This is a genomic window from Micromonospora sp. NPDC049004, from assembly GCF_040649315.1.
Taxonomy (GTDB): Bacteria; Actinomycetota; Actinomycetes; order Mycobacteriales; family Micromonosporaceae; genus Micromonospora.
Map to the genome: position 1 here is coordinate 646 of NZ_JBEZFG010000001.1, position 230,686 is coordinate 231,331.

General features: G+C 70.0%; 181 protein-coding genes, 1 tRNA gene, 4 pseudogenes and 1 CRISPR repeat array (1 of these 187 cut by a window edge). Of the genes and pseudogenes, 104 read left to right on the forward strand and 82 right to left on the reverse strand.

Going from position 1 to position 230,686, the window contains the following annotated elements; translation table 11 throughout:
* Positions 1 to 1,540: hypothetical protein (locus AB0B97_RS00010; protein ID WP_357489244.1), on the reverse strand; the 1,540-nt coding region annotated here is incomplete at its 3' end.
* On the opposite strand from AB0B97_RS00010, the gene AB0B97_RS00015 reads away from it, so the two are divergent.
* Both AB0B97_RS00015 and AB0B97_RS00020 read left to right on the forward strand, forming a co-directional pair.
* On the forward strand, positions 1,529 to 2,548 hold the full coding sequence (locus tag AB0B97_RS00015; RefSeq protein WP_357490569.1) for a hypothetical protein: 1,020 nt from the start codon (positions 1,529 to 1,531) through the stop codon (positions 2,546 to 2,548). The two genes, AB0B97_RS00010 and AB0B97_RS00015, sit on opposite strands and share 12 nt — an antisense overlap.
* A complete protein-coding gene (locus AB0B97_RS00020) occupies positions 2,545 to 3,570 on the forward strand; it encodes an HAD-IIA family hydrolase (protein ID WP_357489246.1) in 1,026 nt (341 codons plus the stop codon). Before AB0B97_RS00015 ends, AB0B97_RS00020 begins: the two co-directional genes overlap by 4 nt.
* A gap of 18 nt (positions 3,571 to 3,588) precedes the next feature.
* Here the strand turns inward: AB0B97_RS00020 and AB0B97_RS00025 are convergent, their stop codons facing one another.
* Positions 3,589 to 3,927, reverse strand: coding sequence for an SCP2 sterol-binding domain-containing protein (locus AB0B97_RS00025; protein WP_234591035.1), 339 nt, complete (start codon positions 3,925 to 3,927; stop codon positions 3,589 to 3,591).
* Between the two features lie 111 nt (positions 3,928 to 4,038).
* Here AB0B97_RS00025 and AB0B97_RS00030 point away from each other — a divergent pair, with 111 nt between their 5' ends.
* The 5 genes from AB0B97_RS00030 to AB0B97_RS00050 all read left to right on the forward strand — a co-directional run bounded on the left by AB0B97_RS00030 (position 4,039) and on the right by AB0B97_RS00050 (position 10,762).
* Positions 4,039 to 4,704, forward strand: coding sequence for a hypothetical protein (locus AB0B97_RS00030; protein ID WP_357489248.1), 666 nt, complete (start codon positions 4,039 to 4,041; stop codon positions 4,702 to 4,704).
* Complete coding sequence (locus tag AB0B97_RS00035) at positions 4,701 to 5,006, forward strand: hypothetical protein (protein ID WP_357489250.1); 306 nt, start codon at positions 4,701 to 4,703, stop codon at positions 5,004 to 5,006. The genes AB0B97_RS00030 and AB0B97_RS00035 overlap by 4 nt, the downstream gene beginning before the upstream one ends.
* Before the next feature lie 37 nt (positions 5,007 to 5,043).
* Positions 5,044 to 5,904: a TlyA family RNA methyltransferase gene (locus tag AB0B97_RS00040; protein WP_234591030.1), complete on the forward strand. Its 861-nt coding sequence runs from the start codon at positions 5,044 to 5,046 to the stop codon at positions 5,902 to 5,904.
* Between the two features lie 91 nt (positions 5,905 to 5,995).
* On the forward strand, positions 5,996 to 6,880 hold the full coding sequence (locus AB0B97_RS00045; RefSeq protein ID WP_234591028.1) for an NAD kinase: 885 nt from the start codon (positions 5,996 to 5,998) through the stop codon (positions 6,878 to 6,880).
* A gap of 162 nt (positions 6,881 to 7,042) precedes the next feature.
* A complete protein-coding gene (locus AB0B97_RS00050; RefSeq protein WP_357489253.1) occupies positions 7,043 to 10,762 on the forward strand; it encodes a S8 family serine peptidase in 3,720 nt (1,239 codons plus the stop codon).
* A gap of 57 nt (positions 10,763 to 10,819) precedes the next feature.
* On the opposite strand, the gene AB0B97_RS00055 is transcribed toward AB0B97_RS00050, so the two are convergent.
* Entirely contained in the window at positions 10,820 to 11,833 is a 1,014-nt protein-coding gene (locus tag AB0B97_RS00055; RefSeq protein ID WP_357489255.1) for a helix-turn-helix domain-containing protein, read from the reverse strand.
* Positions 11,834 to 11,935: 102 nt separating this feature from the next.
* Between AB0B97_RS00055 and recN the strand changes: the two genes are divergently transcribed.
* The 9 genes from recN to AB0B97_RS00100 all read left to right on the forward strand — a co-directional run bounded on the left by recN (position 11,936) and on the right by AB0B97_RS00100 (position 24,827).
* The gene (gene recN / locus AB0B97_RS00060) at positions 11,936 to 13,693 is read left to right on the forward strand and encodes a DNA repair protein RecN (protein ID WP_357489257.1); all 1,758 of its coding nucleotides are present in this window, start codon (positions 11,936 to 11,938) and stop codon (positions 13,691 to 13,693) included.
* Positions 13,694 to 13,812: 119 nt separating this feature from the next.
* Entirely contained in the window at positions 13,813 to 14,991 is a 1,179-nt protein-coding gene (steA, locus tag AB0B97_RS00065) for a putative cytokinetic ring protein SteA (protein WP_234591007.1), read from the forward strand.
* Between the two features lie 27 nt (positions 14,992 to 15,018).
* Positions 15,019 to 15,960: a copper transporter gene (locus tag AB0B97_RS00070; protein ID WP_234590973.1), complete on the forward strand. Its 942-nt coding sequence runs from the start codon at positions 15,019 to 15,021 to the stop codon at positions 15,958 to 15,960.
* Between the two features lie 73 nt (positions 15,961 to 16,033).
* Entirely contained in the window at positions 16,034 to 16,900 is an 867-nt protein-coding gene (locus AB0B97_RS00075) for a hypothetical protein (protein WP_357489259.1), read from the forward strand.
* Position 16,901: 1 nt separating this feature from the next.
* On the forward strand, positions 16,902 to 18,596 hold the full coding sequence (locus tag AB0B97_RS00080) for a lipid II flippase MurJ (protein ID WP_357489262.1): 1,695 nt from the start codon (positions 16,902 to 16,904) through the stop codon (positions 18,594 to 18,596).
* A 31-nt stretch (positions 18,597 to 18,627) separates the two neighbouring features.
* Positions 18,628 to 19,794, forward strand: a complete 1,167-nt coding sequence (locus tag AB0B97_RS00085; RefSeq protein ID WP_357489264.1) for a glycosyltransferase family 4 protein — start codon at positions 18,628 to 18,630, stop codon at positions 19,792 to 19,794.
* The gene (locus tag AB0B97_RS00090; protein ID WP_357489266.1) at positions 19,794 to 22,310 is read left to right on the forward strand and encodes a hypothetical protein; all 2,517 of its coding nucleotides are present in this window, start codon (positions 19,794 to 19,796) and stop codon (positions 22,308 to 22,310) included. Before AB0B97_RS00085 ends, AB0B97_RS00090 begins: the two co-directional genes overlap by 1 nt.
* A 163-nt stretch (positions 22,311 to 22,473) precedes the next feature.
* A complete protein-coding gene (locus tag AB0B97_RS00095; RefSeq protein WP_234581864.1) occupies positions 22,474 to 24,225 on the forward strand; it encodes a CTP synthase in 1,752 nt (583 codons plus the stop codon).
* On the forward strand, positions 24,222 to 24,827 hold the full coding sequence (locus AB0B97_RS00100) for an NUDIX hydrolase (protein WP_234581863.1): 606 nt from the start codon (positions 24,222 to 24,224) through the stop codon (positions 24,825 to 24,827). The genes AB0B97_RS00095 and AB0B97_RS00100 overlap by 4 nt, the downstream gene beginning before the upstream one ends.
* A gap of 86 nt (positions 24,828 to 24,913) precedes the next feature.
* Here the strand turns inward: AB0B97_RS00100 and AB0B97_RS00105 are convergent, their stop codons facing one another.
* Positions 24,914 to 25,237 carry a TM2 domain-containing protein gene (locus AB0B97_RS00105; protein WP_308195333.1) on the reverse strand — a complete coding sequence of 108 codons (324 nt, stop codon included), beginning with the start codon at positions 25,235 to 25,237 and terminating at the stop codon, positions 24,914 to 24,916.
* Between the two features lie 227 nt (positions 25,238 to 25,464).
* On the opposite strand from AB0B97_RS00105, the gene ald reads away from it, so the two are divergent.
* The 13 genes and pseudogenes from ald to AB0B97_RS00170 all read left to right on the forward strand — a co-directional run bounded on the left by ald (position 25,465) and on the right by AB0B97_RS00170 (position 37,817).
* Complete coding sequence (ald, locus tag AB0B97_RS00110; RefSeq protein ID WP_234581862.1) at positions 25,465 to 26,580, forward strand: alanine dehydrogenase; 1,116 nt, start codon at positions 25,465 to 25,467, stop codon at positions 26,578 to 26,580.
* Positions 26,581 to 26,619: 39 nt separating this feature from the next.
* A complete protein-coding gene (locus tag AB0B97_RS00115) occupies positions 26,620 to 27,585 on the forward strand; it encodes a site-specific tyrosine recombinase XerD (protein WP_357489268.1) in 966 nt (321 codons plus the stop codon).
* Positions 27,586 to 27,766: 181 nt separating this feature from the next.
* Positions 27,767 to 28,690: a ParA family protein gene (locus AB0B97_RS00120; RefSeq protein WP_088990243.1), complete on the forward strand. Its 924-nt coding sequence runs from the start codon at positions 27,767 to 27,769 to the stop codon at positions 28,688 to 28,690.
* 23 nt (positions 28,691 to 28,713) lie between these two features.
* Positions 28,714 to 29,832, forward strand: coding sequence for a segregation/condensation protein A (locus tag AB0B97_RS00125; protein ID WP_357489270.1), 1,119 nt, complete (start codon positions 28,714 to 28,716; stop codon positions 29,830 to 29,832).
* Complete coding sequence (gene scpB / locus AB0B97_RS00130) at positions 29,825 to 30,832, forward strand: SMC-Scp complex subunit ScpB (RefSeq protein ID WP_357489272.1); 1,008 nt, start codon at positions 29,825 to 29,827, stop codon at positions 30,830 to 30,832. The genes AB0B97_RS00125 and scpB overlap by 8 nt, the downstream gene beginning before the upstream one ends.
* Complete coding sequence (locus tag AB0B97_RS00135) at positions 30,819 to 31,589, forward strand: pseudouridine synthase (RefSeq protein ID WP_234581858.1); 771 nt, start codon at positions 30,819 to 30,821, stop codon at positions 31,587 to 31,589. Before scpB ends, AB0B97_RS00135 begins: the two co-directional genes overlap by 14 nt.
* 194 nt (positions 31,590 to 31,783) lie before the next feature.
* The gene (cmk, locus tag AB0B97_RS00140) at positions 31,784 to 32,464 is read left to right on the forward strand and encodes a (d)CMP kinase (RefSeq protein ID WP_357489274.1); all 681 of its coding nucleotides are present in this window, start codon (positions 31,784 to 31,786) and stop codon (positions 32,462 to 32,464) included.
* The gene (der, locus tag AB0B97_RS00145) at positions 32,461 to 33,864 is read left to right on the forward strand and encodes a ribosome biogenesis GTPase Der (protein WP_234581856.1); all 1,404 of its coding nucleotides are present in this window, start codon (positions 32,461 to 32,463) and stop codon (positions 33,862 to 33,864) included. Before cmk ends, der begins: the two co-directional genes overlap by 4 nt.
* 188 nt (positions 33,865 to 34,052) lie before the next feature.
* Positions 34,053 to 34,126 (forward strand) — tRNA-Pro (locus tag AB0B97_RS00150).
* A 119-nt stretch (positions 34,127 to 34,245) separates the two neighbouring features.
* Positions 34,246 to 35,391 (forward strand): tyrosine-type recombinase/integrase, encoded by a 1,146-nt coding sequence (locus tag AB0B97_RS00155; RefSeq protein WP_357489276.1) that lies wholly within the window; start codon positions 34,246 to 34,248, stop codon positions 35,389 to 35,391.
* A 239-nt stretch (positions 35,392 to 35,630) separates the two neighbouring features.
* Positions 35,631 to 35,876, forward strand: coding sequence for a helix-turn-helix domain-containing protein (locus AB0B97_RS00160; RefSeq protein ID WP_357489278.1), 246 nt, complete (start codon positions 35,631 to 35,633; stop codon positions 35,874 to 35,876).
* 560 nt (positions 35,877 to 36,436) lie between these two features.
* A pseudogene (locus AB0B97_RS00165) lies at positions 36,437 to 37,314 on the forward strand (IS5 family transposase).
* Positions 37,315 to 37,334: 20 nt separating this feature from the next.
* On the forward strand, positions 37,335 to 37,817 hold the full coding sequence (locus AB0B97_RS00170) for a GNAT family N-acetyltransferase (protein ID WP_357489280.1): 483 nt from the start codon (positions 37,335 to 37,337) through the stop codon (positions 37,815 to 37,817).
* 25 nt (positions 37,818 to 37,842) lie between these two features.
* Positions 37,843 to 40,502: a CRISPR direct-repeat array (repeat unit 28 nt; unit sequence GGATCACCCCCGCGTGCGCGGGGAGCAG).
* 484 nt (positions 40,503 to 40,986) lie between these two features.
* Here AB0B97_RS00170 and AB0B97_RS00175 read toward each other — a convergent pair.
* From AB0B97_RS00175 to AB0B97_RS00195, 5 genes are all read right to left on the reverse strand, one after another.
* Positions 40,987 to 41,547: an AAA family ATPase gene (locus tag AB0B97_RS00175; RefSeq protein WP_357489282.1), complete on the reverse strand. Its 561-nt coding sequence runs from the start codon at positions 41,545 to 41,547 to the stop codon at positions 40,987 to 40,989.
* 121 nt (positions 41,548 to 41,668) lie between these two features.
* Positions 41,669 to 42,487 carry a transglutaminase domain-containing protein gene (locus AB0B97_RS00180; protein ID WP_357489284.1) on the reverse strand — a complete coding sequence of 273 codons (819 nt, stop codon included), beginning with the start codon at positions 42,485 to 42,487 and terminating at the stop codon, positions 41,669 to 41,671.
* A 106-nt stretch (positions 42,488 to 42,593) separates the two neighbouring features.
* Positions 42,594 to 43,796: a hypothetical protein gene (locus AB0B97_RS00185; RefSeq protein WP_357489286.1), complete on the reverse strand. Its 1,203-nt coding sequence runs from the start codon at positions 43,794 to 43,796 to the stop codon at positions 42,594 to 42,596.
* A gap of 44 nt (positions 43,797 to 43,840) precedes the next feature.
* A complete protein-coding gene (locus tag AB0B97_RS00190; RefSeq protein WP_357489288.1) occupies positions 43,841 to 44,176 on the reverse strand; it encodes a helix-turn-helix transcriptional regulator in 336 nt (111 codons plus the stop codon).
* Entirely contained in the window at positions 44,173 to 45,294 is a 1,122-nt protein-coding gene (locus tag AB0B97_RS00195; RefSeq protein WP_357489290.1) for a site-specific integrase, read from the reverse strand. The genes AB0B97_RS00190 and AB0B97_RS00195 overlap by 4 nt, the downstream gene beginning before the upstream one ends.
* Positions 45,295 to 45,724: 430 nt before the next feature.
* Between AB0B97_RS00195 and AB0B97_RS00200 the strand changes: the two genes are divergently transcribed.
* From AB0B97_RS00200 to AB0B97_RS00215, 4 genes are read left to right on the forward strand one after another with little or no spacing between them, the layout of a single operon-like run.
* Entirely contained in the window at positions 45,725 to 46,141 is a 417-nt protein-coding gene (locus tag AB0B97_RS00200) for a hypothetical protein (protein ID WP_357489292.1), read from the forward strand.
* Complete coding sequence (locus AB0B97_RS00205; protein ID WP_357489294.1) at positions 46,138 to 47,577, forward strand: relaxase; 1,440 nt, start codon at positions 46,138 to 46,140, stop codon at positions 47,575 to 47,577. Before AB0B97_RS00200 ends, AB0B97_RS00205 begins: the two co-directional genes overlap by 4 nt.
* A gap of 19 nt (positions 47,578 to 47,596) precedes the next feature.
* Positions 47,597 to 48,739, forward strand: a complete 1,143-nt coding sequence (locus AB0B97_RS00210) for a hypothetical protein (protein WP_357489296.1) — start codon at positions 47,597 to 47,599, stop codon at positions 48,737 to 48,739.
* Complete coding sequence (locus tag AB0B97_RS00215; protein WP_357489298.1) at positions 48,736 to 49,245, forward strand: DUF4913 domain-containing protein; 510 nt, start codon at positions 48,736 to 48,738, stop codon at positions 49,243 to 49,245. Before AB0B97_RS00210 ends, AB0B97_RS00215 begins: the two co-directional genes overlap by 4 nt.
* A 173-nt stretch (positions 49,246 to 49,418) precedes the next feature.
* Here the strand turns inward: AB0B97_RS00215 and AB0B97_RS00220 are convergent, their stop codons facing one another.
* A complete protein-coding gene (locus AB0B97_RS00220; RefSeq protein WP_357490571.1) occupies positions 49,419 to 50,084 on the reverse strand; it encodes an ISAs1 family transposase in 666 nt (221 codons plus the stop codon).
* Entirely contained in the window at positions 50,042 to 50,428 is a 387-nt protein-coding gene (locus AB0B97_RS00225) for a transposase family protein (protein ID WP_357489300.1), read from the reverse strand. The genes AB0B97_RS00220 and AB0B97_RS00225 overlap by 43 nt, the downstream gene beginning before the upstream one ends.
* A 622-nt stretch (positions 50,429 to 51,050) precedes the next feature.
* Here AB0B97_RS00225 and AB0B97_RS00230 point away from each other — a divergent pair.
* Positions 51,051 to 51,488, forward strand: a complete 438-nt coding sequence (locus tag AB0B97_RS00230) for a hypothetical protein (protein ID WP_357489302.1) — start codon at positions 51,051 to 51,053, stop codon at positions 51,486 to 51,488.
* Between the two features lie 65 nt (positions 51,489 to 51,553).
* Positions 51,554 to 54,958, forward strand: a complete 3,405-nt coding sequence (locus AB0B97_RS00235) for an NB-ARC domain-containing protein (protein WP_357489304.1) — start codon at positions 51,554 to 51,556, stop codon at positions 54,956 to 54,958.
* Positions 54,959 to 55,117: 159 nt separating this feature from the next.
* On the opposite strand, the gene AB0B97_RS00240 is transcribed toward AB0B97_RS00235, so the two are convergent.
* Positions 55,118 to 56,107, reverse strand: coding sequence for a LysR family transcriptional regulator (locus tag AB0B97_RS00240; protein ID WP_357489305.1), 990 nt, complete (start codon positions 56,105 to 56,107; stop codon positions 55,118 to 55,120).
* Between the two features lie 32 nt (positions 56,108 to 56,139).
* On the opposite strand from AB0B97_RS00240, the gene AB0B97_RS00245 reads away from it, so the two are divergent.
* Entirely contained in the window at positions 56,140 to 56,982 is an 843-nt protein-coding gene (locus AB0B97_RS00245) for an alpha/beta fold hydrolase (protein WP_357489307.1), read from the forward strand.
* Between the two features lie 25 nt (positions 56,983 to 57,007).
* Here the strand turns inward: AB0B97_RS00245 and AB0B97_RS00250 are convergent, their stop codons facing one another.
* The 8 genes from AB0B97_RS00250 to AB0B97_RS00285 all read right to left on the reverse strand — a co-directional run bounded on the left by AB0B97_RS00250 (position 57,008) and on the right by AB0B97_RS00285 (position 66,220).
* The gene (locus AB0B97_RS00250; RefSeq protein ID WP_357489309.1) at positions 57,008 to 57,790 is read right to left on the reverse strand and encodes a transposase family protein; all 783 of its coding nucleotides are present in this window, start codon (positions 57,788 to 57,790) and stop codon (positions 57,008 to 57,010) included.
* 62 nt (positions 57,791 to 57,852) lie between these two features.
* A complete protein-coding gene (locus AB0B97_RS00255; RefSeq protein ID WP_357489311.1) occupies positions 57,853 to 59,022 on the reverse strand; it encodes a toprim domain-containing protein in 1,170 nt (389 codons plus the stop codon).
* Between the two features lie 26 nt (positions 59,023 to 59,048).
* Entirely contained in the window at positions 59,049 to 60,884 is a 1,836-nt protein-coding gene (locus AB0B97_RS00260; protein ID WP_357489313.1) for a TraM recognition domain-containing protein, read from the reverse strand.
* A complete protein-coding gene (locus tag AB0B97_RS00265; protein WP_357489315.1) occupies positions 60,881 to 62,134 on the reverse strand; it encodes a hypothetical protein in 1,254 nt (417 codons plus the stop codon). The genes AB0B97_RS00260 and AB0B97_RS00265 overlap by 4 nt, the downstream gene beginning before the upstream one ends.
* A 210-nt stretch (positions 62,135 to 62,344) precedes the next feature.
* Positions 62,345 to 63,835, reverse strand: coding sequence for an SCO6880 family protein (locus AB0B97_RS00270; RefSeq protein ID WP_357489317.1), 1,491 nt, complete (start codon positions 63,833 to 63,835; stop codon positions 62,345 to 62,347).
* On the reverse strand, positions 63,832 to 65,259 hold the full coding sequence (locus tag AB0B97_RS00275) for a hypothetical protein (protein WP_357489318.1): 1,428 nt from the start codon (positions 65,257 to 65,259) through the stop codon (positions 63,832 to 63,834). Before AB0B97_RS00275 ends, AB0B97_RS00270 begins: the two co-directional genes overlap by 4 nt.
* Positions 65,260 to 65,284: 25 nt before the next feature.
* Positions 65,285 to 66,031 carry a hypothetical protein gene (locus AB0B97_RS00280; RefSeq protein ID WP_357489320.1) on the reverse strand — a complete coding sequence of 249 codons (747 nt, stop codon included), beginning with the start codon at positions 66,029 to 66,031 and terminating at the stop codon, positions 65,285 to 65,287.
* A gap of 3 nt (positions 66,032 to 66,034) precedes the next feature.
* A complete protein-coding gene (locus AB0B97_RS00285; RefSeq protein WP_232233993.1) occupies positions 66,035 to 66,220 on the reverse strand; it encodes a hypothetical protein in 186 nt (61 codons plus the stop codon).
* Positions 66,221 to 66,680: 460 nt separating this feature from the next.
* Between AB0B97_RS00285 and AB0B97_RS00290 the strand changes: the two genes are divergently transcribed.
* The 6 genes and pseudogenes from AB0B97_RS00290 to AB0B97_RS00315 form a co-directional block, all read left to right on the forward strand.
* On the forward strand, positions 66,681 to 67,073 hold the full coding sequence (locus AB0B97_RS00290; protein ID WP_357489322.1) for a hypothetical protein: 393 nt from the start codon (positions 66,681 to 66,683) through the stop codon (positions 67,071 to 67,073).
* Positions 67,070 to 68,125 carry a C40 family peptidase gene (locus tag AB0B97_RS00295; protein ID WP_357489324.1) on the forward strand — a complete coding sequence of 352 codons (1,056 nt, stop codon included), beginning with the start codon at positions 67,070 to 67,072 and terminating at the stop codon, positions 68,123 to 68,125. Before AB0B97_RS00290 ends, AB0B97_RS00295 begins: the two co-directional genes overlap by 4 nt.
* Positions 68,126 to 68,924: 799 nt before the next feature.
* Positions 68,925 to 75,338, forward strand: a complete 6,414-nt coding sequence (locus tag AB0B97_RS00300) for a carboxypeptidase regulatory-like domain-containing protein (RefSeq protein ID WP_357489326.1) — start codon at positions 68,925 to 68,927, stop codon at positions 75,336 to 75,338.
* A gap of 23 nt (positions 75,339 to 75,361) precedes the next feature.
* Positions 75,362 to 81,712, forward strand: a complete 6,351-nt coding sequence (locus AB0B97_RS00305) for an RHS repeat-associated core domain-containing protein (RefSeq protein ID WP_357489327.1) — start codon at positions 75,362 to 75,364, stop codon at positions 81,710 to 81,712.
* 57 nt (positions 81,713 to 81,769) lie between these two features.
* Complete coding sequence (locus tag AB0B97_RS00310; RefSeq protein WP_357489328.1) at positions 81,770 to 82,669, forward strand: hypothetical protein; 900 nt, start codon at positions 81,770 to 81,772, stop codon at positions 82,667 to 82,669.
* A 172-nt stretch (positions 82,670 to 82,841) separates the two neighbouring features.
* A pseudogene (locus tag AB0B97_RS00315) lies at positions 82,842 to 82,987 on the forward strand (IS5/IS1182 family transposase); the annotation flags it as partial.
* A 148-nt stretch (positions 82,988 to 83,135) separates the two neighbouring features.
* On the opposite strand, the gene AB0B97_RS00320 reads toward AB0B97_RS00315, so the two are convergent.
* Positions 83,136 to 83,330 carry a hypothetical protein gene (locus AB0B97_RS00320; RefSeq protein WP_357490634.1) on the reverse strand — a complete coding sequence of 65 codons (195 nt, stop codon included), beginning with the start codon at positions 83,328 to 83,330 and terminating at the stop codon, positions 83,136 to 83,138.
* Here AB0B97_RS00320 and AB0B97_RS00325 point away from each other — a divergent pair.
* From AB0B97_RS00325 to AB0B97_RS00345, 5 genes and pseudogenes are all read left to right on the forward strand, one after another.
* Positions 83,296 to 83,427: pseudogene (locus AB0B97_RS00325) on the forward strand (hypothetical protein); the annotation flags it as partial. The gene AB0B97_RS00320 and the pseudogene AB0B97_RS00325 overlap by 35 nt on opposite strands.
* Positions 83,428 to 83,509: 82 nt before the next feature.
* Complete coding sequence (locus AB0B97_RS00330; RefSeq protein ID WP_357490636.1) at positions 83,510 to 83,836, forward strand: hypothetical protein; 327 nt, start codon at positions 83,510 to 83,512, stop codon at positions 83,834 to 83,836.
* 96 nt (positions 83,837 to 83,932) lie between these two features.
* Complete coding sequence (locus AB0B97_RS00335; RefSeq protein ID WP_357489329.1) at positions 83,933 to 84,307, forward strand: hypothetical protein; 375 nt, start codon at positions 83,933 to 83,935, stop codon at positions 84,305 to 84,307.
* 262 nt (positions 84,308 to 84,569) lie between these two features.
* Positions 84,570 to 85,094 carry a hypothetical protein gene (locus AB0B97_RS00340; protein ID WP_357489330.1) on the forward strand — a complete coding sequence of 175 codons (525 nt, stop codon included), beginning with the start codon at positions 84,570 to 84,572 and terminating at the stop codon, positions 85,092 to 85,094.
* A 143-nt stretch (positions 85,095 to 85,237) separates the two neighbouring features.
* Positions 85,238 to 85,582: a hypothetical protein gene (locus tag AB0B97_RS00345; protein WP_357489331.1), complete on the forward strand. Its 345-nt coding sequence runs from the start codon at positions 85,238 to 85,240 to the stop codon at positions 85,580 to 85,582.
* Positions 85,583 to 86,980: 1,398 nt separating this feature from the next.
* Here the strand turns inward: AB0B97_RS00345 and AB0B97_RS00350 are convergent.
* The 3 genes from AB0B97_RS00350 to AB0B97_RS00360 form a co-directional block, all read right to left on the reverse strand.
* A complete protein-coding gene (locus tag AB0B97_RS00350; protein ID WP_357489332.1) occupies positions 86,981 to 88,198 on the reverse strand; it encodes a tyrosine-type recombinase/integrase in 1,218 nt (405 codons plus the stop codon).
* Between the two features lie 4 nt (positions 88,199 to 88,202).
* Positions 88,203 to 88,412, reverse strand: coding sequence for a helix-turn-helix domain-containing protein (locus AB0B97_RS00355; protein ID WP_357489333.1), 210 nt, complete (start codon positions 88,410 to 88,412; stop codon positions 88,203 to 88,205).
* A 1,558-nt stretch (positions 88,413 to 89,970) separates the two neighbouring features.
* Positions 89,971 to 90,309, reverse strand: a complete 339-nt coding sequence (locus AB0B97_RS00360; RefSeq protein ID WP_357490573.1) for a carboxymuconolactone decarboxylase family protein — start codon at positions 90,307 to 90,309, stop codon at positions 89,971 to 89,973.
* Positions 90,310 to 90,833: 524 nt separating this feature from the next.
* Here AB0B97_RS00360 and AB0B97_RS00365 point away from each other — a divergent pair.
* On the forward strand, positions 90,834 to 91,646 hold the full coding sequence (locus AB0B97_RS00365; RefSeq protein ID WP_357489334.1) for an SDR family NAD(P)-dependent oxidoreductase: 813 nt from the start codon (positions 90,834 to 90,836) through the stop codon (positions 91,644 to 91,646).
* Here the strand turns inward: AB0B97_RS00365 and AB0B97_RS00370 are convergent.
* A complete protein-coding gene (locus AB0B97_RS00370) occupies positions 91,582 to 92,457 on the reverse strand; it encodes an AfsR/SARP family transcriptional regulator (protein ID WP_357489335.1) in 876 nt (291 codons plus the stop codon). The genes AB0B97_RS00365 and AB0B97_RS00370 overlap by 65 nt on opposite strands.
* Before the next feature lie 587 nt (positions 92,458 to 93,044).
* Between AB0B97_RS00370 and AB0B97_RS00375 the strand changes: the two genes are divergently transcribed.
* Entirely contained in the window at positions 93,045 to 93,731 is a 687-nt protein-coding gene (locus AB0B97_RS00375) for a hemerythrin domain-containing protein (protein WP_357489336.1), read from the forward strand.
* Between the two features lie 25 nt (positions 93,732 to 93,756).
* On the opposite strand, the gene AB0B97_RS00380 is transcribed toward AB0B97_RS00375, so the two are convergent.
* On the reverse strand, positions 93,757 to 97,098 hold the full coding sequence (locus tag AB0B97_RS00380; protein ID WP_357489337.1) for a BTAD domain-containing putative transcriptional regulator: 3,342 nt from the start codon (positions 97,096 to 97,098) through the stop codon (positions 93,757 to 93,759).
* 246 nt (positions 97,099 to 97,344) lie between these two features.
* Here AB0B97_RS00380 and AB0B97_RS00385 point away from each other — a divergent pair, with 246 nt between their 5' ends.
* From AB0B97_RS00385 to AB0B97_RS00395, 3 genes are all read left to right on the forward strand, one after another.
* Positions 97,345 to 100,479 (forward strand): hypothetical protein, encoded by a 3,135-nt coding sequence (locus AB0B97_RS00385; protein WP_357489338.1) that lies wholly within the window; start codon positions 97,345 to 97,347, stop codon positions 100,477 to 100,479.
* A 432-nt stretch (positions 100,480 to 100,911) separates the two neighbouring features.
* A complete protein-coding gene (locus tag AB0B97_RS00390) occupies positions 100,912 to 101,595 on the forward strand; it encodes a hypothetical protein (protein WP_357489339.1) in 684 nt (227 codons plus the stop codon).
* Positions 101,596 to 101,902: 307 nt separating this feature from the next.
* Complete coding sequence (locus AB0B97_RS00395) at positions 101,903 to 102,256, forward strand: hypothetical protein (protein ID WP_357489340.1); 354 nt, start codon at positions 101,903 to 101,905, stop codon at positions 102,254 to 102,256.
* Between the two features lie 343 nt (positions 102,257 to 102,599).
* Here AB0B97_RS00395 and AB0B97_RS00400 read toward each other — a convergent pair whose 3' ends face one another.
* On the reverse strand, positions 102,600 to 103,214 hold the full coding sequence (locus AB0B97_RS00400) for a hypothetical protein (protein ID WP_357489341.1): 615 nt from the start codon (positions 103,212 to 103,214) through the stop codon (positions 102,600 to 102,602).
* Between the two features lie 231 nt (positions 103,215 to 103,445).
* On the opposite strand from AB0B97_RS00400, the gene AB0B97_RS00405 reads away from it, so the two are divergent.
* The 3 genes from AB0B97_RS00405 to AB0B97_RS00415 are packed head-to-tail and all read left to right on the forward strand — an operon-like array spanning position 103,446 to position 104,946.
* A complete protein-coding gene (locus AB0B97_RS00405; RefSeq protein ID WP_357489342.1) occupies positions 103,446 to 103,796 on the forward strand; it encodes a hypothetical protein in 351 nt (116 codons plus the stop codon).
* A gap of 18 nt (positions 103,797 to 103,814) precedes the next feature.
* Entirely contained in the window at positions 103,815 to 104,702 is an 888-nt protein-coding gene (locus AB0B97_RS00410; RefSeq protein WP_357489343.1) for an LLM class flavin-dependent oxidoreductase, read from the forward strand.
* Entirely contained in the window at positions 104,599 to 104,946 is a 348-nt protein-coding gene (locus AB0B97_RS00415; RefSeq protein ID WP_357489345.1) for a hypothetical protein, read from the forward strand. Before AB0B97_RS00410 ends, AB0B97_RS00415 begins: the two co-directional genes overlap by 104 nt.
* Before the next feature lie 25 nt (positions 104,947 to 104,971).
* On the opposite strand, the gene AB0B97_RS00420 is transcribed toward AB0B97_RS00415, so the two are convergent.
* The 4 genes from AB0B97_RS00420 to AB0B97_RS00435 are packed head-to-tail and all read right to left on the reverse strand — an operon-like array spanning position 104,972 to position 108,504.
* Positions 104,972 to 105,844 carry a TauD/TfdA family dioxygenase gene (locus AB0B97_RS00420; protein WP_357489347.1) on the reverse strand — a complete coding sequence of 291 codons (873 nt, stop codon included), beginning with the start codon at positions 105,842 to 105,844 and terminating at the stop codon, positions 104,972 to 104,974.
* Positions 105,841 to 106,611 carry an ABC transporter ATP-binding protein gene (locus AB0B97_RS00425; RefSeq protein ID WP_357489349.1) on the reverse strand — a complete coding sequence of 257 codons (771 nt, stop codon included), beginning with the start codon at positions 106,609 to 106,611 and terminating at the stop codon, positions 105,841 to 105,843. The genes AB0B97_RS00420 and AB0B97_RS00425 overlap by 4 nt, the downstream gene beginning before the upstream one ends.
* A complete protein-coding gene (locus tag AB0B97_RS00430; protein ID WP_357489351.1) occupies positions 106,598 to 107,626 on the reverse strand; it encodes an ABC transporter substrate-binding protein in 1,029 nt (342 codons plus the stop codon). Before AB0B97_RS00430 ends, AB0B97_RS00425 begins: the two co-directional genes overlap by 14 nt.
* Before the next feature lie 11 nt (positions 107,627 to 107,637).
* Positions 107,638 to 108,504 (reverse strand): ABC transporter permease, encoded by an 867-nt coding sequence (locus AB0B97_RS00435; protein WP_357489353.1) that lies wholly within the window; start codon positions 108,502 to 108,504, stop codon positions 107,638 to 107,640.
* Between the two features lie 292 nt (positions 108,505 to 108,796).
* Here AB0B97_RS00435 and AB0B97_RS00440 point away from each other — a divergent pair, with 292 nt between their 5' ends.
* Positions 108,797 to 109,579, forward strand: coding sequence for an AfsR/SARP family transcriptional regulator (locus AB0B97_RS00440; RefSeq protein ID WP_357489355.1), 783 nt, complete (start codon positions 108,797 to 108,799; stop codon positions 109,577 to 109,579).
* Positions 109,580 to 109,618: 39 nt separating this feature from the next.
* Positions 109,619 to 110,071 (forward strand): nuclear transport factor 2 family protein, encoded by a 453-nt coding sequence (locus AB0B97_RS00445; protein WP_357489357.1) that lies wholly within the window; start codon positions 109,619 to 109,621, stop codon positions 110,069 to 110,071.
* Here AB0B97_RS00445 and AB0B97_RS00450 read toward each other — a convergent pair.
* Entirely contained in the window at positions 110,068 to 110,775 is a 708-nt protein-coding gene (locus AB0B97_RS00450; protein ID WP_357489359.1) for an SDR family NAD(P)-dependent oxidoreductase, read from the reverse strand. The genes AB0B97_RS00445 and AB0B97_RS00450 overlap by 4 nt on opposite strands.
* A 90-nt stretch (positions 110,776 to 110,865) precedes the next feature.
* Positions 110,866 to 111,774, reverse strand: a complete 909-nt coding sequence (locus AB0B97_RS00455) for an MBL fold metallo-hydrolase (RefSeq protein WP_357489361.1) — start codon at positions 111,772 to 111,774, stop codon at positions 110,866 to 110,868.
* Between the two features lie 95 nt (positions 111,775 to 111,869).
* Here AB0B97_RS00455 and AB0B97_RS00460 point away from each other — a divergent pair, with 95 nt between their 5' ends.
* The 6 genes from AB0B97_RS00460 (at position 111,870) to AB0B97_RS00485 (ending at position 117,562) form a co-directional block, all read left to right on the forward strand.
* Positions 111,870 to 112,706 carry an AfsR/SARP family transcriptional regulator gene (locus AB0B97_RS00460; RefSeq protein ID WP_357489363.1) on the forward strand — a complete coding sequence of 279 codons (837 nt, stop codon included), beginning with the start codon at positions 111,870 to 111,872 and terminating at the stop codon, positions 112,704 to 112,706.
* Positions 112,707 to 112,718: 12 nt separating this feature from the next.
* Complete coding sequence (locus tag AB0B97_RS00465; RefSeq protein ID WP_357489365.1) at positions 112,719 to 113,792, forward strand: phosphotransferase family protein; 1,074 nt, start codon at positions 112,719 to 112,721, stop codon at positions 113,790 to 113,792.
* A 66-nt stretch (positions 113,793 to 113,858) separates the two neighbouring features.
* Positions 113,859 to 114,911, forward strand: coding sequence for an LLM class flavin-dependent oxidoreductase (locus tag AB0B97_RS00470; RefSeq protein WP_357489367.1), 1,053 nt, complete (start codon positions 113,859 to 113,861; stop codon positions 114,909 to 114,911).
* A 12-nt stretch (positions 114,912 to 114,923) separates the two neighbouring features.
* Positions 114,924 to 115,826, forward strand: coding sequence for an amino acid ABC transporter permease (locus tag AB0B97_RS00475; protein WP_357489369.1), 903 nt, complete (start codon positions 114,924 to 114,926; stop codon positions 115,824 to 115,826).
* A gap of 47 nt (positions 115,827 to 115,873) precedes the next feature.
* Entirely contained in the window at positions 115,874 to 116,632 is a 759-nt protein-coding gene (locus tag AB0B97_RS00480; protein WP_357490575.1) for an amino acid ABC transporter ATP-binding protein, read from the forward strand.
* Positions 116,633 to 116,641: 9 nt separating this feature from the next.
* Positions 116,642 to 117,562 carry an ABC transporter substrate-binding protein gene (locus tag AB0B97_RS00485; protein WP_357489371.1) on the forward strand — a complete coding sequence of 307 codons (921 nt, stop codon included), beginning with the start codon at positions 116,642 to 116,644 and terminating at the stop codon, positions 117,560 to 117,562.
* A gap of 6 nt (positions 117,563 to 117,568) precedes the next feature.
* On the opposite strand, the gene AB0B97_RS00490 is transcribed toward AB0B97_RS00485, so the two are convergent.
* Positions 117,569 to 118,600 (reverse strand): ketoacyl-ACP synthase III family protein, encoded by a 1,032-nt coding sequence (locus AB0B97_RS00490; protein WP_357489373.1) that lies wholly within the window; start codon positions 118,598 to 118,600, stop codon positions 117,569 to 117,571.
* A gap of 271 nt (positions 118,601 to 118,871) precedes the next feature.
* Between AB0B97_RS00490 and AB0B97_RS00495 the strand changes: the two genes are divergently transcribed.
* The 4 genes from AB0B97_RS00495 to AB0B97_RS00510 are packed head-to-tail and all read left to right on the forward strand — an operon-like array spanning position 118,872 to position 122,652.
* Entirely contained in the window at positions 118,872 to 119,864 is a 993-nt protein-coding gene (locus tag AB0B97_RS00495) for an acyltransferase domain-containing protein (RefSeq protein WP_357489375.1), read from the forward strand.
* 10 nt (positions 119,865 to 119,874) lie between these two features.
* Positions 119,875 to 121,143: a beta-ketoacyl-[acyl-carrier-protein] synthase family protein gene (locus tag AB0B97_RS00500; protein ID WP_357489377.1), complete on the forward strand. Its 1,269-nt coding sequence runs from the start codon at positions 119,875 to 119,877 to the stop codon at positions 121,141 to 121,143.
* Positions 121,140 to 122,351: a beta-ketoacyl synthase N-terminal-like domain-containing protein gene (locus tag AB0B97_RS00505; RefSeq protein ID WP_357489379.1), complete on the forward strand. Its 1,212-nt coding sequence runs from the start codon at positions 121,140 to 121,142 to the stop codon at positions 122,349 to 122,351. The genes AB0B97_RS00500 and AB0B97_RS00505 overlap by 4 nt, the downstream gene beginning before the upstream one ends.
* Before the next feature lie 37 nt (positions 122,352 to 122,388).
* Positions 122,389 to 122,652, forward strand: a complete 264-nt coding sequence (locus tag AB0B97_RS00510) for an acyl carrier protein (RefSeq protein ID WP_357489381.1) — start codon at positions 122,389 to 122,391, stop codon at positions 122,650 to 122,652.
* Between the two features lie 59 nt (positions 122,653 to 122,711).
* Here AB0B97_RS00510 and AB0B97_RS00515 read toward each other — a convergent pair whose 3' ends face one another.
* The 5 genes from AB0B97_RS00515 to AB0B97_RS00535 all read right to left on the reverse strand — a co-directional run bounded on the left by AB0B97_RS00515 (position 122,712) and on the right by AB0B97_RS00535 (position 129,589).
* On the reverse strand, positions 122,712 to 123,665 hold the full coding sequence (locus tag AB0B97_RS00515) for an aromatase/cyclase (protein ID WP_357489383.1): 954 nt from the start codon (positions 123,663 to 123,665) through the stop codon (positions 122,712 to 122,714).
* 82 nt (positions 123,666 to 123,747) lie between these two features.
* A complete protein-coding gene (locus AB0B97_RS00520; protein WP_357489385.1) occupies positions 123,748 to 124,920 on the reverse strand; it encodes an amidohydrolase family protein in 1,173 nt (390 codons plus the stop codon).
* Between the two features lie 44 nt (positions 124,921 to 124,964).
* A complete protein-coding gene (locus tag AB0B97_RS00525) occupies positions 124,965 to 128,015 on the reverse strand; it encodes a BTAD domain-containing putative transcriptional regulator (protein ID WP_357489387.1) in 3,051 nt (1,016 codons plus the stop codon).
* A gap of 78 nt (positions 128,016 to 128,093) precedes the next feature.
* Positions 128,094 to 129,107 (reverse strand): LLM class flavin-dependent oxidoreductase, encoded by a 1,014-nt coding sequence (locus AB0B97_RS00530; protein ID WP_357489389.1) that lies wholly within the window; start codon positions 129,105 to 129,107, stop codon positions 128,094 to 128,096.
* A 23-nt stretch (positions 129,108 to 129,130) separates the two neighbouring features.
* Complete coding sequence (locus AB0B97_RS00535) at positions 129,131 to 129,589, reverse strand: MarR family transcriptional regulator (protein ID WP_357489391.1); 459 nt, start codon at positions 129,587 to 129,589, stop codon at positions 129,131 to 129,133.
* A 193-nt stretch (positions 129,590 to 129,782) separates the two neighbouring features.
* Here AB0B97_RS00535 and AB0B97_RS00540 point away from each other — a divergent pair, with 193 nt between their 5' ends.
* The 3 genes from AB0B97_RS00540 to AB0B97_RS00550 all read left to right on the forward strand — a co-directional run bounded on the left by AB0B97_RS00540 (position 129,783) and on the right by AB0B97_RS00550 (position 133,900).
* The gene (locus AB0B97_RS00540; protein ID WP_357489393.1) at positions 129,783 to 131,243 is read left to right on the forward strand and encodes a DHA2 family efflux MFS transporter permease subunit; all 1,461 of its coding nucleotides are present in this window, start codon (positions 129,783 to 129,785) and stop codon (positions 131,241 to 131,243) included.
* A gap of 93 nt (positions 131,244 to 131,336) precedes the next feature.
* On the forward strand, positions 131,337 to 132,314 hold the full coding sequence (locus AB0B97_RS00545; RefSeq protein ID WP_357489395.1) for a zinc-binding dehydrogenase: 978 nt from the start codon (positions 131,337 to 131,339) through the stop codon (positions 132,312 to 132,314).
* Positions 132,311 to 133,900 carry an FAD-dependent monooxygenase gene (locus AB0B97_RS00550; protein ID WP_357489397.1) on the forward strand — a complete coding sequence of 530 codons (1,590 nt, stop codon included), beginning with the start codon at positions 132,311 to 132,313 and terminating at the stop codon, positions 133,898 to 133,900. The genes AB0B97_RS00545 and AB0B97_RS00550 overlap by 4 nt, the downstream gene beginning before the upstream one ends.
* Here AB0B97_RS00550 and AB0B97_RS00555 read toward each other — a convergent pair.
* Entirely contained in the window at positions 133,785 to 135,236 is a 1,452-nt protein-coding gene (locus tag AB0B97_RS00555; protein ID WP_357489399.1) for a BTAD domain-containing putative transcriptional regulator, read from the reverse strand. The genes AB0B97_RS00550 and AB0B97_RS00555 overlap by 116 nt on opposite strands.
* Before the next feature lie 187 nt (positions 135,237 to 135,423).
* On the opposite strand from AB0B97_RS00555, the gene AB0B97_RS00560 reads away from it, so the two are divergent.
* Complete coding sequence (locus AB0B97_RS00560; RefSeq protein ID WP_357489401.1) at positions 135,424 to 136,344, forward strand: zinc-binding dehydrogenase; 921 nt, start codon at positions 135,424 to 135,426, stop codon at positions 136,342 to 136,344.
* A gap of 32 nt (positions 136,345 to 136,376) precedes the next feature.
* The gene (locus tag AB0B97_RS00565; RefSeq protein WP_357489403.1) at positions 136,377 to 137,165 is read left to right on the forward strand and encodes an SDR family NAD(P)-dependent oxidoreductase; all 789 of its coding nucleotides are present in this window, start codon (positions 136,377 to 136,379) and stop codon (positions 137,163 to 137,165) included.
* Positions 137,166 to 137,230: 65 nt separating this feature from the next.
* Here AB0B97_RS00565 and AB0B97_RS00570 read toward each other — a convergent pair whose 3' ends face one another.
* From AB0B97_RS00570 to AB0B97_RS00605, 8 genes are all read right to left on the reverse strand, one after another.
* The gene (locus AB0B97_RS00570; RefSeq protein WP_357489405.1) at positions 137,231 to 137,527 is read right to left on the reverse strand and encodes an antibiotic biosynthesis monooxygenase family protein; all 297 of its coding nucleotides are present in this window, start codon (positions 137,525 to 137,527) and stop codon (positions 137,231 to 137,233) included.
* Complete coding sequence (locus tag AB0B97_RS00575; RefSeq protein ID WP_357489407.1) at positions 137,497 to 138,612, reverse strand: alkene reductase; 1,116 nt, start codon at positions 138,610 to 138,612, stop codon at positions 137,497 to 137,499. Before AB0B97_RS00575 ends, AB0B97_RS00570 begins: the two co-directional genes overlap by 31 nt.
* A 436-nt stretch (positions 138,613 to 139,048) precedes the next feature.
* Positions 139,049 to 139,399, reverse strand: coding sequence for a recombinase family protein (locus AB0B97_RS00580; RefSeq protein ID WP_357490577.1), 351 nt, complete (start codon positions 139,397 to 139,399; stop codon positions 139,049 to 139,051).
* Positions 139,400 to 139,541: 142 nt separating this feature from the next.
* Positions 139,542 to 141,134 (reverse strand): cellulase family glycosylhydrolase, encoded by a 1,593-nt coding sequence (locus AB0B97_RS00585; protein WP_357489409.1) that lies wholly within the window; start codon positions 141,132 to 141,134, stop codon positions 139,542 to 139,544.
* 181 nt (positions 141,135 to 141,315) lie between these two features.
* Positions 141,316 to 141,570 (reverse strand): hypothetical protein, encoded by a 255-nt coding sequence (locus AB0B97_RS00590; protein WP_357489411.1) that lies wholly within the window; start codon positions 141,568 to 141,570, stop codon positions 141,316 to 141,318.
* Between the two features lie 6 nt (positions 141,571 to 141,576).
* Positions 141,577 to 141,798: a hypothetical protein gene (locus tag AB0B97_RS00595; protein ID WP_357489413.1), complete on the reverse strand. Its 222-nt coding sequence runs from the start codon at positions 141,796 to 141,798 to the stop codon at positions 141,577 to 141,579.
* 161 nt (positions 141,799 to 141,959) lie between these two features.
* Positions 141,960 to 144,503, reverse strand: a complete 2,544-nt coding sequence (gene mgtA, locus AB0B97_RS00600; protein ID WP_357489415.1) for a magnesium-translocating P-type ATPase — start codon at positions 144,501 to 144,503, stop codon at positions 141,960 to 141,962.
* Between the two features lie 40 nt (positions 144,504 to 144,543).
* Positions 144,544 to 145,143: a DedA family protein gene (locus tag AB0B97_RS00605; protein ID WP_357489417.1), complete on the reverse strand. Its 600-nt coding sequence runs from the start codon at positions 145,141 to 145,143 to the stop codon at positions 144,544 to 144,546.
* Positions 145,144 to 145,327: 184 nt separating this feature from the next.
* Between AB0B97_RS00605 and AB0B97_RS00610 the strand changes: the two genes are divergently transcribed.
* A complete protein-coding gene (locus tag AB0B97_RS00610) occupies positions 145,328 to 147,667 on the forward strand; it encodes a lysylphosphatidylglycerol synthase domain-containing protein (protein ID WP_357489419.1) in 2,340 nt (779 codons plus the stop codon).
* A 42-nt stretch (positions 147,668 to 147,709) separates the two neighbouring features.
* On the opposite strand, the gene AB0B97_RS00615 is transcribed toward AB0B97_RS00610, so the two are convergent.
* On the reverse strand, positions 147,710 to 149,641 hold the full coding sequence (locus AB0B97_RS00615; protein ID WP_357489421.1) for a KUP/HAK/KT family potassium transporter: 1,932 nt from the start codon (positions 149,639 to 149,641) through the stop codon (positions 147,710 to 147,712).
* Positions 149,642 to 150,091: 450 nt separating this feature from the next.
* Here AB0B97_RS00615 and AB0B97_RS00620 point away from each other — a divergent pair, with 450 nt between their 5' ends.
* The gene (locus tag AB0B97_RS00620; protein WP_357489423.1) at positions 150,092 to 150,463 is read left to right on the forward strand and encodes a hypothetical protein; all 372 of its coding nucleotides are present in this window, start codon (positions 150,092 to 150,094) and stop codon (positions 150,461 to 150,463) included.
* 594 nt (positions 150,464 to 151,057) lie between these two features.
* On the opposite strand, the gene AB0B97_RS00625 is transcribed toward AB0B97_RS00620, so the two are convergent.
* Both AB0B97_RS00625 and AB0B97_RS00630 read right to left on the reverse strand, forming a co-directional pair.
* Positions 151,058 to 152,533 (reverse strand): PepSY domain-containing protein, encoded by a 1,476-nt coding sequence (locus AB0B97_RS00625; protein ID WP_357490579.1) that lies wholly within the window; start codon positions 152,531 to 152,533, stop codon positions 151,058 to 151,060.
* A 160-nt stretch (positions 152,534 to 152,693) separates the two neighbouring features.
* Positions 152,694 to 154,199, reverse strand: coding sequence for a bifunctional copper resistance protein CopD/cytochrome c oxidase assembly protein (locus AB0B97_RS00630; RefSeq protein WP_357489425.1), 1,506 nt, complete (start codon positions 154,197 to 154,199; stop codon positions 152,694 to 152,696).
* Between AB0B97_RS00630 and AB0B97_RS00635 the strand changes: the two genes are divergently transcribed.
* The 3 genes from AB0B97_RS00635 (at position 154,180) to AB0B97_RS00645 (ending at position 161,302) form a co-directional block, all read left to right on the forward strand.
* The gene (locus AB0B97_RS00635; protein ID WP_357489427.1) at positions 154,180 to 156,435 is read left to right on the forward strand and encodes a hypothetical protein; all 2,256 of its coding nucleotides are present in this window, start codon (positions 154,180 to 154,182) and stop codon (positions 156,433 to 156,435) included. The genes AB0B97_RS00630 and AB0B97_RS00635 overlap by 20 nt on opposite strands.
* Before the next feature lie 499 nt (positions 156,436 to 156,934).
* Positions 156,935 to 160,594 carry a polymorphic toxin-type HINT domain-containing protein gene (locus AB0B97_RS00640; protein ID WP_357489429.1) on the forward strand — a complete coding sequence of 1,220 codons (3,660 nt, stop codon included), beginning with the start codon at positions 156,935 to 156,937 and terminating at the stop codon, positions 160,592 to 160,594.
* A gap of 3 nt (positions 160,595 to 160,597) precedes the next feature.
* Positions 160,598 to 161,302, forward strand: coding sequence for a hypothetical protein (locus AB0B97_RS00645; protein ID WP_357489431.1), 705 nt, complete (start codon positions 160,598 to 160,600; stop codon positions 161,300 to 161,302).
* 898 nt (positions 161,303 to 162,200) lie between these two features.
* Here the strand turns inward: AB0B97_RS00645 and AB0B97_RS00650 are convergent.
* From AB0B97_RS00650 to AB0B97_RS00660, 3 genes are all read right to left on the reverse strand, one after another.
* Positions 162,201 to 162,917 carry a hypothetical protein gene (locus AB0B97_RS00650; RefSeq protein ID WP_357489433.1) on the reverse strand — a complete coding sequence of 239 codons (717 nt, stop codon included), beginning with the start codon at positions 162,915 to 162,917 and terminating at the stop codon, positions 162,201 to 162,203.
* Between the two features lie 105 nt (positions 162,918 to 163,022).
* Positions 163,023 to 163,610 carry a hypothetical protein gene (locus tag AB0B97_RS00655; RefSeq protein WP_357489435.1) on the reverse strand — a complete coding sequence of 196 codons (588 nt, stop codon included), beginning with the start codon at positions 163,608 to 163,610 and terminating at the stop codon, positions 163,023 to 163,025.
* A 175-nt stretch (positions 163,611 to 163,785) separates the two neighbouring features.
* The gene (locus tag AB0B97_RS00660) at positions 163,786 to 164,253 is read right to left on the reverse strand and encodes a hypothetical protein (RefSeq protein ID WP_357489437.1); all 468 of its coding nucleotides are present in this window, start codon (positions 164,251 to 164,253) and stop codon (positions 163,786 to 163,788) included.
* Positions 164,254 to 165,126: 873 nt separating this feature from the next.
* Here AB0B97_RS00660 and AB0B97_RS00665 point away from each other — a divergent pair.
* From AB0B97_RS00665 to AB0B97_RS00675, 3 genes are all read left to right on the forward strand, one after another.
* Complete coding sequence (locus tag AB0B97_RS00665) at positions 165,127 to 165,264, forward strand: hypothetical protein (protein ID WP_357489439.1); 138 nt, start codon at positions 165,127 to 165,129, stop codon at positions 165,262 to 165,264.
* Positions 165,258 to 165,794, forward strand: a complete 537-nt coding sequence (locus tag AB0B97_RS00670; protein WP_357489441.1) for a hypothetical protein — start codon at positions 165,258 to 165,260, stop codon at positions 165,792 to 165,794. Before AB0B97_RS00665 ends, AB0B97_RS00670 begins: the two co-directional genes overlap by 7 nt.
* An 834-nt stretch (positions 165,795 to 166,628) precedes the next feature.
* Entirely contained in the window at positions 166,629 to 168,077 is a 1,449-nt protein-coding gene (locus AB0B97_RS00675) for a hypothetical protein (RefSeq protein WP_357489443.1), read from the forward strand.
* 411 nt (positions 168,078 to 168,488) lie between these two features.
* On the opposite strand, the pseudogene AB0B97_RS00680 reads toward AB0B97_RS00675, so the two are convergent.
* The 3 genes and pseudogenes from AB0B97_RS00680 to AB0B97_RS00690 all read right to left on the reverse strand — a co-directional run.
* Positions 168,489 to 169,103, reverse strand: a pseudogene (locus AB0B97_RS00680) (leucine zipper domain-containing protein); the annotation flags it as partial.
* 181 nt (positions 169,104 to 169,284) lie between these two features.
* Positions 169,285 to 178,539 (reverse strand): hypothetical protein, encoded by a 9,255-nt coding sequence (locus tag AB0B97_RS00685; RefSeq protein WP_357489445.1) that lies wholly within the window; start codon positions 178,537 to 178,539, stop codon positions 169,285 to 169,287.
* Positions 178,536 to 181,043 carry a CHAT domain-containing protein gene (locus AB0B97_RS00690; protein WP_357489447.1) on the reverse strand — a complete coding sequence of 836 codons (2,508 nt, stop codon included), beginning with the start codon at positions 181,041 to 181,043 and terminating at the stop codon, positions 178,536 to 178,538. The genes AB0B97_RS00685 and AB0B97_RS00690 overlap by 4 nt, the downstream gene beginning before the upstream one ends.
* Before the next feature lie 229 nt (positions 181,044 to 181,272).
* Between AB0B97_RS00690 and AB0B97_RS00695 the strand changes: the two genes are divergently transcribed.
* From AB0B97_RS00695 to AB0B97_RS00705, 3 genes are all read left to right on the forward strand, one after another.
* Positions 181,273 to 181,701 carry a hypothetical protein gene (locus AB0B97_RS00695; RefSeq protein WP_357489449.1) on the forward strand — a complete coding sequence of 143 codons (429 nt, stop codon included), beginning with the start codon at positions 181,273 to 181,275 and terminating at the stop codon, positions 181,699 to 181,701.
* A gap of 23 nt (positions 181,702 to 181,724) precedes the next feature.
* Complete coding sequence (locus tag AB0B97_RS00700) at positions 181,725 to 182,645, forward strand: hypothetical protein (protein ID WP_357489451.1); 921 nt, start codon at positions 181,725 to 181,727, stop codon at positions 182,643 to 182,645.
* A 187-nt stretch (positions 182,646 to 182,832) separates the two neighbouring features.
* The gene (locus AB0B97_RS00705; protein WP_357489453.1) at positions 182,833 to 183,969 is read left to right on the forward strand and encodes a hypothetical protein; all 1,137 of its coding nucleotides are present in this window, start codon (positions 182,833 to 182,835) and stop codon (positions 183,967 to 183,969) included.
* Between the two features lie 96 nt (positions 183,970 to 184,065).
* Here AB0B97_RS00705 and AB0B97_RS00710 read toward each other — a convergent pair whose 3' ends face one another.
* Positions 184,066 to 184,674, reverse strand: a complete 609-nt coding sequence (locus AB0B97_RS00710) for a TetR family transcriptional regulator (RefSeq protein ID WP_357489455.1) — start codon at positions 184,672 to 184,674, stop codon at positions 184,066 to 184,068.
* A gap of 27 nt (positions 184,675 to 184,701) precedes the next feature.
* Here AB0B97_RS00710 and AB0B97_RS00715 point away from each other — a divergent pair, with 27 nt between their 5' ends.
* Positions 184,702 to 185,673, forward strand: a complete 972-nt coding sequence (locus tag AB0B97_RS00715; protein ID WP_357489457.1) for an NAD(P)H-binding protein — start codon at positions 184,702 to 184,704, stop codon at positions 185,671 to 185,673.
* Here the strand turns inward: AB0B97_RS00715 and AB0B97_RS00720 are convergent.
* The 9 genes from AB0B97_RS00720 to AB0B97_RS00760 form a co-directional block, all read right to left on the reverse strand.
* Positions 185,663 to 186,679 (reverse strand): hypothetical protein, encoded by a 1,017-nt coding sequence (locus tag AB0B97_RS00720; RefSeq protein WP_357489459.1) that lies wholly within the window; start codon positions 186,677 to 186,679, stop codon positions 185,663 to 185,665. The two genes, AB0B97_RS00715 and AB0B97_RS00720, sit on opposite strands and share 11 nt — an antisense overlap.
* A gap of 82 nt (positions 186,680 to 186,761) precedes the next feature.
* Positions 186,762 to 188,417 (reverse strand): DUF4127 family protein, encoded by a 1,656-nt coding sequence (locus tag AB0B97_RS00725; protein WP_357489461.1) that lies wholly within the window; start codon positions 188,415 to 188,417, stop codon positions 186,762 to 186,764.
* Complete coding sequence (locus tag AB0B97_RS00730; RefSeq protein ID WP_357489463.1) at positions 188,414 to 189,127, reverse strand: putative N-acetylmannosamine-6-phosphate 2-epimerase; 714 nt, start codon at positions 189,125 to 189,127, stop codon at positions 188,414 to 188,416. Before AB0B97_RS00730 ends, AB0B97_RS00725 begins: the two co-directional genes overlap by 4 nt.
* Positions 189,124 to 190,038 (reverse strand): ROK family protein, encoded by a 915-nt coding sequence (locus tag AB0B97_RS00735; RefSeq protein ID WP_357489465.1) that lies wholly within the window; start codon positions 190,036 to 190,038, stop codon positions 189,124 to 189,126. Before AB0B97_RS00735 ends, AB0B97_RS00730 begins: the two co-directional genes overlap by 4 nt.
* Positions 190,035 to 190,877 carry a carbohydrate ABC transporter permease gene (locus AB0B97_RS00740; RefSeq protein WP_234581824.1) on the reverse strand — a complete coding sequence of 281 codons (843 nt, stop codon included), beginning with the start codon at positions 190,875 to 190,877 and terminating at the stop codon, positions 190,035 to 190,037. Before AB0B97_RS00740 ends, AB0B97_RS00735 begins: the two co-directional genes overlap by 4 nt.
* A complete protein-coding gene (locus AB0B97_RS00745) occupies positions 190,867 to 191,814 on the reverse strand; it encodes a sugar ABC transporter permease (RefSeq protein WP_357489468.1) in 948 nt (315 codons plus the stop codon). Before AB0B97_RS00745 ends, AB0B97_RS00740 begins: the two co-directional genes overlap by 11 nt.
* Before the next feature lie 11 nt (positions 191,815 to 191,825).
* Positions 191,826 to 193,109 carry a sugar ABC transporter substrate-binding protein gene (locus AB0B97_RS00750; RefSeq protein ID WP_357489470.1) on the reverse strand — a complete coding sequence of 428 codons (1,284 nt, stop codon included), beginning with the start codon at positions 193,107 to 193,109 and terminating at the stop codon, positions 191,826 to 191,828.
* A 25-nt stretch (positions 193,110 to 193,134) separates the two neighbouring features.
* Positions 193,135 to 194,730: an FAD-dependent oxidoreductase gene (locus AB0B97_RS00755; protein WP_357489472.1), complete on the reverse strand. Its 1,596-nt coding sequence runs from the start codon at positions 194,728 to 194,730 to the stop codon at positions 193,135 to 193,137.
* A 40-nt stretch (positions 194,731 to 194,770) separates the two neighbouring features.
* On the reverse strand, positions 194,771 to 195,817 hold the full coding sequence (locus AB0B97_RS00760; protein ID WP_308195331.1) for a LacI family DNA-binding transcriptional regulator: 1,047 nt from the start codon (positions 195,815 to 195,817) through the stop codon (positions 194,771 to 194,773).
* 364 nt (positions 195,818 to 196,181) lie between these two features.
* Here AB0B97_RS00760 and AB0B97_RS00765 point away from each other — a divergent pair, with 364 nt between their 5' ends.
* Positions 196,182 to 197,540 (forward strand): hypothetical protein, encoded by a 1,359-nt coding sequence (locus AB0B97_RS00765; protein ID WP_357489474.1) that lies wholly within the window; start codon positions 196,182 to 196,184, stop codon positions 197,538 to 197,540.
* A gap of 101 nt (positions 197,541 to 197,641) precedes the next feature.
* Here AB0B97_RS00765 and AB0B97_RS00770 read toward each other — a convergent pair whose 3' ends face one another.
* Positions 197,642 to 198,124 carry a MarR family winged helix-turn-helix transcriptional regulator gene (locus tag AB0B97_RS00770; protein WP_357489476.1) on the reverse strand — a complete coding sequence of 161 codons (483 nt, stop codon included), beginning with the start codon at positions 198,122 to 198,124 and terminating at the stop codon, positions 197,642 to 197,644.
* Positions 198,125 to 198,155: 31 nt separating this feature from the next.
* Between AB0B97_RS00770 and AB0B97_RS00775 the strand changes: the two genes are divergently transcribed.
* A complete protein-coding gene (locus tag AB0B97_RS00775; RefSeq protein WP_357489478.1) occupies positions 198,156 to 199,232 on the forward strand; it encodes a bifunctional NAD(P)H-dependent oxidoreductase/GNAT family N-acetyltransferase in 1,077 nt (358 codons plus the stop codon).
* 59 nt (positions 199,233 to 199,291) lie between these two features.
* Here the strand turns inward: AB0B97_RS00775 and AB0B97_RS00780 are convergent, their stop codons facing one another.
* A complete protein-coding gene (locus AB0B97_RS00780; RefSeq protein ID WP_357489480.1) occupies positions 199,292 to 199,864 on the reverse strand; it encodes a hypothetical protein in 573 nt (190 codons plus the stop codon).
* Positions 199,865 to 200,272: 408 nt separating this feature from the next.
* Here AB0B97_RS00780 and AB0B97_RS00785 point away from each other — a divergent pair, with 408 nt between their 5' ends.
* Both AB0B97_RS00785 and AB0B97_RS00790 read left to right on the forward strand, forming a co-directional pair.
* On the forward strand, positions 200,273 to 200,974 hold the full coding sequence (locus tag AB0B97_RS00785; protein ID WP_357489482.1) for an ABC transporter ATP-binding protein: 702 nt from the start codon (positions 200,273 to 200,275) through the stop codon (positions 200,972 to 200,974).
* The gene (locus AB0B97_RS00790) at positions 200,974 to 203,577 is read left to right on the forward strand and encodes an ABC transporter permease (protein ID WP_357489484.1); all 2,604 of its coding nucleotides are present in this window, start codon (positions 200,974 to 200,976) and stop codon (positions 203,575 to 203,577) included. Before AB0B97_RS00785 ends, AB0B97_RS00790 begins: the two co-directional genes overlap by 1 nt.
* 22 nt (positions 203,578 to 203,599) lie before the next feature.
* Here the strand turns inward: AB0B97_RS00790 and AB0B97_RS00795 are convergent, their stop codons facing one another.
* Complete coding sequence (locus AB0B97_RS00795) at positions 203,600 to 204,259, reverse strand: response regulator transcription factor (RefSeq protein WP_357489486.1); 660 nt, start codon at positions 204,257 to 204,259, stop codon at positions 203,600 to 203,602.
* On the reverse strand, positions 204,247 to 205,428 hold the full coding sequence (locus tag AB0B97_RS00800; RefSeq protein WP_357489488.1) for a histidine kinase: 1,182 nt from the start codon (positions 205,426 to 205,428) through the stop codon (positions 204,247 to 204,249). The genes AB0B97_RS00795 and AB0B97_RS00800 overlap by 13 nt, the downstream gene beginning before the upstream one ends.
* A gap of 338 nt (positions 205,429 to 205,766) precedes the next feature.
* Between AB0B97_RS00800 and AB0B97_RS00805 the strand changes: the two genes are divergently transcribed.
* Positions 205,767 to 207,722 carry a translation factor GTPase family protein gene (locus tag AB0B97_RS00805; RefSeq protein WP_357489490.1) on the forward strand — a complete coding sequence of 652 codons (1,956 nt, stop codon included), beginning with the start codon at positions 205,767 to 205,769 and terminating at the stop codon, positions 207,720 to 207,722.
* Between the two features lie 51 nt (positions 207,723 to 207,773).
* On the opposite strand, the gene AB0B97_RS00810 is transcribed toward AB0B97_RS00805, so the two are convergent.
* From AB0B97_RS00810 to AB0B97_RS00820, 3 genes are read right to left on the reverse strand one after another with little or no spacing between them, the layout of a single operon-like run.
* On the reverse strand, positions 207,774 to 208,337 hold the full coding sequence (locus tag AB0B97_RS00810) for a dihydrofolate reductase family protein (RefSeq protein WP_357489492.1): 564 nt from the start codon (positions 208,335 to 208,337) through the stop codon (positions 207,774 to 207,776).
* Complete coding sequence (locus AB0B97_RS00815) at positions 208,325 to 208,831, reverse strand: SRPBCC domain-containing protein (protein ID WP_357489494.1); 507 nt, start codon at positions 208,829 to 208,831, stop codon at positions 208,325 to 208,327. Before AB0B97_RS00815 ends, AB0B97_RS00810 begins: the two co-directional genes overlap by 13 nt.
* The gene (locus AB0B97_RS00820; protein ID WP_234581809.1) at positions 208,828 to 209,202 is read right to left on the reverse strand and encodes a metalloregulator ArsR/SmtB family transcription factor; all 375 of its coding nucleotides are present in this window, start codon (positions 209,200 to 209,202) and stop codon (positions 208,828 to 208,830) included. The genes AB0B97_RS00815 and AB0B97_RS00820 overlap by 4 nt, the downstream gene beginning before the upstream one ends.
* Before the next feature lie 180 nt (positions 209,203 to 209,382).
* On the opposite strand from AB0B97_RS00820, the gene AB0B97_RS00825 reads away from it, so the two are divergent.
* A complete protein-coding gene (locus tag AB0B97_RS00825) occupies positions 209,383 to 209,568 on the forward strand; it encodes a hypothetical protein (protein WP_357490581.1) in 186 nt (61 codons plus the stop codon).
* 52 nt (positions 209,569 to 209,620) lie between these two features.
* Here AB0B97_RS00825 and AB0B97_RS00830 read toward each other — a convergent pair whose 3' ends face one another.
* Positions 209,621 to 211,792 carry a UvrD-helicase domain-containing protein gene (locus AB0B97_RS00830; protein ID WP_357489496.1) on the reverse strand — a complete coding sequence of 724 codons (2,172 nt, stop codon included), beginning with the start codon at positions 211,790 to 211,792 and terminating at the stop codon, positions 209,621 to 209,623.
* Positions 211,793 to 212,020: 228 nt separating this feature from the next.
* On the opposite strand from AB0B97_RS00830, the gene AB0B97_RS00835 reads away from it, so the two are divergent.
* The 4 genes from AB0B97_RS00835 to AB0B97_RS00850 all read left to right on the forward strand — a co-directional run bounded on the left by AB0B97_RS00835 (position 212,021) and on the right by AB0B97_RS00850 (position 215,868).
* Positions 212,021 to 213,256 carry a low temperature requirement protein A gene (locus tag AB0B97_RS00835; protein WP_357489498.1) on the forward strand — a complete coding sequence of 412 codons (1,236 nt, stop codon included), beginning with the start codon at positions 212,021 to 212,023 and terminating at the stop codon, positions 213,254 to 213,256.
* A 238-nt stretch (positions 213,257 to 213,494) separates the two neighbouring features.
* Positions 213,495 to 213,794: a hypothetical protein gene (locus tag AB0B97_RS00840; protein WP_357489500.1), complete on the forward strand. Its 300-nt coding sequence runs from the start codon at positions 213,495 to 213,497 to the stop codon at positions 213,792 to 213,794.
* 75 nt (positions 213,795 to 213,869) lie between these two features.
* Positions 213,870 to 214,427 (forward strand): hypothetical protein, encoded by a 558-nt coding sequence (locus tag AB0B97_RS00845; RefSeq protein WP_234581804.1) that lies wholly within the window; start codon positions 213,870 to 213,872, stop codon positions 214,425 to 214,427.
* A 1-nt stretch (position 214,428) separates the two neighbouring features.
* On the forward strand, positions 214,429 to 215,868 hold the full coding sequence (locus tag AB0B97_RS00850; RefSeq protein WP_357489502.1) for an NAD(P)/FAD-dependent oxidoreductase: 1,440 nt from the start codon (positions 214,429 to 214,431) through the stop codon (positions 215,866 to 215,868).
* Positions 215,869 to 216,002: 134 nt separating this feature from the next.
* On the opposite strand, the gene AB0B97_RS00855 is transcribed toward AB0B97_RS00850, so the two are convergent.
* Positions 216,003 to 216,611 carry a TetR/AcrR family transcriptional regulator gene (locus tag AB0B97_RS00855; RefSeq protein WP_234581802.1) on the reverse strand — a complete coding sequence of 203 codons (609 nt, stop codon included), beginning with the start codon at positions 216,609 to 216,611 and terminating at the stop codon, positions 216,003 to 216,005.
* A 298-nt stretch (positions 216,612 to 216,909) separates the two neighbouring features.
* On the opposite strand from AB0B97_RS00855, the gene AB0B97_RS00860 reads away from it, so the two are divergent.
* From AB0B97_RS00860 to AB0B97_RS00880, 5 genes are all read left to right on the forward strand, one after another.
* On the forward strand, positions 216,910 to 217,671 hold the full coding sequence (locus AB0B97_RS00860; protein WP_357489504.1) for an alpha/beta hydrolase: 762 nt from the start codon (positions 216,910 to 216,912) through the stop codon (positions 217,669 to 217,671).
* A gap of 98 nt (positions 217,672 to 217,769) precedes the next feature.
* Positions 217,770 to 218,114: a hypothetical protein gene (locus AB0B97_RS00865; RefSeq protein WP_357489506.1), complete on the forward strand. Its 345-nt coding sequence runs from the start codon at positions 217,770 to 217,772 to the stop codon at positions 218,112 to 218,114.
* A 160-nt stretch (positions 218,115 to 218,274) separates the two neighbouring features.
* Positions 218,275 to 219,024, forward strand: coding sequence for a DinB family protein (locus AB0B97_RS00870; protein ID WP_357489508.1), 750 nt, complete (start codon positions 218,275 to 218,277; stop codon positions 219,022 to 219,024).
* Positions 219,025 to 219,124: 100 nt separating this feature from the next.
* On the forward strand, positions 219,125 to 219,370 hold the full coding sequence (locus AB0B97_RS00875) for a hypothetical protein (protein WP_357489510.1): 246 nt from the start codon (positions 219,125 to 219,127) through the stop codon (positions 219,368 to 219,370).
* A 149-nt stretch (positions 219,371 to 219,519) separates the two neighbouring features.
* Positions 219,520 to 219,642, forward strand: coding sequence for a VOC family protein (locus AB0B97_RS00880; protein WP_357489512.1), 123 nt, complete (start codon positions 219,520 to 219,522; stop codon positions 219,640 to 219,642).
* 34 nt (positions 219,643 to 219,676) lie between these two features.
* Here the strand turns inward: AB0B97_RS00880 and AB0B97_RS00885 are convergent, their stop codons facing one another.
* The gene (locus AB0B97_RS00885; protein ID WP_357489514.1) at positions 219,677 to 220,219 is read right to left on the reverse strand and encodes a MarR family transcriptional regulator; all 543 of its coding nucleotides are present in this window, start codon (positions 220,217 to 220,219) and stop codon (positions 219,677 to 219,679) included.
* 88 nt (positions 220,220 to 220,307) lie between these two features.
* On the opposite strand from AB0B97_RS00885, the gene AB0B97_RS00890 reads away from it, so the two are divergent.
* On the forward strand, positions 220,308 to 221,246 hold the full coding sequence (locus AB0B97_RS00890; protein WP_357489516.1) for an EamA family transporter: 939 nt from the start codon (positions 220,308 to 220,310) through the stop codon (positions 221,244 to 221,246).
* Positions 221,247 to 221,251: 5 nt separating this feature from the next.
* Positions 221,252 to 221,935 carry an NAD(P)H-binding protein gene (locus tag AB0B97_RS00895; RefSeq protein ID WP_357489518.1) on the forward strand — a complete coding sequence of 228 codons (684 nt, stop codon included), beginning with the start codon at positions 221,252 to 221,254 and terminating at the stop codon, positions 221,933 to 221,935.
* Here the strand turns inward: AB0B97_RS00895 and AB0B97_RS00900 are convergent.
* From AB0B97_RS00900 to AB0B97_RS00910, 3 genes are all read right to left on the reverse strand, one after another.
* Positions 221,913 to 223,154 carry an MFS transporter gene (locus AB0B97_RS00900; RefSeq protein WP_357489520.1) on the reverse strand — a complete coding sequence of 414 codons (1,242 nt, stop codon included), beginning with the start codon at positions 223,152 to 223,154 and terminating at the stop codon, positions 221,913 to 221,915. The genes AB0B97_RS00895 and AB0B97_RS00900 overlap by 23 nt on opposite strands.
* Entirely contained in the window at positions 223,151 to 223,756 is a 606-nt protein-coding gene (locus tag AB0B97_RS00905) for a disulfide bond formation protein DsbA (RefSeq protein ID WP_357489522.1), read from the reverse strand. Before AB0B97_RS00905 ends, AB0B97_RS00900 begins: the two co-directional genes overlap by 4 nt.
* A 67-nt stretch (positions 223,757 to 223,823) precedes the next feature.
* Complete coding sequence (locus AB0B97_RS00910; protein WP_357489524.1) at positions 223,824 to 225,224, reverse strand: PLP-dependent aminotransferase family protein; 1,401 nt, start codon at positions 225,222 to 225,224, stop codon at positions 223,824 to 223,826.
* A 110-nt stretch (positions 225,225 to 225,334) separates the two neighbouring features.
* On the opposite strand from AB0B97_RS00910, the gene AB0B97_RS00915 reads away from it, so the two are divergent.
* Genes AB0B97_RS00915 through AB0B97_RS00925 form a run of 3 tightly spaced genes read left to right on the forward strand, consistent with a single transcriptional unit; the run spans position 225,335 to position 228,240 of the window.
* A complete protein-coding gene (locus AB0B97_RS00915; protein WP_357489526.1) occupies positions 225,335 to 226,117 on the forward strand; it encodes an MBL fold metallo-hydrolase in 783 nt (260 codons plus the stop codon).
* Positions 226,114 to 227,010 carry an NAD(P)-dependent oxidoreductase gene (locus AB0B97_RS00920; RefSeq protein ID WP_357489528.1) on the forward strand — a complete coding sequence of 299 codons (897 nt, stop codon included), beginning with the start codon at positions 226,114 to 226,116 and terminating at the stop codon, positions 227,008 to 227,010. The genes AB0B97_RS00915 and AB0B97_RS00920 overlap by 4 nt, the downstream gene beginning before the upstream one ends.
* A 51-nt stretch (positions 227,011 to 227,061) precedes the next feature.
* Positions 227,062 to 228,240: an aminotransferase class I/II-fold pyridoxal phosphate-dependent enzyme gene (locus AB0B97_RS00925; protein WP_357489530.1), complete on the forward strand. Its 1,179-nt coding sequence runs from the start codon at positions 227,062 to 227,064 to the stop codon at positions 228,238 to 228,240.
* A gap of 39 nt (positions 228,241 to 228,279) precedes the next feature.
* Here AB0B97_RS00925 and AB0B97_RS00930 read toward each other — a convergent pair whose 3' ends face one another.
* Complete coding sequence (locus AB0B97_RS00930; protein ID WP_357489532.1) at positions 228,280 to 230,127, reverse strand: glycoside hydrolase family 15 protein; 1,848 nt, start codon at positions 230,125 to 230,127, stop codon at positions 228,280 to 228,282.
* Positions 230,128 to 230,242: 115 nt separating this feature from the next.
* Positions 230,243 to 230,686: the final stretch of an LLM class flavin-dependent oxidoreductase gene (locus AB0B97_RS00935; protein WP_357489534.1), read on the reverse strand. The gene runs 624 nt beyond the window's last position; the window shows 444 of its 1,068 coding nt (coding positions 625-1,068); the start codon falls outside the window, past its right edge — the gene reads right to left on this strand; the stop codon is at positions 230,243 to 230,245.

Consider the following 230,686-nt stretch of genomic DNA (forward strand, 5'->3'; position numbering starts at 1 on the left):
CGGTGACCGTGGCCGTTCCGGTCCGCCGCGTGAGGGTGGTTTCCGCGGGGGTGACCGCGAGGGTGGTTTCCGTGGCGGTGACCGTCGTGAAGGCGGTTTCCGTGGTGGTGACCGCGATGGATCGCGTTCCGGTGCCCCGCGTGAGGGTGGCTTCCGCGGCGGTGACCGCGAGGGTGGCTTCCGTGGTGGCGACCGTCGTGAGGGCGGCTACCAGGGTGGCGGTGACCGTGGCCGTTCCGGTCCGCCGCGTGAGGGTGGTTTCCGCGGGGGTGACCGCGAGGGTGGTTTCCGTGGCGGTGACCGTCGTGAAGGCGGCTTCCGTGGTGGCGACCGCGATGGATCGCGTTCCAGCGCCCCGCGTGAGGGTGGCTTCCGCGGTGGCGACCGTGACGGTGGTTTCCGTGGCGGTGACCGTCGCGAGGGTGGTTTCCGTGGCGGGGACCGCGATGGGTCGCGTTCGGGTGCCCCGCGTGAGGGCGGTTTCCGTGGTGGCGACCGTCGTGAAGGCGGCTTCCGTGGTGGCGATCGCGATGGATCGCGTTCCAGCGCCCCGCGTGAGGGCGGCTTCCGTGGTGGTGACCGCGAGGGTGGTTTCCGTGGTGGCGATCGTCGTGAGGGCGGCTACCAGGGTGGCGCCCGCACTGGTGCGCCGCGTGAGGGTGGCTTCCGTGGTGGGGACCGCGATGGATCGCGTTCCGGTGCCCCGCGTGAGGGTGGCTTCCGCGGCGGCGATCGCGAGGGTGGTTTCCGTGGCGGTGACCGTCGCGAGGGTGGCGGCTTCCGTGGCGGTGACCGGGAGGGTGGCTTCCGTGGCGGTGACCGTCGTGAAGGCGGCTACCAGGGTGGCGCCCGCACTGGTGCGCCGCGCGAGGGCGGCTTCCGTGGTGGCGACCGCGATGGATCGCGCTCCGGCGCCCCGCGCGAGGGCGGCTTCCGCGGCGGCGACCGTGACGGTGGCTTCCGTGGCGGCGACCGCCGTGAAGGCGGCTTCCGGGGCGGTGAGCGGGACGGCTCCCGTGCGCCGCGTGAGGAAGGTTTCCGTGGTGGCGACCGTCGTGAGGGCGGCTACCAGGGTGGCGGCGACCGTGGCCGTTCCGGCCCGCCCCGCGAGGGTGGCTTCCGCGGTGGCGATCGCGAGGGCTTCCGGGGCGGCGACCGTGGTGGCTCCCGCCCGGGTGCGCCCCGGGACGGCGGGCGCGAGGGCGGCTTCCGGGGAGGTGACCGTCGTGAGGGCGGCTACCAGGGAGGTGACCGTCGTGAGGGCGGCTTCCGCGGTGGTGACCGTCGTGAGGGCGGCGCGTCCCGTGAGGGTGGCTTCCGCGGTGGCGACCGTGACGGTGGGTTCCGGGCCGACGAGCGGCCGCGTCGCGAGGGCGACTTCCGGCGCGACGACCGTGGCGCGGGACCGGAGTCGTCCGAGAACGGGCGCACGCTGGCTCCGGTGCTGCCGGACGACATCGCCGCGACCGACCTCGACAAGGACGTCCGTGCCGAGCTGCTCTCGCTGAACAAGCCGGTCGCCGAGACCGTGGCCCGACACCTGGTCGCCACCGGTCAGCTGATCGACGAGGACCCGGCCGAGGCGTTGGCGCACGCGCTGGCCGCCCGACGGCTCGCGTCGCGTATCTCCGCGGTCCGTGAGGCGGTCGGCCTGGCCGCGTACCACGCGGGGGAGTGGCAGACGGCGATCGCCGAGCTGCGGACGTACCACCGGATGACCGGCCTGCAGAGTCACCTGGCCGTGCTCGCCGACTGCGAGCGCGCCCTGGGCCGGCCGGAGCGGGCCATCGACCTGTTCCGCGGCGCCGACCAGGCGAAGCTGGACCAGGCCGTCGCGATCGAGCTGCTGATCGTCGCGGCCGGGGCACGAGGCGACCTTGGCCAGAAGGACGCCGCTGTCGCGATGCTCCAGGTGCCGGACCTCACCAGCGAGGCGACGGTGCCGTGGACGGCGCGACTGCGGTACGCGTACGCCGACGCGCTGCTCGCGGTGGGCCGACGTGAGGAGGCCCGCGAGTGGTTCTCCCGCGCCGCCGACGTGGACACCGAGGGCGAGACCGACGCCGCGGAGCGGTTGCTGGAACTCGACGGCGTCGTCATCGAGGGAGATGACGAGGACGAGGCCGAGGAGATCGCCTCGGGCCCGGGTGCGCCCGGCTCGGTGCCGGCCCAGCCGGACACCGACCTGACCGCGGGCGACGCCCGCGACCGGGACGCCGACGACTCCGACACGTCCGACCGCGAGACCGACGCCGGGGCCATCCTCGACGAGGGCGACGACGACTTCGACGACGAAGACGAGGACGACGAAGACTTCGACGACGAGGACTTCGACGACGACGAGGAGGACGGCGTCGTCGGCCGCTCGGGCGACCGTGCGGACGTCGACGGCGAGGACGAGGACCGCCACCCGGACGCGAGCGGTACCTCCTCGGCAACCGCCACTGACTCGGCCACGCCGGCCAGCGATGCCCGTGCAGATGACACGGTCGACGGCGACGGCACCGCCCCCACCCGGGGTGACGAGCCGGAGGCGACGCAGCGGTGAGCGCGGACGCCGGGAAGCGGCTGATCGACGGGTACACCCTGGTGGTCTTCGACCTGGACGGGGTGATCTACCTGATCGACCGGCCGATTCCCGGCGCGGTCGACGCGGTGGCACGGCTGCACGCCGAGGGGCGGGCGGTGGCGTACGCCACCAACAACGCCTCACGTCGTTCCAGCGACGTCGCCGACCTGCTGACCGGGATGGGCGTGCCGGCGCGGCCGGAGGAGGTGCTCACCTCCGCCGCCGCCTCGGCCGAGCTGCTGCGGGAGCGGCTGCCGGCCGGAGCGCCGGTGCTGGTGGTCGGCGCGGAGGCGCTGCGCGCCGAGCTGCGCGCGGTCGGGCTGACCCCGGTCAGCCGTGCCGACGAGAAGCCGGCGGCGGTGGTGCAGGGCTACGGTCCGCAGGTCGGCTGGGCCGAGCTGGCCGAGGCGTCGGTTGCCGTACGGGCCGGGGCGATGTGGGTCGCCACCAACACCGACCGGACGCTGCCCAGCGCCCGAGGCCCGCTGCCGGGCAACGGATCGCTGGTCGCGGTGCTGCGCACCGCGTTGGAGCGGGACCCGGACCTGGTGGTCGGCAAGCCGGAGTCGGCGCTGTTCGAGACCGCCGCCCGGCGCGGCGACGGCGGCCGGGCCCTGGTCGTCGGGGACCGGTTGGACACCGACATCGAGGGCGCCCGCCGCGCGGGACTGGACAGCCTGCTCGTGCTCACCGGCGTCAGCGGCGTACCCGAGCTGCTCGCTGCCGAGCCACGACGGCGGCCCACGTACGTCGCGCGGGACCTGGCGGGGCTCTTCGACCCGGCGGCGGCCGTGCAGGTCCCCGGCTCGACGGACGCCGGCGGTTGGTCCGTCACGGACCGCGACGGGACACTGGAACTGGCCGGCGCCGGCCGGGATCTGGACGCCCTCGCCGCGCTCTGCGCGGCGGCCTGGTCGGCTCCGGAGCTGCCGGCGATCCGCCCGGTGGGCCCGGACGCGGCTGCCGCGCTGGAGAGCTTCGGGGTGGCCGCCGACGGGTGAGGCCGCCGAGCGCGCTCGTCAGAGCAGCTTGCGCAGCTTCATCAGGTCGAACGGGTTGGCCTTGATCGACACCCGGCGGGACGTGACCGCCCTGGTGACGTCCAGGTCACCGCGGACCAGGGCGAGCAGATCGTCGCTGGACGTGCTCAAGGCGATCTTGGCCTTCGGGTCGTCACCGTCGGTCAGCTCGACCAGCCGGCCACCGCTGATCTTGCCGTGGAACGCCGTGTCCAGGTCGGTGATCCGGCAGGCCAACGTCCGTTCCAGGTCGATCCGTTCGCGGACCGTCTCGGCGTTGCGGTCCAACCGGGCGGCCAGCTCCTGCAACGCCTGCCGGCACTCGTCCACGCTGGCCACATCTCCCCCTCGCCGATCGCCACGCCGTCCCCGGCACCGTACCGCACGAGACAGTCCGGGGTGCCCGGTAGCGTGACACCTGCAGACCCCGCCCCATGGAAGGACTCAGGCATGCAGGACGCGTGGCGCGCATACCTCGAACTGGCCATGGGCCTGGCGGAGGCGCCCCGGAAGAAGGCCCAGGACGCCGTGCGTCGCCTCGTCGGCTCGGGCGGCGCGACCGCCGCCCAGCTGCAGGCCCTCGGCGAGGAGCTGGTCACCACCGGCGCCGCCAACCGGGAGGCGCTGACCAAGCTGGTCCGCTTCGAGGTCGACCGGGCCCTCGGCGCGGTCGGTCTGGCCACCGCCGACGAGGTGGCCGAGCTGACCCGACGCGTACGCGACCTGGAACGGCAGCTGCGCGAGGCGCGCGCCACCGAGCCGTCCGTGGCGCAGCCCGCCCCGCAGCCGTCCCCCGGTCCCGCCCCGCAGCCGGCGGCCGAGCCCGCCCCGCAGGCCGGTCCGAGCGGCGCGGCGCAGCCCGACAGCGGCCCGGTGCCGTCGGACGGCCCCGCCGGAGCGCCCGTCTCCGCGCCGGTGGCCAAGAAGGCCGTCGCCAAGAAGGCGCTGGCCAAGAAGGCTGTCGCGAAGAAGGCCATCGTGAAGAAGCCGCCCGCGACGATCAGCCGTACCGGGGACGACACCCCGACGCCGGTCGTGCCGGACGACACCCCGACACCTGCTGTCATGCCGGCGAAGAAGGCCGTCCGTAAGCGCCGCCCGGATGGTGACTCGTGAGCGACGCCGCGCGTCCGGGCCCGCCGCCCGGCATCCGCCCCGGCCCGCCGGGAGGCTTCCGGCCCGGCCCGCCGCCGACCGGGTCGTTCGCCGCCCGGCCCGGCCCGCCGGTGGGCACCCGCCCCGGCCCACCGTCCGACGGCCTCGACGTCGGCGACGACACGGCCCGCCACCCGGCGGTGGACGCGGCAGTGCGGGCCATGGACAACGCGGCGACGCTCGCCCCGGCCGACCAGATCGCGCAGTACGAGGCGGCCTACGAGACGCTGCGCGAAACGCTCGCCACCATCGACCAGACCTGACCACTGCGACCAGCCCGACAGACCGGAGAACCACCCCATGGCACGTCGCAACCGGCTGGACGCCGAACTCGTCCGCCGCGGGCTGGCCCGCTCGCGTGAGCAGGCCGCCGCGCTGGTCGAGGCCGGCCGGGTCCAGCTGCGCGGAGTGCCCGCGCGCAAGGCCGCCGCGATGGTCGACCCCGCCGATCCGCTGCTGGTCACCGGGGCCGACCCGACCGAGGAGTACGTTTCGCGGGGCGGGCACAAACTCGCCGGGGCGCTGGCCGCGTTCGGCCGCGCAGGGCTGCGCGTCGCCGGGCGGCGCTGCCTGGACGCCGGCGCGTCGACCGGAGGCTTCACCGACGTGCTGCTGCGCGCCGACGCCGCCGAGGTGGTGGCCGTTGACGTCGGCTACGGGCAGCTCGCCTGGTCGCTGCGCACCAACGAGCGCGTCCGCGTCCTGGAACGCACCAACGTCCGTACCCTCGTCGCGGACGCGATCGGCGGGCCGGTCGATCTGACGGTCGCCGACCTGTCGTTCATCTCGTTGCGGTTGGTGCTGCCGGCCCTGGCCGGCTGCACCCGCGACGACGGCGACCTGGCGCTGATGGTGAAGCCGCAGTTCGAGGTGGGCAAGGAGCGGGTCGGCGCCGGCGGCGTCGTGCGCGACCCGGCGCTGCGCGCCGAGGCGGTGCTCGACGTGGCTGCCGCGGCGGCTCAGCTCGGCCTCGGTCTGGCCGACGTGGCGGCCAGCCCGCTGCCCGGTCCCAGCGGCAACGTCGAGTTCTTCGTATGGTTGCGCCGGGGCGCACCACCGGCCGACCCGCAGCGCGTGCGGGCCGTGGTGGAGGCCGGGCCGAACGGCCCGACGACGGCCGGCGACGTGCCGGGCGTGGCGGCGGAGGAGGTCGCAGGGTGAACGCGTACAGCGAGCGGCACACGACGGCCGACGGCCGTGCCGGTGCGGCGATGGCGGCGTGCCGTCCGACGGCGGACGGGTGGGCGCTCCGATGAGCCGCACGGCGCTGCTGGTGACCCACACCGGTCGTCGACGCAGCACCGAGCACGCCCGGTCGGTCGCGGCCGACCTCATCGCCGCGGGCTTCGAGGTGCGGGTGGTCGCCGAGGAGGCCGAGGATCTCGACCTGCCCGGGACGGTTCCGGTCACCGGCCCGGAGGCCGCCGAGGGCGCCGAGATCGTCTTCGCGCTCGGTGGGGACGGCACCTTCCTGCGCGCGGCCGAGCTGGCCCGCCCGGCGAAGGCGCCGCTGCTCGGCATCAACCTCGGCAAGGTGGGCTTCCTCGCCGAGGCGGAGATCAACGATCTGGACACCGCGGTCCGGGACGTCGTCGAGCGCAACTACACAGTGCACGAGCGGCTCACGCTCGACGTCACTGCCGAGTTCGACGGTGGCCCGACCATCGAATCCTGGGCGCTCAACGAGATCAGCGTCGAGAAGGGGGAGCGGGCGCAGATGCTCGAACTCCTCGTCGACGTGGACGGCCGCCCGCTGTCCCGCTACGGCTGCGACGGGGTGGTCTGCGCCACCCCCACCGGCTCCACCGCCTACGCGTTCTCCGGCGGCGGTCCGGTGGTCTGGCCGGAGGTGGAGGCCCTGCTGCTGGTGCCGATCAGCGCGCACGCGTTGTTCAGCCGGCCCCTGGTCACCGCGCCCACGTCGACGTTCGTCATCACCGTCGACCCGTTCACCACCCTCGCCGTGCTCGCCTGCGACGGCAGGCGGGTCTACGACCTGCCGCCGGGCGCCCGGGTGACGGTGCGTCGCGGCGCCCTGCCGGTACGCATCGTCCGGCTGCGCGCCCGTCCGTTCACCGACCGGCTGGTCGCCAAGTTCGGTCTGCCCGTGCACGGGTGGCGGGGCAGCCGCCGGTAAGTGACGGTGACGCACACCGTCGGTGTCCGGCGGGTGTCCACCTGACGACATGTCGCCGCTGCGGCGGCGCAAGGCTAGTGACCTGGTTGTGTGCTGCGTCGCAGACTCCGATCGGTCCTCATCTACGGATGGCGGGCCCACCGGAGTTAAGGAGCGCATCGCATGCACTGGTCCCCCCGCTGGCTCAGCGCCGGCGCGGTCGGCGTACTGGTGGTCGGCCTCGCCGCACCGGCGTCCGCCGAGCCGCCCGCCCGGCCCACCGGCCCGAGCCTGGGCACGTCCGCCCCGGGCGCCGCGCCCGTCCGCATCACCCTCATCACCGGCGACCAGGTCGAGCTGGCTCCGGCCGCGCCGGGCCGGGTCGCCGCCACCGTACGCCCGGGACCCGGGCGTGAGCGGGTCATCTTCCAGACCCTGGAGGTCGACGGCGGGCTGCGGGTGCTGCCCAGCGACGCCCTGCCCTACGTCTCCAGCGGCGTCCTCGACGCCAACCTGTTCGACGTGCAGGAGTTGGCCGCCGACGGCTACGGCGACGCCGCACAGGGCGCGCTGCCGCTGATCGTGCGCTACCAGGAGCCGGCCGCCGGCCGGGTCCGGCCGCTCGGCGGCGTCACCGACGCCCGCCCCCTGGAGAGCATCAACGGCGCCGCGTTGCGGGTCGGCAAGGCCGACCTCGGTGGCCTGTGGAGCACCCTCGCCGGGACACCGGCGAGCCGGACCACGGCCGACGCGCCCCGACTGGGCGGCGGTGTCGCGCACGTCTGGCTGGACGGGCGGGTGCGCCCGACGCTGGAGCACAGCGTCCCGCAGATCGGCGCCCCGACGGCCTGGGCGGCCGGGCGCGACGGCAGCGGCGTGAAGGTGGCAGTGCTCGACACCGGCGTCGATGCCACCCACCCCGACCTGGCCGGACGGATCGCCGAGGCGCGGGACTTCTCCGGCAGCGGCAGCGCCCGCGACGGCCACGGCCACGGCACGCACGTCGCGGCCACCATCGCGGGCAGCGGCGACGCGTCGGCGGGTCTGCGCAAGGGCGTCGCGCCCGGCGCGCGACTGCTGGTCGGCAAGGTGCTCGACGACGGCGGCTCGGGCTACGACTCGGCCATCATCGCCGGCATGGAGTGGGCCGCCCACTCCGGGGCGAAGGTCGTCAGCATGAGCCTCGGCGGCGACCCGACCGACGGCACCGACCCGATGAGCCAGGCGGTGAACGACCTGACCGCCGAGACCGGCGCGCTCTTCGTGGTCGCCGCCGGCAACGCGGGTGCGGCGCGTACCGTCGGCTCGCCGGGCGCGGCAGCGGCGGCGCTCACCGTCGGCGCGGTGGACCGCGACGACAACCTGGCCGAGTTCTCCAGCCGGGGGCCGCGCCTGGGCGACAACGGCCTGAAGCCGGAGATCACCGCGCCGGGCGTCGGCATCGTCGCCGCGCGGGCCGCCGGCACCACGATGGGTACGCCGGTGGGCGACGCCTACACGACCGCGTCCGGCACCTCGATGGCCACCCCGCACGTGGCGGGCGCGGCGGCGATCCTCGCGCAGGACCACCCGGACTGGTCCGCCGGCAAGCTGAAGGACGCGCTGGTCAGCACCACGAAGGCGAACCCGGCGCTCACCGTCTTCGAGCAGGGCGGCGGTCGGGTGGACGTGGCGCGGGCCCTCACACAGCGGGTGTACGCCTCGGCCACCGTCGACTTCGGTCGGATCACCACCGGTGGCGCGGCGGTGCAGCGCACCGTGACGTACACCAACGACACGACGGGCGCGCAGACCCTGCGGTTGGCCCTGGATCTGCGCAACCTGGACAGCGGCGCGGCCGAGACCGACGGAGTCTCCGTCGGGTCCGGCGAGGTGACCGTGCCGGCGGGCGGCAGCGTGGCCGTGCCGCTGCGGGCCGACCCGGCGAAGCTGGGCCGGGGCCCGCACGGCGGTTGGCTGGTGGCCACCGGCGCGGACGGTGTCGCCGTCCGCACGCCGGTGGGTCTCACCGTCAGCGGCCCACTGCACCAGGTCACCGTGAAGGTGCTGGACCGGCAGGGTCAGCTGACCCTCTCGCCGGGGCTCACCCTCTACGGCGAGCAGCCCGAGTCGGACTTCTGGGGCTGGTGGCCGGGCGAGGGCACCCTGCAGGTCGAGGAGGGCACGTACCTGCTGACCGCGCTCGTCGAGCACGGCGCCCCGCTCGACGAGCAGCTGACCGAGGCCGTCGAGCCGGAGCTGACCGTCGACCGGGACCTGACCGTGGTGCTCGACGCCCGCAAGGGCACGCCCGTGCGGATCGAGACGCCGAAGCCCAGCGAGCAGCGGGCCACGCTCAGCTACTACGTGCACCGGGTGTTGGGCAACGGCCGGCAGATCGACCACGGCGTCATGGCGTACAGCACGATCCAGCAGGTCAACGTCACGCCGACCCGCCCGGTACGCCAGGGCGAGTTCGAGTTCGCCTCCCGCTGGCAGCTCGTCGCGCCCATGGTGGACGCCACGGTCAGCGGGGTGTCCGGTCCGTCGGACATCAACCTGCTGGGCACGTCGCCGGCGCCGACCGGTCGACGGAAGCTGCCCCTGGTCTGGGCCGGCACCGGAACCCCTGCCGAGCTGGCCCGGGTGCGGGGCGCGGCGGCGCTGCTCGCCGCCGACCCGGACCGTAACGAGGATGAGCAGGTGGCCGCCGCGGCGGCGGCCGGCGCCGCGGTGGTGCTGATCGTCCGACCCGAGGACCGGACCGCGTGGACGGTCTGGCGGCCGGCAGGCGAGCGGCTGCCGATCCCGGCGATGGTCGTCGCGTACGACGACGGGCAGCGGCTGATCGCGGCGGCGCGCAAGGGCCGGGCGACCCTGGACCTGACGCTGAGGGTGGACAGTCCGTACCTGTACGACGTGTGGCAGGTGTCCAAGGGCCGGGTGCCGGAGCGGATCGTGCACACGGTGACCGCGAAGAACACCGCCGAGGTGACCGCCAGCTACGGCGACACGGGCGCGGGCTGGGCCACCGAGGAGCGGTTCGGCTGGCGTCCGTGGCAGGAGTACTCCTGGAACGACGACCAGCGCCTGGTCCGCAACGGGACCACCCGGCAGGAGTTCGTCAGCGCCGGGGACAACTGGTGGCAGCACCGGGTGCTGCACAAGGAGATGTTCATGCAGTGGGGGCAGGTGACCGGTGGGCTGACCCAGGAGCCCCGGCGGTACGCCGCCGACGACCGGGTGACCGAGACCTGGCACGCCCCGGTGGTCCGTCCGGCCGTGCCGGCCAGCGGAGCGCCGGTGCCCACCCGGGCGGGCGACAGCCTGGACGTGCGGATGCCCGAGTTCGTCGACGCCGACGGGCACTACAGCGTGGCCGGCAACAGTGAGGAGGCGGACACCGTCCAGGCTCGCCTCAGCCGCGACGGTCGGCAGATCGCCGACCTGTCCGGCGGTTGGACGCCGGTACCGACGACCGCCGGGGCGGCCCGCTACCGCCTCGACGTGACGACGCGGCGGGCCTCGGACCAGTGGCGTTACGCCACCCGCACCGACACGTCGTGGCAGTTCACCTCGGCCCGCCCGGCGGGTGACGCGGCCGTGCCGCTGTCGCTGCTGCAGGTGGACTACCGGGTGCCGGCCGACCTGCTCGGCACCGTACCCGCCAACCGGCCGCACCAGCTGGGGCTGACCCTGCGCCAGCCGACCGGAGTCGCCGCGCCGACGGGCACCAGCCTGACGGTGCAGGTCTCCTTCGACGAGGGCGTCACCTGGCGGCCCGCGCCGACGCGAGGGTCGGGTACCCGCTGGACCGCCACCGTGCCGGCCGGGCGCGGAACCGTGTCGCTGCGGGTGCACGCCACCGACCGGGCCGGGAACTCCGTCGACCAGATGGTGCTGCGGGCGTACGGCCTGCGCTGACTCCGCGCGTGTCCGGCAGGGCCCGCCGTCGCTTTCCGACGGCGGGCCCTGCCGCGTTCAGAGCCAGCCGCGCCGGGCGACCTGGAACGCCAACCCGGGTCGGGTGTCCACGCCGGCGGCGTCCATCAGCTCGGCGAGGCGGCGCTGCACCGTCCGGCGGCTCACCCCGAGCTGGGAGGCGATGGACTTGTCCGGTACGCCGGCCACGAACAGCGACAGCAGCCGGGCCTCGTCGGCGTCGGGCCGGTAGCCGTCGACCGGACGGTCGTCGGCCTCGTCGCGCCGGCCCTCGGTGGCGGCGAGCGGGTCGTCGAGTCGCAGTCGGGTGGCCACCCGCCAGTGGCTCTCGAAGAGGGCCAGCAGCGCGTCGAGCAGCTGGCTGCGGCCGATCACCGCGGCACTCGGCTCGCCGCCGTCCCGGTCGGGCACCAGCGGACAGATGGCGGTACGCGCGTCCACGATGGCCAGTCGGACGGGCAGCCGGTCCAGCACGCGGGCCTGCTCGCCCGCGGCCACCCCCTTGGCCAGGTCGGCCAGTGCGCCCGGTTCGAGCAGCAGGTCCCGTTCGTAGATGGCCCGGTAGCTCACCCCACGGGCCAGCGCGTCGAACTCCTCGACGTTCTCCGGGCCGGCCATGGCGAGGGGGTTCGCCCGGCAGAACCAGAGCACCTCGTTGCGGGCCGAGTTCTGCAGGTCGCGCAGCCGGTCCCGCAGCACCCGACCGCCCCGGATCACCTCGACCAGGTGGTCCACGTGGTGGCGGCGCAGCCCGGAGCGGTACTCCTCGGCCAGTTGGGTGACCCGGCGCCGGGCCGCCTCCAGGTCCTCCTGGCGGCGCAGCAGCGTCGCGCCGAGGGCGACGTCCGGGGCGGTCGGGCGCAGCGGGGCGTCCGGGTCGTTGTCGGTGGGCTGCACCAGCCCCTTGGCCCGTAGCGCCTCGACCTGCTCGACGACCTGCGCCCGGGGGCGTCGCAGCCGGCGGACCAGTTCGTCGACACGGGCCGTGGTGAGCTGGAGCAGGCAGCGGTAGAGCTCCTCCTCGGCGGGGGTCAGGCCGATCACGTCCAACACGGGGCAAGACTGTACGTCGGTGGGGTGCGGGGCGTGCCGGTGCCCGGTCGTGGGGCCCGTCGGCTGGTCAACTGTCGGCCCTCGCGTCTACTGTCGGGTGCTGTGCTGGAAGAGCTGCGCATCACCGGACTCGGCGTCATCGAGGACACCACGCTGCCGTTGACCGGCGGGATGAACGTCATCACCGGCGAGACCGGTGCCGGCAAGACGATGGTGGTGACCGGCCTCGGCCTGCTCTTCGGCGGCCGGGCCGACGCCGGGCGGGTCCGTGCCCAACCGGGCCGGGCCGTGGTCGAGGGGCGGCTACGCCTGTCCGGCCGGGTCGCCGACGCGGTGCACGCCCGGATCAGCGACGCCGGTGGCGAGCCCGACGAGGACGGCTCGCTGCTGCTCAGCCGCACGGTGACGGTGGAGGGCCGCTCCCGGGCCCACCTCGGTGGCCGGAGCATGCCCGTGTCGATGCTGGGCGAGGTCGGCGAGCAGGCGGTTGCCGTGCACGGCCAGTCCGACCAGTTGCGGCTGCTGCGCCCGGCCGAGCAGCGGGCCGCTCTGGACCGCTTCGCCGGGCCGGCGCACGAGAAGCTGCTCGACGCGCTGCGTGAGGCGTACACCGGTTGGCGGCGGGTGGTCGACGACCTGGCCGACCGGCGGCGCAATGCCCGCGAGCGCAACCAGGAGGCGGACCTGCTGCGGCTGGGCCTCGACGAGATCACCCGCGTCGACCCGCAGCCCGGCGAGGACGACGAGCTGAAGACCGAGGCGCAGCGGTTGGAGCACGCCGAGGGCCTGCGGACTGCCGCGCAGGTGGCCCAGCAGTGCGTGGCGGGCGGCGCGGAGGCGGCCGACGAGACACCGGACGCGGCGGCGCTGCTCGGCACGGCCCGGCGCACCCTGGAGGCGCAGGCCGGCACCGACCCGGCGCTGGGCGAGCTGGCGGCCCGCCTGGAGGAGGCGGCCACGCTGGTCACCGACGTCTCGGCAGAGCTGTCGGCGTACCTGGCGACGCTCGACGCGGACCCGGCCCGGTTGCAGCACGTCTACGAGCGGCGGGCCGCGCTGCGGGCGTTGACCCGCAAGTACGCCGACGACGTCGACGGCGTCATCGCCTGGGCCGACCGGGCCCGCACCCGACTGTCCGACCTGGACACCTCGGACGACCTGCTCGAGGAGTTGGACGCCGAGGGGCAGCGGCTGGCCGGCGAGGTGGCCGACCTGGCCTCCCGGGTGTCGGTGTCCCGGCAGGAGGCCGCGGTCCGCTTCGCCGACCAGGTCACCGTCGAGCTGGCCGGGCTGGCCATGCCGCACGCCCGGATCGAGGTGGTGGTGCTGCCGCGGCCGGCCGGGCGGGCCGAGCCGACGCTGACGATCAACGGCGTCGAGGCGGGTGTCGCGGCGGACGGCGGCGACGAGGTGGAGCTGCGGTTGCTGGCCCACCCGGGAGCGCCGTCGTTGCCGTTGCAGCGCGGCGCCTCCGGCGGCGAGCTGTCCCGGGTGATGCTCGCCATCGAGGTGGTCTTCGCCGGCTCGGGCGGTCCGCCCACGCTGGTCTTCGACGAGGTCGACGCGGGCGTCGGCGGCCAGGCCGCGGTGGAGATCGGCCGCCGGCTGGCCCGGCTGGCCCGCAGCCACCAGGTGTTGGTCGTCACTCACCTGCCGCAGGTGGCCGCGTTCGCCGATCGGCATCTGGTGGTGGCGAAGGACACCGGTGGCGCGGTGACCACCAGCGGGGTGCGGGTCGTGGAGGACACCGAACGCGCCCGTGAGCTGGCCCGGATGCTCGCCGGTTTGCCCGATTCGGATCTGGGTATCGCCCACGCCGAGGAGCTGCTGGCCGTGGCCGCCAAGGAAAGGCGGTTGTGACGCCGCGTATTGTGAGCGCAAGCACACCGGCTTGCGCCGACGTGTGCTTCCCTGGGTAGGCGGCCCTGCTCAGGCATGTCGCGACAGAAAAGCCTGCCTCACATGCCAGGATGGTCACGATGCGTCTACCCACGTTGCGCCGGAACCGAAACGCGGAGCCGGGCAGAGTCCTCGGCACCGCGCGCCTTGATCGCCGGACGAAACGGCTGGTCGGCCGGCTGCGCCCCGGTGACATCGCGGTCATCGACCACGTCGACCTGGACCGGGTGGCGGCCGACTCGTTGGTCGCTGTCGGTGTCGCGGCGGTGCTCAACGCCAAGCCGTCCGTCTCCGGCCGCTATCCCAACCTCGGGCCGGAGGTGCTGATCGCCGCCGGCATCCCGCTCCTGGACGACCTCGGCGAGGGCGTCTTCGAGCGGATCCGCGAGGGCGACCAGGTCCGTATCGAGGGCAACACCGTCTTCGCCGGCGAGGAGCCGGTGGCGCACGGCACCCTGCAGGACGCCGAGTCGGTCGCCAAGGCGATGTCCGACGCCCGGGAGGGGCTGTCGGTGCAGTTGGAGGCGTTCGCCGCCAACACGATGGACTACCTGCGCCAGGAACGCGACCTGCTGCTCGACGGCGTCGGCGTTCCGGACATCCAGACCCAGATCCAGGGTCGGCACTGCCTGATCGTGGTGCGCGGCTACGACTACAAGGCCGACCTGGACGTGCTGCGCCCGTACATCCGGGAGTTCAAGCCGGTGCTGATCGGCGTGGACGGCGGCGCGGACGCGCTGGTCGAGGCCGGGTACACCCCCGACATGATCATCGGTGACATGGATTCGGTCACCGACGACGTGCTGCGCTGCGGCGCCGAGGTGATCGTGCACGCCTACCCCGACGGGCGGGCGCCCGGCCTGCCCCGGGTCAACGGCCTCGGCGTCCCGGCCATCACCTTCCCGGCCGCGGCGACAAGCGAGGACCTGGCGATGCTGCTGGCCGACGAGAAGGGCGCGTCGCTGCTCGTCGCGGTCGGCACCCACGCCACGCTCGTCGAGTTCCTGGACAAGGGGCGCGGCGGGATGGCCTCGACGTTCCTGACCCGGTTGAAGGTCGGGGGCAAGCTGGTCGACGCCAAGGGGGTGAGCCGGCTCTACCGGCAGAGCATCTCCGGGTCGTCGCTGCTGCTGCTGGTGCTCTCGGCGATCGCGGCGATGGCCTCCGCGGTGGCCGTCTCCACCGTCGGGAAGGCGTACCTGGGCGTGGTCGCCGAGTGGTGGGACAATTTCGTGTTCCAGCTGTACCGGCTCTTCTAGTTCCCGACCGATCAAGAGGCTGCAAGCGTGATCAACTTCCGCTACCACGTGGTGTCCCTCACCGCGGTGTTCCTGGCTCTGGCGATCGGTCTGGTGGTCGGCACAGCCGCCCTCAACGGCCCGGTCGCCGACTCGCTCAAGGAGCAGGTCACCGGACTGCGCAAGGACAACCAGCAGTTGCGCCAGCAGGTCAACAGCATGGAGAAGCAGCTCGGTCTGGAGGAGGAGTTCGCCGAGCAGGTGTCCCAGGTCGTCCTCCCGGGCACCCTCACCGGACGCCGGGTGGTGGTGCTCAGCCTCCCCAACGGGCGCGACCACACCGAGGGCGTGCTCAAGAAGCTCCAGCTCGCCGGCGCCACCATCACCGGTCGGGTCGACCTGCAGGACAAGTTCATCAACCCGGACAACAACTCCAACCTGCTGGAGCTGGCCGTCACCGCCGCGCGGCCGACCGCGCAGACCACCGGCCTGCCGGGCAACGGGCACGGCGTGGAGACCTCCAGCGCGCTGCTGGCCAGCGTCCTGCTGGACCGCGCGCAGGGCACCGCGCCGGTCAGCGACGCCGACCGGCGGGCCGTGCTCGCCGCGTACAACAACGCCGGTTACCTGACCACCGACAACAACAAGGTCACCGGACCGGCCGAGGCCGTCGTCGTGGTCAGCGGGCAGCCGTACGTCGACAAGGACTCCGAGAAGCGGGACGAGTCCGTCGTCAAGATCGCCGAGCAGTTCGACCGGACCGGGGCGATCGTGGTGGGCGGCAACGGCTCCGCCGGCGGCAACGTCGTGTCGGTGGTCCGCGGTGACCCGGTGCTGTCGCAGACCATCTCCACGGTCGACAACGCCAACACCGTGCAGGGTCAGCTGGTCACCAGCCTCGCCCTGGTGCAGCAGCTCACCGAGAAGAAGGCCGGCCAGTACGGCGTCGGCGACAACGCCGCGTCCCTGCTGCCTAGACTGCCCCAGTGAGCGAACGACGTACCCCGGTGTCCGGAACCGACGCGCCTGAGCGGGCGACCCCGTGCCTGAGCGAGGTGGCGGCGTGAGGATGCTGGGCCGGCTGCTGATCGCCGGGGCCGGTGCCGCCGCCGCCCGGTACGCCCTGCGCGAGGTGCGGACCGCCCCCGTGGGGCCGGCGCTGCAACGCACCAACTTCCGGGGCCGGACGGTGACCCTGGCGGCCGGGCCGGCGCTCGCCGCCGGTGCGACAGCTGCGGGCGTCTTCGGCGCCACCAGCGCCGCCTCCGGTGGCGCCGCCCTGGTCGCCGGTCTCGGCGCCGGCGGTGTCGGGCTCTACGACGACGTGGTCGGCGCACGTCCTGAGCAGAAGGCGGCCAAGGGCTTCGCCGGGCACCTCGCCGCGCTGCGCGAGGGCCGGGTCACCGCCGGGCTGGTCAAGATCGCCGGGGTGGGCGCCGCCGGGCTGGGCGCGGCCGCGCTGCTCGCCGCCGACCCGCGGGTCGCCGCGCACCCGCGCCGGCAGCGGCACGGCGCCGTCGGCCGGGGGGTCGACGTGGTGCTCGGCGCCGGCGTGATCGCCGGCACCGCCAACCTGCTCAACCTGCTCGACCTGCGGCCCGGCCGGGCCATCAAGTCCGGCCTGCTGCTGGGCGTGCCGCTGGCCGGTGGCCCGCACGGCGGGATCGCCGCCGGCGCGGCCGGCGCCGCCGCCGGCCTGCTCCCCGACGACCTGTCCGAGGACGTCATGCTCGGCGACAGCGGCGCGAACGCGCTCGGCGCCCTGCTCGGCGTCGCGCTCGCCGCCCGCAGCGGCCCGCTCGGCCGGGCCGGCCTGCTGGCCGTGCTCGCCGGGCTCACCGCCGCCAGCGAGAAGGTCAGCTTCACGGCGGTGATCCAGCGCACCCCGGGCCTGCGGCAGCTCGACGCACTGGGCCGACGCGCCGACTGACGTGACCAGACCGGCACCCCTCGCCGGCGCCGGCCGGCTGGCCGGGGCAGCCGCGCTCATCGCCGTCCTCACCGTGCTCAGCCGGCTCGCCGGCTTCGGCCGTACCGCGGTGTTCACCTGGAGCCTCGCCCCGACCGACCTGGGCGGCGCCTACGTGGTGGCCAACGCGGTGCCGAACTTCATCTTCGAGATCGTCGCCGGTGGCGCGCTGGCCAGCCTCGTCGTACCGCTGCTGGCCGGGGCTGTGGAGGCCGGTGACCGTACGACTGTCGCCCGGACCACCGGCGCGCTGCTGACCTGGACGCTGGCGCTGCTGGTGCCGCTCGCGCTGGTCGTGGTGCTCTTCGCCGGCCCGGTGGTCGAGTCGCTGGGCCAGCATCTGACCGACGCCCAGCAGCAGAGCGGCGTACGGATGCTGCGGGTCTTCGCGCCGCAGTTGCCGCTGTACGGCGTCGGCATCGTGCTCACCGGGGTGCTCCAGGCGCACCGGCGCTTCGCCTGGCCGGTGCTCGCCCCGCTGCTGTCCAGCCTCACCGTGATCGTCGTCTACCTGGGGTTCACCGCCACCCAGGGCCGGTACGCCACGGTCGCCGGGGTGAGCTCCGGCGGCGAGTTGCTGCTCTCCGCCGGCACCACACTGGGCGTGGTGACGCTGTCGCTGTCGCTGCTCATCCCGGTGCGGCGGCTGCGCCTGGGGTTGCGGCCCGGGTTCGGGTTCCCCGCCGACGCGCGGGCCCGGGTCGGCGGGTTGGCGGTGGCGGGCGCGGTCACCGTCACCACGCAGCAGATCGCCCTGATCGTCAGCCTGAACCAGGTCACCGCGGGCGCGCGCAGCAATCCGGGCGTCTACAACCTGGCGCAGACCGTCTACCTGCTGCCGTGGGCGGTGCTCGCGGTGCCGCTGGCCGTCGCGGCCTATCCGACGCTCGCGACCGCGCGGTCGGCCGGGAACGAGGACGGTTACCGGGCGACCCTGGCCCCGGCCGTACGCGGGGTGCTGCTGTTCAGCTGCCTCGGCGCGGCCGCGCTGGTCGGGACCGCTGGGCCGGTCGGGCACTTCTTCTTCCCCGCGTCCACCGCGCCGACCGCCGCCGCCGCGATCATCGGCTACGCCCCGGGCCTGGTCGGCTACGGCCTCTTCGCGATCCTCACCCGGGCGCTCTACGCGCGCGGGGAGACCCGGGCGGCGACCGCCGCGACCGCCGTCGGCTTCCTGGTGGTGCCGCCCGTCGTGCTGCTGCTCGGCGCGATCCTGCCGTTGACCGACCGGGTGCTCGCCGTGACGTCCGCCAACTCGGTGGGCATGGTGGTGCTCGGCGTGTTGCTCGTCAGCGCGGTGCTGCGCAGCGCCGGCCGGCCGGCGCTGGCCGGCGCGGCGCGCGCCGGGGCGGCCGGTGGCCTCGCCGGGCTGCTCGCCGCGCTCGCCGGACTGGGCGTGAGCCGCTGGCTCGACGGGCTGGACGGCGGCACCCCGACGACGGCCGCGGCACTCGGTCAGGGCATGCTGTCCGGGGTTCTGGTCGGTGTCGTGTTCCTCGTCGTGGTCTGGTTCGTCGACCGGCGGGACGTGCGGCCGCTACTGACCGGGGTGGTCCGCCGCCTCGGCCGGCGAGGGCCGCGAGGCGGGGCCGGCACGTCGACGCCGGGCGCGGTCCCCCCGGAGCGGGGCGACGGGAAGGAGACGGCGGTTCGGTGAGCGTTGTCAACGGGAACCGACGGTGGTCGCGATGACCGGGAGCAGCCTGCCCGCCGGCTGGTCGGGCTCCGTGGCGCTGCTGCTGGCGTCCAGCACCGGTGGGGTCGGCCAGCACGTCCGCTCGGTGGCGCGCGGGCTCGTCGCCGCCGGGGCCACGGTGCTGGTGTGCGGGCCGGCGGCCACGCAGGAGCAGTTCGACTTCACCGGCGTCGGCGCGCGTTTCGAACCGGTGGAGATCCCGGCCAGCCCGACCCCCGCCGACGCGCGGGCGGTGCTCGCCCTGCGGCGGGCGCTCGCCGCGGCCCGGGTCGACGTGGTGCACGCGCACGGCCTGCGCGCCGGTCTCGTGGCCGTGCTGGCCCGTCCGTCCGCCCCGCTGGTCGTGACCTGGCACAACGCGGTCCTCGCGGGCGGCCTGCGCGGCGGGGTCTCGCGGTTCGTCGAGCGGGTGGTCGCCCGGGGCGCCCGGGTGGCTCTCGGCGCCTCCACCGACCTGGTCGAGCGGGCCGCAGCGCTGGGCGCCGCCGACGCCCGACTCGCCCCGGTCGCCGCCCCGACGCTGCCCGCACCCCGTCGACGCCGCGCCGCCGTGCGCGCCGAGTTCGGCGTACGGCCGGAGCAGCCGTTGCTCGTCTCGGTGGGGCGGCTGCACCCGCAGAAGCGCTACGACGTGCTGATCGACGCGGCCGCCCGCTGGCGTACGCGTACCCCGCCGCCGGTCGTCGTGATCGCCGGGAGCGGCCCGGCGTACCTGCCGCTCGCCGCGCGGACCTCCGCCGCCCGGGCCCCGGTGACCCTGCTGGGGCACCGCACCGACGTTGCCGACCTGCTCGCCGGCGCCGATCTCGCGGTGGTCACCAGCGACTGGGAGGCCCGGCAGTTGTTCGCCCAGGAGGCGATGCGGGCCGGTGTGCCGCTGGTGGCGACCGCTGTGGGTGGCCTGCCGGAGCTGGTCGGCGACGCCGCCGAGCTGGTCCCCGCAGGCGACGTGGACGCGGTCGACGCGGCGGTGCGCGCGCTGTTGGACGATCCGGAGGCCCGGGCCGAGCTGGGTCGGCGCGGCGCCGAGCGGGCGGCGACGTGGCCCACCGAGGCGGACACGGTGGCCGTGCTGGCGGCCCTCTACGCCGAGCTGGCCGCCCGTGGGACTCCTCCGGCCGCCCCCGGCTCCGACGCGCCGATGACGGGACACCGGTGATGGTGCGTCGACTCGCTCCCGCCCTGCTGACCGTGCTCGTGGTGGTGCTGGGCGTGACCGCGCTGGCCGCCCGGCCGCCGCAGGGCACCCCGCAGCGCACCGCCGACTTCGTGGTGCTCGCCGGGATCGCCGGGCTGCGCTGGGAGGACGTCGACCAGCAGAGCACACCGACGCTGTGGCGGATGGCCCGGGACGGCTCGATCGGCTCCCTGTCGGTGCGGTCCGCGCACCGGCCCACCTGCCCGGTCGACGGGTGGCTGACCCTCGGCGCGGGCAGCTTCGCCGCGTGGAACGGCACCCGGCCCGACGGCGGCTGCCCGCCCGCCGGCGTGACAGTGGAGCAACCGGACGGGATCGGCGCGAACCTGCCCGATCAGGAGAGCGTGGTCCAGTACAACCAGCAGCGGCTGCCCTGGGGCACCATGCCCGGGTCGCTGTCGGAGTCGGTGCGCTGCTCGGTCGCCGTGGGTCCGGGCGCGGCAGTGGCCGCCGCCCGCCCGTTCGGCCGGGTCGACAGGTACGCCGCGGGCCTGCCGGCCGATCCGCGCCGGCTGCTCGGCTCGTGCGTGCTGAGCATCGTCGACCTCGGCACGGTCGAGGGGACCGACCCGGCGGCGCGTGCCGAGCAGGCGCGGGCGGCCGACGCCCAGCTGGCCCGGGTCCTGGCCGCGCGGCCGGACCGGTCGCTGGTGCTGGTGGCCGGAATCTCCGACACCGAGCAGCCGTCGCGGCTGCACGTGGTGGTCGCCGACGGGCCGGGCTGGGAGCGGGGTTGGCTCACCTCGGCCAGCACCGGCCGCGACGGCTACCTGCAACTTGTCGACCTCGCGCCGACGGCGCTTGCCGCGCTGGGTCGGCCGATGCCGGAGCGGCTGTTCCTCGGCCGGCCCGCGGTCAGCACCGGCGGTCGACCGTCCGACCTGACCGAGGCGATCAACGCGCCGGCGAACGCCGACCGGGAGGCGATCGCCCAGCGGGCCGTCTCCGGCCGGTTCTTCGCCCTGCTCGCCGGGCTTCAGGTGCTGCTGGCGCTGGCGGTGCTGCCGTTGCTGCGCCGGGCCCGACCGCACGCCGGTCCGGCCGGCCCGACCCCGGTCTCCGCCCGCGTCGTGGCGGTGGTGGAGTTGTTGCTGGTGGCGGCGGCGTTGACCGTTCCGGCCGCGCTGCTCGCCGACGCCGTCCCCTGGTGGCGGGGCGAGCACCCGGGATGGATCTTCGCCGTGGTCACCGCGCTGCTGGTCGCGGGTGGCACCGCGGCGGTCCGGTTCGCCCCCGGGTACGCGAACACGCTCGGCCCGTTCGGCGCGGTGGCCGGCCTCACGACACTTGTCGTCGGGCTGGACGTGCTCACCGGGTCGAGCCTGCAGCTCAACAGCGTGGTCGGCTACTCGGCGTTGCAGGGTGGCCGGTACGCCGGGCTGAGCACTGTCGGGCTGGGCGTGTTCCTCGCCAGCGCGCTGGTGACCGGCGGGTGGTTCGCCCAGCGGGTGCACCGCCGCTGGCGGCCCGCGGTGATGGTCGCCGTGGGCGGTCTCGCCGTGGTGGTGGTCGGCAGCCCGTACCTGGGCGCCGACCCGGTCGGCGCCATCGCGCTGACGGCCGGGCTGAGTGTGGCCGCGGCGATCAGCGCCGGCGGCTGGCTCACCATCACCCGACTGGCGTGGGCCACCATGGCCGCCCTGGCGGTCGGCATCGGCTTCGCCGTGGTGGACCTGCGGCGCCCGGCGGCGGAGCGGGGGAGTCTGGGCCGGTTCCTGTCCGCGGTCGCGGACGGCACCGGCGGGTTCACCGTGCACCGGTCCAGCACGGCGAACTTCGAGACGTTGGTGAACAGCCCGTTGACCGTGCTGGCGCTGGCCGGTGGGCTGCTGGTGTGGTTCGCCCTGCTGCAACCGTGGGGCGGGCTGATGCGGCTGTTCGGCATCTACCCGGCGATCCGCGCCGCGCTGGGCGGCACGGCGGTCGCGGCGGTGCTGGGCGGCGTACTCGACGGCGCGGCGCTGGACGTGGCGGGGGCGGCGGCGGCCCTGGTGGTGCCGATGGCGGCGTTGGCGTCGCTGCGGGTCCTCGGACATGCTGCCGACCGGACCCGCCCGGGCACGGGCCGTGCCCGGGAGAACGGGGCCGACGACGACTCGGGCTCCGGTGGCGACGGGCCCGCAGGCGGGGGCGACGGGCCGGCCGGCGGGGGCGACGGTCCGACCGGTGGCGGTGGACCGCTGGGCGCGGGTCATCCCCGGCCGATCGGCGGCCCGCCCGCCGCGCCCCCACGAGCGGTCGTGCTGCCCGCGGGCCCGGACGGGCCGGTGGGCCCCGGGGCGGTCGACGGGCCGGTGGGCCCCGAGGTGGTCGACAAGCCCGCGCAGTCGCCGCCGGAGCGTCCGGCCGCGGACGCGGCGACCGGGACACCCTCCGCGCCGGCGCAGCGACGACCGGCGGATACCCAGGTGGACATGCCGGCGGACACCCCGGCCGCGCCGGCCACCCGGCCATCGACCGAGGTTGCCGCCTCCTGACCGTCGGGCGTCGTCCCAGTGGCCCGCTCCTGTCGCACCCGGGGTGCGGCCTGCGAGTACCCGCCGCAGAGGTGTTACCGTGGAATCCCGTGGATCGCGTGATCACTTTGCTGATCGAGCACGGCGGTCTGCATGACCGCGACAGACGACACGGGAGCAGGCCTTGGCCCCATCAGCACGGACGACCAGGCACATTTTCGTCACCGGGGGCGTCGCCTCCTCGCTGGGTAAGGGCCTCACCGCCTCCAGCCTCGGCAACCTGTTGACCGCGCGCGGACTGCGTGTGGTGATGCAGAAGCTCGACCCCTACCTCAACGTCGACCCCGGGACGATGAACCCGTTCCAGCACGGCGAGGTCTTCGTCACCGAGGACGGCGCCGAGACCGACCTCGACGTCGGGCACTACGAGCGTTTCCTGGACCGGGCCCTGTCCGGCAAGGCGAACGTCACCACCGGCCAGATCTACTCCGACGTGATCGCCAAGGAGCGCCGGGGGGAGTACCTGGGCGACACCGTCCAGGTCATCCCGCACATCACCAACGAGATCAAGTCGCGGATCCTGGCGATGGCCGACCCGGACGACGACGGCGTCCTGCCCGACGTGGTCATCACCGAGGTCGGCGGCACCGTCGGCGACATCGAGTCGCTGCCGTTCCTGGAGGCGATCCGCCAGGTCCGCCACGACCTGGGCCGCGACAACTGCTTCTACCTGCACGTGTCGCTGGTGCCGTACCTGGCGCCGTCGGGCGAGCTGAAGACCAAGCCGACCCAGCACTCCGTGGCGCAGCTGCGCAACATCGGTATCCAGCCGGACGCCATCGTGCTGCGCTGCGACCGGGAGATCCCGGTGAAGCTCAAGGAGAAGCTGTCGCTGTACTGCGACGTCGACGCCGAGGCGGTGGTCGCCGCGCCGGACGCCCCGAGCATCTACGACATCCCGAAGGTGCTGCACCGCGAGGGGCTCGACGCGTACGTGGTGCGCCGGCTCGGGCTGTCGTTCCGGGACGTGGACTGGGCGAGCTGGGACGACCTGCTGGAGCGGGTGCACCGCCCCCGGCACACGGTCACCGTCGCGGTGGTCGGCAAGTACGTCGACCTGCCGGACGCGTACCTGTCGGTGAGCGAGGCGATCCGGGCGGCCGGTTTCGGTCACCGGGCGCGGGTGCAGCTGCGCTGGGTGCCCAGCGACGAGTGCGTCACCCCGGCCGGCGCGGCGGCGGCCCTGGCCGGCGTGGACGGCATCCTCATCCCGGGCGGGTTCGGCGTCCGCGGCATCGAGGGCAAGATCGGCACGGCCCGGTACGCCCGGGAGAACGGCATCCCCCTGCTTGGCCTCTGCCTCGGCCTGCAGTGCATGACGATCGACGTGGCCCGGCACCTGGCCGGCCTGGACGGCGCCAACTCGCTGGAGTTCGACGAGCAGGCCGCGCACCCGGTCATCGCCACGATGGCCGACCAGGAGGACATCGTCGCCGGCAAGGGCGATCTGGGCGGCACCATGCGGCTCGGGGCGTACCCGGCGACGCTGACCGAGGGGTCGATCGTCGCCGAGGCGTACGGCAGCACCGACATCAGCGAGCGGCACCGGCACCGCTACGAGGTCAACAACGCCTACCGGGACGCGCTGACCAAGGCGGGCCTGCACATCTCCGGCACCTCCCCGGACGGCCGGCTGGTCGAGTTCGTCGAGCTGGACCGGGATCTGCACCCGTTCTTCGTGGCCACGCAGGCGCATCCGGAGCTCAAGAGCCGTCCCACCCGCCCGCACCCGCTGTTCGCGTCGTTCGTCAAGGCCGCCGTGACCTACTCGCAGGCCGACCAGTTGCCGGTCGACCTGGAGGCGGCGTCGGAGGCCCCGTCGACGCGCAAGGCCGCCCGCAACGGCGCCGCGACGAAGGCCGCGTCGGCCTCGTGAGCGACCTTGAGCACCGCTACGAGGTGCGCTCCCGCGAGGAGCGCTACCGGGGTCGGATCTTCGACGTGGTCACCGAGGAGGTGACCATGCCGGGCGGCGGGACCGCGCTGCGCGACCTCGTCCGGCACGTCGGGGCGGTGGCCGTGGTGGCCCTCGACGACGCCGGCCAGGTGGTGCTGATCCGGCAGTACCGGCATCCGGTCGGCCGGCACCTGTGGGAGCTGCCGGCCGGGCTGATGGACGTCTCCGGTGAGGAGCTGCCGGCCGCCGCGCTGCGGGAGCTGGCCGAGGAGGCCGATCTCACCGCCGGGCGGGTCGACGTGCTGGTGGACCTGCACAGCTCGCCGGGGTTCACCAACGAGATCGTCCGGGTGTTCCTGGCCCGGGACCTGGCCGACGTGCCGGCGTCCGAGCGTCACGAGCGCCGCGACGAGGAGGCCGACCTGCAGATCGTCCGGATGGCCCTGGACGAGGCGGTCGACATGGTCCTGGCCGGCGAGATCACCAACGCGTCCGCGGTGGCCGGGCTGCTCGCGGCGGCTCGCGCCCGGGACACCGGCTTCGCGGCGCTGCGTCGCGCCCAGGCGCCGCTGCCGCGCTGAGCGCCGCCGCCGGTCCTTCCCGATCGGTGCGTACGCACGAAGGGGCCCCGCCGTCGGCGGGGCCCCTTCGTATGTCGCGGTGCGGGTCAGTCGCGCAGCGGGCGGCCCTGCGCGTCCGTGCCGCCGTTGACCAGGATCAGGATGCCGTCGATGACGCCCCAGAGCGCGCCGACGCCGCAGGTCACCAGGCTCACGACGAGCTGGAGAACGGCGATCTTGGTGTGTCCGGTGTAGAACCGACCGGCCCCGAAGGTGCCGAGCAGGATGCCGAGGATGCCCGCGACGACCTTGCTCTTGTCGGAGTAACCCGGGGCGTACCCCGGCTGGTAAGGAGGAGTGGTCATGGGCGGACACACTAGTGATCCACTCGCCCGCTGTCCGCACCGCCACACGTCAGATGGGACGATAATGGGCGAACACTGTCCTGACGGCTGAGGTGACGTCCCACTGCCGGCCCGTTCGGCGCCCTGACACTCCGTCAGGTCACCCGGGCACCGGATGCCACTGTGCTGGCTTCCAGCGGGGTCGGGCACGCCTAGACTGCCGCCGGCGGGACCGGTGGACCGTGGCGGCAACGGGGCCGTCGCGGCACCGAGCAGTCGGGGGGAACTCAGCCCCGAAGAGAGGTGTCTGCATCGTGAAGGTCGGAATCCCACGCGAGGTCAAGAACCACGAGTACCGCGTGGCGATCACGCCGGCGGGCGTCAACGAGTTCACCCGCAGCGGCCACCAGGTCTTCGTCGAGTCCGGCGCCGGCGTCGGCTCCAGCATCACCGATGAGGAGTTCGCCGCGGCGGGCGCCACGATCCTGGCCACCGCCGACGAGGTGTGGGACACCGCCGAGCTGGTGCTCAAGGTCAAGGAGCCGATCGCCGAGGAGTACCACCGGATGCGCGAGGGGCAGGTGCTGTTCACCTACCTGCACCTGGCCGCCTCCAAGGAGTGCACGGACGCGCTGATCGACCGCAAGGTCACCGGCATCGCCTACGAGACCGTCGAGCTGCCCGACCGGTCGTTGCCGCTGCTCGCCCCGATGTCCGAGGTGGCCGGCCGCCTCGCCCCGCAGGTGGGCGCGTTCTACATGATGCGCACCGGCGGCGGGCGCGGCGTGCTGCCCGGCGGCGTCTCCGGCGTGTACGCGGCGAAGACCGTCGTCATCGGCGCCGGCGTCTCCGGCATGAACGCCGCCGCCATCGCCCTGGGCCTGCAGTCCGAGGTGCTGCTGCTGGACAAGAACGTCGCCCGGCTCCGCCAGGCCGACGCCATCTACCGGGGGCACCTGCAGACCGTCGCCTCGAACGCGTACGAGATCGAGCGGGCCGTGCTCGACGCCGACCTGGTCATCGGCGCGGTGCTGGTGCCCGGCGCGAAGGCCCCGACGTTGATCTCCAACGAGCTGGTCTCCCGGATGAAGCCGGGCAGCGTGCTCGTCGACATCGCCATCGACCAGGGTGGCTGCTTCGAGGACTCGCGCCCCACCACGCACGCCGACCCGGTCTACAAGGTGCACGAGTCGATCTTCTACTGCGTGGCGAACATGCCCGGCGCGGTGCCGAACACCAGCACCTACGCGCTGACCAACGTCACCCTGCCGTACGCCCTGGAACTGGCCAACAACGGCTGGCGCGAGGCGCTGCGCAACGACCCGGCCCTCGCGTTGGGCCTCAACACCCACGACGGCCAGGTCACCTACGGCCCAGTCGCCGAGGCGCACGGCATGACCGTGCTCCCGCTGGCCGACGTCCTGGCCTAGAGCGGTGGCGGTCTGAGCGGGATCACGCAGCAGGCCGGCGTGGGCGCTGAGCCCGCGCCGGCCCTGCGCCGTGCCGTGCGCGGCTACCTCGACCACCTCACCGTCGAGCGCGGCCTGTCCGCGAACACCCTCGCGTCGTACCGCCGGGATCTGGAGCGCTACCTCACGACCCTGGCCGACGCCGGCGTCGCCGACCTCGCGTCGGTCGGCGCCGGCGTCGTCGAGTCGCACCTGGCCCGACTGCGCGCCGGCGACGACGACCATCCGCCCCTGGCCGTGTCGTCCGCCGCCCGCGCGGCCAGCGCCGTCCGTGGCCTGCACCGCTTCGCGCTGCGCGAGGGACTGGCCGGCGCCGACCCCAGCCGCGACGTCCGCCCGCCCACCCCGCCGCGCCGGCTGCCCCGCGCGCTGGGAGTCGACGACGTCGTCCGGCTCCTGGAGACCGCCGGCGCGATCACCGCGACCGGCGAGGAGGCGCCGCTCGCGCTGCGCGACCGGGCGCTGCTGGAATTCCTGTACGGCACCGGCGCGCGGATCTCCGAGGCGATCGGCGCCGCGATCGACGACCTCGACACCGACGAGGGCACCGTGCTGCTGCGTGGCAAGGGCGGCCGGGTGCGGCTGGTGCCGATCGGCGGCTACGCGGTCGAGGCGGTACGCGCCTACCTGGTCCGGGCCCGACCCGCTCTGGCCGCCAACGGCAAGGGAACCCCCGCGGTCTTCGTGAACGCGCGCGGCGGAGCGCTGTCCCGCCAGGGCGCCTGGGCCATCCTGCGCCGCGCCGCCGGGCGGGCCGGCCTGCCGGTCGAGGGCGCCGCCGCGGTCTCCCCGCACACTCTGCGCCACTCGTACGCCACCCACCTGCTCGACGGCGGCGCCGACGTCCGGGTGGTCCAGGAGTTGCTCGGCCACGCCTCGGTGACCACCACCCAGGTCTACACCCTCGTCACCGTCGAGCGGCTGCGCGAGGTGTACGCCACGGCCCACCCGCGCGCCCTCGGCTGAACCCCGGCGGTCGTCGGCTTCGACACGCCGGGCCGGTGCCGAACGCCCTGCTGGTCGGTGGCGTACAGTCGGCATCGGCGCGGACCTCCTGGGGCGACACGACCGGGGTGCGCAGCGGCGCCGCGAAGGACGTCGGACGGCTCCGACGCCGGGTGGGTCGTCGGGAGGGGGCAACGAGGACATGGCTGGCAACGGTGACCGTGCCGAGACCTGGACGTCGGAGCTCCGCGAGCAGCAGGCCACGCTCGGCGCGGACCTGGGTCCGGCGGATCCGGCGGCCTACACCATGCGCAAGCCGATCCCCGAGCCGATGCCCACCGATCGGCACGGCCCGGCGCGCATCATCGCGATGGCCAACCAGAAGGGTGGCGTCGGCAAGACCACGACCACCATCAACCTGGGCGCGGCCCTCGCTGAGTACGGCCGCAAGGTGCTGCTTGTCGACTTCGACCCGCAGGGCGCGCTCTCGGTGGGCCTCGGGGTCAACCCGCACAACCTCGACCTGTCCGTCTACAACCTGCTCATGCAGGACGACGTGACCGCCGAGGACGTCCTGATCAAGACCGACGTCGCGGGTCTGCACCTGCTGCCGGCCAACATCGACCTCTCCGCCGCCGAGATCCAGCTCGTCAACGAGGTCGCCCGGGAGATGGCCCTCGCCCGGGTGCTGCGCTCGGTGCGCAAGGAGTACGACTACATCCTGATCGACTGCCAGCCCTCGCTCGGCCTGCTGGCGATCAACGCGCTGACCGTCGCGCACGGCGTGCTCATCCCCCTCGAATGCGAGTTCTTCAGCCTGCGCGGTGTCGCGCTGCTGCTGGACACCATCGACAAGGTGCGCGAGCGGCTCAACTTCGACCTGGAACTCGAAGGCATCCTCGCCACCATGTACGACAGCCGCACCACCCACTGCCGTCAGGTGCTCCAGCGGGTGGTCGAGGCGTTCGGCGACAAGGTCTACCAGACGGTCATCACCAAGACGGTGAAGTTCCCCGAGTCCACCGTGGCCGGTGCCCCGATCACGACGATGGACCCGGCGTCCTCCGGGGCGCGCAACTACCGTCAGTTGGCCCGTGAGGTGATCGCCGCCCAGTCGGAGCGGTAGCCGGAACGCCAGGTGTCCGTGTCGTGGACTACGGTCGTGCGGTGACCGCGCCACCCCTCGACCCGCCCGGAGCCGCTGCTGCGGCAGTGGTCGACGGTGTGCCACCCGCCGAACCGGCTGCCGACCCGGTGGCCGACACGGCTGCCACCGGCTTCACGGTGCGGCTGGCCAACTTCACCGGCCCGTTCGACCTGCTGCTGCAACTGATCGGCAAGCACAAGCTCGACGTCACCGAGGTGGCCCTGCACACGGTCACCGACGAGTTCATCGCCTACATCCGCGCGATGGGCGACAGCTGGGACCTCGACGAGGCCAGCGAGTTCCTGCTCATCGCCGCGACCCTGCTCGACCTCAAGGCGGCCCGGCTGCTGCCCGCCGCCGAGGTGGAGGACGAGGCGGACCTCGCCCTGCTGGAGGCGCGCGACCTGCTCTTCGCCCGGCTCCTGCAGTACAAGGCGTACAAGGAGGCGGCGGCGCACATCGCCGAGTTGGAGGCGGTCGGCGGTCGGCGGTATCCCCGCGCGGTCAGCCTGGAGCCCCGCTACGCCGAGGCGCTGCCCGACCTGGTGCTCGGCATCGGGCCGCAGCGACTGCTGAAGCTGGCCGTACGGGCGATGACCCCGAAGCCCGTGCCGGAGGTGTCCATCGCCCACGTGCACATGGTCCGCGTCAGCGTCCGGGAACACGCGGCGATCCTCGCCTCCCGGCTGCGCCGGGCCGGCACGGCGACGTTCTCGCTGCTCTGCGCGGACTGCGAGGCCACCCTGGAGGTGGTGGCGCGGTTCCTGGCGCTGCTGGAGCTGTACCGGGAGGGTCTGGTGGCCTTCGTGCAGGAGCAGGCCCTGGAGGAGCTGACCGTGCGCTGGACCGGCCCGGTCGACGGCGAAACCGAACTGCACGTCGACGAGTACGCCGGCACCCCCGCCGACCCCGACCCGGCCCCAGCGCCGGAGTCGGCGGGCGAGCCCGGGCCCGGGAAGGCACTCGTCGCCGAGCCGGAGCCGACGGGTGAGGCTGGGCCCGGGTTGGCGGGGGAGGCTGCGTCGGCTTTCGTGGCTGGGCCGGAGCCGGCGGGGGAGGCCGGCTCGGAGTCCGTGGGAGCGGGCGGAACGGGAACGACGGAGGATGAGCGGGATGAGTGACGAGGAACGCCGGGACTCCCTGGCCGACCAGGCCGCCGCCTGGGTCCCGCCGTGGGAACGCCCCCGCCGAGCAGCCCCCACAACCGCTGCGCCCGCTGACCCTTCCGAGGCCGACGAGCCCTCCGCGGCCGACGTCGAACGCGACTCCCCGCCGGCCGCCGTTGCGGCCGACACCGTTCCGCCGGTAGCCGCAGAAGATCGTGGAAGCACGCCGCCCCTCCACGGGCCGGAATCGTCCACCATCTCCGCCGGGTCCGCCGGGTCCGCCGGGTCCGCCGGGTCCGCCGGGTCCGCCGGGTCCGCCGGGTCCGCCGGGTCCGCCGAGCCTCGTGAGGCGGTCGGGGTGGCCGAGGCCGGTGCGGCTCAGGTGGGGGAGGGGGCTGCTGGCGTACCTCGCCGGGAGTTTGTGGGGCGGCGGCGGGTGACGGCCGCGCCGGAGCCCGCGCCCGACCTGCCCGACGCCGAGCTGCGCGGCGCGCTGGAGGCGATCCTGCTGGTGGTGGACGAGCCCGTCAGCGAGCTGGTCCTGGCGCAGGTGCTGGAGCAGCCGGCCGAGCGGATCGGGCCGATGCTCGACGAGATCGCCGCCGGTTACACGGCCGCCGGGCACGGGTTCGAGCTGCGGCGGGCGGCGGGCGGTTGGCGGTTGTACACCCGGCCGGAATACGCTACGTACGTCGAGCGGTTCGTCCTGGACGGGCAGTCCGTGCGGCTGACCCAGGCGGCGTTGGAGACTCTGGCCGTGGTCGCGTACAAGCAGCCGGTGACCCGGTCGCGGATCTCGGCCATCCGGGGTGTCAACTGCGACGGCGTGATCCGTACTCTGCTCACCCGCGGCCTCGTCGAGGAGTGCGGCGCCGAACCGGACAGCGGGGCGTTCCTCTACCGGACCACCACGCTGTTCCTGGAGAAGCTCGGGCTGAACACCGTCGACGAACTGCCACCTCTCGCACCCTTCCTGCCCGACGACGTAGAAGAGCTTGCTGATGCGACCCGATAACCGTTCCCCGAAGTCCGACGCCCCCGTCTATGAGGGGGCGGAGCGCCTGCAGAAGGTGCTCGCCGCCGCAGGCGTGGGCTCCCGGCGTGCCTGCGAGGACCTGATCTTCCGGCGTCGGGTGACCGTGGACGGGCGCGTCGCGAAGCTCGGCGACAAGGTCGACCCGGCCACCGCGGTGATCCACGTGGACGGGGAGCGCCTCCAGGTCGACATCCGTCTCGTCTACGTGGCGATGAACAAGCCGCGTGGCGTGGTCACCACCATGGCGGACGAGAAGGGACGCACCGAGCTGGCCGACTTCATCGGCAGACGGCTGGATCAGCGGGTCTACCACGTCGGGCGGCTCGACGCGGACAGCGAGGGCCTGCTGCTGCTCACCAACGACGGCAACCTCGCGCACAAGCTCATGCACCCGTCGTACGAGGTGCTCAAGACCTACCTCGCCGAGGTGGTCGGGCCGATCCCGCGCAACCTCAGCAAGCGGCTCCTCGCGGGCGTGGAGCTGGAGGACGGACCGGTCAAGGTCGACTCGTTCAAGGTGGTGGGCACCCTGGGTAAATCCGCCCAGGTGGAGCTGAGCCTGCACGAAGGGCGCAAGCACATCGTCCGGCGGTTGATGGACGAGGTCGGGCACCCGGTCACCCGTCTGGTGCGTACCTCCATCGGTCCGATCCGGTTGGGCGACCTGCGCACCGGCCGTCTCCGGCGGCTGACCAACGCCGAGGTCGCCGCCCTGTTCAACGCGGTGGGTGACTGACCCCCGAGTTCGGGGTACGGCTGCCGGTAGGCTCGCGACGGCCGGAACGCGGCGGTCCGAGGTGGCGTGGGTCGCCTCGGGCGGCGGCGCGCGTGGGTCCGCCAGGGACCCCGGGCATGATTGATGACGATTGACAACCGCTTGCGGCGCCAGAGCACCGGGCGATCCGCGAGGTACGGGCTGAGGAGGACACGGTGGAGGAAAACGTACGGGCCGGGCGATGTGTGGTCGCTGTGGACGGGCCGTCCGGTTCGGGTAAGTCCACCGTGTCGCGGCGGCTCGCCGCCGGCATCGGCGCGCGCTATCTGGACACCGGGGCGATGTACCGGGCGATCACGTGGGCCGTGCTGCGCTCCGGCGTGGACCTCACCGACACCGCGTCGGTGGCCAAGGTCGCCGGCGAGGTCGACCTGCGCATCGGCACCCACCCCCAGGGGTACGCCGTGACAGTCGACGGCGTCGGCGTGGACGCGGACATCCGCGGTGCCGAGGTCACCGGGGCGGTCTCCGCCGTCGCCGCGGTGCCGGCGGTCCGTGAGCTGCTGGTCGCCCGCCAACGCGAGATGATCGCCAACGCCGGCCGGATGGTGGTCGAGGGCCGCGACATCGGCTCGGTCGTGGCGCCGGACGCCGACCTGAAGGTCTTCCTCACCGCCTCCGAGGCGGCCCGTGCCGCCCGGCGCAGCGCCGAGGACGCCGCCGACGTGGCGGCCACCGCCGCCGACCTGGCCCGCCGGGACCGGCTCGACTCGACCCGCAAGGTCAACCCGTTGGCCCAGGCGCCGGACGCCGTCGTGCTGGACACGACCGAGCTGGGCATCGACGAGGTCGTCGTCCGGCTGCGTGACCTGCTCACCGAGCGGGGCGTGGCATGAGCGATCCAGGTGGATGGGTGGAGTTGCGCGAACCCGACGTCGCCGTCGAGGAGCCGACCGGCCCGCAGCCGGTGGTGGCCGTGGTGGGTCGTCCCAACGTGGGCAAGTCCACCCTGGTCAACCGGATCATCGGCCGTCGGCAGGCGGTCGTCGAGGACATCCCCGGCGTGACCCGGGACCGGGTGCCGTACGACGCGCAGTGGAACGGTCGGTCGTTCACCGTGGTGGACACCGGCGGTTGGGAACCGGACGCGAAGGACCGGGCCGCGGCCATCGCGGCGCAGGCCGAGACGGCCGTGGTCACCGCCGACGTGGTCCTCTTCGTGGTCGACGCGATGGTGGGCTCCACGGACGTGGACGAGGCCGCGGTGAAGATGCTGCGGCGCAGCGCCAAGCCGGTGATCCTGGTGGCGAACAAGGCCGACAACACCGCCATCGAGATGGAGGCCACCTCGTTGTGGTCGCTCGGCCTCGGCGAGCCGTTCCCGGTGTCCGCGCTGCACGGACGCGGCTCCGGTGACCTGTTGGACGCCATCCTCGCCGCGCTGCCGGAGGCCCCGGAGATCGTGGAGAACCGGCCGCGCGGGCCGCGCCGGGTGGCGCTCGTCGGCCGGCCGAACGTGGGCAAGTCCAGCCTGCTCAACAGGTTCTCGGGCGAGGAGCGGGCGGTCGTCGACTCGGTCGCCGGCACCACAGTGGACCCGGTGGACAGCCTGGTCGACATCGGCGGTCAGACCTGGCAGCTGGTCGACACGGCCGGTCTGCGCAAGCGGGTCGGGAAGGCCAGCGGCACCGAGTACTACGCCAGCCTGCGTACCGCCGGCGCCATCGAGGCCGCCGAGGTCGCCGTGGTGCTGCTGGACGCCAGCGAGCCGATCAGCGAGCAGGACCAGCGGATCCTGACGATGGTCACCGAGGCGGGCCGGGCGCTCGTCATCGCGTTCAACAAGTGGGACCTGGTCGACGCCGACCGCCGGTACTACCTGGACAAGGAGATCGACCGGGAGCTGCGCCGCATCCCCTGGGCGATCCGGCTGAACCTGTCCGCGATGACCGGCCGCGCGGTGGACAAGCTGGCCCCGGCCCTGAACAAGGCCCTCGCCAGCTGGGAGACCCGGGTGCCGACCGCGCACCTCAACCAGTGGCTCACCGCGCTGGTGCAGGCCACCCCGCACCCGGTGCGCGGCGGACGCGCGCCACGCATCCTGTTCGCCACCCAGGCCGGGGTGGCGCCGCCGCGGTTCGTGCTCTTCACCACCGGCCCGCTGGACGCCGGATACCAGCGCTTCGTCGAGCGCAAGCTCCGCGAGGAGTTCGGGTACGAGGGCAGCCCCATCGAGATCTCCGTACGCCCGCGCAAGAAGCTCGGCCCCGGCGGCCGAGGCAAGGCGCACGGCTGACCCCGCACACCCCAGAAATGCCGGATGGTCCCTCGAGATCATCCGGCATTTCTCTACCCACCCTCCTAGGACGCTCTAGGCGTTGTGCGGTGGTTCGCGGCCCGCACGACCGGGGTGGGGCCTGTGCGGAGGACCGGCAGGTGCTGCGCTAAGCTGTACCGGCTGTCGCAGGGGAAGCCTTGCGGGGGCGGGACGTGGCGCAGCTTGGTAGCGCACTTGACTGGGGGTCAAGGGGTCGTCGGTTCGAATCCGGCCGTCCCGACTGGTGTTCACCAGCGGATATAGAAGATCATGTGTGATCTTGCGGTAACGCTGGCGGTAACGGAGATCGCTTAACGTGGGTTGCATCCCTCGATCCCGTTACTGCGGAGGTGCAGCCTCATGGCTGTCTACAACTACCGCCTCGCCAACGGCCAGACTCGCTGGTTCTTCATCATCGACCTCCCGCCGGACGCGAACGGGCGCCGCCGCCAGCACAAGCGGCAGGGGTTCCCCAATCAGGCCGCTGCCCAAAAGGCGGAAGATGACGCACGCGCTGCCTACGGCGGCGCGGACCTCGGCGCGGACGGCAGCGTCGCCGCCGAGCTGGAGAGCTGGCTCAACGAACGCGAACTGGATGTCCAGGAGACAACGCTCAGCAACTACCGGGACATCATGCGCTGCTACGTCGTGCCGCACATTGGTACGCGGCAGCTCTACGCCCTCGACAAGCGAGTGATCCACGAGCTGTACAAGAAGCTGCTGAAGGGCGGCGGCAAGAGCGGCGGTCCGCTCTCGTCGACCACCGTCCGGATCGTGCACCGGGTCATGATGAAGGCGTTGAGCGACCTCGGGGTCAACGTCGACGGTGTGCGGCAACCCCGGCAGGTCGAGCGGGAGACGATGGGACGCAAGGGCGTCTGGACGCCCGCGCAGTCGGCGAAATTCCTCAAGTTCCACGCCGACCACCGGCTGCGTGCCGCCTGGGTGCTGGCGATCGTCGTCGGCACTCGGCGAGGGGAGCTGGCTGGCCTCAAGTGGCCGCGCGTGGATCTCGATCGGGGTGTGTTGCTGCTGCATTGGCAGCGCACCACGACCAGCAACGGCGTGGTCGAGAAGTCACCCAAGGGCAAGAGCAAGCGGGCGGTTGCGCTCGGGCCAGCCCTAATAGCGGAGCTGGACGCTCACCGGACACGCCAGGCGGTTGAGAAGGCCGAGGCCGGAGTCCTGTACCACGACGGCGGCTACCTGTTCTGCCGGGAGGACGGGGAGCCGTACTACCCGAAGTACTTCACTGACCAGTGGGCAAAGGCGTGCGCCGACGCCGACGTTCCGGTGATCTCGCTCCACGATGCGCGGCACACCTCCGCTACCACCGGTGCTGACGCTGGCGTTCCCGAGCACGTGATGCAGCGGCGGCTTGGTCACGCCGACAGCCGTACGACACGGGAGGTCTACACCCACGTGCTGCCGGAGAGCGAACGGAAGGCTGCGGAGTTGATGGAGGCGGTGCTCGGCGACGCCGCAAGCTGGTCGCCCAGGACGTAGCTGTGCTGGAAACGCCCGCTCACGCTCGGTCGTACTGCTTGCTCGCCCCGGTCTTTCCTCCCCGGTGGCAAGCCGACGTCCCTGCTGTCAGCACGGCTTAGCCGCGACTGGATGTTGTGGCTGATGCCGTTACCTGTCGCCGTGTTTTCAGTTGGCAACGCACCGCGCAACCGGCTGAGTGCATCGTGAGGTTGACGCCGATACCGGCGTCCGTACGACCTCAGGGGAGGGTGCCGACGATGTCAACCACCACAAGCGACGACCACACGCCGGGTCGTGTGCAGGGGCATGTTTGGACGATCGACGCGGTACGGGACCTCGGTGTCACCACCGATGTGGAGACCGCCGCGGCGATCTTGGGCATCGGACGCACCAAGGCCTATGAGCTGGCCAAAACTAACGAGTTCCCGGTGCGACTTCTGCGAATCGGCCGGCGGTACCTGGTTCCGGTACATGCGATCCTCAAGCTGCTTGCTTCCGAGTAGTCATCTTGTGAGAAAGTCCCAATGAGCGCTGTACCCGGTTGGTGTCCCCGCGTCGATCGCTCGACAATCCAGCGCGCGGAACATGGCGAAGTTATCGCCCGCTTCAGCAGTAGTCGGTTCGCCGCTCCAGATGGATGAGTAGTCGGTGTCGCGGTTTCCGCAGCAGCCAACGATTGACCGCACGTGCGCAGGCACCACGCCTGCGCTCGCGGCAGGGGTAATCAGGCGTTGATGTCACCCTCGCCGCCCTCGCGCGCGGGAAACAGAGACGGCCGGTCCGACAGGCGAGCCCGAAGAGCGGGACCACCCCGCGCGTGGGCTGCGAGCAGTTCGGCTCGGCCTGGAACCCGTCGTACGGGTTCCACCCCACGTGCGCAATTGGCATTTTCGGCCGAGCGAAAGGAACGTGGTTACGTCCGGATCACCCCCAACGCTCGGGGAGCAGACTCCCGGGCCCTTGCCGGTTGCCTCGGTCTGCGGATCAGCCCGGGTGCGCGGGGAGCATTGGATTAGGGCGTGTCTCCTGGATCTTCCTTGGTAGGTCCGGTAGATAGACCGACGTGTCTCGACGGCATGAGCTGACTGATGAGGAGTGGGCGTTACTCGAGCCGTTGTTGCCTGCGGATCCGCCGCGGGGTGGCCGGTGGCGCGACCATCGGACGATCATCTCGGGGATCTTGTTCCGGGAACGGACCGGGATCACGTGGCGGGATCTGCCCGACCGGTTCAGTCCGTGGAAGACGGTCTACTTGGCAGCGGATCTGCGACGAGTTGCGCATCGAGTGCGACGCCGACGAAGGCGAACACTGGACCGTCGGGGTGGACACGACTTCGGTCCGGGCGCACCAGCACGCGGCCGGCGCCCGCCGGGATCCGGCCACCGACCATCCTTGACCCGGCCCAAGCAGCCCGAGTTGAGCGTGGTGGCCGGGAGGCTCTGGGCCGCTCCCGCGGCGGTCTGACCACCAAGCTGCACCTGGCCGCTGATCGGCGTTGCCGGCCGGTCAGCCGGCACACCACGCCTGGTCAGCGCGCCGACTGCACCGGCTTCGAGCACGTCATGGCGGGAATCCGGATTCAGCGGCGGGTCGGACGACCGCGGACCCGGCCCGGTCATGTGCTGGCAGACAAGGCGTACTCGTCCAAAGCGATCCGTGGCCACCTGCGCCGCCGCGGGATCGGAGCCACCATCCCGGTCAAGGCTAACCAGGCTGCCAACCGACGCAAGAAGGGCTCGAACGGGGGCCGTCCACCGAAGTTCGACCCCGAGCGGTACAAGCAGCGGAACACCGCCGAACGCTGTATCAACAAGCTCAAGCAGTTTCGGGCCGTCGCCACCCGCTACGACAAGCGGGACTACATGTACCGGGCCACCGTGGACATCGCCACAATGAAGATCTGGGTTCGTGACCTGACCCGAGGGCAACCACCGGCTTGACCGTCGGCCACACTCACAGTGTGACGACGGTCGTGCCAGTAACACCTACCCATCCGGCGTTCGATCAGTTCGCTGCACTGTTCGACGACTACCGGGCGCACTACGGCCAGCCGTCAGCACCCGGGAACACCCGGTCCTGGCTGCACGAGCAGGTCATCCAACACCGGCTCACCGCCGCTGCTGCCATCCGAGCCGTTGACGTCTGCGGCTTCATCACCGTAACGATCATGCCGGCCTCGCTCATGCTGGGCACCGCTTGGTCGATCCGCGACCTTTACGTGGCGCCGGACCATCGCCGTACCGGTATCGCCAATGCCCTCCTGCAGCACACCATCCACCACGCGCGTACCGCCGGCGCGCATCGTGTGTCACTGCAGACCGAGACCGACAACATCCCGGCGCTGACGCTCTACACCCACATCGGCTTCCAGCCCGTCACCGGCCTGGAACTGCTCAATCTCACCTTGAATCCCACCCACCAAGATCCAGAAGACACGGCCTAGAACGGCCCGGTTCGGGTCGAGGGTCGAATCACTCCCGCGTGCGCGGGGAACAGGTGGGTTCTCCGTCGTAACGCTCCATCGGCTCTTCCGGACCACCCCCGCATGCACGGGGAGCAGACGGTCCGGGTCAGCGCGCAGCGCGGCGGTTCGGGATCATCCCCGCGTGCGCGGGGAAGCAGGTCCACGTCGGCCAGGCGGCCCGGTGCCCGGTGGGATCACCCCCGCGTGCGCGGGGAGCAGAGTCACGTCGGCCGGGTCGACCACCGGGCGTTCGGATCACCCCCGCGTGCGCGGGGAGCAGCTGATGTCTGACGTCGACCAGGTGTTTGTTGCCGGATCACCCCCCGCGTGCGCGGGGAGCAGGCGCCCTGCACGGCGTCGGATCCCTCTACGCCCGGATCATCCCCGCGTGCGCGGGGAGCAGTGGGCGTTCGTCGCGCTCACCTTCCCCCAGCACGGATCACCCCCGCGTGCGCGGGGAGCAGCTTCGCGTCAGAAACATCATCGTTAAGGTCCCGGGATTACCCCCGCGTGCGAGGGGAGCAGGAGACGGGGTTGATGCGGGCGGTGCCAGCTCCGGGATCACCCCCGCGTGCGCGGGGAGCAGTCCATGGTCACGCCGCCGGGATCGCGCAGATCCGGATCACCCCCGCGTGCGCGGGGAGCAGCGACTCCACCGCAACGAGTCATGCGATCCCGGGGATCACCCCCGCGTGCGCGGGGAGCAGTAGACCTTGCCGAAGCCGACGCCCTTGAAGAGCGGATCACCCCCGCGTGCGCGGGGAGCAGACCACGGCGTCCCGCACGGCACCGCCTGCATGCGGATCACCCCCGCGTGCGCGGGGAGCAGTTCTTGATGTTCAATGCGCCCTTCTCGACCACCGGATCACCCCCGCGTGCGCGGGGAGCAGTTACGACGTGATGGGTCGGTTGATCTACGCGAAGGGATCACCCCCGCGTGCGCGGGGAGCAGGCGAACGCCCGCCTGGTCCAGGTGTTCCCGGCGGGATCACCCCCGCGTGCGCGGGGAGCAGGGGTGCCGCCGGTACCGGAGGGGGACCCTCAGGGGATCACCCCCGCGTGCGCGGGGAGCAGAAGCTCCCCGAGTGGACCGCCCAGGTCGCCGACGGATCACCCCCGCGTGCGCGGGGAGCAGGTCTCTGGCCTGGTTCCGGCGGGCCCGCTGGGAGGATCACCCCCGCGTGCGCGGGGAGCAGGCGGCGACCACCTGGTCGGACCCTGCGATGCCCGGATCACCCCCGCGTGCGCGGGGAGCAGGACCTCCCGGTCATGGTTGGCGTGTTGGTTGGCGGATCACCCCCGCGTGCGCGGGGAGCAGGGCACCAACGGGAATGCGCACGGCGGCGCCGGGGGATCACCCCCGCGTGCGCGGGGAGCAGAGTCAAATACGTTTCCATCAGTCAGCCCACAATGGATCACCCCCGCGTGCGCGGGGAGCAGGTCGTCAGCAGGTCGGTCAGCCGATCTCCACTCGGATCACCCCCGCGTGCGCGGGGAGCAGCGCCCCGGCCGCGTTGGTGACGATGACCTGCGAGGATCACCCCCGCGTGCGCGGGGAGCAGTCCAGTTCCTCCAGGAACGCGGAGGAGGGAACGGGATCACCCCCGCGTGCGCGGGGAGCAGTCGATGTCGTTGCGCCGGTAGAACACCCACCGGGGATCACCCCCGCGTGCGCGGGGAGCAGAACGAGCGGCGGCAGCGCAAGGCCGCCGAAGAGGGATCACCCCCGCGTGCGCGGGGAGCAGGTCTTCGCCAGCGGCTCCTCGAAGAAGTGGCCCGGATCACCCCCGCGTGCGCGGGGAGCAGGGCCCCGGGGTGGTGTGCGCCCTCGGCGCGTGGGGATCACCCCCGCGTGCGCGGGGAGCAGTCGTGGATCGCGCCGGTGCTGCTCGGGATCATGGGATCACCCCCGCGTGCGCGGGGAGCAGGGTAGCGCGCTCCACGGAGGAGACCTGGGTGGAGGATCACCCCCGCGTGCGCGGGGAGCAGGCCACGCCGCGGCCGCGCGTGTGCTGGTCGTCGGGATCACCCCCGCGTGCGCGAGGAGCAGCACTTGGGAACCTAGGTTCAGCCAATCGGGGCCCGGATCACCCCCGCGTGCGCGGGGAGCAGACCAGCGCCGGCCGGACGTACGACCTCCCACACGGATCACCCCCGCGTGCGCGGGGAGCAGGGACCTCCAGGATTGCCCTTGGTGCCCTGGTCAGGATCACCCCCGCGTGCGCGGGGAGCAGTTCGTACCACACGCGATGATCAGCACGTCTGGCGGATCACCCCCGCGTGCGCGGGGAGCAGTCGGTGATGTCCAGCCAGCCGTAGGCGCGCATGGGATCACCCCCGCGTGCGCGGGGAGCAGGGCCCGGATGCACTCAAGCTGGTAATCCCGGGGCGGATCACCCCCGCGTGCGCGGGGAGCAGGGCGCGGGCGGTCTCGCCGGCCTGCACGTCGCGGGATCACCCCCGCGTGCGCGGGGAGCAGGCCGGCCGCCTGGACAATCCTGATCGACGTCTACGGATCACCCCCGCGTGCGCGGGGAGCAGTCCGCCACGTCCTTGGTTTCCCTCGCGTCCAGCGGGATCACCCCCGCGTGCGCGGGGAGCAGGTCACGATCTCCGACGTGACCGGCTCGGACATGGGATCACCCCCGCGTGCGCGGGGAGCAGGCTTCTTGACCTGCGGCGTTATAGATCAACTCCGTAGTTTTCATTCACTAGGTTTCGCAAGATCGTCCCCCATGGTCTTCGTTCGGTTGGCGTAGTGGGTATCTGAGAGGCAGGGAGACTCCTACAGGGTAGGTGATGAGGCTCACGTGAACGACCAGCGAACAAGCACGACCGTACGGTGCGCCGAAGACTACGAGGCCCTGAGCAGACTGAAGTGCTAGAGGTCCTGCGCTGCCACCGGCGTGCCGCCTGCAACGTGCCGACGCAGCTTCGGCATTGCTGATCTCCACGACGTCGCCCTCGCCGGCTGACGTAAGTCCGGTGCCGGGCGACCGCTTCAGTAGGTGGGAGACATCCTTTGCCTGAAGGGACCTCAAGAAGGCACGCGCCACTGGTGCGCGAAAGACCGGGAGTGACGGGCGACTGGCAGACTTGCGTATTCGTGTCATGCGAGTTCGATGGGCTGTGGCGACTACAGCCGCCGTCAGTAACCGTCTTCGGGTCTCGGCGGTACAGGGCCCGGGCTTCCCGCGGTAGCTCGGAGGGCGATCTGCAGGGCGGCTTGGGCGGGCGTGAGGTGCGTGGTGTCGATGACCTCGGCCTCGGCATGTAGCCACGTGCGGGCCGCCTCGGCGTAGGGCTGGAGGTACTTCAGGCGGAACTGGGAGGGGACGGGGTGCTCCCGCTCGATACGCCCGCGGAGGGTGTCTTGGTCGGCGTGGAGGACGAAGTGCCTTACCGGGACGGCATGTTGGGCGAGGCCTGTGCTGATCTCGCGCCAGTACTGCTCCACTAGGACAGTCATGGGCATCACCAGAGTGCCCCCGGTATAGTCGAGCACGCGGCGCGCGGTCTCGACGACGAGCTGCCGCCACGGCGGCCAGTGTTGGAAGTTGTCCGTCTCGGGCAGCCCCGGCGTGATGTCCATGAGCGTCTCGCCGACCTTCTCGGCGTCGAACACTCGCGAATCCGGGATCAGTTGCTGCACGAGCGCGCTGGTCGTCGTCTTGCCCGCGCCGTGGGTGCCGTTAAGCCATACGATCACGGGACACATTCAACGCGTGCGGGCACCACGGTCAGTCGGAGGGTGAGTCAGATTGGCCGGGTGAACCGCTCCGCATCGTCACTGTCAGCGGGTGGAAGCAGCACTGACTGCGCACGCGCGCTCAGGGCAGGAGCCCAGCCGGCACTGCCAGGTCCTCACGGGCGTAGAGGTCGGCGACGGCGCCGTGATCGTCGGAGGCGCATACGGCTGAGATCGTATCGATGAGTGCGTCGTAGTCGGGACCGGTCTTGCCCTGGTAGGAGATGTCCATGCGCCCCCATTCATCCCATGGCAGCATCTCGACCTTGTTCAGCGCGGCGAGGTCCTTGACGGCGTTTCCTCGAATCTCCGCAGGTCCCCAGTTCTCAGTGCCGTACACGCCGAACTGCGCGGCGTCGATACGGCCGTCGCGGAAGGCAGTCCATGCCTCGCCGCCGGTGAGGAACTCGCCAGTGGCGAGGTCTTCGGGCTTGGCCACGAGCGAGTCACCCAAAATCTCGGAATCGATTCGCACCCAGCGGCCGCCATGCCGGTACTCGGTGATCCAGTGGTCCACGCCCTGCCCTGGTTGAAAGTATGTGGCGAAGCCACAGCGCGCGCGGGCCGCGATCCCGCGGTAGCGCAGCAAGGCACAGCTGAGCACGGCGAAGTGGCGGCAGGTGCCGATCACTCGCTGGTCAGGGGCGCGTGCGGCAGTCAGCGGGGCTGGGTCGAGGGCGAGCAGGGCACCGATGATGCCGTCGACAGGACGCAGTTGGTTCTCGGCGAACCGCTGCTCGGAGACTCCGAGCGCTTTTGCGTCTGTGGGCTGAATGACGAGCTCGTGAACGAGGTGGCAGATGTCGACGGGCTCAGTCGGAAGATCGTCGAGCGCTGGCTTGTGGACCGTGCCGATTGTCGTCAGCGGGCCCGCCATGGCGTAATCGATCATTTCCGTCATGCCGGCCATCGTAGGCACTGCTACTAAAGACCCGCTGCCCCCTGGCCGCGATGATGGCCGGCAATCGAGAGCCCGCCGAGAACCGGATGTGCAAGGGGCTCGAGTGTCAGGGTGGTGGGGTGTGGTCGCCGGCGGCGTACCGACTCCAGGTGCCGCCGGCGTTGGTGACCTGCCGGGTGGCGGTGGTGGGGTGAAAGCCGAGAGCGTCGGCGACGACCGGGGCGGGTGCTTGCAGGACGAGCTGGCGTAACGCGGCGATGCGGGCTTCCTTGATGGGGAAGCCGAGCCTTCGGAGCCGTTTATGCAACGTCTGGTAGGCGACGGGCTGTCCGGCGAGCCGGCCGGGGAACAGCAGCGCCGGTGGTTGTCCTGCGTTGGTGATGAGCTGGCGCAGGAGCGCGGCGAAGGGCTCGGGTACCGGTGCCGGTGGGTCGCCGAGGTGGATCTGCAGGTCGTCGTTGTGCTCGGTGATGTCGGCGGTGGTGAGGTGTTGGATGCGGCTGAGCGGTTGGGCGTAGAGCAGAAGTAGGCAGGCAGCGGTGCGGGTACCGATGTCGGCGTGTTCGTCGGCGACGAAGCGGCGTAGCAGGGCCAGGCGGCGTTGCTGGGTGATGACGGTGCCGGGCTTGAATGTCAGCCTGGTGGCTACCAGGTGCCGGGGGAGGTGGCCGTTGGTGATGGCCCAGGTGAGGAAGCCGTGGACGCCGTGCCGTTGGTGGACGCGGGCGCCGGCATACCAGGTGTCGAGGTCGGCTTGCGTGAGCGCGGCCGGGGCGATGCCGCGCTCGTGTAGCCAGTTCAGAAACGCCTGCGCTTGGGTGAACTGCTGGGTGGCGTAGGGCTTAGCGTTGGCACGCAGCGGGCGGGCTGCCGCAGTGGTGCGGAGCCGGGGCAGTTGGTGCCAGAGCGCGAAACGACGTAACAGCGGCTCGTGAGGATGGTCGACCAGCTCGGCGAGCCGACGGCGCAGCCACTGCTCGGTATCGAGCAAGTGTTTGTCGACGGTCGGAAGGATGCCGCAGGCCATGAGCTCGTGGCGTAGGAAGCGGGCAGCGATCGGGCGGTCATGCTCGGCGAGCCCGTCGTGGGTCAGGGGCAGCCGGCCGGTGGCCAGCGCGGTGAGCAGCTCGCGAACGTACCGTTTGGACAGCCAAAGCATCACCGTTTCGGGCTGCTTGGCGGCCAGCGCGGTGGCCAGCGGCGTGAAGGCGAGGTTCATCGTGCCGGTGCCGTCGTCGAGGACCTGCTCGACCCTCAGCGCGGCCCGGCAGGGCGGGCAGGCAGGCCGCCGGCCGGGCCGCTTCGGCATGGTCGTGCCGCAGCGTCGGCACGACCACTCAGCGGTCGGCTGCGTCACGGCTCGGGTCGCAGCTGCGCCCGCTTGGGCCGAACCGCCGCCAGGTCGACTACCCCGTCGGCTCCGGCGGCCTTGCGGACCGGGACGACGTCCTCGGCCCGGGTGGCGATCAGTTGGGCAGGGCTGACGTCGAAGATGTCGCACAACGCGGCCAGCACCGGCAGGGACAACCGCTCGGGGGTCTGGGTGACCAGCCGCCATACCTGCACCGAGGACAGCCGGATGCCGCGCTGGTCGAGCAGCGGCTCCAGGTCCGAGGCGTTGAACAACCCGTGGGCGGCCATCACCTCCCGCAGTCGCCACTGGTAGGACACCTGCCGCTTGCTCGTCATCGCTTCGTCCTCTCCGGCGCCACCGCGGCCGCCATCGTCGCATCGAGGGCCCGCCGCAGCGTTCGGGTGCGGAAGTCCGAGGACACGCAGGTGTAGATCGAGGTGGTGGAGGCATGTTCGTGGCCCACCTGCTGCTGCACGAACAACGGGTCCCAGCCACCCTCGATCAGGTGAGTGACGTAGGAGCGGCGCAGTGAGTGGAAGTCCAGCCCGGGGCCGAAGCCCAACGCCCGCCGGTAGTCGGCCAGCCGCCGGTTGATCCCGTCAACGGTGATCCGTGGCCCACGCTCCGAGGGCCACAACGCCGGCGAGCCAGCATGCGGCGTCAGCGGCCGCACCTCGGTGGTCCACTGCTGCAAGATCTCCACCGTCCACGGCCACACCGTCAGCACGCTGCGCGGCTTCGGTGGCGAGCCCTTGCGCGCCTTGCCGAAGCGGACCCGGCACACCCCGACATCACCGAACTCGGCGGCGTGCGGGTTGGGACCGAAGTCAACCAGGTCGAGCATCGTCACCTCCCGGCGGCGCAGCCCATAGCCGTAGGCGACTTTGAGCAGAGTGGCGTCGCGGAACAGGGATAGCCAGCCCTTGCGCCCTGCCGCCCGGGAACGGACCACCTGCTCGTCGGCGTAGTCGAACAGCGCCTGCAGCTCATCGAGCGTGAACGCCCGCCGCGACGGATCACCCTCGGCGTCTTGGACGTGCACCGCGGTGTTCCACTCGTGCACAACCTGCACCGGGTGCGACCCGAACCGCCGCTCACACTCCGCCGCCCACTCGTAAGCGGGGTTGGTCAGGTAGTCGCAGAAAGCCGCGATGGTTGCCGAGTAGTTCCGGATCGTAGAGCGCCGCCGGCCCCGCACCGCCCGCAGGTCCGCCAACCAGTCGTCGAGCAACTGCGGCCGCCACGCCCACGGGTACGCATCGGCGTGCGCAACGAAGGCCCGCACCACCTGCAAGCGCTTGTCGATCGTGGGGAACGCCAGGTTCCGCGCGAGCTGCTGCGCCCGCCACCCGTCACACATCGCCACGAACACCTGCTCCTCCGGCCGCAGCAGCGCCACACCATCGGCAAGAACCAACCCCGCCGCCCCCGGCGCACCGTCCGCACGAGCCATCACGACCACCCTCCGCGACTTACATCAAACGAAGGGATCTTTCATCAGATGAAAGCCGCCTGCAAATGCGCTGATCATCGCGTCGACGCGGAGGCCCTCGCGGTGGCGCCACGCCATCCTGACCGCCCGATCTACGGCACCGCTAGCACACCGAGCGGCAAACAACACCGCAGGCCGCCGACATGATCAGCCTTCAGCGGAGGCGGCCATTTCTCGGTGCCGTCCTGAGGATGCGCACCACGGCGAGTGCTTCATCCGATGAAACCCGCAGTGTTTAGAGCAAGATATGGCCATTGCTTATCGATTTGCGACCGGGCGCGGTCGCAGATCGGCAATAGAGGCGGGCCGTGCCCGTCGCGTCGCCCAGGCCAACTCTGGTAGCCGCTGGCGCTGACCTCGACGGCAACGCCGCGGGCGCACAGTGAGAGCGATGGACAGTGAGCAGCCTGACCCGCCTCCCAAGGCCCGTCATCGTGCCCACAACCGGCCGGCCCGTCCGTACGCCGTGTTGCTCAGGCTGTCCGAAGAGGAGAAGGCTGCGATAGACGCGGCGGCGGCGGTCGCGCAGCTGACCGCGACCGGTTACGCAGCGAAAGCTGCGGTCGCCGCCGCGTCTGGGGTGCAGGCCCTCGGCGGTGCGACCGGTGACCTACGCGATCTGCAGCACGAGTTATTTGCCGCTCGCCGTGCCGTGGTGATGTTCGGCAACAACGTCAATCAGGCCGCTGCGGCGTTCAACGCCAGCGGCCAGCTGCCCGACTGGGCTACCGAGGCCGTCCGGCTCTGCGCCGCGGCGGTGGCTCGACTCGATGAGGTGATCTCCCGGATCGACAGGAATCTGCGGTGATCACCCGGGTCCACCGGCGGGGCTCGCGGGTCGGTGGGCTGCTGCGCTACTTGTGGGGCCCAGGCAAGGCGGAAGAACACGTCAACCCGCACCTGGTGGCCGCCTGGGACGGCGCAGGCCCCTTGACGGATTTTGAACCCCAGCTCGCCACTAGTGGCAAGCGGGACGTCCGCAGGCTGACGGCGTTGTTGGAGCAGCCGGTCCGCGCCGGCTACCGGCCGCCGACCAAGTTCGTCTGGCACGCCAGCATGCGGCTCGCACCCGAGGATCGGCATCGCAGCGTCAGCGACACGACGTGGGCGAACATGGCACTGCAGATGCTGACCGAGGTCGGCGTGGCCACCACCGCCACCGATCCGGGCCTGCGGTGGATAGCGATGCGCCATGCCGACGACCACGTACACATCGTCGCCACGCTGGTGCGCGAAGACGGCCGTACCAACTGGATGCGCAACGACTACCCGCGCTGCGTCGAGGCCACCTACAACGTCGCCCGCCGCTACAACCTGCACCGCCGGGTCCCGCCGGCCGACCGCACCGCCCACCGCCGCCCCCACCCCGCCGAGCTCAGCAAAGCCCGGCGTACCGGCCGCGCCCAGACGCCCCGAGACGAGCTGCGCCGGCGGGTACGCACGGCCGTGGCTGCGGCCGGGTCGGAGGAAGAGTTCTTCGCCCGGCTACGCGCGGCGGGGCTTCTGGTCCGGCTCCGGCACAGCAGCACCGATCCCCGCCAGATCACCGGGTACGCGGTGGCCCTCCCCACCGGACGCACCAACGGCGGGCAGCCGGTGTACTTCGGCGGAGGCCGGTTGGCACCCGACATGACCCTGCCGAAGCTGCGGCTGCGGTGGGGCACTCCGACGTCCCTGCCAGCGGCGCGTCCTGTTGGCCGGACCGAACGGGTCGACGCGATGCGCCAGGCCGCCACGGTCGTCACCGCGGCAGCCGACGACATCCACCGCGAGGCCCGTGCCGCGCCCGGGCGGGCGCAGGCGACCGCAGTTGCCGCAGCCGACCTTCTCACCAGCCTGGCCGCTTCGCTGGAGGGTGACCGGCGTGGGCCGCTGCACCGGGCAGCCGAGGTGTTCGACCGCGCGGCGCGAGACCTGTACGGCCGGGTCCATACGTCCACCAGCCGCTCCCAGGAGATGCGCGCCATGTCGCGCCTGATAGCGCTCTTAGGCCGCATCTCCGGCGACGACGACACCGTCGCAGCCCTCGCGCTAGTGACGGACCTGGCGCGGCTCGCCGACACCCTCGAACAGCTACGGAGCGCTCAGCAACGCCTGCACCAGGCCGAAGCAGCCCGATCCGCAGCCGACGCACTGCGGCTGGTAGCGGGCGGATGGCAACGGGCGTTAGCGCTCCCGCTAACTCCGACGTCAACACCTGTACCGACAGTGGGAGGCGGCCGGCATACCGCGCGCGGCCGTTGAGCAGGCAAAGGAGGTGCACGTGCCGCAGCCGCAGCAACACGAGGACCCGATGGCCGAGACGCGCCAACAGTTCCTGCAAGGGCTAGCGACGATGGCGACCGTCGGCGAGGCGGGCGCCCGCTGGGCCGCCGTCGGCATCCAGAACAAGGCCGCCGAACGGGAAGGCGAGGCCCGTCGTGACCAGGCCGCCGCGGCAACCCGCCGTGAGGCCGACCGGCTAGCAGCGAAGGTACGGGCGGACCGGGAACGGATGGCGGCTTCGCTCGACGGTGACTGGTTCGTCAAGACCAGCTTCGCCGAGGCGGCCGCCGTCTGGCGTACCGCGACGATCTACGCCAGCAGCGACCCAGTAGCCCAGCGGGCGTCCGAGTTCGCCGAGCAACGGCTGCGGCAGATCCGGCCGGATCTGATGGCTGCCTACGACCGCCACAGGCAGGCGGGAGCAGCAGTCCCTGAGGCCATGCGTACCGCAGCCCAGGAGGTATGGGAGCGTGACGCTCGCTCAAATCATCGACAGCACGGCGGAGCGCGCACCCACGGCGGCACACCCGACCGGCGGGGTATCGCCCCGGACGGCCCAGCAGCACTGCCACCCGGTGGCCGTGCGGTGGTCGACGACTTCGACGCCGCCGTCAGGCAGGAGGCGATGAAGCTGGCCGAGTACGTCCGGCCAGAGGCTCTCGACGAGTTGCAGCGCCAATGGCGTGCCACCGGGAAGCTTCCGGCAGGCGAACCAGTACAACTACTCCGCGACCTCGCCGTCGAGATGAACGAGGTGGTCAGGGCTGGCGACGCCGGCGGACAGCCGGTCGAGGCGATCCGCATCGCGCAGGACCATGTGGAGGAGGCCTTGGCCTGCGACCTGCGGAGCCGAGCTGCTGCCGAGCGCGGCGAAGGAGTCCGCGACGGCGGGACGGTCGACAATCCCCGCACCCCGGCTAACGAGCACGCAGCCGGGCAGTCGGGCAGCGTGCGCCACGACGACAACGCCGATCAACTCGTCGGCTTCGCAGCTGCCGTCCACCACGCTGACACGCTCGCGACGCCGGCATGGGTACAGGCTTTCCCAAAGCTCCGCGTCGCCCAGGTCAACCCCGCAGTCGCCGGGAAACAACCCGCAGGAACGGTCAGCGCGGTGCCGATGCGGGGCAGGACACGATGACAGGGAGCACGTCGCAGCGGACCCGCGCTGAGGCGGCTACCGAACTCGACGAGCTCACTGCCGAGGTAGCGAGACTGGCGGCCCGGGTTGCCGACCTGCAGCACGCTCAAGCCGAACGCGGCCACGCTGCTGACGGGGACGATCAGCCGCCGCTGTACTCGACGGTCGAGCAGTGGGTGACCACCTACCTGCTGCCGACCTTCCCGCGCCCCGTCGGCGAGGTCGGACTGACCCGATGGCACTGGTGCGAGCAATGGTGGCGCCACGACGAAGCGGTAACCCGGCTGACGGCCCTGTGGTACGGCTGGGAACAAGCCCGACTACAGATGACCGGCATGCTGCCCTGGCTACGAGAGCTCGACCACCAACTGCCGATCCTGTGTGGCGACGACGGACCATTCCGCATCTGTGCAGCGAGCGGCGATCTTGGAGTGGCGCGGCACTGCTCATCAGCGGCGATGACGGCCGAGACCGCGCCCGAGAACTGGTGGATTTGGTGGGACTGACACGGTTTCCGAGATGGCTATGGGCATGCCCCGCGTACAGCGCCCCTTCTACGCCTGATCCGTCGCGTGGTCTGGAACTACCAACAGAGTTGGCCGTTGTACGCACTCAGCGGCACGCTTGCGGCACACCGCCACGCACCAGGGTCATCATTGCGTTGTCGGATAGGTGCTGGTCACGGCGGTGATGACGTCGTGTGGGCGGCGGTTCGCGCGGGCGATGTTGGCCTCGCCGTTGGCAGGGTGGCCCGGACGGCGGGTCCGGTGCCGGTGCGGGCCTGGTGGAAGTCCTCACGGAACGTGACGTCCCGGACGTGGTGGACGCGGTTCTCGATGTGCCATTCGCGGCGGGTCCAGTCCTGCAGGTCGGCGGGTTGGGCCTGCTCGGCGGGTAGAGACACGGTGAAGTAGGTGGTCTCGCGGCTGGTCTTGGCGCCGGTGGTGCGGGTCCGGATGATCCGGATGGCCTGTCGGGCGTGGGGGAACCTGAGGCCGCCGGGGGTGTGCAGGGTGATGGCTTTGACGGTGCGGCTCTCGCGGCGGCCGTGCCCGGTGTCGCGGCGGCGGTCGCCGAGGGGGATGTCGGGCCAGGGTAGGGCTTTGAGCTGGGCGAACAGGGTGGGCTGGTTGCCTTTCGTGGGGATCATCAGGTGGGCGCCGCGGGCGGCGATCTCGTCGGCGTGGGCGGTCTGGGTGTGCAGCGCGTCGGCGATGAACAGCAGGCCGGTCAGGGTGCTCAGCACGGTCTCGATCGCGTCGAGCAGCGGCGCGAACGCGGGGATCTCATTGCTCTTCGCGCTCACGGTGACCTGGGCCAGGACGATGCCGGCGCTGGTGTCCAGCGCGGAGAGTAGATGGACCTGGCCGCCGCCGGGACGGCGGGCACCCCGAAGCGTTTCCCGTCCAAGGCGATCACCGTCCGATACCGGCGTGGCCGGGCCGTGGTCACCGGCCGGGCGCGGGCGGTCAGCCAACCGGCCAGGACGGTGGACAGCAGCCCGTCGTCTAGGCGAGTCAGCAGCCGCCACACCGTCGTGCCCACCGGCACCCCATGATCGAAGCCGAGCCGGTCACGGGCCTGCTCGTCCAGATCGTGCAGCCAGTCGGTGATCGCGGCGAACGACGAGGCACCGGCCAGGACCGCGCACACCGCGACCGCGAGCAAACCCGACAGCGAATACCGCACCCTACGCGGGTCGCGGGGATCCGGGCCCGCCAACAGGGCCTGCAGGTGGTGTTGTGTCAGGGGTGCCGCCGGCGACGGCGGGCAGTGCGGGAATCGGGCATGATGACATCGGAGGGTGAGGTCCTCGGGGTGTCGTGAAGCGTAGAGAACTCCATGATCATCGACGCGATCTCACCCGCTCTTCCGGCCTCCACAGAGGCCACTCACCACCCACGTCACCAGCTCAGGGCACCCGCCCACCGACTAAGCAATTACCCTGGCCGACCCACTGACCCTGGCTCTGCTGCTCGGAAAGTCATCGGCGAACGGTGTCGATGGTTCGCTTCCCGGTCTGCCGCGCAATCGCTTTGTGCTGCGTCGTGTGGTCGGCGAGGCGTCAGCGTGCGGCTTCCTAGCGGAGCTTCTCCGTGGTGGCGTCTCGGTCTACGGTCCGGCGCTGAGGCTCACCGGTTTCCCCCTGCATGCCGAGAAAACGGTCACGGAGCGCAACAATCTCTTGGTCCTCTCCGTCAGCGTTCGGCTGAATTGTCGGATTCAACCATTGCTCGAATCATGCGCACAATTCTCAGTGTCGCTATTGTGGACTGCTGTTCCGCGCGCGAGGGTGACCGAGGGGGCGACGATGGCAGCGGACTGGATGATGACGGTTGCCAGCGCGGGTGGGTCTGCGCTGGCAGGAGCGGTTGCCACCGATGTGTGGAGCGCCGCCCGGGACGGATTGGGGAAGCTGTTCGGGCGGGGCGGTGGCCACCGTGCAGAATTGGCCAGGCGGTGGGCTGACGAGACTGCGGTGACGATCGAGGAAGCCGACGACCGGCTAACAGCAGCTGAGCGGGAAGCGCAGACTTGGCAGCAGCGCCTAGCTGACCTCCTGGAAGAGTTCCCGGAAGCCGTAGAGGAACTACGTGAGTGGGCCGAGCTGGTGCGTAAGAGGCTTCCAACGGCTCAGCAATCATTCGTGAACACCTTCGTCGCCAGGGACAGCTCTACCCAGTACAACGCACCCGGCGGAAGCATGGCCATCCACCATCATCAGCCGGGCGGCGGGCCGGCAAAGTGACCACGGCTGGCGGCTTCTACGAGACCCGGGACGGATCCAGTCAGTACAACGCTCCGGGTGGCTCCATGGTCGTCCATCACCACCACTACGCAAACCCGCCTGCCGAAGCGTTGCCGTACGTCGGCTGGGAGGTGCCCGGGCTGGGCGGCCGTCGTCCAATCGACCGCCCGGACCTGACCGCCGAGTTGATCGGCTACCTTAAGGAGAAGACTGGAACAGCGGTTGGGGTAACCACGGCTCTACACGGAGCGGGCGGGTTCGGTAAGACAACGCTTGCCACATACGTCTGCTCCGGACAGGCCCTTCGTGAGAGATTCCCCGGCGGGTTGTTGTGGGTGACGCTCGGTCAAGACAAGAGCGGTGCCGAGCTGCTTTCTCTCGTTAACGACCTTTGTGCCCGTCTTGGCGGCAGGGCGCTCGGCACCCTTCAGCAAGCCGGCAGTCACCTGGGCTCCCTGCTCGATCAGCATCCACCGATTCTCTTGGTCCTCGACGACGTCTGGGAAGAGACTGCACTCGGACCGTTCATGATCGGCGGCGAGCGCTGCACCCGGCTAATCACCACGCGCATCCCGACTGTCATCCCGGACGGTGCTCACTTCGTGCGAGTTGACCAAATGGGGCAACAGGAGTCAGTGGAGGTTCTTGCCGCTGGCCTGCCCGGGATGCCCTTGCCTGAACGACGGAGGCTGCTGGAACTGACCGGGCGTTGGCCCCTGTTACTCGGTTTGGTCAACGCTCAGCTGCTGCATGCCGTGCACCGCGGAGACAGCCTGCCCGCTGCCGCCGCCGAGGCGGTACGGCGACTCTCCGAGCATGGGCCCGCGATCCTCGACGTTACCCGCTCCTCTGCCAGGAGCCGCGCAGTCGACGCAACCGTGCGGGCCAGCATGGATTTGCTTTGCGAGGGCAGCCGAGATCGTTACAAGGAACTTGCCATCTTCGCTGAAGACGTCGACATCTCGTTCGACGTGATTTCGACGTTGTGGCGCGCCACTGCCGGCTACGACGAGCGCGCCGTTGTTCGGGCAGTCGAGGAGATGGTGGATCTGTCTCTGTTTGCCGCGTATCGGTTTACCGGACGCTCGGTACGTCTTCATGACGTACTCCGGCAGTATCTACGGCATCTATGCGGCGATGACAGCATCCGGGAACTTAACACCGCTTTCCTTCGCTCCAACCAGACCGCGCTACGCCTGACGGGCGAGGACGGCCGCTTGCCCTGGTGGGCGCTGCCCGACGACTGTGACTACCTATGGCAACACCTTGCCTATCACCTCGCCGAGAGCGAGAACACGGGCCAGCTTGAGACGCTGCTGACCGATCTGCGGTGGCTAGTTGAAAAGAGCCGCCGCTACGGCGTGGCTGCGGTCGAAGCCGACTTGGCTCGCATCGACACGTTGCTGGCCGCAGGTTTGAAGGCGGCCCTCGGGCGAGACGCCCACGTGCTTGAGCCCGTCACCAAAGATCCCTCGTACCCTGCCGTCATCGTCAGCCGGCTGACTGGTATACCGGAACTTTCCGAGATAATCACCCAGTATCAGACTTCCGTGGGTCCCGGGCTAGCCACCATCGAGAATTTCTGGTCGTTGCCCGACCAAAGTGCCGCACTGGTGCGGGTAATCACCGATGGCATGACACAGATCAGCGGTTCCAGACTATCGCCAGACGCGAGATATGTCGCTACCGTCGGCGCTGGTTGGGAGGTAACGGTCTGGAGCCGGGACACCGGCCAACGGCTGTACACCCTATCTGGACATCTCGATGCAGTCACCGACTGTGTCTTCTCGACCGACCAGCTCACCCTTTACACCACAAGTTCTGATGGAACCGTAAGAGTTTGGGATTTGCTGACCCGCCAGCAGCGCACGGTCCTGACCGGGCACACCGCGAGAGTGAATGGCTGCGCCCTCTCGGCCGACGGCTCGATGCTGGTGACCGTCAGCGACGACAGGACTGCCCGGGTTTGGGACACCAGCACGGGTGCCGAGTTGCTGACTTTTGGCGGGCATTCGGACAGAGTGCTCTCCGGCGCGTTCTCCCCGGACGGTCGATGGATGCTTACGACCGGCGCGGACGGGCAACTCCGGCGTTGGGCCACGGCAACCGGTGCGGAGATTGAAGCCTGGACCGGACATCTTGGCATGACGACCTCGTGTGCTGTCGCTCCGGACGGCTCTTGGTTTGTCACTTCAGGGGAGGACGAGATGGTCCGGGTGTGGAATGTATCCACGCCTCGCGTTTTCGCTGAGTTGCCTGGCCACCGCGGGCGGGTTAACGCCGTCGCAATCTCACCATCCGGCGACCTTGTCGTCAGCGGCGGCGATGACCGCACCATCCGAGTCTGGGATGCCAGCCGGCGTACCGCGCGGACCGTACTTTATGGCCATAGCTGGTACGTCACGGATTGCAAATTTAGTAACGACGGACGGTGGCTCCTGTCGGCGGGTTGGGACAAGTCAGCACGGCTTTGGGACACAAGCTTCCCAGCAACCGATCTACCGGAACCGGCTGCCCGGGCACGCACCACCTCCTGTGCATCGACATCGAGCGGCGACTTGCTGCTGACTGGCACTCGGGGCGGCGAACTGCAACTGTGGTCGGTTGAGCAGCGCACCCACCGCACCCTCGGCCGAGGCGCCGCGATTATGACGGCAGACCTGAGCCCCGACGGCGCCTATGCGGTCACAGCAGACTCAGCCGGACGGCTCACCGTATGGGAGGTGGCGACCGGAACCCAGTTCGTGCTCGTGCCGCAAACCGAGAGTAGGATCGAGCGCTGTCGGTTCTCTTCTGATGGCCGTCAAATCGTGGCTGGGGCTCAAAATGGCACCGTGACCGTGTGGGCGTGGCCGGAAGGCACTGTCACCCAAGTCTTCAGCGGTCACGATAACTGGGTGGCAGACTGCGCGTTCAGCCCCGACGGCCTATGGCTCGTGTCTGTCGACTGGGATTCGATCGTGCAAGTCGGCCGAGTAGCAGGTGCGCCCGAACCCTTCAAGCTGTCGAGCTATCACCGCGGTCCGATTCACTGCTGCGCGATCACGCCGTCCGGCGGACAGTTGGTCACCGGGGGCGCCGACGGCCAGCTTCATATATGGTCGTTTCCTAGTGGAGTCCTGACCGCCACAGTTCGCGCCCACACGAGCGCTGTTCGGGCCTGTGCGATCAGCCACGATGGTTCCTACTTGCTTACCGGCGGCGACGACGCCTCCGTGCGGGTATGGACTTGGGGTGATTTCACGAACATCGCTTCAATGCAGGTGGCTGGTCCTATCGTGGATGTCGTCTGGTGTGGTCCCGACCGTAAGCTTTGCGTGGTAGGGGACGTGGGTGTCCATGTGTTCCGCCTAGCACAGCATCCGGCAATTCCCCACGCGCGTCGGCCACTGCTCCGAGAGACGCACGACTCTCAAGAAAGCACGTCTGCCGGTGCGAATACTCCGCAACGTTCGGTTATCCCCGATTGATGACGACTGCGCTTCTAAGCTTTACCTGAGTTCCGCAGCAGCTCTGATTGGTGCATTGGGCCATTTTCATCGTGAAGTTGCAGGTCACGTGCGCTGCGGGGCCGGTGTCGGCGACGGTTAGCACACCCTGCACGACCGTATGGCGAATTCCTTCGTCCGTTACGTCTGATCTACAGTGACCATGGACTCGTCGTGGTGCTGGAACCGCTTCGGCGCGCTGCCGAGTTCCGGCGCTCGCCTGTTCAGCGGGTCGAACCGCACGGTTCGCAGGATTTCCAGCAAGGCCTCGGCGCTCGGCGTGATCGCTGGGACGGTACGCCTGACGACCGCGAGGGGCTTGGACACGAGCGGGTCGGTCAACGGGATGACGGTGATCGATTTCTGGTCGGTGAGTGGGAGCGCGCTGAGCGGCATTGCCGCCACTCCCAGTCCTGCGGCGACCATGGCCACGACGGTCGCCGCGGTGTCGGCCTCGAAGGCGACCTGGGGATTCATGCCGACCGGTAGGTCCGGGCCGCCGCGGTACGCGACGGCGGGGTGACGGGCCCACTCCTGCCAGGAGATGGTCGCCGTGGCGGTCAGCGGATGGCCAGTCGGAGCTACGGCGACGGTGCGGTCGTCGCCGATCGGCTGGATATGCAGGTCGGCGGCAGATTCCGGCGCCTCGGTGACCGCGATGTCGGCCCGGCCGGAGCGGATGTGGCCGAGCACCTGCGCGGCGTCCGCCTCGATCACACGGACCCGGATGTGCGGGCGCTGCTCTGCCAGGCGGCGGCAGGTGAACGGCAGCACGCAGGCCGCGAGCGCCGGCAGAGCGGCCACGGTGACCGCGCCGTGGTGACCGTCGCGGTAGGCCTGGAACCGGGCCAGCCCGTTCTCGGCGCCGGCGATGATCTCCCGCGCCACCGGGACGAACTCGCGGCCGTCCGCAGTGAGGGCGACTGAGCGGGTGGTTCGGTCGAACAAGCGGACGCCGAGGACACGCTCGACGTCCTTGACCGCCCGGCTCAACGCGGGCTGGCTGATCAATGCCCGTTCGGCGGCGTCGGTGAAGGAGCCAAAATCGGCCACCGCCACCACGAGCTGCAGCTGCGCCAACGTGAGATTAATGTGCACCGCGCATAAGTTACTGCATTTTAAGTCTTTCACAACAAAGAAAGTCGACCGTACGCTCCGAATCCATGATCAGGATCCACGAGGGCGTCATGTCCTGGCAAGGGCTCGAAACTTGGTATCAGACCGTCGGCGACGTGAACGACCCGCAAACGCCGGTAATCGTCTGCCACGGCGGACCTGGCGCGACCCACGACGAGGTGGAATCGATCGGCGAACTATCCCGTTCCGGCCGCCGGGTCCTCCTGTACGACCAGGTCGGCAACGGACGGTCGTCGCTGCGCCCCGACGCGCCCGCCGACTTCTGGACCGTCGCGCTGTTCGTCGACGAACTCCGGCTGCTCGTCGAGCAGGTGGGGTTCGGTGACGGGTACCACCTGATCGGGCACTCCTGGGGCGGGATGCTCGCCATGGAACACGCACTGACCCACCCCTTCGGGCTACGGTCACTCGTACTGTGCAACACCAAGCCCTCGCTGGCCGGGCCCGTCGGCGGTGACGCCGGCCCCGACCTGAGCACCGAACAGGGGCAGCGGTTCATGGAGGCGTTCATGGCCGAGCACGTCTGCCGGGTCCAGCCCCCGCCGGCCGGTTTCCTGCGGACCGCGGCCGCCCGCCAAGCGCACCCCGAGGTGTTCGCCGCGATGAATGGCCCCAGTCCCTTCGAACTGGTGGGAAACCTGCGGGGATGGGACGTCACGCCCCGTCTCAGCGAGATTAAGGTCCCGGCCCTGGTCGTCACCGGAGCCTACGATCTGATCCCGCCCGACGTTGCCCGCGACCTCGACGCACGGCTGTCCGACTCGCGGCTGGCGCTGTTCGAGGACTCAAGCCACATGCCGTTCGTCGAGGAGCCGGACCGTTTCCTCGCCACCGTCAACGGCTTTCTGCAAGACGTCGATCGGTCCTGAGGATTCAGATCAACAGCGAGCCTTTTCATCCTGCGTAGGTCGGGTTCTCGACGTGGTGTAGGACGAGGATGGCCTGCACGATCGGGGTCGCCCGGTGTGGGCTGCAGCGCAGTCTGGTCAGGACTTTCCAGGTCTTGAGGGTGGCGTTGGCGCGCTCGCCGATAGCGCGAATGCGGGCGTGAGCTCGATTGACCTTCTTCTGCCAGGCGGACAGCTTCGGCCGGTAGCGGCGGCGTTTGAACGGCGTCCGGATACTGCCGTGGGCGCCCTGGTACGCCTTGTCGGCGAACGTCATCACCTTTGCCCTGCTCAGCGCAACGATGAGGTGGTGAGTGCGGGCCGCGGTCAGGTCGTGGATCGAGCCGGGCAACGCGGCCGAGGCCCAGATGAGCCGGCCTGCCGGATCGGCGATGACCTGCACGTTCACGCCGTGACGGCGGTGTTTGCCGGAGTAGTAAGGCTTCTGGTCGGCGACTCGGTCGATCGGAATCAGGGTGCCGTCGAGGATCGCGTAGGTGAGCAGCCGGATCCTGTTCATAGCGGTGTCCAGGTCGTCGGCGGTCGCGGCGAGCAGATCGATGGCCTCGCGGACGTATCGCCAGGCCGTCGTGACACTGATTTCGAACCCGGTGGCCAGGCGGGTCAAGGTGTCGCCGTTACGCAGATGTGCCAGGGCGAGCAGGGCCTGTCGGCCCGGGTCGAGGCGCCGCCATCGGGATCGCCGCTGACCACGGCGGGCTCGGATGAGACCGGCGAGGTGGTGCAGGCTGCGGCTGGACAACGGAATCGCGGCAGGGTAAGACAGCACAGCGAGGCTCCCGGTTGAGGCATCTGATCTTGGTCGATTGCTGTCTTACCGGAAGCCTCGTCCTACGTGGACATCGACCCTCTAAACTGCCCGTGACCTGCACCGTCACGATAAAAATGACTCATTAGAGTGTGTAGCGTGCCTTCAAGGTGCGTAAGCGCGGCGATCGCGACGGTGTCAACCCCGGCCCCGGTGTGGGCCACGATGTGCCGGCCGACCCGGATCGCCTCATCCGGGCTTGTCGCCTCGAACAGCAGTGGCACCAGAACACGCACGGCAGCGCACCTGCCGTCGATGTCCTCCAACAGTCCGGGATGCCGTTCGACGAGCCGGGCGAGGCGGTGGTCGACCACCGTGTCGAGCATGGGCTGTGCCTGTCGCTGCAGGGCCGCTCGCAGTTGAGCTCTGCCGTGCGGCCGGCGCAGCAGATCGGCTGGGTCGGCGTCGACGCTGAACTCGGCCGCCATTAGCGGGCCGGGATATCGCGGCTCTCGGAGCAGGTGCCACGCCCGGTCCACGGCCGCACGGCCTGCTGGGTCCGAGTCGAACGCCGCGACCAGGCCCTGCGGGGCGCCGGGCAGCTCCCGCAGGATTGTGGCCTGGGTGTCGGTCAGGCCGGTGCCGCACGGTGCGAGGGCCACCGATCCGGCCCGGCGAGAGTGGGAGTAGGACAGCCACACTGCTAGAACGTCGGCAGGCCCTTCGACGAGAACCGGGGTCCATTGTGCGGTGATACGGTCCTGCTGCTCGGCGAGGCCGAACAGCAGCTGTCTCTTGTTGTAGATTGCGGTCTGGGGGTTGTTGAGGTACTTCGGTACGTCCCTTCCGGCATGGGGACCGGAGCGGCCGAGGAATGCCACGGTGTGTCCGGCCGAGTCGCGTACCGGGAACATGACCCGGTCCCGGAACACGTCGATGAGCCGATTCGGGTCCGTCTGGGTGCGGGTCGACAAGCCAGCGCCAACCAACTCCTTCGGGGTGAAGCCGGCGGCGCGCAAATGGCCGGTCAGCGAACTCCAGCTGGGTGGGGCATACCCAACCCGCCACGGCCACTCTCGCTGCACGATGACACCGAGGCCGCGTTGGGCGAGATAGGTGCGGGGGCCGGCGGCGTATTCGAGCTGGGCACGGTAATAAGTCACGGCAGCTTCGACGGCCGCCAGCAGCCGTGCGGGCTCAAGCCCGGCGCCGCGTACCGGGGATGTGGATTGACTGAGTCGAGGTGCGCCCATCGCTTACCTCCGATTCCAAGCTAGCTTCAGCCGGCCCGTCCCCGCCAGGAGCGCTGCGCCATCCGGTCCCGGCGAGCGGCCCGGGTACGTTGCGCCTGGTGGGTCATCTCAGCGGTGGACGCGGCTATGGCCGCGGTCAGTCGTTCGGCGTTCGGCTCGTCGTACCAGGGCAGCAGGTTGAGCATTGCCACCTTCATGCCGGTGGCGAACAGCAGCGCCGAGCCCTTCGGCAGCGCCCGGATCTGCGCCGGGTCGAGGATGCGCTGCCGGCGTACCGAGGTCTGGTACGAGGTATGGCCCTTGCCGTCATGGGTGCGGGAGGCGACAGTGACGTCGTGCTCGCCGACGAGTCGGGACAGGTCTTCGGCGAAGCGAGCGTCGTCGATGCCGGCACCCACCAGTTTGACGGTTGCCGCTGACCAGAGCGCGTCCATGCCCTGCTCGCCCCAGACGCGGGTGCCCTGGCGGTAGGACTGCAGGATGGTCAGCGGGATGATGCCTCGGCTGCCGAAGTGGCTGTACAGCTCCGGCAGGTCGGCGATCTTGCAGATGTTCGCAGCTTCGTCCAGGCAGGCGACCAGCGGCGGGTCGAGCCGGCCGCCGTGCGCCTCGGCAAGCGTCACCGCGGCGCGTAGTACCTGGTCGGTGAGGCCGGCGACGAGCGGTGCGGCCGCTCCGGCACCGTCCTTGGACAGCAGGTACAGCGTGTCCGAGCTCTCGACGAACGTTTCGACGTCCAGTGCTAGCAGCGGTAGTTCCGATGGAGTGACCCAGGCCATGATGGTCGGGTTGGCCAGGCATGCCGCAGCGGTCCGGGCGGTTTCGTAGAGCCCCTCGCGGGTTTCGGGGGCGCCGGCCTGGCGGCCGGACATCGCCCGCGCGGAGGCGCCGAACCCGTGACCCTTGAGGATCGTCGCCGGCTCCCGTGATGTGGAGTCCGACAGCCACGCCTGCACCGAAGTCAGCGTGCGGCCCTCCAACGCAGCGGCCAGGATCAGCGAAGTGAGCAGGTCCAACGCACCTTGGATCCAGAAGTCGTCACTGCCCTGCGAGTTGCGGACCTGCTGGACGAAGTGGTTGGCCAGCCGGTGGGCGTCCTCGACGTCCTCCACCGCGGCGAGCGGGTTCCACCACCAGGCCTGCGGCACGTGGGCGATGGACTGCGGGTCGAATACCCACACGGTGCCGTGCTGAGCTCGGGCGGCCGCCGTCGTGACCCACAGGTCGGGCTTATTACTGGTGGCCAGCGCCGCCCCCGGCGCGTTGATGATCGACTGCACGGCCAGCGCGGTGGTCTTACCGGCGCGAGGGGCCATCACCGCCAGCACGACGTCCTCCCAGGAGGAGTAGAGCCGGGGAGCTGAGCGGCCTCGCCGCCGGTGCGCACCGAGAACGATCCCAGCGGACTCAGCGGAGATCTCCTTGACCGGCCCGTCCGCCAGACCGGGTCGCAGGCGGCGAGCCCTGGTAGCCACCGCAGGCAGCGTCATCGCCCGCACCTCAGCCGGCCCGGCCAGCGCCGGCAACGGGTCCTCGGCGTCGGGCTTACGCCCCTGCCACCACACCGCCGCGAGGGTGACCAGGCCGACCAGCACCAGCAGCAGCACCGCGTAGACCAGACCGACAACTGTGGGGGACACCCCGGGCCACAACGCTGACCATTCGGTACGCAGCAGGTGCTCCAGGTACGAAGACCCGAAGCCGGGCCCGGTGGCGGGTTGCTTGGTCACGGCGGCGGCGATTCGCCCGGCCAGCCAGGACAGCCACATCAGGGCGATCGCCGCCCACGCGAGCCCGAGCATCAGGAATGGGGTAAGCGGGCCGCCCGCAGTGCCGCGCGGTTCGATAGGCCTGGTGCTCATGGCTGCACCTGCCGGATCGCGGCGTCGGTGTCGTAGAGCTCCCACTCGTCGCCCACCAGGGTCAGCGACACCGGCAGTCCGTTGCGTTCACCGGTCTTGATTAGGTACTTGCCTCGGCCGGGATGCACAGAGCCGGCGAACCATGCTTCCGGTGCGGCCCAGGACGCGACCAGTTCCCGCTCGGGCCCTGACAGCTTGATGACCTCGTTGACCCGGTTCAGTTCGCGGGGTGGCAGCCCGGCGAGGATTTTGATGGCGGACCGTTCGATGAAGCCCTGTGCCTTGGCCCGGTCTTCCGGGGTGGGCAGGGCGTCAAGGTCGGCGAGGGAATGAGTCACCATCACGCTGGCCATTCCCCGCTGCCTATTGAGGCGAGTGAGCGCGTCGGCGTGCTCGACCAGTCCCGAAGCGCCGCGTAGGGCCCGCCACAGTTCGTCCATCACGCCCAGGTACTGCCGGCGTGGGGCCAGGCCCTGGTCGGCTAGGACGGAGGCGGCATCGACCATGCTGAAGCCGTACGCCCAGGTGCATAGCATCGCGGCGGCCACCAACTGGTCCCCGGCAGCGGCGACCTGGGAGATGTCGACGCTGACGGCCGGGGCGTCCAGGTCCAGCGGTTTGGTCGTCGGGCCATCGAAAACCCCGCGCAGACTGCCCTCGCACAGCAGCGCCAGGGTAGGTACCAGCTGGTCGACCTGGCGGCGGTACTCGCCGTCGGTCCGGGCACGGGCCGCGGTGAGCAGCTCGTCGGCGCCGGCTTCGACCAGGCTCAGCACGTCGGGCACCGTCGGGTCGCGGTCAAGCCGTTCGGCGAGTACGTCGATCGCCCGCCCGAGGATGATCTCCTCGGTGTTGTTCAGTGCGTGTCCGCGGACCAGGGCGCACAGCGCCAGCAGCAGCGACATGCGCCGTCCACGAATCTCGAGGCGCAGTTGCCGGGCCTCGGCGTTCCCCATTCGAGCCAGCGCACTACCGAGGGGGCCGGAATCCAGCGGGTTGAGCCGATCCAGGCCGCGTCCAACCCGGATGACCTGCCCGCCGAGGTGTTCAACGAGTCGGGTGTAGTCAGGTTTGGTGTCGCCGAGGATCAGGGCGCTGGTGCCGAACCCGGTCATGCCGGTGATCAGCCGTTTGACCACGGTGGACTTGCCGACGCCGGGTTGACCGAGGACGAATACGCCGGGGTTGGTGATGAGGCCTTCGCGGAGCCATTCGAGGGGGTCGAGGCAGACGACCTCGCCCCAGAGCATGTGCCGCCCGATGGGTACGCCGATGGTGGGTGCTCCGGATCCGGCGACGAAAGGGAAGAGCCCGCAGAGCTGGACCGTGGTGCCCTGGTACTCCATGCCGGGGGAGATGTGGCTGGCTCGGCCGGCGCCGGGTCTCCGTACACCCCATGCTGGCGCCGGCATGGCCGCGTCTGCGGCGTTGCTCTTCATCGGTATCTCCTGATCTTGAGCTCAGCGGGGCCAGTGGCGGGCCAGCTGCGGCGGACATACGCCGCAGGGCATGGTGGTGGCGAAGCCGGCGGCCTGGCTGGCGCGCAGCTGCCGGAGTCGGATCTTGGCTACGTCGGCGCGGGATTCGACGTCGGCGATGGCGCGGCCCAGGTCGTCGACGGATACGACGGTGGTGGTGACGAACAGCGACATCAGGCCCACCCCGGATCCGGTCGCCTCCTCACGCGCGGTCTGGAGGGCCCGTTCCCGGTCGGCGTGGTCGCGGGCGGACTCGTCGCGTTTCTGCGCCCGGTTGTAGGCCGCCCGGAACGCCGCTGCGTTGACCTCGCTTTCGACAATGCGCGCGGCGTCCCCGGCGGGAAACGGCCGGTACAGCAGCGATACCCGCTTCGGGTACGGGCCCGGAGCAAGCAGCCGTGCGAGGACGTCTGCGTGCACGTGCTGGCGAGGTGCCTCATGCCATGCCCATGACACGGATGTGCCGGAGTCGTGCACGTACCGATCGAGGTGCTCCTCGGCCATGACAGGCCCGGCGGTGTCCCAGTCCAACCATCGGGTCAGATCCAGGCCCGGAGTCGCCGCCAGCCGGGCCACGTCACCGCGGCTGGCCGGGTCGAAGGCGGTCCGCACGATGGCCGAGATGGACTCCGCAGTGGCCCGGCCGAGGACGGTGAGTCCGCAGCTGCCCAGGGAGTCCTCCAGACCTGGCAAGGTCCGGCTGATCTCTTCCAGCGCTTCGTCGAGGTCCTTGGGTCTGCTGGGGGAGGCGCCGGGCTTGAAGGTCACCGACACTCGGGTTTCGACGTCCGCAGCGGCCGCCGGAGACACCTCCACCAGCCGTTGCAGCACCCGCCGCGCGGACGCCGGCCCGTGCGGCACGATCCGACGGCTGACGTGGTCGGCCAACCGGGAGCCGGGATCCGGCGCCGTGTCGATGGTGACGGTGACGTGGTCGACGATTGGCAGGTAGCCCAGGTTCGCCAACCAGCCACCCCAGTTGGCCACCCACGCCGCGCTCGCGTCGGCGTCGGCCAACCAGGTCGACGTGGCCGCGCAGCGCAGCGTCACCGTCATGGTGCCCAACCGGCGGTTGTAGACCACGCCGTACCCGCCCGCCCCCTCGTCCTCAACCGTCAGCAGGGTGGTCGGTGCGAGCACGCCCGGCAGTTGCCAGGCGTGCTCGCCAGCCACCATCACCCCCGAGCGGTACGAGGTGTAGCCGCGGCTGGTGCCGATCAGCCATCGCACACGCTGTGCGATTCCGGCAGACAGCGGCACCCCGTCCCAGCGCAGGACCAGCAGGACCACGAGCAGCACACAGGGACCGGCAGCAACGGCCAGTGCTTGCAGCGCCATCGAACCGGAGACGATCAGCACGGTGATCGCCGCGAGGACGACGAAGGTCTGCGTAGGCCCGAGACCGAACAAGCCCATGCCCCGCGCCCGCCGCCAACCCCCGTAGGTACGGACTTGCGCCTGGTCGCTGCTCACGACGGCGTATTCCCGTTCCGCATCGCGGAGTCGGCCGTGGTCGCGCCCGCCTTCGCTGCCGTGGCCCCGGCCTGCGCGGCCAGGACGGTGCCGATGACTACCGGCGCGGCCGGCCCGGTCGCGGCTCCCGCCATCCCGGCCGCAGTCGTGCCGCCCCCAGCCGCGGCGCCACCCGAGGCCGCGGCGCTACCACCGGCGGACGCGGTAGCGCCAGAACCGGCGCGCACTGTCGTCGTGGGTGTTACCGGGCCCGGGGTGCCGCCGGCGGTGGCGCTACCAGCGACCACCGTCGGCGCATTATTGGTCGTTCCCCCGCCGGATCCGTTCGTGGGCGAGAGCCCGGACGGAGTTGGCATGGCACCGGTGGGCCCGTTACCGCCGCCGTTACCAGGTCCCCGCGAGTCCATGTAGCGGGCGTGATCGCCGGCACTGTGACCGCCGACCGCTCCGCGTACCGAGGACGCGGCGTGCAGGCCTGCGGCTGCGCCAGCGCCCGCCATGCCGAGGCTTCCGCCTCCGGAGGCGACGCCGCCGGTGAACACCGTGAAGAATTTCATCAGCGCCGGTAGGGCGATCACCGACAGGGCCAGCATGCCGAGGCCCATCAGCCAGTCCCGTCCGTTGCCGCGCATCATCACGAATGAGGTGGCGTACACCGACACCGCCGCCGGTTTGTACAGCGCGAGCGCGAGCGACCAGCCGAGGGTCTTGTGCAGCCACTGACTCGTACCTCGGGTGATGGAACCGGCCGCGGCGAGCTGAAGCAGGCCAGCCAGGATGACCACGGCTCCTTCGCGGAAGACCATCAGGATCGTCTGCACCACCGCGGCGAGGATGACGACGACGCCGACCAGGATCATCACGAACGGGGCCACCTCGGCGCCGGGAAGCAGTAACGCGCCGAGCGCGGCGCTCATCGCCTCATTGGGTGCCTCGTTGGACTCCTTAAAGATCGCTTCGTTCAGCAGCCACATGGAGTAGCTGTCCCCGGTCTTGAGGAGCAGGTGCGTGCCGGCGACGCCGACGCTGCCCCAGAGGGCGGTGTTCCACACTCCCCGTACCGCCTGCATAAGCGGTGCACCTTTGCGACTGACGACGATGGTGATGCCCTGCCACACCAATCCGGCGACCAGGACCAGGATCGTGATCGGCAGCATGAACCCACGCAGCTGCTGCGCCGGCCCAGCGGCCCCGTTGCACTGGGCCACCCAGTCGGTGGCCCACCGCCCCGGGTCGGAACCACTGGTCGGGCACAGGTTGTTCGACGGAATGAGCGTCCAGCTCGTCAGCAGGCCGGCGACCCACTGGATGGCTTCTTTCACCGCCGTGGCAAGTCCGTCGAGGATCGTGTTGACCATCGAGTCGCGCGCCTCGACGCCGGTATTGATTCCACCGACGATGACGTTGGTGCAGGTCGCGGGCATGAAGGGGTTGCAGAGAGGCATGCGGTCACCCGCCTGCGTTGAAGGGAAGGAACATAGCGGCGTAGGGATCCAAGACGATGGTCACGGCTTCGTCGAACGTCCCGCCGGCGGGTGCCAGCAGCGCCCAGTCCGAACCCGTCCAGCGCACGCCCACCTCGGTGCTCACCATCAGCGAACTGCCGGAGCCGTCCGGAGCCTCGGTCAGCAGGCGCAGGACGACCTGGTCGTCGGTGTAGCTGAGGATCCGGTAGCCGAGCAGCGTGGCGTTCAGACGGCCGACGGGCTGCCCGTCCGCCACGCCGGCCTGCCCGCGCAGCTCCTCGTACGCCCGCTCGACCTGGTCCCGCATTGCGGCCGCGTCGGCTCCGACGACCTGGGCCCGGAGCGTGGGGTCGAAAACGGCGGGGCCGACCTGCGGGGTGACGCGTACGACGATATGTACGGCGGCCAGCACCGCGCCGCCAGGGTTATGTGCGAAACCGCGAGCCTGCCCCTCGCCGGCGAACAGAGGACCGGACTGTTTCGAAACGGGCACCGAGACTCCCGCGATGTCGGCCCAGTCCAAGTCATCGGGCAGGACGGCCCCGCTGTCGACGGTCGTCTCGGGCTGGACCAGTACCGGTCCCAACGATGGGGTCGAAGGACGATCAGGGCCAGCGCCGAATACCAGCGCCACGGCAGCAGCGCCGAACACCGTCGCAGCGACCAAACAAAGAGCGGTGACCCGGCGGCGCGTGGTGCGGCGGGCGTGAGTGATGACGTCGTAAGTCATGACTCAGCCCGGCAGGACTGCGCCGACGACCACGGCCGCGACCGCGCCGCACGTGAGTCCGGCCAGCACCCAAGGGATCCCAGCCGCCCCGTCGGCTGCGAAGGCTGATCGGTTGCGGCGCCCGACGGCCATCATGATTCCGCAGACGAGCAGGCCGCCGACGCCGGCGACGATGAGGATCCACTTCATCCAGCCGATAAAGAGGTTTCCTGTGGCTTCCAGGCCAGGTGGGGCGGCCGGCGGGGGAGTAGGGGCGGCGGCCAGAGCATCGAGCGCAGCCCCAGCGAGGTAGTGAGCCAACACGGCAGTCTCCCGAAGGTCACGATGCCCTCGGTTGGGCATCTGCCCTGGACCTTCGCCGGGTAGGGCTGACGGCAGCGTTGACGCTGGAATTGCCGCCACCGCTACCGCCGCTAACAGCGGCCACTGGGAGCGGTAACGGCCTTTGCATCTCGCCACCGTCGTGCCCATGGACGAGCGATCTCGAGCAGCAGCGGCAGCTGCCCTGACGTTGGCCGTTGCCGGTTGCGCCATCGCCGGACAGTCAGCGCCAACCAGGCCGACCACAACCGCCCTCAGTTCGGCTGAGGTCGCTGCTCCGGGGTCACCGCCAACGCAGCCCGGCTTCGCGTACGCCGAACCCGGCGAGGTGTGCAGCCGGTTCACCGCGGCTCTCTACAGCACCGACACCCGGCGGGACACCGGACCGGACGACGCCTACCAGCGCGCGATCCGCTACGCCAACGGCACGCTGGCCGGACAGAACCCTGCCGCGAGGCGGGACGGCCGCTGGGCAACCTGGGCCCAACACCGGGCGTTCGTCGACGCCGTCGTTGAGCCCTTCCTCGACGCATTGCAGCCGGCCGATACGGCGATCGCCGGCCACCGCGCGGTCCGAGTGACCGCGACACCTCTCGGTGAGGACGGCTGGCGCGGCTGGACCGAGCGCAGCCTGGTCGACTGCGCCCTGCGCCGCGGCGGTCCGAACGGATCCGCCTGGCGGGTCATCGGGTACGAGATCCGCCAGGCTGGCCTGCGGTGACCCGGCGGTGGCCAATCCTCGCCGGCGGACTCGCTGTCGTGGTCCTGGCGCCGCTTGCGCTGATCGTGTTCGTCGCCCTCGCGATGCTTGGAGCGAGTCCGGCGATGGGCTGCACCATCAACCCGCCCAGCGCCTCGCCCGGTGCCACAGCCGCACCGAACGGCTGGGCTGGTCAGGGCTCCTGGACCTCCGAGCAGGTCGGCAACGCGGCCATCATCGTCTCCGTCGGCGCCGAGCTGCACGTGCCGCGCTACGGCTGGGAAATCGCGGTGGCCACCGCCATGCAGGAGTCCACCCTGCGCAACCTGGGCCACCTCGGCGCGGACAACGACCACGACTCGCTCGGGCTGTTCCAGCAGCGACCCAGCCAAGGCTGGGGCACCCCCGAACAGATCCTTGCCCCGCGCTACGCCACTGGGAAGTTCTACGAGCGCCTCGTTAAGGTCGAGGGCTGGCAGACCATGCCGCTAACCCAGGCCGCGCAAGCCGTCCAGCGGTCGGCATTCCCCGACGCTTACGCGAAGTGGCAGCCGGAGGCCCAGCAGCTGGTCGCTCTAATCAGCGACCGGTTGAACATCGTCTGCACCAGCGACGGCGGGGACGGACTGCCGCCCCTGGACGACGCTGGCCTACCCGACGGCTACCTACTGCCGTCTGACCCGCAGCTGCGGGCAGTCGTCACCTTCGCCCTGGGCCAGCTCGGCAAGCCCTACGTCTGGAGTGCCGAAGGGCCGGACAGCTACGACTGCTCGGGCCTGGTAATGGCCTCCTGGGCGGCAGGCGGTCTGCGAATCCCTCGGGTCACCGCCGACCAGGTGCACACCGGTGTTGCTATCCCCTCCCTGTCAGCGATGCAACCCGGGGATCTGGTCTTCATTCCCGGCTCGGACGGCACGATGTCTCGCCCCGGCCATGTCGGGATGTACATCGGTGTTGATCGGAGCGGACGGCAGTACCTCATTCAAGCGCCCAAGACTGGCGACGTCGTGAAGGTCGTCGCGGTCAGCAACTGGAGCCGGCAAGTTGCTGCTATCCGTAGGCCGAAGCCGTGACGAGGTTTGCTGCGGTACTCGGTCGGAGGCTTACCTGACCGCTGCGGACCAGCTAGCACGGCAGCCGCCGCTCGTGATCGAGGTTGAGCGGCGCGTGTAGTGGGATCGTCGGGCTCGGGCATGGTGATGTCGTCGCCACTGTGACCAGTGGTAACGGTGGGTGAGGTCGCTGTTCGGGCGATGATGCAGGTGTTGATCAGACGGCGGATCTCGTTGACGGTCAGCCTGATCAAGCCGCTGTCGGTGGGGGCGTCGGTCTCGTGGGTCGCGGCGTCGGCGGCGCAGATCGCCAGGACGGCGAGGGCTGCCAGGGCCAGGGGTGGTGAAGCGGTGCCAGGAGTCCCAGCGGCGGACCTGGTGCTGGTCCAGGCCGACCTGGCTCTTGGCGGCCTGGAAGCTCTCTTCGACGGTCCGCCGAATGCCGGCGACTCGGACGAGTTGGGCGAGTGTTGCTGGGCGTGGGGCCCAGCAACGGTAGAAGGCCAACTCGGGCGGTGGTGCTGTTGCGGCGGTCTTACCACCATCCTCCAGGCAGCGAACTCGTAAAGACCACCAGAAACACCAGGTCGACCGCAGATCGCGAATGGCGGCTGCCGTACTACGCCGGTCGAACCCCTCAACCTTCCACATCGGACGCTCAAAGGCGAGTAACCATCGACTAACTCACATTCGTTGATCTACGGTTCAGGCCTCCCTAGGCTCCGTTCAGATTCGATCGTGTCTCGGGGGGAACAGCATGCGACGACGTCGAGGTTCCAGGCTGCCAACCAGAAGTAGGCTCTTCCTTGTCAGCGTTCTGGTGGTCAGCGGCGCGACGTTCGTGCCCGCACCGGGAGTCGCTGCCGTAGCCCCGCAGCCCGCTTGCCGCTCCGAGGCTCTCGATGAAGCTGCTGCCCACCGCGAAGCCACGACCTGCGGCAAGCCGGTGGAGATTCTCGCCGAACGCACCGAGGTGTCGCAGACCTGGGCGAACAGCGACGGCTCGCAGACTGTCGAGATCGGCGTCGAGCCGGTGCGCGTGCGCAAAGGCAGCAGCTGGGTGCCGGTTGACACCAGCCTCAAGGCCACCGCCGCCGGCATCGCGCCGCGCGCTTCGGCGCTGCCGATCTCCTTCTCGGCCGGCGGTACCGGCCCGCTCGCGATTCTGCGGGACGGCGCCAAGGAACTCGCCGTCTCGTTCCCGGGCACGCTGCCCAAGCCGGTGTTGGCCGGCGACACGGCGACCTACCGCGACGTGTACCCCGGCGTTGACCTCAAGGTCGTGGCACAGAGCGTCGGTTTCACGGAGGAGCTTGTCGTCCGTACCCGGCAAGCCACTCGCAACCCAAAGCTTGCCTCGCTCACGTTCGGCCTCGCGACCAAGGGTGTGAAGGTCGAGGCGGACGCGACCGGCGCGCTCAGTGCACGCGACGGTAAGGGCAAGGCGGTCTTCACATCGCCGACGCCGTTCATGTGGGACTCGTCGATCGACGGAGAAGCTGCCAAGTCGGCCCCTGAGGCACCGCAGACCAAAGTCGGTACTGACGCCCCGCGCAAGAAGGACGCACCCGAGCGGAAGGCCGTCAAGGAGCGCGCACGGCGTGCTCCGATGAAGGTGTCACTGGGTAGGTCGGACCTGACCATCGTGCCGGACCAGGGTTTGCTCACCGACCCCGATGCCGAGCTACCGATCCACATCGACCCGGCCTGGAGCGGCAGCGTCTCCGGTAGCAGTTGGACCTCGGTATGGAGCAAGCACAAGTCAAGCTCATTCTGGAAGAATTCCAGCGCGCTGACTGACGGCAAGAACTTCGGCTCCGCCGGGGTGGGCCGCACCGAAGACTGCTCCGGATGCAGCGACCACATCATCCGCTCCCTCTTCCGGATGGACATCTCGCAGGTCAAGGGCAAGCACATCCTCGACGCGAAGTTCCGCATCGAGCAGCGACACGCCTGGACATGCAGCCCCAAGTCGAACGCGAAACTCTGGCTCACCGGCGCGATCAGCGACAAGACCACCTGGAACAATCAGCCGACCTGGTACAGCTCGTACACTGCCACCACTGCGGCCAACCGCAAGGTTGGCGCCGTGCACGGCTGCTCGGGCCCGGGCAGTGACGAATTCCCGGTCACCTCCATGGTGGCGCACTCAAATGCGTCGACCACGATGACCGTCGGTCTCAAGGCGATCGATGAGGGTACCAAGAACCAGTGGAAGCGGTTTAACCACTCATCGCCAAAGCTAGCCATCACGTACAACACAAAGCCCGGCGCCCCTGGTGAGCGCAAGTCCGACGGTAAGGCCTGCGCCACTGGAGCATCCCGGCCGTACGTGCTGACAGCCTCTCCGATCCTCGCCGCCAAGCAAACCGACCCGGACACCAGCCAGCAAAACCTGACCACCTACTTCTACTGGTGGGCGGCAGGTGGCAGTGCCAATGAGACCAACAAAGTCTCGCAGGCGTCCGGCAACCCGTCCGCGGTCTCCAAGCCGATCCCGTCTGGCAAGCTCGCCGACAACACCGTCTACTACTGGAAGTCGCGCACCTACGACGGTACCGACTACAGCGACTGGTCCGGCAACTGCGAGTTCATCGCCGACCTCAATCCGCCCGCCCCGCCAACCTCGGTCGCATCGACCAGTTACCCGGCCGACGGGCCGTCGGTACCCGGTGCTGGCGGTGTCGGCTTGGGCGGCAGTTTCACCATCGGCGCACCCTCCAGCCGACCATCCGACATCGTGGCGTACGCGTATACCCTCGACTCGGGCGTGCAGGCGAGCGCGGCGCCGACAGTGGCTGCGAAGCCCGACTTCTCCGGCGAGATCCCCAACCTGATCCCGACGAAGGATGGCGTCAACACGCTACAGGTATGGAGCAAGGAGAAGTCCGGCCGATTCTCGGCCACCCCGGCCGTCTACAAGTTCAAGGTCAGGGGTGGAACAGGGCCCGCGGCGTCGTGGGACTTCGACGAGGCGAGCGGTGATGCCCTGGACGGTACAAGCCACGGCAACTCGCAAACCCTGGCCGGAAGCGCTACCCGCGTTGCCGGGCGCTCCGGCGTCGGTCAGGCGCTGTCGCTCAACGGCACCACGGATTACGCGTCCCAGACCGGTGCCGTGCACTTCCCGCACCCGGACACCGAGGTGACCACCAACGTCGCCACCAACTCCACCTTTACCGTCGCCGCCTGGGTGAAGCTCGCAGCCACCGGCGGTACCGCCCAGCGCTCGGCAATCTCGGCTAACGGGTCGCAGGCCTCCGCGTACACGCTCGGCTACTCGCCAACGGACAACAAATGGCGCTTCGCGATGGCTGGCTCCGATGTCGCCAATGCGACGCAGTTTCAGGCACTCTCCAACGCGGCACCGACGGCCGGCAAGTGGACTCACATCGCCGGCATTTTCGACGCGTCTACGAAGAAGCTGACCCTGTTCGTCAACGGCGTCGCGCAGACCACCACCGCCACGCTGATCGGCGGGTTCAACGCGACCAACGACGTGACGATCGGCCGGCGCAAGCTAAACGGCGTCGCCGACGGCTACTTCACCGGCCAGCTTGACGATGTCGCGGTCTACCCGTTCGCTGTGCCGACGGCGGACCTCGCACTGCTTACTGCGCCTTTGCCGCCGGCAGTGACGCTCCCGGACTCGACCGCACCCGCGGTCGGCAGAACGTCGACGGTGCGGATGAGTGCCGGCGGCGACACCAACGTCACCTCGTACAAGTACAGCTCGCCCTCGGCGATCCTTGACAAGACGGCGACACCAGCCGTCGCCGGCGCGACCGCTGACGGCTCGATCACCCCGACTGCGGCCGGCACCGCCATGGTGTACGCCAGGTCGGTCGGTGCCAACGGCGTGCTCAGTCAGATCGGTACGGCCCAGATCGAGGTGACCGGCGGCGGCACGCTCAGCGGCATGGTGCTCGACGACATCGATTTCCTGCCGGTGGCGGGCGCCACCGTGACGCTCACACCGGGACAGCGCACCACCACGACCGCCGCCGACGGCAGCTACACGTTCACCGACGTGCCCAACGGGCAGGTGACCGTCACGGCGACGGTCGGTGGCCGATGCGGCAAGCGTTTCACCATCACGCTTACCCTGAACGGCGACGCCTGGCAAGACTTGGTCGTCACCGACCCGACTGACGACCTTGGTTACACCTGTGACGAGGCCACCGGGACGTTCGTCGCGGGCGCTAATGTCGTCGTGCTCGCCGGCGATGACGCGGTCACCTCGGTCAACCTGCCATTCACGTTCCCCTTCTACGGCCATAGCTACCGCTCGGCTTGGCTGGACACCAATGGTGTGATCACTTTCACTGACCCAGGCGGATCGCGGCCCGGCGACGGTAAGTCGCTGCCCGGCACGGCGATGCCAGACGGTCTGGTCGCGCCGTTCTGGGATGACCTAGTGGTCGATTCCGCATCGAGCGTCAACTCCACCAGTACCGCGTCCTCCTTCGTCGTCGAATGGCGCAACGTGCTGCGCAAGGGCACCGCAAGTGAGCGGCTGTCCTTCGAGGCAGTGCTCACCCCTGACGGCAAGGTGACGTTCAACTACAGCGGGCTAGACAGCGACAACGAGCGCGGTGCGAAGGCTGTGGTCGGGATCGAGGCACCGAACGGCGCGGACGGCCTGACCTACTCGGCGAGCGAGGCCGTGCTGGTCACCGGCAGGACGGTAACGTTCGTGACGCCGATCGAGATGGACATCCCGTCCACCTACTCGCTGTCCGGCAAAGTCCTGAGCATGACCGGTACCGCAGTCTCCGGCGCGAAGGTGACACTCGATCCGCTTGGTTTGACGGTTACCAGTGCGACCGACGGGGCCTACCGGTTCGACGGGCTGACTGCGGACACCTACACGGTCTACTCGGCCCAGAACCAGAATTGCCCGCAGGTGGCCCAAGCGATCGTCGACTTGACCGCGAACACCGTCAGGGACCTGCAGCGGGCGCTCGACTACGGCGGCATGGGGTATGCCTGCGCCCAGGTGACCGGCACCTTCACCGCGGCGAACAACGTGGTGGCGGCACTGACTGGCGACGATGTTACGACCAAGGTCGCGTTCCCGTTCAGCTTCCCGTTCCACGGCCAGACCTACAGTTCGGCCACGGTCAGCACCAACGGATTCCTTACCTTCGATAGCGCACTCGGCACCGACACCTGGGCAAACCCGACGATGCCCACGCTGGCCGCGCCGAACGCCGTGGTCGCCCCATTCTGGGACGACCTAGAGATTGACTCCTCGGCAAGTGTGCGCACCGACACGATCGGCACCGCGCCCAACCGGAAGTTTGTCATCGAGTGGCGCAACGCCAAGTTCCGCCCGAGCGGCCCCGACCGGATCACGTTCGAGGCGGTGTTCAGCGAAACCACCGGTACGATCGCCTTCAATTACGGCACGCTGAGCAGCGAGCTTCAGCAGGGCGCCGCTGCGACCATCGGCATCGAGAACCTGTCTGGCACCGTCGCCACTTTGTTCTCCTTCCATGAGGCCGCGATCGACTCCGCCGGCACGATCACCTTTACCCCGAACACGCCAGGCGTCATCAGCGGCACTGCGACCGTGGCGGTGACCGGCGGACCCGCCGCGGGCCTGACCGTCAGCCTCAGCCCGAGCGGCCGGACGACGACCACCGACGCGAACGGCAACTACTCATTTGGTGATGTCCCGGTTGGCGAGTACACCGTGCAGGTGGCCACCGGCACCAGCCAGTGCGCCGGGCGGTACGCCCGAAACGTCGTCGATGTACCCGGCGGCCTGGCAGACGTGGACCTATCGGTGATGACCGACGGGGACGAGTTCGGCTACAAGTGCACCTCCGGCGCAACCACGTTCATCCCCGGCACGGTCACCGAGGACTGGACCGGCGATGAAACCACCTGGCAGAAGAACCCGCCGTTCCCGATCAAGTTGTATGGCGCGACCTACACCTCGGCCTGGATCAACTCCAATGGTGTCATCGCGTTCAAGGACCCGACGTACTTCGGTTGGATCGGTCCGGCGAACAATGAGTTGCCCACGCCGGGCGCCGAGGGATTGCCGGACGCCGCGGTCTACCCGTTCTGGGACGACCTGGGCGTGGATGCCGCTGCGAGCATCGCCACGGCGACGACCGGCACCGCACCTAACCGCAAGTGGGTAGTGGAGTTCCGCAACGTCTACCTGTACGCCGACAAGAACATCCGTCTCACCTTCGAGGCCATCTTCTCGGAGGATGGGAGGATCTCCTTCGCATACGGGTCAATCCCTTCCACGAATGCGATCGCACGGGGCAACAGCGCCACCGTCGGCATCGAAAACGGGAGCGGCACCCTCGGCTTCCAGTACCTGTTTAAGGAGGCGCTGCTCGGTACCGGACAGGGCGTGACGTTCGTGCCCAGTCAGCCTGGCGTCGGCGCCATCAAGGGCACGGTGACCTGCCAGGGCAGCCCGGTGAGCGGGGCCACTGTAAGCGCAGGTGGCATCACCGGCGCCACTGCGGCCGACGGCACGTACCGCCTGAATAACGTGCCGGCCGGGGACTACGCAGTCATCGCGACACAGACCGGCACTTGCACCGGATCTTCGGCCGGCCGGGCTACTGTCGGCACCAACACCGAGCCGGTAACCGACTTCGGGCTCGCTGCCACACCTGCGTTTAGCGGCTACACCGTCACCGAAGAACCCGTCGCGTGGAATCCCGCCAACACCACAGTTCTGCCGCTGACCGGCGACGAAGCGATCACCAAGGTCACCCTGCCTTTCCCGGTCATCCACTACGGCAAGACGTACACCTCGATGTGGGTGGACACCAACGGCTTGATTGCTTACACGGATCCGGGGACGCCATCGTCTGACGCTTGGCCGATTCCATCGCCCCGCAGCCCAGCGGAGCCGAACAACGCGGTCTACCCGTTCTGGCACGACTGGGTGGTCGACTCCTTGGCCAGCGTGCGGACCGCGACCCGCGGCACTGCCCCGAACCGGCAGTTCGTCGTCGAGTGGCGCAACGTGGCGTCCTACGAGGACCCGAACACCCGGGTGTCCTTCCAGCTGATCGCTGACGAGGCGGGCGGTTACCGGTTCGCCTACGACGACATCGACGGCACGTTCCTCGAGCTGGGTGGTGGCGCCACCATCGGCATAGAGAACGAAGACGGCACCGCCGCTATCCAGTACGCGTACCGAGCTCCCGTACTGCGACCTGGCCTCGGCCTGCGCCTCACCGCCCCGACCGCCTGATCCGGAAACTGAGGCTGATCCTGGTGAACCACCACGAGATCCTTGAATACCTGTGCTACGAACGGCGGCCTGGCCGGTTGCGGGCGGTGGTCGCGGCGGTACTCGCCACAGCGCTCTTGTTATCGATGTCGCAGCCGGTCCTGGCGGCCACGCCGAGGCCACCGTCCACCTCGACGGCCGCGTCGAAGCCGCCAGCCAAGCCGGTCGCCAGCGTGCCGGTCAAGGAGGTGAAGTCCACTCCGGCCACTGCTCCCCGGGGTGGCAAGCCCGCCTCCGCCCAACCGGCGCCAAGCTGGCCGGCGGCCGGTGCCGCGGAATTTGATCTGACCGGCACCGCCCTGCTCACCGCGAGAGCGGGCACCCTTCCGGTGACCGTCCGTCCGATCTCGGGTGCGAAGTTGGCTGCCGGGCCGAACAAGGTCAGGGTGTCCGTCTACGACCGGGCCGCAACCGATAAGGCCGGCGTGCGGGGCATTCTGCTCGATATACGCCGCACCGACGGCACGACCACCCCGGGCAGTGTCGACGTGAGCGTCGGCTACCAGTCATTCCGCACGGCCTACGGCGGGGACTGGGCCAACCGTCTGCGCCTGGTCAGCCTCCCGGCCTGCGCACTTATTACCCCCGGCAGGGCCGGCTGCATCGGCACTCCACTGCCCAGCAAGAACGATTCCCAGGCGGGAACGGTCAGCGCCACCGTCACGGCGAGCGCCGCCACCACGCTGGTCGCCCTCGATGCGGGCGCGTCCGGCAAGGCGGGCAGTTTCGCGGCCACCTCCTTGTCGGCCGCTTCGGCCTGGTCGGCCGGTGGCAACTCGGGCAACTTCTCGTGGGACTACCCGATGCACGTGCCGCCCTCGCTCGGCGGCCCGGCACCATCAATTGCGCTCTCCTACTCATCCCAGTCTGTGGACGGCCGGCACGCGGCCAGCAACAACCAGCCGTCCTGGGTCGGCGAAGGCTTCGAGGCGTGGCCCGGCTTCATCGAGCGGCGTTACCGCAGCTGTGCTGACGACATGGACGGTGATCACAACAACAACGACAAAGAGACCAACGACCTCTGCTGGGCCACCGACAACGCGACGCTGTCGTTGGCCGGTCATTCCGGCGAGTTGATCTACAACGCCACCGACAAGTACTGGCACCTACGCAACGACGATGGCACCAAGGTTGAGCGGCGTGTCGGCGCGGACAACGGTGACGACGACGGCGAGCACTGGCTGGTCACCACGCCGGAGGGACTCCAGTGGTGGTTTGGCCTGAACAAGCTGCCCGGGGCCGGATCGCAGCGCACCCAGTCCGCCTGGACGGTCCCGGTCTTCGGTAACGACCCGAACGACAAGTGCTACGCCGCCGAGTTCAAGGACTCGTGGTGTCAGCAGGGCTGGAGGTGGAACCTCGACTACATCGTTGACCTGCGGGGTAACACCGGCTCCTACTGGTACTCCACGGAGACCAACAAGTACGCCCGCAACTTCACCGACGCGGACGCCACTGACTACATCCGCGGTGGTCACCTGACCCGCATCAACTATGGCACCCGGCAGATCAGCGGCAAGGACAACATCTTCACAACCAGTTCCCCGCAGCAGATTACGATTGGCGTCGACAATCGGTGCCTGTCCTCCTGCTCGACGCACGACGCCGCGCACTGGCCGGACACCCCATGGGACCAGGAGTGCACCAAGTCACCCTGTACGCACTACCAACCGACTTTTTGGTCAGAAAAGCGGCTCTCTACGGTGACCACCCAGGTCCGCAACGGCAGCGGATACCGTGACGTGGAGCGCTGGACGCTCAGCCACTCCTTCCCAGACCCGGGGGACACGACGCGGGCCGGCATGTGGCTCGAGCGGATCTCGCACGTCGGCCTGGCCAAAGGCACCAGCACCAAGCCGGACCTCGAGCCCATGCCGGACGTCGAGCTCAGTTGGGTTCAGCTGAGCAACCGGGTCGACACCATCGACCACTCACCGGCGATGAACTGGATGCGTCTAACCAAGATCCGCACCGAGGCCGGTGGCACGATCAACGTGACCTACTCCGACCCTGAGTGCGTCGCCGGCAGCAAGGTACCGACCGAGCCGTCGGCGAACACGCTTCGGTGCTACCCGGTGCGTTGGACTCCAGAAGGGCTCAAGGACCCGATCACCGACTACTTCCACAAGTACGTCGTGAAGACCGTCTACGAAATCGATCAGACCGGCGGAGTGCCGCCCAATGGCAGCCCCCGGGTCGTGCACAACTACACCTACGAGGACCCCGCCTGGCACTACGACGACGACGACGGACTGATCGACCCGAAGGACAAGACCTGGTCCGACTGGCGTGGCTACCGTGCCGTCACCGTAGTCGACGGTGACGCGGGCGAGCAGAGCTCGACCACGACCCGATACTTCCAAGGCATGCACGGCGACAAGTTGCCCTCCGGTAAACGGACCGTCACCATCACCGGGGCCGGAGTGCCGACGGTCAACGACGAGGACGCGTTCTCGGGCACCGTCCGGGACACCATCGTCAACAACGGGCCAGGCGGGGCCGAGGTCTCCCGCACGGTGGTCGAGCCGTGGCAGTCGGCGGTGACCGCCGCCCGCACCATCAACAACGACACCGTCGAGGCCCGTTTCGTCAGCATTCTGGCGACCTACAATCGGGTCGCGCTCGACGGCGGCCGAGGGACGCGGGTCAGCGGCTACCGCAACGTCTTCGACAGCCGTGGCATGGTCGTAGCCGTGGATGACGCCGGTGATCTTGGAGTAACCGGTGACGAGTCGTGCACGAAGACCAGTTTCGAGCCGCGCAACACCGATGGCTGGCTGCTGAACGCGTACAACCGGAAGCAGACGTTCGCGGTGACGTGCGCCCAGGCGGCCAACCCATCGTCGCTGTCCGAGAGTCAAGTAATCACCGACGAGCGGGTCAGCTTTGACGGGCACGCCTTCGGTGCCGTGCCGACCGTCGGCGCGATCACCAAGACGGAACGGATGTCCGCCTGGAACAACGGTTCACCCAGCTATGTGCAGATGTCCCGGGCCGACTACGACGAGCACGGCCGGATCCGGCATCAGTACGACCCGTACGACAAGGTGACCACCACCGACTACCTGCCGGTCACCGACGGTCCCGTCACGCAGACGAGCGTGACGAACTCACTTGACCACGTCGCCGTGGCAACCGTCGACCCTGCCTGGGGCCAGCCGCTCAGCCAGCTCGACCCGAACCTCAAGCGCACCGACTTCGAGTACGACGGCCTCGGCCGCACCGTCAAGGTCTGGCAGCCCGGCCGGGACAAGAACACGCAGACCGCATCGATCGTCTACTCGTACCAGATGCGCACGGACGCGGTGAACGTCGTATCGACGGCGTCGCTAAACGTCAACGGCGACTACGTCACCACCTACGCGATGTACGACGGTCTACTGCGTGCCCGGCAGACACAGGCGCCGTCACCGTCAGGCGGCCGGCTGCTGACCGACACCTTCTACGACACCGCAGGCCGAAAGGTCAAGGACTACGACCGCTACTACAACAACGGTGAGCCGGGGACGGCACTGGTCACCGCTACGGACCGGACCTATCCACCGAACCAGACCCGGGTGGTCTATGACGGGGCCGGCCGTGGTGTCGCCACCATCTTCCAGCCCTACAACAAGGAGAAGTGGCGCACGACCATCGCGTACGGCGGCGACCACACCGACGTCACACCGCCCCTCGGCGGTACCGCCAACTCGACCTACACCGACGCGCAAGGGCGTGACCGCAGCGTCCGGCAGTACAAGGGTGGCACGCCTACCGGCGCGTACGAGCAGACGACGTTCCACTATGACAGCAAGGGCCAGCAAGACCTGATCACCGACAACCTGGGCAATGAGTGGAAGTACACCTACGACTTGCTCGGCCGGAGAATTTCCAGCATTGACCCGGACCGGGGCGAGACCAAGTCGACCTATGACAACGCCGATCGTCTGCTGACAACGACGGACCAACGCGGCAAGGTACTTGCGTACCAGTACGACGTCCTCGGCCGCAAGATCGGGCTGTACGACGACAAGATCCAGGCGCAGGCCCGGGCCCGGTGGACATACGACACGGTGGCCAAGGGGCAGCTCACCCAGAGCGTCCGCTACTCCGGAACAGCCGCCTACACGATCAAGATCACCGGCTACAGCGACCGGTATCAGCCGACCGGGCAGGACATCACCATCCCGGGCACCGAGACCGGGCTCAATGATACCTACCATTTCGACACGACGTACGGCATCGACGGCACGGTGCTCTCTTCCAGCTACCCGGACAAGGGCGGCCTGTCCGCCGAGACGGTCAGCTTCAAGTACGACGAGACGCTGGGCCTGGGAAATCGCATGACGACCGTCTACGGCGCGAGCGAGTTCAGCTACGTGGCGGACACCGACTACAACGCACTCGGGCAGGTCGACAAGTACGACTTCTACACCGGCCTCTACTCGAAAACCGGCAGCCACGTCCGCCAGACGTTCAGCCGAGAGCTGGAGACGGGCCGGCTAACGGGGATCCGCACCGACCGCGAGCTCGTATCTCCGTACACCGTCTCTGATGTGCAGTACTCCTACAACGCGATAGGTGACGTCACGCAGGTCAAGGACGTGGCGGCTGCAGGCAGCACAGACACCCAATGCCTGACGTACGACTACCTGCGCCGGATGAGCCAGGCCTGGACACCGGGTAGCAACGACTGCCAGACCGCGCCGAGTACGAGCACGCTCGGCGGCCCCGCGAAATATTGGCTGTCCTGGGAGTACGACACTGTCGGCAACCGGACTAAGGAGACTGACCAGAGCACCGCCGGGGCCACCCGGACGACCGACTACAAGTACCCGGCCGCCAAGGCGGCGCAGCCGCATGCCCTTCAGTCCACGACGACTACGGTCGGCGCCGGGGCCGCTACGACGGCTGCCTACGCCTACAACCAAACCGGTGAGATGACGACCCGGCCGAGCGGCGGTGGCGCGCAGACGATGGACTGGGACAGCGAGGGGCGACTGACCAGCAGCACCGACACCGCGGGTACCACCACATACCTATACGACGCCCAGGGCAACCGACTAATCAGCCGGGACTCGAAGGGCAAGACACTCTACTTGCCGAACATGGAGATCCGCTTCACGGCGGCTACCTCCGCCCGTACGGCCACCCGCTACTATTCGTTCGCCGGCAATCTAATTGCTTCGCGCGTGGCGGCCGGTTTTACCTGGCTGACAGCTGACGCGAAGGGCACGAGCCAGGTGGCGATCAACCCGGCCAGCCACGTTGCTCAGGTGCGCCGGCAGACCCCGTTCGGCAGCTCACGAGGAGCCGCCATCACTTGGCCGAACGGCAAGGGATTCATCGGTGGCGACGCCGACGCTACCGGACTTACCCATCTCGGTTCGCGCGAATATGATCCCACCGTCGGTCGATTCATCTCGGTTGACCCGATTCAAGACATGAAAGATCCGCAGCAGTGGAACGGCTACACCTACTCGAACAGCAGCCCGGTAACCTTTTCCGACCCCTCCGGCACCCGAATTCCCCCGGAAGACTGCCCGAATCGCGACTGCAGCGTCCCCGCCGCACCGACTCCGTCGACCCCGCCCCCGCCAGTTGGAGGCGACCCCGAAGCCTCGGCACGCCTGGCGGAAGAGCTCGGGGAGAGCACGATCGGTAAGGGTCGCACCTCGGCACATGACACGGCTATCGCGCTGCGGGTGCTAGACCTGCAACGGCAGTTCGAAGGCCGTGCCTGGATCACCACGAACCTGGGCAATTCCGCCGGGGCGGACTTGGTCTGTTGGAACTGTGCCGCACTCGAAAGCGGTGGCGCGAAGCAAGAAGTCTGGGTTTGGGAGATTAAGGCCGAGAAGCAGAGCGCGAGCACGGCCAATAAGAGCATGGAGCACGGAAAAGAATGGGCTAGGAACCACGTCCTGCGTGGCCGAACCGCCGCCGGCCCCAAGGATGTGGTGGCAGGACCGCCGTTCCCCACCTCAAGCTCCGGTGTTAATAATCAGAAGGTTAGCCAAGTGGTGACCGTCTACTCCGATCCCGGCTCGACCAAGGAGAAAGCGACCGGCATCGAATACTACCGCTCCAATGACTATAAAGAGAAGGTTCCGCGAGGCCACCAGCTGCGGCAGAACACCGAAGACGCTTTCGACGCGGTTGACGACTCGGACCGGGACACCGAACGCCACATCACGAAGGCGCAGGACACCGGTGTCCGGGAGGACCCGGTGGCGAGCTGGGGCATCGCCGGTGGTATTGGTCTTGCCGTGGCCTTCGGTGGCTGGGCGGTCGTTGGTGGTGGAGCGGCTGGGGCGGTGGTCCTGACGCAGGCGGACTTCGCACTCGTCGGCTGACAGGCGGCGGGAGAGACAGGAGTGGGCATGACTGGTAGGCGGCGTGAGGATTGCACGGTGATGGTGACGGTGCCAGTGAGTCCGGACCGCGAGCGTGCGGTCAGGGCGATGCGGCGCTGGTTCGAGCTGTGCCCGCCACGACTGCATGGCGCGTTCGGCGCCGCCGTGCGCGCGATGCCGAAGGCCGACCTCGACCCGCCCGTGTCGCCTCCCGGCACAGTGCACAACTCGGTTAGCACCGCGGTGTTCGATGACCTGTATCGGGAGCCCCGCGAGTGGATGGAGACCTACTCGCCGGGGTCGTGGGACGAGCTGCTGCGTCGCCTCGGCGAGGTCCCGGACGCGGCATCCTTCGAGGCGCGGACCAGGGACGAGCAGGGACGGTTATACAAACCGAGTTTCCTCGTGAGTGCGGTCAGCGACGAGGGCTACATCGATCTCGTCAGCACCATCGACGACGCGGTGGCCAATGATCCCGGCGGCGAGCGAGCGATCCTTGCGACCGTCCGCGATGTGGCGGACCTGGCTGCCCCGGTGGCGGTCGCCGTCGCAGTACGAGGTTCGCTGACGGATACGCCGCTGGAGGTGGCGCTTAGCCGTTCCTCGGCTGACTACCGCAAGCGTCCCGGCGAGGTGCTGCGCAACTACGGTTGGCTGACCGTGGTCAGCGACGAGATGGCCGAGCGCGTCGGCGGTGCTGATCGGCTTCGCGCGTCTGGCGCGTTCGTGGAGGTGGAGCCGCTCGCTGCTGGCGGCTGGTGGCTACTGGCGACGAAGACTTGGGACGAGTACGGCCCGGAGCAGGCGAACCGCCTCTTCGAGCTCCTCGCGCCGGTGCTGCCGCCGGGCCGGCCGGAGATGACGCAGTGGCGGTTCCCAGCGGTCGGGGAGCCAGCGGTTCCGGTCACCCTGCCAAACGTGGTGGCCGAGCGAGACCCACGGGAAATTGCCGGCTGAGTCCGTACAATCGAATGTTTCGAAGGCTTGGCCGGCGAGAACCTGCGCGATCGTCTAGAGCGGCGGCGCGGTCCCCAGTGTGAGCTGGGAATCCTGCGCAGGACCACAGCCATTCCCACGTCTCGTAGCCCCGGCGTCTGTCCCGCCGAGGACGACTATCGGTGATGTCTGCGTGCAGGTGATCTGCGCCGTCCGTCAGGAGTGGATCTTCCCGATCGCTGGGCTGCAGCCCGCCCAGCTCCGCCGGCTGGTCCGCTTGGTCGCCGATCGGGGGACTCGATAGCCGACGGGCGATCGGGCCATCAGTGGACACTCGACCAGCGCCAGCCCGACCAGCCCGTCGATCAACGCCTCCAGATGCGGCCCGATCAGGCCCGCGCACAGCTCCGAACCAGCCAGCAACACCGGGTCCAGTACGGCAGCCGCCGTTCGCGATCTTCGGTCGACCTGGTGTTTTTGGTGGTCTTTAGGAGTTCGCTGCCTGGAGGATGGCGGTGAGGCCGTCGATGGTTTGCTGCGCCTCGACCTGGTCGGTCTCGATCGTCCATCCTTGATGCCAGGGTTCGCCGGGACCGGCCACGAAGTGCAGTGCTTCGAGCGCGGACGTGGCAAGGTCGGGCACTGGCGTGGGCAGACTCATTGCGCTTGGTTCGTCGGACACTTGCGTAAGGCGGTGCCAGGTAGGGGTGTTCCTCGCCTACGCCATTCAGGACGGCCAAAGCTTGATCGACCGGCGGGTCTACCTGCCGGTGTCGTGGACCGACGACCGCGATCGGTGTCGGGCCGCTGCAGTGCCCGACGACGTGGAGTTCGCCACGCGGTTCCGAGCTGGCAGCCGACATGCTCACCGCGGCCCTGGACGCGGGGGTGTCGGTGCGGTGGGCCGCCGCGGACGAGGCCTACGGCAACGGCAGTGTCTTCCGCGCCCACCTGCGAGAACACGCCCTCGGCTACGTCCTCGCGGTGTCCCGCAGCCACCTGATCCCACTCGACGGCGGCAAGACCCGCGTCCGCGCTGACCAAGTCGCCGCCGAACTACCCGACTCGGCGTGGCACCGCCGCAGCGCCGGCGCCGGATCGAAGGGTCCACGCTTATACGACTGGCCTGGCTCGACGACGTGTGCACCGACGCAGACCCCAACGACGGTGGCCGGCACAGCCTCCTGATCCGCCGCAACAGCACCACCAGCGAGTTGGCCGCTACGGCCTGCCGACCCCACGCCCAGCAACACCCGCCCAACTCGTCCGAGTCGCCGGCATCCGGTGGACCGTCGAAGAGAGCTTCCAGGCCGCAAGAGCCAGGTCGGTCTGGACCAGCACCAGGTCCGCCGCTGGGACTCCTGGCACCGCTTCACCATCCTCGCCCTCGCAGCTCTCGCCGTCCTGGCGATCTGCGCCGCCGACACCGCGGCCCATGAGACCGCCGCCCCCACCGACAGCAGCTTGATCAGGCTGACCGTCAACGAGATCCACCGTCTGATCAACACCAGCATCATCCGCCCGAACAGCGACCTCACCCACCGTTACCACTGGTCACAGTGGCGACGACATCACCATGCCCGAGCCCGACGATCCCACTACACGCGCCGCTCAACCTCGAACGACAACAGTGATCACGAACGGCGGCTGCCGTACTAATCCTGACCCAGGGCGTAAGCATAGAAGAATAGACCCACGGCAAAGGGTATTGCGAAAATCATCGCATTCTTGAATGTGTAGTCATTTGCAAGAACAACGTTGCCGGCGTAGCCTAACGCCGCACCGACTAGCAGGACACCGAGTTCCGATATCCTTCTGGACCGCTTCGATTCTCCGACGCCTAGCGCTTCTGCTGCCAATCGCACGTGATGGGCGGACACGTCATCCGCACTGTTTGAAGGGAGACAAGCTTGCCTGTGGCTTGACAGCGGTTGACGCGGTGCCAGGTGGCAAGATTGCCCATGGGATCGGTGCAATCGGGTCGGCGCTAGTCACGGCCCGGGGGCTTGCCAAGTATGCTGACGACGCTTCCGCCGGCCGTGGCGCCTGGAATCTGCCGTTCAGGGAGCGGGGCTATCGACTTGAGGGCCAGATTATCGATGAGATGGGCCTGAAAGGTTTGCCCACATCTAATAATCCGACGATCGACGCCTTTGATGCTGCAACCGGCACTGCGACTAGTATCAAGACCAAGGCTCTGCATGAAGCCTTCTACAATGGTAAGGCACTTCAGGGTGAGCTTCGTCGAGACATTCGGAAGCTTGAAAAATACGAAGGCAAAACTTACGGCGATATTTCAATCGCGAAAGGCGACATTAAGCATAGGCAGCTGATCGTCGGTATTCCGTCGGGTACGGTCTCGAGTGAGCAGTACGCGGCGATGGTAGATGTCTACCATTACGGTATGCAGCGCGGGGTTGAGGTCCTTTATGTTATCGTGAAATAGACTTCCGCGAGCAGAGGCGCTTAAGGGTGCTCACGGAGCGGAGCGTGCGCGGCCCCGTAGTGGGGCGGCGCACGCTCCGCTCCGTGAGCACTGGCTGTGCGGTATCCTGTCTCCTGGATCTATGATTTGCCGTTGGAGGTAACATGGCCTACGAACTGCACATCACACGAGCTGACGAATATTTCGACAGTGAAGAGCATCCGATTACGTTCGAGGAGTGGCTCCAGTATGCTGATGCAAACCCTGCGTTGACAATTGGCGGCCGGCTCAACTCGGGGGTCGGTCTGCAGCCCATTTATGAGTTCACCTGCTCTAACGGCGACGTGGTTTCAATGACATGGTTCGAGGGTGCTATTGAGATCAAGGGTCATTTCGAGGGCATTGCTTTCCGCGAGTTTGGCGATATAGTCGGAGATTTGCAGGCGAATCTTCTAGGTGACGACGGCGAGCGGTACACCGCGAGCGGTGTGCAACCCCCACTGCGCTAGCAGGTGCTTCGCAGTTGCTGATCGGTTGTGCTATAGGTGGGACTTTGTTTGCGGCTGGGGGGCATGCCTGCAAAGCGTTAGGTGCTGAAGAACCTCACCATTGCTCTCCAATGTCGACCACGATGCCTGTTCGACGCCGAACACGCAGATCATCGCGTGGTGGTAGCGCGTAGGGCGGCCTGGCATGCGACTGGTGGAGCCTATACCTACGGATGGTTCCCAAGGTTGTGAGGCGTCAGCACTGCCGCCGCCTGTGGTTCGGGGTTGCAGTCGGAGAGGTGTTCGCTGGCGTCCGTCACAGGCGGTGGAGGCCCTTCCTCCGCTGGCGGATGACTCGCCACTGTGCTTGGTCGCCGTAGGTCATCAGGGCATGCGGGCGTCGCCCACGACGTGCACGTCGGCATATGCGTCGGGAAGGGTGATGCCGCAGGCGCCGCCAACGCTGACGTTTTCCTTGTCGAAGTGGTCGGGTGCAACGGGCAAGTAGGAATGGCTCGTCTTGGTCGTCCTGCGACGCCTCAATCTCTTCCGCGAAGTACTCGCGGATGTCGTTGTCCCGGTAGCGAAAACCTGCTAACTCGCGCACGAGCGGGTCGGCCGCTCCCGAGCTGGGCCACTGGCGCGTTCCGACCAGTCACACGTCGCCCACGATGCGGATCCACGAGGACAGCGCCATTGGGAGTGGGCCGAGACGCTGTTCCAGCCAGTGAAGGTGCGTTCGGCCTTGGGGCCGGGTGGCGCGTGTGGCTCGGTCGGAGTCTGGTCGTCGTCGCTTTGGTGGAATCGGTAGCCCTGCTGGTGTAGGCGCGCGACCAGTGTTTCGATGTTGTCCCGGGCTCGACGGGCCATCTCATCGCACGCCGCCTGCGCGTCTGGGGCGGAGGCTGACTCACGGACTCGGCTGCCGAGCCGCCGTATCTCATGCCAAACCCGACTTTGTTCGCCGGCGACATAGCGGTTCACCCAGTCCAGGACACCGAGCGCCCAGACTCGCGGGACCCATTCGCTCTGCCGCTCGAAGGTTGGAGCCGCTGACGGTCGCGCGAGGCAAGAGCTCGTCGGGACAGCCTGGCATGGAAAGCGCTTGACGGTCCGCGGTAACGAACCCGGTAACCGAGGGGATCGCAACGGGCGGATGAGGCGGTATGCCACCGGCACGGAGCGGCATAAGCGGGCGTCGTGCTTGTCCGTTCTAAGGACGTTTCAACCTATCCTGGCAGGGCGTGACAGAATCGTTGTAAAACTGGGGGTCAAGGGGTCGTCGGTTCGAATCCGGCCGTCCCGACAGACAAAAAGCCCTGACCAGCGGAAATGCTGGTCAGGGCTTTAAGTTTGTCTATGGGATTTTGAACCGCCCCCCGAAAACCCCCCGTTTACCGGGGTCGGCAACCAGGTTCGTCATCCCTGTGCATCGTTGGGCAAGGCGGCTGGGGGATCTTGCCGCGTCCCGTGGTCGGTGCCGAGTCGCTCAAGGATGTCCGAGACGTCCGGGGCTTGGGCGGGCTTGGCGATGTAGTACGTGGCGGTGACCTCCTCGCTGGAGTGCCCGAGCTGTGCTGCGGCGCTTTTCGTGTCGGTCTCTTCCTTGATGAGGGTGGCTACGGTCTTGCGGAAGGTGTGGGGGGTGACCCAGGCCAGGTCGGTGTCGGCGCGAGCCTCGCGCCACTGACGGCGGACGTTGTTGGGTGACAGCCAGGTGCCGCGTCGGGAGGCGAAGATCGCGTCGTGGGGGTTGTCGGCGGCGACGAGCTTGCGGGCCATGATCATGCCGACGGCGAACCGGGGCAGCACGACCATCCGCCAGCCGGCGTCGCTCTTGGTCCAGGGTTGGCGGAAGAAGCCCTGGCCTTTGACGAAGACGAGCGTGCCGCAGATTGTCAGGGTGGGGCGTTCGGCGGCGAGGTCGAGGTCCTCCCATCGCAGGGCAAGGATCTCGCCGATGCGGGCGCCGGTGGCGAGCATCAGGTCGACGATATCCGCCAGATCGCCGCTGTGCCGTGGTCCAGGCTTGCCGGGGGTCGGTCGTTGCCAGTCGCTGATCGCCATCCGGACGGCTTGGAGATTTTCGTCGGTGAGGGCGACGACCGTGCGGCGGGGTTTACGGAGCCGGCCGGTGTCGCGGACGGGGTTGGTGGGGATCGCGCCGTGGCGTACGGCCAGAGCGAACATCTGGCTCAGGACGACTTTCGCGCCTTTGGCTGCCGAGGGCCGGTCCTTCGCGATGTCGCGCAGGAACCGATCCAGGCGCCCGACGCTGGCTTCCCGGATCCGGAGGTTGCCCAGGGCAGGCAGGATCGCGTTGCGAGTACTGGTCTCGTATCGCTGGATGGTTTGTGGTGCGATCCGCTCTTCGGTGGTGATCTCTTCGATCCACAGGTCGGCGAGTCTGCTGACGCGAGTCTCCCGGGTGATCTCGTCGTCGTTCGGGGTGGTGCGGTCACGTAGCTTGACCTTCAGCGCCCGTTCGGCGGCCGGGCCGGTGGTACCGGTGGCCTCAATGTCGCGGGTCTTGCCGTCGTAGTCGCGGAACCGAGCTCGCGCGCGGAACCGATTGGGTTCCAGCTTTTGAATGCGGATCTTGCCCCAGGTGCCGATGGGTAGTTCAGGTCGGGCCATGGGGTCAGCGCTCCGCGTCGGTGTGTTCGTCGAGCCAGCGTTCGACTTCGCTGCGCTGGTAGCGCAGGGTGTTGCCGACGCGGATGGCGCGGGGTCCCTTGCCTCGGCTGTGCCAGGCGTAGAGGGTGTTCTTGGGCTTGCCCAGCCAGGCGGCGACGTCGTCGATGGTCAGAAGGGGATCTGGCCGCCATTCCGGGGCGGCTGAGCCGTTCATCGCCGGCCCAACGTGTTGGTGGAGCCGGGCAGTCGGCGTCGCGTGGCGCGGCCGGCAGGTTGCCGGCGACCGGTTCCATCTAACAACGCGGTTTGGGGGTGGGGCGGGCATGGATCTGTCCTTTCAGGATTCAAGCCTGTCCGAATTCGGAAATCAACGGCACTGTCGCTGCCATGCACGGTCGAGGGATTTCCTGACTGTGGAGGCTTATCCACCCGTGCCGTTCGTACGGTGTCAAGCCTCCCGTTGATTCTTGAGCAGGTTGCAGGGTGTATTTGCTTGCCCTGTTCGAAATCGATGCAGATTCGGAGATTTTGAAGCGTTTCCACTTTGGAGCCTTTCGGTGAGGGGTGCGGTGCCGGTGTTCGTCCTGGTAGCGGTGCTGGCGAGCGGGGTTTCGTATGTCTGCCAGCGCTGCCGAGCCGGAGGATCCGGCGATCGGCGTGCTTGCCGGTCTGCTCGTCCACACGCGGGCGGGCCGGCCGACTCGAAGGCCGGCGGCGCATGAGTTACTCGGAGTGCATTCGGTCTTTGCTCGGTTAGCCACCACAGTGGCTGACCTGGATGGTTGGGACTGCTGATGTTCTGCGGAGCTTGCCGAAGACTGAAAAGGAGAGTGCCGGCTGAGCCTTTCGCTCAACCGGCACGCTCGCCTGCTGCTCTACGTATCGCTGTTATGGGCGTGGCGTTTCACCTACTTGCGGCTCGTCAGGGTGTCAGGATCCCTCTGGCCGTTTGTTGACTCTGGCGGATTGCTGCCTGCGTTGCCGTGACGCAGTTGGGTTAAGAAGGCTCAGACGGGCGATGGGTCATGTTCGAGATCTGCTGCTCACCGACTATGACGGGGTGATCGATGCGATTGCCGTCGTCGTCCTCGGCGGCGTAGGTGGGATGGCGCCGGCCGAGGAGCTCCAGCTGCCCGGGCGGTCGGTGAGGTGGCGCAGCGCTGTTCCGAGAGCCCTTCGTTCCCGCGGAGTGCTCCGCGGTTCTGCCTCGTGTTCGATGATGTTCTATGTTGCCTGCCAGGGAAGTGTGTGCAGGTCAGGGTGGTAAGGAGTCGTTGGTTGGCCTGGCCTTGCAGTTGAGAGCAGATTGGGTGCAGGTTGGCGAAGTGGTCTGCGCGCCCGAAGTGCTCACCGACGCCGGACGGAGACACGAGGGCTTTGACCTGTGGTGATGCGGTGGAGTGGTGCGGTTTGACCTCCCAGTAGGGGTCGAAGTGGTCAGGTTGCTGCTCCCGTGATGGCTGGCGCCAGCCGGCGTCTCGGTTCGCATAAGGTCACGTCTGTAGATGTGCTGCAGACCGATGTGGAGCGTTGCGGGTAGCTTGCTGGAGTCCGCCGCGGTTCCGTCATTCGAGACACCGATCCCATGCGCAACCTCCTGAGCTGGTACTTCAGGCTGGAGACATCTTCGGCGGCTCCGAAGGCGTCAGCGCTGGCTCGGCAAAGGCGGTAGAGCCGGCTGATGTCCAATTGCCTGATACCGCTGTCGCCCGAGCCCCGCGATGCTCGGCGCTATCAGCTGTGTCGGCAACGCGTGAGCGACGACGGCGAGGTCAGTCGGCCGGGGTGGGGTTTGCCGGGACAGGGCGCAGGTTGCGCTCTGCGAAGACCTTCTTGGCGACGAGCGTGGCGTTGACGGCCCGCGGCACGCCGCAGTAGACCACCGCCTGCAGCAGCGCCTCGACTATCTCCGACGGCGTCAGGCCCGCGTTGAGTGCCCCGTTGACGTGTACTTCTAGCTGGGCCCCGGCATCACCGAGGCCGGTCAGAATGCCGAGGGTGAGCAGCTCCCGGTCCCGGCGCGCGAGCTGGGGCCGGACGTAGAGATCGCCGTAGGACCAGGCGACAGAGCGACGGCTGAGCTCGGGTGAGACGTCGGCGAGGGCTTTCAGGAGTCTCTGCGCGGCGCCGCCGTCGGCCTATTGCAGCGCCTCAATACCCCGCTCGTACTGCTCGTCTCCAGCCATGGTCACGCCCTACCTCTGCCAATCGTCCTGTCGGCTGGACCGGCGGGTACCCATTGCCGTGCCGGACAAACGGTTCGCGTCCCGCGCATCAACCGATAGGGGCGTGGCCGGTGAGATCAAGGAGAGGTCCTCCAAGCTGCGCTGCCGACCCAGGACGCCGCCCGAGACGAGGCCACGCGCTCACCTCAGCCTGCGCGGCGTCGCGATGGCACCTCGAAGCACGAGGCCGGCCCGGCCCAGGGCCTCAGGCGCTGATCAAGTTGATCCTGCTCGCTGACGGCTGCCGGCGGTGTCGTGCCGATATTTGGGGAGCAGGGTGGGGAGCAGACGGATGCACTGAACCGCATGAACAGCGCCTAACCGCACCGAACCCTCTGACCTGCGGTGGGCTTCCAACCGATTCCCAACCGTCGTGCCGGGGTCAAGCCGAAAACGACGGAAGGAACGGCATGCGCAACATTCTTTTCACCGGCTCGGTGGACGGCATTGGCCTGCGAACCGCGGCCCAACTCGTCGCCGGGGGGCATCAGGTGGTCCTGCACGCCCGCAACGAGGAGCGGGCGGCGGTCGCCAAGACGGCGCTCCCGGCGGCGGCTGGGATTGCGGTCGGCGATCTGCGCTCGATCGAGGAAACCGTCGTGCTCGCCAGGTCACTGGCCGCGCACGGACGCTTCGACACCATCGTGCACAACGCTGGGATCGCCCGGCTGGACGCCTTGGAGCGGGAGCTGACCGGGGATGGGCTGGAGTCCACCTTTCAGGTCAACGTTCTCGCGCCGTACCTGCTGACGGCGTTGCTTCCCCAGCCGGAGCGTCTCGTGTTCGTGTCGTCGGCGATGGCCACGGACGGTGTGGTTGACCTCGCCGACCTGCAGTACGACACCCGCCCGTGGAATGGGGTCGAGGTGTACTCCAGTTCGAAGCTGCTGAACCTGATGCTCGCGTTCGCCGTCGCCCGTCGATGGCCCGGAACCTTGAGCAACGCGGTCGACCCCGGCTGGGTGCGCACCAAGATGGGCGGCGACGCTGCGCCGACGAGCCCCGACGAGGCCGCGCGGGGCCAGGTGCGCCTTGCCGTAGGCACCGAAGCCGACGTCCTGGTCAGTGGACACTATTTCAGTCAACGCGACTGGCGGCCGTCCCTCTCCAGCATGGACCCGGGACTGCTGGACGATCTGCTCACGCGCTGCGGTGAGCTCACCGGCGTCCAACTGCCTGAGGAGGCGTCCGCTGCGCGTTCGCGCCAGCACCTTGACCGTTGATCTTCGCTGCTGGCCGCGGAGCGAGCGTCTGGTCCAAGATGTCGCGGTGCAGCTCGGCGAGCTCCGGTCCGGGCTCGACACCGAGTTCGTCTATCAGTCGGTTCCGCACCTCGCGCAGCATCGTCAGCGCGTCCCCTCGACGGCCCGCCCGGTACAACGCCTGCGCTAACAGCGCCCAACCCCGCTCCCGCAGCGGGTGTTCGATGAGGAACGCCCGGAGCTGCGCAATGGCCGTATCGTTGGCGCCCAACTCGACCAGGGCGGCCAGGCGGTGTTCCAGCGCACCGGTCCGCAGCTCCTGGAGCCGATGCGACTCCGCGACTACGAACTCGTGGTCCGCGCAGTCGGCGTACGCCCATCCCCGCCAGAGTGCGAGCGCCACGTCGAACCGGACCAGCGCGGATCGCGCCGCACCGGTGGTCAGCAGGTCCCGGCCCTGGGCCGCCGCCCTGCTGAATTGATCGACGTCGAGCGTGCGTGACCCCAACCGCAACGCGTACCCGGCGCCATCCCGAACGAGCACCCGCCCGGGCTGACGTGGCGCCCGGTCGGGCTCAAGCGTCCGACGCAGCACGGACAAGTAGCCCTGCGCGGTGATCCGGGCACTCGGTGGCGGGTCGTGCGGCCACAGACAATCGACCAGTGCATCGATCGACACGAACCGGCCGTTGGCGATGACCAATCGGCACAACACCGTACGCGGCGCCGGGCCGCCGACGGCGACGGCCCGGCCGTAGTGCCGCACGACTGTCGGCCCGAGCACCCCAACTGTCAGGCCCGCCGGGACAACGGAGTCACCGAAAACGCTCACGACAGCGGCCCGTCGTGCCTGCTTTTCATAGATGGTCCTTTCTCGGGCGCGCTGCGGCTGCGGGACGAGTTGCGACATTCATGAGGCCGGGCCGGAGTTGACGGACCCTTAACGCCGGCCTGGCGGGCTGGTGGGGGCGGTCCGACAGGTCGACCGGGAAGGGTCGGATAGTGGACCTTCGAGCCGGCGGCGGCCCACTGGGGGTCGTAGCGTGACGATGACCGGTAAACCGTTCCAGCGTTCCAGTTCGGCGTCGGCGGCCAGTTGCGCGTCGATGCTGCGTCGCAGTTCGGCAAGGTTGGTCTCCAGACCGATATTGGGCAGGTTTCGGACTGGGCCGTCACAGTGTGGCCAGGTGGAAGATCTCCTCGCCCGCCAGTGCCCTTGATCAAGTCTCGGACCCGACTGCCGGGGCCCATTCCGCCAGGCGCGCGCCCGCCAAGTCGGCACCAAGTGCTCGCCAGGCGCCGTGCCCGAGAGTGGAGAAGCACGAGAGCGAGTCGGCCGTCCGTAGCCGGCACCGGGGCGGCCCGCCAATGGCCGGCCCCATCCCGAACAGGCCGCCAGTGGGGCGGCCGGAGGAAACCATGGCCACCACAACCCCCCACCTCGAGCCGAACCTCATCGGCTTCCGGATCAACCACCGCACCATGCGATCCGACACTCGCCGGCTGGCCGAGTTGCTCGACCGCGTGGCTGCTGGGCAGCTCGCGTACGACCGTCGCCGGGCGACGGCCCTGCGGACGTATCTGCGGCTGCTCTGTGACGGCATCCATCACCACCACAAGATGGAGGACGAGGTCCTCTGGCCGGTGCTGCAGCGTTCGGCGGGTGCGGAGATCGACCTGCGGGAGCTCAGTGACGACCACGCCGCACTCGAACCGGTCCTGGACGAGGTACGGGTGGCGGCGGACGAGCTGGTGGCCGCGTTCGCCTCGGGCTCGTCAGAAGTGGGCCGGGCACGCACCGTCGCGGGGCGTCTCGCCGGGGCCCTGGCTCAGCTGCGCGATGTCCTCGACGAGCACATCGAGGAGGAGGAGCGGTTGATCTTCCCGGTAATCCGGCGCTACGTCAGCGTGGCCGACTGGAACATCGTGGAGCGAGCGGTCCGCAAAGGCGGTGCGCTGCGCTTCGAACTGCCCAGGATCGAGCGGTACGCCCTCCCGGAGGAGCTGGAGGAGCTGAGAAAGATCGCCGGACCGGTGCTGCGCCTGATGCTCGTGGCGCTGCGACCGGGTTTCCGCCGCCGGGAGGCGACGGTCTTCGGCGGGTGACACCGGCCGAGCGGCGGTGACGGGGTCAACGCACCGTCGCAGGCACGTACGCCGACTCGTCGCTCCACGGCACGGCGCCGACCCTCCGGGCCAGCCGGAGCCCGGCGTCGCGGTGCGCGACGACGGCCGGGTCGCCCAGCGCGGCGGCGAGCTCGGCGAGGGTTTGGTCCACCGGGCCGAGCGAGATCGATCCGCACTCCAGGCCGGCAAACCGCCCCGCCCACGGCAGCAGCTCGCGGTAGCAGCGCTGCGCAACCGGGCGGTCGCCGAGCCGCGCGGCGACCTGCCCGCGCAGCGTCATCCAGTACAGCCACAGGTAGTCGGGGCGGATCGGGGTCTGTGGCCGCCAGACGGCCCGGGCCGCCTCCCGGTCGCCTGAGGAGAGCAGCGCGTGGGCCAGCACGTCGTGCGTGTCGTCCGGTACGCGTGCATGCACCTGCCGGATGTCCTCGACCAGCTCGTGCCCGCGCCCGACGGTGCTCAGCACGGTGAACCGGCCCATCAGTCCCATCGCCGCCGCGTTGGGACCACCGATGCGGCTCATCCGATCGCTGATCTCCGCGTACCGGCGCGACGCCTCACCGAGATCACCGGCGAAGAGCGCGCGCAGGCCGGTGAACCACCCCATGACGGCGAGGATCAGGCCGAGCTGACCGGTCGTGGCCTTTTCGATCGCCCGGTCGACGTGGTGGCGTGCCCGGTCGAAGTCAGCGTCGGTGAGGGCGGCCTGGTAGAGGATGTGGTGGGCCTCGCACTGGTACGCGGTAAGCCCCGCGGCCTCGGCGACCGCCAGCAGCTCCCGCCCGACGTCGGGCAGTTCGGCCCGGTGCGCCGGGGCGACGGTGACGAAGTAGCGGGCGTTGAGCGCACGGCAGAGCACCGCCGGATCGTCCTGCCGACGGGCTAGCGCGAGAGCTTCCCGGGTGACCTCGTCGGCGCGCTGCAGATCGGCGCCCTCGATCTCGAAGGCGAGAGTGCTCAACAGCCGGGACCGCAGCGCCAAGCCGTCGTCGCCCACGCGGGACAGCTCCCGCTCCAGCAGCCGGACCAGCGGTTCGTCGACGGCGCGGTCGGGCCGGATGGTCCAGGTCACCGGGGCGTCGAAGCAGGTCAGTGCGGAGTGGACGGCCTGCGGGTCGCCGATCGCGGTGGCCAGCCGCACCGCCTCGGCGCGTGCGGCGCGGGCGCTCAGCACGTCACCGGCGAGTGCGCCCGCGGTGGCCAGATCGCAGAGCAGGTCGAGACGTGCGCGGGCGGGTACCGCTGGCGCGAGGTCGGCCGCGCGCAGCGCGCCGGTCCAGTACGCGGCAGCTTCCCGAGGCGCGCCGAGGTCACCGGCCCGGCGGGCGGCGGCGGCCAGGTACCCGATGGCGTCCTGCGCGGTGGCCGGGGTGAGGGCGGCGAGTGCGTGCCTCCCCAGCAGCGCCACGTCGTCGACGCGCTGCTCTCGCAGCACAGTGAGGATTCGGCTGTGCATCCGGGTGCGTCGTAGCAGCGGAACGCTGTGGTAGAGCGCGTCCCGCATCAGGGCATGCGCGAACCGGATCCGCCCCGGCTCGGGCTCGACGAGCAGACCCGCGGTCACGCCGGCCTCCAGGCCGTCGAGGACCGGCTCCTCGGGGCCGCCGTCGACGGCGATCAGGATGTCGACCTCGGCGTCCGAGCCCAAGACGGCGGCGTGCCGTAGCACCGTCTGGGTGCTGGCCGGCAGCCGTGCCAGCCGCCGGGTCAGCACGTGACCCAGCGCGGCGGGGATGCCGTCGAGCGCTGACCCGGGGCCTTCGGCCGCGATCAGTTTGGCCAGCTCGATCGTGAACAGGGGGTTGCCCGCCGAGCGTTCCCGTACGGTGCGCAGCAGTTCGGAGTCGGTGGTGTCGACGCTATGGCGACTCAGCAGTTCGGTGACGGCCGCGTCGTCGAGGCCGCCGAGGTCCAGTTCTACCGCCGGTACGCCGGTGAGTGCGGCCCGGGCCACCACGAAGTCGTCGGTCACCTCGTCGGGGCGGAAGGTCGCCACCACCAGGACGGGCGCCTCAGCCAGGGCGGCCGCGACGTGGCGCAGGATGCGTAGGGTCTCACCGTCGGCCCGGTGGAGGTCCTCGATCACGACGAGCAGCGGGCCGTGGCCGGCCAGCCGGGACAGGTAGGCACCCAGCGCCTCGCGTAGGTGGAACTCGTCGTACTGCCCGCGGGTGCCGGCAGGCGTTGCGGTGCCGGTGCCCAGTAGTAGCTGTAGGCCGCGGGCCTCCGGCTCGTCGAGCGGGAGCCGTCGGCACGCGGCGGTGACGACCTCGTGCCACGCCCAGGCCGGCGGTGCGCCATCCACCTGCGGGCAGGTGCCGATCGCCGTCGTCCAGCCGTCGCCGGTCAGGGACCCGGCGAGGTGCCGGGCCAGCGTCGACTTCCCCCCACCCGCTTCGGCACCGACCCAGCAGATGCCGATTCCGGCTGCGGTGGCGCGGGCGGCCGCCGAGCGCATCCGGGCCAGCTCGGTCGCGCGGCCGAGAATTGGCTGCGCCGCGGGCGGTCGATCGGGTACGACAGCCGGCGGGTCGGCCGGCCCGACCACGGCCGAGGATCGGGCGACCTGGGAGGCTGGCGACCCCAGGCGAGGGTGCTGCCGAAGCAGATCCGTCTCCAGGCTCCGCAGCTCGGGGCCGGGTTCGATGCCTAACTGTTCGAGCAGCGCGGCGCGCACCGATCGCAGCACGTCGAGGGCATCGGCCTGCCTTCCGAGGCGATACAGCGCGACCGCGAGCAGCATCGCGGCCTGCTCCCGCAGCGGATGGTCCCGAACGTGCAGATCGAGGTCGAGGACCACCTCGTTCGCGCGGTCCAAGTCGAGCAGCAGCTTTGCGCGCTGCTCGACGGCGGTCAGTCGTAGCCGGGCCAGCCGTTCGCTCTCCCGGTCCGCCCACAGCTCCCCGACGAACTCGGCGTACGGCGTGGCCGCGCCCCAATTGGCGAGGACTTCGTCCAGCCCGGCGAGCGCCGCCCGCGGCTGCGTCTCGGTGACCCGCGTCGCCGTCCGCAGCGCCGCCTCGAACCGCCAGGCGTCCACGTCGGGCGCCGATAGTCGCAGGGCGTACCCCGGGGCCGCGGTGACGAGGATCCGGGCGGGACGGCGGGGCGGACGGTCCGGCTCCAGCGCCCGGCGCAGGTTCGACACGTACACCTGCAGGGCGGCCTGGGCGCGCGGCGGCGGGTCTCCCGACCAGAGGTCCTCGATGAGCCGGTCGACCGAAACCACATGACCGCCTCCGGCGACAAGCCGGGCCAGCACCGCGCGCTGTCGCGGTGCCCCGAGTTCGATGGGGGTGCCGTTCCGCATCGCCCACATGGGACCGAGCACACCGACCGTCGTCACGCTGCCACCGTAGTAAGCCGACGCCGCGGTGGAGATCCGGTATCCGACTGTTCGTTGACCAACCGTTCGGACCGCACCCGGGCTTCGGCGTCCCTGCACGAGCCGGTCGTGGTCGGACGCCCGCCGCCCCTGCAGCCGGCGCCCACCAGCCCGCCAAGACGACGTTAAGGGCACGCCAACTCCACTGCGGCCTCATGGAGGCCGCACCTCGTCCCGTACCAGAGGGACCCGGAGGAAGGACATCCATTGAGAACCACGAAGGGCCTGAGCCACCCACGCCGGTGGCTCGCGGCCGTGACCGGCGCGAGCCTGGTCGTCGCGTTGGCGGGGCCGGCGGTCGCCGCCGACCCCGTCCCGTACGACGAGCAGGCCGTGCACCACAGCCTGTTCGCGGCGGTCGTCCAAGTTCGTGACGGCGGCACCCGCGGCCTGGTGGACGCCGTGCTCGCCGCCGAGCTGAGCGACTGGCGCGGCGCGCACCCGACGTCCGACACTGCGGCGCTCAACGCCCACCTGAACGCCGTCACCACCCTCGTCGGACAGGCCGTCCCGGCGTCCGACGAGTCACCCGGGAAGCTGCACCTGCTGGGCGCGGCGATGGAAAAGCTCGCGGGCAGCGGCGAGGCCCAGCTCGGCGGCCCGGCGGTCAAGGGGCTGCTGCGCAGCACCACCGGCGAGGAGCTGGCCGGCATCGTGCCGCCGATCGAACAGATCCGCAGCGGCACCCAGGAGTACCTGTGGGAGATGATTTCCCGGGGCGCGCTCACCGAGGTGTGGGGCACGCTGCACGCCCGGGCCGCCACCGATCCGGCCCTCGCCGAGGTGTGGAACACGGCGGTCGGCGCCCGGCTCGGCGTACGCCTGGACACCCCGGCGGACGAGCTCGCGCAGCTGCCCGACCTGAGCGGCAACCTCAACCTGTCGGCGATCACCGCGAAGCGCTACGACAGGGACGCCTATCGGGCGGAGATCCAGTCGCAGCTCGACGTGGCGCTCGCCGCGCTCCGCGAGCGGACCGCGACCGCGGTGACCGACGTGGTCGCTGCGTCCGACCGGTTCCCGATCGACGGGCCGAACAAGCCGACCAGCGCGGAGGAGGCGGCGGCCAAGGCGAAGGCGGAGGCCGACCGCAAGCTCAACGAGAAGCTCGGCCAGGCCGTCACCGTCCTCGGCAAGCTCGCCGGGATGGTGGACAAGCAGTTCGGCAAGCAGATCGAGACCATCGCCAAGGCCGTGGTGGGGGCGATCTCGGCGATCACCACTTACACCGCGGCGATCTCGGCGGCCGGCATCACCACGGCGGCGCTGGCGATGTCGACCTTCACCCTGGTCGGTGGCCTGGTCGGCGCGGCGATGATCCTGCTCCCGCTGTTCACCTCCGGCGGCGGCGCCGACGAGACCACCGGCGCCCAGATCGCGGCGCTGCGTGACCAGATCAACCGGCTGGCCGCCGGGATGGACAGGCGGTTCGACCGGATCGAGAAGATGCTCGGCACGATGTACGACGGGTTGAGCGCCCAACTGACCGCGCTGTCCCGGGACCTCACCGAGGTGCGTGCCCAACTCACCGTGATCGCCGGCCAGCTGATCGTCCTCGACCAGCGCGTGGACACCCTCGCGCTGGCGAGCCAGGCGGCCTTCGAGCAGATCGCCCAGCAGCCGCTGAAGACCAGCGTCGACCGGTACGTGCACCGTGAGGCACGCACCGGCACGAAGATCGAGTCGCTCGCCACCTACTTCGACCAGGCCGACTCGCCGACGCGCACCTTCGCGGCCGACAGCGCCCGGCAGGCGCCGTACGTCGTCCCGACCGGCACGTCGTTGTCCGACCCGGTGGGTACGGTCGGCCTCTACCTGCCGGCCGGCGCGATCGACTACCTCGCCCAGTGGGCGGGTGCCCGGGGCATCGCGCTCACCCCCGCCCCCGGCGACCAGCCGGCCTCCGGGGTGGCCAACCCGTCGGCGTGGCTGCTCGGCGCTCGGGCGAACCTGATCCTGCAACTACAGAACCCGCAGTACGCCGCCCAGGTCGCCGCAGCCGAGACGGAGAGCACGATCGCCGCGGGCGACGCGGTCAACCGTCGGGTGCGGCAGTTCAGCGCGCCGGCTGCGGACGGTGCCACCAATGCCTTGTTCCAGCGGCTGATCGCCGACTACCGAGCGGCGATGGGCCAGTGGAAGTTCGCCCTCGACGAGGTCGGCCGGGCGGTGCGCTGGGCGGAGGGCGACCGCGACTACAACATGTGGGGGAGCGTCGACCAGGACATCCCGGCCGCCGGCCGGATCGCGGACGTGCCCCACATCGCGTTCTGCGAGGGGCCGACGGGGGCGACCCTCGACATGCCGAGCCGGGTCAACCGTTCGGCCCTGCCGAGCGTCTACCACCTCGCCAACTACGCGATGGCGCCGGCCTACCGGCCGGAGCTGCGTTCCTGCCTCGACGCGGAGTTCGTCAACGTGGTGGTGAACGACCTCCCGCGCTACCAGCAGACCAACGCGGATCTGCGGCTGGTCGTCCGGCAGCAGGTGAAGTGGTTCGGGGGTGACTGGCAGGACGTGCGGACGGTGACCTGGAAGACGCGCCTGACCGACGTCTGCCTGTGGGACCAGCGGGCCAATCCGCCGACCGGGTACTGCCGGGAACCCGACTACTACATCAACAGCAAGTGGAACTCGACGTACCGACCGGCACTGGACAGCAGCGGCGTCGTGGTGGACAACGCCGCCGCGCTGGCGCTGGCGCGTACGAAGGCCCAGGCCATGCTGACCGGCAAGCAGCGCTACTTCTACCGGGCGGCGGCGCTCGGCACCGGCGTGGACCGGCCGCCGGCGGGCACCTGGTCGAGCTCCCAACAGCTCTGGGACGCCGGCAAGAAGGTCTCCGACGCGGTACGGATGCTGCAGATCTTCTCGGACCTGGGCTGGTCGTCGGCGCTGGAACGGGACGACGTGCTGCGCGGCCAGCTCTTCGGCGACCGGGCGCTGCCGGCGGACTACCGCCTACCGCGCAGCCAGGACAGTTACAACAGCGGCTCGTTGCACCTGTTCAACGCCTACCAACGGGCGTTGTCGAACTACGACAGCTGCAAGCAGCAACTGGAATGGGACCCGTGCCAGGGTGACGTTTCCGGGCTGAATCCGCTGGTGCAGCAGGAGCGGTTCGGTGTGGGATGCGCCCCGGCCCCGGCCCCGCAGGCGCCGCACGATCCGCTCGGCTCGTGCGTCGTCCAGGCCGGGTCGGCCGGCATCGGCGTCCTCGCCGACCGGTACGGCTACTGGTCCGGCCGGATCAAAGCCGGCGCACACCAGGAGGGCCTGGCGGCAGTGAAGGGCGTCGTCGGGCTGCTACGGGCGACGAACATCGCAGTGCACCCGGCCTGACCGCCTCCAGGTCGGGGGCTCGCCGCTGTGGTGAGCCCCCGACCCATCGGCGCAGCGCGAGCAGGTGTCGAACCTGCGGTGCTGATCGCTGAGCAGGGCCAGCAGTGCAGTAGCGTGCGCGACATCGGGGGAAGCCCTCGAGCGCAACACGGCGGCAATCACGGCGCGGATGGCGAGAACACCGTCCACGCTCACGGGGCCAGAGGGCGTGCCAGCTCGTCGACTACCTCTCGTCGCGCTACTTGCGCTGTCGAGCCACAGCGGTTCCCTCCTCCTCGGCAGGATGCCAAGTCAGGAGGTGTCCAGTCTCAGAGGACGTCTGATTCACGTATGGGGCCAGGAGTACGCGCGTGACCACGAGGACGAAGCGGTCTACTTCGTGTTAGTGAGAACACGAACGACTTCGGCGACGGCACGGGGTACCTGGAGCCGATGAAGAGCGACCTCGCGAGCATAGAGGACCACTTCTATCACCTCACAGCGCTGGACACCGTGGTGGAGCGCTTCGCGAAGCTGGCCAAGGTCGACCCGGATTTCCTCCCTGCGGTCCCGGCAGGAAAGGGTTCGATCGAGCTACTCACGGACGCGCTGTCCGAACATCTGCCGACGTTCTCCTACAAGAACGACTCGGTATGGCTGAATGCAGGTCTTGCCCACACCCGACTCGGAGACGGCGAAAATTTGGGGGAAAGTCCCTCCGGGTCCGGGTCGAGGTGGTTCTTGTCGCCTTCGCTCAACGTCGATGGTGTCTCGGACGTGACGGCCCACAGTATCGGCGGACATTGCATGCTCCTTGTCTTAAATGACGGTGTTCGGCCTATCTGGGCTCACGTTGAACTGTTCGATTTTACCGATGCCGAACTTCCTTCTGACTGGAGATTCGTTAAGCGAGACGAGGGAATCTTTGGAATTAGTGCGCTGTGGGGGTACCGCAGCATGATTGAAAACCCTTCGCATAATGATGACTTGATGGAGCGTGAGCGTAGCGCATGGGGGGACTTCCTGGCAGACAATGAAGGGGCCTTTGAGGAAGGGCCAGATCAGGAGAAGATCCGGGCGCTGAGCAAAGCATTAAACTCTGGTCGTACCTTTCCAAAGCCTCCCAACGTGGGATAGCGTGTCGGGTGTATTCGCATTGACCCAGACTATTCAAGATCTTATTGGTGACGTGACGGAAATGCGTGAATTCCATCTTCCGTCACCAATCTGGACATCGGCAGCTCGTCCACAGGTCGGGCGAGGGCTGCGCCCGCGTACGCGGTGAATTGCTGGCGTTGCTAGCACGGCTCATGCCAGTTGATCACGCCCATCTGAACTCATCGATATGATGGTCTGGGCGTGTGTACGCGTCGGTATTCGCAGATTGAAAGCGCTCTGCTCGTAACTGGGTGAAGGTATTGCCCTGGGCCGGGCCGGTGGTCACGTGGACTGGTTGTACGATCTGTACCCGGCGGCGGGGACGGGCGGTGGGTTGGGGACGCTGCAGCCGGACCTGCTCGCCGAGAACCTGGCGGTCGCGGTCCTGTCCGAAAGCACCCCGGCCGAGCGCAGCAGGATCCTGCAAGGGTTGGCTCCCGGTCAGGCGGTGCAGGCGTTGACGGTTTTGAGCCGCGCGTTCAGCTACCAGTCCGACGCTGCGAAGATGATCGACGTGGCGCTGGCCGCGGATCTGCCGGTGATGAGTGAGGCGGTTCTCCAGGTCGGCCTCCAGTTTCCCGGAATGCTCGCTTCGCGGGCCGCGGCCCTGCTCGTCAGGGCTGAACTCGATCCTGACTGAGTCCAGCGGACAGCGCGGCGGGTGCCGTACCCATCGATCGAGTTCGGCCAGATCGCGGTCGCATTGACCGCCCACGCCCTGACCGCCACGCAAGCGGGGACCGAGCCAAAAGACCGAGCGTCCCTACTGACCTTGCACGCTGTTCGGTTGGCGGAGGTGGGGCGGCGGGCCGAGGCCCTCGCCGCCAGCCAGGAAGCCGTCGACCTGCGCCGGGAGTTGGCCGACGGCAACCGCGACGCCTACCTACCCGACCTCGCCACGTCGGTGAACAACCACGCTGTTCGGTTGGCGGAGGCAGGACGACGGTGTCGGTCGCACCGAGGCGCGTATATCTGGTTGAGCGTCATGTGGATTGGCGGTGGTGTGCCGGGAGGAGTAGCCACCGGGCGAAGCAGCTCTGGTCGTCAATTTCGGTGTACCACCTGACTCTGAGCGTGTATCCGTTGCTGTCGGCTCGCAGGAGTAGTCCCTTGTTCGGCTCCCGTGACGGAGGTCCATGCTCAGCCGGCGGCGGGCCTGGTTGACGCGGCGACAGCGCCATTGCGTGCTCGCCTGTTCCGTCGAGGGCGGCGCTGAAGATTGCGAGGTCACCGCTGGGAATGTTGAGGGCGTCACCGACATCTCCGATTGCCGATGGATAGTTCAGCGCCGATTCGAGGGTTCTGCGATAGTCCGGACCCGAGGCCTGGACTATCGCCAAGGTGCCCTCCGCAGACTCGAACACCTCCATCCAGCTGTCGTCACGAACGACGCCGTCAGCGCCGACAAGAAGAGCGGTAGAGCCGGCAACGGCGATGCTGGTCTCCTCGGGGGTCATGCCAACAATCCGGTCGTACTCGTCGTTGCTCATACCGCGCCAGAAACGGCGGGCGGCGGCGTCGACAGCGAGGTACGGTTCGCCGTTCGTCCAGAGCCGCCCAATGTGGGTCCAGGACGTATGCACGGTGAGAGTATCCATACGGCCCTCGCCACGGCTGGCTGGCACCCAATGCCTTACTGTCATGCCGCTGTCAAGGCGCGGCAATCGTCGGCGTGCTCCCCCGGTCGACCGATGCGGCTGCAGAGCCAGCGCTGGTGCCAACCAAATCGAGCCCTACGCCGAACTCATCCGCCACTACCGGGAACGAAGGGTCCACTACGGACACGACCCGGCCCACGCCCTCGTCGGTGCGGCACCGAGGGCTTCTACGTGGCCCGCACCTCCCAGGAGGCGATCGAACGGTATCGGGCGATCTTCGATGCCCGGGTTGCCGCGTTCCGGCGGCTCGGCGTGCCACCGGTCTTCGGCACCCTGGAGGACGCCATCGACCGCAGCTCGATCCTGGTCGGCAGCCCACAGCAGCTCGTCGACAAGGTGCTGCGCTATCACGAGCAGTTCGGCCACGAGGTCATCCACCTCCAGGCCGACCACGACGGGCTCACCGACAAGCAGCACCGGGAGAGCCTGGAGCTGTTCCAGTCCGAGGTGGCACCGGTGCTGCGCCGGGATATTCCCAGCCGCCCCTTCCATCCGCCGGTGACCGCCGCCGCTACGGCCTGACCAGAAACGGGGACAACCATGCCCTCCACGCCTCTGTCCATCCTCGACCTCTCGCCGGTACCCGCCGGCGGCACCGTCACGGACGCCCTGCGCAACACCGTCGACCTGGCCCGTCGGGCCGAGCAGTCCGGCTGCCACCGTTACTGGCTGGCCGAGCATCACCTCGCCGCCGGGGTGGCCAGCTCCGCGCCGGCCGTGCTGATCGGGCAGGTCGCCGCGGCCACCAGCGCCATCCGCGTCGGCTCCGGCGCCGTCCAGGTCGGTCACCGCACCGCCCTGTCGGTCGTCGAGGAGTTCGGCACCCTCGCCGCGCTGCACCCCGGCCGCATCGACCTCGGGCTCGGTCGCTCCGGGCAGCGGCGGGTCGAAGCCGCCCGGGAGATCGCCGCGCCCACCCCGCCACCGGTCCAGGCCCGGGTGGTCGACGGGCTGCTCATTCCGCCGCCGTTCTCCTACGCCCAGGTGCTCGCCTCACCGCGTTTCGCCCTGAGCAGCGCCCTGCTGCACCAACCGGGCGCCCAGCCACCGCCCTTCGCCGAACAGGTGGCCGACGTGCTGGCCCTGCTGCGCGGGGACTACACCGACGCCGACGGGCTGGACGCGCACGCCGTTCCGGGGGAGGCCACCGATCTGCAGGTGTGGCTGTTGGGCAGCAGCGGCGGGGAGAGCGCCCACCTCGCCGGGGGCGTTGGGCCTGCCCTTCGCTGCCAACTACCACGTCAGCCCGTCCTCGGTGCTCGATGCCGTGACCGCCTACCGGGCCGCGTTCCGGCCCTCGGCGGTACTGGCCCAGCCGTACGTGGTGGTCTCCGCGGACGTCGTCGTCGCCGACACCGACACCGACGAGACGGCACGCCGGCTCGCCGCGCCGTACGGGGTCTGGGTACGCAGCATCCGCAGCGGTGACGGCGCGATCCCGTTCCCGCGCCCGGAGCAGGCCGCCGCGCTGCCGTGGACCGACGAGGACCGGGAACTCGTCGCCGACCGGGTGGACACCCAGTTCGTCGGGTCGCCCGGCACCGTCGTCGAGCGGCTGCGCGTCCTGCGTAACGTCACCGCCGCCGACGAACGGCTGATCACCACGATCACCCACGCGCACAGCGACCGGGTCAGCTCGTACGAGCTGCTCGCCAAGGAGTGGGGGAACTGACGACGCCTGCGCCGGTGAGGGATCGTCAACTATCGGCGGAATGCGGCTGGTCCTGCGGTCCGCGCGGAGTGTCCCCGCGCAGGGTGATGCGATGCATGACCCGCCGTTCGGACCCGTAGTCGCGGTTGGCGTAGTGGGCCGTGCTGCGGTTGTCCCAGAGTGCCACGTCGCCCGGGCGCCAGCGGTGTCGCACGATGTGCTCCGGCTTGGTGAGGTGGGCGTAGAGCAGGTCCAGGATGGCCCGGCTCTCGGCGTCGGAGACTCCGACGATGCGTGAGGTGAAACCGGGGTTCACGAAGATTCCCCTACGGCCGGTCTCGGGATGTACCCGGACCACCGGGTGCTCGACCGGGTCGAGCCGGGACACCGGCTGGCCCTCCCACGCGTTGCCTCCGCGTTGGGCCAGGTAGTAGCCGAACTCGCGGGTGCCGTCGTGGACGGCGGTGAGCTGATCGACAAGTCGTCGTACGGGCTCGCTGAGCGAGTCGTACGCCAGTTGCGCGTCGGCCCAGTTCGTGTCTCCGCCGGTCGGCGGGAGGGTGACCGCGCGCAGGATCGAGCCGAGTGGTGGCCGCTTCATGAAGGTGACGTCGGTGTGCCACACGTCGGCGAAGCCGTTGTCGGTGCTGTCCAGGGCGTACACCTCCGGGTGGGCTTCGTCGACGCCGCGGACGACCGGATGCGAGGCGGTCAGTTCGCCGATCCGGCGGCCCAGGCGCACCTGAGCGTCGTCGTCGAGGCGCTGGTCGCGGAGGAACAGCACCTTGCGGTCGACCAGGGCGGCGCGGAGAGCGACGATCTCGTCGTCGCTGGCGGTGGCCAGGTTCATCCCGTGCACCAGGGCGCCGAAGTGCGGCCCCAGCGGTTCGAGGTCGAGCTGCACGAGCACGGTGGTCATGTGGATGCTCCTTCGTTTCGGACGGCGTGCGCGATCTCGGCGCGCAGCGCGGCGTACTCGGGCAGGCCCCGCAGGTCGTCCGGCGTGGCGTCGGTGCGCGGCAGTTCGATGGGCAGGTCCAGGACGATCCGGCCGGGGCGTGGGCTGAGCACCACGACCCGGCTGGCCAGGAAGACGGCCTCGTCGACGCTGTGGGTGACGAACACCGAGGTCCGGCCGGTTGCCGTGCTTACTTCGCGCAGGTCCTCCTGGAGGCGCTCCCGGGTGAGCGCGTCGAGCGCGGCGAACGGTTCGTCGAGCAGCAGCAGTGGGCGGTCCGCGGCGAGGGCGCGGGCGATCGCGACCCGCTGCTGCTGGCCGCCGGAGATCTGCCAGGTACGGCGCTTGGCCACATCGGGTAGGCCGACCCGGGTGAGGAGCCGATCGACACCATCGGTGGGCCGTCCGGCGTAGCGCAGGGCCACCTCGATGTTGCCGCCGACGGTCATCCACGGAAACAGGCGGGGCTGCTGAAAGACCAGGCCGGCGCCGCGCCCGGGGACCGGGGGCCCACCAGCGGTCCGGACCGCGCCGCTGGTGGGCCGCTCGAAACCGGCGATCAGCCGCAGCAGGGTGCTCTTGCCGCAGCCCGAGGCGCCGACCAGGACGAGGAACTCACCCGTCGGTACGGTCAGGTCGATCGGACCGAGGGCGACGACGTCGCCGTACGCGTGCTCGACGTCGTCGACGGCGATCGCGGCCGTTCCGCCCGGGTCAGCCGAGGACATCCGGTAGCCCTTCGGTGTAGATGGCGGCCTGGACGGTCGCCAGGTCCGGCACGGCCTCGATCTTCTGCTGGTCCTTGAGGAACTGTGCCGCGCTGACGAGGTTGTCGGCGAGCTGGCCCTTGGCTGCCGAGGTGCCAAGCCATGCAGGGCTGGCCAGGTCCGCGGGCTTGAGGAAGACACCCTGCGAGAGCTGCCGCTGCGCTTCCTCCGGGCTGAGGTTGAGCTCGATGCCCACCGATTTGGCGGCTGCGGCCGGGTCGCTGTGGATCAGGTTCAGTGCCTGGGACTCAGCTTTACGCCAGGCGTCCACGGCGTCCGGGTGTGCCTTGACGAAGGCGGTGGCGACGACACCGAGGTCCAGGGTGGGCTTGCCTGCGGTGGCCAGTTCGCGACTGGTGACCAGCACCGTGCCGGTCTTCCTGAGTTCGTCGAGCGACGGCAGCCAGGAGTAGGCGGCGTCCAGGTCGCCGCGGGTCCAGGCGGCCAGGATGTCCTGCGGTTCCAGGTCGACGATGGTGACGTCGGATTCCTTGACACCGGCGCGGTCCAGCGCGGCCAGCAGACTGTAGTGGGCGGTGGAGGCGAACGGCGTCGCCACCTTCTTGCCGCGCAGGCCGCTCACGTCGGCAATCCCGGAGCCCTTGCGGGCGACAAGTGCCTCGTTGTCGCCCGCGACGTCGAGCACGAAGGCGACCTGGTACGGGATGTTCAGGGGTGCGGAGAGCCCGCGGGCGACCGGGCTGGACCCGATTGCCGCGATGTCGACGCTACCGGCGACGAACGCGGTGTTGATGCTGGCGCCGGAATCGAACTTGGTCCAGGTGATCTGGTAATCGGGCAGGGCTTTCTCCAGCAGACCCTGGTGCTTGACGATGAGGTCACCGCTCGGGAATGCCTGGTAGGCGATCCGGATGCTCTTGCGGTCCGGGTCGCCGCCGCCGCTGGCGGCACCGTCCCCGCAGGCGGTGGGCAGCAGTAGGGTGGCGGCGGCCAGCAGGCCCAGAATCTTGCGCATGTGCTGTTCTCCTATATTTGGCCGCGCCACGGGATCAGCCGTCCTTCGGCGGTCCGCAGCAGGGCGTCGATGAGCAGGCCCGACAGGCCGATGGCGAAGAGACCGAGGACGACCACGTCGGTCTGTGAGTAGCGTTGGGCGTCGCGGATCATGCCGCCGATGCCGGGGACGCCGTTGATCGTCTCCGCGGCGACCACCGAGGAGTACGCGACCCCGACGGCGATCCGAATCCCGGTGAAGATTTCCGGTAGCGCGTGGGGCAGCACCACGTCGCGGATCACGCGTGCGCGGCTGGCACCCAGCGCCCGCGCGGCCTCCACCAGACCGGTCGGTGCGGAGTGGACGGCTGCCGCGGTGGCGACCGCGACCGGAGGCAGCGCGGCGATGGAGAGCAGCCAGAGCTTGGGCGTCTCGTCGATGCCGAACCAGATGATGAAGAGGCTGAAATAGGCCAGGGGCGGGAGCGCCCGGATGAAGGTGACGACCGGTTCGACGACCACCCGGATCCAGCCGACGGTTCCCATGACGACGCCGAGGAGCACTCCGCCGGCGACACCGATGACAGATCCGATCAGGATGCGGCGCAGGCTCACCCCGAGGTGCTCGATGAGCAGGTGTCCGCTGTATCCACGGATGCCGTCGTGGGTGGTCGAGGTCTGGACGAGTTGGTGCCACACCGCACCGGGCGAGGGGATGAAGGTCGGGTTGCTGGTGGCTCGGGCGGCGATCTCCCACAGCGCGTAGAGCACGACGAGGGCGAGTAGCCGGAGCAGGACCCGGCGGCGGCGTCCACCGTGCGGTGCCAGTGCGTCGGGGGTCACCGCTGACGCGCCGATCGAGGTTTCCGCGGCAGGCGGCGCGGGGACCGTGGTAGTCACCCACTTTTCCTATCGTGTAGATAGGAAATGAGCAAGGGTGGGATCGAAGGATGGGAGGCGGCGACGCGCCTGGAGGCAAGGAGCCGTCGGCCCGTGACCGCGAGACCGGCGCAGAGATGGGATTTCCGCTCAAACCTACCGACTCCATGGAGAACTCAGGACCGTGCGCACTCGTGGTTCTCGCCTGATCGCCGCAGGTCAAAGCGATGCGGGCGATTTGCCGGTAAGGAGAGCGAAAGCGTCCGCCGGCATAGTTCCGTTCGTTGGCGTTACCGAGCGACGAAGGGGAATCATGCGGTTCACAGTGCTGGGTCCCTTGGGGATGGAGCCGGGGCAACTGCCCAGCGCTCCGAAGCAGCGGCAACTGTTGGCCCTGCTGCTTCTGCACGCCGACACCGTCGTCACCGTCGACGATTGTGTGGACGAGCTGTGGGGTGAGCAACCGCCGATGAGCGCACACTCGACGTTACAGACGTACGTCATGAACCTCCGGAAAGTCCTGCGCACCGCCAAGGGCGACAACCGGATCAGCACCCGCGAGCGTGGGTACGCCCTGCACGTGGATCTCGGTGAGCTCGATCTTGACGACTTTCACCGGATCGCGACCACCGGAGGTGAGGCCTTCGCCGCCGGCCGGTACCCGGAAGCGGCGCGGCTGCTGCGGTCGGCTCTGGACATGTGGCGCGGACCGGCCCTGGTCGACGTCCAGGTGGGCTCGATCGTGCGGGCCCGGTTGGAAGGGCTGCACGAAGTCCGTCTCGCCGTACACGAGGAGCGGGTGGAGGCCGATCTGCGTCTCGGGCGGCACCGGGAGCTGCTCAGTGAACTGCGAGTCCTGGTGCGCCGGTATCCGACCCACGAGAACCTGCGCGCGCAGCTCGCGCTCGCGCTGTACCGAAGCGGCCGGACCACCGAGGCGCTGGCTGCTCTACGGCAGTTCCGCAGCACGCTCGCCGAGCGGTTCGGGCTGGAGCCGTCCCGGCGGCTGCGGGGCCTGGAGCAAGCCATCCTGCGAGCCGATCCGGCCCTGGACCTGGCCGTCGACAGTGGTTCGAGCCACCTGCTCGTCAGCTGACCACACCGAAACGACCCCCACCGACCGAAGGAGCGCGTCATGACGACGACTCAGCCGACCGGCAGCACCGCGCACTCTGTCGACGCGGAAACGTACGCCGAAATCCTGCAGTTCTACGCCCGCCACTTCCAGCTTCTGGACGATGGCGAGGCCGAACAGTGGTCTCAGCAGTTCACCGAGGACGGCGAGTTCGGACAGAACGTCAAACCCGAGCCGCGTCGGGGCCGCGCCGCGATCGCCGTGTCGATGCGGCGCGGCATCGACCGCCTTGCCGAGTCGGGGCTCACCCGGCGGCACTGGTACGGCAACGTGATCGCCGAGCCGGACGGCGAGGACGCGGTGCGGACCCGCTACTACGCGACAGTCTTCGAGACGCCGCCCGGCGGTGGTGCTGCCCGGGTCTATCTGAGCACCACCGCCGAGGACCTGCTGCAACGACAGGGCGGCGAATGGTTCGTCCGCCGCCGGCACATCGTGCACGACGGGACCTAGAAGTTCAGGCCTCCGTCGACATTCAGGACATGACCGCTGACGTAGGAGCTGTCCGGTGAGGCCAGGAAAAGGATCGCCCGGGCGACCTCGGCGCCGGTTCCGGGCCGCGCGCTCGCGAGCGAGCCGCGGAGGCGGTTCCACAGCCGGTCGTTGTCGAGGATCGCGCGTCCCATGCCTTCGTCGACCACCCCCGGAGCGACAGCGTTGACGGTGATGCCGTCGACGGCCAGTTCCGCGGCGAGCACCCGGGTCAGTGTCTCCAGGGCGGCCTTGGAGACGCCGTACGCTCCGCCGCCGGCGATCGGCCGACGCCCCAGCAGCGAGGACACCGTGATGATCCGCCCGTCGCCGGCGGCCCGGAGCAGCGGAACTGCGGCCCGCACGCAGTTCAGCACACCGGTGAGATTGGTGGCCAGCACCTCGTCCCAGTGCTCCGGTGGCAGCGTCGCCAGGGGCCCGGGGCGGTTGATACCAGCGTTCGCGACCAGGATGTCAAGTCCGCCGTGACGCTCCTTCACAGCGGAGAAGAGCGCGCCGACCGAGGCTTCGTCGGTGACGTCGACTGGAAACTGCCCGACGATGTCCGACGCCCCACGTGCCGCTGACACGACGGTGGCGCCGGCGTCGGCGAGGACTCGCGCGACGACCTGTCCCAGGCCGGCGGTGCCGCCGGTCACGACCGCGACCTTGCCTTTGAGGACCATGAGAACTCCTTCGTTGTCGGCTTCCGGACCAGGGGTCCGGCCGTACTCGAGCCGGCCTTGAGTGCCGGCCGGAACGCTGCCCGCGTGCCGTCAAACCGATGTGCTGAGCGGACCGCCGTGGAACTGGACCATCTCGTCGGTGATTGGCCGGGACGGGAGATACAGACCGGCCGGCTCACCGCGTTCCTCCGCGTACGCCCGATGCAGGTTGGCCACCAGCCGTTCCGGATCCGGCAGGCTCCGGAAGGGGTTGTCGGCCCGCCGAGCGGCCTCCAGCGGAGGTATCCCCGCGCTGACACCGTGCGCCGCCTCCCGGCGCAGCCACCGCAGGTATGCCTCGGTGGCGTCGAGAACCTCCGGCCCTGCGACCGCGCCGTGCCCGGACACCACCACCCGAGGGCGCAGGTCGCGCAGCGAAGCCAGCGCGCGCAGGGATCCGGCGACCGAACCCATGAGCACGAACGGCGTACGCCCGGAGAAGACCACGTCGCCGACGAACAGCACTCGCGGTCGCGGCAACCACACCACCACGTCGTTCGTCGTGTGGGCCGGCCCGACGTGGAACAGCTCGACACGTACCCCGCCGGGGTCCAGAGTCAGCCGATCCCGCAGCGTGCGGGTCGGCAGCCTCAGCTCGATGCCGGAGAAGTCGGCCTGCGGCCACAGGTCGCGCATCGCCAGCCCTGTCCGGGCCATCTCGGAACGGGCGGTCTCGTGAGACACGATCTCGGTCGCGCGCGGAAAGACGCAGTTGCCGAAGACGTGGTCGCCGTGGTGATGGGTGTTCACCACGATGTGCGGACGATCCGGCGCCAGGCGCTGCACGCACGCCAGCAGCGCCTCCGCGCGGGGCCGGGTGGCAGCGGTGTCCACCACCACGACCCGCTCGGCGCCGACGATGATGCCGGCGTTGCCGACGCACCAACCGCCCGGCGGCTGGATGTAGGCGAACACCGCGGGGGCCAACGGCACAAGCCGGCCGAACGGTGTGCTGGTCATGTCTCCTCCGGTACGACGGCGTGGGTCCGGACCCCAGTGGGCCCGACCACGCTCGGCTCCGGCTGGAGGCGGCGTCTCGATCGGAGGGTGTGCTGATGTACCTCGACGTGCTCGGTGGACTGCGGATCGGTCCAGCCGGCGGTGACGCGGGCCCGACGGCACCCAAGCAACGGCAACTCCTCGGTCTGCTCGCGTTACGGGTGGGTGCGACCGTGCCGGTGACGACCTGCGTGCGGGAGTTGTGGAACGACCACCCGCCCCGTAGCGCCGCCACCACGCTGCAGACGTACGTCATGCATCTGCGCCGGGTGCTGACCCGGACGGCGGCGCCGGCGCTGCTGCTGACCGACGGGCGTGGCTATCTGCTGAGGATCGACCCGGAGCAGACCGATCTGGGGATGGTCCGCGAGTGGGCTCGCCGGGGCGACCAGCACGCCGCGGCCGGGAGGCCGGCGCACGCCGCGCGGGACTGGCAGCAGGCGCTGACGCTGTGGCGGGGCCCGGCCCTCGCCGATGTACGGATCGGTCCGGTGGCGGAGGAGATCATCGGACACCTCGACCAGTGGCGGCTGCTGCTGATCGACCGATACCTCGACGCCGAGCTGCGGTGTGGCCGGCACCGCCAGGTGGTGGCCGTGGCGACGACACTCGCACGTCGGCATCCACTGCGCGAGCCGATTCACGCCAGCCTGATGGTCGCGCTGTACCGCAGTGGGCGGCAGGCTGACGCCGTCCTGGTCTACCAGCGGCTGTCCGCCGCGCTGCGGCGCGAACTCGGAGTCGAGCCCTCGACGGCGGTGCAGCGGTTGCAGCGCGCTGTGCGAGTCGGCGAGGCCTGGCTCGAACCGCCCGCCGGCCCGGCCACGGAGCCGCTGGCCCCCGCGCTCCGCCGCCCCACTCTCGTCCCCGCGCCGTCCTGCGGCGTGTCCTGATCGGAGCCTTCCGTGCCCGTACCCGTGCAACGCGACCCCGACCTGACCCGGGCCCGATTGGCCGACTGGCTCCGCGACCAGCGCGGCGTCCGTGACGTCGCCGTGGGGCCGTTGACCGTCCCGAGGACTGCCGGATTCTCCGCCGAGATTCTGCTTTGCGACGCCAGTTGGGCCCAGGACGGACGACATCAGGTCGCGCCGCTCGCCGTCCGGATCGCGCCGGTCGGGCACCGGATCTTTCCTGACCTGCGCTGGCCGGAACAGGTCGGTGTGCAGATCGCGCTGGCCCGGACCGACGTCCCGGTCGCGCCCGTACTCGGGTTCGAACCCGACCCGGGCGTACTCGGGGCGCCGTTCGTCGTGATGAGCCGGGTAGCCGGTGAGGTGCCCGCCGACCTGCCGTCGTACCACCGGGAGGGCTGGCTGGCCTCGGCCTCGCCGCAGCGGCAGCGGGCGGCGTGGTTCGCCGCCCTGTCCGCGATGGGGCGGTTGCACCGCCTGGATCCGGCGGCCCTGGGGGCGACCCCCGCGCCCTCCGGCGACCTGGCGTTCTACGCCGAGCAGTTGGAGTATTTCGGCGCCGCGCGCAACGACGCCGCCCGAACCGCGCTGACCTGGCTGCAGGCCCACCGCCCGCCGGCGCCGCAGACGCCTCGCCCGCTGTGGGGCGACGCCCGGCTCGGCAACATCGTATTCGCCGGCGACCGTCCGGCCGCCCTCCTGGACTGGGAGATGACCGACGTCGGCCGCCCGGAGAGCGACCTGGCCTGGTTCCTGCACATGGACCGGTTTCTCAGCGACGGGATCGGCGCCCCCCGGCTGCCCGGTCTGCCGACCCGCGTCGAGACCGAGGAGTTCTACGCCCGGCTTCTCGGCCGACCCCTGGCCCATCTGGCCTACCACGAGGTCGACGCCGCCTTCCGGTTCTGTGTCGTCACGGCCCGGGTCGTGCGGCTGCTGGAGGAGACCGGCGTCCTGCCGCCGGGGTCGGACTTTCCGCTGCACCGCAACGCGACCGCGCTGTTGCGCCGCCGGCTCGCCGAGAGCGGTGTCGATCTCTCCAGTACGGGTGTAGCGGGCCTCTAGGGACCCCCGCCATGGTCGGCACCGTACGGGGCCAGCAGCGGTCCGCCCGAATCCGAGGGAGCTGGAATGAAGTTCGGCATCAACCTCTTCCCGACCGTCGGTCCGCAGGACAAGCCCGCCGTCCAGTACTTCGAGGAGAGCCTGCGCCTGGCGGAACTGGCGGACGAGCTGGGCTTTCACCACGTCAAGACGGTTGAGCACTACTTCTCCCCGTATGGCGGGTACAGCCCCGACCCGGTCACCTTCCTGGCGGCAGCGGCGGCCCGGACCAGGCAGATTCGTCTGGTCACCGGCGCGGTACTGCCCGCGTTCACCCACCCGGTGAAACTCGCCGGGAAGCTCGCGATGCTCGACGCCATCTCCGGCGGCCGGCTCGACGTCGGGTTCGGGCGGGCGTTCCTGCCCGACGAGTTCCAGGCCTTCGGCATTCCGTTGGACGAGAGCCGGGCCCGCTTCGACGAGGGCGTGGACGCGTGCAGGCTGCTCTGGTCCGCCGAGCAGGCGGTGTGGGACGGCCGGTTCTACCGGTTCGGTCCCGTCACGCTGTTGCCGCGGCCGGTCCAGCAGCCGCACCCGCGGATCCTGGTGGCCACCGCCAAGTCGCCGGAATCAGCCGAGGCGGCCGGCCGCAACGGGTACGGCGTCATGCTCGTTCCCTCGATCAACTCCCGGGAGCAGGTGCAGGAGGTCCTCGCGCTGTACCGAAAGGCTGCGGCAGCCGGCGGCTTCACGCCGACCGACGAGGACGTGCACATGAGTTACAACGCGTTCCTGGCCGACGACGCCGACGAGGCACAGCGGCTCGGCCGCCAGTACGCCGATCAGTCGCACGGCGCGCTCGCCGCGGCCGTATCGTCGTGGGCGCACACCCGAAGCAGCGACTATCCCGGCTACGAAAAGATCGTGGAACGGGTCGGCAAGGGCAACTTCGACCGGCAGGTGGCTGACCTTAAAGCCCTGGTCGGCTCACCCGAGCAGGTCGTCGCGGCGGTGGAGACCATCCGCGACTGGTTCGGTGAGGTCACCCTGAGCCTTCAGGTGGTCTCCGGCAACGTGCCGTACGAGCGGGCGGCCACATCGCTGCGCCTGTTCGCCGAGCACGTGCTGCCCAGGTTCTGACGGAAGCGCGCCGTGTCCACCCCGACGGCCGTCATGGCCGACAGTTATGCCGACGCCCGGCCCGCGCGACGTCCCCTGCGGTGGGTCGCGGGCCTGGCCGGGCTGGTGGTGCTCCTGCTCACGCTGGTGAGCATGGCGGGCAACCCGGCTTTCGAGTGGGACGTCGTCGGCCAGTACCTCACCGCCGACGTCGTCCTCGACGGCCTGCGGGTCACCCTGTTGCTGACCGCTATCGCCCTGGTCGGGGGGTTCGCCCTCGGAACGGTCCTGGCCGTCATGCGGCTGTCCGGCAGCCGCCTGCTGCAGGCGATCAGCTGGGGTTACACGTGGCTGTTCCGGTCCGTGCCGATCCTGGTCCAGCTGCTGTTCTGGTACAACATCTCGCTGGTCTACCCACGGCTGACGGTCGGGGTGCCCTTCGGCCCGACGATCCTGGACCTGCCCACCCGCGGTCTGATCAACGGGTTCGCGGCGGCGGTCATCGGCCTCACCCTGCACGAGGCCGCACACGCCGCCGAGATCGTCCGGGCCGGACTGCTGTCGGTCGAGAGGTCGCAGACCGAAGCGGCTCAGGCCCTCGGCCTCTCACGTTCGCGCACCCTGCGGCGCATCGTGCTGCCGCAGGCGATGCGGGCCATCGTTCCGCCGGCCGCCAACCAGGCCGCGGCGCTGCTGAAGGGAACCTCGGTGGTCAGCGTCATCGCCGGACAGGACCTGCTCTTCTCCGTCCAGCTCATCTACAACCGCAACTACCTCGTGATTCCGCTGCTGCTCGTGGCGACCCTCTGGTACCTGTTCTTCACCACCCTCCTCAGCGCGGTCCAGTACCTCCTGGAGCAGTTCTTCGGGCGGGGCAGCGGTCGGGCCGGCCCGGTGGGACCACGCCTGTCGCTCCTCGCCGGGGAGGACCGGTGAGCACTGCCGCCGAGGAACTGACCGTGGCCACCGGCGAACCGCGCAGCATGGTCCGGCTCATCCAGATCAGCAAGGCGTTCGGGGACGTGGTCGTCCTCGATCGGGTGGACCTGACCGTCCCTGCCGGAACGGTCACCTGTGTGGTCGGACCGTCCGGCTCGGGCAAGAGCACCCTGCTGCGCTGCGTCAACCGCCTCGAGCGGCCCGACTCCGGAGCCGTCCTCATCGACGGGCAGCCGGTCGGGCTGATCCGGCGCGGCAACCGGGTGATCGAGGCCCCACCGCGGCTGCTCGCCCGGCACCGAACAGCCGTGGGGATGGTGTTCCAGGCGCTGAACCTCTTTCCGCACCTCACGGTCCTGCAGAACATCGTCGAAGCGCCGGTCGCGGTGCAGGGGGCGAGCCGTGCCGACGCCCGAACCCGGGCCCGGGAACTCCTGCAACGAGTCGGTCTGGCCCACAAGGAGCGGTCGTACCCCCGGGAGTTGTCCGGCGGCGAACAACAGCGCGTCGCCATCGCCAGGGCGCTCGCCCTGCGTCCGAAGGTGATGCTCTTCGACGAGCCGACCAGCGCGCTCGACCCGGAACTGGTCGGCGAGGTGCTGGCGGTCGTACGCGACCTCGCCGCCGGCGGCATGACGATGCTCATCGTCACCCACGAGCTGCGCTTCGCCGCCGAGGTCGCCGACGAGATCGTCTTCATGGACGGCGGCCGGATCGTCGAACAGGGACCGCCCGCCACGATGCTCGGCAGCCCGCGGGAGGAGCGGACTGCCCGATTCTTCGCCACCATCCAGCAACGCTGAGGAGTCACCGTGCCCTATCGCCGTATTCGCCTGGCGGCCGTCGGCGCCGTCGGACTGGTCCTGCTGTCGGGATGCCTGCACGCGGCACCAGCCAGCAGCATCCAGGAAGCACCGAAAGACCTCGGCGCCGAGGACGTCGTCTCCGCCGTCCAGGCCGACCCGGCACTGAAGGCGCTGCTTCCGGCGGACATCCGACAATCCGGGGTCCTGACCGTGGGTTCGGCCGTCGGGACCCCGCCGATCGCCTTCCACCCGCAGGACGGCGGGCCGCCGCGCGGCATCGACATCGACGTCGCCGACGCGGTCGCCCGGAAACTCGGCCTGACCGTCAAGCGTGACCAGGTCAGTGGCGCATCGCTGCTGACCGGTCTCAGCGCCGGCCGCTTCGCTGTCGGTACGGCCAATTTCTCCGTCACCGAGGAGCGCAAGAAGGTCCTCGACTTCACCACGTACCTGACCGACGGCACGGGCATCCTGGTCCGCGACGACAGTCCGCTCACCGAGGTCACCGACCTCGGGCAGCTCTGCGGATCCTCGATCGGCACCGGGGTGGGCAGTACTTTCGAAAACGACCTACGTCAGCAGCAGGACCGGTGCGCCCAGGCCGGTAAGCCGCCCTACCGGGTCAGCACCTACAGCGACGCCGCCGCCCACTTCCTCGCGCTACGCGAGGGCCACGTCGACGTTCTGGTCAGCTCCGCGAGCGTGCTGCGGTACGCCGCCGCCCAACAGCCGGGCCTGCGCCTCGCCGGGCAACTCAGCCGCCGCGACGTCGGACTCGCCACGAACAAGGGCGCCGGACTGGCGGAACCGTTGCGCGCCGCGATCGACGAACTCGTCGCCGAGGGCACCTACCAGAAGATCCTGGCCAAGTGGCACCTGGAGGCGGCCGCGATCCCGCGCTCAGCGGTCAATCCGCCGGCGGCCTGACGAGCCTCACACCGCCCAGTCCGGGACCTCGTCGATCCGCAGCAGCGCGCAGGTCCACGAGTACCCTGCCCCCACCCCGGCGAGCAGCACGTGCTCGCCGGGGTGGACCTGCCGGGACTCCACCAGGTGTGCCAGACCGCTGAACTGGTCACCCGCGCCGAGGTGGCCGACGGTCCGAGCCCAGGACCAGGTGGTCTTCTCCGGCGTCAGACCCCAGGGCCGCAGGTACGACGAGGTCAACCTGCGCAACCCGAAGTGCGGCAACACGAACCGGTCCACGTCCGCGAACTCCAGTCCCGCCTGCGCGAGGGCCCGGCTCAGCGCCTCCGCCTGCCCGGCCACCACCCGACTGATGCTGTACGACACTCCGGTCCGCGCGACGAACGCCTTCTTGACCACGTCAAGGTCCACTGGCTGTCGCTGGGCCAGTGGCGCGGCCCCGAACGGATCGTCGCCGCGGTGCAGCCCCTCCAACTCGGGCTCGGAGACGGTGGCCAGACTCAACAGCCGCGCGAAACCGCCGTAGCGGGACAGCAGCAGGGCGGTGCCCGCGTCGCCGTAGACCGTGCCGGGGTCACTGTTCCAGCGGTCGAAACCGGGTGCCCCGAACCGGTCCCCGGTGGTGATCAGCGCCGCTGTCCGGTCCGGCGCCGCGCGCAGATACGCCACCGCCAGGTCGAGGGCGCCGAGCCCGCCGTTCGACAGTTGCCGCACCTCCAGCGCCGGGCAGCGGTTACCGACGGCCATCCGCTGCACGTACGACGCCGGCGCCCAGATGTCGTGCCCCTGGTGGTAGACGCAGGCGTGCAACAGCAACGCCACCTCGTGCGCGGTGTGCCCGGAGCGCTTCAACGCCAGCTCGGCGGCCCGGACCGCCAGGTCCGGGGCGGACTCGTCGGCCGACACGGCGACTGTGTGTACCCCGGTCTGCGCGGCCAGTCGGGCCGCGCAACTGCCGGCCCTGACCGCCTCGGCCGTCGCCAGCCGGCCCGGAATGTGCGCGGCCACGCCGGCCACGTGAATTCCACCGATCCGCATCTGCTTGCCGCCCTCATCCTCACGTGCCGTGGAGCCGCCGACCCGATGCTCGTGACACCGGGCCGGCGGCGGTCGCCCGCCCGGGGCGGGGCAGGCTTTCGGAAACGGACGCTCCCGCGGGTTGGCCGCGAGGTCGCGTCGTGGTGTCGCCACCGTCGCGTGTCGCGCTCGGCGCGGGGTCGAGAAGCCGTCGAGCGCGTACGTCTGGAGCCGGTCTCAAGCGACCGGTGCGACGTTGCCGTGCATGTCTAAGCTGAGAAGAGCAGTAGGGGTGGCGCTCCTGTTCCCCGGCCAGGGCGCCCAGCGACCCGGCATGGCCACCGGTCTGTACCGCGGCGACCCCGATTTCCGTCGCCACGTGGACGAGGTGTTCGCCCTGTGGGGACCCGAGGGCCCCGCCATCCGGGCGGATTGGCTCGCCGCCGATCCGGTCGTGCCGCTTGACGACTTCCGCCGCTCCCAGCCGTTGCTGTTCGCGGTCGGCTGGGGGCTCGGTCGGAGCGTGCTCGACCGTGGCGTGGTGCCGACGGCTCTGCTTGGGCACAGCGTCGGCGAGGTCGTCGCAGCGACCCTCGCCGGTGTGCTGATCCTGTCGGACGCCGTCCGCGTCCTCAGGGACCGGCTAACCCATCTCGCCGATGCGCCGCCCGGTGGCATGCTCGCGGTGGCCGCGACACCCGAGCAGGTGCAGCCCTACCTCAGCGGAGCAGTGGCGCTCGCCGCCATCAACGGTCCGCGCCAGGTGCTGCTCGCCGGTCCCGACGAACCCCTCGCCCGAGCCGCGCAGCGCCTGCGGGAAGCGGGCATCACCTGCCAGTCGGCCCGTTCCACGGTGGCGTTCCACAGTCCTGCCGTCGCTGCGGAGGCCGCCCGCTCCGTACCGCTGCTGCGCACGGTGCCGTTGCGGCCTCCACGGCTGCCCGTGTACTCCTGTTACACCGGCACCCGGATGACTGCGGCGGTGGCAACCGACCCGCAATACTGGGCCCGGCAGCCTGTCGCGCCGGTCGAATTCGCCGCCGCCCTCGACGCGGTCTGCGCCACCGGGCCGGGCGTGCTTCTCGAGGCCGGCGCGCCGCACGGGCTCACCGTGCTCGCCAGACGTCATCCAACGGTACGACGAGGCGAGTCAACGGCCCTGGCCGCGCTGCCCGTCCGAGCCGGGAGCCGCGAGGACGACCTCGCCACCTTCGCCGCGGCACTGTCCGCCGTCACCGCCCCCGCTTCCAGGACGCCTCGACCGGCACTTGAGCCGCGAGTGTGACGGTCGCACCATGAGTCGTCGTGTGGTCGTCACCGGGCTCGGAGCCGTCGCTCCGGGTGGTATCAACCTCAAGCAGTACTGGGATCTGCTCAGCTCGGGCCGCACCGCGACCCGGCCCATCACCGCCTTCGACCCGTCGCCCTACCGGTCGAGGATCGCCGCCGAGTGCGACTTCGATCCGGTCGAGGCCGGGCTCAGCCCGCAGGAGGCGCGGCGGATGGACCGGGCCACCCAGTTCGCGGTGGCCGCAGCCCGGGAGGCGGTCGCGGGCAGTGGCCTCGACCTGCCCGGCACGGACGGTGAACGGCTGGCCGTGTCGCTGGGCTGCGCGGTCGGCTGCACCACCAGCATGGAACGCGAGTACGTCGTGCTGAGCGACGGCGGCCGGTCCTGGCTGGTCGACCCGGAGTACGCGGTGCCCCACCTGTACGACTGGTTCGTGCCCAGCTCGGCCGCAGCCGAAGTAGCCCACACCGTTGGTGCGCAGGGACCCGTGGCGCTGATCTCCGACGGCTGCACGTCCGGGCTGGACGCCGTCGGGCACGGCGCGGAACTGATCCGCGAGGGCAGCGCCGACGTGGTCGTCGCCGGCGGCACCGACGCGCCGATCTCACCGATCACGCTCGCCTGCTTCGACGCCATCAAGGCGACCAGCCCCCGCAACGACGACGCGGCGCACGCGTCGCGCCCCTTCGACGCCACCCGCAACGGGCTGGTACTCGGCGAAGGTGGAGCCGTGCTCGTGCTGGAGGAGCTGGAACACGCCAGACGCCGTGGCGCACACGTGTACGCGGAGGTCGCCGGGTTCGGTAGCCGTAGCAACGCGTACCACATGACCGGGCTGCGGCCCGACGGTGTGGAGATGGCCGAGGCGGTCCGGGTGGCTTTGAACGAGGCACGGATCGCCCCGGAGGGCGTCGACTACGTCAACGCGCACGGGTCGAGCACCAAGCAGAACGACCGCCACGAGACGGCGGCGTTCAAACGCAGCCTCGGCGACCATGCCTACCGGGTACCGGTGAGCTCGATCAAATCCATGATCGGGCATTCCCTCGGTGCGATCGGCGCGCTCGAGCTGGTCGCCTGCGCGCTGGCCATGGAGTACGGCGTGGTTCCACCGACCGCGAACCTGTACGTCTCCGACCCGGAGTGCGACCTGGACTACGTTCCGCTGACCGCTCGGGAACAGCGGGTCGACACCGTGCTGAGCGTCGGCAGCGGCTTCGGCGGCTTCCAGAGCGCCGTCGTGCTGGCTCGTCCGGATCGGAGGACGGCATGAGCACCGCCGTCGTAACCGGCCTGGGGGTGGCCGCGGCCAACGGGCTGGGCACCGAGGCGTACTGGCGGGCGATTCTGGACGGACGGCCCGGCATCCGGAAGATCAGCCGCTTCGATCCGAGCGGTTACCCGGTGCGCCTGGCCGGTGAGGTGTCCGGCTTCGCCGCCGAGGAGCACCTGCCGGGGCGGCTGCTGCCGCAGACCGACCGGATGACCCGGCTCAGTCTCTACGCGGCCGGGCAGGCTCTGACCGATGCGGGGGTGCCGGACGCCGGCGGGCTTCGCTACGACATCGGCGTCGCCACGGCGTCCTCGATGGGTGGCTTCGAGTTCGGCCAGCGCGAGTTGGAGAACCTGTGGAGCAAGGGCGGCAGTCACGTCAGCGCCTACCAGTCGTTCGCCTGGTTCTACGCGGTCAACTCAGGGCAGATCTCGATCCGTCACAACCTGCGGGGACCCGGTGCGGCCCTGGTCACTGACCACGCGGGCGGTCTGGACGCGGTGGGGCACGCGCGCCGGCAGATTCGTCGCGGCACACCGGCGATACTGACCGGCGGGGTGGACGGCGCCCTCTGTCCGCTCGGGGTCGCCGGGTTGGTGAGCACGGGCGGGTACACCACCCGGACCGACCCGGACGGGGCCTACCGGCCGTTCGCCGCCGACGCGGACGGTGCCGTGCCGGGAGAGGGCGGCGCCCACCTGTTGCTGGAGGACCGGGACGCAGCGCGTGCCCGGGGCGCGAAGGTGTACGGCGAACTGGCGGGATACGCCGCGACGTTCGATCCTGCCGGCGCACCGACGACGGGCCTGCAGCGGGCGATCAACGGGGCCCTGCATGACGCGCAGGTGGCACCGGCCGACGTCGGTCTCGTCTTCGCCGACGGCACGGCCGACCGGGCCGCCGACCGGGCCGAGGCGGCCGCGCTGGCCGCGGTCTTCGGGCCCCGGGCGGTGCCCGTCACCGCGCCCAAGAGCATGGTCGGACGGTTGCAGGCGGGGGCGGCGGCACTGGATCTGGCCACCGCTCTGTTGGCTCTGCGCGATGGTGTCGCCCCGCATACCGAAGGCGTGGACGCGCCCGCCCCGGACTGCCCGATCGACCTCGTGACCGGCGCGCCCCGGCCGCTGCCGCTGAGCTGCGTGCTGGTGCTGGCCCGGGGCAGGGGCGGTTTCAACGCCGCCGCGGTACTCCGCCGGGCGCAGCAGTGACGTCCGAGCGACCCGACAACCGAAGGGATCAATTGCCATGACCACTCGCGAACTGCTCAGCCTCGACGACCTGCGGCGCATCCTGCGGGAGGCGGCCGGCGACGACGACACCGTCGACATCGACGGGGACATCCTCGACACCCCGTTCGTCGAACTCGGCTTCGACTCACTCGCCATCCTGGAGACCGTCTCACGGGTGTCCCGCGAGTTCGCGGTGGCACTGCCGGACGAGGTGGTCGAGCGCTGCGACACGCCCCGGGCGTTCCTGGAAGACGTCAACCGTACGTTGAGCGACGTGTGATCGTACGGCGATGCGCGGCGGACCGTCTGGTCGCCGCGCATCGCCGTGTCCGTCGCCGGTCAGTCGCTGACCGGCTGTAGATGCAGGCGGGCCTGTTCCAGGGTGCGGATGCTGTTGGTACTGAGGTTGTGCTGGACCAGTTCGCGGGCTCCGGCGAGGGTGGCTCCCGGTCCCAGAAGCTCCTCGATGCGCTCGGGTCGCAGCACCACGGTGTGGCGCGAGGTCACCGTCACCCCGCCGCCCTCCGCGCGCAGCGTCCAGGCGCCGGTGTGCGCCGCCAGCAGCGGCGGCAGCGTGGTCTGCTTGTAGACGATCCGCTCGGCGGGAAACCCGACCCGGACCGACGTGGTCGTGTGTACCGGACCGTTCGGGGCCAGGGTGTCCATCTCCAGGATCTGGACGTTCGGCTCGTCCTCGGTGAGTCCGACGCGGGCGACGTGCGGCAGCCGTTCGACCCACCGGTCGGCGCGGTACAGGAAGTCGTACACGTCGGCCGCCGGGGCCGGGACGGTGACGGAATCCTCGAACGAGAGCAGGGTGCGGGCATTCGCGGAACGTGCCGCGGCGCGCAGCGCAGCCAGCTCCGCCGTGCTGTTGGCGTCGACGGCACGTCTCACCCACGCGGCCGAGCCGGGCTCGTCGTCCACGACCGTGAAGTCGTGCAGGAGCACCACCCGGGTGCGGCCGCCGTCGAGCGTCTCGAGGTGCCACTCGCCGCCCATGGACGCCACCGGGGCCGCCGACACCTCTTGCCGGAAGACGACACGACCGGCGGCCGGGTACAGGGTGCGCCGCGAGGTCCACGACCGGACGACGTCGTTCGCGGTGGCCCACAACCGGAGCCGTTCGGTCTGCTCCGGTCCCTCGGTGTGACGTTCGAGGAGGTCGACGTGGACCGTCGGCCCGAAGGTGTACGGCCACCTCGTGACGTCCGCGATGACCGGATACACCGCGTCGACGGGTGCGTTGACGTCGATGCTGTGCCGGGTGATGTGGACTTCGGGTTCGGGCACGGCGGGCCTCCTACTGGTCGGATCGGGTACGACCCGAGCGTTCCGGGTACCGATCGACGTCCGGTGGAGCGCCGTTGGAGAGCTATCGCACGCGCAGCCCGGCACGGAACACCGCGGCGACGTGCCGCAGCGCCCCCGGGTCGACGGCCGGATCACCGTCGACCGCGAGCAGGTCGCCCCGGTACCCGGGTGCTATCCGGCCCACCTGGTCGGCGATCCCGCAGACCTGGGCGGCACCGGAGGTGACGGCTCGTAATGCCTCCGTCGGCGAGAAACCGAGACCTACCATCGCCTGCACCGCATAGGCCAGTGATCCGTGCGGCTTACCGGGCCCGCAGCCGGCGTCGCTGGCGCAGGCGACGGGCACCCCCGAGGTGGCGACGCGCCACAACGCGTCGTGCACAGCTTGCCGCCGGGGATCGGTCCCATCCGCGCCGGTGTGCTCGGCGGGCTGCGGGACCGATCCCAGGGTGAGGGTGACCCGGGTGCCCACGGCCGCCATCCGGTCCAGCAGTGCCGGGTCGACGGCGGTGCCGTCGGCGGTGACGAACGTGCAGTGCTCGACTCCGTCGAATCCCGCCGCCACCGCATCGGCGATACCGTCTGCGGCATGACAGTGCCCGGTGACCGGCAAACCGTGCCGCTTCGCCTCCTTCACGACGGCGGACAGCTCGGCCGGCCCGAACTGCACCTCGTGCGGGTGGGACCCGGCGGTGAGCCGACCGCCCGTGACGATGACCTTGACCACGTCGACGCCCCGCGCCGCCCGGTCCTGGACCGCCGCGCGGATCGCCTCGACGCCCTCGACCTCACCGCCGAGAAACCAGCAGTGGCCGCCGACCGAGGTGATCGGCGGCCCGGCCAGCAGCAACCGTGGACCGAGACGGACGTCGGCCGCCGTCTCGGCTCGTACCCGCAGGCTCAGGTAGCCGCGGTCGCCGAGGTCGCGGGCGGTGGTGACGCCGGCGTCGAGGGTCGCGGCCGCGGCCGACCGCATCCGGTCCAGTACGACGTCGTCGTCGGCGGTGACGAGTCCGGCCACGGTGTCCGCCGCGGCGTCGAACGCGAGATGGACGTGAGCGTCGACGAGACCCGGCATCAGCGTGGCCGAACCCAGGTCGATCACCTCGTCCCCGGGCGGTGGTGGCCCGTCGAACACCGCTCGGATCACGCCGCCGTCGACGAGCACGGTCGGCCGTTCGGCCCGGATCGCGCTTCGGCCGTCGAAGAGCCGCCGTGCTCTTATCGCCACCATCGTTTGTCCTCCGCTGCCCGTGCGCGTCGCCGCTGGGCAGCGTCTCAGCGCCTGCTTGAAGCCGGCTGGAGTGGGGCGAGCAGCTCCCGGACCTGCGAGAGCAGCCGGGGTGACCCGGCGGCCCGGGCGGCGCCGGTCGCCTGCCGGGCCATCACCGGGACCTGATGGTCGCGGCCGCGCTCGTGGGCCAGCAGCGCGAGGCCGGTCAGCGCCTCGCACCGCGCGCCCGGATGACCGATCCGCTCGGCCTCGCGCAGTGCGCGCCGGTACTCCAGCTCCGCACGCCTGTTCAGGCCCTCGTCTCGATAAAGGCCGGCGAGCAGGTTGCGGGCGTTGACCAGCACGGCGAGGTAACCGCCGGATTCGGCGAAAGCGATGGCTCGGGCCACGTGCGAGTGGGCGGGTTTCGGTCGGCCGGTGGCGCGGCGTACCCGGGCCAGCCCGTAGGAGGCGAGCGCGACCGAGTGCGCCGAGCGGGCTGACCGGCCGAGCCGCAACGCCGTCCGTAACCGCCGAACCGCCTCGCGGTGCGCGCCGAGATCAACGCAGACGTCACCGAGCCGGGCCAGGATCTCCGCCTTGGCGGAGTAGTCACCAGCCCGTTCGTCGATCCGCGCCGCGGCGCTGAACTGGCGGTACGCCAGGCGCAGTTCCCCGCGCGCGTGGTGGGCCATCCCGAGGTACAGCAGGCACCGTGCCTGGGCGTGCCGCAGCCCCAGTTGTCGGCACTGTCGCAGGCCACGGTGGAGCAGCCCGATGGCGTCGTGGAACCGCTTGGTCGGCTGTTGCAGGCGATGCATGGCCAGAGCGGTCACGGCGACGACCTCCAACTCGGCCGGACCTCGTCGCCGTAGTTGGTCGCAGGCATGCCGCAGATGGATCTCGGCGGGCCCGAGGTCGTTCAGCCCCTGCAAGGCCAGTCCCAGGTTGAGCCGGGCGACGGCGGCGTACGCGGGCTCGCGTAGCCGGTCGGTGGCCGCAACAGCGGCTTCAGCGGCGATCCGCCAGTCGCCGTGGTGCCGGTCGGCGCCGCAAGGGCCGCGCAGCGCGTCGGTCAGGCCCACGGCGAGCGGGGTCAGCCCGGCGGCTGCGGCGTGCACCGCGACAGCAACGAGGTTGCGGCGCTCCCGTTGCAGCCACGTCCGGGCCGCCCGGTGGCTGCCGAAGGTCGCCGTCCCGATGCCGGCACCGACCCGGACCACGTCTGGGTGACACAGCCGCACCGCCTCGTCGGCGACGGTCAGCAACCGCGTTCCCAGCCGAACCAGCGCGGCCTGCCGATCCGCCGGGGGATCCTCGTCGAGACCCCGCTCGGCGGCGAACCGGGCCACCAGGCTGTGCAGCCGGATGACCCCGTCGGGCCCGAGCTCGGCGATCCGGGCGCGGACCAGGTCCGCCACGGTTCCGGCCGCGTCGGACGGTGACATTCCGGTCAGCTCCGCGATCGTCTCGACGCGGTGCGCGAACCCGGGTACGAGTTCGAGGAACCGGAAGACCCGCCGGACGGCCGGGGGCAGTGCGGAGTAGGCGAGTTCGAAGGCCGTGCGGACCGCTGCCCGCCGGCTGCCGGGCAGGCTGAGCGTGCCGAGCGGGTCAGCGCCGAGCAGTTCGGCGAACTCGCCGATGTCGCGGGTCGGATGGGTGACCAGATGCGCGCCGGCGATCCGGAGTGCCAGGGGCAGCCGGTCACAGCGTTCGACCAGCGCCTCCAGCGCGGCGGGCGTGCGGCCGACCCGGGCCTGGCCGACCATGTCGGTCACCAGTGCCGCGGCCTCGGCGGGGGAGAGCACGTCGAGGGTGACCACGTGGGCGACGTCGCAGCCCAGGGCCGGTGGGTCACCGCGCCGTACGGCCAGGGCCACGCATCCGGCGGGAAGGGGAAGCAGCCCGTGGGGTGGGAGGCCCTCCGGGGCGTCGTCGATCGTCACCAACAGTCGCCGTCCGGCGAGCCGCCGGCGGAGCAGGGCCACCGCGGCCGTGGTGCTGGTCGGCGGTTGCTCCACTCCGGAGGTGGCCAACATCTCCGCGAGGATGTCGGGCCAGGTCCGTTCGGAACCGCACAGGTACCACTGACCGTCGGGAAACCGGGTCCGGAGATGGTGCGCCACCCGCACGGCGAGCGCCGACTTCCCCACCCCTGGCACCCCGGTGAGGCAGACCACCGGTGTGTCGCCCGACTCCAGTGTCGTACACAGGTCGCGGACGATCTCCACCCGCCCGACGAAGTCGGCGATGTCCGGTGGCAGTTGGCATTGTGCCCGCCATACGTCGACGCCCGCCCTCGAGATCGCCACGTTGCGGCGCCTCTGACCTGTCGCGGCGATCAGCCGGCGGTAGCGGGGCCGCAGCTCCGTGTCTGGTGTGGCGCCCAGATCGTTGCGCAGCGTGCCGCGTGCCTGGTGGTACGCCGCTATCGCCGCAGCCCGGTCGCCGGTCTCGGCGAGGGCGTCCATGAGTTGGCCCCACAGGCGCTCGCGCTCTGGATGGGCGAGGGTCGCGGCGCGCAGCTCGCCGATGACCTGCGCGTGCCGGCCCGTGGCCAACGCCAGCTCGAATCGGCGCTCCATCCAGCGCAGTCGGTCATCCTGGAGGGCGGTGACCACCTCCCGCTGGATACGGGCCGACGGCACCAGCGCGAGCGGGTCGCCACGCCACTGGGCCAGGGCCTGCTGCAACCAGGCCAGCTCGACATCGGCGGACCCGGCGCGTCGGGCGGCGCGGGCCTGCGCGATCGCGTCCCGGTAGCGGTCAAGGTCGAGCGATCCCGGCGGCACCACGATCCGGTACGCGCCGGGACGGGTCTCGATCAGATCCGGTCTCTCGGGGTGGACGGCGGCGATCAGGGCCCGCAGGCGGGTGAGGTGCACCTGAAGGGCGCTGCGAGGGTTCTTCGGTGCGCGGTCGTCCCAGAGGGCGTTCGCCAGTTCCGCGGCGGTGACCCAGGTGCCGGCCCGCAGCAGCAGGGTTGCCAGGATGATGCGCTGCTTCGGTGCGGTCACCGGCGCGGAGCGGCCGGCGAGAACCACCGTCAGCGGCCCGAGGACGCGGTACTCCTCCGTCGGGGTGGCGTCCTCGCCGCCGGCTTGCACGCTCACACGGTCCTCCTTCGCGAACAACCCCTTCCATCATCGCTCGTCGATGTTGCGAGCCGGGATCGCGAAGGTTGACAAGTGTCATGCGCGTTGCAGGGCCGGGGTCGTACGCGGTCGTAGGCCCAGAGCCTCGGCCAGCAGCGCGTACGAGCGCACGCGGTCGCTGTGTCCGTGAATGGTGGACAACACCACGAACTCGTCCACACCCACCGCGGCGGCCATCGCGGTGAGCTGCTCGGCGACGTCGGTGGGGGAGCCGACCGCGTATCGCGGCCACTCCTCCCGCTCGCCGGTCGCCGCCGCGGGCCGGGAGTGGAGTTCCGCGAGCGCGGTCTCCGGCGCTGGTACCGGACGCAGGTCGCCCTGCGTCATGCGTTGCCGGAACAGGCGCTGGCTGGCGAAGACGTGCTCGGCTTCGGCGCGGGTCGGCGCACAGTACACCCCGATGCCGACCATCACCCGCGGGCTGTCACCGCCACGGGTGTCGAAACTTTCGCGGTACGCCCGGACCGCTTCGGTGACGACCTCGGGACGGCCGAAGTGCGCGAACGAGTAGGGCAGGCCGAGCCGCCCGGCGAGCACGGCACTCGACGGGCTCGCGCCCAGCAGCCAGACCTGCGGCACGCCGTCCACCGTCGGCATGACGCCGCCCCGGTCGCCTGGCTCGCCCAGGAATGCCCGTACGGCACTGACCTGCTCGGCGAAGGCGTGGTCGGAGTAGTCGCCCAGGGAGGGGTTGAGTAGCCGGGCGTCCCGGGACGAGGCTCCGGCGCCTCGGCCGATGCCCAGATCGATCCGGCCCGGGGCCAGGGCCTGGAGCACCCGGAACGTCTCGGCCACCTTGAACGGACTGTAGTACGGCAGCAGCACGCCGCCGCTGCCGATGCGCAGGCCGGTCGTCTCCGCGGTGAGCCGCGCGATCATGATCTCGGGGGCCGGGCTCGCGAACGACGCCGTGGCGTGGTGTTCGGCGAGCCAGTAGCGGTGGTACCCGAGGGCGTCGGCCTTACGAGCCAGATCGAGCGTGTTGGTCAGCGCCTGAGTCGGTGTGGACCCCTCCGGGATCATCGACTGGTCCAGGATCGACAACTGCACGGGATGACTCCCTCGTTCGGGTCTCAGGTGTCGGCGGGCATGACGACCGGGCGGGTCAGCCGCGCCACCACGGAGGCCAGCCGGTCGTCGAAGGCGGCGGCGTCCAGTGCCGCACTGAGTTCGGCGCGGCTGACCAGGGCGGCCGCGGCGTGCCGTTCGGCGCCCAGGTCGGTGATCTGGCAGTAGACGCCGCGACGGTCGTGGTCGCAGCTGACCCGGGCGGCGAATTGCTTGGCGGTGAGCCGACTGACCAGGCGGCTCATCGAGGACTGGTCGAGGGCAACCGCGTCGCTGAGGTCCTGGATGCGCATGCCGCGCGGGTTGCCGCGGGTCAGCTCGTCGAGCACCAGCAGCTCGGTGAGGGTGAGGTCGAACTCTCGCACGAGGCGCTTGTCGAGTGCCTGGCCCAGGCGGCCGGTGAGGACCGTCAGTTGCCGCCACAGGTCGAGCACGTCCGGCTGCCCGCCGCGTCGTTCCGCCATGCCGCCCGCCCTCCGAGTCGTCGCCGTACACCTTACACGTCCATGCGGATTCAATGTATAGGCATTCACTTCTTGTGGACTACGAGCGAAAGATGACTGCCGAGAAGGGGTTATCGAGCTTAAAAATGTCTGCACCTACATGTATTCTGTGCGCGTCAATACCGGACCGTACTGCCGCTCGGAGGTAACGACCATGGCCAGCGACACCAGCGCGCCCCAGCGCGCGCCCGGCGACAAGCCCGCTGACCCGGGGGCCGACCGCCTCGATCCCGCATTCCTCAAGATGGCCGGAGTCCTGCTGCTGGCGCTCCTCATGGCCCTGCTGGACGAGACCATCGTCAACGTCGGGGTGGACCGCCTCGTCACCGTCTTCGGGACCACCCTGCCGACCATCCAGTGGGTCACCGCCGGATACCTGCTCGCCGTCGCCGTCGCGACCCCGATCTCCGGCTGGGGCGTCGACCGCTTCGGTGTTCGTCAGGTCTGGGTGTTCGCGGTCGTCCTGTTCACCGTCGGTTCGCTGCTGTCCGGACTGGCCTGGTCGGCCGGCAGTCTGATCGCGTTCCGCCTGCTCCAGGGGCTCGGCGGCGGAATGATCTTCCCGGTCGTGCAGGCCGCGATCGCCCGCGCCGCGGGCCCGGCCAGGGTCACCAAGGCGATGGGGCTGATTTCGATCCCGCTGACCATCGGGCCGGTGCTGGGGCCGATCCTCGGCGGCTTCTTCGTCGACGACATCAGCTGGCGGTGGATGTTCCTCATCAACCTGCCGGTCGGTGCCATCGCCCTGCTGCTCGCGCTTCGGACGCTGCCGGCCGACGCTCCGGACCGCGCCGGGCCGCGGCCACGCCTCGACGTCCTCGGTCTGGCCCTGCTCTCACCCGGCTTCGCGGTGCTCATCTACGGGCTCACCACCGCGGCCCACCGCGGCGACTTCGGCGATCCTGCGGCGCTCACCGCCTTCGCCGTCGGCGTGGCGCTGCTGCTGGCGTACGTGCTGCACGCCCGCCGCGCGGCCGAGCCCCTGATCGACGTGCGGCTGTTCACCCAACGCGGCTTCACGATGTCGGTGGTCACCATGCTGCTCGTCGGGGCGGTCGCCAACACGTTGCTCTTCCTGACGCCGCTGTACTACCAGCAGTCACGCGGCTTCGGAGCCCTGCACGCGGGCCTGCTCATGGTGCCCTCGGGCATCCTCGGCGCGGCCGGGGCGATCTCCGTCGGCAAGGCCGGCGCCCGGCTCACCGCCCGCGTGACCGCACCGATCGGCATGCTGCTCGCCACGATCGCCGCGCTGGTGCTGTCCGGCGTCGGTGATGACACCTCGACGGTCCTGACCGCGATCGCGTTCGGCGTCGGCGGCTTCGGCATCGGCTTCACGGTGCCCGGCCTGATGGCGTTCATGTACCTCGCGGTCGGTCCCGACCACGCTCCCCGGGCCACCAGCGCCCTGTTCATCCTCAACCAAATCGGCGGCTCGTTGGGCATCGCCGTGGTCGCGGTCGCCCTGCAAGACCGACTCGGTGGCACCTCGGGCTTCCCCGCGGAAGCGTACGGCCGGACGTACTGGCTGGTGGCGGGCTTCGCCGTGGTGGCGGGGCTCGCCGCGTCCCTGGTACCCGGACCGTGGCGGGCCCCGGAGCAGCAACGGGCGTAACGCTCGGGCCTTTCTCGACCGTGCCGCGAGCACAGCCGGCTACAACCGGCAGCGGTGGTGCTCCGCCGCCGCGGCAACGGAAGGGATACCCGCATGCGTGTCATCCGTTACTACGAGCACGGTGGTCCGGAGGTGCTGACCGTCGACAAGGCACAGGAACCGGTGCCCGGCGACGGTCAGCTCCTGGTCCAGGTCGAGGCGGTCGGGGTCAACTTCATCGAGACCCAGCTGCGCTCCGGTACGGCGCCCTTCCCGTCCCCGGTGCCCAGGGCACCGCACGGTGACGTGGTCGGCCGGGTCGTCGCAGCCGGGCCCGGCGCACACCGTTTCGCCGTCGGTGACCGGTTGGCCGCCTGGGGCGTGACCGACGCGTACGCCGATCTGGTGCTGGTCGGTGACACCCAGGCGGTGCTGGTGCCGGACGATGTTCCGGCACCGGTCGCCACCGCTCTCGCCTCGACGGCCCAGGTCGCCGCGAGCGTGCTGAGCGTCGGCCGGCTTTCCCGCGGTGAGACGGTGCTGGTGCACGCCGCCGCCGGCGCGATCGGCCACCTCGTCACCCAACTGGCCCGGCTGCGCGGGGCGGGCCTGGTGATCGGCGGCGTCGGCTCGCCGGCAAAGGCGGATTTCGTCCGTGACCACGGCGCCGACGCCGTCGTGGACTACTCGCGGCCGGACTGGCCCGACCACGTCCGTGCGGCCACCGGCGGCGCCGGCGTCGACGTGGTCCTCGACAGCGTGGAAGGCGCGGTCCTGTCGCCGAGCATCGCTCTGCTCAACCCGTTCGGCCGGCTCGTCTACTACGGATTCGCGGGTGCCTCGGGCGAGGCCGGCCGGGTCACGCTGACCGATCTGCTCGGCCTGCGGACCGTCGTCGGTACGGCCCTCGACGCCTGGCTCGCCGCCGCACCGAAGGAAGCAGCCCGCAACCAACGGGAGCTGACCGAACTGGTGCGTGACGGCCGGTTGCGGGTCGCCGTTCACACGGTCCTTCCCCTGGAGGAGGCGGCCCAGGCCCACCGGCTCATCGAGGACCGCCGTCAGCTCGGCCGCGTGGTGCTCGTCCCGTGACCGCCGTCGAGCATCGGCCCCTCCTGGTGGTCGGGGCCGGACCGGCCGGCCTGAGCACAGCGATCTTCGCGGGCCGGCACGGCATCAGTCCGCTGGTCGTGGAACGCCGCCCGGGCACCTCCACCGCCGTCAAGGCGACCGGGCAGTACCCGCACACCATGGAGGCGTTGCGCATCGCCGGCGTGGCCGAGCGGATCCATGAGCTGAGCCGCCCGGACCGCAGCGAGTTCAGCATGGTCCTCGCGCCCCGGCTGGCCGGGCCGGTCATCCGTACCCTGGTCAGTGGCAGGGAACTCAGCATGCGCCACGTGTCCGCGGAGGAGTGGTGCACCGCGAGCCAGTCCGGTGCGGAACGGGCGCTGGCTGAGCGTGCGCAGGAAGTCGGGGCCGAGCTGCGCTTCGGCACCAGGCTGCTCGGTCTCGCCCAGGACGCCGACGGTGTCACCGCTCATGTCGAGGAGGTGGACACCGGCAGGAGGTACCGGATCCGGGCGCGATACGTGGTGGCCGCGGACGGCTGGCGCAGCCCGGTCCGCGAGGCGCTCGGCATTTCACTGCAGGGCAGGGGTGTGGTCGGCCAGGTCCTGCGAGTGCTGTTCAAAGCGGACCTCCGCGAGCCACTCGCGCACACCCCGGGGGCTGCCGACAGCTCCCGCTTCGCGGCGTTCCACATCGGCCGCGCGGTGCTGTTCAATACCGAGATACCCGGACTGTACGGCTACTTCCGCCACCTGGCGCCCGAGCTTCCCGAGGGCTGGCACAGCTCCGCGGACGGGGTCGTCCGGCAGATCGCGGCGGATCTCGGGCTCGGCGAGGACGTACCCCTGGACATCGTCGAGTCCGGTGAGACGTCGATCGCCTGCGGCGTTGCCGAACGGTTCCAGTCGGACCGGATACTCCTGGCTGGTGACGCCGCCCACGTGATGCCGCCGACCGGCGGGCTGGGCGGCAACACCGCGATCCTGGACGGGCTCTACCTGGGCTGGCGGCTCGCCGCCGTGCTACAGGGCTGGGCCGGCCCCGACCTCCTGCGCACCTTCGAGACCGAACGTCGACCGTACGCCCGGCTGTTGGTCGAGCAGCAGTTCGCCAACCTCGTCGAACGGGTAGCGCCGGAACTACGCGACGACGACGTTCCCGAACCGCTGCCGCCGACGGTGCTGGCCTTTGGCTACCGCTACCCCTCGGGAGCCGTGCTGACGGAACCCGGCGAGGACGGTGCGCTGGTGGAAGACCCTGCCTCGGCGACGGGCCGGCCCGGGTCGCGGGCTGCCTACCTACCGCTGGTCACCCCGGAGGGCGCCGCGTCATCGACGACAGCGCTGTTCGGCTCCGGCTTCGTGCTGCTGACCGGCGCGGCGGGCGAAGGCTGGAACGCACCCGCGATCCGCACCGCCGAGCGTCTCGGCGTTCCCCTCACGGTGCACACCATCACGGCCGAGCACTTCCCGGCCCGCTACGGAGTTGGACCTACCGGCGCCTCGTTGGTGCGCCCCGACCGCTTCGTCGCATGGCGGACGCCTGACCTGGTGGATGATCCCGGTGCTCGGCTGGAGGAGGTTCTACGGGCTGTCCTGCGACGGTGAGCAAGGAGTTCCGCCGACGGCGACGGCGCCGGCACGGCCCGGCTCCGTCGCTATCGTCCGGGTCGATCGACCGGGCGCCGTGCAGGGCCACCAGTTCGGGGCGTACGTCGTCGCCGACGGTGACCACGGCACACCGAGACGAGCCCGGAAGCAGGTCCCGTACCTGCTCGGCGTCACGGGCGTCGTCCAACAGGAGAAGCACGCGCCGGTCGGTGAGCCGGGCCCGATAGGCGTTGACCAGGTGCCGCCTGCCCGCCGGAATGGCGTCGGGCGTCGCACCGGACAATCGCAGTAGCCGGGCCAGCAACCGGCCCGGATCGCGGGGCCGCCCGTCGGGGTCGGTCAGCCGCACGTACCACTGGCCGTCCGGAAACTCCTCGCGGAGCTGTCGGGCCAGCGCGACGAGATCCGTGGTCCGCTCCGCTCCGGCCGGCCCGGCCAGGCAGACCAGCGGCAGCGCGGTGCCGTCGTGTCGACTGGTCAGGGCATCGATGACCGCGGCCCATCCATCGCCGTGCAGGGTCCGGTGGGCGGCCGGTGCGGGCACATCGGTCCGCGCGTGCCAGTGGTCGCCGGCGATCCGCCGGTATTCGGCGGCGAGCTCCGGCCCCGGTGCCAGGCCCAGCCGGGTCCGGAGGGTCGCGGCAGCCTCCTCGTACGCGGCCATCGCCGCCTGGCGGTCGCCGGCTCGACGCAGCGCGGACACGAGCAGGGCCCATGGCCGCTCGCGCGTCGGGTGCAGGGCGACCAGAGCACGCAGGCGCGGCACGAGCTCGCCGGGCGGATACGCCTCGAGTTCGAACCGTCGCTCGAGTAGCCGCAACCGTTCCTCGATCAGTGCCGGCCCGGCTTCGGTGGCGAGGGAGGGGACGGCGGCGAGTGAGGCGATCGCCGTCCCTCCGGGAGGGCCGTCGCGCCACTCTTCCAGGGCTGCCCGGATGTGCGTCAGCTCGCTGTTCGTATCGCCGAGCTGCCGGGCCCGCAGTGCTTCCTGAGCGGCGCTGCGGAACCGGAACAGATCCACGGTCTCGGGTGGCGTCTGCAGCAGGTATCCACCGCCGAGCGAGCGAACCCGGGGCCAGCCCGGGCGCTCGGTCGTCCCGCTACGGTCGCCGATCGCTGCTCGCAACCGTGCGACGTGGACATGGAGCGCCGCCGCCGGCACCGCCGGTGGCCGCTGATCCCACAGGCGCCAGTAGAGCTCATCCATCGGCACCTCGTCGTTGGCCCGCATCAACAAGGTCACCAGGAGAGCGCGCTGCTTCGGAGCGCGTACCGGCAACCGGACTCCGTCGAGTGTGACGTCCAACGCGCCGAGAAGGCGAAAGTCGATCACCGAGTCCTCCCCGTTGGACAGTCGGTTGCGCAACGTTGTCTCGCGATCGCCCTTTGTGTTCCCGGCTCATCCTGCCCGCGCCGATCCGAGCCTGGCAACGCGGTCAGCCGTGATGCCGGTCTCACGGGCCGTTCTCCACCGTGCCTCCAGAACCCGCCGGTACGAAGGGACCGAGAGGGAGGACCTTGTGAAGGCATTCGTTACGTCCGCGGACGTGTCCCACGGAATCCATCTGGAATCGCTGCCCGACCCGCGCCCCGCTCCCGGCGAAGCGCTGATCGAGGTCCGGGCCGTCGCGGTCAACCGGGCCGACCTGCTGCTCGCCGCCCGCCGCCCACCGGGAGCCCAGCTTGGTCTGGACGTCGCCGGCACGGTCGTCCAAGCGGCTGCGGACGGCACCGGCCCACCGCCCGGCACGCCCGTCGCCGGACTGGCGGCCTCGACCGGCTGGGCCCAGCTCTGCGCCGTTCGCACCGACCGCATCGCGGCACTGCCCGACGGTATCGAGCCGGCCATCGCGGCGGCGGTACCGGTAGCCGGCCTCACGGCGCTGTACGCCCTGCAGCGGGCCGGGTGGCTGCTCGGCCGCTCGGTGCTGGTAACCGGTGCCAGCGGTGGTGTCGGCGGATTCGTGGCGGACCTGGCCGCCGCAGCCGGAGCGGCGGCGCTGGGGTGGACCGGCACACCGGAACGAGGCCGGCACCTGATCGAGCGGGGCCATCGGATCCACGCGGGTTACGCGGCACCGCCCGACGAGACGGTCGATGTGGTGGTCGACAGCGTCGGCGGGACCGTCTTCCGCGACGCGTTCGTCAAACTGCGCGCTGGTGGCGTGGCGGTGGTCTTCGGCAACACCGTCCGGGCCGACCTGATCCTGCCACCGGACTGGGGGCACGCCCGCGCCGGCGTACGCCTGGAGCACCTCTTCCTGCTAGACGAGATCGAGCGCCGCCCAGCCGCCAAGGACCTGGCAACGCTGTTCGGCCTCGTCGCCGACGGCCGTCTACGACCGCACGTCGGGCTGCGCGCCGACTGGACGGACGCCGACTCAGCGATCGAGGCACTACTGGAGCGCCAGGTCACCGGTCGGGTCGTACTCGGCCTGTGACATCACCACCCCGAGAGAGGACAGACACCACGATGACGCAATCGACGAGCCACGGCGCCGCCCTGGTCACCGGCGGCACGAGCGGTATCGGCCTGGCCGTGGTCGAGACCCTGGCCGAGAGCGGCCGCCCGACCTTCTTCTGCGCCCGCGACGCCGAGCAGGTCGCCACGATCACCGACAAACTCCGCGGCCGTGGCCTGGACGTCGACGGCGCCGTGGCCGACGTCCGATCCACCGAAGACGTCAGCCGGCTCGTCGCCGCCGCCGTGGACCGATTCGGACCGATCACCGTACTGGTCAACAACGCCGGCCGATCCGGCGGCGGAGTCACGGCCGACCTCGACGACGCGCTCTGGGACGACGTGCTCGCCACCAACCTCACCGCCACCTTCCGGGTGACCCGCGAAGTGCTTCGAGCCGGTGGCATCCGGGAGCAGGGCTGGGGACGCATCATCAACGTCGCCTCCACCGCCGGCAAACAGGGCGTGGCGCTCGCCGCTCCGTACACCGCCGCCAAGCACGGCGTGGTCGGGTTCACCAAGGCGCTCGGGTTCGAACTGGCTGGTAGCGGGATCACCGTCAACGCGGTGTGCCCGGGCTATGTGGAGACGCCGATGGCCGTCCGGGTCCGTCAGGGATACGCCGCGCACTGGGGTGTGACCGAGGGCGCGGTGCTGGAACGTTTCCAGGCAAAGATCCCGCTCGGGCGCTACTCGACGCCCGAGGAGGTTGCCGGGCTCGTCGGTTACCTGGTCACCGACACGGCAGCCTCGATGACCGCCCAGGCGGTCAACGTTTGTGGTGGTCTGGGCAACTACTGATCGTCGACCGTCCGCACGCGGAGGCCGTCCGGGAAAGGTGCCCCGGACGGCCGCCGCGTGTGCTGTCAGTTGGTCGCGTCGTAACGCAGGACGGGCTCGGTCAGGTGCGGTTCACCCTTGATGATGCCGGTCAGCCGGTCCAGCCGACTGCGGAACTCCGGCTCCTGCAGCGCCTTGCGGAACGACTCCTCGTCGGTCCACTCGGCAATGTTGTAGTACGTCGACGGATCCTTCTGGGAACGGCTCAAGACGTAACTCACCAGCCCGGGGCGGGTCCGCATGTACTCGGCGACCTTGGCGTAGCGACTCTCCAGATCCTCCGCGGCACCGATCAGCGTGAGCTTGTTGACGAAAACGACCATGGCGTCGCCTCTCCTTGGGTGATGTCGGCGGTCGGGTAGTCGACGTAGCCCTGCCGGCCGCCCTGGTAGAAGGTCGTCGGGTCCGGCCGGTTCAGGCCCGTGCCGTCGGCCAGGCGGCGCGGCAGGTCGGGGTTCGCGAGGAACTGTTTGCCGAAGGAGACCGCGTCGAACCCGGCGGCCAGCGCGTCCGCCACGACGCTCGCGGTGGCGTCCGGATCGAGGTCACCCGTGCCCGGGTTCACGATGATCGGTCCGGCCCACCCCGCCCGAACCGCCCGGACCAGGGCGGGATCAGAGCCATGGACCAGGTGCAGGTACGCCGGATCGATTGGCCGAAGCGCGTCGAGCAGGGCCGGGTAGACGACCTCGGCATCAGGTTCGCTCATGTCGTTGAGGCCGAACCCGGGGGACAGCCGCAGTCCGACCCGGTCCGCGCCGATCGCGGCGGCGACCGCCTCCAGCAGCTCGACGGCGAACCGTACCCGGTGATGCGGGGGACCGCCGTAGCCGTCGGTGCGTCGATTCACCGTGGCGGAGAGGAACTGATGGACCAGGTACCCGTTGGCGCCGTGCAGCTCGACGCCCTCGAAGCCGGCCGCGATCGCCGCGCGGGCGCACCGGACGACGTCCTCGATCGCGTCCGCGATGTCGGCCGGCGACATCTCTCTGGGTACAGGGTATGGGCGCGGACCGTCGTACGTCCGAGCCATGCCGGCAGCGCCCACCGGAGAGGGGCCCAGCGGTTGGTGACCGTAGAGGCCGGGATGACCGATCCTGCCGGCGTGCATGATCTGCAGCACCATACGTCCGCCGGCTGCCTGCACGGCCGCGGACACCGCGGTCCAGGCCTCGGTGTCCGCGGCGGAGTGCCACTGCATCCCGTACGCGTGACCGGCCGCGCGTGGAGCCGGACTGGTGGCCTCGCTGACGATGAGGCCGGCCGCAGCACGCTGGGCGTAGTACTCGGCAACGTAGGGCAGTGGCGTCCCTCGCTGGTCGGCTCGCCCGCGGCCCATCGGCGCCATCACGATCCGGCTGGGTAGCCGCAGGCGACCCAGCTGAACCGGCTCGAAAAGTGTCGGCATACCCCGATGGTCACCAGGTCCGGTCGAGAACCCGTGGAGGCCTGCTGAAGGCGTGATCTGGGACAGCGGTCCCACGGGCAACGCCTGTCCAGCCTGCAGCCTGGTGACCTCCTCGGCGAACCCGAAGAGGTCACCTCCACGGCTGGGCTTGCGCGAGCTGGAGAGTTGCGCCGAGCGTCAACGTCGGTGGGGCAGTGGGTCGTGTTGCCCTCGGACACATCATTGGCACATATAGATCATGATCCGCGCTGGGTGCCCTGCGCGGATTTTTCTGTGATTGGCGTGCAGTGTTCCTGGTCGCAGACGATGGTGATCTTGCTGCTGCGCAGGAGCGTGACCAGGTCGTGTGCTCTGGATGGCGCTGGCGAGGCGGGGATGGTCGGCGAGTCTCGCGATGATGTGGTCTTCTCTGAGATAGAGGATCTTGCGCCGGTGATTAGAGGGCTGGTTGCGTGCTGGTGTGCCCGTGGCGGCATCGGTAGCCGGGGCGTTGATTGATCCACCGGGATTCCAATCGTCGTCCGCAGGGTCCGCAGCGCAGTAGACCGGTGAACAGGTAGCGGCGGGTGGTGCCGTCGTGGGCGCTCCGGTGGGAGCGGACGGCCTGGACGGCGACGAAGTCCTGCTCACTGACCAGCGCGGTGTGGGCCTGTTGCGTGGAGACCACCCAGTCCGCGGTCGGGTTCCGCCGGATGGGATCTCGCTGCGAGCGGCTGGCATCGGTGTGGTTGTGCGCGAATTGCCGGTTCCAGACCTGCCGGCCGGTGTAGCGAGGGTTGGCGAGGATCGCCGCGCGGTTCGCTCAAATTGATCAAGCCGCATATTTCTGACGATTCGCCGAACGCTGGGCCGCTGCGCTCGGCTGGCTGGCGACCCGCACGAGTCGGGCCGGGCGTCCGTGACGCCCGGCCCGTCGGCTCACGGCCTGCTCAGCTCGCGGCGCAGGACAACGACGGTACGCCGTTGGTGCCGCTCGACGAACCCAGGAAACCGAAGGTCGTGCTACCGCCGGCGCTCATCGAACCGTTGTAGCTGACGTTGCGGGCGGTGACCGTCGTGCCGCTGCTGGTCACCGTCGCGCTCCACGCCTGCGTCACCTGCTGCCCGTTCGCGAACGTCCAGGTTACCGTCCAACCGTTGATCGCCGAGCCACCGGCGGTCACCCGCACCTCGGCCTGGAAGCCGCCCTGCCACTGACCGGTCACCGAGTACGATGCCGAACAGGACCGCCCATTCGACGGCGGCGGAGTCGTCGGTGGCCGGGTGGTCGGCGGGGCGGTGGTTGGCGGGGCGGTGGTTGGCGGCGGCGTCGGGGTGGTGCCGCCCACGGCGCTGATGATGGCGTCGATGATGCCCTGCTGGGTGACGGTGACGCTGCTGCGGTTAAACAGCCCGAACCCGTACGCCCCGTTGTAGCCGTTGTCCCAGTAGGCGGTGGCCGCGCCGTACTTCTTGGCGGTGGACACCAGCGTGCGTGCGTAGTCCGCGCGGTACCTGTTGTTCGTTGAGTCGGCCGACATCTTGTCGACCGAACCGTACTCACCGACGAACACCGGGTATCCACGCGAGACGAAGGTGTCTCGCATCTTCTTGAGCTGCGCGTCCATGTGGTCCTGCTGTCCCCAGGTCGACTTCCGGGCCGGATTGGTGGCGGCCGGTCCCCACTGCGTGATGGTGCCGTTCTCCTCGCCGGCGAAGTCCCAGGGGTCGTAGTAGTGCACGGAAATCATGAGCCGCTGCTCGTCGGCGGGAACTGACGGCGATCGGTACTGGTCCGTCGGCAGCACGAAGCCGTAATTACCTGCGGTGTAGTCGATGTTGGTGTTCCAGCCGGCGACGAGCAGCCAACGCGAGGTGTTGTTCCCGCCGGTCCGCCGGACCGTGTCAACGAAGATCTGGTTGTACGCGTTGATGTTCGAGTAACACGGCTGGGTGGGATTGCCGTACTGCCCGTCGAACTCCTCGTTCATGGCCTCGAAGATGAGGCGCTCGCCGTAGCTCTGGAACCTGGTCGCGATCTGCTGCCAGACCTTCTGGTACTTGTCCCTGATCGTCGTCTGATTCGACGAGTCGCAGATCAACCACGAGCCGGTGACGGTCTTGAAGCCGTCACCGTGGATGTTGATCAGCACATACAGGCCGCGACCGTAGGCGTAGTCGACGATCTCCTGGATCCGATTCAGCCAGGCGGGGTTGATCGTGTAGTCCGGTGCCGACCCGATGTTTCCCAGGTAGGAGACCGGGATACGGATCGTCTTGAATCCCGCCGCCTTCACCCGATCGATGAACGCCTGCGTCACGACCGGGTTGCCCCATGCCGTCTCGCTGGGGATTCCGTTGATGTTGGCCTCCAGGGCGTTCCCCAGATTCCAGCCCGCCCCCATGTCGGCGACGAGCTGGGTGGCGTTCAATTGGGCCATGCTGTCGGCCGACGCGGAACCTGTCAGCATGGTCGCGGATGCGGCCAGCGCCAGTACGCCGGAGACCAGGGCAAGCTGAACCTTCCTGAGTATGGATTTCACCAGAATCTCCTGTCTTCGAGCCAACCGTCACGCTGGGTTGTCGAAGCGCTTCGACGATATTTCGATTGCCTCGTTGGCATTCGATGGGTCGCCAAAGGATAGATGGATATGGATCAATGGGCAAGGTTGCCGGCGGCGCGTCTGCCGCCCACCCTGCGATGATCTGGATTATCGAGATCCGTTAAGAGCGGGAGGCAGGCTTCCGGCCCGTCGAGAGCTTCCGGAGACCGGCCGGCTGGAGGAAGAGTTGCCGCCGGACCACCACATCGCCCCGGGCGTCCAACTCGTACCCCTCGATCCAGAGCCACCCGTCGTACGTGATTCGGTCGGCCAGGACGCGGATGAGCCGGAAGAGGAACGGGCGGGAGAATTGGACGCTTGCCGCCTGCGTGAAGTGGAGGAGGTCACCACTGTCGAACGGGGGGCGCGGCCCCACCACCCGTCACCAGGCCAGGGTTCGCGCTCGGGCCACCGCGAACCTTGGGCACCAGCCGTCCGGGTAGCGGCTGGCGGCGGCGTTGCGGCGCGAGCGAACTTCACGGGCGGCAGCTGGGCCGAGGGGGCGCCGGTGACCGAAGCTCTGCCTGGTGCCCTCGGCGACGGACAGGTCGAGATCCAACTGGGTCGCGACCTGCTGCTGGTACTCGGCCGCGGCGGGACGCATCTGCACGCCTAGGGCCAACTCCCGGGGGTGAACCGCAGCGTACGATCGTCTGCTTGGCGCCTGTCAACGACAGGCTCTGTTCCTTCGCGGCCCGGACCAGGTGCGCGGCGGCCTTTGCCCCGCCGACGGCTCGGGCCGCTTCCTACGTCCGGTCTGGTCTTTCAGTGCGACCCGGGCATCCGCCGTGTACCGGTCGGGTCGGGCGGGACGAGGTGTTTGGCGGTCTCGTTGGCGGCGACGTTGACGGCCGTGAGCGCGGCGAGGGTCGCCAGCACGACCGGTGGGAGTGGGGCGAGGCCGAGTGGCGCGGCGAGGGGGCTGAACGGCAGCGCGACGGTGACCGCGATGAGCAGCAGCCCGGTGCCGGCCAACGCCGCGGAGGGGCGGCTGCGCAGGACGCTCCGGTTGGAGCGCAGCACCAGCAGCACGATGATCTCGGTGGCGGTGAACTGGACGAACCAGGCGGCACGGAACACGTCGGTGGGCACGTGCCACCACCAGTGCAGGGCGACGAGCACGAGGAGGTCCACCGCGATGCTGATCGACCCATACACCAGCATGAACCCGCGGATGGTGCGGACGTCGACGGTGCGGGGGTGCTGGAGCTGCTCCGGGTCGGCGTGATCGGTGGAGAGGGTGATGTACGGGATGTCGGAGAGGAAGTTGAGTAGCAGGACCTGACGGGGCAGCAACGGCAGGAAGGGCAGCATGAGGGTGGCGATGCTCATGCTGACGACGTTGCCGAAGGACGCGCTGGTGTTGACCCGGATGTATTTCAGCGTGTTGGTGAACGTACGGCGACCAAGTTGGACGCCGTCGGCGATCACGTCGAGGTTCTTGTCGAGCAGCACGATCGCCGCGGCTTGTTTGGCGACGTCGACGGCGGTGTCGACGGAGATCCCGACGTCGGCGGTGTGCAGTGCGGGGGCGTCGTTGATGCCGTCGCCGAGAAACCCGACGACGTCGCCGCGGTGTCGTAGCGCGGTCAGGATCCGTTCCTTCTGCAACGGGTCCACCTCGGCGAAGACGTTGACGTCAGCGATCCGGTCCGCTAGCTGGTCGTCGGGAAAGGCGGCGAGGTCGGCGCCGACGAGCGGTTCGCCGCCGAGGCCGACTTCGGCGGCGACGTGTCGGGCCGCGTGCCGGTTGTCGCCGGTGACCAGGCGGACCGTGATGCCCATGTCGGCGAGCCGTCGGATCGCGGCGGCGGCGTCGCCGCGTGCCGGGTCCTGGAAGGCGAGCAGCCCGACGAGGGTCATCTCCCGTTCGTCGCTGACGGCGACGCTGGTGGCGCCGGGCATGGGCCGCACGGCGAGGCCGAGCACCCGGTTTCCCTGGTCGCTGAGCTCGGTGAACCGGTGCAGAACGCGGTCGCGCACCTCATCCAGCGGCACCACGCCGGCGGCGGTGCGTGCGGTGGTGCAGACGTCGAGCACCGCGTGCAGGGCACCCTTGGTGACCAGGATCGGCCCGCCGCCGTCGCGCACCAGCAGGGACAGGCGTTGGCGGGTGAAATCGTAGGGTGCCTCGGCGACGCGCGCCTGCGGATCGGCCGCCGGTTGCCCCGCCATGATCGCCGCGTCGATGGGGTTGGGGAACCCTCGTTGGAGGCCGGCGTTGAGCCGGGCGAACCGCGCCACCTCCGCGTTCGGTTCGCCGTCGACCGAGAGGCACCCGGTGAGGGTGATCGTGCCAGCGGTGAGGGTGCCGGTCTTGTCGGTCAGGAGCACGGTCATGGCGCCGAAGTCCTCGATGACATCGAGGCGTTTGACGATCACCCGATGCGCGGCCATCGCGCGGGCGCCGGCAGAGAGGCTGACCGCGACGATCGCCGGCAGCATCTGCGGGGTCAACCCGACGGCCAGGGCGAGGGAGAACAGCAGGGAGTCGATGACCGGGCGGTGCATCAGCAGGTTGGCGACGAAGATACCGACCAGCAGGACCACCATGATCCGTACGAGCAGCAGCCCGAAGCGGGTCAGCCCGCGCTGGAAGCCGGTGCTGGCCGGGCGGGCGGCGACCCGGCGGGACACCGCCCCGAAGGTGCTGTCGCGGCCGGTGCGCATCACCACCGCGCGGGCGGTGCCACTGGCCACGTGCGTGCCCATCCACAACGCGTTGCCGCGTGCGGTCAGCTCCGCTCCCGGCGGGGACGGGTCACTCGACTTCGCCGCCGGGAACGACTCTCCGGTGAGCACCGCCTGGTCGACCTGCAGACGTCCGGCCTCAACGATCCGGCAGTCCGCGGGGACGACGTTCCCGGCGCGCAGCACCACGAGGTCACCGACGACGACCTCCTCGACCGGTACGGACACCTCACGCCCGTCGCGGATCACCTCGGTGTTCACCCGCACCCGGGCCTGCAACGCGTCGACGGCCCGCCCGGCGGCGTGTTCCTGCCAGAAACCGAGGCCGCCGCTGGCGGCGACGATGACCAGGATGATCGCACCGTCGATCAGGTCCCCGACGGCCATCGACAGCACGGTCGCCGCGATCAGGATCAGGATGATCGGGCTGGTGAACTGCGACAGCAGGAGTCGCCACCCCCGCCTGGCGCCCGCATCGACCCGGTTGGGTCCGTGCTCACGCAGCAGGTCGGCGGCGCGTTCGCCGGTGAGGCCGGCTGCGGACGCCCCGACAGCGGCCATGGCCTCCGGCAGCGGGCCGGCCCAAAAGGCCGCGCGCTCACCCTCTGCTCGCCCCACTGCGCACTCCGCGGTCGCCGGCCACCCCCCGCGAGTGACGCTACCGATCCGCCCTACCGCGCGCGGACGATTGGCGGTGCCGCTCACCGGTCGACCGGTCAACGCCGCGCCGCCGCCACACCCGCAGCGCCACGACTGCGCTGACCAGGGCCAGCAGGGCCCACTCCCCGATGCCCAGTTCCCGCTCCAGATAGCGGTAGGAGGCCGCACCCACGTAGCCCAGCAGCGCCACGGCTGTCGCCCAGGCCAGCCCGCCGGTCAGGTTCGCCCGGAGGAAGACAGGCCACCGCATCCCACCGGCGCCTGCGATCAAGGGGACCACGGTCCGCAACACCGCCACCCAGCGTCCGGTGACCACCGCCCACGCGCCGCGGCGAGCGACCAGGCGGCGGGCCCGCGCGAGGTCGAGGCGCCGCCGCAGCACGCGCGGGGCGCGAGCGAGCACGCTTGGGCCGTACCGGCGGCCCAGGGCGTACCCGGCCTGGTCACCGAGGCATGCCCCGGCGGTCCCGGCGGCGACCACCGCCCACAGCGGCAGCGAACCACTGTGGGCCACCAGCCCGCCGAGCAGGATCGCCGTCTCGCCGGGCACGACCAACCCGAGCAGCGTCGAGGACTCCAGGGCCGGCAGGACGATCACCAGGGTCAGGACGAGGGATCGGCGGCAGCCCGACGAGCGTCTCCACCACCCTGTCCGCCACCCGCCGATTGTCGCCCTCGGCAGGTTGACCAGTGGCGAATAGCACCATCCGGTGCGTCGGCGATCCGTAGGGTTCGGGTCGACAGCAGGCATCTGCGCGGACTAGAGGGGTTGTCAAGGACCGGTGGCAGCGCGCACACATCGCCCGTCGCCCGCCCTACTGGTCAGCCTGGGCACCTCGGCCGGCCTGCTGGCGACGCTGAGCGCGGCCGTGCGCAGCCGCCGGGTACCGTCCTGGGAGCGGGACCTGTTCGCCCTACTCAACCACCTTCCCAGCGGGCTGACTCCGGTCCTGGTTCTGGTCATGCAGCTCGGCTCGTACCCAGCGGTGTTCGTCGCCGCCGCGGCAGCCGTCGTCGCGCGCCGGATCGGCACGGCGTGGAGCCTCCTGTTGGCCGGGAACCTGGCGTACTGGCTCGCGGTCGCCGCCAAGGCGGCGGTCGCCCGGCAGCGGCCCGCAGCGCTGCTCACCGACGTCCTCCTCCGAGAGACCATTACCGGGCGGTACGGATACCCGTCGGGACACGTCGCGGTCGCCACCGCCCTGGCGCTCGTCGCCGCGCGGACCGGCGGCCCCCGTTGGCGCCACGCGGCCTGGACGGTGATCGCGCTGGTCGCCGTCGCACGGATTCATGTCGGCGCGCACCTGCCGGTCGACGTGGTCGGCGGCTTCCTCGTCGGCTGGCTCGCGGTGTGTCTGACCCGGCTCCTGGTCGGCGAGGTCGGGCCGCAGCGGTCGGTGCCCGCGCTACGGGCGGCGTTGCGGCGGCGCGGATTCGAGGTGGCACGTTTGGCGCCGATCCACGGCGACGCCCGTGGTTCGCAGCCGTGGCAGGCGGTCACCACCGACGGGCGGCGGCTGTTCGTCAAGGTGACCGGCGGCGAGCAACGGGACGCGGACTGGGTCTACAAGCTCTACCGGCGGATGCGCTACCGCCACGTGGCCGACGCGCCGCCCTACCTGAGCGCTCGCCAGCAGAGCGAACACGAAACCTGTCTGACCCTGCTGGCCGAGCGCGCCGGCGTCCGGATGCCGGCCGTTGTCACGACCGCCGCCATGTCCGGCGGCGACGCCGTCCTGGTGCAGGATTTCATCGACGCCGAACCGCTGCACGCCGTCGTCGGGCCGGTCCCGCTCGCCGCCGTACGCGACGCCTGGGAACAGGTGGCGCGCCTGCACCGGGCGGGCATCGCACACCGCGATCTGCGCGCCGCGAACGTGCTCGTCGGCCGGGATCGCACCCACCTGGTGGACCTGGGCTTCGGCGCCGACGACGCCTCGGCCGAGCAGCGGGCCCGCGACGTCGTCGAGCTGATGGTCGCCCTGTCCACCCGGGTCGACCCGGCCAGCGTGGTCGCCGCCGCGGCCGACCGCCTGGGCGTCGCGTCGGTCGCGGACGGCCTGCCGTACCTGCAACCTGCGGTGCTGTCCCGCGCCGGCCGGGCTGCCCTGCGCGGCCGGCCAGACATGCTGACCTGCCTACGTCAGGAGATCCTGCGGCGCAGCTCCGGCCGTGACCGCCCGGCGGCAAAGGTGGTCCGGATCAGCCGCCGCACGGTCCTGGAAGTGCTGGTCCTGGGGTTGATCGTGCACCTGCTGCTTCCCCAGATCGGCGAAATCCGCACCGCCGTGCGTCTGATTGTGCACGCCAACCCGGTCGCGGTCGCCGCGACGCTGCTCGGCTCCGCCTTGACCTACCTGCTCAGCGGCGTCGTGCTCCGGCTGGCCGCAGCCGACCGGGTCCCGCTGGGCGAGGCCACCCTGGTTCAGGTCGCCGCGTCGTTCGCCAACCGGCTGGCTCCCGGTAGCCTCGGCGGCGCCGCCCTCAGTCTGCGGTACCTGCATCAGAAGGGACTCGCCGCCGCCGACGCGGGCACCGCCGTGGCCGTCTCCCGCGCCGCTGGCGTGTTCTCGGTGGTCCTGCTCCTGCCGGTGCTGCTGCCGTTCGCCCGACAGCCGGCCCGTATCCTCACCCACGATGCGACCAGGGCGTTGCCGCTGCTGCTGGGCGCCCTGGCCGTGCTGCTGGTCCTCGCCGCGGTGCTCGCCGTACCCCGGATCCGCCGGCGCGGACGCTCGATGGCCAGCCAGATCGTGACCGCGTTGCGCGAACTGCGTCACCAGCACGGGCTGCGGTGGCTCGTCGCCGCGTCGACGGCGCTCACCCTCACGTACGGCCTCTGTCTCTACTTCGGGCTGCTCGCTACCGGGCCAGTCCCGCTGGTGCACCTGCCGCCGGTGATCCTGGTCTGTGTCGTCGGCGAGGGCGTCGCATCCGCCGCGCCCACCCCCGGCGGGCTCGGCGCCACCGAAGCCGCGCTTGTCTCCGGTCTGCTGCTCTACGGGCTGCCGCTGGACACCGCCGTCGCGGGCACCCTGATCTACCGCCTCGCGACGTTCTGGCTCCCGGTACCCCCGGGTTACCTGGCCTTCCGGGTCCTGACCCGCGGCCGGCTGCTGTGAACTTCTTGGTCGGGCCCTTTGCCACTGCGCGGCCCTGGGTCTTCAGACCTCGATCTGGGAGCCGATCGTGACGGTGCGGTCCGGGGGCAGCGCGAAGTGGCCGGTCGCATCGCTGGCGGCGTGAGAGGTGGCGACGAACAGCCGCTTACGCCAGCGCGCCATCGTCGGCGTGGGCCCGGCCACCACGTCGACCGGCGAGAGGAAATAGGAGGCCTCGTCCACCTGGGCGGGGCCTTCCGTCTGGCCTGTCCCGAGCAGTCGCAGGGCCTCCGGCACGTCCGGGGTCTGCAGGTAACCGAAGCGGGCGGTGACGTGGATGATGCCGTCCTCGGCGTAGCCCAGGTCGTCGACCTCGACGCGGTGCGCCGTGGACACCTGCGGCACGGGCACGGTCTGCACCGACATGATGACGACGTGGCGGTGCAGCACGTGGTTGTGCCGCACGTTCGCCCGCATCGCCAGCGGCGTCGTGTCCTTGCCGCGGCTGAGGAAGATCGACGTGCCGGACACCCGGGTGTGCGGGAGCCGGCCGCTGTGCAGGTCGTCGATGAAGGCACGCAGGGGCCCTTCGAGGTGCCGGCGCTTGCGGGCCACGATCTCGCGGCCCCGCTGCCAGGTGCTCATCACGGTGAAGGCTGCCACTCCGATGAGCAGCGGCAACCACGCCCCGTGCACGAGCTTGGTGAGATTCGCCGACAGGAACAGCACGTCGACGGTCAGGAGGACGACGGCGCCCGGCGCGATCAACCACAGCGGCGTGTGCCAGCGGGCGCGGGCGAGGTAGAAGAACAGCACGGTCGTGATCGTGATGGTGGTGATGACGGCCATCCCGAAGGCGTACGCCAGAGCTGTCGAGCTGCCGAAGGCGACCACCAGGGTGAGGACAGCGATCAGCAGCAGCCAGTTGATCGCCGGCACGTAGATCTGGCCGATGGTCGATGCGGAGGTGTGGGCGATGCGCAGGCGTGGCAGGTAGCCGAGCCGGGCGGCCTGCGCGGCGACGGAGAACGCGCCGGTGATCACTGCCTGGGAGGCGATGACCGTGGCCGCGGTCGCCAGCACGACCAGCGGTAGCCGCGCCCAGCCTGGTGCGAGCAGGAAGAAGGGACTTCCCACACTCGCCGGGTTGGCGAGGATCAGAGCGCCCTGCCCGAAGTAGCTGACTGTGCAGGCGGGGAGTACCAGGGACAGCCAGCCACGGGTGATGACCCGCCGGCCGAAGTGCCCCATGTCCGCGTAGAGGGCCTCGGCGCCGGTGACGGCGAGCACGACAGCGGCCAGGGCGAAGAAGGCGATGCGGAAGTGCCCGGCGAGGAAGCCGACCGCGTAGGTGGGCGACAGGGCTGCGAGGATCTCCGGCTGCCGGGCGATGCCGGTCGCTCCGCACAGACCGATGGCCACGAACCACGCGATCATGACCGGTCCGAACAGACGCCCCACGGCGGCGGTGCCTCGGCGCTGCAGCGTGAACAGCAGCACGATGATCACCACCGTGATGGGTACGACCAGACTCGCCGTCGACGGCTGAAGGACTTTGAGCCCTTCCACCGCGGACAGTACGGAAATCGCGGGTGTGATCACGCTGTCGCCGAAGAACAGCGCCGCGCCGAAGACTCCGGCCGTCGCGAGTGCCGCCCCGACGCGCCCCGCGCTGCCCGTACTGCGGCGACGCAACAGGGTGATCAGCGCCATGATGCCGCCCTCACCCTCGTTGCTCAACCGCATCGCGAGAGTGACATAGGTCAGCGTGACGATCAGCATGACCGACCAGAAGATCAGCGAGACGACACCGAACACGTTGTCCCGGCTGACCGGAACCGGGTGCGGGTCGGCCGGGTTGAAGACGGTCTGCATCGTGTAGATCGGGCTGGTGCCGATGTCGCCGAACACGATGCCGAGAGCCGCGACGACGAGCGTGGCGCGGACAACCTCACGACCACCCGCGCCCGTCCCAGCCGCCGAAACATCAGGCACCCGAGTCCCCTCCACCCGTACTGCACGTACACCTGCGGCGACCTGGTATCCGCACTGCACGTGATCGACGACTCGGGCACCCGGACGAACGACACCCGCCGACCTGGTGACAGGAATAGGTCCCGACCGAATGGACCCTAACTACGCCGTGGAGGCCACCGAGCCGATCCCGCAGGAATCACCCGGCAGCGGCCTCCTCGGCCCGCACCTGGCCTCCCGTCAGCGCGGTCGCCGTTATGGCCGCGTCAAAAAGCGGGCCGTGGCCGTCGCGGCTGCGTGAATTCGTCGATGGTGGGCAGCGGATCGGGGTTGGTATGGGCGTCGAGGGTTCGAGAGGCGAGCCCTCGACGTCGCAGGAGGCGCGTGGTGACTGCCGATCCGGGACCATCGACCCCGGCAACCTGTGCACGGACACCGACCGGCGTCAGTGTCGCCGGGGGATGGGCGTTGATGATCGCCGCAGCTCTGCTGGCCGCGGCGGCGTTCCCAGCGGCCGAACTGCCGGGACGGGCGTTCATCATGGCCATCGCCGCCGGCGGCTTCGCGGTGGTAACGGCCGACCTGCGGGCGGTGGCCGTGGTGACCGGGCTCGGGATGGCGACCTTCGTCGGGTTCCTGGCCAACCGGTTCGGTGACCTGACCGGCGCCGCCGACGGCTGGTCGTACACCGCGGTGATTGTCTTTGCCAGCGTGCTCGGTGTCGGCTACCGCTTCATGCGGTCGGTGCCGCTGACTACCGCCCGTGCGGACGGCACCGTTACGCCCAGCCCACGGCCGCCGCACCCTGCCGTCCCGGTCGGATACGATCCGCCATTCGGCTGACCTTGCGAACACCACCGCGCGGCGGTGAGGCCGGTGCTGTGCTCGGTGACGCCGTCGTGTCGATCCGCGACCGGGCGCAGTCGGCCTTGCAGAGCTCTGGCCGGTGCCGTACGCGGTGACCGGAGACGTCGCCCTCCTTGTCGACAACCAGGACGCGTTCGACACCGCGCTGCGGCCCGCTCCTCATCATCTACCGCCGCCGCACCTTGCGAGAACCTGCTCGCCCCTGGGACCGAACGGCGCTGGGAAGACCACCACGATCCGGCTGCTGCTGGACTTCCTGCGTCGCAGGCTTGGACATGCGACTGTGGTGGGGGCTCGACCCGCGCAAGGACAAGGCCGCACTGCACCGTCAGATCGGCTATCTGCCCGGCGAGTTATGGCGGAGCAGGCCCCGCACTGCTGCTTTCGCGTTGGTTCGGCACGGCCGACAAGACAGGTGCGGCCGGCCCGCCATGGCTGCGAGCCGGCCGTACCGTCGCGATGTCGGCTTCGGCAACCCTGCCTGAGTCTGGTCAGACAGTGCGGGTCCGGGTGTTGGTCAGCCGGTCGGCGCACCTGCGACGAAAGCGATCGGTCGAACCTGTCAGTGCGTCAGCTGCCGGCTGGCGCGGGGGAGGTGGGGACGGCGGCGGGACGCCGCCGTCGCGACACGACGCCCACCACGGCGTCGATGACGAGGAACGCCAGCAGGGTGAGTCCGAACAGCGGCAGCGCCCAACCGATCGCCGCGATCACCGGCACGCCGACCAGCAGGACCCACAACGGCAGACCGCGTACGCCACCGCGGGCCGGTGGGGTGCCGGCGAAGGCGCAGCGGTCGGCGCGGGTGGGTCGGCGCTGCCACCACATCCGGTAGCCCCAGACGATGACGCAGAGCAGCCCGAGGGCGAGGGCGGCGAGCAGGATCTGGTTGATCGGGCCGAACAGGATACCCATGTGGGCCTGGATGCCGAGGGCGCTCAGTTGCGCCAGCAGAGGCCAGTCGGCGAAGTCGCTGCGGGCGGTGATCGTACCGGTGGCGGGGTCGACGGCGACGCGGTCCTTGGCGACGGACCAGGTGTTGTCGACCTGCGTGACGGTCCAGGCCGAGCCCGGCTCCGCCGCCGGGGCGATCTCGACCGGGCCGGAGAGACCGGCGGCGCGGGCGGCTGTCGAGACCTGGTCGAAGGTTGCCGACACGACGAGACCGCCTGCTCCGCTTGCGCCGTGCTCGTGGCCGCCGCCGGTCTCGGCGGGGGCGGCGGGATCGGCGGTGAGGCTGGTGGACATCTCCGGGGCGCGTGCACTGAGCGCGTCGAGGCCGGCTCCGAAGTTCGCTCCGGCGTGGCGGGACCAGGTCAGCCCGGTGGCGGAGAGGAAGAGCAGGCCGACGGTGAGCCAGATGCCGGTGGTGGCGTGCCAACCCCGGGTGCGACGGACGCCCTTGCCGGCGGACAGGTCCGGCACGAGCAGGTGTCGGGCGGTGGCCCGGTTGGCGCTGCGCCGGCGCCACCACAGGATGACCCCGCCGAGCACGATGACCCAGAGCCAACTCGCGGCGAGTTCGGAGTAGTGCCGGCCCACCACGCCCAGGTGCAGGTTGCGGTGCAGGTCGTCCAGCCAGGTGGTGGCCGGTGTGGAGCCGAACCAGGTGGTCAGTTGGCCCTTGACCTGCGCGGTGTACGGATCGACGTAGACGGTGTGCTGCTTCTCGCCGAGTTCCGGCAGGGAGAACGTGACCCGGGTGCTCTGGTCGCCGTCGCCGGGCTGCACGGTGGCGATGCCGCCGTCGGGGTGCGCGTTGCGCGCGGCGCCGATCTGGTCGGCCAGCGGCAGCGGACGATCACCCACCTGGGCGACGGTCAGTTGGTCGCCGTAGAGGATGGCGTCCAGTTGTGGGGTGGTGGTGTAGGCCAGCCCCGTGAGTGCGGCGACCACCAGGAACGGTGCGACGAGGATGCCGGCGTAGAAGTGCAGCCGGAGTAGCAACGCGCCGAACGGGGACGTGCGCCGGGCCGGTCGGGCCGGTGTGTCGGCCGCTGTGGTGGGTTCCGGCGTCGGTGCGCCGGACAACTCGGTGAGAGACATAGTCATCCGATCGGAATTAGCGAGAAGCACCCAGGGGGTGTTCCTCCTGCTGGCATGGTCGCCCGGTGGTTCGTCGCGTCAGCTCCGGCCCAGTGAGGTAGTCGGCCAGATGGCCCCGGCGGTTCCCGGGAATGTGGCGTACGAGGATGGCTGCCGGGGGTCAGTGCCGGTCGGGCCCGGACGTGCTGCGTGGGTCGGACTCCGCACGCCCCGCCGCGGCGAGGAACGCGTTGTAGCGGGCGAGGTCGTCCTCCTCGCCGGTGGCTTCCGCCCGGTCGGCTGCCCGGTCCAGGCGGGCCTGTTCACGCTGGTCAGCGCGAATCCACTGCCGAATCAGAACGATCATGACAACGACGGCGGGAAGCTCGCCGAACGCCCAGGCGATGCCGGCGCCGAGCTTCTGGTCCGCCAGCAGCGACGACGCCCAGGTGGGGTGCACGGCGGTGTACCAGTCGGGGGCGATGACGGTGGTGGTCTGCATGAGGACCAGGCCGAAGAAGCCGTGCGCCATCATGGACGCCAGGTGGATGATCACCAGTAGCGGGTGGGGAAGGCGTCGGCGGCCTGGGTCGACACCGACGAGCACCCAGAACAGCAGGTAGCCGGCGACCACGAAGTGGGTGAGCATCGCCAGGTGGCCGAGGTGGGAGCGCATCAGCACCCCGAGCAGGTCACTGAGGTACAGACCGAACAGGCTGGCCGTGTAGATGCCGAGCGCGACGAGCGGGTGCGTGAGCAGTTTCGTGACGCGGCTGTGCACCGCGATCAGCAGCCACTCCCGGGCGCCGCGTACCTGCGGGTCGGTTGGTCGGCGCAGGGCGCGCAGGGCCAGGGTGACAGGTGCGCCGCCGACCAGCAGGATCGGCACCAGCATCGACAGCACCATGTGCTGGGCCATGTGGGCGCTGAACAACACGTACGCGTAGCGGGCGACGCCCAGGTTGGTGGTCGCGGCGAGCACCAGCATCCCGCCCACCCAGCTCGCCGTTCGGGCGACAGGCCAGCGGTGCCCTGCGACGCGCATCCGACGCACGCCGGCCAGGTACCCGCCGATGCCGAGGGCGCAGAGGGTCAGGAAGAACATGTCCGGCAGCGGTTGCCCGAGCAGGTTGCCCGCAGTGGGTGCGGCGGGCATCGGGAAGCCGAGCAGTTCGGTGATCGGGTCGGCGTCGATGCCGGAGTCGGGAATGGGGGTGGGGCTGCGCGACAGCGCCACGGCCAACCCCACGGTGGCGGCGAAGACGACCAACTCCCCGGCGGCCAGCCGGCCGAACGCACCGGGCCGCCCGGCACGCAGTGCCGGCAGGGTACGCAAGCGGTGGGCCGCACCGAGCGCGCCGAGGATCAGCAGGGCGACGAGCTTGCCGAGGACCAGCCAGCCATAGCGGGACTGCCAGAGCTGGTCGACAGCGCCGAGGCGGACGGCGGCGTTGGCCAGCCCACTGACCGCCACGGCGACGAAGCAGCCCAGGGCGAGGCGGCTGTACCGAGCGGCGGCGTCGGCCAGCAGGCGGCTGCGCCGCACCATCAGCAGGGCGACGAGCCCACCGACCCAGGTCGCGGCGGCGAGAACGTGCAGGGCCAGGCTGGTGACCGCGATCTGGTGGTTACCGGCCCCGGCGGAGTGGCGAGGTCTGCTCCTCAGCGTGGGCAGTGCTGACGGCAAGGCCGGACGCGTGTCGGTCGAGGTCAACTACAGCACGTTCCGCACCGCGTACGGCGCGGACTACGCCTCCCGGCTACGTCTCGTTCAGCTTCCGGCCTGCGCGCTCACCACACCGGATCGGGCGGCGTGCCAGCAATCGACGGTGCTGCCGACCCGCAACAACGGAGCGGCCTCGACCCTGGTCGCCGAGGTGAACGTCGCTCGTGCGGCGACGGTACTCGCGGCGACTGCGGCGGCGTCCGGCCCCGGCGGTAGTTACGGAGCAACCAGCCTCAGCGCCACGGGTTCCTGGTCCGCCGGCGGCTCGGCGGGCGACTTCTCGTGGTCGTACCCGATGGATCTGCCGGCGTCGCTCGGCGGCCCGACGCCCTCGATCGGGCTGGGCTACTCGTCGAGCAGCGTCGACGGTCGGATGGTCTCGACCAACAACCAGGCCACCTGGGTGGGCGACGGCTGGGACTACTGGCCCGGCTACGTCGAGCGCCGGTACAAGTCCTGCGCCGACGACATGGGCTCCGGAGCGCTGAATACCGAGAAGACCGGCGACCTGTGCTGGGCCTCGAACAACGTCACGTTGTCGTTGAACGGACGGACCACCGAACTGGTTCGGGACGACGACACGGGCGTCTGGCGGACGGCCGAGGACGACGGCTCGCGGATCGAATCGTTGACGGGCGCCAGCAACGGCGACAACAACGGTGAGTACTGGCGGGTGACGACTACCGACGGCACCCAGTACTACTTCGGTCGTAATCGGTTGCCGAATTGGTCCACCAACGCCCCGGAGACGAAGTCGACGTGGACCGTTCCGGTCTTCGGCAACAACCCTGGTGAGCCGTGCGACGCCAGCACGTTCGACGCCGCGTGGTGTCAGCAGGGTTGGCGATGGAACCTCGACCACGTCGTAGATCCGCACGACAACTCCATGGCGTACTACTACAAGCCGGAAAGCAACTACTACGGCCGCAACATCAAGACCAATGGCGTTCAGTACGAGCGCGGCGGCTACCTCGACCGGATCGAGTACGGCCAGCGCAACGGCCAGGAGTACGCCAAGGCCGCCCCCGCGAAGATTGTCTTCGGCGTCGACGAGCGGTGTCTACCGAACGCTAGTTTCGATTGCGCCGAGGCGAAGTTCAACGTCAGCAACGGCAGTCACTGGCCCGATGTGCCGGCCGACCAGAACTGCAACGCCGGCGAGGCCTGCACCGACCGCTTCTCACCCACCTTCTGGACCCGGAAGCGGCTGACATCCATCACCACCCAGATCCGGGTTGGCAGCTCGTACAGCGACGTCGACACCTGGACGCTCAGTCACGAGTTCCCGGACACCGCCGACGGTACGACGCCTTCCCTGTGGCTCGCGTCGATCACCCGTACCGGCAAGGTCGGTGGCAGCAAGAGCATGCCCGCAGTGCAGTTCACCGGCCAGACCATGCCCAACCGGGTCGATGGCCTGGAGGGCGTACCGGCGATCACCCGGCAGCGCATGGTGAGGATCGACACCGAGACCGGGTCGACCATCGGTATCGGCTACCTGCCTCGCGAGTGCAGCCGATTCGAGCCGATCGTCCTGCCGGCGCCGAACGAGACGAACACCAAGCGCTGTTATCCCGTCTACTGGCAGCCGGAAGGCGAGACCAAGCCAGTGCTCGACTGGTTCCACAAGTATGTGGTGAACCAGGTCGTCGAGCAGGATCGCAAGGGCGGTCAGCTGCCCAAGGAGACCAACTACCAGTTCTCCGGACCAGCCTGGGGCTACGACGACAGCGAGTTCACCAAGTCCGATCAGCGCACGTGGGGTCAGTGGCGCGGCTACGCCAAGGTGCAGACGCGGGTTGGCAAGGCACCGGACCCGATTTCGCTGACCGAGACGCGCTACTTCCAGGGTCTGCACGGCGACAAGACGTCGACCGGTACCCGGGACGCGCAGGTCGTCGACTCGGAAGGCGGTCAGATCAACGACCTACCCGAGTTCCAGGGCATGATCCGGGAAGCGCTGTACTACTCCGCCGACGGAGGTGTCCTCGAATCCGCGACGTTGAGCACCCCGTGGCGTAGCGCGGCCACCGCCACCCGGGCTCGCAGCGGCACCAGTGCGCTGAAGTCGTACGTCACCCAGACGACGAAGGTGCAGTCCCGGTCGAAGATGGCCGACGGGTCGTGGCGGCGTACCGAGGTGCAGAACAGCTTCGACGAGTACGGGATCCCGACGCAGACCAACGACCTGGGTTGATGTCTCTCGTAGCGACGACAACAGTTGCACCCGGCACGAGTACGCGCGCAACACCAGTGACTGGCTGCTGTCCAAGGTGAAGCGGACCGAGAAGGTGGCGGTGGCGTGCACCACCACCCCGTCTCGGCCGGCCGACGTGGTGTCCGAGACCCGGATGTACTACGACGGCTCCACCACCTTCGGTCAGGCCCCGACCAAGGGTGATGTCACCCAGGTCGAGGAGCTGATGGAGTGGCCGTCGGGCGGCCCGCGTTACAAGGTGACCGCGCGGTCGACCTTCGACACGTACGGTCGCGTGACCGAGGCGTACGACGTCTACGGCAACAAGACGACGACGGTGTTCACGCCAGCCGCCGACGCGCTGGTCACCCAGATCGACACCATCAACCCCAAGTTGCACAAGTCCACGTCCTACGTGCAACCCGCGTGGGGTCTGCCCACCGCCGAGGTCGATGCCAACGGTGCTCGTACCGATCTGGCGTACGACCCGTTGGGGCGGTTGGAGAAGGTCTGGCTGCCAGGCCGTGACAAGAGCGCGAACCTCGACACGCCGAACAGCAGGTTCTCCTACCAGGTCACTCAGTCGGCGCCGGTCGTCGTCACGACCGAGACGCTGAAGGAAGACGGCTCGTACCGGGTCGGATACGAGATCTACGACGGCATGCTGCGGCTGCGCCAGACCCAGCAGCCAGCTGCCGGTGGTGGCCGGATCCTCACCGATGTCTTCTACGACAACCGAGGTCTCGCCTTCAAGAAGCGGGCGGCCTACTACAACGACTCACCGCCATCGGCTCAACTCCACGACGATGTCGGCGACAATCTGGTGCCGAGCCAGATGCGGTACTACTTCGATGGCATGGGCCGCCCGACCAACGAGGTCTTCGAAAGCTTCGGCGTCGAGAAGTGGCGGACGGTGACCACCTATGGTGGTGACCGGATCAATGTGACCCCGCCGTCCGGTGGAACCGCCACGACCTCCATCACCGACGGGCAGGGCCGTCAGACCGAGCTGCGCCAGTACCACGGCACCACGGCGACGGGCGCCTACGACGCGACCACCTACGCGTACGACCGGTTCGGTCGGCTCAGCAAGGTGAAGGACCCGACCGGTAACGAGTGGACCTATGTCTATGACCTGCGCGGCCGGCAGATCAAGGCCAGCGACCCGGACAAGGGCGACACGACCAGCACCTACGACGACGGTGACCGCCTGACCTCAACCACCGACGCCCGGCTGGAGCGGCTCTCGTACACGTACGACGAGCTGGGCCGCCCGAAGACCCTGCGGCAGGGCGCCGACCCCGGAACCCTGGCGGCGCAATGGGACTACGACACCCTGAAGCTGGGGCTGCCGACCTCCTCGACCCGGTATGTGGGGTCCAACGCCTACAAGACCGAGGTCACCGGGTACAACGCCCGTTACCAGCCGGAGGGGACCAAGTACACCATCCCGGCCAGCGAGGGTGCCCTCGCCGGTACCTACAGCTTCGGGGCGTCGTACACCCCGAATGTCGGCCTGCCGAAGACCAACACATACCCGACCGGCGGTGGTCTCCCCGCGGAGACCGTCACCTACGGGTACGACGGCCTGGACATGCCGGTCAGCGTCGCCGGTCTGAGCAAGTACCTGCAGACCACCCAGTACTCGCGGTACGGCGAGCCGCTGCGACACACGCTGGGAGCGGTCGGCAAGGAGGTCTACCTCAGCTACTCCTACGAGGAAGGCACCCGCCGACTCGCCAAGACCGTCACCGACCGCTCGATCGCGCCGACGCGGCTGGACGACATCGAGTACAAGTACGACTCGATCGGCAACATCACCAAGATCAAGGGCGTCGAGCAGAGTACGTCCACCGACACCCAGTGCTTCGGCTACGACTACCTGCGTCGCATGACCGAGGCGTGGACGGCCACGGACGACTGCGCGGCGAAGACACCGTCCGCAGCCACCGTCGGGGGGCCGAACCCGTACTGGCACTCATACACGTTCTACGACGGGACCAGCAACCGGAAGACCGAGGTCCAGCACGACACGTCGGGAAATTCGGCCAACAACGTCACCTCGACGTACGCCTACCCGGCGGCGGGCGCTGCTCAGCCTCACACGCTGCGCAACGTCACCACCGTGGGTCCGGCCAGCGGTGGCCTGCCCGGCGGTCAGCGCCTGGACCAGTACGAATACGACAAGGCGGGTAACACCACCAGCCGCAAGATCGGTGGCACGACCCAGGACCTGACGTGGGACGCCGAGGGCCATCTGTCCAAGGTCACCGAGGGCGCGAAGGTCACCGAGTTCCTGTACGACGCCAGCGGCAACCGGCTGATCCGCCGGGACCCGGGCACCGTCACCCTGTATCTCGGCTCCACCGAGATGACGTTGACCAAGGCCACGTCGACGGTTACCGGAACCCGCTACTACCAGGGTGTCGGCGCGGTCCGTACCCCGTCGAACAAGGTGAACTTCCTGCTCGGTGACCACCACGGCACCGCGCAGCAGAGCATCGATGCCACCACGCAGGCGTCGACGCGACGCAAGTTCACGCCGTACGGGCAGGCTCGCGGCACCCAGCCGTCGGTCTGGCCCGGGCAGAAGGGCTTTGTCGGTGGCACGATCGATTCGTCCACCGGGCTGACACACATGGGCGCCCGTGAGTACGAACCTGCCACAGGGCGGTTCATCTCGCTGGACCCGGTCGTCGACTTCAACGATCCGCAGCAGATGCAGGGCTACGCCTACGCGAACAACTCGCCGGTGAGTTTCTCCGACGCATCAGGTCTGCGGTTCTGCGCCGACGACAACTGCACCGGCAATGGTGGTGGCGTTGCGGGCACCGGCCCGCCGCCCACGCCGACCAAGACCACGACGCCGTCCAACGGGACCAAGACGCCGACGGGGCCGAGCGCCGAGGAGGTCCGCAAGGCCAAGACGGTCTCGGAGAAGAAGATCCTCGACGTCGTCATCGAGGCTGGTGGGCAGATCCTGCTCGAGGTCCTCGGCATCAACGACATCCGCGACTGTGTGATGAAGGGCGACATCGGCGCCTGCGCGATGGCCGTTGCCGGAGCGTTGCCATGGGGCAAGATCCTCAAGGCCAAAAAGATCGGCCAGGCGATGTTGCGGGCCGGTAAGGCCGTGATGAGCTGGTTCGACGAGATGAAGGTGGCCCGCAGGGTCCTCGCGGAGGCCGACGAAGCGGCAGCCCTGTTCGCCAAGCAGGCCGATGAAGCGGCGGCAGCGGCGGCTAAACAGGCCGACGACGCGGCGGCGACAGCGGCGAAACAGGGCGACGACGTCGCGGAGACAGCCGGCGACTCCTGCAAGATCGGCAACAGCTTCATCCCCGACACCCCGGTGGTGATGGGCGACGGTTCCACCAAGGCGATCGAGGACATCGCGTTGGGAGACAAGGTCCTCGCCTCCGACCCGGAGACGGGCAAGACTGAGGCCCGCGAGGTTGTCGGGCTGATCGTCGGTCAGGGCTACAAGGACCTGGTCGAGGTCACGGTCGACACCGACGGCGCCAAGGGCGACGCCTCGGGTTCAGTGATCGCCACCGACGGACACCCGTTCTGGGTCGTTGACCTCAAGGAATGGGTCAAGGCCGCCGACCTGAAACCGGGTCAGTGGCTGCGCACCTCGGCGGGCACGCTGGTGCAGGTCGAGGCCGTACGACCCTTCACCCAACAACGCCGAGTCCACAACCTCACCGTCGACGGCATCCACACGTACCATGTGGTAGCCGCCGGCACCCCGATCCTCGTCCATAACTGTGGCGACGGAGCGGAGGATCGGCTGAGCGAGATTGCCGATTCAATCAAGGAAAGTACACCGAAGAGGCAGCGCCCAGGAACTGTCAGTGAGAGCGTTGGCGTCCGTCCGTCCGGGCTGCTGGTTGCCGTGCATACCACGTCGGGTACCCCAGGCCCTATGCCAGGCCGACTGATGTCGGCACTAACCGCCTGTGGGCATGCTCATGGCGGATGTAGTGAGGTCAGCGGTGCTGCCAAGCTGATGAAACTAGGTGCGGTTCCAGAATCAGTCACCACTGTAGGGATTCAGTCAAAACGTATTGGGGCTTCGATGCATGGGCAAGTAATGGGACCGTGCGCTTCTTGTCAGAGGTTGCTCTCTGCATTAGACGTGACGTCGAGAGGCTAATTCGTGACTATCGATCCGGGCGACTTCGTAATTGATGCACCGGAGCCGCTGTCTAGCCGGGCGGCGAATTTTCTTCGGACCAAGGCCCGTCGGCAAAGCTTCGAGCGCGGCCTCGCTGGGGAGCGACTCGAAGCAGAAATCCGGAAAGTCTACGGAAAATCGAATGATTCTTTTGTGCGTCGGCTGGGCCAACTGCAGGCAAGGTATGGCGGACTGACCTACCACAGTGGATTTTTTGATTCCGAAGTGAGGTTCAATCCCCAGTGTGAACCAGATAGCCCTGATGAAGAGTTGGAGATCCTCTATGCGGTGGAGACAGGAGGCCCTATTGGTGCATCGGTGACATTGCGAGGCGACGTCGAGGTGGGGCTCGATGAGTTGGGGACGGTAGAGTTCTCGAGCCTAGACAACTTGATTGAGTCTGATGCACTACACGGTGAAGCTGATCTACTCGCACATAGTCGTCGGGTCTACCTTGAAGGTGCAGATATGCCTGAGGTGCTCAATCGTTTGGTTGCTGACGCCGGACTTAACTTGCGTCAAGTCGATGAGGCTAGCAGCATAAATTGTCGCTGGTTCGAAGGTGACTCGGTTGTGGTGTTTGCCTGCAGCACATGGGCACGTTTGGGCCTCGGCATGAATCCATTCATAAGCATTTGGGGTGATTCCGAGGAGCGGGTGCAGCAGGTTGAATGGCTTGTCATCTAAGGTTGGGTTGGATTCCTGCTCATTCTTGTCAACCTGGCTTCGGTGCGCGTAGATAGAAGTAGGCTTAGGTGAAGAGCAGTGAGCAGGGGTGACTCCGGTCACCCCTGCTCGCTGTACAGCCACAGATGTTGAAAGGCTGATTTCAATGCCCCCTTGGTGCCCTCTTCTGCCGCCGAGGCCAGGTATGGAGGGGCGGGTAACAGAGCTACCTGGACCCGATGTCAGGGCGGGTTCTTGACCGGTCGCCGTAACGTGTGCGGTAACGGCTGAGGCTGGCAGCCGAGGATCGGTTGGCATAAGGCAGCAGCGGGCGTCACGAGGGGCTGGCCCTTCTGTCCATGTTTGCGGATTTATCGATCGCTGCTGGCAGGCGGTGACAGAATCGTTGTAAAACTGGGGGTCAAGGGGTCGTCGGTTCGAATCCGGCCGTCCCGACGCAGGTCAGAGGGCTGATCCGGATATTGGGTCGGCCCTTTCGCCGTTCCGGGGACCAAGATCAGCCAAGGTGGGGTTGGACTGGCGCTGCTTGACCGCTAGTCAAGTTTCAGGTGGCTACCCGGGTCATTTGCCGAATTGTTCGTTCTCTGGATCAAGGCGGCCCGCAAAGAGGGCCGCGCCGGCCCGGCCCCGGCCTGCTGGCGACCTCCGGCCGGCATCGGCCGGCCGGCCACGCTTCGGAAGCACAGGATCGGAAGACCTCGGGGCTCCGCCCGAACCCCGGCCTTCCTCAGAGATCAGCCGGGCGGATCTCCTCATCGGCACCACAAGGGCTACCAGCATCCCCAGACGGGGACAAGGTCGTTCGGCTGGCGAGGCGCTCTACCTTGCCCCCGCCCGGGGATGCTGGACGGTCTACGACTGCCGGACGAGGAGATCCGCAGTCCGCCGCCGGGAAGCCTTAGTCATCATCCTGAGACTTCCGCAACTCCTGAAGCCACACGATAGGACCAAGGGCACCAAGTGCCAGAGCAACTGCCTGGACCTGGTCGGTTATCAGCTGGTGGAGATCGAATACACGGTTCTCCGTGGATCCGACGTTGGCGAGATGGAGTGCAAGCGCGGTACCAAGATAGATCGCGATGACAAGCCGGATGGCAAGCTGTTGCTCCGGCTTGAGCGCTGGCCGGCGCCGAGATGAGCGGCCGACCTCTCCCTCAACTGCGCCGCCATTCGAGTCCTGTGCATCTTCGCTGGTGTTGGATGGGGTGGTCTCTAACGTCTCCGTGAGGTGCGCCAGTTCTGCTTCAACGTCCGCCACAGTCAGAGTGCTGTCGGCAGCGATGGTTACCTCGACCAAGTCTTCCCAAAAGATCGTTCTCATGCTCGAAAGCGCTTGGCGGACCATGTTCCCGGTGTCGAGCTGGGCTGCCGCTTGGCGCAGCATCGCCTGCGTGTCCACGTTGGCAAAGGCCTGGCGGGCCATGTTCCCGGTGTCGAGCTGGGCTGCCGCTTGGCGCAGCATCGCCTGCGTGTCCACGTTGGCAAAGGCCTGGCGGACCATGTTCCCGGTGTCGAGCTGGGCTGCCGCCTGGCGCAGCATCACCTGCGTGTCCAGGCTCGCGAAGGCTTCGCGAATAAGCCTTGCGAGGTCCGGATTCCAGTAGGGGTTAGTCACGCTCTGTACCGTACTTGAGGCCCATCAGCATCGAACAAAAGGCTCACGCGGGGGACGAGAGGGTGAGCTGACTCCAGGTCGAGCCCAGCGAGGTAAAGGCCGCCGCTACTGCTCACGGCCGACGAGGCGAGACGCGCGAGGCAGTTCCAGCGGCTGTCTCTGTTCAAGATCCGCAGCCGAGTAGATCCTCGCAAGGAGCCAGCTCGCGGCGTTAGGTGCTCTCGTGACATCAATCGTGTGCGGGCCGATCGAGATCAGCGGGTGCCTTCCCGTGCCCCGCAGTCGGGGAGCGTAGCGCTCTGCAAGCTCGGCCTCAGATAGATCGTCCCCGTTCGAGGCGGCCTCTCTCTTCAAACGCCGTTGCATGTTGCCATCGCCCAGGACGTACTCATCGAAGTGCTCCACGACGTCACGAGCCTGAACCAGGCCCGGCAGCGCCGCATCAAACTGTGCCACCGCGTCGGTCAGATGCTCCTTGGCATCAGGGTTGCGCATGTGCCGGAGCGCCATGGTGGCAGCACGATGGACGTTACGCAGAGCGACCAACAGCAATAGCGCATCGGGGAGGCCGGCGCTGGGCCCGTGAAGTAGGCGCTCGGCCGGGACCATGACGGCCTTCGTCCAGAGCCACGCCTGACTTAGTGCTAGGTTTTCTGGCGGCGGCAGCTCGTTACGGACTTCTCCCGGCTCCATGCACTCAAGGATGGACCATCAACCCGATCAGTTGTCAGTCGGTGGCCGGCGGTCCGCATCTGGTCCGCCAGAGGTCGGCGAACAGCGGGGGACTGGTGTGAGATGTCGGAAGGCCTCTTCGCTGCTGGACCTGCATGTCCTCAGGAAGGCGGGCCGCCCATCTTGATCTCGTAATTCACAGGTCAAGAGACCGGAGCAGCCGCACCGCCTCGCGTGTCGCGCGATGCTGCAAAGCAAGATCCTTGCGTAGGCTCTGCTCGTCGTACTCCTGGTCGCACATCAGGGTGATGACCGGCACCCATTCGCCGCCATCGCCAGTGCTGTAGGGCGCCCACGAGGAGCCAACTTCCACGGGTCGGTGCACGGCCTCGTTCCGGCGCTTGATCGCGTCGTAGATCAAGTCTAGGCCGGCGGACCAATGCGAGCGCCTCTGTTCATCGAGCCTCTGTCGTATGGACAGGAGTAGCTGCCCGGCTGGACGGGCGACGTTCTGCCCAGGATCAAGACGAACGAGGATCATCCCGAGAGCGGCCTCCGTCTCGGCCGCCTGGGCCATGATTAGGCCTCGCAGCCGGTGCATCTCAGCGGCATGGTCGTCGTCGTGCGGATCGTTGCCGTCCTCCGGGTACAACTCGTTCCACACGCTCCGCCATGACACTGTCGTTTCACGGGATGCACGGCCGGCCGCTTCTGTCACAAGCCGAGTATCTGCCTCGAACAACCATGCGTACAGTTCGGCCTGCTGACAGGCGTCGTGATCTTTGCCCCGCAGGGGAGCCGCGTGCCCGTTGCGTGCCTGTTGACACGGGAGCCGAGGGTCAACGGCGGTCAGCTCCTGAACGTGGCTGCCCGCATGGAGGCGCAGGCCAAGCCAGGTCACTGCCGAACAACTTCCGGCCGTGTCCCACTTCCTAAACCGTGCGCTGCGGTCATCGAAACTCTCAGCGCCCCGGGGGACCAAGTAGGGACCACACGGCCTGCGCGATGGTGCGCGGCACGACGTCGACCGCACGGCCTGGCCTTGGAGATAGCGTGCATGACGTGCGGAGACATCGGCTCCAACGTCCTGGGGGTCAAGGGGTCGTCGGTTCGAATCCGGCCGTCCCGACCGATTGACCTGGGGAGATAAAGATCTTCTCAGGTAACGGCGGTAACATCCGGTAACGGATGATCTTTGTGGGCGGTAACCGCGTGGGTGGTTTGCCGTTGGCGTGCCCCTTGCACAACGCTCTGACCTGCCGCTCCATCTGCGTCCTGGATGGAGCGGCAGGTCTGCTCCTGATTGCGCGTCAAGCGCTGCAGATGTTGCTGACTGTCGCTACGTTACAACTGGCCTGTTTGTCGCAGGGGTCGCGGAGATCAGCGGCGGTAACTGCACGATGCAGGACCGGCTGCGGGTCTGCCGGGCGGCGGAGGTCCGCTGTCCCAGCGGGGTGGCACCACCTACGGCACCACCTTCCTCACCGACGATCCGGGACCGGTCTCGGCCAAAACGGTCGCCCACGAGAAGGAACACGTGGCCCAGTGGAAGAAGGACGGTAACGTCTTCGGCTACATGTACACCCTGGAAAACGTTTGGGTGGCCAACGACCCGTGCCAGAACCGGTACGAGGTCGCGGCCGACGCCAAGGGGAAGTCGTACAGCCAATGCTGAAACGCGGACGGCGTCGGCTCTGGCTGCTGGCGGGGCTGCTGCTCTGCCTCAGCCAGCTGGGCGCCGCCTGCCAGCACCCGCGGCGCCCGGACTACCAGATTGGGTTCGTGCGCCTCGGTGACCGGCTGGCCGTCTACACCCCGATCTGTCCCGGCGACACCGTGCGGACGATACAGGTGCACGCAGTTCCGCCGGCGGAGAAGAGCGGCAACTCGGTGCTGCTCTGGGAGGCGGCGGACCCGGTCGAAACGGGTCCGGCCGGTGCGGACACCCGCGATGGCTTGATCGTCCTCGGGGCCGGCTTCGGCACCATTCGGCAGGCACCGCCCGCACAGTTCGACCGCACGCTATCGGTTGCGGTGGACACGGCGGACGGGCGGTCGTACTCCGACGCGGTCGCCCTGCCCGAGCAGGTGGCCCAGTTCCCGGCCGACACTCCGCTGGCGGCGCTCTCCTTCGACACCGACGACGGGCGGGTCAACTACGACACGCTGCGCGCCCACTTCGAACGGGAGATCACCTGTCGCTGATCCCCGGACGGTCAGCGCTGAATCGGATCACGGCACCAACCCGGTCAGCCCGCGCAGGGAGCCGGCTCGGCGGCGGTTTTGCCTGGTTGGGCGCGAGCACGCCGCTAAGTCGGTCATCGCAGGCGCGACAACGTTCGCGGCGACCGAGACGTGGTGCCTTCTGATTCCGGGGTTCTTGCTGAACGGCGCGGATCGCCCAGTGAACGCGGCACCGCATCGGTAGCACCGACCACGACTGCTGCCCGCCTCGCGCCGACCGATAAGCGTGTGCAGCTTGTCCCGAGCGAAAGGGGCCAGCGCCGCTTGTCGAGGATGGGCAGAATGCGATAGGGGGATGTAGGGAGAGCGCTCGATATCGTCGCCCGACCTTAGACGATCCTCGGCGTGAGCGATGATCAACACTGTGTCGAAGTCCAGGCCTATGTCCCCAGCGGGCTAGTGTGCCGCGCCGGAAATTCGCCTACAAAACAGGGCGAGTGATTCGAGGATCTCTTCGGCGGTCTTGAACTGGCGTAGTGGCTGTTGGTGCCGCACGGTGATGCATCGCTATCTGGCCTGCCTCCGCTGCCAGCGTTGTACCGGCCGATCACTTCCTTGTACGCGCCGCGGTGTCGGCCTTCCTGGGCCGCTACCGTGGGCAGACTTGCGTGGAGGGGCAGTAGAACCTCACCTCGGTCCAGAACACGAACGCGATCCCGAGCTGCGAGGGCCCGCTGAGGTCGGCCGTAGGATTTGGGAGTGGCCGACTTGAATGACGCACATGATCGAAGTTCGGCATCCGTGACCAGTTGGGCGAGGTTGTCGGTCAGCCACTGTCAGTACGAGGTGTCCGCCGTGCCGGGTGCGTCCGGGATGGGGATCTACACCCTCGGCGACGGCCTGCTGCACGTCGTCGGCCCGTATCAGCTCACCGGCTTCTGCGGCATACACACCGGTTGGATCGAGGCGCGTGTCCGTGTCCTGCCCGGGCCTCCCACGGGAGTCGACGTCGGCTGGGATGCGATCAGTGAGGCAACCCTCTTCAGTCCCAGCGGCCGGCTGTCGGTCGTCGGCCTGATGGGCGGCACTGCGGAGGCCCTCACCGACGTCGCTGTACCGCGCGGGTTGATCCGGGTGCGGGTGCACGCGCGCGAACGCCTGCACGAGACCGTACGCACCGACGACGACCCGCCCGAGCGGCACGAGGTGCACATCTGGGCGGTCACCGAGGAGACGCCATGGCGGACCGTGCTGGCCGACCCGGGGGACCGCGACTGGGAGCAGAAGCCGACGAAGGCCGCCGAGTGGGGGATGCTGTCACTGGTTCCGCGCCCGTCTGGTCGTCCGGCGATCCTGCCGCCGCTGCCACTTGACCCGTACGAGGACGATGCGGGCCTGTCCCGGGTGGCGGTGGTCCGCCACCGGCCCGCGCCGGTCGAGGTCCTGGAGGGAGTGCTGCCCGCCGGCGACCTTGAGGTCCGGCTCAAGCGGGTCGACGACGAGACTTTGCTGTGGTCGTGGTCCACCGCCGACGAACCGATCTTCCCCCGCCCGCTGGCAACGCTGCCGGACGACGAGCCGAGTACGGTACGGCTGACGTCCGGCCCCGACGGCTCCACGCTGCGGCACGAGGGAGTGTTGGGCCGGCACGCCTTCGCCCTCGGTCTGATCTGGGACCACCTGCTCGACACCACCGGGTCGCATCCGTGGATGACGACGTTGCGAGGGCAGGCGGCCGAGGCGACCGCGTTGGCCGAGAAGTCCCGCCGCCTGCAGGCCGAGCGCGACGCCGAGCGGTGGGGAGGTGCTCCACCGTCGGATCGTGTCCGCGGACTCTTCGGCCAGGCGCAGTCCCTGGCCCGCATCGACCGCCGGCTGCTCGACCGCATCGACGCGCTGCCCGCCGCCCGCCAGCGGGAGGCAGCCTGCTGGGCGGCCCGCCGGGCGATGCGGGTGGCAGGACTGGAGCAGATCGGGTGGATCGCCGCTGCGCTCGCCGACGCCGAGGCTGGCCGTCCGCTGCCGCGATCCTTCACCGAGCAGAGCGGCAGCGCGGCGTTTCACCGGCTCCTGTCCGATCCCGAGGTGCCCCACACCACAGTCGCGCTCCGCTTGGACCCAGGAGTTTTCCGCACACTCGACGTCACCGAGATGCTCCAGCAGGCCGCCGCGTTTCCCGCCCTGATCGCCCTGGCGAATGACGATCCGCTGGCCGCTGCGATCGACGCCGTCTACAACGCGGCAATCGCCCACGGTGACGGCGGTCACCGCTTCCTCACCGACGCCCACATCGCCTTGCGCTGACCTGGTTCGGCACGCGGAGTCGCAAGCCGGCACCCGAACGACGCGACCCTTCGCGCAGACGCGGTCGGTTGGAGGAGGCTCGGTTGAGCCAGGGGCGACCCACGGACCGGACGACACCGCCGCTCGCGCGGCGACGGGGCCCGTGGACAGCCGTCTGGGGAGCCCTTGTCACGCCGATTCTTGTACGTCACGGCGTACCTGCCTATGCACTCGGATCTGTACGCCGACGGCGGGACTTCCGGGACAGTTCCGCCAGCTGCAACATGTACGCCGTCCTGGCGTGTCGTGCCATTTCCGCGCGTACATCTGGATCGAGCAGGCCCTCGGGGTCGACCTGTCGTTCGAAGCGATCGAGGAAGCCCTGCGTCCCGGCTGCCGTGCGGGCGCGACGGTCGGTCGTTCTGGCCCAGCGCGTCTGGCGGGTGGGCCGCCGAGTGCGGTGTGGTGGCGGTGGTGATTGTAGGTGTGGAGCCAGGCGGGTAGGGCCGCTCGTCGGGCGGTCTCGGATCGGTAGGGCTTGGCGTAGGCCCATTCGTCGGTCATGGTCCGGTGGAAACGCTCGACCTTGCCGTTTGTTTGTGGCCGGTAGGGGCGGGTCTTCTTGACGGTGACGTCGAGCTGGGTGCAGGTGTCGTGCCAGAGCCGGGACTTGTAGCAGGAGCCGTTGTCGGTCAGAACGCGGCGGACGGTGATTCCGGCTGTGCTGAACCAGGCGTGGGCGCGTTGCCAGGGCAGATCCAGGCGTCCGCCGATCCGGGCGGGTCCCCACCGCCGGCTCGTCCGTAGGTGCAGCACCTGGCGTTCTACCTGCAAGCGGGTGCGGTTCGGGCTGTGGTGTGGCCGGCTGGAACGGTCTTTCATGCCCGCGACGCCCTCGACGCGGTAACGCTCGGCCCAGCGTTTCGCGGTAGTCGGGCTGACTTGGAACCGTTCCGCGGCCCGGCGCAGCGGCCAGTCGTCGTCAACGACGCAGCGGGCCAGACGCAGTCTGCCGCGTTCGGTCAGGGGTGCATTAGCGTGGGTCACGAGGACCTCCCGGGTGATGCGGAACCTTCGACAAGCTCCACCTCACCCGGAGGTCCTCACCCATTTCAAGATCTACGCCCTGTCACCAACGTCCATGGACAGAACACCTAGATCGGCGCCGACCCCGCACCGCACGGGCTCGGGCCGGATGCCTACGGCATGGACCGGCGAGTCCTGATCATCAGGTCGCTTCCTTCATCCAGTCCAGCAGGCGCCGGGCATAGTCGCGCTCCCGGTCGTCGATCGGCTGGTAGGGCGCGACGAGCATCGTCGTGGGCAATCCGTCCCCGAGGGTGCGCTGCAGGATTCTCCGCAGCAGCCGCGCCTGCGCTTCCTCCAAGTGCGGTTGGGCGACGAAGTCGACGGTGTTCGGCGTCAGCGCACGCCCCAGTGCGGCGAGCCGGGTCAGCTGCCAGTCCTTGACGCCGATGAGCAGGTCGGCGTATTCGGCGTCGCCGACGGCTGCCAGCAGCGCTGCGGCGAGCTTGACGACGTCCTGCTCCGCCACCCGGCCCGCCGAGCGGCCAATGACACCGCGGCAGAACGCCTTGAGCTCGCTGACCTGGTTTTCGCGCAGCGAGCCGGCGAAACGCAGATCCGGTTTCCCGGTGACGTCGAGGCCGCGCAGGTCGACGGCGGTCAGGCGCTCCAGCTGACCGCCCGCCGTGGCTCGCGCCGACGGATCGTGCAGGTACTTCGCGAGCGGGCCCAGGTGCAGCGACCGTGCGGCGCACGCGCCGAGCCGGCGGGTCAGGTGCACCGCCTGGCGGCTGGCGAGTCCGTTGCCGTCCTGACCGAGCCGGCGCAGCAGTAGCACCGCGGCCAGCGCCGGTGCCAGATCGATCTCGGCCGGGCGGGTGGCACCGTCGAACAGCGCGGGGCCGTACTTCTCCAGCCAGGACACCAGGGCGGGCAGCGGTGCCGGTGCGGCACCGGGTGACCGCTCCTGCGCACCGAACTCCCGCAGGACCGCCAGGTCGGCCTCGTACTCCGGCTCGACGACGGGGCGGCTCGCCGGCGCGGAACCGGCGTCCACGTACGCCGCGAACCGCGCCGGCACGGCGGTGCCGCCAAGCGACTCGGCCATCCACCCGCAGATGTCGAGCCTGGTGCGCTGCTTGCCCGCCTGGACCAGACTCAGGGTCCGCTGCGGCACGGACCGCTGCGTGACGAGCATCGGCATCGGCGCCGCGTCGGCCCCGACTCGCAGGTCACCCTCGGAGACCAGTTCGGCGAGCTGACCCTCCGGGTAGAGGCGGGCCAGGTAGCGCCGGTGCAGGTCGTCCAGCGGCTGTAGTGGCGCGATCAGCACGGCCCGCACGGCGCTGCCGGGGGTCAGCTGCGCCCGCCGGTGCGCCGCGTCTGGCGTCATCGTCACCGACACGGTGGCGTTGTCCCGGACCACCACGTGCAGCGGCTCCTCCGCGGTGTGGTGCTCCACGATGGCGGTCCGCAACGCGGAGGCGGTCAGGCCGGTCGCCCACGAACACTGCTGGGCGGGCAGCCAGCGCAGGGCCAGCGACGACGTGTCGCGGCAGACGATGCCCTCCGGGGCCGTCTCGTCGCCGACGACGGTCATCGGTTCGACCCGGGCGTCGGTGCCGTACGCCGTCGCCCGAGCGCCGGACAGCAGCCGCTGGCGGGTGTCGACGTGCATCCACACCGGTGTGCGGCTGTCGCGCAGCCAGGCGATCACGTCCGGTGCCAGCCGGCCGGGCAGGCCGGGCAGCATCGCCTTCAGCTCGACGCTCAGCAGTGCCCGGCCGTGTTGGGCCAGCACCTGGCCGTTGCCGAGGCCACCGAGCACCCGCAACTGCACGATCTGCCCCGACGTGGAGGCCGTGCGGGCCGTCACGGGCGTCACCCGTGCTGTCGTCCCGTCGCGATCCAGCACGCGAACCGGGAGGTAACCGCCGACGGCGTCCAGGATGCGTGCCCGGTCCGCGGGCCGGCTGAGCGCCTCCGACAGCCAGGTCGTCCGGTTGTCGGTGGTGAGTTCGGCGGGTTCGCACCGCAGGTGCGGAAGGCCGGCCGCGCTCACCTCACCGGACCGCCAGGTCACCAGTAGGACGTCGCCGCGCTCCGGCAGGTCGGCTGCGGTGGCGGGGGTGAGCTCGTTGTCCCGGTCCAGCCAGCAGTAGCTGCCGACCGGCAGCCGGAGCTGGAGGTCCCCGTCCGCCGGGTAGGTGAGCTGCCAGTTCCCGCCGGCCAGGGTGATGCTGCCGGCCTCGACATCGTGCCCGGTGACCACGAGCAGCGCGCGGTTGCGGCCCAGGTAACCGCGCGGGCCGGGCGACCACGCGACGAGATCCAGCGGTTTGAGGGCGAGCGGGGAGGACATCACGGTACGCAGGGTCACCTCGTCGCCCGGCGACACGTCCCGCCAGCAGAACTTCTCCAGACTCGTCGGGGTGCCGGGGGCGCGCAGGATGCTGCCGGGCACCTCGACGACCCGGCCCGGCGCGAGCTCCACCCAGATGCCGTGCCCGCCGTCGAGCACCCCGGCGACCGGGAAGGTACGCACCTGGCCGGCGGCGCCGTCCTCGATCAGCTGGATCGCCGGGTACGCGTACCTGCGCAGGTCCTCGGGGTGGTAGCGCAGCGACCACCGGTCGTCGAAGAACAGCGGGTCGTTCGCCGGCGTCGCGCGGGCCGGCAGTTCCTGCGCTCTCGTGGTCAGGCCGCCGTCGGGCAGTTCGGTCCAGCTTCCGGTGCTGAGGTCGTGGTACTGCCACCGGCCGGCGCGACAGTGCCGGGCGATCCGGCTGGTCGGCCGGTCGGCGAAGGACAACCGGTGCCAACCGACCACCGGCGGTGGCTCGGGCGCGTCTGCGGACACGGCGGTGAGCACGGGCTGATCGTCGCCGTCGACCCCGACCGTGGCCGCGCGGATCCCGTCGGTGGCGTCGATGACTGCCTTCCCGCCGGCGTGGGCCTTGATCACGGCGAGCTTCGGGTGGTCCCTGCTCATCAGCGACGCCGTGTGCCGGCCGCCCTGCACCGGCTGGTTCGGCAGCGACACCACTGTGAACGTGCCGCCGTTCTGGGCATACTCCGCCGGTCGGCGGAGCAGATTGTCCATCGGCAGCAGCGTCGCCGGCCGGCCGGCACCGTCGACGAACGACGCGTCCGCCGACACGGCCGGAGTCACCACCACGCGGTCGCCCGCCCAGCGCAGCGTGACGATGTCCCCCTTCTGCAACCCTCGGGTCGTACGGGAGTCGGCGACCAACTGGGCGAGCACGCCAGGGCTGAGCTCGACGACGACGCGGCCGTCGGGCCACGTCTTGCCGACCGTGGCGAAGACCGCAGTCGAGTGGGCCGCCAGCCACGTGTTCAGGGTCTCCGACCGCCGTGGCGGCACCAGGATCGTGTCGCCTCGCCACACCCGCCCGGACGTGCCGTTCGGGGAGCGGTCGAGCGACACCCACATCCGGCTCGGCACCTCGGTCGGCTCGTTCGCCTCCTGACGCTCCAGCGCGTTGCGCAGCGTCGCCTCCCGATAGGAGAAGTAGCGCCGGTAGACCCGTACCTCGATCGGCTCGTCGGCGGCGCCGAGGACGTCGTCGGAGAAGCGGAACGACACGTAGATGTCGTTGCGGAAGTCGCCGAAGCCGCCGCGCTGGATCCGGCCCGACTCCATCAGCACCCGGTGCCCGGGCCGCAGCCCTCGCTCGCGCCCACCGTTGGGGGTGAGGAACGAGAACGAGAGGTACGGCTGGTCGGCGCTGGGTTGCGCGCCACGGTCCACCTCGGCGAGCAGGGTCGTCTCGTACGGCTGGGTGCTGTCGCGCGCGGCGGCGGGCAACGCGGCGATGATCCGTTCGACCGAGGCCCGGTCGAAGCGGGCGTTGCGTAGCCGGCGTTCCCGGGCGGCCGGTGACAGCTGGGATCCGCTGGTCATCCTGTCGTTGCGCACCATCGCGCTCCGGACGTCGACGGTGCGGGCCACCGGGTCGACCACCGCTGTCACCAGTTGCACGGCCTTGGCGTCGTCGCTCCAGATCTGGTGCTCGATCTCCCACCACAGATCGGCCGGGTCGATCGCGAGGACCAGTCGCTCGGCGCCGTCGTCACCGGTCACCCGCTCGAAGGAGACCGCCTCGACGCGGTCGCCGTAGAACAGCGACGGGGCGTACTGCGATCCGGCCCGGACGCAGTTGGCGGGCGCCAGCACGGTCCAGCCGTACCCCCACTCGAACCGGTAGGCGCCCGACTCGTCGAGCCCGGCGAAGTACATCCGGCGCGGGAAACGAGCGGTGCCCGCGCTGCCGCCTCCGTGGCCGAGCCGGCGGGCCAGCTGTTCCACGGTCAGCGGCGCGGCGTCGCGGTACGACGCCTGCCACTGCTGCGTCGAGGGGTCCCGGCTCAGCAGGAACCGGGCATCCGAGGCGAGGTAGTCGTCCCGCCCGGGCACCCACGGCGTATCCGTCGCCGGCAGCGGCACCTCGGCGGTCCACGACACCGCGGAGTCGGCGGTGTGCAGGGGGACGTGCAGCCCGTCGAGTTCGGCGCGTACACCGCGCAGCCTGCCGGTGACGTGCCGGTTGCTTCCCTGCTCCCAGGCCTCGAACCGGTCGCGGAGGCGGTGGTCGTCGTTCGAGCGGTCCGGCGCGGTCCGCACCGTCCAGCGGCCCGGCAGGAACGTCCGGCGGATGTCGACCATGCTGGTACCGTCCGCCAGATCGTGCGGCTCGGCGGTGATCCGCAGGTCGGCCCAGCTGTCCCCGGTGCGGCCGAAGGCTCCGACGTCCGCCTGCCCGTACAGGTACCGGTTGCCCGCGAGCCGGAGACGGACCCGGCTCCGGCGGGTGCCGCCGTCGGGGAACTCCCAGGTGGACTCCACTCGGCCGGCACCGGGCGGCACGTCCAGGCGCCGGCGGCCGGACAGTGCCTCCAGATGTCGGCGGGTCGTCCGGCCCGGCGTCGCGATGAGGACCTCGGCGGTCTCGGTGCGCTGGATCAGATCGCCGATCGCCACCGGCGGCAGCTGCGTTGTTCCGAGATACAGCGCCGTGCCGGTCACCTGATCCGATCCGATGAACCGCGTCGACCACAGCGCCCGGACGTTCACCAGGCGCGGGGTCGCCTCGAACGACCACCCACCCGCGTGGTGAACGGCCCACACCGGATCGCCGGGCCGCCGGGGCAGCGCCGAGAAGGCGGTCATCGGCGCCTCGCAGTAGAAGGCGTCGCCGGAGTGGTCCTCGAGCCAGACGCCGCACACGTCCCTCGTGGCTCCGTACAGGACCCGTGCGGCGAGCCCCGCCACGTTGCGACGAGGGCCCTCGAGCTGAGTGAGCCGTCCCCGGTCCGCCTCGCGCATCGTGCTCTCGAGGACCTCGGTGCTGACCGGGACCGGGTCCTGGCGGTGGTCCGCCGGCCTGGTGCGGATCGACCGTACGACCACCGTCCGGCCGGCGGCCAGACCGTCGGCCAGGGTGGCGTCCATGGTGAGCGAGTCGAAGTCGATCTCGACGGGCAACCCGTCCAGGGTGTGTCCCTTGAGCGACGCCTGGACGTCGCGCCCGTTGACCGGTTTGATGTCGAAGACGTCGCCTTCCTGGACGTAACGCAACGACGCGAACCGGTCACCCGGATCGGCGAAATCGTCCAAGCGCGACTCCAGAGTGGTGCGGCCGCGCACCACTCCGGTGCGCTGACTGGCGCTGTTCCAGCTGTGCGGATACAGCTCGAACGCCATCGACCGGCTTGCGCCGCCGTCGAGCGGGCTGCGGATCACCACGCTCTCGGCGATCTCCGGTATGCCGGTCGACATGGTCCACTCGGTGCCGTTCCAGGTCGCCACGTGCACGTCAGTCGTGGCGAACATCTGCCGCCAGCGCAGGTTGCGGTCGTCGAACGGCCCCGGCGCGAGGTCGCGCCACCGCTCCCGCGACCCGGCCGGCGGCTCGTCGGCCAGGTCGAGCTGCGGGTGACCGTCGGCGGCGCCGCCAAGGCGGACATGGATCAGCAGACCGTTGTCGTCGGTCTCGCCGCCGCTGCCGTCGAGTTCCTCGCGCTGCTGCCGGGCCAGCCGCCAGTCGGCCAGGCGAGCGCGGGCGGCCGGTGTCCAGACGGCGGCGGCCAGCAGATACACCGCGCCTGGGCTGGTGCAGACCCGCCACGCCTCGCCGCCGTGCGTCATCACCCGCTCGATGAGCACCACAGTGGTCGCCGGCGCGGCGGCGGTCAGCTCGGCGCTCAGGAAATGGGCGAAAGATCGGTCCGTGGGCAGCCATACCTGGTGCTCCTCGTCCCATCGCACCATCGTCGATCCGGTGACCTCGGTGCTGCGGTGGTACGACGCGGAGATGTCGGGGTCCCAGTAGTCGTGTACCAACGCGGGCAGCGAGATGCCGCGGCGGTGCTGGTACACCGTTCGCAGGGAGTGTTGGCCCGCGACCGCCAGGCTCACCACGTCGGCCCGGATGGTGAAGTCGGCCTTGCGGACCTCGTCCGGTGCCGGCGGCCGTGTGTGCAGGCGTTCCACCGCCCGGATCGTCCCGCTGTCGAGCTGCACGGCGACCAGGTCGCCGATCTCCAGCGACAGGTTCGTCGCGAAGCCGGGCGGGCTGCCACCCAACCCGCAGTTGACCAGGACGCGCCGCTCGTTCTGCCGCCGCTCGGCCGCCGCCACGATGCCGCTGACCCAGGCCCGCCCGGCCGGCAGCCGCTCCTCACGGCGCGCGTCGGCGGCGAACAGGTCGACGGCGTCACCCCGCGGGATTCGGTACGACCCGAAGGTGGTGAGGGAGACGTTCATCGGCACCTGCGCCAACTCGTAGCCGTGCTGCAACACCGCGGCGACCAACCGCGGGTCGTACGCCTGGGTGGCGGCCGCCGGCACCAACGCCCCGCCGCGGTGGAACTGCCACTGCGCGGGCGAGGTCGTCAGCGGTTGCCCCGTGGTCATCCCCACCCGGGCGACGAAACGCTCCAGAAGTTGGGTGCGCTGCGCGGCGCCGATCGACTGGGCGTACCCACTCCACGGGCTGGCCGTCGCCGCACGCTCGCCGGTGCTGTTCAGCAGCGCACGGAACAGCCGCTGACGCAGCTTCGCCGTGGTCGACTCGCCGATCGGCAGCACACCGGTCAGCTTGGCGACGAGCAGGTCGAGATAGCGCGGCGCGTTGACCGAGAACTCGGCCACCGCGTCGATCACCAGCTCCTGGACCTGGCGTACCGTGGCGTCGTTCTGCTCGGCGACCGGCACGTCCAGCAGGTCGAGCATCCGACGGCGGATGTCCCGGGGCAGGTTCTTGGGCTCGTTCAACCGGGACACGCGCCGGCTCCACTCGGCGATCCAGTCCGCGTGCTCGCCCACGGCCCGGCCGTCGGCGAGCAACGCCTCCAGCCGCAGCGTCATCATGGCGAGGTCGACCGTGACCAGCGGACCGGGCTCGGGGATGGTGACCCGCTGCCATTCGTCGACCTTCAGGTTGGGCGCGAGCAGCACCTGCCGGGTGCCGACCTTGCGGCCCTCGACGAACGAGTCCAGCCAGTCCCACTCCGCGCGGTTGACCGCGTCGAAGAGCGATGGGAACGCCTCCAGCGCGAGGGTCGCCGGTTCGAGGAGCCGCCGCGACGCGGTCGCCGGGTTGTACTGCCACATCTCGGTCATGGCGAGCGCGATCATCTGTTCGGCGGGCGTGGGCCCGTCCGTGCCGGCGTACCAGGCCGCCGACGCCGCCCGGACGGGGACGTCGACCTGCCCGGAGTACGCCTCGTAGGCCCAGTGCGTGACGACCATCGTCGCCGCCTCCTGGAACAGGTTGAGTGCCTGCTGCGGATGGGTGCCGACCAGCCGTTTGCCCCGGTCGCCGGGCTCGTACCGGACGGTCTGCCGCAACCGTTCGGCGACCAGGGCGGGCGGCAGCGACGGTCGCGCGTCGCCGTCGGCTCCGGCGGTCGCCTCGCCGCTGCCGATGCGGCGCAGGAAGTCCTGCGTGTACAGGGCGAGGCCGGTCATCGGGCCGTTGAGGAAGGCGTCGTCGTCGCCTGCCGCGTCCAGCGACTCCCGGTTGCCGAGGTGGGTCCGCAGGCGGTACCCGCCCAGCACGTCCGCCGCGTGCACCATCAGGTCGACCAGGTACGCCGGCGGCTGCGGTCCGGTGGCGGCCAGCAGGGTGCCGGCCACCGAGATCGCGCCGAACAGGCGCACCAGGGCGGACTTGTCGCCGAGATGCGGGAACGTGCCATCGGCGACCGTGTGCTTGCGCCTGTTGCCGTCCTCGGCCTGGTCGCGGACGGCCATCGGGTTGAAGACGGCGTCGCGGCGGTGCAGCCAGGGTGAGAACAGCAGGCTCGCCGTCGGCACCGGCATCCGGTCGTGGTCGCCCGACCTGACCTCGATCTCACCGGCCTCGGCGCCGGGCGGCATCCGGAGTCGGAGCAGATCCCCGATCGCCGCCTGGAACCTCTTCAGCTCCGACGAGTCACACGGCAGCCACACCCGGGCCGGGCCCTTGCCGCGTTTGGGACCGGCGAACGGCGGGGCGTTCCACCATCGGCTCAGCCGGGTCGCCAGCGACGCCGGATCCACTTCCGCCGCGACCTGCCACAGAACCGTCTGCCAGAGCAGCCTGCCGAGCAGGGGCTCCGGCTCGCCACGCAGCCAGGCGAACGCGTCGGCCCGTGGCGGCCCGCCGACGCGCCTGTGCAGGACGTCGAGGCGCCGGAAGCCGACCGCCTCCCGCTCGATGTCCGCCACGACCGTGGCGGTGTCGCGACCGTCCGCCGTCCGCGCGGCGAACAGCAGCCGGGCCATGGTCTCGAGCACGTCGGGCTGAGCCAGGCCGCTGTTGCCGGACGTGCCGAGCAGCCGGGCGACCAGCTTGGCGCCGTCCGTCCCGGAAGCGCCCGCGGCCTCCATCGCGATCAGCTGCGGCAGCCGGCCCAGCTCGCCGTCGAGTACCGCCTCGACGTAGTCCGGCTGCTGCTCGAGGTGGGCCGCGACCGCCCGGGGCGCGGCCTCGGCGGCACTGCGCAGGAGCGCGAGTACCGCGACGTCGGTCGCTCGGCCCGGCAGGTCGAGGTGGAGGCGGGTGCCCTGGGCCGGCCCGGTGGCCGGTGGCGCGACAGGTACGGCGGACAGCGCCTCGACGATCTCCTGCTCGGTGGCCGCGCCGAGCCGGCGGAGCAGGTGCACCAGCGCCGGCGGCGCCTCCGGGCCGATCGTGGCCGTCAGGGCGGCGGCGAGATGCTCGGCCGTCGCGGCGTCCGTGCAGCGCCGCGCCGCGTCCACCAGCGCCGGAATCGCGTAGACCTGCTGCAGCCGCTCGATCGTGGCGATCCGGCCGGCCGCCAACTGCACCATTGTCGACCGTGCGTGCGGTGATCGCAGCACCTCCAACAGCGACAGGTACGCCCGGGTGTCGCTCGGCTGGAGGCGGATGGAACAGCAGAAGTGCCAGTCGGCGAGCAGCATGGTCACGCTCTCTCGGGTCGGTTCGGCGGCAGGTAGGCGTGCCGGAGCACGGCGACGAGGTCGGCGTCCGTGACGTCGGCCCCGGTGGAACCCGTGGTGTTCGAGAGACCGACGACCAGCGGGAAGGGCGGGTCGAGCGCGAGCACCCGCTCGACCAGTTCGGGTTTGAGCGGCATCTGCGACAGCGCCGCCCAGTAGCCGGGCCGGTCCGGGAACGCGCCGGCCAGGTGCTCCGGGCCCAGCCGCACCGCACGGGCCCAGCGGCGGACGACCGCGGGATCCTCCTCGGCCCAGCGGCCGTTCCCGAATTCCGCCTGCGGGGTGGCGATCAGCCGCTGGACCGATTCGCCGTCCCGCAGCTCAAGCCAGCTCTCGAGCAGGTCCCGGGTCGCGGCGTCGCTGGGCCGGCGTCGGCGCAGTGCCCAGAGCAGGGCGTCGACCACCTCGGTGCGCATGGCGTGGGCGGGCGCCTCGTCGGGCAGGGGCGGACGACCGGCCTTGATGGCTTCGTCGAGCCAATGATCCAGGTGGTCGTCCGTCGCGGCGGCGGCGATCAGCGCGGCGTACCGGCCGGGCCCGGCGCGGTCCCGGGCGTACGCGGCGAGCAGCGGCTCGTAGCAGTCGCGCAACCAGTCGCGTACGTCCAGCAGCAGACCGACCTCGGCGGCGAGTCCCGGCGAGTCCGCGTTCACCGCGGCGACCAGGGCCTGAACGGCGGCGGCGATCGGTGTGGGCCGGCTGCCCCCGGCGACCGGCGGCGTCGGGGCGTCGAGGCCGTACCGCTGCCGGACCTCGGCCACAGCGGCGCCGAAGCCGGCCGGGCCGTCACCGGGCAGCAGCACGGATCTGGCACGCTGCACCCGGCTGGTGGTCCACGGAAGGACGTGGCACAGCAACTCGACGCGCTGCCCGTCGAGGCGGGCGGCGACGTCCTGGGCGGCCAGCACCGCGTCGAGCGGCTCCGGGGAGACGATCCGCAGCACCAGCGCCGCCCCGGGCAGCTCGGCGTCGCGGAACGCGGCGAACATCGCGATCCGCTTCGCCCACTCACCGCCGTATTCCCACTGGGCCGCGGGCGTCTCGGCGGTCACGACGAGGCCGAGAGTCGCGCCGTCGGGGCGGCTCTCCAGGACAGCGCGGAGCGCTGGCGGGTTTCCGGCAAGCTGGAGCCAGGTTTCCACGGTGTCCGGAATGTTGTTGGCCGCCTCGTACTCGTACCAGCGACGGCGCGCGAACGTACGCCGCTGACGGGTGGCCTCGTGCTGGAATGTCTCCTCGGCCGCGGTGAGCGCGTCACCGAGAGCGCGGCTGCGACGTTTCGCGTCCGCCAGCACGACTGTTGCCGGTCCGCGGTCCAGGGTGCAGATCAGGTCGAGGCCGACCCGCCGAGCGTCGTCGACGGGCAGGGCGGAGGTGCCCGGTGACCAGGACCGGGTCAGCGCCCAGGTCTGGTAGGTGTCCGGCGTCGGCAGTTCCGGCGCGGGCGCCCGTTGGTCCAGGAAGGCAAGGCCGTGCGTGTACAGGACGGGAAGCGCGTCGTGCCGGCTGAACCCCGAACGGGCTCCGGCCACGGCCAGGTCGGCCGGGGTTCCCAGCACCAGCTGTTCGAAGAACGTGGCGATGAACTGCTCGGCGTCGTAGTGGCTGACCGTGCCGTAGATGCCCACCACGAGCGGGACCCCACCCTCGGCCAGCCGCCGGGCGAGTGAGCCGTACGGGCCGACCGGCTCACCGCTGCCGCAGGCGACCAGCACGGCCAGGGCCGGCTTCGCGTCGGTGACGTTGGCCGCCACCCAGTTGTGCTCCAGCAGTTCGGCAGTCGCGGGAGCGTCCTCGTCGTCGGCGTGCACCAGCAGCCCGGGCGCCGGCGCCGCGACGTGGTGGCCGCAGAAGACGACCGCATAGCTCCGGTCGATCAGCGCGCTGCGGAGCCGCTGTTTGGTCACGCCGTCGAGGGTCACCACCTCGAAGCGAGCCGGTTGCAGCGCCTCCCGGATCAACGCGGCGTCTCGGGGCGCCCGACCGGATGCCGTGCGGAGGGTCACCGACTCACCGTCGGGCAGCAGGTGGGGGCCGGACAGGTCGGTGGCGGTGGCCACCACGACCCGCCTGCTCGGCACCGCACGCGATCGCGAGGCCGGGCCGTCCACGACCCGCACCAGGGACACGTCCGGCTCCTGCCCCAGGACGGTGAAGCCACCGAGGACGCGCGGGATCGGCGCTGCCTCCCACTTGCGGTCGACGATCTCCGCGGCGCCGGTGAGCAGAACACGGATCCGGGCGCGACCGGCGAGAGTTCGGCGCATCTCGGCGAACTTCGTGCGGACTGCGCCGGCGAACAAGAGATTCTCGTACAGATCCCCGGGTCTGGTGAGGTCCTGCGGTTGGTCGCTCTCGGCGAACGTGACCACATCGGACACGTACTCCTCGAGGACCGCCGGCGTGTCCGCCAGGAGATAGTCGTCTTTCCACGGCGGAATCAGACCGTTGTCGGGCACCGCGATGGTCACCGCGATGGTGCCCGGAGGACCCGGCTGGAGCGTCAGGTGAACGTCGACGCAACCGGCGGTCACGGGCGGCGCCGGTGTCCGACGGACGAGGGCGGCGGGGAGGAGGTCTGATCCATGCCACCATGGTTTCGGGGTGGCCGAAAAATGGTCAACGGACGAATGGCCGGTATCCATTTGGTCGTCGGTCATCTGACAGTCCGGTGTGGCGGAACAATGCGAGAGTGTCGGCATGACGGATGAGCGGGCGTCCGACCCGATCCACGCCGCACATTCCGATGTGGAGCTGTGGCGTCATCGGCTGGCCGAGCTCGCCGAAGACCCTGAGTTCGACACCCTGCCGTCCTCGGCGCGCGATCAACTGACCGCACTGCTCGCCGATCAGGGCGCCGATCCGGAGGCGTTCGTCCTGCGCGCCCAGAGCCTGCTCGGGCAGAACCCTGAACTGCGGGCGCTGTACCGGCGGCGGCACGCCGCGCCGACCGGCGCACGGGGTGAGATCATCGCCCCCACGGCCGATCGCCGGCGCCCGTCCCGCCGCTGGACCTGCCCGGTGCCGGCCTGCGGCTACGAGACCTGGGGTGACCGGTTCCACCCGGCCCAGCAGGACCACTGCCCGAACCCGTGGCACTCCCGCACGCAGCTCATGCTGGCCGACTGACCGTGAGCCCACTCGTCGGTTCGATGACGAACACGCTCGCCGCGCGGTGGAAGTCCTACCTGCTCGGCTCGGCGCTGCTGTTCTGGCTGCTCGGGGCTGGTCTGTTGCTGCTCGGCCGATCCGATCTGCTGCACACCGACACGTGCGCCCGCCGGCGCGATCTCGCGTGCTGGGCGCACGCCAACGGATCGGCCGGTGACGTGGTGCTGATCGTGCTGGCCGCGGTGCTGGTCATCGGAACCGCCTCGCTGCTGAGCGCGGCCGCCGGGCGGGTGCTCGCGCTGATCGGCGGCGAGTGGCCGGATCACGCCGTCGGCCGCGCCTGGCTCGCGAGGCGACGCCGGGCGCAGATGGCTCGTCGCCTGCGCGCCGTGGGTCGGGCCACCGCCGAGCGCGACGATCCGGAGCGGCAGCGGTTTCCGCCGGTGGCCGGTCCGGACGACCACGACGCCCTGGCGCCGACCCGGATCGGCAACGCCCGGGCCGCGGCGCTGCGGCGCGTTCTCGACGCGTACGGCCTGGATCTGGCCGTCTGCTGGCCGGTGCTGCTCGAGGTGCTTCCGGACGAGACGTACAAGCGGCTGGCGGCCAGCAGCGCGACGGTGCTGGGTCTGGTCCAGCAGTGGGTACTGAGTTGTGCCGCAATCGTCTGGCTGCCCCTGATCTGGACCGGTCGTCTCCAGGCGACGCCCCGCATCGTGTGCACAGTGCTCCTCGTCGCGGCCTGGGTGATCGCTGTGCGCACCACGTCCGGCCGGCTGCGGTCCGCCACGTTCGAATACCTGGACGGTGTCGAAGCCACGGTGACCGCGCACCGGCGCCTGCTCTACACCGGTCTCGGGCTGCAGCCGCCCGCCGACTCGGCCACCGAGCCTCAGCGTGGCGCCGAGCTTTCGGCGTATCTCAACCTGGAGGGCGGGAAGCCGGAACCGCTGACCTGGTGAACCGCGGTCCAGGGGCGCACCGGTCACCAGCACCACGCCACCGTGACGACGGGATTGGCCGGTCAGGACGCAGCGGTACCCGCATCGACGTTCTTACGCCTTCGTTACCGAAGGCGAATCGGGCGCGCGTGAGCCATTGACGAGCGCGACGCTGAAGGCCAGCTACCAATCGAGGAAGAGGGCCGTTATGGGATCACTGGCACGGAGCTGGCTGTCGGCGGCGACGCTCGCCACGGTGGCAGCAGGCGCATCGTTCCTGCCGGCGACGACGGTCGTGGCCGCCACCGGGTCGACGTGGAGGGCGACGGTGCCGCCGCTGATCCCGGACAGCCGGTTGACCGACGTGGTCGCCACCGGCCCGGACAATGCCTGGTCGGTCGGCTACCAGGCGTCGACCTACACCGGATACTCGATCGACGAGCCCTACGCGCTGTTGCAGTGGAACGGGCAGGCGTGGACGGAGCGGCGACTGCCGCACGAGGCGTTCGTGCTGTACAAGGTGGATGCGGCGAGCGCCGGGGACGTCTGGACGGTGGGCATCGGGGATCGCGGCCAGTCGTACGCCGGGCACTTCAACGGCCAGACCTGGACGGCACACGCGCCGTTGGGGACCTCGACAGGGCCCTCGGCGTTGCTGGACGTGGCGGCCACCGGCGGGGGACGGGCGGTGCTGGTCGGCCACGACGGCTCCCGGCCTCTCGTCGTCGAAGGCGACACCGGTCAGTTCAACCGGGTGGCGGTACCGGGGACGGAGCAGTACAACGGTGTCCTGCGAGTGGTCTCGAGCACCCGGGACGGCAGCATCTTCGCCGCCGGTGACAGGTACGTCGCCGACGCCCCCTACCCGGAGCCGACGATCGTGCAGCGGGTCGGTGGCGTGTGGCGGGTGGCGGCGTTGCCATCGGTTCCCAGCACCCAGCTGACCGGTGTGTGGGCTCGTTCGTCGACCGACGCCTGGGCGGTCGGCACCCAGGACTACGACTCCGCTCCCAAGCCGGTCATCCTGCACTGGGACGGCGGGACGTGGCAGCGGGTGGCCGGACCTGCACCCGCCGGCTGGGCGTACGCCGTCGCCGGTGACGCGAACGGCAACGTGTGGATCAGCGGCACGAATCCGATCCCGCCGTACATCGAGTACCCGGGCACGCTGTTGCTGCGCTACACCGGCGGCCGGTGGAGTGTGGCGTACGGACCGAAGGTCGGCGGCAACGACCCGAGCCTCGACGCCCTGGCGAACGTCCCGGGCACCTCGTCCTTCTGGGGTAGCGGGGCCGCCTCGCCCAACGGCTTCGGCATCGCCGGCGTCATCGAGCGAACCAGGTGACGTAGCGGGCCTGGCGTCCGGCACCCACTGAACAGCCTGACGTTCCGGTGTGCCGGCGACTCGCGGAGCGTGCGGGATCGCTGCCGGCGTGACGGACTAGGAACTGCCGTGGCTCAGTTGGGCGAAGGCGTGGTCGGCGTCGGCGATCGCCTCGGGCTGCACATCGTGTGCGGTCCGCCCGTCGGCGATCTTCTGCCAGTTGGTCCGGGCGAGTACGCGTTGAACGGCGACCACCTGGGCGGCCTGCAGTCGCCCTGCGATGCCCGAGCCGAGGGCGGCGGCCAGTGCGGCCTCGTCGTCGAGCTGGTACTGCGTGAGTCGCCCCGTCAGGCTCGCGGTGGCGAATACCAGCCGGTGAAAGGCGATCACCTCGGGATGGTCGTTGAGGCCGGTGACCGGCTCGAAACGATCGAGGCCCGCCCGGAAGTGCCGGTGCAGGGCTGTCATCGGGGAAACATCGGGCCCTCGGCTGTCGACGACACGGGCGGCCTCGCCCTTGTGGTCGGCAAAACGGTGCAGGACCAGGTCTTCCTTGGTCGGGAAGTAGCGGAACAGCGTCGGCTTCGACACTTCGGCCGCAGCGGCGATGTCGGACACCGACACGTGGTCGAACCCGCGCGCCAGAAACAGGGAGATCGCCGCGTCCGCGATGGCGTCCCGCGTTCGTAGCTTCTTGCGCGCCCGCAGCCCGGCCGACTCGATCACTGCCACAGGGTATCATTTGTTACCGAGTTGCTTTATTTACTCGGTAACGTTTTACTGGGCGCCATGAAGCAGACGAACCCGACAGCCGCCGCACGACGGCACGATGCCGTGCCACCCGCACCCGGATCCCCGGTGCTCGTCACGGGGGCGACCGGCCGGATCGGCCGCGCCGTGGTCGACCAGCTGACCGACGCGGGGGTGCCGGTCCGCGCCCTCGTGCGTCGCTCCGAGTCGGCGGCGACACTGCCCACCGGCGTCGACGTCATCACCGGCGATCTCACCGTGCCCGAATCGCTCGACGCCGCACTACGTGCCGTCAGCACGGTCTTCCTCGTCTGGACCGCGCCGCCGCAGACCGCAGCCGCCGTGATCGATCGGCTGGCCGCCCACGCGCAGCGCGTCGTCTACCTGTCCGCACCACACCGGACCCCGCACCCGTTCTTCCAGCAACCGAACCCGATGGCGGCGCTGCACGCCGAGATCGAGCAACTCATCGCGGCCAGCGGACTCGAATCGACGATCATTCGACCAGGGATGTTCGCATCGAACGCCCTGTTCTGGTGGGCCGCCTCCATCCGCTCGGACGGCGTGGTCCGCTGGCCGTACGGCGCGGCAGAGACAGCCCCCGTGGACGACCGGGACGTCACCGCGGTCGTCGCACGAACCCTCTACGAAGACGGGCACGCCGGCGGTGACTATGTCCTGACCGGCCCCGAGTCGCTCAGTCAGGCCGAACAGGTGAGCATCATCGGCGACGTGCTGGGCCGCCCGATCACGTTCGAGGAACTACCACCCGACGAATTCCGGCGTCAGACCCCGGAGTCCTCGCGCTCGGCGGCGGACATGCTGCTGGCCGCATGGAACGCGACGATGGGACAGCCCGCATACGTCACCTCGACGGTGTCCGACCAACTCGGGAGACCACCGGGAACATTCCGGCAGTGGGCCACCGACCACGCCGCCGCGTTCACCGAGGTGGGAGGCAGCGTCACTGCATAGCGGTGGCCGGGGGGTGATCGAATGATTCGGGGCAGTGGAAGGTGTACAGCGAGTAGCCGCGCCCGATCTGCACACCGACGATGTCCGGGGACGCGGTCGGGTTCTCCTCGAGCGGGCGCCAGCTGCAGTGCATGCCGTTCCAGTCGCCCGAGTCCGCGGCGAAGACCATCGTCATCGCGGTGCCGCAGGCAGCACAGTCCATCGGGTACGGATCGGTCAGCGACCAGTTCGCGTACCCGCCGACCTTCCATCCCGGCGCCAGCGACAGGTCGCTCTGATAGTGGGGACGGCTGTCGTCCTCGTCGTCGTCCCACTCGTCGAGCCGCTCGCGTAGGTCATCGGGGAGCAGATCGGCGTACTGGTACTCACGGACCTGCTCGGGGTGCACCACGCACGGAACCGGCAGGTACATGTCGCTGATCACCGGCGGCTCGGGGGGCGCTTCGAGCAGCGGGCCGACGGCGGAGCTGTCGCGCCAGTAGAGGAAGACGCGAGGGCTGTAGTGCCGATCCGAATGGTCCACCGGGCACCACAGCACCTGGAGCAGGTCGGTGGCGTCCGGACCGGCGTAGTCCGGGATATCTCGCTGGTACAGCTGCGCGACCGGGACCAACGGGATCGGATCCTCGATCAGGTCGTCCAGGTCCAGAGCGTCGGCCGCATCGAGCTCGGCCCGCTCCTTCGCAGTCAGGAAGTCCCCACCCGCCAGTGGCTCCCGGGCCTCTGCGGTCGCGAAGATCTCCCGCCGGCGGCGCAGGGCGGCCGGGGTGGTCAGGTTGTACGGCTCGTGCGCGCCCGCGTCGTCGCAGACCGGCCATTGCTCGTCGGCCGGCCACAGCAGCGGTCCGCCCACCGAGCTGTCCCTGACGGTCGGAGCGCCGGGCCGGGGATGCAGGCGGGTAGCGGTCGTGGAATGGTCCCGCAGCTCAGGAAAGAGCGCGCTGATGTCCAGGGGACGCGGAGGTGTGGTGCGGGCCATGGCGGTGGATCTTTCGGTCGTGGTCATCGGACGCCGACGATGTCGCCGGCGGGGACCAGCAGCATCATTCCGGCATCGTGCCGGTCCGATGTGCGGGGTCGGCTACCGGTCAGGCCAGTTGCAGCCGAGGTTCGAGGATCACCTCGAAGAGTCGGTCCCACGGCAGCTCGACACGCGCCGACTCGAAGCGGGTGAGGGTCGCCGTGAACGTCTTCGCGCCACGGCGACCCAGCACGATGCGGTGCCCGGCGAAGTGGTCGGCGAAGTACCGCTCGGTCACGGGTACCAGCCGTTCCCTGACCCAGCCGTCGAAGTAGGTCTTCTGCTCGGGCGTGAGCGCGAGCGGGTCCCAGCCCCGCGCCCGTGCGTGCGCGTACGCCTCGACCTGCACGATGTTCTTCCACGGGTCGTCCTTGACGAACCGGTAGAGCAGGTACTCGGCGTGCGCCTGGCCCGGCGCGCGCAGGTCGGGCACGCCGAACCCGCTGCCGGAGGCGCGCAGGTACGCCCACCGGGCGGTGCCGTGGCTGAGCGCCAGGCCGAGCGCGTTACCACCGGTGTTCCACCCTGAGTACGACAGCAGCGCCGCGAGATCCAGGTGGCTCTCCATCCGCGCTACCAGGTCGTGGTCGGCCTTGTTCACGATGAGCGGGTCCACCACGATGAGCGGGGTGCCGGCGGCCAGCAGCTTGCCGATCCGTCCGACGAAGGCGTCCAGGTCGGCGGCCCGTTGCGCGGGCGCCGTCGAGGGGGTGTTCACGGCGAGCACGATGTCCGCGTCGCGGCTGACGACCCGTCCTCCGACCGAGGTGACGTGCCGCCGGATGTTCTCCGCGAACGGGATGCCCTCCAGTTGTGCGGTCCAGTCCTCACCGGAGACGCCGGCGTACTCCACCCGGTAGGTGGGGCCGGTGCCGGCCGCGACCACCCGCGCGACCAGCAGCGCGTTGACCTCGTCGGCACCGGGGAAGATCTCCACCCGGTCGCTGACGCCGAGTTCGTCGACGAGCGCCTCCAGCTCCACCCGCTCGGCCCGGGCCAGGCCCACCGGCGCGGTGTCGTCCTCGGAGAGCACGAGGTGGTTGATGGTGCCGTCGGCGACCCACTCGACCATGAGCCGGTTGACCTGGTGGTTACGGGCCCGGGCGGCCAGATAGTCCTCGACGACCTGGTCGGGGATCTGGGCCCGAACGGTGTCGAGCTGGGCGCGCAGCTCCTCCTGCCCGAGGTTCGTCACCTGGTCGTAGAGTTTCGCCCAGGAGACGAGCAGGTCGCGGTACCGATCCAGCTCCGTGCCCGTGCTGGTGATGGCGAGGCGCTGGATGGTGTCGTGCACCTCGATCACCGCCTCCGGCCGGGTGGAGCGCAGGGTGCGGATCGCGGCCAGGTTCGCCAGGGCGGCGGCCAGCGTCGGGGCGGCGGTGCGGGAGGCGATCAGGCCGCCGTACGCGAGCATGCTGACCGAGATCACGTACCCGTCGACGCTGGTGGTGGTGCCGAGCCAGCGGGCGATGGCGGCGCCGTCGCCGGGGGTGAAGAAGCGGCCCAGCGTCTCCCGTGGCGGCAGCTGCACCCGGGCGCCGGCGCTGGCCGCGGTCATCTGCGCCGCGTACGTGTTGACGGGCCGGTCGTCCAACGGGACCAGCGCCACGGTCAGCTGCCGCTTGCCGGGGCCGGTGACCGCAGGCCCGGCGAATGCGGGCCGGCCCACGGCCACGGTGCTCAGCCCGGCCATGCCGGTGGCCAGAAGGGTGCGTCTTCTCATCGCTCACTCCTCTGTTTCGGTGCGCTCGCCGCGCGGGGGGTGGCCGGCACGAGCCGGCGGGTGATCCAGAGCGGTGAGGTGACGGCGTTGCCCATCACCACCGCGTGGGCACCTGCCTCGAATGCCCGGCCGATCTGTTCCGTGTTGCGGTACCGCCCTTCGGCGATGACCGGAACGGGCAGCAGTGCGACGAGTCGCTCCACGAGCCCGAGGTCGGGCCCGTCCGTCGGTGGGCTGGCCGGTGTGTAACCGGACAGCGTGGTGGCGACGGCGTCCGCGCCGGCCTCGACGGCTGCGACGCCCTCGGCGGCGGTGGCGACGTCTGCCAGGATCAGTGCGTCGGTCCGTTCGCGGAGCACGCGGACCGTGTCGGCGAAGGCGCGGCCGTCCGGCCGGGGGCGGTCGGTGGCGTCGATCGCGACGATGTCCGCCCCGGCCAGGGCCACCTCGAGCGCGTGGGCCGCGGTCGGGGTGATGAAGACGTCCTCGGCGCCGTGCTTGTACAGCCCGATCATCGGAACGTCGACGGCAGCGCGAACGGTTCGGACGTCGTCCGGTCCGTTGACCCGGACCGCCACCGCGCCGCCGCGTACCACAGCGGCCGCCACCCGTGCCTGGACGTACGGATCCCGCATCGGATCGCCCGGGTCGTCGGGCAGCGGCTGGCAGGACACCACCAGCCCGCCGGCCAGGTCGTCGAGCACGTTCACCTGTTGGTCCCTTCGATGTGGGGTCGGTCGATGGCCAGTCGGGCGGCCCCGACGAGGACGGCGTCGGTGCCCAGCGCGGCGGGCAGGAGCGGAACGTCGGCCCAGCCGGCGGGCACCTCGGCCGAGTAGGCGGCCGAAGCGGCGGGCAGCAGGGAACCGGCCGCTCCGCCGGCGACCAGGACAGCGTCCGGATCGAGCAGCGCCACCAATCCCGCCAGGGTCGCGCCGAGGACGGCTCCGGCCCGTTCCACGACCCGCTGGGCGGCGCCGTCTCCGGTGGCGGCGCGCTCGGCAACGGTCCGCCCAGTGACGTGGATGCCGGTCTCGATGGCGTACGCGGCGGCCAGTCCGCTGCCGGAGGCGATCGCCTCCAGGTGCCCGTGGCGGCCGCATCCGCACCGCAGTCGTTCGGCGCCCGGGGCGGGCAGATGCCCCACCTCGCCGGCTGCCCCGCGGGCGCCGGCCTCGACCCGGTCGTTGCGGATGATCGCCCCACCCAACCCGGTGCCGACGGCCACCAGCAGGATGTGGGCGCGGTCCCGTCCGGCACCGGCCCAGCTTTCGCCGAGCGCGGCGGCGTTCACGTCGTTGGTGACGCGCACGTCGCGACCCAGCCGGGTGGCCAGCTCGTCGGCGACCGGGATGCCCGTCCAGCCGGGCAGGCTGTCGGTGGCGTACCGGATGCTGCCGGTCGCGGGATCGACCGTGCCGGCGGTGCCCACGCCCAACGGTCCGACGGTCGCGCCGAGCAGATCGGTGGCCAGCCGGGCGGCGACGCCCAGCACGGCCTCGGGCCCGGACCGGGCCGGGGTGGGCGCCTCGCGGCGCTCCAGCACCCGCCCGGTCCGGTCGACGAGCGCGGCCGCCGTCTTGGTGCCGCCGATGTCGATTCCGACAACCGGTGTCGTCATCCCTTGAGGCCGGTGTGCGCCAGGCCCTCGACGAACTGCTTCTGCGCGATGACGAAGACCACCAGGACGGGCAGGGCGGTCATCGACGCCGCGGCCATCTGGACGTCCCACATGGGGCCGCCGTACGCGTCGACGAACTGGGTGAGCGCCTGGGGCAGGGTGAACTTCTCCGGCGAGGAGAGGAAGACGATCGGCTCCAGATAGAGGTTCCAGCTGTGCAGGAAGGTGAAGATCGCCACCGCGCCCAGGGCCGGCCGCGACAGCGGCAGGGCGATCCGCCAGAAGGTGGCGAATCGGCCCAGCCCGTCGACCCGGGCCGCCTCCTCCAGCTCACCGGGCAGGCTGATGAAGAACTGCCGCATGATGAACGTCGCCAGAACGCTGGGGGCGCCGAAGATCGGCACCAGGATCAGCGGCCAGTGGGTGTTGACCAGGCCGAGTTTGAAGAACATCTGGAACAGCGGCACGATCGTCACCTCGCTCGGAATGAGCAGGCCCGCGAGGACGACCAGGAACAGCACGTTCTGGCCCCGGAACCGGATGCGCGCGAAGGCGTACCCGGCCAGCGCCGACACGGCCATGGTGCCGACCGTGACGACCAGCGCGATGTAGAGGCTGTTCAGGTACTGCTGCCCGAACGGCTGCAACTCGAACACCCGCTGATAGGCGTCGAACCGGGGATTGGTCGGCAGGAGCTTCGGCGGGAAGGCGAAGATGTCCGCCACCGGCTTCAGCGACGAGGTGACCATCCACCAGGTCGGAAAGACGAACGGGATCGCCAGGACCAGCAGCACCCCGTAGAGCACCAGCTTGGTCCGGCGGGACAGGTCACGACTCATGGAAGACCCACCTCTTGCGCATCTGCCACTGCAGCACGGTGAGGGCGAGCACGATGGCGAACAGGACGATCGACAGCGTGGCGCCGTAGCCGAAGTGATGGAATTGGAAGGCCTGCTGGTACAGGTAGTAGACGAGGACCGTCGTCGATGCGCCCGGGCCGCCCTGGGTGAGCACCGAGATCTGCGCGAAGACCTGCAACGACCCGACCACTGTGATGATCGACGTCAGCAGGATCGTGGGGCTGATCAGCGGTACGGTGATCCGCCAGAACTGACGCATGCGGCTCGCCCCGTCCACCTCGGCGGCCTCGTACAGCTCGCCCGGCACACCCTGGAGGGCGGCCAGGAACAGCACCATGTTCAGGCCGACGTTCTTGAACACCTGCACGACGATCACGGAGACCATTGCGGTGCCCTCGCCGCGCAGCCAGTTCGGCCCGTCCACCCCGATGGTGTCGAGCAGCCCGTTGATCCCGCCGTTGTCCTGAAGCAGGAAGCCCCAGACGATGGTCCAGGCCACCAGCGAGACCACCACGGGCGAGAAGAACAGCGTGCGGAACACGATCGTGCCCCGCAGCCTCTGGTTCAGCAGGACGGCCAGAAGCAGCGCCAGGCCGAGGTTGAGCACCACCAAACCGACGGAGAACAGTCCGGTGGCGCGCAGCACCGCACCGAGGTTGGGATCATCGGCGAGAGCCTTGTAGTTGTCGGTGCCGACGAAGTCGAAGGTTCCGGCGAGCACGTTCCACTCGTGCAGGCTGTACCAGAGCACGAGGATCAGCGGCAGGATCACGAAGACGACGCTGCCGAGCAGTTGCGGTGCGATGAACACGTATCCGGCGAGCTGGTCCCGGCGGCGGCTGGTCCAGAACGGCCGGGCCGGGCCCGGGGTGGGCCCGGCAGCAGCCGAGCCCACCCTGGTGTCCGTCTGGGTCATGATCGTTGGCCTTACTTCGCCAGCAGCGGCTGGATCTTGGTGCAGACGCCGTCGAGTACGGCCTTGACGTCCGCGTTCGGCTGCCACAGCGGGTCGAGCCCGGCGCGGACCTGCTGGCTCAGCTCGGCCTGGCCGGAGTGGCTGGGCTTGACCACGCCGTTGGTGATCCCGTCGATGACGACCTTCTGCAGCTGCTCCGGCTTGAGCTTCGGGTTCGTCTTGGCGAGGGTCTCGGCGGTCAGCTGCGACTGCCGGGGCGCCGGGAAGAACTGGGCGAGCTTCGCCGAGTTCGTGGGGTTGGTGAAGAAGGCCAGGAAGTCGGCCGCCTGCTTGGCGTGCGGGCTCTTCTTCATCACACCGATGCCGGCCTGGCCGACCACCGCGTAGTTCCCCTTCGGACCGGCCGGCAGCGGCACCAGGTCCCACCCGAAGCCGTCGTCCTTCAGCAGCGAGGCGCGGGAGATCTGGGTGACCGTCATGGCCGAGTCACCGGCGAAGAAGTCGGCGGTCGTGCCGGGGCCTGGCAGCGCCTTCTGGGTGAAGGTGGCCTTGTGCAGGGTGGTCATCGCGTCGACCATCTCCGGGCTGTTGAAGCCACAGGACCTGCCGTCCTCGCTCCACGCCTGGGCGCCCCACCCGGTCCAGAAGGTGGACAGGTTGTCCCAGCCCTTGTAGTCGAAGTCCCGGATGACCATCCCGGCCTTGCCGGAGTCCGCCGCCGTCGCCGCGGCGGTTGCCAGGGCGTTGTCCCAGTTCCACTGGCCTGCCGCGATCAGCTCGGCCGGGGTCTTCTGCCCGGCCTTCTTGACCATGTCGTTGTTGACGAAGACCCCGAACGGCGAGGTGGAGAAGGGGTACGCGTACAGCTTGCCGTCGTTCTGCCAGAGCTTGAGCGTGGCGGGGGAGATGTCCTCGTACCCGTAGCCCTCGGCCTTCTTGAGGGTGTCGTCCAGCGGCAGCAGCGCTCCCGAGGCCACGAAGTCGGGGGCGGAGTTCTCGAACACCCACGCGAGGTCCGGCGCGTTCCCGCCCGCGATCTGCGTCGTCAGGGTCGTGGTGTACGTGTCGAACGGCAGCGGATCGAACTTGATCTCGGTCACGTCCGGGTGGCTCTTGCGGTACTCGTCGGCGATCTCGTTGAACAACTTGAGGTGCGCCTCGTTGGCCGACCAGACGGTCATCCGCAGTGCCGCCGGGCCGCTGTCGTCGGCGTCGTCACCGCCACCGCAGGCGGTCAGGGCGAGCGTGCCGGCCAGTGCCACGGCGACGCCGCGCAGGGCCTTTCCTGCTTTCACAATGTTCTCCTTACCGGGGGTGTGTTCAGTAGCCCGCGATCTGTGGCCAGCGCTGCTCCACCCCGGCCGCGGTGAGGCGGTCCTGGAAGTCAGCCAGCAGACGGGGGGTGTTGCGGACCGCGCGCGGGGACTCGCCCTGCGCCAGACAGAAGTCGGCGAGCAGACCGGCGACCTCACCGACGTTCCACTCGACGGGGTGCAGCCGGTAGCTGCCGTTGGTGATGTGGGTGGTGCCGATGTTCTTGCCGGCCGGCAGCAGGTTCTCCATCCGCTGCGGAATCAGCGCGCCGAGCGGAATCTCGAACGGGCAGGAGCCGACGTCGATGTAGTTGTCGCCGCCGGTCGACGGGTGCAGGTCGATCCGGTACATGCCCACGCCCACCGCGTCCGGGTAGCTGACCGCGCCGTGGTCGCCCCGGACCGCCAGGGACAGATCCTGCTCGGCCACCGTGTATTCGGCACGGATCCGGCGGGACTCGCGGATGTACGGGGCCTGGGCCAGGCCGTCCGCGCTGCCGGTCACGTCGCCACGCAGCCGCAGGCCCGGGAAGCCGGTGCCGCCGTCCGGGCGCGGCGCCTCCGTCTGCATCCAGTACAGCACCGAGTACGACAGCTCGCGGGCCTTGGACAGGTGCCACGACGCGTTCGGGACGTCGATGACCGGACCCTCGAAGTAGTCGATCATCGGCCAGTTGACCAGCGTGATGTCGCTGTCGTACGCGCCGTCGGTGAAGTTGCGCCGCGCGGCGATCCGGCGGAACGTCCACAGGTTGCCGTCGCCGGGGCTGAGGCGTTGGTCGGCGTTGACGCTCAACGGGTCGTCGTCCGGGTTGGGGGTGAAGCTGCGCTCGACGATCTCCAGCGTGCGCGGGTGCGGTGACTTCCAGGACAGCAGCCGGTCACCCCAGAAGTCGGGCTTGTAGTCGCGCCAGAAGTCGTACCCCGCGGGACGGTCGATGGTGTGGTCGCCGTCGACGTGGTCGAGGGCGAAGCAGACGGACACCGCCTGCATGTTCATCGGCTGGGCCTCGGCCGGGGCGCTCGGCTCACCGGTGTCCGCCTGCGATTCGAACCCGGTGACGTACTCGGTGCCCGTCAGCGGCAGCAACTCGCCGGTCTCGGTGGCGTCCAGGACGTACGGCGCGACCACGTCGATCCGCTCGTCGCGGTCGCGGTGCGCGAGGGTCACGCCGGTCACCCGGTCCCCGTCGGTCTCCGCGGCCACCGGCCGGTACGGCTGGAGCACCCGGATACGGCCCGAACCGAGGTACGGCGCGAGCATCTGTTCGAGGACAGCGACGGCCACCCGCGGCTCGTGGCAGAGCCGGCTCACCCAACCCGCACCGGGGTTGAGGTCGGTCCAGGACCGGGACCGTTCGGTCAACGGGTAGTGCCGACGGTAGTAGGCGCGAATGCCGTTGCGCAGCTCCCGATAGCTGGCGGTGGCGCCGAACTGCTCGATCCAGGAGTGTTCGTCCGGGGGGACGGCCTGGCTGGTGAGTTGCCCGCCGAGCCAGTCGAACTCCTCGGTCAGGATGACGGACCGGCCGGCCCGGGCTGCGGCGAGCGCCGCGGCGACGCCGCCCAACCCGCCCCCGACGACGAGGACGTCCGTACGCATGAGTACCACGTGTTTCCTTCCAAGTTGCGCGGCCGACCGCTCAGCGCCGGTCAACCGCCGGATCAGGGGTGCCGAGGGTGCTGCCCTCGACGATTTCGCAGGGGAGAAGTCGCTGCTGGACACCGTCCGCGCTGCCATCGATGACGCCCGTCAGCACCTCGACCGACTGTCGGCCCATCTCCTCGCGGGGGATGCGGAACCCGGTGAACGTGATGTCGGTGGGGACAGGGACCGTCGGGTCGCCGAGGGTCACGATCGACAGGTCGCCGGGCACGGTCAGGCCGCGCCTGCGGGTGGCCGACTCCAGCGCGACCGCCGTGGCGAAGTCCTCCACGAAGACGACTGTGGTCCCGTCGGCCAGCAGGGCGTCGATGGTGGTGTCGGCCTCGGTGGCCAGCGCCGACATCTGCCCGGCGCTCTGGGCGGTCGCCGCGGCGGCATGAAACCCGCGGCGCCGGTCTTCGGAGGATTCCGCGGTGGTGCCCGTGCTCACGTACGTCAGCCGGCGGTGACCGTGCCGCAGCGCGATCTCGACGAGCTGGGACACCGCCGAGGCGTAGGCGGCGCCGACGTAGGGGACCGGGCCGCCGGCGTCGTCCCGGCGCCCGACGGCGACGTACGGATATCCGTCGCGGTTGAGTCGGTCCAGCTCCGCGCCGGCGATCTCGCGCCCGAGCAGGATGCACCCGTCGGCCAGACGGAGCCGGTTGTCCTGGTGGAAGATGCGTCGCCGGCCGTCCACGACCGGTGCGCTGGTGAACAGCAGCAGGTCGCAGCCGACCCGCTCGGCGTACTCCTCGATGCCCAGCAGGAACGGGTGGAAGAAGTCTCGGCTGCCGCTGGGGAAGGCGGGCTCGTACGTGAAGACGCCGATGATCCGGTTGAACCGTGCGGCGAGGCGGCGGGCCACGGGGTCAGCCGCGTACCCGGTCTCGGCGATCACCCGCAGCACCCGGTCCCGGGTCTCCTGGGCGATGCGGACGTCGGCGTCGGTCCGATTGTTGAGCACCAGCGACACCGTCGCCTGACTGACGCCAGCCATCCGCGCAATGTCACGTTGAGTGACACGTCTGGGGGGAGGAGTCACGTCAGGTCCCTTCGGCGGTGCTAATGCGTATTAGCGATCGGCGTTGGGAAGGAGCTTGGCCGGTGGTCCGGCAGCTGTCAAGAGGTGAACGAAAGGTTTCGTCGTAATGAACTGGCTGGAGTAATGCGCATTAGCTGCCGAGGCTGCCGCCGGGTCACCGCCCGGCCGGGGTGGGTTGGCGAACCCCGAGCCACCTCTTGACAGAGGCGCCGCCGAGCGCGCAACATCGAAAAAACATAGATGCTAATACGTATTAGCTCGACGGCTTCAGTGGGTGTCCGTCGATCGATACCCCCTGCCCTCACTGAGCGTCACACACATCGTTCGTGCCGCCGACGATCCCACCGACCGAAGAGGAAGCCGCATGACGAGACCATCCACCCCGTCGTCCCGACGCGCTGTCCTGGCGGCCGCCAGTGCTGGCCTGATCGTCGCCGCCGTGACCGGCGTCCGGCCGGCAGCCGCCGAACCCCCGCTCGACTTCCCCCAGTTCACCTACCAGGGCACCGCGTTCGACAAGGGCGCCCTCGCCTACAACCCGACCAACGAGTTCATCTTCCCGAGCGTCATCCGGGCCGCCGACTACTTTCCCAACCCGCTCGGGACCTACTACCTGTACTACGCGCCGCACGAGCGTCCCGGCGGGATCGCCCTCGCCTACTCCGACTCGATCAACGGCCCGTGGACGGAGTACGACGCCAACCCCCTGATCGGCAACACCTGGCTGCCGTACTACCCGACGGTCAGCCACATCTCCTCACCCCACGCGGTGTGGATCGAGGGCGAGGGCAAGCTCTTCCTCTATTTCCACGGCGAGAACTCGATCACCCGGTACGCGACCTCGGACGACGGCATCCACTTCGACTACGGCGGAACGGCGGTCAGCCGCAACGACTCCACCGGTGGCGAGACCTCCTACGCCCGGGTGTTCGAGCAGTCCGTACCCCGTCTGGGCACCCGCTACCTGATGGTCTTCATGGACAACCCGACCGCCGCGCTGCCCGGACCTACCGGACCGGTGTCGCGACGGATCCGCTGGGCGGTCTCCACCGACGCGCGGACCTGGACCATCCAGCCCGAACCGCTCGTGACCCCGCAGGGCATCGAGGGCCCGAACGCCTCGGGGCCGTTCTTCCTGCGCTGGAAGGATCGCAACCTGGTGATCTACCACGCCGCCGACGGCAACATGCACGCGGTGGACGTCGGGCAGGACTTCGACCAGGAGACGCACCTCGGCGTCGTGCACGACTCGATGACCGCCGCGCCCGACCTCGGCCGCTCGGCCGCGCCGACGTTCTATTTCGACGGGCGCACCGCGCACATGTACTACGAGGCCGGGGGTCGGCTCACCGCGACCATCGGGCACGCCACCGCCACCCTGGCGGAGCCCTTGCCGGTACGGCAGCTCGACTGTGCGGCGGACCGACCGGTCCTGTGGCCGCCGAACCACAAGATGGTCGACGTCAACGTCACCGTGGACCTGCGCGACGGTGTGCTCGGCCCGAACGCGTTCACCCTGACCGGCGTGACCGGGGGCGACGCCACGGACGTCAGTGGCTTCGCCGTCGGCGGGCCGGACACGAGCGGCGCGCTACGGGCCGAACGTGCCGGAAACGGCGGGGACCGGGTGTACCACCTCACGTATGCCGGCCACGACGAGATCGGGCGGCCGGTCGGCTGCACCGTCACCGTCACCGTCCCACACGACCAGGCCGGCAGCTAGCGGATCGTCCCGGATGGACAGGTCGCCACGACGTGCGGCGGGTCCGCTGCCGTGCTGGTGGCGGAGGCGGGACAGGGGATACCTGTCCCGCCGATGACCGGTCATCGCCCCTGACCGCCAGTTGGGGGTTCTTCCAGCCTCCGGGCAATCTGTTCGATGGCGGCGAGGTCGTCTGGGGTGAGCCGGTCGATGAAGTGACGTCGTACCGACTGAACGTGGGCCGGTGCGGCGTTTTCGAGTGCGTCCAGACCCTGCTCGGTGAGGACAAGGAAACAGCCTCTGCCGTCGGCCGGGTCAGGTGTGCGCCGCAAGAGGCCGCGTCCCTCCATTCTGGTGGCGTGCCGGGACAGCCGGCTGCGCGACCAGCCCATCTTGTCGGCCTGTTCCCCCAGGGTGCTGGTGTGGCCCGGCCGCTCCGAGAGGGTGCTCAGCACCTCGTAGTCCGGTTCGGAGAGCCCGACCGCGGCCAGGTCGCGGGTCGTGCCGCTCTGGACGGCGACCACTACCCGCAGGAACGCCCGCCACGCCCGTTCCTCGTCGGCGTTCAACCAACCTACGGCCCCGGCCGGCACACTCGTTGACATGTAATCAACCTAGCATCTACCCTTCGTTTCCATGTCAACGAAACCGGCGCGTGTCCTCGTACTGATCTGCAGCACCCGCCCGGGTGCCCTCGGCCCCCTGGTGGCGCAGTGGTTGATCGAAGCGGCCACACCCCGTGCCGCCGCACTCGGCGTCGAGCTTGTGCCGGTGGCCCTCGCCGAACTGAACCTGCCGTTCCTCGATGAGGAGGAGCATCCGTCGTCGGGTGTCTACCAGCATGAGCACACACGTCGGTGGAGCGCGATCGTCGACGCGGCGGACGGGTTCATCGCAGTCACCCCGGAGTACAACTACGGGATGCCGGCGACGCTGAAGAACGCGCTGGACTACCTCGGCCGCGAATGGGCATGGAAGCCGATCGGCTTCGTCAGTTACGGCAACACGTCGGCGGGCACCCGGTCGGTTCAGCATGCCAAGCAGGTGGTGACCACGCTCCGCCTGGTTCCCCTGGGCGCCACCGTCGCGATTCGCATCGGTGACGCGGTGGAAAGTGGACGGCTGCTTCCCGACCCGGTCCGCGACACGGCGGGTGTCGGGCTGGTGGACGAACTGGTCCGGGTCGCCCACGCCCTGCGGCCACTGCGTGAACGCGGACGGGCCGGGACACTGTCCGGACCATTGCCGGGGTCGTACGCGAGGCGGTTGACCCCCGACGACGCGCCCGAGGTCACTGTGCTGCAGCGGTGCTGCTGGGTCGACGAAGCCGTCGCCAATGACACGATGGCCGTACCGGCTCTGCACGAGTCGCTGGAGGAGGTGCGCGGCTGGCTGGATACCTGGCACACCACGGGCATCTGGCTGGACGGCCGACTGCTGGGCATGGTGCGGGCCCGTCGCGAGGGCACAGACTTGCAGGTGGGCCGGCTCGCTGTCGTGCCCGACCTGCGGGGGCGTGGGCTGGGTCGGTGGCTGCTCCGCATCGCCGAGGCCGGCGCCCGACCGGACTGCCGTCGCATCGTGCTGTTCACCGGCGCGAAGAGCCTGCGGAACATCGCGCTCTACCAGAGCGAGGGATACCAGTCGGCACCACTCACCCGCCCGGACGGAACCACCTGCCTCATCAAGGGGATATCCGCCAGTCAGCGGTGACGCTGACGGTTGCCAGGGGACGTTCCGTGGTTGCGGCCAGAGGCCCTCGCCTCCCCGCCTCACCCCGCTGCTCGGCTTATCGCGGCACTGGCCAGCCCGTTCAGCGTGGTCAGGTCGGCCGCGCCCAGGTACGGATCCGACATCATGACCACCACGACGTAGTGGCCGACCGCGGCGGCGACATAGCCGACGTAGCGGTCGCCCTCGTCGTAGGTGCCGAGGAACAGCACCGTGTCCGGCCCAAGGTGGTCCTCGGCGACCGGGTCGAAGCCCTCCTCGTCGCCGCCCACCCCGCACCGGGCGAGCTGAGCCTTCAGTTCCGTGATGTACCTGTGTGCCCCATCGCCGCGGTACCGGGCGACGTTCTCGTAGATTCGGAAACGGGTACCGAGATCGGCCGCCTGAGAGCGACTCATGAACGGCTGCGGCACCGGCGAGTCCGAGCATGGTTGGGGTAGCAGCGACCACACCAGACCGTCCTCCACCGGCCCGGGCGCGACCCCGCCGAGATCGTCAGGCTGCAACATGACCCTGTCCGGAATCCCTCGTGGCCGCTGCTGCGCCGCCGCCGGCACGCCTGCCGACACCAGCCCCAGAATCACGGTAGTCACCACAATCAGTGTCCTTCGCATGCGAACCATCCTTTGCGTCGCCCGCGACCGATGGATGGGCGGGAATACCCAGCTTTCCCTAGGTACTCGTACTCCGCCGGCCCCTGCCTGATCAGCAGTCGTCTGTCCCTGCTCACCTCCACCGTGGTCCCTGGACGCCGGCGCAGCGGTGACATCCTGCAGATGCGAACGTGTCGGGTGGTTCGGAGCCTTACCGCTGCACGGCACTACAGCCAGCTGTACTCGACGTCCGGGAGTACGGGGTATCGATCCAGGCCGCCGGGAAACCTAACGTCGGACGGCATGAGATCAACGAGGGGCCTGTCGAGACGGAGCGTCGCGCCGGCCGAGACCGGTGGGAGCGGTTCGCCGGACATTCCAGCAACCCCGGCCGTCCGGACATCGCCGTACGCGGTGCGCCTGGATGCGGTGACGAAGGAGTACGGGTCGGGGAAGAACGCGGTACGCGCACTCGACGCGGTGACCGCCGCCTTCCCGCGCGGCACGTTCACCGCAGTCATGGGCCCCTCCGGGTCCGGCAAGAGCACGTTTCTGAACTGTGCGGCCGGTCTGGACCGGCCGACGTCGGGCCGGGTCCTGCTGGGTGACACGGACGTGTCCGAGCAGTCGGAGACCGAGCTGACCGAGCTGCGGCGCGATCGGATCGGCTTCGTGTTCCAGGCGTACAACCTGCTGGGCACGCTGACCGTGGAGGAGAACGTCACGCTACCGTTGCGGCTGGCGGACCGGAAGACCGACAAGACGTGGCTGGGCCAGGTGCTGGCCGCGGTGGGCCTCAACGGGTACGGCAGGCGGCGCCCCAGCGAACTGTCCGGCGGTCAGCAGCAGCGGGTCGCTGTCGCCCGCGCGCTGGTCACCCGTCCGGACGTGGTGGTCGCGGACGAGCCGACGGGCGCGCTGGACACCCGTTCCAGCAAACGGGTTCTGGAGCTGCTGCGGGACGTCGTGGACGCGATGGGGCAGACGGTGCTGATGGTCACCCATGACCCGGTCGCCGCCTCCTACGCCGACTCGGTGCTGTTTCTGGCCGACGGCAGGCTCGCGGGCGAGCTGAACCGACCGACTCCGGAGCAGATCGCGTCGCGCATGACGCACCTGGGCGAGTGGTGATGCGCCGCTTGCGGCGGCTGGTCCGTGCCGTGGTGCCGTTTCCCAGGGACCTGTCGCTGGCGTGGAGCACGATCAAGGGGCGTAGGGGCGGTTTCGTCGGCTCCTTCATCGCGATCGTCGCGGGCTCGGCGGTGATCACCGCCTGCGGGATGCTGCTGGTGTCCGGGCTCGGCACCGGCGTGACCCCCGAGCGGTACTCGGGCGCGGCGGTGCTCCTCGGCGGTGCGCAGTCGTTCTGGCTCGACGAGTCCGCCGAGGTCCGCTACAGCGAGCGGGTCACGCTGCCCGCCGACAAGGTGGCCGCCGTCGCCGCGGTGCCCGGTGTGCGGGCGGCCATCGGAGACGTCAACGTCGACGTGAGCCTGCTGGCCCCGGACGGCCACACGGTGGCCGGCCCGAACGGTTTCCCGGTGCTCGGGCACGGCTGGTCCGCTGCGGCGCTGGGCCCGTTCCGGCTGCGCGACGGCCACGCGCCCTCCGCGCCCGACGAGGTGGTGCTCGACGTCGACCTCGCCGCGCGCGGCCACGTGTCGCTCGGCGCGACGGTGCAGCTCGTGGTCGGCTCGCTCCCGTCCTCGTACCGTGTGGTGGGCCTCGCCGTCGCGCCGGGGGACGGGTTGGACCGGCAGTCCGCCGTGTTCGTCACCGACGGCCAGGCGACCACGTTGTCCGGGCGTCCGGACCGGGTGGACGCCATCGGCGTGCTCGCCGCGCCCGGTGTCGTCCCGGAGCAGTTGGCCGAGCGCATCACGGCGGCCGTGCCGGGCGTGGTGGCGCACACCGGCGCGGGACGCGGCGATGTGGAGTTCCTGGACGTCGGTGACGCCCGCAGCCTGGTGGTCGAGACGGCGGCGTCGTTCGGCGGCACCATGGTCCTGATCGTGGTGTTCGTGGTGGCGAGCACCCTCGCGCTGTCGGTGCGGCAGCGCAGGCGGGAACTGGCTCTGCTGCGGGCCATCGGCGCGACGCCGCAGCAGATCCACCGGATGATCGGCGCCGAGATGACAGTGGTGTCGTCGGTGGGCGCCGTGGTCGGCGCGATTCCCGGCGTGCTGCTCGCGTTCGTGATGCGCGGTGTGTTCGTCCTCGCGGGAGTGATGCCCCCGGACTTCCAGATGCGGGTGGGGTTGTTGCCCGTCCTGGCGTCGCTGGTCCTCTGCGTGCTCAGTGCCCGGCTCGCTGGTTGGCTGGTGGCCCGCCGGTTGGCCAGGGTCAGCCCGGTCGAGGCGCTCGGGGACGCCGCGATCGAGCCGAAGAAGTTCGGTCGGGTGCGGGTGGCCGTCGGCGTCCTGCTCATCCCGCTCGGGCTGCTGCTGACCTGGGGCAATGTCGCGGCGCCGGGCGACTCGGCCGCCGACACCGCCGGGAGCGCGGTCCTGTTGTTCGTCGTGGCGCTCGGCTGTCTGGGACCCCTGCTGCTCCGGGGCGCCCTCGCGTTGTTCGGCTCGGGCCTGAACCGGCAGTCCACGGCCAGCGGCTTCCTCGCGCAAACGAACGCGCGGGCCAACTGGCGGCGGCTCAGTACGGCCACCACACCGCTGGCCATGGGCGTGACCCTGGCGGCCGTGCAGGTGTTCGGCGCCTCCACGACGATGGCGGGGGCGCAGCACCAGATCGAGGAGGGCCTGCGGGCCGACCACGTGGTGACCGCGCCGTCCGGTGCCGGGGTGTCCCCGGAGGTCGTGGACGCGGTGCGGGGCGTGGCCGGTGTCGCCGTGGCCACGCCGGTGGCCCGGATGCGGGTGCTGGTGACCTTCCCGTCCGAGGACAGCACCGCGACCAAGGTCTTCGCCGCCCAGGGTGTGACGCCCGAACGGCTCTCCGAAACCATGGATCTCGGGGTGAACGAGGGGGACATCGCGGAACTGCGGGGCGATGCGGTGGCGCTGAGCCGAATCGTCGCGGAGACCGTCCGGGCGAAGGTCGGCGGAACGGTCGAGCTGCGGCTCGGCGACGGCACGGTGGTCACGCCGCGGGTGGTCGCGATCTACGAGAACGGCCTGGGCTTCGGGGACGTCACCCTGCCCCACGACCTGGTCGTCGCCCACACCACCTCGCGGGTGGCCTCGGCCGTGCTGATCAGGTCGGTGGACGGGACCGACCCGACGGCGCTCACCGGTGCGCTGCGGGGCGCCGTCGAGCGCTACCCGACGGTCCAGGTCGGCGACCGAGAGGCGTTCCTGGCCACGTCGGGGTCCGGTGGCTCCGGTGACTGGGCGCTGAACCTGCTGTTCCAGACGGTGCTGCTGGGCTACATCGCGATCGCCGTGGTGAACACCCTGGTGATGGCGACGGCGGCGCGGGTTCGCGAGTTCGCGAGCCTGCGACTCATCGGCGCCAGCCGGGACCAGATCCGCGCGATGATGAACGGCGAGGCCAGGATCGTGGTTTTCGCGGCGCTGCTGTTCGGTCTGCTGGCGACGGTCCCACCGCTGATCGGCATCAGCCTGGGCCTGACGAGGTCGCCCGTTCCCCGCATCTCGCTCACCGGGCTCATCGCGATCGTGGCGCTCACCATCGCGCTCTCCTGGGGAGCGATCAGGATGGCCACCCGGTACGCGATGCGACAGGCGTTGATCGACGCGATCGGCGGGCGGGAGTGACGAGGGGTTCAGCCGGGCCGGATCAGCGATCGCCCACCTGGCCCCCGGCGTTGAGGTAGGCGAGAACGGCGAGGACGCGGCGGTGGCCGCTGTCGGCCACGGCGAGACCGAGCTTGGCGAAGATGTTGCCGATGTGCTTGTGCACGGCGTTGTCGGTGACGACGAGCCGTTCAGCGATGGCGTTGTTGTCGTGCCCCTGCGCCATCAACGCGAGTACCTCGCGCTCGCGGGGGGTGAGGGCGGCGACCGGGTCACCGGCGCGTTGGACGAGTTGCGCGATCACCTCGGGGTCCATCGCGGTGCCACCGGCGGCGACGCGGCGCAGCGCGTCGACGAACTCGTCCACCCGACTGACGCGGTCCTTGAGAAGGTAGCCGACGCCGCCGCCGGCGGTGGCCAGCAGTTCGGCGGCGTACTGCTGCTCGACGTACTGCGACAGCACCAGGACCGGAAGGCCGGGATACTCCCGCCGGGCCTGCAGGGCGGCACGGATTCCCTCGTCGCGGAAGGACGGCGGCAGCCGGACGTCGACGACCGTGACGTCGGGCCGGTGCTCCCGCACGGCCGTCAGGAAGCCCGCCGCATCCTCGGCGATGGCGGCGATCTGGAAGCCCGCGCGACCCAGCAGCAGCTCCAGTCCGGTGGACAGCAGCACGTTGTCTTCGGCGATCACCACCCGCACGGCAGCTCCACGGTCATGGTCGTCGGCCCGCCGACCGGGCTGTCGATGTCGACAGTGCCGTCGAGCGCGAGCACCCTGCGCCGGATCCCGGCAATGCCGGTGCCCCGCCGATCGTCGGCGCCGCCGGTGCCGTTGTCGGTGATCACCACCGACAGATTGTCCGCCGCGCGGCTGACCCGTACGCCGGCCGTGGTCGCGTGGCTGTGTCTGGTGACGTTGGTCAGCGCCTCGGCGACGGCGAAGTAGACGACGGCCTCCACCGCGGGCGGCACCCGTTCGAGGTCGCCGATGTCCAACCGGGTCGGCACGGCGCAGCGGGTGGTCAGGGCCGTCAGGGCACCGTCGAGCCCGCGGTCCGCGAGGATCGGCGGATAGACGCTTCGGATCACGTCGCGCAGTTCGGTCATCGCCTCCTCGGTTCCTTCGTGTGCGTCCCGAAGAAGGTCCTCCAGGAACCGCTCGTCGCGCGGATTGTCGGAGAGAGCCTGGCGGGCCACGGCCAGCCGCATCGCGATGGCCACCAGCCGGGCCTGGGTGCCGTCGTGCAGGTCGCGTTCGATGCGGCGCAGCTCCGCGCCGTGTGCGTCGAGCACGTCCGCGCGGGTGCGGGTCAACACGGCAACCCGCTCGGCGAGCTGTTCGTTCGTCGAGTGCGACAGCACCACCAGGCAGATCCGGGCGTGCGCGCGCGCGAACGGCGGGAAGCCCAGGTAGGCCAGCGCGGTGAGCAGGAGGATCTGGAGTGGGCCAAGAGTGAGGGCGGTCGTCCAGCCGGTCACCGGGACGTCGACGAACAACCGTGGCCTGGCCTCCGGCGCGAACGCCCACCACAGGGGTGTCGCGATGGCGGCGACCACGATGTTGCCCACGCACAGCAGGGCGGGCAGCCCGAACGCCACTCCGGTGACGGCGTTCACCGGCAGCCAGAGCAGGGCGTGGGAGGTGCCGCTCGCGGCCGCTCGGCGTCTCGACGCGCCCTGGGCCGGACGCGATGCCAACGGCCTACCGAGCAGCCGGGCGGCGCGGTCACGGTGCCAGTCCGCCCAGAGCCGCGCGAGCCGTGGAACGCACAGCAGTGGCAGTGCGAGCACTGTGGCGACCCCCAGCAGCAACGAACCGAGCAGGTAGACACCGCCCCGCCGCACCTGCACCCACCGTTCCCCCGGCATGACACGACGTCCTTCCTCGGTACCCCGGGAAGCTCGCACCGCCGGCACGGCGTCGTACCCTGCCCTGATTGTCGCCGCCCGCGTCATTCCTGACAGCCGATGGTACGGGGTAGCCGTCCACCCGAGTGCCGGACGCGCAGGCCGCAGCACGGCGCCGCGAGGCCGTGCCCCTCTGCGAGCGAATTCGGTGGCGGCGGTCGCAGCGGGCGTGCGAGCCTCAGGGCGCCCCACCGCCGCACCTGGTGGAGGGCATCGACCACAGTGACCATGACGAGGAGTGACAATGCGAGCAGCTTCCACGCTCCGGACCCTTGACCGTCCTACCGTGGAGTTCTGCTGTGGCCTTGTTGAACCTTGGAATCGTCGCCCATGTTGACGCTGGAAAGACCAGCCTGACCGAGCGCCTGCTCTACGAGGCAGGCGCCGTATCCCAGTTGGGCAGCGTCGACGCCGGCACGACACGGACCGACTCGATGGAGCTGGAGCGCCGACGCGGCATCACCATCCGAGCGGCCGTCACGTCGATCGCCATCGGTGATCTGACCATCAACCTGCTGGACACCCCCGGCCATCCGGATTTCATCGCCGAGGTCGAGCGGTCGCTGGCCGTTCTCGACGCCGCCGTACTCGTGGTGTCGAGCGTCGAGGGGGTCCAGCCGCAGACCGTCGCCATCTGGCGGGCGCTGCGTCGCATCGGCGTACCGACGGTCTTCTTCCTGAACAAGGTGGACCGCCGCGGCGCCGACGTCGAGCGGGTGCTGACCCAGGTACGCCAGCGGCTCGGGGCGCGTCCGGTCCCGCTCACCACGGTCACCGGCCAGGGCGGGCGCGACGTCCGGGTGCGGGCCGTCGGCCTCGACGCCGAACCGGTGCTGGAGGCGGTCGCGGAGGTCGACGACGCGGTGGCGGCGCGGTGGCTGACAGACGAGCCGGTACGCGTCCGCGACGTCCGGCGTGCGATCCGGAACGCGGTGCGCCGCGCCGAGCTCACCCCGGTGGCGTGCGGCTCGGCGATCACCGGAGCAGGCGTACGGCAGCTGTGCCACCTCCTCGCCGACCTGCTGCCGCGTGGCGAGCAGCGGGACGGTCCGCTGGCGGGCACGGTGTTCGCCGTCGATCGGGACGGCCACGGCCGGCGGGCCTGGGTGCGATTGTGGTCCGGGCGTCTGCGGGTGCGCGATCGGGTGCAGCTGGCCGGAACCCGCGCGCAGACGGTGACCCAGATCGCCGTCATCGAGCCCGACGGCGTGCTGGTGCGCCAGTCGGTGTCCGCCGGTCAGATCGCCGCGGTGCGTGGCGTCTCGGCCCGGATCGGCCAGCACATCGGGGACCCGCCCCGGCGGCACGGCTACCGCTTTCCGCCGCCCACCCGGCAGGCGGTCGTCGAACCGGTGCAGCCGGAGCAGCGGCTGGCGATGTTCGCCGGTCTGGCCGAACTGGCCGACGAGGACCCGCTGGTGGACCTGCGGCTCGACGAGCAGCAGGCGGAGGCGGTGATCCGTCTGCACGGGGAGGTCCAGAAGGAGGTGCTCGCCGCTCTCCTCGAGGACCGGTACGGCGTCCGGGTGCGCTTCTCCGGCACGCTGACGGCCTGCATCGAGCGGGTCGTCGGCACCGGAGCCGCCGAGGATCGGGTGAACGAGCGCGGCAACCCGTACCTGGCCGGGCTCGGGTTACGGATCGAGGCCGCCCCGGTCGGGCACGGCATCGAGTTCCGTCCCGGCGTCGAACCCGGCCGGCTGCCACCGGCATTCGTCGCCGCCACCGAGGAGGGCGTACGGGCCGCGCTGCGGCATGGCCGGCACGGTTGGCCGGTCACCGACTGTGTGGTGACCATGACGGCTTCCCGGTATCTCCCGCGACAGAGCAGGCCGCATCAGAAGTTCGACAAGTCCATCTCGACAGTGGCGGCGGACTTCCGCCACCTCGCCCCGGTCGTGGTCGCCGCGGCGCTGCGTCGAGCCGGTACCCGGGTGTGCCAGCCGATCGAACGGTTCGACGTCAACCTTCCCCAGCGCACGGTGGAGACGGTGCTGGCGCTGCTCGGTAGGCGGGGAGGGGTGGTCCACGAGACCGCCGTCGCCGGCGGCTACCTCGAGGTGAGCGGCACCCTGCCGTCCTCCCGGGTGCCGCAGGTCGTCGCCGCCCTTCCCGACCTCACCGGCGGGGAGGCTGTCCTGACCACCACCTTCGACCACTACGCCCCGGTCACCAGGGAGGACCCGCCGACCCTGCCCCGGCGCGGACCGGACCCGGACGACCGGGAGGCGTGGTTCCGGGCCGTGCCGCGGTAGTCGCCGGCCCGATTCGGCGGTTGACCCCTCCCGCGCACACCGGGTCGTCGCTCACTGCCCGAGAGAGCGGTAGTGGAGGTGCAGGACGCCGTTTCGGAATCGGCGCTCGTCGAGGAGTTCGAGGTCGGTGCGCGTACCGGTCGGCATCCCGGGTTTGCCCCCGCCGACGACAACGGGCCAGATGAACAGATGGCATTCGTCGACCAGTCCGGCCTCGAAGGCCTGTGCCGCGAGGTTGGCACCTCCCACGGTGATATCGCTGCTGGCCGTGGCCTTCAGTTCGCGTACCGCGGCGGGGTCGAAACGGCGTTCGAGCCGGGTGTCGGCGGTTGACACCGAGGTGAGGGTCGTGGAGTAGACGACCTTTTTCGCCGCCTTCCAGGTGCGCGCGAATTCGGCCGTGAGGTCAGACTGCGCGGCCAGGGCCGGATTGGTCTCCCAGTGGGCCATCGATTCGTACAGGCGCCGGCCGTAGAGGAACGTGTCCGCGGACCGCAGGAGGTCGGTGCAGAGCACGAACACCTCATCGTCCATCGGCAACCACGCGAAGACGCCGCGGTCGTCCTCGATGTATCCGTCGAGCGACATGTTGGTCACGTAGATCAGCTTTGCCATGCGTCTGCCTTTCGGTGATCAGCGGCGAGGATCCGGGGGTTCGCCAACGCGGCGTCCAGCTTGGTGAACGCCTGGCGCCAACCCTCCTCGCTGGGATGTGTGAGGTGCTCCGGCAGCCACTGGCGGATCTCCAGGCGCGTCCGCCCCTCGGACGCGTCGTGGAACTCGACCCGCAACCTCGTCCGGAACGGCTCGATGCCCTCCTGCAGCCGGCCGCCGACGTGCATGAGGCCTTCGAGCAGTTCGCCGTCGGTGACGTCGGTGAGGGCGACGTGGACGTGCACGCGAAGGTCGGGGCTGGCTTCGTTGACCTCCGTCCACCGCTGGAAGCCGCCGGGGCGTACGTCGAACTCGATCTCGTCGCGCGGCAGTGAGTTGCCGGTCGGGCCCCACCACGCCGCCAGGTGGTCGGGGTCGGTGAAGGCTCGGTAGACGAGCTCCCGTGGCGCGTCGAACAGCCGGGAGATGACGAGTTGCGGAGTGTCGGCGTTCATTCGGGCTCCCGGGTGTCGTCGGCCATCTGATCGGTTGCCTGTCCGGCGGCCTGCACCGCGGCAAGGTGGGCATCGAGGCGGGTGAGGGACGAGTCCCAGAACCGCCGGTAGTGCTCGATCCAGTCGGCTGCCTCGCGGAGCGGGGCGGCCTCGAGGCGGCTCTCGCGCCACTTGCCCGACCGCGACCGCGAGATGAGCGCGGCGCGTTCGAGCACCTTCAGGTGCCGTGACACCGCTGGCATCGAGATGGAGAAGGAAGCGGTGAGGTCGGTGACCGTGGCGTCGCGTTCGGCCAGCTCGGCGAGGATCGCCCGTCGAGTCGGGTCGGCGAGCGCCGAGAACACCGCGCTGAGCTGATCGGTGCCAGCCATCCGAACCCCTCCCTTCACTTAACGAACATGTTAAGCGTATTGAGGTGTCGATGATGGTGTCAACGGGATTCGTTCGCTGACACGGGCGGCGACTGCGGATCGGCGCCCTCGGGCGGGACGCGAGGCACCGGCACGGCTGGTTAGTCTGGGGACGCCCGGCCGGCCAAGCCGACCGGAGCACTGGTGCAGACCCGTTCAGATCACCGCATCGCGATGAGCATGAGCGTGACCGGCCTGCGTACGCCGGGGATCGAGTTCGACGAACCGTCCTGCGTCGACAAGACCTTCCCGCAGTTCCACGAGGAGTTCGCCGCCCTGGCACGTGGCTGGGGCCTGTCACTGGACGAACGGGAAAGCAACGTCTGAGTCCGAAGCGGCAACCCCGACCGCGCCCTGGCCGGATGTCCGGGTACCTGTCTCACGGGTGCGGCGACTGCTGCGTGAGGATCAGTTGTCCGAGTTCCTGGGTGCATCGGGTGAGCGCGACGTAGAGGCCGTTCCAGCCGCGCGGCTCGGCGGCGACGCCCTGGGGGTCAATGAGGAGCGTCGCGTCCCATTCCAGCCCCTTGGACTGGGTGGCGGTGAGCACCGGCACATCACTCAGCACGGCCACGAGTTCGGCGACGCGGTCGGCGGGGGCGATGACGCCGACCGTGCCCCCGTGCCACCGGTGCCGCAGCTCCCGCACCGCTTCGGCGGCAGCACCAGCAAGCTCGGTGGGTGCGACAGTGCGCTGCCAGGGGGCGATGCCGGAGGAGCGCACCGCCCGGGGTGGCACGTTGTGGCTGCCCGCCTTCTTCAAGACCGGTTCGGTGAGGTCCATGACCTCGCGCGGGGTCCGGTAGCAGATGGTGAGTTCCGCGGCGGTCCACCGGTCTCCGAAAGCGGCCCGCACCGCTTGCGCCCAACTGGTGTGCCGGTGGGCCGCCTCGGCCTGGTCGATGTCGCCGACGGCGGTGATGGAGCGACTGGGGCAGCGGCGGAGAACCATCTGCCACTGCATCTCGGACAGCTCCTGCGCCTCGTCGATGACGACGTGGCCGTACACCCAGCTGCGCTGCCGGCGAGCGCGGTCGGCGACGAACTCGCCAGGTGGTTGCGGGGCGTCGACCTCACCGAGCAGGTCGGCAAGGGCGTCGAGCAGGGGAATGTCGCTTGGTGCCCACCCGGCGGGCTCGGCCGCGACTGCGGTGATCTCCTCGGGGGACAGCTGCGGGGCGAACCGGGCCAGCAGGGCGCGGTCGGTCAGGAGATCACGCAGCAGGGTTTCGGGGTCGAGGGTGGGCCACCACGCCTCGACGAACCGGGCGATGGTGGCGTTCTCGGCGATACGGCACCGCAACTGTTCGATCTCCTCCTCGGAGAGCAACCCGTCGATGTCGCTGCCGGTGGACGTCCGGGCGGAGCGGGGGTCGTGGCCCATGCCCTTGTCGACGCGGGCGAGGATGTCCTCGAAGCCCTCCTCCATCTCGTCCATCAGCGCCTCGCGCTGCTCGGCGACGACATCGGCGAGAAGGTGGTGCAGCTGCTCGGCGAACACCGCGCGGGCGCGGTGGTACGGGCGGCCCTGCACCGCCGAGGCGAGCGCGTGCGCCACCGTCGGGGCGGGGATGACGAAGAACTCGCCCTCCCAGCGCAGCTTCAGCTCGCGGGGCCGGGGGAGCAGCGACGTGACGTGGTTTTCGAGCGCGGACTGCCAGAGGGCGCGGCCCTTGACCTCGGCGAGAAGCCGGCTCTCGTCGCGGCCCACCTGAACGTCGGCCAGCAGGGTGTCGCAGGTCGCCGAGACGACGGCGGTCTCACCGAGGGCGGGCAGCACCTGGGCGATGTACTGGAGGAACCGCGGCGAAGGGCCCAGAACCAGGACCGCCTGGTCGGCCATCTTCCGGTGGGTGAACAGCAGGTACGCGACGCGGTGCAGCGCAACAACCGTCTTGCCGGTGCCGGGACCGCCCTGAACGATCAGCGGGCCGGTCGCCTCCGCCCGGATGATGTCGTCCTGTTCGCGTTGCAGGGTGGCGATCGCCGTCGACATGCGACCGGTGCGCCGCTGGTCGAGGGCGGCCAGCAGCGCGCCTTCGCCGACGAATTCGGCAGTCGCGGTGCCGTCCAGAGGCTCGTCGTCCACGCCGGCGACAGTCGACCCCGTGGTGCGTATGTGCCGGCGCCGCGCCTGACCCTGGGGGTCGACAGCCGTCGCCGTGTAGAACGGCCGGGCCGCGGGAGCGCGCCAGTCCACCAGCAGTGGCTCACTGTCCGCACCCTCGTCGCGCAGACCGACACGGCCGACGTGGCGAACGGTGCCATCGAGACCGTCGAGGCGGCCGAAGACCAGCCCTTCTCCTGCTCGCTGGAGCTCGTCGTACTGCTGGCGGAGCATGCGCTGGCGGGCCTGCGCCAACGCGTCGGCGGCCGCTGCCGACAGCTCGACCTGTAGCTGGTCGGCCAGCGTGTCGCGCCGGGCCGTGGCCACGTCGAGAAACGCCTGTTCCTCGGCGATCGCGGATCGGCGCGCGAGGTCCTCTGCGGTAGTTGCCGGTGATTCCTTGAGACCAGCAGTGCCGTTGTTCAGAGCAGACTTCCGGCGCATTCGCAAGTCCTTGTCTGGGTATCCGTCGGCCCGGATGAGCCGCAGTGCGGTCGGCGGCAAGCATAGGGTTGCGTTTCCCTCGTCGCCCAGGAAGTTCGCCGGCAGAGATGGGACTCTCAATACCTTGCAGTTTCGGATCGCTTGTGGCCCCGCTCAATCTCCATTTCCATTACGCAACTCCTTCGGCGGCCGGCTCGTTGTGACCAGGGCGGCGGACGGAGGCGGACGATGGTGGCGGGGCGGGGTGCCGAACTGCTGCGCCCTCCACGGAGTTCGGGTCGAGCGACGTTCCTGGAGCTGTTCTTCGACCTGGCCTTCGTTGTGGCCCTCACCCGGGTCTCGCAACGATTCGCCGAGTTGCGCGACGACACGGGTTGGGCGCTCGGCACGGGGTTCGGGCGCACCCTGCTGCTCTTTCTGGCGCTCTGGTTGATCTGGTCGCACACCGTCTGGATCACCAGTCGGTACGAACCGGAGCGGTCGATCATTCAAGCCGTCGTCGTCGGCACCATGTTCGCCGGCCTGATCATGGCGGTGACGCTGCCCCGCGCCATGGAGGAGCGAGCGCTGCCGTTCACGGTCGCGTACCTGATGGTGATGGTGGTGCGGCCGCTGGTGGTCGCCGTCGCGCTGCGTGGCCATCCGCGACGGCTGGTGCCGTTCCGGCTTGTCGTCTGGGCTCTGGTGAGCACGCCGTTATGGTTGGCCGGCGCGTTGGGACCGGATCACCTCCGCCTGCCGCTGTGGGTTGCCGCCCTCGCTGTCGACTACCTTGCCTGGGCATTGGGCTGGCCGCTGCCGTGGCTCGGGGTTTCGAGAGTGGGCCGGTGGCAGATCGACGGGACCCATCTCGCGGACCGTTATCAGCAGATGGTGCTCATCGCTCTCGGTGAGTCGATTCTGGTCGTCGGCACGGTCTTCGGCGGCGCGGACTATTCCGCCGGGCGGGCAGCCGCCTTCTCGATAGCGTTCGTCACCAGCGCGCTGCTCTGGCGGATCTACTTCTATCGCGCCGGTCTGCTGTTGACGGAGACGTTCGGCCGGGCGGGTATGCCGGGTCAGTTGGGCGCGGTGTCGGGATGGACGCACCTGGTGATCGTGCTCAGCGTCCTCGTCACGGCTGTCGGCTACGAGTTGGTGATCGATCATCCGTACGGGCAGCCGCGGCCCGGTTGGCTGCTGTTCGTGGTGGGCGGTCCGACACTCTTCCTCGTTGCCCGGATGCGGCTGGAGTACGAGATTTTCGGCCAGGCCTCCCGACCCCAGATCATCGGCGTGGCCGTTCTGTTGCTGGTCACGCCGGTGCTGACCCGCTGGGCGCCGATGGCCGGTCTGAGCGTGGTGGCCGTTGTGCTGGCCCTGGTCGTGCTCCTCGGCGCGCTGCGAGGGCGGGGCCGGTCGCTGGAGTTCTCCACCTCGCCGATCGGACGGGAGGCGTCCGGAGATCGCGACTCCGAGGCGTGACGCGGCTGTCGTCGATCGTCGCAGTGGCCCGTGTCGCCGCGTACCCTCCCGCGTCGCGCGTTGACGTCGCACCGGCCCTGCCGTCGCAGCTGGTGACGAGCGACACCCGCAGGAGCCAGGCCAGATAGAACGGTCGGTCTTGACGTCGGGGCCAACTGACGGGTACGGTCCTCACAGACAGAACGTTCGTTCTACCTGGTGTCCGCCGGGTGCGCGGCTGTCTCTGGAGGAGAGCGCCATGCCTACCAAGATCACCCTCATCATCGGCAATCCCGCCGACCCCGCCGAGTTCGAGAAGGTCTACGCCGACGTGCGCCGGGCCGCGGAGACGTTCCCGAAGCTCCAGCGGGTCGAGTCGGCCAAGGTGTGGCCGAAGGAAGACGGCACGCCCACTCCCGCCTACCGGACGCTCGACCTGTACTTCGCCAGCTACGAGGACGCCTCCGCCGCAGTCGCGACGCCCGCTGCCGGCGCCGTCTTCGGTGGGCTCCAGGGCGCTCAGGTGGAGATCACGGGGCTGTTCTCGGACATCGAGTAGCACCGCCGTCCCGTCCCGGCGGTGGCCGCACCCCGCCGGGCGCCCCTTCGCTCCGGAATCACCGAGAGGATGACCATGACCACCCTTGCCGTTCCCGGCATCTCGACGACGGCCGCTGCCTTGCGGCGGCTCTACTTCGGTCGCTTCGCCTTCGCAATCGTCTGGGCCGCCGTGACGTTCCCACTCGCCAAGCACCTGAACCCCCTCACCGCCGCGCTGCTCGTGCTCTATCCGCTGTTCGACGTGGCCGCCGCCATCGTCGATGTTCGTGCGTCGCGGGCCACCGGATCGCCCACCCTGCTGTACGTGAACGTCGCGATCAGCCTCCTCGCCGCGGTGGGCCTGGGCATCGCCGGCGCGTCCGGCATCCCCGCGGTCCTGCGCGTCTGGGGCGCCTGGGCGGTCGTGGCCGGGCTGGTGCAGCTGATCGTGGGCGTCACCCGCCGCCGGATGGGCGGCCAGTGGCCGATGATCATCAGCGGTGGCATCTCCGTACTCGCCGGTGGATCGTTCATCGCGGCTGCCTCCGCGGACAACCCGGCGCTGACCAACGCGATCGGCTACGCCATCCCCGGCGCTATCTTCTTCCTCATCGCGGCCATCCGCCTCGGCCGCGCCGCGAAGGGGAACTGACGTGCAGAACGCCACGTACGACGTCGTAGTCATCGGCGCGGGGCCGGTGGGGGAGAACGTCGCCGACCGCGTCGTGCGGGGCGGCCTGACCGCCGCAATCGTCGAGCGGGAACTGGTTGGCGGTGAGTGCTCGTACTGGGCCTGCATGCCGACCAAGGCGTTGCTGCGCAGCCAGTCAGCGCTCCGGGCGGCTCGTCAACTGCCCGGAGCGCGCGAGGCGGTGACCGGCGAGTTGGACGCGGCGGCAGTGCTGCGCCGCCGGGACTCCTTCGTGTCGAACTGGACGGACGACGGGCAGGTGTCCTGGCTGAACTCGGCGGGGATCGCGCTGCATCGCGGCCAGGGGCGGATCAGCTCCGACCGCGTCGTCGAGGTGACCGGCGCGGACGGCGCCACCACCTCGCTCACCGCCCGACACGCGGTCGTCATCGCGACCGGAAGCAGCGCACTGGTGCCGGACATCGCCGGTCTGCGCGAGGCGGCACCGTGGACCAGCCGTGCGGCCGCCGCCGCGAGCGAGGTTCCCGGCCGGCTCGCCATCATCGGCGGTGGCGTGGTGGCCGCGGAGATGGCGACGGCGTACGCCGGTCTCGGATCGACGGTGACGGTACTCGCTCGGGACGGGGTGCTCACGAAGGCGGAGCCGTTCGTCGGCGAGCGGGTCACGCAGTCCCTGCGGGATGCTGGCGTGTCCGTCCACCTCGGTGTCGAGGCCACGTCGGTGCGCCGCGACGGCGACGGCACGCTGCACATCACGCTCACCGACGGCGGACAGGTCGACGCGGACGAAATCCTCGTCGCGATCGGCCGTACGCCGAACACGCAGGACGTCGGCCTCGACCGGGTCGGCCTGAAGCCCGGTGCCTGGCTCACTGTCGACGACACCCTGCGGGTGGTCGACGGCTCCGGCGCGTTGATCGGCGATGGATGGCTGTACGCGGCCGGGGACGTCAACCGGCGGGTGCTCCTGACCCACCAGGGCAAGTACCAGGCTCGCGCGGCGGGCGACGTGATCGCCGCGCGGGCCAGGGGCGAAGCGGCAGACGACCGGCCGTGGGGTCGGCACGTCGCCACCGCCGACGCGCACGCCGTGCCGCAGGTCGTCTTCACCGACCCGGAGGTCGCCTCGGTCGGGCTGACCGCCGCCGCCGCCGAGGGCGCCGGGCTGCGCATCCGGGTCGTCGACTACGACCTGGGCGCCGTCGCTGGGGCAGCGCTGCACGCCGACGGCTACCAGGGGCATGCCCGGATGGTCGTGGACGAGGACCGGCGGGTCATCGTCGGCTTCACCCTCGTCGGCCCGGACGTGGCGGAACTGCTCCAGGCCGCGACGATCGCCATCGTCGGTGAGGTCCCCCTGGAGCGGCTGTGGCACGCCGTGCCCGCGTACCCGACCGTCAGCGAGGTCTGGCTGCGCCTGCTGGAGGCGTACGGCCGCTGACCTGAGCTGCTCGGCCGTGCGCGCTGTCGCAGCTGCGGCGCGGCTCGGCCGTAGTGGACACACGAAGGAGCTGGGTCATCCCCGCCTGGGGGTGGCCCAGCTCGAGGTCGTGCGGGCGGCGGTCGGGCGAGAAACTAGCGGGCCGACTCTGCCGACTGACGTTCCGAGTTGATCCGCAGGAGTCCTTCGACCCCGCGCAGGAAGGTCTCGGACACCAACGTGGGGTCGGTGAGACATCCGGCGGCCATGGCGCCGTCCCGGAGCATGACGAAGTGACGCGCGGCAGGATCGGCCGTTTCCTCGTGGACCTGTGCCATGAGCATGGTGATGGTGTCCAGGAACCACTGCCGGTGGGCCAGGAGTTCCTGGTGCACGGGATGGTTCGTGTCGGGGTATTCCGCTGCGGCGTTCAGGAACGCGCACCCGCGGAACCCGGGGGACTGGATGTTCTGGGCGATGGAACCGGCGATGGCCAGGAGTGGGTCGACCGGCGATCGGTTGGTGGCCAGAGCCTCGTCGACCATGCCGCGCTCCAGCTGATGCACCTCACGCAGGTAGGCCAGGATCAGGTCGTCCTTGCTGGGGAAGTGCCGGTAGAAGGTGGCCCTGGTCACCTTCGCCTCGGCGATGATGCGGTCGACGCCGACGGAGTGGATGCCCTCCGTGTAGAAGATCCTGGTCGCCGTGCGGAGAAGCCTGAGTCGTGCCTCGGAAGGCCGGGCGTCGGGTTCGTCGCGCGTCATCCTCCCATCCTAGCGACAGAACGTTCGGTCTGGTCTGTTTCCACGGTATGGGGTGCGGCACCCGCTACCGGGTGCCGCACAAAGATTTGATGATCCACGCAATTTTTCCATCCGGCCGACGGTGGCCTCGAAAATGCTGAACTCTGGATGCTGCAACCCACCTGAGCCGGGGACAGCGGACCGATGCGTGCCGCTGGGAGAGATGTTCGGTGGGCCGTCCTCGTCGTCCCTTCTGCACACCGCGAGCAGCGGGCGGTGCGGCATCTCGAAAGGACTCCGAATGAGCGCTACTCCTGACATGTCGGGCCAGGAAGCAGGAATGCCGACAGTTGTACTGGTCCACGGGGCATTCGCCGGCTCGTCCAGTTGGAATGGTGTGATCGCCAACCTCAGGGGTCGGGGTTATCCGGTCATCGCCGTCGCCAACCCGCTGCGGGGTGTACAGAAGGACGCCGCTTACGTTCGGGCTCTTCTGGACAGCTTGTCCGGACCTGTCGTGATGGCCGCCCATTCCTACGGCGGGCTGGTCATGACCGAGGCCGCGGCCGGCGCCTCCAACGTCAAGGCACTGGTGTACGTCGCCAGCGTGAGCCCGGACGTGGGCGAGAGCGTGATCGGTCTGCTCGGCATGTACCCCGGAAGTCAGCTCGCCACCAGCATCAACATGGTGCCGATCCCCTCCGACGACGGCGGCATGACCATGGATCAGTACATCCTGCAGGACAAGTTCCCCGAGGTTTTCGCCGCCGACGTCGACCCGGGCACCGCCGAGATCATGGCGGCGACGCAGCGGCCCGCTTCGGCGAGCGCCCAGGAGGAGGGCGTGACCAAGGCCGCCTGGAAGACGATCCCCTCCTGGACCCTGATCACCACTCAGGACCTGGGCATCCCGCCGGACCTGCAGCGCTTTCTGGCCGACAGGGCGGGGTCCACGGCAGTGGAGGTCGCCGCGTCCCACGCGGTGGCGGTTTCGCAGCCCGGCCCGGTCGCAGACCTCATCGACACCGCCGCCCGCGCCACCGCGCGCTCGATGCAGATGTCCAAGAGTCGTCAGGGTTGACCAGGCTTGCCGACGCGGCGGTCCGGTTCATTCCACCACCGAGAGCGCCGAGCAGAGCGGAGCCCAAGTCGAGCGTCCGAAGCTGCCATGATGCTCCGGTGAGTCAGACAGCGGAATGGGACCGCGTGGTCGAGGGCGTTCGTGTTTGTTTCATGGCCGGCCAGGACGACGAACCGGAGACGGCCGACAACATCGATGCGCACCTGTGCCTCGCTGATGGCACCCGTCGTTACGCCACGTTCATGACGACGGATGAGATCGGCCGTCTCCTGCAACGGTGGGCTGGGACCGGGGAGGTTGGTGGCGGCCGATACTTCTGGTGCTCCGATCTGGTCATCATTCCCAGGCCCGGTGTCGAGGCGATGGTGGCGGCCCTGGCAGAGATGATCCGATCTGGGGACATCGACGTGATGCTCGGCGAGGTGAAGGACAGCGTGGTCTAGATCGTTGACCGGTATTTCTCCTCTTCACTCGTGCCACTACTATCTCCTCCGCTTCCGGTCAATGGTCCCGAATGGAACCCCTGTCCGGAAACCTCCAGGCAGCCCAATGCTGGGATCTTGATTTGCTGGTCTTGTCGTACCGGGTCCCTACGATGCGCCGATGACGCGATTCGTGGAGCAGCCCGACTACGAGGGTGCGGAGTTCATCGACCTGTCAATGGCCAGCGCAATCTTCCGCGAGGTGGATCTCAGCGGCGCCCGGATGCGTGGCGTGCTGCTGTTGGACGCCGACATCGACGGGGCGATCGACGGCCTGCGCGTCAACGGCGTGGAGGTCATGCCATTGATCGAGGCCGAGCTGGATCGCCTGCACCCCGAACGGCTTCGACTGCAGCCAACCACACCCGAGACCATGCGCGATGCGGTGGATGTCATCGAGGAGCTGTGGCAATCGACGCTGCGACGCGCAAGCGTGCTGCCAGAGGAAGCCGTCCACAGATCAGTGAACGACGAATGGTCGCTCGCCCAAACCCTGCGCCACACGATCTTCGTCGTGGACGCCTGGTATGGCCACGCGGCGGCCCTTCGCCCGAACCCGTTCCATCCGATCGGCGTACCCGCATCGTTCACCACCAACGGCACCGAGTTCGGCATCGACGAGTCGGCCGCGCCCACCCTCGGCGAAATCCTCGCCGTGCGCGCCGAGCGGATCGCCGATCTGCGCGCATATCTGGCGCAGGTCACGCAGGAGGAGCTGGACCGCGTGCGGGGGCCGAACACCGCGATCGGCTGCCCGCCGCCCGCCGAACGTACGGCGGTCAAGTGCCTGCAAGTCATCTTCAGCGACCAGTGGGCGCACGTGCAGTTCGCCGACCGCGACCTGGCCATCCTGGAACAGGAGTATGCCTGATACTCCGGGAGGTCCACTGCTACACCGTCCGCGTACTCGTTTGATAGGCCAAACGCAGAATTCGCCGGTGGTGTTGATGTGGTAGGTGTGACACGTCGCGGTGGTCGCGCAGATCCACGCCGAGGCGGCGGTGTCGCCGCCACTGGCAGCCGTTGTGCAACGACAGCTCTCCGCCCTGCGGGCCGCGATCGCCGAGTTGGTGCCCGACTCGCGTCGCCCGCAGGCCGAGCAGATCGCCGAAGCCTTCGTGGCCCTCAGCACCAGTTACAGCCTGCAACTGGCGATCCGGGGTGACCTGGATTCCGCACCCTTCACCACCGCTCTGATGGCGATCATCAAGGGTTAGGCGGGCGGGACGCGACCGGCCTCAGCCGGGCGGCCGGCGTCCGGGTGTCGGCCTGCGCCCGTCTGTCCGCGTCACACGCAAAGAGAGCAGTCTTTCATTTCGGATACCGGTCATGCCGCCGGTGGTCCCGCCCGCAGGAGGACGAAATCATGCCGTTGGCTCATCTCGCTGCGATCAACCTGGAATGCTCGGATCCGGCCAGACTGGCCCACTTCTGGGCCGCCATGCTCGATGGTGAGGTGGCCGGCCACCCCTTCTGCCTGCGCCGCTAGGGCCTCTCGCGAGGGGCGGTGGAGTCGAGGTGGGTCAGCCCCCCTCGGGCGCGCTCTGGGCTGGTCGTCCGGGACGGGCGTCCGCTGGCGTGTCCCCGAGGGCGGTAAGCATCGTGCGCAGCAGTCCCGCCAGTTGTTCCTGCTCGTCGGGGCGCAGTGCGCCGATCAGTCGGGCCTCGTTGGCGACGTGATCGGCCATGGCCTGGTCGACGACCTCGCGGCCGCGATCGGTCAGGGTGACCAGAACACTGCGGCGGTTCGTGGGATCGGTTTCGCGGCTGACCAGGGAGCGCGCCTCCAGGCGGTCGATCCGGTTGGTGATGGCCCCCGAGGTGATCATCGAGGTGGCCGCGAGGTCACCCGCCGTCAGCCGGTGCGGAGGACCCGAGCGCAGCAGGGTGGCGAGAAGGTCGAACTCCCAGGTCTGCAGCCCCCGGGTGGCGAAGTGCTCGCTGAGCCCGCGCTCCAGCAGCCGCGACGCGCGCTGGATGCGTCCGACCACGCCCATGGGACTGGCGTCCAGGTCCGGCCGTTCGGCCCGCCACTGGTCCAGGATCCGGTCCAGGCTGTCGGCCATCACTCTCCTCAACGTTGAACTGTTTGACGTCAAGATACCAGTCGTGATTTTATCTCAACGTCGAACAGTTCAACGTTGAGAGGTTTCGGTGCTCGAAACCCATCCCCGCCGGGAGGCCGCCCTCCCACCCGGTCGCCCGACGACGGGCGGCTGGGCGATCACCGGACTCGCCTCGATCGCACCCGTGACCTGGGGCACCACCTATCTCGTCACCACCCAGTGGTTGCCACCTGACCGCCCGCTCCTGTCCGGAGTCCTGCGCGCGCTGCCGGCCGGCCTCATCGCTCTCCTGATCGCCAGGCGGCTGCCGAGCGGCGTCTGGTGGTGGCGCACGGCCGCGCTGGGCACGCTCAACATCGGGGCGTTCTTCGTGCTCCTGTTCGTGGCGGCGTACCGGCTGCCGGGCGGCGTCGCGGCCACGCTCTCGGCGGCGCAACCGCTCATCGTCGCCGGACTGGCCGTGGTCCTGCTCGGAGAGCGCCCGAGCCGGTGGCGACTCGGCTGGGCTGTCGTCGGTGTGGCAGGTATCGGGCTGATGGTCCTGCGCGGGCGGCTGGGCTTCGACCCGCTGGGACTCGCGGCCGGCTTCGCCGGCACCGCGGTGATGGCCGCCGGGACCGTGCTGACCAAGCGGTGGGGGCGACCGCCCGGCGTCGGCGTGCTGGCCTTCACCGGCTGGCAACTCACCGCCGGTGGGCTGCTGATCGCCCCGCTCGCCCTGGCCGTCGAGGGCCTGCCGCCCAGGCTGGACGCGCCCGCCCTGGGCGGGTACGCCTGGCTGTCCCTGGTCGGGACCGGTCTGGCCTACACGCTCTGGTTCACCGGCGTGGCACGCCTGCCCGTCACGGCGATGTCGTTCCTGCCGCTGCTGTCGCCAGTCGTCGCCGCGGCCCTGGGCTGGTTGGTCCTCGGGCAGTCCCTCACCGCCACCCAGCTCCTCGGCTTCGGCCTCGCCATGGTCTCCATCTCCGCCGCACAACTGGACTCGAACCAGCACCTACGCGCCCGACTCACAGGAAAGAGCTGACGAGCATGCGTATCACCGTTTTCGGAGCCGCCGGCACCACCGGGAGTCGGATCGTCGCGGAGGCCCTGAGTCGCGGCCACGACGTCACGGCCGTCGTACGGGATCCGACCCGGCTCGCCCAACTGCCCCCGGCCGCGATCCACCGGGTCGGCGATGCCGCCGACGTCGACGCCGTCGTCGAGCTGAGTGCCGGCCAGGACGTCGTGGTCACGGCGACCCGCCCGCCGATCGGCCACGAACACGAACTCATGGCCGTCGCGACGGCGCTGCTCGCCGGGCTGTCCCGCACCGGCGCGCGGCTGCTGGCCGTCGGCGGCGCGGGCAGTCTGACCGTGCCGGGCTCGGGTGGCACGCTCGTGGTCGACGACCCGGCGTACGTGCCACCAGCCTGGCGAGCAATCGCCCTGGCCTGCAACGACCAGCTCGCCGTCTTGCGCGCGAGCACCGACGTGGACTGGACCTACGTCAGCCCCGCCGCGATCCTCGAACCGGGTGCGCGCACCGGCTCCTACCGGCTCGGTGCCGACGAGCTGCTGGTCGACCCGGCCGGCGCCTCCGCCATCTCCACCGAGGATTTCGCCGTGGCGCTGCTGGACGAGGTCGAACGGCCCCGCCACCGTCGTACCAGGTTCACCGTCGCGCGGACCCGGACACCTCCCGTGTCAGCTACCGGAGCTGCGGACCGATAGACGGCGCGAGATCCGCCCGACCGGCTGCGGAACGACGGGACGTTCCCTCGGCCCAGCGGACCGCCGGACGCATGGCGAGCGCCGCCGCGACGAACATCCCGCCCAGCAAAAGCCAGCCCGGTGCGCCCCAGGTGACGATCAACGTGGTGAGCAGAAGGGGGCCCAGCACGCGTGCGACAGCGGTGCCGGCGCCGAAGAAGCCCTGGTACTGGCCCTGACGCCCGGCGGGCGCCAGCCCAAAGCTGATCTCCCAGGAGCCGGATGCCTGCATCATCTCGCCGACGACCTGCAGACCCGCGGCCAGGAGCAGGACGGCAGCGGCCTGCCAGGGCGCCGCGCCGAGGCCGGAGAGGGCGAACACGCCGCACGAGGCGAACATCATGAGCCCGGAGTACCGGACGAGGCGGGTGGCGCTACGAAGGTCGGTGACCCGGCGGGCGATCCGGACCTGGAACAGCACGACGCTGAGGGTGTTGAGGACCAGGATCGCCGCGACGATCCACCGGGGCGCCTCGGTGCGCTGCGTGACCCACAGGGGAATGACGAGGCTGAGCAGCGGCATGTAGAGCAGCAGGACGGCGTTGAGCAGCGTGATCACGGCGTACGGGCGGTCGCTGAGCACGGCGAGCGCCCGTGCGTCGCCGCCGGTGCCCGACGTGGACGGCACGGCCGGTAGCCAGCGCAGCACCAGGGCGGCGACGAGGAAGCTCGCCGCGTCGACGCCGAACACCGTCAGGTAGGCCTGCGGAGTGTCGAGAAAGAGGGCCAGGCCGCCCAGCGCGGCGCCGATGGCCAGACCGGCGTTGGCCCTGGACTGGAGGGTGGCCCGCACCCGGGTGCGGTCGGCCGACTCGACGAGCCCCGCGAGGAGGGCCTGCCGGGCAGCGCTCAAACCGCCCTGACAGCAGGCGTACGCGCAGGTGGCCAGCACGAACAGCGGGAACGACCGGACGAACAGGAACGAGCCGATGGTCGCACCGGTCAGGGCGGCCAGCAGGATCGCGGCGCCCCGGGGGCCGCGTCGGTCGGCGAGGTGCCCGAGGAGGACTCCGGCGGCGGCGCCGACCGCCCAACCGGTGGTCAGGCCCAGGCCGATCTGAGTGGGAGACAGGCCGATGATCCGGGCGAAGAAGAGGGCCGAGCAGACGTAGAAGGCGCCGTCCCCGACGGAGTTGATGAACTGGGCGAGGGCGAGAACCCGGGCCGGGCTTCTGGTCACGAACGCACGTCCGGTCGGCCGTCCCGGGACCGCTTCAGCTCGTAGAAGCCGGCGGTACCGGCGACGAGCAGCACCCCGTCCCACAGCCGCCCAGCCGCCTCGCCACGCGGCACGGGGCTGACGACAGGCCCGAAGAAGACGTGCCCGTCGACGTGGATCGACGGTGTGCCGGGGGCGTCGCCCATCGGAGCCATGCCCTCGTCGTGGCTCGCGCGCAGCGCCTTGTCGTACTCGGTGCTCTCGGCGGCCTCGGCGAGTCGCCCGTCGAGACCGAGTTCGGTGAGCGCGTCGACGTACAGCTGACGTCCGACGGGTGCGGAGTCCAGGTGGATACGGTTCCCCAGCGCGGTGTACAGGTCCCGCAGGACCTCGCGGCCGTACGTCTGCTCGGCGGCGGTCAGCACCCGCACGGGGCCCATGCCCGGTCGGAGCCACTCCGCGTACCAGTCGTCCAGGTCGTCCCGGCCCTCGTTGAGCACCGTCAGGCTCATCACGCGGAACCGGACCCGAACATCACGGACGCGCTCGGTCTCCAGCAGCCAGCGCGAGGCGATCCACGCCCATGGGCATCGCGGGTCGAACCACAGGTCAACGATTGTCATACCGCGACGCTACGAAGCGGTCGGGCCAGGAAGGAGAGCCGATCGGGTACGGGAAAATTGGGCCAATTCAGCCTCGTGGACCGCTGCCGAGCACTCGGGCCAGGGTGTCGAGCGCGGCTGGGTAACCGCCCTCGTTGGGCGTGCCGTAGCCGATGATGAGACCGGGTGGGTGATCGCCGGGAGTGTGCCAGTGGTCGCCCAGACCGCCCAGCGCCAGACCGTGCGCCGCCGCTCGGTCGAGGACCTCCCGCTCACTGGGGCCGGTGGTGGGAAGGCTGACCATCGCGTGCAGACCGGCGGCTATCCCGTGCAGGGCGACGTGGCGTCCGAGCCGGCTGACGAGGAGGTCGCGTCGACGCCGGTAGCGAAGCCGGCACGCGCGGATGTGCCTGTCGTACGCGTGGCTGGTGATCAGATCGGCGAGGGCGAGCTGGCCGATCGCCTCGGTGTGCAGATCGGTGTGCCGCTTGTCGCGTACCACCGGTTCGACAAGGCGTCCGGGCAGCACCATCCAGGCCAGCCGCAGGGCGGGCCCGAGGGTCTTCGCGGCCGTACCCACGTAGACGACGTGCTCCGGCGCCATCCCCTGGAGCGCGCCGACGGGCTGGCGGTCGTACCGGAACTCGCCGTCGTAGTCGTCCTCGATGATCAGGCCCGCGCGCTCCCTCGCCCAGGTGGTGGCGGCGTGCCGGCGGTGCGGGTGCAGTGTCACTCCGGTGGGGTACTGGTGCGCCGGGGTCACCACTACCGACCGCACCGCCGCGAACGCGGGCGTGCCGAGCAGGTCCGTGCGGGCGCCGCGTTCGTCGACCGGCAGTGCGACGACCTCGGCGCGGGCGTGCCTGACCACGTCGCGATGGAAGCTGAGGCCGGGGTCCTCCATCGCGAGCGCCGCACCGTCGAGTACGCCGGCGAGCAGGGCGAGGGCCTGCACGTACCCGGACGTGATCACGATCTGGTCCGGGTGGGCCAGAACGCCCCGAGCGCGCCCCAGATAGTCCGCCAGCGCGGTACGCAGTTCGATCCGGCCGCGCGGGTCGCCGTAGTCGTAGGCGGTCACCGGGGCGGCGGCCAGAGCCCGTCGGGTGGCCCGCAGCCAGGCGGCCGTCGGGAAGGTGGAAACGTCGGGGCTGCCGGGCCGGAGGTCGTAGCGCAGCGCGGGCACGTCGGCCGCCGGCTGCGCGGCCGGCGCCCGGCTGCCGGCCAGATCGGCGACGACGGTGCCCGAGCCGGTCCGGGCGTTGAGGTAGCCCTCGGCGACCAGTTGGTCGTACGCGGCGCTTACCGTCCCGCGTGCCAGGCCGAGTTCCAGCGCGAGCGTGCGGGTGGACGGCAGTCGGGTCTCCGGCGTCAGCCGCCCGGCCCGGATGGCTTCGCGCAACGCCCGCTCGAGGCCCGCTCGTCGACCGGACGCCGGATCGAACTCCAGGTGCAGGTCAACCCCGAAAGCGGCCCAGTCAATCGACACGGTTTCGAACCTTAACACCGGGCCAATGACTGCTCAGGGACGTGAGCTACGCCCTCGACGCGCGAACGCGCGGGCCGGACAGGCGGCTGGCGGCCTGGCATTCTGTGCGGATGCGACGGGTCACCGTGCTGGGCAGTTCTGGCGCCTTCCCCGAGCCGGGCCGTGCCTGTAGCGGTTTCGCCGTGGACTGGGACGGCTACCGCCTGGTGCTCGACCTGGGCTACGCCACGCTGCCGCGGCTGCTCAGGCACTGGCCGGATGGCGCGGTTGACGCTGTCGTCGTCACCCATGAGCACCCCGATCACTGCGTCGACCTGCACGGGCTGTTCCGGAGGCGGCTCTACGGCGCCCCCGGTGCGCCACGGCTGGCGTTGTACTGCCCGCCGGGTGTGCTCGACCGGCTCGGCGGCCTGGAGCCGGACGTCGACCTGCGGGCGGTCTTCGACCTGCATCCGCTGCCCGGCGCCTACCGGGTGGGGCCCTTCGACCTGACCGGGTTGGCCCTTGTGCATCACGTGCCCAACGCGGGCATCCGCATCGAGGCCGACGGGATGGTCGTGGCCTACTCCGGGGACACCGGCCCGACGCCTCTGCTGGCCGAACTCGGCCGCGACGCCGATCTGTTCATCGTCGAGGCCACCGACCGCGGCGGGGAGACCGACGGACCCACCCGCAATCTGATGACCTCGACCGAGGCCGGCCAGTGGGCTCGACGGGCGGGTGCCCGCCGGCTGATGCTCACCCACTTCTGGCCCGGCAACGACCGGGCCGCCGCCGTGGCGGCCGCGCAGCGGGAGTTCGACGGGCCGGTGCTGGCGGCCGACGAAGACCTCGCCGTCATGCTCGACACACCAGATCGGACGACGGAAAGCGGGAGGCGGCAGGCAGGATGAGTGCTCGCACGGTGGGATTCATCGGGCTCGGCATCATGGGCGTGCCCATGGCGACGAACCTCGTCAACGCGGGCGTCGACGTGGTCGTCTGGGCACGTACGCCCGGGCCCGTCGCGGAACTCGTCGCCGCCGGAGCGCGCGCGGCCGACGACCTCCCGGGGGTGTTCGACGCCGCCGAGACGATCATCCTGATGCTGCGCGACGAGGCGGCCGTCGACGCCGTTCTCGGGCGGGGGACCGACGAGTTCGTCCGCCGTGTACGCGGACACACGGTCGTCCAGATGGGCACCTTCACGACCGCGTACTCGCGGACGCTCGCCGTCCAGGTCAGCGAATCCGGCGGACGGTACGTCGAGGCCCCGGTGTCGGGGTCTCGCGGACCCGCCACGGAGGGCACGCTCGTGGCCATGCTCGCCGGCGACGACGAGGCGATCGGGCATGTCGAGCCGCTCATCGACGCGATGTGCGCGCAGCGGTTCCGGTGTGGCGCGGTGCCGGCGGCACTGTCGATGAAGCTCGCCGTCAACACGTTCCTGATCACCATGGTGACGGGCCTGGCCGAGACGTTCCACTTCGCGGCGCAGACCGGCGCGGACACGGAGGTGCTGCGGGCCGTACTCGAATCCGGGCCGATGGCATCGGTCGTCTCCCGGGGTAAGGCGCGCAAGCTCACCGAGGGCGACCTCGCCCCGCAGGCGGCGATCGCCGACGTCCTCAAGAACGCCCGCCTCATCGAGGACGCCGCGGTCGCCACGGGGACGGCGCATCCCCTCATCCGGGCGAGCCGGGAGCTGTACCAGGAGGCGGTCGACAACGGCCAGGGCGCGATCGACATGATCGGCGTGATCACCGCTCTGGAGGCACGAACGAGGTCAACCCGTGACAGCGCGTAGTTCGTCGTACCGTCCGGGGCGCGCTGCGGGCTCGCCGCATAGGCTTCGGCGATGGGTGGCCTGCTGAACGGTCCGCGCGACGCCGTGAATCCCCTTCGCCAGCTCACGATCGGCCAACTGCGCCAACGGACGAGCCTGAAGTGGCGGGAGTACCCCGACGACGTGCTGCCGCTCTGGGTGGCCGAGATGGACGTGCCGCTGGCCGTGCCGGTCGCCAACGCGATCACCCACGCCGTCGCGCGCGGCGACACCGGTTACACCGCCGGCACGGCGTACCCGCAGGCGCTTGCGGAGTTCGCCCGGCGGCGGTGGGGTTGGGACGGGCTGGCCGTGGAGCGCACCGCGCTGGTGCCCGACGTGATGCACGGCGTCGTCGAGGCCCTGCGGCTGGTCACCGGGCCGGGAGACGCGGTGGTCGTCAACTGCCCGGTCTATCCGCCGTTCTACGAGTTCGTGGCGCACGCCGGGCGCCGGATCGTGGAGGCGCCGCTCGGCGGGGACCTGCGGATCGATCTCGACACGCTGCAGGACGCGTTCCGGCAGGCGCGGTCCGGTGGGCGGCCGGCGGCGTACCTGCTGTGCAGTCCGCACAACCCGACGGGTGTCCTGCACACCGCTGACGAGTTGGCCGCCGTCGCCCACCTGGCCGAGCGGCACGGGGTGCGGGTGATCGCCGACGAGATCCACGCTCCGGTGGTGCTCGGGGGAGCGCGCTTCGTGCCGTACCTCTCGGTGCCGGGCGCCGAGAACGGCCTGTCGCTGATGTCCGCCTCCAAGGGGTGGAACCTGGCCGGCCTGCGCGGCGGGCTGCTGATCGCCGGCCCGGCCGCGGCGGGCGACCTCGCCCGCGTTCCGTTCGAGACCAGCGTCAGCACCAGCCACCTCGGCGTGATCGCCCACACCGCCGCCTTGCGTGACGGCGGCGAGTGGCTCGACGCCCTGCTGAGGGGCCTGGACGACAACCGTCGGCTCCTCGCCGCGCTGCTCGCCGAGCATCTGCCGGCCATCCGGTACGAGCCCGGTCAGGCCACCTATCTCGCCTGGCTCGACTGCCGCGCCCTGGGCCTGGGTGACGACCCCTCGGCCGTGTTCCTCGACCGGGGTCGGGTCGCGCTCAACTCCGGTACGACCTTCGGCACCGGGGGCGGCGGTCACGTCCGGCTGAATCTGGCCACCGCGCCGGAGCTGATCACCGAGGCGGTACGCCGCATGGCCCTCGCCGTCGCGTGACAGGCCCCGCGCGACGTGGTCGACCAGACGGTGCCGGTGCTACCGGCGGTTGCGGGACTCGGCCTCGGCGTCGAGCAGGTCGTTCAGTGTCAGCGCGGAGTTGATCAGCGACAGGTGGCTGAACGCCTGGGGATAGTTGCCGATCTGCTCCCCGGTCGCGGCGATCTCCTCGGCGTAGAGGCCGAGGTGGTTGCTGAAGGTGAACATCTTCTCGAACGTGAGTCGGGCGTCGTCGAGGCGGCCGGAGCGGGCCAGCGCCTCGACGTACCAGAAGGTGCACATGTTGAACGTGCCCTCATGGCCGGGGAGACCGTCGGGGGAGTGGACCGGGTCGTACCTGTGGACCAGGCTGTCGGAGACCAGTTCGCGTTCGATCGCGTGCAGGGTGGACTGCCACAGCGGGTCGCTCGGCGTGACGAAACCGACCGAGGGCATGGCGAGCAGCGCCGCGTCCAGCACGCTCTCGTCGTACGCCTGCACGAAGGTGCCGCGTTCGCGGTTGTATCCGCGGGCCATGACCTGGTCGTAGATCCGGTTGCGCTGCTCGGTCCAGCAGGTCATGTCCCCGGGCCGGCCGGTCCGCGTGGCCAGCCGGATGGCCCGGTCCAGCGCCACCCACGACATCACCCGCCCGAAGGTGTAGTTGCGGGGGTGGTGGCGGCTCTCCCAGATGCCGGCGTCGCGCTTGTCCCAGTTGTGGCAGAGCCAGTCGACGAGCCGGACGGTGCTCTTCCACACCTGGTGCGAGACGCGGATGCCCTGTTCGTCGGCGAGGTGCATGGCGTAGAGCGCCTCGCCGTGGATGTCGAGCTGCAGCTGGTCGGCGGCGCCGTTGCCGATCCGCACCGGCCGCGAGCCGCAGTAGCCCTCCAGGTGATCGAGAACCTCCTCGTGCAGGTCGGAGGAGCCGTCCACCCGGTACATGATCTTCAGGGGATCCTGGTGGTCGCCGGCTTCCCGGATCCGTTCGTCCAGCCAGTTCATGTACCGGCTGACCTCCTCGGTGAAGCCGAGCCCGAGCAGCGCGTGCACCGAGAACGACGTGTCGCGTACCCAGGTGTAGCGGTAGTCCCAGTTGCGGGTTCCGCCGACCAGTTCGGGCAGCGCCGCAGTGGGCGCGGCGATCATCGCGCCGGTCGGGGCGTACGTCATGAGTTTCAGCGTGATCGCGGAGCGCTCGACCATCTCCCGCCATCGGCCGGTGTAACGGGAACGTTCGACCCAGCGCCGCCAGTAGTCCCGGGTCCACTCGAACATGCCCTGGATCTCTTCCGCCGGGATGACGCGCGGCTCGGTGCCGGCGGTCTCCAGGACCACCCCGCCGGTGTCGCCCTCGTTCAGGGTGCCGAACCCGACGAAGTCGTCGCCCTCGAGGTGGATCTCGCCGCGTTCCGAGATCAACCGGCCCGTGGGGTCCACCGGGTTGAACGTCAGCGACGCCGACCGGCTGCGAAAGACGTAGCCGTTGCGGTGACGCTCCAGCTGATGCGCTTCCCGGGCGTAGTCGAACCGCGGCCGGCACTCCACCCGGAAGCGCATGCTGCCGCGGACCATGGTGACGATGCGGACCAGGCGGTGCGCGTCGGTGGCCCGCTCGCCGGTCACCGGCATGAAGTCCATCACCTCGGCCACGCCGTCCGCGCTGATGAACCGGGTGATCAGGATAGGCGTGCCGGGGAGGTAGAGCTGTTTGGTGACGTACCGGACGTCGTGCGGCGCGATGCGGAAGTAGCCGCCCTTGTCCTTGTCCAGCAGGGCGGCGAAGATGCTCGGCGAGTCGAAGCGCGGCGCGCAGAACCAGTCGACAGTGCCGTCACACGTCACCAGCGCGGCGGTCTGCAGGTCGCCGATGAGTCCGTGATCCTCGATCGCCGGATAGCTGTCCACGTCTCTCCCCGGTTCGGCTGCGTCCTGCGCTTCGAACCTAGGGGCAGAACCGGTCGGCTCAGGTGAGATTCACGTTCAGCCACCCTGTCGAATGCCGCGCGGGGAACGCTCGTTCTCAGCCGTCGCGCAGCAGCGGCAGCAGTTCCTCGCCCTGCCGCCTGATCTCCGATAGGTAGGGCGTGTCGGAGAGCACGAAGTGGGTGACGCCCAGCGCCTGGTACCGACGCAGCGACCTCGCCACGTCCTCGGCGGAGCCGACCAGCCAGGTGGTGCCCGCTCCGCCGCCGCCGTACCTGCCGGGAGCGGTGTAGAGGTTCTCGTCGAGCACGTCACCGCGGGCGGCGAGGTCGAGCAGCCGCTGCTGACCGACGGCGGTCTGCCTGTTGAAGTCCCGCGCGGCGAAGCCGTCGCCCGCTGCCATCCGCGCCACCTTGGCTTCGGCGTCGGCCCAGGCCTGTTCGGTCGTGTCCCGCACCACTGTGGTGATCCGCAGCCCGAACTCCAGCGGGGCGTGCTCGCGTCCCAGCTTCTCGCCGAGCAGTCGGAGGCGTTCGATCCG

Coding starts and splice junctions, on each gene's coding strand:
- AB0B97_RS00460 (WP_357489363.1), top strand. CDS start 111,870: ATGTACCTCGACGTGCTCGGTGGACTGCGGATCGGTCCAGCCGGCGGT.
- AB0B97_RS00570 (WP_357489405.1), bottom strand. CDS start 137,527: ATGGTCGTTTTCGTCAACAAGCTCACGCTGATCGGTGCCGCGGAGGAT.
- AB0B97_RS00925 (WP_357489530.1), top strand. CDS start 227,062: ATGGGTGGCCTGCTGAACGGTCCGCGCGACGCCGTGAATCCCCTTCGC.
- AB0B97_RS00915 (WP_357489526.1), top strand. CDS start 225,335: ATGCGACGGGTCACCGTGCTGGGCAGTTCTGGCGCCTTCCCCGAGCCG.
- AB0B97_RS00855 (WP_234581802.1), bottom strand. CDS start 216,611: ATGACGCGCGACGAACCCGACGCCCGGCCTTCCGAGGCACGACTCAGG.
- AB0B97_RS00775 (WP_357489478.1), top strand. CDS start 198,156: ATGTCAACGAAACCGGCGCGTGTCCTCGTACTGATCTGCAGCACCCGC.
- AB0B97_RS00420 (WP_357489347.1), bottom strand. CDS start 105,844: ATGACCACCGTGCTCGTGCAGCTCGACCTCGAACCGCTGGGGCCGCAC.
- AB0B97_RS00235 (WP_357489304.1), top strand. CDS start 51,554: ATGGTCGTCCATCACCACCACTACGCAAACCCGCCTGCCGAAGCGTTG.
- AB0B97_RS00740 (WP_234581824.1), bottom strand. CDS start 190,877: ATGAGTCGTGACCTGTCCCGCCGGACCAAGCTGGTGCTCTACGGGGTG.
- AB0B97_RS00500 (WP_357489377.1), top strand. CDS start 119,875: ATGAGTCGTCGTGTGGTCGTCACCGGGCTCGGAGCCGTCGCTCCGGGT.
- AB0B97_RS00365 (WP_357489334.1), top strand. CDS start 90,834: ATGCGCAACATTCTTTTCACCGGCTCGGTGGACGGCATTGGCCTGCGA.
- AB0B97_RS00350 (WP_357489332.1), bottom strand. CDS start 88,198: ATGGCCCGACCTGAACTACCCATCGGCACCTGGGGCAAGATCCGCATT.
- AB0B97_RS00535 (WP_357489391.1), bottom strand. CDS start 129,589: ATGGCGGAACGACGCGGCGGGCAGCCGGACGTGCTCGACCTGTGGCGG.
- AB0B97_RS00090 (WP_357489266.1), top strand. CDS start 19,794: ATGGTGCGTCGACTCGCTCCCGCCCTGCTGACCGTGCTCGTGGTGGTG.
- AB0B97_RS00260 (WP_357489313.1), bottom strand. CDS start 60,884: ATGAGCACCAGGCCTATCGAACCGCGCGGCACTGCGGGCGGCCCGCTT.
- AB0B97_RS00375 (WP_357489336.1), top strand. CDS start 93,045: ATGGCCACCACAACCCCCCACCTCGAGCCGAACCTCATCGGCTTCCGG.
- AB0B97_RS00870 (WP_357489508.1), top strand. CDS start 218,275: ATGACGCGATTCGTGGAGCAGCCCGACTACGAGGGTGCGGAGTTCATC.
- AB0B97_RS00470 (WP_357489367.1), top strand. CDS start 113,859: ATGAAGTTCGGCATCAACCTCTTCCCGACCGTCGGTCCGCAGGACAAG.
- AB0B97_RS00620 (WP_357489423.1), top strand. CDS start 150,092: ATGATCGCCGCAGCTCTGCTGGCCGCGGCGGCGTTCCCAGCGGCCGAA.
- AB0B97_RS00480 (WP_357490575.1), top strand. CDS start 115,874: ATGGTCCGGCTCATCCAGATCAGCAAGGCGTTCGGGGACGTGGTCGTC.
- AB0B97_RS00595 (WP_357489413.1), bottom strand. CDS start 141,798: ATGCGTCCCGCCGCGGCCGAGTACCAGCAGCAGGTCGCGACCCAGTTG.
- AB0B97_RS00280 (WP_357489320.1), bottom strand. CDS start 66,031: ATGACTTACGACGTCATCACTCACGCCCGCCGCACCACGCGCCGCCGG.
- AB0B97_RS00755 (WP_357489472.1), bottom strand. CDS start 194,730: ATGCGTACGGACGTCCTCGTCGTCGGGGGCGGGTTGGGCGGCGTCGCC.
- AB0B97_RS00575 (WP_357489407.1), bottom strand. CDS start 138,612: ATGCCGACACTTTTCGAGCCGGTTCAGCTGGGTCGCCTGCGGCTACCC.
- AB0B97_RS00780 (WP_357489480.1), bottom strand. CDS start 199,864: ATGCGAAGGACACTGATTGTGGTGACTACCGTGATTCTGGGGCTGGTG.
- AB0B97_RS00400 (WP_357489341.1), bottom strand. CDS start 103,214: ATGGATACTCTCACCGTGCATACGTCCTGGACCCACATTGGGCGGCTC.
- AB0B97_RS00430 (WP_357489351.1), bottom strand. CDS start 107,626: ATGCGCAAGATTCTGGGCCTGCTGGCCGCCGCCACCCTACTGCTGCCC.
- der (WP_234581856.1), top strand. CDS start 32,461: ATGAGCGATCCAGGTGGATGGGTGGAGTTGCGCGAACCCGACGTCGCC.
- AB0B97_RS00285 (WP_232233993.1), bottom strand. CDS start 66,220: ATGAAGTGGATCCTCATCGTCGCCGGCGTCGGCGGCCTGCTCGTCTGC.
- AB0B97_RS00765 (WP_357489474.1), top strand. CDS start 196,182: ATGACGAGACCATCCACCCCGTCGTCCCGACGCGCTGTCCTGGCGGCC.
- AB0B97_RS00625 (WP_357490579.1), bottom strand. CDS start 152,533: ATGTCTCTCACCGAGTTGTCCGGCGCACCGACGCCGGAACCCACCACA.
- AB0B97_RS00905 (WP_357489522.1), bottom strand. CDS start 223,756: ATGACAATCGTTGACCTGTGGTTCGACCCGCGATGCCCATGGGCGTGG.
- AB0B97_RS00490 (WP_357489373.1), bottom strand. CDS start 118,600: ATGCGGATCGGTGGAATTCACGTGGCCGGCGTGGCCGCGCACATTCCG.
- AB0B97_RS00190 (WP_357489288.1), bottom strand. CDS start 44,176: ATGACGAGCAAGCGGCAGGTGTCCTACCAGTGGCGACTGCGGGAGGTG.
- AB0B97_RS00505 (WP_357489379.1), top strand. CDS start 121,140: ATGAGCACCGCCGTCGTAACCGGCCTGGGGGTGGCCGCGGCCAACGGG.
- AB0B97_RS00790 (WP_357489484.1), top strand. CDS start 200,974: ATGCGCCGCTTGCGGCGGCTGGTCCGTGCCGTGGTGCCGTTTCCCAGG.
- AB0B97_RS00810 (WP_357489492.1), bottom strand. CDS start 208,337: ATGGCAAAGCTGATCTACGTGACCAACATGTCGCTCGACGGATACATC.
- AB0B97_RS00195 (WP_357489290.1), bottom strand. CDS start 45,294: ATGGCTCGTGCGGACGGTGCGCCGGGGGCGGCGGGGTTGGTTCTTGCC.
- AB0B97_RS00920 (WP_357489528.1), top strand. CDS start 226,114: ATGAGTGCTCGCACGGTGGGATTCATCGGGCTCGGCATCATGGGCGTG.
- AB0B97_RS00670 (WP_357489441.1), top strand. CDS start 165,258: ATGCTGAAACGCGGACGGCGTCGGCTCTGGCTGCTGGCGGGGCTGCTG.
- AB0B97_RS00880 (WP_357489512.1), top strand. CDS start 219,520: ATGCCGTTGGCTCATCTCGCTGCGATCAACCTGGAATGCTCGGATCCG.
- AB0B97_RS00215 (WP_357489298.1), top strand. CDS start 48,736: ATGACAGGGAGCACGTCGCAGCGGACCCGCGCTGAGGCGGCTACCGAA.
- AB0B97_RS00725 (WP_357489461.1), bottom strand. CDS start 188,417: ATGAGAAGACGCACCCTTCTGGCCACCGGCATGGCCGGGCTGAGCACC.
- AB0B97_RS00390 (WP_357489339.1), top strand. CDS start 100,912: ATGAAGAGCGACCTCGCGAGCATAGAGGACCACTTCTATCACCTCACA.
- AB0B97_RS00695 (WP_357489449.1), top strand. CDS start 181,273: ATGACGGATGAGCGGGCGTCCGACCCGATCCACGCCGCACATTCCGAT.
- AB0B97_RS00745 (WP_357489468.1), bottom strand. CDS start 191,814: ATGACCCAGACGGACACCAGGGTGGGCTCGGCTGCTGCCGGGCCCACC.
- AB0B97_RS00425 (WP_357489349.1), bottom strand. CDS start 106,611: ATGTCCTCGGCTGACCCGGGCGGAACGGCCGCGATCGCCGTCGACGAC.
- AB0B97_RS00200 (WP_357489292.1), top strand. CDS start 45,725: ATGGACAGTGAGCAGCCTGACCCGCCTCCCAAGGCCCGTCATCGTGCC.
- AB0B97_RS00185 (WP_357489286.1), bottom strand. CDS start 43,796: ATGCCGAAGCGGCCCGGCCGGCGGCCTGCCTGCCCGCCCTGCCGGGCC.
- AB0B97_RS00770 (WP_357489476.1), bottom strand. CDS start 198,124: ATGTCAACGAGTGTGCCGGCCGGGGCCGTAGGTTGGTTGAACGCCGAC.
- AB0B97_RS00445 (WP_357489357.1), top strand. CDS start 109,619: ATGACGACGACTCAGCCGACCGGCAGCACCGCGCACTCTGTCGACGCG.
- AB0B97_RS00030 (WP_357489248.1), top strand. CDS start 4,039: ATGCAGGACGCGTGGCGCGCATACCTCGAACTGGCCATGGGCCTGGCG.
- AB0B97_RS00275 (WP_357489318.1), bottom strand. CDS start 65,259: ATGCCCGCGACCTGCACCAACGTCATCGTCGGTGGAATCAATACCGGC.
- AB0B97_RS00050 (WP_357489253.1), top strand. CDS start 7,043: ATGCACTGGTCCCCCCGCTGGCTCAGCGCCGGCGCGGTCGGCGTACTG.
- scpB (WP_357489272.1), top strand. CDS start 29,825: ATGAGTGACGAGGAACGCCGGGACTCCCTGGCCGACCAGGCCGCCGCC.
- AB0B97_RS00540 (WP_357489393.1), top strand. CDS start 129,783: ATGGCCAGCGACACCAGCGCGCCCCAGCGCGCGCCCGGCGACAAGCCC.
- AB0B97_RS00355 (WP_357489333.1), bottom strand. CDS start 88,412: ATGAACGGCTCAGCCGCCCCGGAATGGCGGCCAGATCCCCTTCTGACC.
- AB0B97_RS00450 (WP_357489359.1), bottom strand. CDS start 110,775: ATGGTCCTCAAAGGCAAGGTCGCGGTCGTGACCGGCGGCACCGCCGGC.
- AB0B97_RS00135 (WP_234581858.1), top strand. CDS start 30,819: ATGCGACCCGATAACCGTTCCCCGAAGTCCGACGCCCCCGTCTATGAG.
- AB0B97_RS00845 (WP_234581804.1), top strand. CDS start 213,870: ATGACCACCCTTGCCGTTCCCGGCATCTCGACGACGGCCGCTGCCTTG.
- AB0B97_RS00085 (WP_357489264.1), top strand. CDS start 18,628: ATGACCGGGAGCAGCCTGCCCGCCGGCTGGTCGGGCTCCGTGGCGCTG.
- AB0B97_RS00120 (WP_088990243.1), top strand. CDS start 27,767: ATGGCTGGCAACGGTGACCGTGCCGAGACCTGGACGTCGGAGCTCCGC.
- AB0B97_RS00800 (WP_357489488.1), bottom strand. CDS start 205,428: ATGCCGGGGGAACGGTGGGTGCAGGTGCGGCGGGGCGGTGTCTACCTG.
- AB0B97_RS00180 (WP_357489284.1), bottom strand. CDS start 42,487: ATGACGGAAATGATCGATTACGCCATGGCGGGCCCGCTGACGACAATC.
- AB0B97_RS00160 (WP_357489278.1), top strand. CDS start 35,631: ATGTCAACCACCACAAGCGACGACCACACGCCGGGTCGTGTGCAGGGG.
- AB0B97_RS00455 (WP_357489361.1), bottom strand. CDS start 111,774: ATGACCAGCACACCGTTCGGCCGGCTTGTGCCGTTGGCCCCCGCGGTG.
- steA (WP_234591007.1), top strand. CDS start 13,813: ATGCGTCTACCCACGTTGCGCCGGAACCGAAACGCGGAGCCGGGCAGA.
- AB0B97_RS00820 (WP_234581809.1), bottom strand. CDS start 209,202: ATGGCTGGCACCGATCAGCTCAGCGCGGTGTTCTCGGCGCTCGCCGAC.
- AB0B97_RS00895 (WP_357489518.1), top strand. CDS start 221,252: ATGCGTATCACCGTTTTCGGAGCCGCCGGCACCACCGGGAGTCGGATC.
- AB0B97_RS00245 (WP_357489307.1), top strand. CDS start 56,140: ATGATCAGGATCCACGAGGGCGTCATGTCCTGGCAAGGGCTCGAAACT.
- AB0B97_RS00345 (WP_357489331.1), top strand. CDS start 85,238: ATGGCCTACGAACTGCACATCACACGAGCTGACGAATATTTCGACAGT.
- AB0B97_RS00330 (WP_357490636.1), top strand. CDS start 83,510: ATGCTCACCGCGGCCCTGGACGCGGGGGTGTCGGTGCGGTGGGCCGCC.
- AB0B97_RS00440 (WP_357489355.1), top strand. CDS start 108,797: ATGCGGTTCACAGTGCTGGGTCCCTTGGGGATGGAGCCGGGGCAACTG.
- AB0B97_RS00155 (WP_357489276.1), top strand. CDS start 34,246: ATGGCTGTCTACAACTACCGCCTCGCCAACGGCCAGACTCGCTGGTTC.
- AB0B97_RS00230 (WP_357489302.1), top strand. CDS start 51,051: ATGGCAGCGGACTGGATGATGACGGTTGCCAGCGCGGGTGGGTCTGCG.
- AB0B97_RS00735 (WP_357489465.1), bottom strand. CDS start 190,038: ATGACGACACCGGTTGTCGGAATCGACATCGGCGGCACCAAGACGGCG.
- AB0B97_RS00655 (WP_357489435.1), bottom strand. CDS start 163,610: ATGGAGCCGGGAGAAGTCCGTAACGAGCTGCCGCCGCCAGAAAACCTA.
- AB0B97_RS00835 (WP_357489498.1), top strand. CDS start 212,021: ATGGTGGCGGGGCGGGGTGCCGAACTGCTGCGCCCTCCACGGAGTTCG.
- AB0B97_RS00705 (WP_357489453.1), top strand. CDS start 182,833: ATGGGATCACTGGCACGGAGCTGGCTGTCGGCGGCGACGCTCGCCACG.
- AB0B97_RS00840 (WP_357489500.1), top strand. CDS start 213,495: ATGCCTACCAAGATCACCCTCATCATCGGCAATCCCGCCGACCCCGCC.
- AB0B97_RS00885 (WP_357489514.1), bottom strand. CDS start 220,219: ATGGCCGACAGCCTGGACCGGATCCTGGACCAGTGGCGGGCCGAACGG.
- AB0B97_RS00045 (WP_234591028.1), top strand. CDS start 5,996: ATGAGCCGCACGGCGCTGCTGGTGACCCACACCGGTCGTCGACGCAGC.
- AB0B97_RS00545 (WP_357489395.1), top strand. CDS start 131,337: ATGCGTGTCATCCGTTACTACGAGCACGGTGGTCCGGAGGTGCTGACC.
- AB0B97_RS00510 (WP_357489381.1), top strand. CDS start 122,389: ATGACCACTCGCGAACTGCTCAGCCTCGACGACCTGCGGCGCATCCTG.
- AB0B97_RS00830 (WP_357489496.1), bottom strand. CDS start 211,792: ATGCGCCGGAAGTCTGCTCTGAACAACGGCACTGCTGGTCTCAAGGAA.
- AB0B97_RS00410 (WP_357489343.1), top strand. CDS start 103,815: ATGCCCTCCACGCCTCTGTCCATCCTCGACCTCTCGCCGGTACCCGCC.
- AB0B97_RS00520 (WP_357489385.1), bottom strand. CDS start 124,920: ATGGTGGCGATAAGAGCACGGCGGCTCTTCGACGGCCGAAGCGCGATC.
- AB0B97_RS00255 (WP_357489311.1), bottom strand. CDS start 59,022: ATGGGCGCACCTCGACTCAGTCAATCCACATCCCCGGTACGCGGCGCC.
- AB0B97_RS00040 (WP_234591030.1), top strand. CDS start 5,044: ATGGCACGTCGCAACCGGCTGGACGCCGAACTCGTCCGCCGCGGGCTG.
- AB0B97_RS00720 (WP_357489459.1), bottom strand. CDS start 186,679: ATGACCACGACCGAAAGATCCACCGCCATGGCCCGCACCACACCTCCG.
- AB0B97_RS00860 (WP_357489504.1), top strand. CDS start 216,910: ATGTCGGGCCAGGAAGCAGGAATGCCGACAGTTGTACTGGTCCACGGG.
- AB0B97_RS00700 (WP_357489451.1), top strand. CDS start 181,725: ATGACGAACACGCTCGCCGCGCGGTGGAAGTCCTACCTGCTCGGCTCG.
- AB0B97_RS00265 (WP_357489315.1), bottom strand. CDS start 62,134: ATGCTCTGGGGCGAGGTCGTCTGCCTCGACCCCCTCGAATGGCTCCGC.
- AB0B97_RS00815 (WP_357489494.1), bottom strand. CDS start 208,831: ATGAACGCCGACACTCCGCAACTCGTCATCTCCCGGCTGTTCGACGCG.
- AB0B97_RS00565 (WP_357489403.1), top strand. CDS start 136,377: ATGACGCAATCGACGAGCCACGGCGCCGCCCTGGTCACCGGCGGCACG.